Source organism: Tamlana sedimenti (genome assembly GCF_038148895.1).
Classification (GTDB): Bacteria; Bacteroidota; Bacteroidia; order Flavobacteriales; family Flavobacteriaceae; genus Tamlana.
Genome location: NZ_JBBVGQ010000001.1, coordinates 922,026 through 1,152,711, shown reverse-complemented (window position 1 = coordinate 1,152,711; position 230,686 = coordinate 922,026). Strand labels below are relative to the sequence as shown.

The following is a 230,686-nucleotide window of genomic DNA, read 5'->3' as shown; positions in this document are numbered from 1 at the left end:
TCTCCATCATCTTTTTCTCTATCTATACTTGGCAAATCGATAAGCAAATGTTTGATATCTTTTGAAACTAAATATTCTACAGCATCATTTAACAGATAGGGCCAGTTGGTGTGCGCGTACTGCATAGAAAATTTTTGCTTTCTGGTGTTTGGAATGGTCCTGATTACCACGGCATCACGCTTTTTGTTTCCCAGAGCAAACTGAATTTGTTTTTTTGAAATCACCGAGTCGCCATTTAACCCTTCTGGTGCCACCGTAATGACTTCAGCCAAAAAGAAAAACTGCTTTAAGTTTTGGTTAATGGAATGTACTTTTTCGGTAATGTGGCCGGCGCATTCCGTATGTGTTCCATGGGCATGTGGATTGAAATAAATATTGTTGAAGTTTACACTTGCGCCCTCAGCCACACTTGCAATCCAATCACCGTCTCTCTCCGGTTCAATCTTGGGTGGACCAACGTACCAAGCATTTACATTGTTTTCTGAAGCTTGAAGTGGTATGGAAATATCCAAAGGCTTTGATAAGTCAATTTGAAGTTTTCTAGAATTGTACTGTATGGTTGTTATCAAGATAAATTAATTTTAAAAAGGTTGGAAGCAATGCCATCACTTAAAAACTTCCCCTTTTTTGTTGTTAAAATTTTGTCATCTTCAATATACAACAAATGTTGATTAATATAAATTTCTGATTGCCTTAAAAGGTAATCTTTGTAGTTTTTACCGAATTCTGTTTCTACCTTTTTCAAGGAAACGCCCCAAATGGTCCTGAGGCCAGTCATTATGTACTCGTTATACTTATCGGTAACTGAAAGCACTTCAGTTTCCATGGGCAAAATATCCTGATGTATACTTTTTATATATTTTGAATTGTTTCTGACATTCCAACTGCGCTTGGCTCCATCAAATGAATGTGCAGATGGGCCAATACCCAAATAAGGCTTTCCCTGCCAATACGCCGAATTGTTTTTACTGAAAAAATTGGGTTTTCCGAAATTGGAAAGCTCGTAATTTGTAAACCCTTCTGCTTCCAATTTTTCAACTAATAAATGGAACTGCTCTTGTGCTAAATCGTCGTCTACATTTTCAACAACGCCTTTTTTAATGAAAGATTCTAGTGCCGTTTTTGGTTCTACAGTTAAGGCATAACAGGAAATATGCGGCACGTTATATGACAATCCTATTTCAATATTTTCAATCCATTCTTCATTGCTTAAACCTGGAATGCCGTAGATTAAATCAACCGAAATATTATCAAAATACTTAGTGGCTAAAGACAAACATGTTTTGGCTTCATCAGCATTATGCGCCCGATTCATAAGTTTTAAATCACGTTGAAAAAAAGATTGAATGCCAATGCTTAACCTATTTATTGGCGTATTTGATAAATCGCTTAGCCGTTTAGGTGTTAGGTCATCTGGGTTGGCCTCCAAGGTGATTTCTGGGTTTGTAACTACGTTGTAGTTATTATAGACTTCATTAATCAATAATTGCAGTTCACCAGCTGTCAACAAAGAAGGAGTGCCGCCACCAAAATAAATAGTTTCAACTGTTTTGTTTTGGAGTTCATCTTTCCTGAGCGCAATTTCCTTTGCTAAACACTGAACAAGTTCATCTTTCTTTTTTAACGATGTTGAAAAATGAAAATCGCAATAATGACAAGCTTGTTTGCAAAAAGGTATATGGATGTAAATCCCAGCCATTATTTTTTCACCCTATCTTCATTCTGCTTCACAAAAGCACTCCACCCAGAATAACTTTTACCAATGTCAACACGACCGGAATTATAAAAATGGCAAACCGCTGCTGCCAATCCATCTGTAGCATCCAGATTTTTCGGTAAGCTTTTTAACCCAAGTACATTTTGAAGCATTTTTGCCACCTGTTCTTTACTGGCATTACCGTTGCCGGTGATGGCCATTTTAATCTTTTTTGGTAAATATTCGGTAATTGGTATTTCTCTACTCAAGCCTGCGGCCATAGCCACACCTTGTGCACGTCCCAACTTTAGCATACTCTGCACATTTTTACCATAAAACGGAGCTTCAATGGCTATTTCGTCTGGATTGTGGGTGTCAATCAATTCTATTGTCCGCTCAAAAATATACTTCAACTTTAAATAATGGTCATCATATTTTTTTAAGTCCAACTCATTTAATTGGATGAATTGCATGGTTTTTCCAACCACTTTTATAAGTCCAAATCCCATGATGGTCGTTCCGGGGTCAATTCCTAAAATAATGCGTTCTTTCATCAATCTCCACAATAATAACAACCACTCAGCGAAATGGATGCGCCAATGGTTACTGTTAACATATCTCCGTTAAACGACCCAAAACCATCCGAAATGGGGCTAAAATCTTTTCCGAACCCTAAAATATATGAGGTGTCAAGATACACCGTTAATTTATCTGAAACACCAAAGTGAACTTCCAAACCGCCCAAACCATTTAAGTATGAGGTGTTATTTTCGGTATAACTGCCCAAAGGTTTAATGATTGAAAAACCAGGCCCAGCATGTAAAAACAACCCCAACCTGTTGGAAAAATTTATAACATTTGATGCATCATAAACCAATTGCAGGTTTATTCTTGAATAATTCACTTTAAACTCTAGGGTGTTTTCTAGATTCGAAAATCGATTAAAGCCATAGTCCAATTTAGCACCTAATTTCTGCATGAACATATATTGCAAACCTAAATTAATACTTGGGAAGTTTATGGAATTGGCCTCGAAGTTACTCACAAATCCGTTTGATGAGGGACTATTTACCCCTAACGCGAACTGAGCTTTCACAGTACTTGTATCGCCTTGCGCCATTGCGGAAAAAGCATAAAAAAACATTATAATCGCCAACCAACTATGGGCAAAGCCATTTAAATTTTTAATCATAAACTATTATTGGTTTAATTTGCAGCAACTATGTTGTTCAGCCTTCCATACAAAACTAAACAATTCTTTTTTGTGCTCATCAAATTAAGCATTGTGGTTGGTGCATTTTATTTTATTTATGAAAAACTTACCAATAACCACGAGCTTAAACTTTCCGTTTTTGTTGATTTAGTTTCAAAAAGCAAGGTTTTTTCATTAAAATCAATCGTTTTTTTGCTGATTTTAAGCATTTTTAATTGGTTTTTTGAAATTTTGAAATGGCAAACTTTGGTCGCTCCAATTAAAAGAATAAGTCTTAAAACGGCAGCGCAGCAAAGTTTGGGTTCATTAACGGCATCATTAATAACCCCAAATCGAATAGGTGAATACGGTGCCAAAGCCCTTTCCTTTGTAAAAGATGAGCAAAAAAAAATACTGCTCATAAATTTTATTGGCAATATGCTGCAAATGGGCGTAACGGTTTTGCTTGGTGCAACTGGTTTATATTTTTTTATAAAAACTTACAATCCAGAAATTAATTACTTAAAACTTAGCAGATTATTATTTATTGCGCTCGCCATAATTGCTTTAATTGGATTTGGATTTACGAAAAGCAGATTTACAATAAAAGGGGTTCCGTTGGAAAAATTGAAATCCTTCCTATTAAAATTTCCTAAAAAAAACCTCCTAAAAGGGGGCCTTTTTTCATTTTTACGCTACGGTCTTTTCTCATTTCAGTTTTACTTTTTGCTGCAAACTTTTGTGGTTGATTTTGGTTATATACAGGCCATGACCTTTATAACATCCATGTACCTATTGGCCTCTATAATTCCTTCTATTTTTATTTTTGATGTTGTTATAAAAGGCAGTATTGCCGTTTACCTATTTTCGCTTGCCGGAGTTAATGAGGTTGTTATTTTGAGCATCATAACCATCATGTGGTTATTTAATTTTGTGCTTCCCAGTATTGTTGGAAGTTATTTTGTGCTGAATTTCAAACTTCCAAAAAAACATCAATATTCATGATTTTTGTTGCCATTATCATAACCGTTTCTTATTTATTTCTAATTGGGAGTTTTATTTATGGTTTTGATAAAATTCAGCCTTTCACTTTAGAAGATGTTCCTGCAAAAACAAGATTTTCAATCATAATTCCTTTTAGAAATGAAGCTGAAAATTTGCCTCGTTTATTGAAATCGGTTGAAGCATTAAATTACCCAAGAAATCATTTTGAGATTATTTTTGTTGATGATGCTTCCGAGGATAGTTCAGTTGAAATTATTGAAAATTTCATAGCAAAAAGACCCTTCGACTGCGCTCAGAGTGACATTAAAATAATTTCAAATGAAAGAAAAAAAGAATCGCCAAAAAAGGATGCCATTACCTCAGGCATTAAAAAAGCAAAAAACGATTGGATTATAACTACCGATGCCGATTGCATTTTACCTAAATATTGGCTGGATAGTTTTGATGAATTCATTCAAAAGACCAATGCCCTATGCCTTGCCGCTCCTGTTACTTACATCAATGAAAACTCATTTTTAAATCGTTTCCAACTATTGGACATACTAAGTCTGCAAGGAGCCACCATTGGTGGTTTTGGTATTAAAAAACCGTTTTTGTGCAATGGAGCCAACTTTGCCTATAAAAAAGAAATTTTCCAATCATTAAATGGTTTTGATAACAATTTCAAAATAGCCAGTGGCGATGATATTTTTCTACTTGAAAAAGTAGCCAAAACCTACCCGAAACGGCTTCATTATTTAAAATGTGAGCACAGCATTGTTAAAACAAATGCACAACCCGGTTGGAAAACGTTAATCTCTCAAAGAATACGATGGGCAGCAAAAGCCAGTGCCTACAAAAATTGGTTAGGCAAATTGACAGGGCTTACCGTTTTACTGATGAATATTTTGGTTATTGCCGGATTTACCCTTTCAATCATCGGGGTTTTCTCTTTACGTGCATGGATTTACATCATGATAATAAAATTCAATATCGACTTCTATTTAATTTATAAATCGGCCTCGCTTTTTGACCAAAAAGAAGCTTTACGAAGCCTCATTTTTGGGTTTATCATTTATCCGTTTTTTAGTGTTTATGTTGCCTTTGTCTCCCTATTTTCAAAATACACTTGGAAGGGCAGAACATTCAAAAAATAAGTTTTAGATTTACACCTATGAACCTGTTCGACAAAACCACCAACCCTGCTTTTAACAATTATTTTTTTGGCGAAAGAAACACATCCCAAAAAACAATGACGGTTACTGGTATTTTCATAAAATCGATGCTTTCCATATTGATTATGGTTATTATATCGTACGGTGTTTGGCGGCTATATAATGATGGTGCAGATATAAAATGGTATTCTATGGGTGGTATGTTGGCCGCTATTATCATTAGCATTGTCATTTCCATACGGCAGCATTGGGCGCATATTTTGGTGCCACTTTATGCTATTGCAAAAGGCCTTTTTCTAGGTAGTATTAGTATTTATGCACAGGCACAATTTCCTGATTTACCCTATCAGGCCATTGGCATAACGGTTGTTACTTTTTTTGTTATGCTGTTACTTTACCAAACCCGAATTATTGTAGTGACGAAAAAATTGCGAAGTGTTATTATCACTGTTGCCGCAAGTATTTTTGTAATTTACCTTATCTCTTGGATTTTGGGCTTTTTTGGCATAAAGGTCTTTATTTGGGGCATCTCTTGGCCGGCCATTATTTTTAATATTGTGGCCTTGATTTTTGCCGCGCTATCATTGCTTTTGGATTTTGATTATATAGAGCGCCATAAAAACAAATCGCCCAAATACAAAGAATGGATTGCCACTTGGGGACTTTTGGTAACTCTGGTTTGGCTTTACACCGAAATTTTAAGACTTATGCGGAAACTGGCTATAAAGTTTTGATATGGAAATTCAACAAATTTAGGTTTCGACGGAGTTTATATTGAGCTAAGTCGAAATACTCAACCTGACAAAATTGCCCTAATTTACGTTGATAATAATAGGCAAATTAAACTCGGTTGTAACTTGTTGTCCGCGTTTTATGGCTGGGAAAATTCTGGGCAGTGAATCCAAACTTTTTTGAAGCAACCCTTTTATTTCTGGAATTTCCTGTTTCGTGAGAGAATCTATATCAGCTTTCAATAAAGATAGATCCCCTTGTTTTGATACCTGAAACTGAAGAATTACCGTATCTTTTATATCTTGGGTTACAACAATCTTTTCCTTTTTTAGATAATTGGTAATGTGATTGGTCAATGTGTACTGAAAACACACTTGCTTTTCTGTTTTTGAAATAGATGATTCGCATACTGAAAAGCTAGGATATTCATCAACATCGTTCCAATTGAATGTTTGCAGTTCTTCGTTTAAAATGGCTTCGGGAGATGTTTTTTTCGCATTAAAATACTCGCAAGAATAGAGCATTAAAACACATATCCAAACCAAAAATATCCTCATAAATTACAACTGAAACCGAAAAGTACAATTTTTTTGAATTGTAACTGCACAAAAACAAAAAAACCGAAGTTTGACTTCGGCTTTTAATCATTCATTAGTTGAAAACTATTCGGGAATTTCAAAAATTATTGGCAAGGAAAAAGGCACGTTTACAGCCTTCCCGTTATGAGCCCCTGGCTCAAACTTTGGAAGCATTTGAACCACGCGTATTGCTTCCTCTTCTAAAGCAGGAACAGGCGCTTTGGCACTAACGTCTGTAACATTACCTTCTTTATCAATTTTAAAAATAACATTGATGCGCTGTCTTCCACTTAAATCGTATTCTTTGCCTATTTTGGAATTGAAATTTCTAGCTACATGATCGAAAATTTCTTTTACTGTACAGCTTTTTTGTTCTTCTTTCGTTGACATTTTTTCGCAATCAGCAAAAACCGGAGGTTGTTCTATCACTGAAAATGGCACATCAACTTCGTTAAATTCAGAATTGTTCACTCCAACTGAAACTTTCCAAGGACTCGATTTCGTCTGAGTGAAGTCTACATTCTCCATTAATTTTATCAAGTTCTGTTTTTCTTCATCCGTTAGCTTACCTCCCTTAGCATCCATAGATTTTTTTAGTGATTCTAGCTGTTCTGAAATAGACGGTTCATAAGTTGAACTTTTCATTTTCTCCTGGGCACAAGATGAATAGACCAACATCCCAAAAACCAAAGGAATTAACAGGACATACTTTAACAAATGAATTTGTTTTGATTTTCTTTTTTGCAACATAACGATTCGTTTTTTGATTAATGATTGTTTATAAAATGGATTGATGATTGAAATATTTTTGGTTTGAAAAACTTGGGCTAAAAGGTTTTGGTAATAATCAGTTTTGCTTTGATGTTTCACTGCTTGTGCATCCGCAATAAACTCGTGAAGCGCCACTATTCTATTTTGGTATATATAGACAAAGGGGTTGAACCAAAGCACAATACGAAGCAATTCAAAAAACAATAAATCTAGAGTATGGTTTTGGCCTGCATGAACCATTTCGTGTTTTAAAATGGTTGCTTTTTCATCTTCATTAAGTTGTTCGCCTAAGAAAATGTAGTTAAAAAACGAAAAGGCACTGGTACTTCTAAGCACATGGATTAAGGTTAATTTTCCCCATCTGGTTTTTGGATTATCTCGAATTAAGACAAGTAGCCTTAAAAGCTTTACGGAAAACAGTACAAACGCTGTAGTTGCCCCAAGATAAAACAGATTTTCCCATGTGAAAATTGAAATCGTTTCGGCCATAGTAGCATCAATGTTTACAGGTTGTAATGCAATTGTGCTGGTTGCTTTTGGCTGCCCCAAAATCACTTCGGGCAACGAAATAATAAATTCTTGTGGCATTACGGTTTTAAAACGCTCAATCTTGATGAATGGCAAAATAAATGACACTGCCATTGTAGTTAACAAATACGCCCTATTACAATTAAAAAAGGTTTCTTTTTTTAGCCATACATCATACACCAAAAGAAAAAATAACTGAAATACTATGGTTTGAAAAATATAATGTACCATGGTTACTCCGTTTTATTGATATCTTTTAAAACCGATTCCAATTCGCTTAAACTGATGTCGTTTTTCTTCATAAAAAAAGACACCATGCTCTTAAAAGAACCCTGAAAATAATTATCTACCAACTTATTAATGGACTGATTACTATAATCTTGCTGCTTTAATATAGGAAAGTAAATATGTCCCTTACCTTCCTTTTTGTAATCTACAACACCTTTATTCTCAAGAATCCTAACTATTGTAGACACCGTGTTATAGGCTGGTTTTGGCTCTGGAAGTTGCTCTAATATTGCTTTTACATTGGCTCTTTTAAGCTGCCATAGTATTTTCATTATGTCCTCTTCGGCTTTGGTAAGTTGTATCATTTTTATTTGTTGTTTTATCTTTTTAACTAAATTCTTAGTTCAACAAATATAACTAAAAAATTAGTTTAAACTAATTTTTTAGTTTAAAAATGTAACATTTTATACGAATTTTAGTCTAAATAGTTGAATTACTTAAACATTACAATGGATATTATTTTAATTATTATTGCACTCTTCATTATGATTCTAGGAATCATTGGCAGTTTTTTGCCCGTACTTCCTGGCCCTTTAACAAGCTGGGTTGGCCTATTGGTTGTTCATTTTACTGGCGCCATCCCCATGGATAAGTCGTTTTTAATTATAACGCTTGCCATCGCATTATTTATTTGGATGCTCGATTATATTATCCCTGCAATTGGAACCAAACGCTTTGGTGGCACAAGATACGGTATGATTGGAACCACCATTGGGTTGATCGTCGGTTTGATTGCTCCTATACCGGGAGGAATAATTATTGGACCTTTTGTTGGCGCACTCATTGGCGAACTTATAAACAAAAGTGACTCCAAAACTGCCGCGAAAGCCGCGTTTGGTTCATTTATTGGGTTTTTAACCTCAACCTTTATAAAATTTGTTGTGGCCATTATTTATTTAGGTCTCTATTTAGGAATTGTTTGGGATTATAGAGAAGCAATATTCCAATTCTAAAAAGAAGAAACCCTGTGGGTCTCTCACCTCCACAGGGCTTTGTAAATTGCTATTATCAACAAAAAAATTGAGGGATTAATTAATTTTTAAAAGTGTTGATAATACAAAGATATTTATAACCATTCTTTTTGATCTGCGGAAAACCCGTAACTACTTTACGGGTATAATATAGACCTTAGTAATAGCAATAGATTTCAACGATAAAAAAAAATGAATTTCCTTTAAGAAATTCATTTTTTAACTTTTTTTGTAATAACAAAGCTACACAAAACCTTTTTTCCTGGCTTCATTGAGGAGGGTTTCATCCTGGCCATCTTGGACTTCAAAAATATCCCTTAATTGCTTTTTTCTTTTTTCAATAGCACTCAAGGAAATGTCTAGATGTGCAGCCAAGTTTTTAGTTTTTACCCCTTGCGACAATAGGTGAAGAATTTTTCTGTTTTTGTCATCAATAACAATGTCACTAGTAATCGTTTTTCTAATATGGCTGTTAACCGTTCCGCTATAAAATGGTGGATTGTTGAGTACGGCCTGAAAAGCACTTGCAAGCTCACTGGAAGTTAAATCACTCTTAATTAAAAAACCTTCCGGATCAATAGTTTTTATAATATTATGAATTCTAAACGACTCATTGAACATCGTTAAAATAATAATCTTTGCTTTTGGTAAAATCTTCCGTGCATATTCAGACAAGTCTTCCCCTGAACTCATGGAGCCATCTTTTGAAGGGGGCAAACTTATATCTACAAACAATACATTGTAAGGCCTTTCATTTTTAACGGATAAATCCATTAATTTTACAGCCTCATCACAATTATTGGCTATATCAATGCTTAATTCTTGATTGTCCTTTTTTGTAAAAAGTAGTGTGTTTTGATAACCTTCAATAATCATTGGGTGGTCATCAATCATTAATATTTTTATTTTTTCAGTCATAATTTTGGCGTTAGGGTATTGGTGCCTCGATAATTACTGTGGTTCCAACCTCTTTTTCTGAGGTTATTTTAAGGGTTCCGTTTATCTCATTTATTCTTGAGTTTATATTTTTTAAACCAATGCCAGACTTTGCTTTGTTTACATCAAATCCAGAACCATCATCGGTTATTGACAGGCAAATTACATTATTTTTTAGTTTAAAACTAATGTTAACGTGATTGGCTTCGGCATGTTTATAAATATTATGTAACGTTTCCTGAATTATTCTATAAAAATGTATTTTCTTTTTATTGCTTACTGCATCCCAATTAATGTCGTCATCATGTTCTAATTTATAAGTAAGATTGTATGCCATGGTTTGCGTTTCAACCAAGGTTTTAATAATATCTATGAATCCAGAACCTGAAACAAAATCGGTATTCAATTCGTGCGACACTTTCCTGATGTCTTCCTCTATGGTTTTAAGTTCTGCAATGTATTGGCCTCTGGTTTTTACTGCTTCTAAACTATTGTTCATGTTCAAACTATCCAAACTTAATCGTGTACCAAATAATCGACCCAAAACACCATCGTGCAGCTCTTCCGATATTCGCTTTTTCTCAAGTGCCCTAGCCTCTTCAATGCTCTCGTTTTGTGATAACATTAAATTGTAGATTTCTTCGTTGGTTTCCTGCTGCTGTTGAATAAACTGTAATTCTTTGTTTTTATTCCTTTGTGCGATGACCAGATATAATAATATGGAAGCTATAATGATGACCACCGAAATTATCAATAGCCACATACGTTCTTTTGCAATTTGAATGTTTTCTTTTTCAATTTGGCTGGTTTCAAAACGGATTCTGGCAAACTTGTTTCTGATGGCGCGTTCATTTTTCTGCAAGCTATCGTTAAGCTTGATATAGGCGCTTAAATGCTCTACGGCTTTTTCTCCCTTCTCAATTTTTGATAACAGTAATAAAGAACTCAACAATTCATCTTTGTGGTAATTTTGGGCTATATTTTTCGCTTGATAGGCATAATGTTTGGCGGCAGTAACATCATTCTTGTAATGATAATACTCAGCTAGATGTTGATTAATACTGATAGAGTTGTAGCCTCCTGGATTTATGCTATCTGAAACTTTCAAAGCTTCGAAAAACAAATTTGGCAACTCATCAAAATTCTTATTTAAAAATTTTGTATGAGCGTAGTTATCTAAAACCAAAGCGTAAAAATCTGGTCTAATATCAATCAAATCCGGATTATTTAAAATTTGACCATAATTTTCTAAAGCCAATTCATAAGCACTAGATTTTTTGTAAGAGAGGGCCAAATTATTTTTGGCGAAATACATCGTTATTCTATTGTCTCCTCCTAATTTTTCTATTAGTTCAATACTTTTTTTATAGTATGAAACTGATTCTTCATACTGTTCCAATTCACCAAAAACCAATCCTAAATTGTTATAAATACGCAATTTGGCCTCTATCACCTCCTCTGTTTCATTTAATGGTTCTAATAAAGCCATAGCTCTAACAGAAGTTAACTCGCTTCCTGTAAGGTCTTTTTCATTTTTTTGAACAACGGCAATACCGTATAGAGTTCTGGCTAATTTGTAGTTGTCTTTTTTGCTTTCGTAATACTTTTGTGCATTATGGTAGTAATAATAGGCACTATCAGCAAAAAAACTATAACGATAAACCTCCCCTAAAGCATAATTTGCTGCTGCTAAAGCTGTGGAGTCTCTATCCTTAAAAGACAATACATTTCTATGAATGGAATCAATGACAGCCTGGTTGGGTTCACTTTGAGCCTGTACAATAGTGAAACAAAACAAGAAAAGTATTTTAAAAATTAAAAACCTCAAGAAAATAGTAAAATTGGCTATTTCTCAAATGTATTTATAATTTTTCAATTTAAATCAATAAAAAAAACCTCTTTACAAAAACAATAAAGAGGTTTCTTATTCAGTTATTGCGTGCTTTATTTACATATCTACACCACCACCAGTAATTGGAGTCATAACTTCTGGAGTGATCAAAACATCATCTTCTGTTAAGTCTTGTTTTGTACAAGATACCAACGATGCAAAAATAACGGCTACTAATACAGTAATTTTTAGGGATTTCATATAATTCGATTTTAAGGTTAAACAGTTTTTCTCTTTTCAAATAAAAATTGTTGGCCAAGACTTTAAAAAATAAAATCTGGCATGAGGGAAAAAATGGATAATTAACTTAAAATCGAAAACACAAAAAGTGCTGAACGATTCAATAAAATAAATTTTGAGGGATTGACTTAAAAAGTCTAAATGGATTAATTTATAAAGCTGGACTTAGGGAAATTGGGTCGCCCAACTATACGGTGCTAAAATATGTTAACAACTTTTAATAAGTGTAATTTTTTTCGATAAACGGGAAAAAATTCGACGAAATGCACACTTTTTCATCGATGAACTGCAAATAAGTGTAATTTTCACACAAAGATTTACCGTGTGGATTTGTCTTTTATCAGGGTAGTCTTAACAATTTTTGTCTTAACATCATCTCCGTTCGTCGGATTTTGTATTCTGTGTATCAACATTTGAGCAGCACTTGAGCCAATTTCTTTGGCATGCTGACGAATGGTAGTTAGCTTAGGAAGTGTATGATTTGATTCTGATTTGCTCGCAAATGCGATTACCGATATATCTTTTGGCACTTTGTAACCGAGGTTAACGGCCGCATTTATTGTTATAACACCAGAGGAACTGTCCGCAGCAATTACGGCATCAATACTTTTATTCTTCTTTAAAAATGATTTTATTTTCTTTTGGTGGTCGTCTTTACTTTTAATTTTCAAAACCAATGGCTCCAGACTTCTGTTTTCCAATATAGCCTTGTTATAACCACGCTCCCTTAGCTTGCCCACACTAAGATCATCAATATTGCTAATAAACGCAATTTGTTTTCTGTTGTCGTTCAATAAACTTTTGGTGGCATTATAGGTGGCATCAAAATCATCAACAATCACTTTATCGCACATCACATCGTGTGCTACGCGGTCAAACATGACTATAGGTAGCCCTTTTTTTATGGTGTTTCTAAAATGTTCTATTTCCTTTTTAACCTGTGTTTCGGCAGCGACGGACAAAATAAAACCATCAACGCTTCCGTTGGCCAATAATTTTAAACTTTCCTTTTCCTTCTCCAAAGACTCGTTAGAAATACATGTAATAATATTATAACCAAGCTTATTTGCTTCACGTTCAATACCAAAAAGCACTTTTGCTAAAAATCGGTTTAGAATATTGGGAATAATAACCCCAATGGTTTTTGTTTTATTCTGCTTTAAGCTTAACGCAACTTTATTGGGTGTGTAATTATGTTGTTCGGCGAGTTCTTTAACACGTCTTATGGTGTCTTCACCTATTTCCTCACTATTGTTCAACGCCTTAGAAACCGTTGAAATGGAAACATTCAATTCTTTCGCCAATTGTTTTAAAGTAACCATACGTTAACCTATAAAATTAAAGTTACGCAATTTACAAAATTACTTTTGCAAAAACTGTAAGTCAAAATTAGTAGCTCTAAGCGCAAGCATCATAAAAATTAATATCTAGCTAACATTTTAATTAGTTAAAGAATAGTACTTTTGCCCTTCAATCAAATATATGGATTTTTCAAAAGTAAAGCTAGTAGTATCAGACATGGACGGCACCTTACTAAACCCGGAAAGTGAGGTCAGCAGTCGATTTTTTAATCAGTTTAATGCTTTAAAGGAAAAGAACATTCATTTTATTGCTGCAAGTGGTCGTCAATACCAAAGTATTCTAGACAAACTTCATTCTATAAAAGACGATATATCCATAATTGCCGAGAATGGAGGCATCATGAAATACAACAACCAAGAGCACATTCTGTTGAAATTAACCCGAGAAAATGTGCAAAAATCCGTCTCTTTATTACGAAATGTTGAAGACGCTTATATTGTGTTGTGCGGAAGAAAGAGAGCCTATATTGAAACCAATTCTGAAGATTTTATCTCAAGATTCAGCAAATATTATAAAGAGTATGCCATAGTTGATGATTTAACCAAAGTTGATGATGACGATTTTTTAAAAATAGCCGTTTTTCATTACGAGTCTTCTGAAAAACATATTTTGCCTTCAGCTAAAGCTTTAAAAGCGGATTTGCAGGTTATTGTTTCTGGTGAAAACTGGTTGGACATTTCACATGCCGAGGCCAACAAAGGCTACGCTTTAAACATTCTTCAACAAAAACTCGGCGTTAAAAAAGAAGAAACCATGGCTTTTGGTGATTACAACAACGACCTAGAAATGCTAGAACTAGCCTATTTTAGCTATGCTATGGAAAACGGTCATGATGATGTTAAAAAAACTGCGCGCTTTATGACAAAAAGCAATGCGGAAGAAGGCGTTGAAATTATTTTGGACAAATTATTGAACCAAGGTTTATAAAACGGGTTCAATAATTTACAAAAGAAAAGGCGTATATGCTGATATACGCCTGTTAGCTATTAACCGTCTTAATTCTTATGGAGAACTAAACGTACATATTTACAACTTAAATTTTTGTCGTTAAGTAACATTTGTTACATAACTAATCTGTTGTAACATTAGACTTTTCATATTTAAACTGATTAACTTCTAATTTCATTGGCCTTTTATCATTTAAATTATAATTTAACACAAAAACAAAATACAACTAAGTAGTTGTATTTTAGATATATAAATCTCAATTAATCACAAATCATTTTGAAAAAACACAGATTAACCCAATTAAAAAACCGTTGGAGTAATAAAGTGTGATATTTTTGTAAAATAGATTAGTTTAGCGTTCAAATCGGCTAAAAAAAATTGCAAAATCGCCTACTATGTTGTTCAACTCATTTGAGTTTCTGATTTTCTTGCCCATAATCGTTTTTGGTTTCTATTTTATTGACCATAAATACCGTTGGGGCTGGTTACTTTTAGGCAGTTATCTGTTTTACTCGTTTCATGAGCCTGAACTCCTTATCCTCTTATTAATTTCTACCATTACCGATTACTTTTGTGGTCTTAAAATGGCAGATGCCAGCCATAAGCTGAAGAAACTATATCTGGGCTTGAGCTTAACGGTTAATTTAGGCATGCTTTTTATTTTTAAGTATCTTGGGTTTTTCACGAATTCAGTTAATGATTTGTTTACCTTTTTTGGAGTTGAATTGACTACCCAAGAAAATATGGGGTCTTACAATTTCAGTAATATTTTGCTTCCGGTCGGTATAAGCTTTTATACTTTTCAAACTTTAAGCTACACTATTGACATTTATAGAGGTGCCATAAAACCAGAAAGGCACTTTGGCATTTTTGCCTTATATGTTGCCTTCTTTCCCCAGTTGGTAGCAGGGCCAATCGAACGTGCCTCTCGTTTGATTCCTCAATTACGTAGTCATGTAAAAGTCAACCTTCCAAATATTAAAAAGGGGTTGATATTAATCGCATGGGGCTTTTTTTTAAAAGTTGTGGTTGCCGATAGACTCGGTATCTATGTAGATACAGCTTTTGCCAAGCCTGATTCTCCACACGGTTTTGCCCTAACCTTGGGAGCCATATTTTTTATGTTTCAAATTTATTTCGATTTTTCGGCATATACTTCAATCGCATTAGGTGTTGCCAAAACAATTGGTGTAGAATTAATGCAAAATTTTAACAGACCAATTTTTGCCACTACCGTTTCCGGATTTTGGAAAAGTTGGCATATATCGCTCATGCAATGGCTTCGCGATTATGTGTTCTTGCCTTTGGGTGGGTCTAGAGGGTCAAAAGCCAAAACTATTAGAAATGTTATAATTCTATTTTTTGTTGTTGGGCTTTGGCATGGAGCGAGCTGGACCTTTGTTATTTGGGGCTTGCTTAATGCACTGTTGCTTATTTTGGATTTCGGCACGGCAAAACTGAGAAAAAAAGTTTTTGACTCCTTGGGGCTCAAAAAACGAAGTATAGATTTAATTGGCTGGTTTTTTGGTGTTTCATATATCATTTTAACTTTGGTATTTTTCCGTGCGCCTTCGTTAAATGATGCTTTAACCTATATTGAACACATGTTTCAATTTAAAAGTATGCACGTGAATATACTGGAAAGTTATTTCGAATTAATTTTAAGCATCATTTTTATATTGGGTGTTCAGACTGTTCATTACTATAAAGGAAACGATAAAATCTATGATCTAGTTATTGGTCAGCCTGCCTACGTTAGATGGTCATATTATGTAGCGTATGTGTTTATAATCGCATTGTTTGCCATAAATAGACAAAATACATTTATATATTTTCAATTTTAATTTATGAAATCCTTCTTATTAAAATTATCGTTCATCATAATCGCTCTTGCAGGAGTTTATGGCTTTTTAGTAAATCGGCTTTCTCAAGATTTTGTTGATATTTACTATGAAAAATTTACACAAAAGGCGGGTGGGTTGATTATTGGGATTTCAAAAGCCAACAAGGGAATAAACCCTGAAATTATTGAACAAAAGCTGCAAGCTTTGAACTATTATGATACCCCTTTAATTAATTATGCGTTAAATGTAAATAATTCACCTTTTGGAGAAGTTTATTTAGAATCTATAAAAAAGAAGATTAAACCTATCAAAAATCGTCAATTATTTATAGTATCCGTTTCTCCTGGGGCGTTTTCAACACCTTTAAAGATGAAATCCGAAGACATTTACAAAATGGATAAGAACCATACTATTTTAGGTAAAGTAAATAAGGTTGATACCAAACCCAATTACAATTATATAATTAACACCTATGAATTGCCTCTATATAATGCCCTGCATCCATATGACAAATGGTTGTTTTATGAATTGCACCCGAATGGTTGGTTAGAAATAAGACCAAATACGGAAATAGACAGTATTAAAGCAACAGATATTGCTTTTTGGAAAGCTGGAATACTAAAAGAATTTGAAGCCCAATTGGGTATTCAGCAAATCTCAAGCTACAGGATTGAAAGCTTTATCAAGATACTGGAATTCTTCAAAACTAGAGGTGATGTTTTTATAGTCAGAATTCCGCAGGACGAGGAATTCAATATTTTAGAACATAAATTATGGCCAAGTTTTGAACAGAAAATGGACAGCATAGCAAAACAGTATAATGTGCCTTTTTTGAACTATTCAAACTTAGCCAATAAATTTAAAACCTACGATGGGTTGCACTTTGACACAAATGGAGCAACTCAGTTTACAGAAATGTTAAGTGAGGATATTTACGTCATCTTAAAAAATAAAGAAAACTAAAATTTAGTTAGTTAATCTCAAAATAGCTTTTTATAATATTCATCAGCCATTCTTGCTGTTGTAAATTCCGGAATTACGCCATCCATGGCATTAAATACAATGTCTTGCCATTTATCTGGATTGTCGTAATAAGTTGGAAGCACCTTATTCTCCAAAATACTGTACAAATGTTCTGTGTCCAATTTATCTTGGTCCCAAGTTGGCATATTGTGGTCTAATCCGGGTAAGACAAAGCAATTTTCCCCATCTTTTTGAAATTCGGGTATCCAACCATCATTTGTTGAAACGTTAACCGAACCGTTCATTGCAGCTGTCATGCCACTGGTACCTGAGGCCTCCCGTGTAATTCGTGGTGTATTCAACCAAACATCGGAGCCACATTTTAATTTTTTTGATAAATCTATTTCATAACCAATAAGCACCGCCAAATTTGGTTCCGCTTTAGAATTGTACACCAAATGGTTAAACACATCTATGGCACCATAATCAAACGGATAAGGTTTTCCGGCCCAAATAATCTGCACGGGGTAATGTTGATTAGAAATCAATCTTTTGAACCGATTAAAATCATGCAACAACAAATCAGCTCTTTTATAGGCGGCAAATCGTCTTGCCCAAACAATAGTTAAAACACTCGGATTAAAAGACTTTCCTGTTTGGTTATAAACCTCTTGAAATAATTCATTCTTCAATTCGGTCTTTCTCCATTTATAGCCTTTTTTATCTTCATGAATCCATGCTTGCTTTACGCTTTCATCTTGCCAAAACTTTTGATTCTGGGCATTGGTAATCGGTATGATTTGGCTAACTCCGTAATAATCTTTCCACATGTCATTTGCTACCTTGGCATGTAATTTTGAAACGCCATTGGCCTTTTTACTCATTCTTAAGGCGGAAACCGTATAATTAATCATTCCACCATTTACCATTTCCCTTTCCAATTCTTCATTGGAAAGCGTTCTTCCAAAAAAACCACACCGGTTTAAATGTCTTGCATCGCGTTCTTCATTCCCTGCTTTTTCGGGAGTATGGGTTGTGAAAACCATTTGGTCTTTAGTAACGCCCCTATCCCTTAAATAATAAAATGCAGGTAATGCATGCCCTTCGTTTAAATGATAGGTTTCTGCGCCACCTAAAACTTCAACTACTTTTGCCCCGCCAATGCCCAACACGATACTTTGGGAAACGCGCGTGACTTGATTTTGGTCGTACAAATGATTGGTGATGGTTCTCGATAAATGGTCGTTACCATCTACATCCGTGGTCAAAAAATACATGGGCACAGTGCCAAAAACCTCAGGTTTTAAAACAAAAGCACGAACCTTTACATGCGGATTATCGTGAAGTTTAATTTCTACCTCAATACCGGTGTCTTCAAGAAAATCAAAATGTTTTTCGTTGAATTCTGCCCTAAGCGTTTGGTCCTCATTCCTGGCTTGATCATAATAGCCATACTTCCAAAGCATGCCAATGCCAATCATGTTTTGCTTGAGCTCATAACCTGAACGCATATGTGATCCTGCCAAAAACCCCAAGCCTCCAGAATAGATATTAAAGGATTGGTGTATGCCAAATTCCATACTAAAATAGGCTACGCGTTTATTATATTCTTTAGTTGGTTCATAAGGATGATACCATTTATTATATTGGGTGTCCATAAGTTTTACAATAAAATTTTTACTGCTTAAATGTAGCAAAAACTGTTATGCACTTGTGGATTTTCACAGCTTAATTAGGCTTAAAAAAGTAATTTATAACGTATTTAAATTTGTTCCTCAATGCCTATCTCAAATATTTAATGACCAAAATCAGAAGAAAACCTAAATTATCACTTTAACTTTTCGGGTTAACTTTTCAGTATCCTCTTTTTTTGTACTTTTAAGATTGCAATAACGCTCTTAAACCAGTTTTTTCTAATTTAGGTGAAAAGCATTAGTTTAAGGAAAAGTTATGCTATCCTCTCTCTGTCTCGTTAAAGGCGTTTAAATTAAAAATGAACTTAACAAGGTTATTCTATGTTCCATGTAAATAAGAATCACTATATATTATGGATTATTGCTTCGACGTTAATAACGTTTGGGGTAGTTTCCTATTTGAGCATGGCCAGTCAAATAAATTGGAAGGAGCCAGTATTAAAACACTCTTATACATTTGATGATGGCACAGCTAAAGATGTTGTGGGTGAAGCTCATGGAATAATTAAAGGCAATTGCGAGATTTTAAATGGTTTATTTATTACCGATGAAGAAGGCGATTATATTGAATTGCCTGCTGACAAAATAAATATTAATGAATATTCAGCTATTTCTTTAGAGGCTTATGTCATAGCTGGTAAAGCCAATGAGACTCACACAATGCTTTCTTACTTTGGAAACAAAAGCAATGAAGTTGGAGTAGATTATATCTTTCAGACATTAATAAATAATGAAACCTGTGGTACTAGCATTTCATGCAAAAATTATGAAGTCCCATGGGAAACACATAACAATGTTGGGGGCCAAGCCATACAGGATGATAGGTTTCATCATATCGTCACAACATTTGATAACCATGAACTCAAGTTTTATATTGATGGTAAATTAGTACACAGTCCAATAGACAACGAGGATAATATAATTGAAAACCTAAGTAATAAATTCGCTTATTTGTGTAAGTCTGGATATATGCAAGACCAAACATGGTTAGGTGCTATTGATACATTTAATATCTACGAAGGGATTCTTGATGAAAAAACCATCGCTAAATCTGCAAAAAGGTTGGAGGAGCATGAAAAAAAGCTCGATAAATTTTTAGTAAATAATTACAAAACCCAAATAGCAAAACCTGAATTAAGGCATTCATATACTTTTGATAATGGAACAGCTAACGACATTATTGGAGGAGCCCATGGTACGATTTTAGGAGATGGTAAAATTGAAAATGGAATGTTTGTTGCTAATGAACAAGGTGAATATATAGAATTACCAGCACCTAAAATAAGCATTAATGCATTTTCTGCGATTACCCTTGAGGCGGTAGTAAAAAGCGATATTGGAGGTTGTTTTTCTTATTTTGGATGCATAAGTGGTAGTCGTGCAATAAACTATATTTCACAATGGACATACAAAAGTGAATGGAGTGGAACTGGTATAACCTGTATAAGGAAAATCTATCAACCATGGGAGGCTTTGACTATTGCTGGTGGACATTCGGTTCTTGAGAACAGATTCCATCATTTTGTAACAACCTTTGATAATAAAGTATTAAAATATTATATCGACGGAGAATTAGTGGATGTGCAATTAAATCTTCGACAAAAAACAAATAATATTTCCAACATACATAACGAGCTAGCTTACTTATGCAAATCAGCTAACAAATGGGAACAAACATGGTTAGGCGAAATTGACACATTTAACATCTACCAAGGCATTCTTGATGCCAAAACCATTGCCAAATCTGCGGAAGAGTATCTCAAAGAAAAAGAGCTATAAGTCAAAAATAATGTCCGATATTCTCTATACGGGATAATCTCGGATAGCTTAACAATAGTTGCATTGTATCTTTGAGTATAATGGTTTCAATACCCTCAATCTTCAACCTAAAATTAAAATATATGAAAACAAAACGCATAATTTATCTTGCATTTATTATTTGTACAATGGCCTTTTTAGGTTGTAGTAGTGATACCTCAAATGAGGTTGAGGAACGTCAAAATACAATGTCGGCTTATATCGACGGGCAGTTAATAACTTGGACAGTTGTGTCCTTGAGAGATAAAGGTGATAACTATGAAATATCAGGACTTGCAGCAGATAATGTGGATTCAGACCTAACACACTCTTTTAAAATATATTTTAATCCAACTAGCGGCCCAGGGGTTTATGAATTTGACGGCGTTGAAAACTATGTGGAATATTTTGTATATCGGGGAGGAATTTTTGACTCTACAATTGATTACTATTATTATTCCCCACCATTTTGTAATGATGAATATCAAAACATTGTTTCTGGCAAAATTGAACTCACTTCCTTCAACAGTGTTTTTAAAGGCACTTTTGAGTTTGTCGCAACTGAGAAATGTGAAACCAAACAAACCCAAATAACTGAAGGTATATTTGAAATAGGACTAAGTATATATTAATCATTTTAACCATTCGGACTCCACTTTAAATACCCATTATCAATATGAAAGCACCATTAAAATTTTTTAAGATTCTTTTCATTTGGGCTATAGTTCTTGGTTTGCAAAATGCTTTTTCGCAAAGCCAAAAATCATTTCAAGAAGGCGAATGGATTAAACTTAAAATGAGCTATAGTGGCTGGCTTAAAGCAGGTGAAGCCACCTTAGAGGTGAAAAACGCAAAATATAAAGACAAGCCTGTTTACCATGTTGTTGGCCATGGCAAAACAACTGGACCAATAAGTTGGTTATTTTTTAAGGTTAGGGATAGGTATGAGAGTTATTTGGATAAAGAAACAGGATTGCCCTATAAATTTATTAGACAAATTGATGAAGGCGGCCATACCAAAGATATCGAGATTGAATTTGACCATACCAATAAAAAGGCCCATGTTAATAACAAAAAACACAATGTTCGTGAAACATATTCCATCGAGAAAGATGTTCAGGATATGCTATCGGCATTTTACTATTTGCGCAATAATTACGACACAGACACCATAAAGGAAGGAGATATGGTAGCCTTAAATATGTTCTTTGATGAAGAAAATTTCAAATTTCAATTAAAATTTCTGGGAAGAGAAATCATTAAAACAAAATTTGGAAAAATAAAATCATTGAAGTTCCGACCATATGTTTCGGCTGGCAGGGTTTTTAAGGAACAAGAAAGTTTAACACTTTGGGTAAGTGCGGATAAAAATAAAATCCCATTAAAAATTAAGGCCGATTTGGCCGTTGGCTCATTAAGAGCGGAAATAGTAGAAAGAAAAGGATTGAAACATCCGTTTCCCATAATATTTGAGAAATAAAAACTAAAAAGATGCCTAAAAAAGTAAGATTTGCGGTATACCTAATCTACATATACCTTTTTGTTGCAACAATAGGGTTTACTTTTTTTGATTCAAACTTAAAGTTTATAGGTCTTGATTTAATATTCAGCACTGGTTTAATTAGGGTCCCACAAATTTTAGCCTTCATAATTAAAATTTTTATAATGGGTCTTCTGGCCTTTAAAGTTGGACAAGGAAAGAATTGGGCAAGAATTACACTATTGGTTTTGTGCATTCTAGGCGTTGTTATTAATTTCTTTTACTCTTATTTTCCTTTATTGATTAAATTAAGAGTGGTTAATGTCATGGGTTTTATTACATCTTCCGTTATGCTAATAGCACAACTGGTTATAATCCTTTTACTATTTAATAAAGCATCCAATATTTGGTTTGATGCAAAAAAGGAAGAAACTAATAATAAAAAAATATTCACTCAAAATCAACTGAAGTTAATTACCACTATTAGTTTAGCTTGCTTGCTAATTCCGTTTTCAATATTTGGGTTATGGGTATATGCTGCTTCTATTGGGACATCACAGCCAGAAGCAGTTGATATTTTCAAAAATTACTTTCCCGATTTTCTTCAAGGGAGATACGATACAACCATACTATCCATAATATTTCATGTTTTTGCAATTATTTTAAGCGGAATAAGTCTTCATAAAATACTCGATAAATTTTGGAAGGCACTTAACATTGCTACTTTAGTTGTTAGTTGCTTTTTTCTTTATTTAAATATCTTTTCGATGATGTAAATAAATCTATTTAAATTGAAATCAATGAAAACTATAGTGATTCTTGTATTATCCTTAATTACCATCCCATCAATTGGTCAAACATATCGTTTAAATAAAGATTTAATTGAAAGGGATAGGAAAGACTTTTTAGGTTGCAAAGAGGAGCTGTTTGAAATTGGAGGAGAGTTCTCATTCAGTTTATCTACTGGAGATTTATATCCTTCTCTTAATGACATAGAACATGAGCACCCCTCAACCCCTGAATATTTGGAAACATTAAAAGATTCCTTATCCAAAGACTCTTTAAATTTTGACATACTCCTCAAAATGGGAAAATATTATGAGAACATTAAAGAGCAGGAGAATGCCAACAAGTTTTTCAATAAAGCATTAAAAAATATCGATGTTGATTTTTTTGAAAATGATTCGGCTTGCTATTTTGGTAATCGGAGTTTTTTGAGGTTTAAATTAGGTAAAGATGGATTTATTGAAGATGCCGAAAAAGCACTCTCCCTAAATCCCAACGAAATGAGCGCTTTTTTTACCTATACACTTTATTTTTTTTCGATTGGAGACTTTAATAAAGTAAAATCCATGAATATCAATTCGCTTAACGCCAATTACCCCAAGCCGGAGATTCCAATTTTTTCCTTGATACTTGTTAACACAGTGGAAAAAATGTCAGAATTACAGCCAAAATTAGACGACCCCATGATTTTAACAGAATTAAAGCAAACACACTATAAAGAGTTAATAGATTGGTCATTCATAAAAGGATATTATGGGAAAATTAAGAATAAACAAATGGAGGAAAAAATAGATAAACTAACTAACTTTTTTAATCTCCTTTTAAAAATCTTAGTCTCCAATTACAATGAAAAAAATCTACCTGCTTTTTATTTTAACCCATCGGAAATAAAAGAAATCAAAGAATTAGAAAATTGGCTGCAACAAGCATTTAAAAATCAAACACTTAATGAATATACCTTGAACAAATGTCTCGGTTTTATAAATTTTTGTCTAGATAAAAGAGATTTAACTATTGGTTATTATAAAAAGGCCTTTGAAGTTTTTCCAGAAAACGCCCCCAAAACCATGTTCAGCCCGAATGAGGTTTATTCCAATTTATTGTTCATGTATAAAATATTTGATAGAAATAGCGATTACGAGAACCTGCTTTTAGAAAGAATTAATAATCAATTGCTTAGAGAATTATCAGACTATATTAATCTTATTAAACTTTATTTTTCAAAGGACCAAATGGAAAAAGTACAATTCTGTATGGAAGAAGCCGAAAAAATAAACCCGAATAATTTTGAACTGCTTCGTTTAAAAGCACATGTTAATTTTTTAAAAGGTACGGAAATTATACTCGAAGGTTTTTATTTAAACAAGGCGCGTCGTTTCATGCAAAATGACAGTGATAACTATCCCCTATTTTTACAAAGCGCCATTTATGATATTTTCAACAATAAACCAGAAGATGCCATTAATAAACTAAACCTAATAAAAGAGAACCAACCAACATGTGAGACCTGTGATAGGCTAATAGCAACCTACTTTAAAATAGAGAATGACTAAAACTCTTATAGAATATGAGAAATAATATTTTAACAAGATTTGTTCTTTTGTTTGGGCTATTTGGGTTTTACTTCGCCAATAGCCAAGAGACTAATTTAAAGCCTAATAAGAAAGTGCCGGTAAAACTTAAACATTCTTATACTTTTGAGGACGGATCGGTTAAAGATGTTGTTGGGAAAGCTCATGGTACTATCATAGGAGAAGAACATTCCAAGGGTCAGGTAATCGAAGGTCTATTCGTAAATTATGAGGGCGGACGTTGGTCAAGTTTTTATGAAGAAGACAAAAAACATATTATAGAGTATTATCTAAAATTACCTGCAGAAAAAATAAATATTAACAAATACAAAGCGATAACTCTTGAAGCATTTGTTTTACCTGCAAAAACTGATGGTGTGGGGAGTATATCTTTTTTTGGAAAGTATGACCAACCAAATAATACAAAAACTGATTATATCCACCAGTTTGTAAAGAAAAATAAATCTAGTGTTACAAAAATTTTATGTTTTGATGAATCAAACTCTCAAGAAACCACTATTTCCTTAGATGGACCTTTACTTCAGGATGTTAGATTCCATCACGTGGTTACAACTTTTGATAATCATGTGTTAAAATATTACATCGATGGTGTTTTAGTAGCATCAAAACCCATTACTAGCCACAAGAACACCATTGCCAATTTAAGTAATGAAGATGCTTTTTTGCTTAAATCAGGATCTTCTTTTTTTGAAAAAAGTCTTGGTGCGATAGATGAATTCAATATCTATGAGGGTGTCCTTGATTCAACAGCTATTGCTAATAGGGCAAGGAACTATTTGGATAACAGAAAATATCCTAATGATGGCTACTTTAAAATTATTTCAAGCTTATCAAATCCTGAGGACGGTTGTAGACCAGCGAGTAAGTCAGCTGAGAAATTCTTAAAAACTTATAAAAAATCCCAAATTACTCTCTATCCAACAATCTTGAGAACGGCAGATTCTACAACTTGGTCCAAGAATTCAGGGAAAACTATTGCTGAATCCCTGAAAAATGACTTAGATTTAAATGTACAATATGATGATTTCAAAATTAAACCAAAGGAACTAAGAGGCATAAACCAATATGAAATTTTTCAATACAGTGGGGCTTCAATAGGTAAAATAATTGAAAATCAAGATATGAGTTCAGATTATAATATTGTTCTTGAAATACTATTTGCACCTAAAAAAAATAAAAGATTGCATGTTTTTGGCATTCAGTTTTATGTATTCACAAATGATGGATACAATGCGTATTCCTTTTTTATTAATCAATATCATGATACTTTTAAATATGCTGGGCTCTATGAAGATAACCCTTCTGAAGAAAGTTTAGAAGCGTTGAAAGAAAAATGTACATGGGTGGCACTTGAAGTATTTAAAAAACAATTAAATAATAAAATAAGTTATTGGTCGAAACCCATCGATTACTCGGACTATCGCCTCCGCTTGAGCCCCACAACTTTATATACAACCTTACCAATGCCAACCGAAGAGGATTTCAAAAATGGTGCAATGAAATACCCCTATCCTTAAAAACTAGGGAACTAAAAAAATCAAAAATTTGATCATTGGTGATTGGGTAATGGAAATAGCAGAGAGCAATTATATAGTTACAAATAAATTAACCTTCAATGCTGATGGAAAATTTACTTCCAAAACAGAAACAAGCTCTATTTTTAAATATGAATTGAAAGTAGATTCCTTAGTGGCCGAGTTACCTAATAATAAAATATGGTCATTTATTTTTCCTTTCGGCCTTTTTCAATTCCCGTTCCAGTTTTTTGAAATAACCCCGGGTCAAGAAATTATGTTTTAGGGCGTCCATATTTTGGTTGAATTTATCGGTGCCTTCTTCTACATTTTGAATGGTTTGCTCAAGCTTTCTAACAAATTCCCCATCATTTGAAAGATAGTTGATGGCTCCTTCTCCATCTTTTATGTTTGTAAGGGTTTCATTTAAATTATCTACCACCGTTTTTATTTCTTTGCTGGAATCTTCAAGATTTGCAATTACGGTCCTCACTTTTTGGGCCTCGATGGAATCGTTCAACAATACGCCAGCAACACTTTCATCCACATTTAAAGAACTGATTATTGAATTTATTTCTTTCAGTGCCTTGTTGGCTTGAATGCTTGTAAATTTCAAGTTGTTAATTGTTTGTTTGATGTTGTTTGAGGCCACACTATCATGAATCAGCATACCCAAAGTACCTTTACCATCTGTTATGGCATCGGCAATATCCAACAATTTAGAGGTGAGCAATGCGGCATTTTCGTTGGTAACATTTAAAGTGTTAAGCATTTCACCCGTCCCTATTTTGGTATACGATTTAATAATATCTCCTGAAGAAATCATAGCGCCATTTCCTTCTCCGGGAATAATGTTAACAATCATATTCCCAACCAAGCCATCAGTTCCTATGGTAGCTACGGCATCTTTTTTTATGTGATTCACCATTTTTTCATCAATGACCATCTCAACATTTATAACCGAATCGTTTACCATGGTTATTCTTTTAACGGTCCCCACATTAATGCCTGAATAACGCACATTGTTACCTTGTATTAAACCATTAACATTATTGAAATTGGCACTTATGCTAAATGTTTTGTTGAACAGGTTTTGCCGTTCCCCAATTAGATAAATGGCCACCACAAAAAGGAGCAATCCTGAAATCACAAAAACACCGAGCCTAAATTTTTCCGTTGTTGTTTTTTTCATGGTTTCTAAATTTTATTGTTTAAAAAATGCCCTTATCTTCTCGTCTGTTGATTGGGACAATTCATTAAATGTTCCTTGTGCATAGTTTACGCCATCAACCAATAAAACCATACGTTCTGATACAACTCGCGCGCAATCCACATCATGGGTTATAATCAATGACGAGGTTTTATACTTTTTTTGGACTTCGCGCATAAGCTCAATTATTTCTTTTGACGTTATCGGGTCCAATCCACTTGTAGGTTCATCATATAAAATAATTTTTGGCCGTAATATTAGTGTCCTCGCCAAGGCTATTCGACGCTTCATTCCCCCAGAAAGTTCGGCGGGCATCAAGTCCATAGTATGTGCCAACCCAACGCTATCTAAAGTTTCTATGATGAGCTTTTCAGCATCTTCTATATCCTTAAACCGATTTTTGTGCCTTCTTAAAGGAAATTCCAAATTTTCCCTCACAGTCATAGAATCGTAAAGGGCACTGCCTTGAAAAAGAAACCCTATTTCGGTTCTTAGCTCATCCAGCTCCACTTGGTTCAGCTTAACAATTTCCTTGCCCATAACCTCAACACATCCAGAATCGGGCTCCATTAAACCCACCAAACATTTTATCATTACCGATTTTCCTGAACCTGACTTTCCCATAACCACAAGGTTCTCTCCCTCAAAGAGCTCTAAATTAAAACCGTTCAACACTTGATTTTCACCAAAGGATTTTCTCAAATCTTTAATTTTAATCATCGTCGCTCGATTGCTTTGAGACGGTTTAACTTGTTTTATGTTAGCTACTTCTTTCATTTTTAAACTTCAAAAAATATGTCTGTTATAAAAACAGCGATAAAGTCGAGTACAAACAATAGTATGGAGGCAAATACCACCGCCGTGTTTGCTGCTTTACCAACACCAACTGTTCCCTTTTTACAGTTATAACCTTTAAAACAACCGACCAACCCAATAGCAAAACCAAAAAAATAGGTTTTAATAGTAGCGGGAACCAGGTCTGTAAATTCCAAAGCTTTAAAAGCTTTATTAAAATACAGTTGAAAGGATACATCGCCTTTTATGTTTTCAATAATGTATGAGCCATAAAGTGCAATAGCATCACCATAAATCACTAAAATTGGTATTACCAACGTGGCTGCTAAAATTCTGGTCACCACTAAAAATTTAAACGGATTGGTACCAGAAACTTCCATAGCATCAATCTGTTCTGTAACCCTCATGGAGCCCAATTCTGCACCAATTCCCGAGGCTATTCGTCCGGCCACGGTTAACGCAATAATGACTGGTCCAATTTCCCTAATTATTGAAATACTTACCATAGAGGGCATCCAAGCTTCGGCACCAAATTCCTGTAAGGTTGGTCTGGTTTGCAATGTTATAACCAGCCCAATTATAAAACCCGTGAGGCCTACCAACAAAAATGAACGGTTCCCTATGTTGTAGCACTGCCTTAATAGCTCATTAAGTTCAAAAGGTTTCTTAAATACTTCCTTAAAAAATCTTCGGGTGAATATTGAAAGTTCACCTATTTCAACAAAAAAGGGTTTTATTTTATTTAAACCAAACATTATACATCATGCTACAACCCTCTAATTTAGTTAGATATGGGCATTTTTTAAATGATAAAAATCATATCCCGAAACTGATTGAAATCATTGGCAAAACATGGAATATGATATAAATTTCAAATAAAGGAATGTAAAGTCCTCAATCTTAATATTGGCAGGTTATGAATAGATTTCTTCAAAGCTCACTAATACTAGTTTTGGCTTTTTTCGTATTTGCACAAGTGGCTTTTAAAATTGACAAAAAGCCCATTATCAAAGCGGAAGCAATAGAGATTTGTACTCATGATTCCGCCGTTAACTATCTTATTGTAAACAGAAATATTGCCATTAACGCCTATTTTGAATATTTAGATTCCATCGTTAAAAAATATGATTCCGTTACTTCTTATAAACTAACCGAGCATTTGTTGGTTCGGGCCAACCCTTGGATTATTGATACCTTGAAAAATACCGATTACTATATTCTGAAAGCTCGTGGTATAAAAGTGGACAATCAAAAAGAAATGGTTATTCTAAACAAAGGAGACACCATTTTTATACCAAATAATGATTTGGCCAACAAACTCTTAAAAATATTCAACACAACACTTATAGACCTAAACATTCCGGAATACAAAATGCGCATTTTGGAAGACTCCACAGAGAAATATTCATTTCCCGTTAGAGTGGGCAGAAATGAAAAAAAATACCTTGAAACCGCAGGACGCATTATAGACTTAAAAACTAAAATCGGCAATGGGACGATTATCGGTTACAATAAAAATCCTGATTATATAAATCCTGTAAATGGGCATCGCTACTATGTTACAAAAAGAGATGATAACGAAGTGACCAAATTACCAAGAATCCCGTTTATAGAAACTGAAATTAATGGCCAAAGGTATGGGCAATTAATACATCCAACCACAAACCCCATTACCTTGGGAAAAGCTTATTCCAATGGTTGTATTGGCACAAAGGAATCGGATGCCTGGGTTATTTACTATCACGCTCCAATAAATACAAAAATAACCATCAGATATAATTTGCACATTAATGGTGAGGATGGCAACTCAATTACTTTGAAAGATATTTACAACAAAGAAAAATAGATGCTCCAACTGATATTAATCATTGCCCTTTTCAACTATAGTTTAGATATTTAAAGATAACTCAAAATCCAATGATTATGAAAACTATAGATAATGCCACATTTGTAGACAAAGTTGTTGCTCAACTAAGAAAAACCGCAATTGATCTTGAAGAGTTTCAGGTTAAAGCCTCACTGGGAAAAGCTGAAGCCACAGACAAATACGAAGAAATTAAAAAGAAATTCAACTTATTCATCCATGAAACCAAGAATAAAATTGAGTTAGGAAAAGAAAAAATAACAGACATGAACACGATGTTCGACGAACTGATTGTTCAACTGGCTTTGGGCAAAGCAGAATCTAAAGATGCTTTTAAAGAACAAAAAAAGAAACTGCTACACAAACTACATGACATTGAGGTAAAGATTAAAACAAATGAAACACTCAATAGCATTTATGCTTATGTTTTAATTGAAATTGAAATGTTTAGAGTTCAACTTGAAATCTTAGAGAAAAATTTCGAGAAGGGTAAAGACGGTGTAAAAACAGCTTTTGAGAAATCCAAAAAGGAGTTTAACGAGATGATTGAGAAAATTAAAAGCAAATATTCCGGCAAAAAAAAGGAAACCCAATGGGAACATTTTCAAAATGAGATTTCAGAGGCCTTTGGCCATTTTAAGCAAGCTTTTTCAAAAGCTTAACTTAAGAAAGAAAGCACAATTTAAAAATTGTGCTTTCTTGTTTTTTCAGACATCATAAGCGTCACCAATGATGAAAATCCTTCTTCCTAATATCGCGAATGACACTTACCCCAATAATAAAAGCGAAAAACAAACCAATTAGTCCGAATATGGATATGTCTTTCCAAAATGGAGGAATAGCCGTAACAATAAACAAGGTAGAACCTATAATTAAGGCCACCAAAATAAAGGCTGTTACCACTTGTTTTGTTACGCGGTGTATGGCATAAACCATCGCATCAATACCTTTATGGGTTAAATTAACTTTTATCTCGCCACTGTTTATTTTCCGTATAGCGTTTTTAAGATCGCTCGGAAATTCTTCCATGTAATTTGTCATTTCATAAAGAGAATTCACCACTTTTTTTCCCATCTTCAGCGGATTATAATCTTTGGTTACACTTCTTGACAAATATGGACGAACCATGTCAAATTGGTCTAAAGCCGGATCCAATTTTTGGATAACACCTTCAATGGTGACCATAGATCTGGCAAAAAGATAAAAATGGGATGGTACCTTCAATCCGTGCGCGACAATGATATCCTTTAGCTCTAGCAACACCGTACTAATTTCATTCTCATGAACATCTCTTACATAGTACTTTTCTAAAAATTCATTAATATCAAATTCTAATTCTCTTTTATTCTCTATAACCGTTGTATTTGAGAGTTGCTGCAAAGCTTTGATAATCTTGGTTACGTTTTTATTGGTAACGGCTATAAAAAGGCTACCAAAAACTTTAATGTCCCGGAGTAAAATACTGCCCATCATTCCAAAATCCAAATAGCAAATATGACGATTGGGCAAAACCAATAGATTACCTGGATGTGGATCGGCATGGAAAAAACCATATTCAAAAATTTGCTTGAAAAAACTAATACTCAGCCTTTTGGCTATAACCTCTTTGTCGATACCCTTTTTATCAAGTTCCTCTATTCTATTGATTTTAATACCTGATATAAATTCTAAAGCAAGGATTTTTTCGGTGGTATATTTTTGATAAACTTTTGGGGCACTGGCGAATTGATCAGGACTATTATCTTGAGCAATATTGTTGTAAAACCTTTGTGCGTTGATGGATTCATTTATAAAATCGAGTTCCTTGAGTATGGACTCTTCAAAGTTTTTCACTAACCCGATTGGGTCGAAACTTTTTAAGGACGGAATTCTTTTTTCCAAAACTTCAGCCACACTGTACATGACCTTGATGTCCTCTAAAATAATTTTTTTTATGCCAGGACGTTGAATCTTTAGGGCTACGCGCTTTCCAGATTTTAAAGTCACCTTATGCACCTGGGCCATAGACGCCGAGGCAAAAGGTTTTGGATTGAACCATGCAAATAAATTATCAATGCTGTCTTTTAGTTCAGACACCACTACTTCTTTGGCCTTTTTGTCATCCATTGGCGGCACCTCATCTTGAAGCTTTTCAAACTGCAATACCAAATCGAAAGGTATAAGGTCTGGCCGATTACTTAAAATTTGACCAAACTTTATAAATGTGGGGCCAAGTTCTTCGCACACCAATCGCATTTTCTCCCATTTGGTATATTGGGCCGCATGAACTTGTGAGGACTTTGGTACAAAACGTAAAAAAAAGGTGTATTTATCCTTTTCCCTGAGATACTGAACCAAATCTTCAAAGCCGTATTTTAGTAAAACCCTTAAAATTTGGTTATACCTAACTATTGATTTGTACTTGTATTTTATGTTTGAAAAAACATTCATATTATTCAACCATTTCTAAATGATTTAACCGTGCTTCCAATAATGCTATGGACTCGTTGGCCTTTTCAAGTTTTTCGTTCAAAGCCTTTATCTCATCCAAGTGGGCAATGTTCATTTTTTTATAGAACTTCACAATGAGCTCTTCAATTTTTTCCTCTACTTCATCTTTAACTTGATTGGTTTTTAAAATAATTTTATCGATAAACTCAAGTTCATTGCCATCATCGTCTACGGCAGATTCTGAAGCCACTTTATTGATTTCATCTTTCCCTTTTTTGGATAGTTCGTTAAATCTATCCATAAGTTGCGTGTCCTTTACGATGTAGTAGATACTTGAAGATAGGGTGAGCCATTCCAATAGTGTTTTAGTTTTCATGACCTCAATTTTTAGTTACTAAATCAATATTAAATATATGCCTAAATAACTTATCCTAAAATGATTAAAATCATAGGTTGATGTATGTTATAATTTTAATTTAGTTACAGTTTTAACGTAAATACCTGTGTCATGTCATCCTCACCTGTTTCTTCAATAATGTCTAAAAATGTGGTGTGCGTTACACCTCATCAAAAACTTATAGATGTAAAACACATTTATGAGAAAAAAGAATTTCATCATCATATCCCAGTAACTGAAGATGAGCGATTAGTGGGCATGATTAGCCTAATTGACTTTATGTACAAAATAAAAGGCGCAGGTCTTGACGATAACCATTTGGTGTACAACGAATTAACCGCCAAAGACATCATGACGCCCAACCCATTTGCATTGGACGAACATGTTAGTATTGATGAAGTAGCGCATGAACTATCTAAAGGAAATTACCACGCCATACCCATTGTTGAGGGTAAGAGGGTTGTTGGTATTGTATCTACCGCAGATATCATCAAATATTATCTGAATAAAAATAACACTGAAAACTAGACGTTTTTTCAGAAAGTTGAAATTAGTTGAAAATAAAAAAGGTGAACAGACGTTCACCTTTTTTGCCCCAAATCTACCATGAACTTAACCTACTTATGTTATGGTAGTCCAAACATAAATAAGTTTGCTCTATTAAAATAAACAATTCTTCAAATTGCTTATTTAATTGTTAAAATGTGAAAATCACATTTGTTTTGTAGCTGTTTTCAAACCATAACTTTAAAGATTATGAAACTCCCGATTATAAAAGGATCTTATCTACTAAATGTCCCTTTAATTATTGTGTCAATCTATATTAGTTGGCTCACCTTATTGTTTGGTATAGCCCATTTGGTTGGTGGCAAAAATCCAGATATCACGTTTGCCCAACACCTTATGGGCGTTGCATTTTGTATTGTACTTTGTGTTATAGGTATTGTTTTTTTGATCGTAGCGTTAGCAGCAATTAGAGGAATTATACAAAAGTTAAAAGGGAAAGGCTAAGCTTCTGGAATTTATTAAAACAAATGCTCTGGTTAAAAGAATACACCAAGCCCTACCGAAACCATAGAGAAGTTTTGATTGCCGATTCTTAGATGCTCATAGCCACCTGTGAATTTGCACCTATCAACATGGTAATTCAGCAATCCATTAAATTTATTGATGGTCCCAGTGTTAATAAAGGTTTGATTAAAATTAATTTCCAAACTTAGGGGTTTGGCAAAAAACAATTCAGAACCCAATCCATATGCAAATCCAAACTGATTGACATTACCTGCAACATAGGATGTTCCAACACCCCATTTCACATCAAATTTTTCTGTGCGTACTCTATGGTATTGTGCCAGTAAACTAAAAATGGCTAAATTATCCTTTCCGAAATTGGGATTGTTTTCCCATAGTTGCAAGTAGTCTGCTTCTACACCCAAACGCTTAAGAAAGCGCATATCCAAATTTAAATGCATTCCTTTTAAATTGTTGTTTTCGGAGATGTATCGACTTGAAATGCCCATTCTAAAAAAACTTATCTCATCGGTTTCCAGGTCATAGGTATAATTCCCTTTATTCGCGCTGTAATAAGGGTATTTTGTAACCCCTGCCAAACTAGAATTGGTTCCAAATTCAAAAGGAGATTCTATAAATGTGTAGTAACTCACTGCCAAAACCGCTTCAACAGCATAATAGGCAATAGCTTCCACAAAAGGATTGTCGTCATCATCAAAACTATTGCTGTTACGTTCAGAGGATGTGCCTCCACGACCCCTATTTTCATTTAAGCTATCTTCTGCTCTACCGAGCTTGGATTGGGCGAAACCAATTTGTGCCGTCAAAAACATAAATACAATGCAGAGTATTAACGGTTTTGTATGATTGAAGATTACATTGTGATTCATGATGAGAGCTTTTAAGTTCTGATACAAAATTATTAAGATAGTAATAATACTCTGTCCCAAATAATCCATATTATATTTATTCGGACATTTATAGGAAAAACTAAACTACTATTAGTAACTAAAAAAGCCCTAATCTCTTAGGGCTTTTTGCGGTTTCGCATTACAAAATAAATTTCCAACTAACATCCATTTTCTGTAAACGGAATATATATTTACCTTTTAATATTTTATAAACTTAAAAGTTGCCTTTTTATCATCGGCTTTAATGATGACAAAATAAATTCCATCGGCGTCGTTGTTTATGTTCAATTTAAATTTTTGTGATTTCCTAAACGATTCTTGTTGAACCAGTCTACCCAAATTGTCAAATATCTTTACCTGAATTAAACCGTAACTTTCTCCCAAATCAAAATTGACCTCACTTTTTGTGGGATTTGGATAAGCCGTGATAAATTTTTCAAACGTGTTATCAATAACGCTAAGACTTGTTAACGCAAATTCATCTGATGTGACCACACTCCAATGATTTGACGAATCTTTAAATTGAAAATGAATGGTGTAATCTCCAAGTGCAAGACCAGGAAAATCAATGTCCTCACTTAAATTCAACAATTTAGTTGGATTATCTATGGTAACATAAATTGCACTATTAATATCATCATTTAACCAATAGCGGTATCCCGTAATTTCATTATCAACTACATGGTTGGATTTATAAAAATACTGATTCACTGGTACACTCCAACTGCCTTTATCATCCTTAAACCTGACACTAAAAATATGCAAGCCTTCTTCAATATCCTCAATAGGAATCATCTCGGTTAACTGCATGTGTTGTACTGGTGTAGTTGAAACAAGCGTATTGGTATCAATATCATTATCAAACCAATATTGATAGGCCAAAATGTTGCTATCGGTTAACTCATGATAATAAAAATATTGATTCTGCGGAACGCTCCAAATACCTTTATCATCTTTAAAACGAATGCTAAAAAGATGCAATTCGTCCGTTATAGTTTCAAGAGAAATTGACGTGTTTAACATTAATTGTCCACTCGGTGAAACGGTTTCGGTAGTTTGATTACCATAATCATTATCAAACCAATATTGATAGCTATCAATATTATTTGTGGTTAATTCGGTGAAATAGAAAAAATCAATTGAGGGAATGCTCCACCTATTTTTGTCATCTCTAAACCGAATATTAAAGCTATGTAATCCATTGGCTAAAGTTTCAAGAGGAATTAGGGTATTCAATCCCAATTTATCTGTTGGTGAAACCGATGTATGGATGTTCGAATCATAGTCACTGTCAAACCAATATTGATAACTATTGATATTATTGGTTATTAAATCATTGTAGTAGAAAAAATCACTAGAGGTGATGCTCCAACGATCATCCGTATCTTTAAAACGAATATGAAATACATGAAGTCCGTCTGTTATAGTTTCGAGAGATATTGCGGAATTTAATTCAAAGTTTTCCATCGGAGAAACCATTGTGTGGGTATTTACTCCGTAGTCATTATCAAACCAATATTGGTAACTCGAAATATTATTTTGAGCCATACAATAAAAGCCTACAAAAAGATAGTTTGTGAAAAATAATAACCCAATTTTTAGTAACCGTTTCATAACTAATTTTGTTGTGCTTCTACTCTAAAAGAAACATTCAAGAATCCATTACTGTCTGAAGTGGTTTGTATAGATTTAAATGAAATATGCGGATTAACTGGCACTGCTCCTTCTTTAAACGGTAATAAGCCTCCATACATGCCCACTTCGGTTGCATCATCACCCAAATATGTTGAGGACGCATCTGGCAATAAATGAAAATCTGACGACCCAAAATCAACAAAGACATTTGCTATATCAATCCCTTTAAAATTATTTAAATCTGTATTCCCTGTTCCAAGTGCCGGTGATGCCTGAGAAAAAATGTTGTATTGAAAATTATTGTAACTACAGGCACCATCTGAAAGTAAATGAATAGCAGTGAAAATATTGTTTGTAAAGGTATTTGAGTCGCAATTCTGTAAGCTACCAAATCCATCTGAACGCGTTATAACATTATTCTTGAAAACATTGGAATTTGAGTTAAGTATTTTTCCCCTTAAAATACAATTTGAAATTACCGAATAGGTTACTCCTGTAATATTAACATCATTCGCGATATCACATTGAATTATAGAGGCATTTGTTGGTATTACCCCGGTATTGGAAAAAATTAAATCATTAAGCTTTACTCTAATTAAAGTAAAACCTGTAATAGCGGCATCTGTTTTAAATAAACCTCCTTGAAAATGAATGCCTTCCATATATAAATTTGAGGCATTACTTCCTATTTCAATTCTACCAGAATTAACGGCAGAACTGTAAATATAGGTTTTCCCTGTTACCGCAGTAGAATCTGTATCAAACCCCGCACCGATAATAACCAGTCCTTTATCAATGGTAGTTGGAGATACAAAATTACCTCCTGAAACATACAAGGTATCACCGGTAGCCGCTGCGTCGTAGGCCTCCGTTAAAGGAGTATCACCACCAAAAATAGTAGTGGTTCCGTTGCTGTGTAATGCAACTGACTTCTGCGCTGTTGAATAACCAACAACCACAAAAAGTAAAACGATTGAAAGTAAAAATTCTCTTTTCATGATAATTTATGTGTTAATAATAGTTGACCTTAATGTAGCATATGTTGAAAAGACCCAAAATGATATCCATCAGTCAGGTTTGAATAGTTGAATTCAAAAGTTTTGATTTTTCTAAACAATAGGGGTCAACCTTGATTAAGAGCAATTGATACTTTTAATATCTATAAAGGCATTCTTGATACTGAAACTATAGCTGATTCTGCAAAAACCAATTTAGAAAAGGGTAGTTATAAACGCATTTCGAAAGGGATTAATTTGAAGGATAGAACATCAGAAATGTAGAAGCAATTTTCCAGCTTAAATTGTCCTAAAACAAAAAAGCATCCCAATTCCGAAACATCGGAAAAGGAAAGCTTTCCATTGGTTACCAAATATTACTTTGGTAAACTACATCACGCTTGGTGCGTGAACAACACAACTTCTTTAACTTGCCAAAAAAAGCCCTAATCTCTTAGAGCTTTTAGCAATTTGGCGGTCTGGACGGGACTCGAACCCGCGACCTTCGCCGTGACAGGGCGACATTCTAACCAACTGAACTACCAGACCGTTGCGCTATTGCGGATGCAAATATACATGGCTTTTTTTATATCTCAAATCTTTTTCAAAGTTTTTTAAAAATATTTTTACCCGAATTTTTGCCGCTCTATCATATAGGTAGTGAGTATATTATTAAAATCTTTATTGATATCGGCCTTTACATATTTTATCTTGTATTGTGCACATTTTAAGCGCAAAGCAGCAAAATAATCTTCAACGGCTCGTGCGTAGTTTTCCTTTATGGAATCTGCATATAAATTAATATGCTCTCCGGTTTCTACATCAATAAAGCGCTTAGGTTTGTTATCAAAATCAAATTTCAGCTCCTTTTCTTTATCAAATACATGAAATAATATCACTTCATGCTTGTTATATTTTAAATGCCTTAACGCTTCAAAAAGTCTAACTTCATCTTCCGACGTTTGAAACATATCTGTAAACAAAAAAATCATGGAACGCCTGTGGATTTTCTCGGCTATCTCATGCAGGTATTTAAAAGTTTCGGTTTGTTTATTTAATGGTTTTGAAATTACGGCTTCGCTTAAATGGTTCAACAGCATTTGGTGGTGCCGCTCACTGCCTTTCTCTGGAGCATAGTAATCGTAAGCATCACTGTAAATACTCAAGCCTACTGCATCGCGTTGTCTTTTTAAAATTTGCATTAATGAAGCGGCAGCTAGAACGGAAAACCCAATTTTGTTTAAATTCCCTATGGAAAAGGAATCCATTTTCGGGTAATGCATCGAGCTACTGTTGTCTAAGATGATATGGCAACGTAAGTTCGTTTCATCATCATAGCGCTTCGTGTAAAGCTTATCTGTTTTGGCAAATAATTTCCAATCGATATGGCGTGTGCTCTCTCCTTGGTTGTAAATTTTATGTTCAGCAAATTCTGCCGAAAACCCATGAAACGGACTTTTGTGCATCCCAGCAATAAACCCCTCAACCACTTGCTTCGCATGGAGCCCGAGGTTTTTAAAACCTTCCGCTTTATTTAATTCAGTTTGTAAATCCAATTTATATAACCTTATCGACGATACCGTATGCCACTGACTCTTCAGCACCCATCCAATGGTCTCTGTTAAAGTCTTTCATCACTTTATCAAACTTTTGCCCACAGTTATCTGCTAATATTTTAGCACTCAGTTCTTTGGTTTTCAATATTTCTTGAGCAGTAATTTCGATATCGCTTGCCGGACCGCGAGCACCTCCACTAGGTTGATGTATCATCACACGAGCGTGTGGTTGGATGAACCGTTTGCCTTTAGTCCCAACTGAAAGAAGTATAGAGCCCATTGATGCCGCCAATCCAGTGCAAATGGTCGAGACATCGCTCTTTAAAGATTTGATGCAATCGTACATGGCGAAACCAGAGGTTACATATCCTCCTGGGCTGTTGATGTACAGGTGAATATCTTTGGTTTCTAAAGCATCCAAATAGAGTAACCTATCGATTACGTGCTTTGCAGATTGGTCATCTACCTGCCCCCATAAAAAAACTTTGCGCTCTTCAATGAGCTTGTTATCAATGATATCCTGAATTTTTAATGTTTTGCTCATAGTTCTATTTATTTGCATCTAAAATAAAAAAAGGTTCGCCATAATGGCAAACCTTTTCAATTTTCTTTTTCATCTGTACCTATTAACTTTTCTGAATATCAGATGAAACAACTAAAATTATATTCAATTAAAATTGAAATTTATTATTTGGTGCTTAACAATTTATTACAAAAGCGAATCAATCGCGTCTGTGTATGCATTTTTTGGAGCAACGCCTACTTGTCTTCCAACAACCTCACCATTTTGGAATACCAAAACTGTTGGGATGTTACGTACACCGTACTTGGCTGCAAACTCTTGGTTTGCATCAACATCTACCTTTCCAACAACAGCTTTGCCATCATATTCGTCACTGATTTGTTCAATGATTGGCCCTACCATTCTACATGGTCCGCACCAAGCTGCCCAAAAATCCACCAATACAGGTTTATCACTTTTTAAAACCGTTTCCTCAAAGGTTGCATCCGTAATCTCTACTGCCATAATATTTATATTTAATGAGTTCTTTATTTATTTTAAAACACAAAATTAGTCAAAAAAAACTCTAAAGCTTACAAACCGTCAATTTGTTTTCCTTATAGCCATATCAATTCACATTATTACAACGATTTACTGCACTAAAACCAATTTAATTCGATTAAAATGACAGTCTAAAAATGATATTTTAAAGTTCTTAAATTGTTTCCAAAACCCAAAGCACCAAGTATCCTTTGTTAGCTAAATCCAAAATCAAAAGCATTTAAGAAAAACCAAAAGAATGGATTATCTTTGCAAGGTTTAAAAAGCATTTAAATTCTAGCCAAGTGCAATGACAAAAATCAATGTTATCATTCCTGCTCACAACGAAGGCAGTTCAATAGCTCAAGTTATAAATAATATCCCAAAAACTGTTGATGAAGTTATTGTAGTAAGCAACAATTCCACAGATGAAACTGAAATTAACGCAAAAAAAGCTGGTGCAACCGTTTTAACCGAACCAAAAAAAGGTTATGGATACGCTTGTTTGAAAGGCATGAGCTACATTGAAAACAAGAAGGAAAAACCAGAAATTTTGGTTTTTTTGGATGGTGATTACAGTGATTACCCTGAAGAACTGGATAAAATAGTTGCCCCTATTATTGAAAAAAAAATAGATTTTGTTGTTGGTGCAAGAGTGAAAAAACTAAGAGAAGAAGGCTCGATGACCTATCCGCAAATTTTCGGCAACTATCTAGCAACCAATTTAATGAAATTATTTTTTGGTTCAAAATTTACAGACCTCGGTCCATTCCGTGCCATTAAATATGAAAAGTTACTGGGCCTAAAAATGGAAGACAAAACCTATGGCTGGACAGTTGAAATGCAACTTAAAGTTTTGAAACAAAAATTATCATATATTGAGGTGCCCGTAAATTACAGAAACAGAATTGGCGTTTCAAAAGTTTCTGGTACGGTAAAAGGTGCTATATTTGCAGGCATAAAAATCTTGGGTTGGATTTTTAAATACAGTTTTAAAAAATGATCGTAGAAACGGCAACAATTGTTATTTACACCATTTCGCTTTTGCTCATATTTATGTATGCTTTGGCACAGTTAAACTTATTGTTTAACTATTTGTCTTCCAAAAAGAAGCAAGACAATTGCCCTAAGTTCGATTTATCAAACCCTAATGAGGTTCCCTATGTAACCATTCAGCTGCCTGTTTACAACGAAATGTACGTTATGGAACGCCTGCTTGACAACATCGCCGAAATTGATTACCCAAAAGACAAACTCGAAATTCAAGTTCTGGATGATTCTACAGATGAAACCGTTGAGAGCACCCGTGAACATGTTGAAAAACTCCAAGCCTCTGGGTTAGACATAAAACACATCACTCGAAAAGACCGCACAGGATTTAAAGCGGGAGCTTTAAAAGAAGGGTTGAAAATTGCCAAAGGAGAATTCTTGGCCATTTTCGATTCTGATTTCCTTCCAAAAAAAGATTGGTTAAAACGCACCGTACCATATTTTAAAGATGAAAAAATTGGTGTTGTACAAACCCGTTGGGGGCACATCAACAGGAATTTTTCTTTGCTTACAAAAATTCAAGCCTTCGCCCTCGATGCCCATTTTACTTTAGAACAGGTCGGCAGAAACAGTAAAGGACATTTTATAAATTTTAATGGTACTGCTGGTTTATGGCGAAAAAGCTGCATCATTGATGCAGGCAACTGGGAGGGTGACACCTTAACAGAAGATTTAGACCTAAGTTACCGTGCCCAATTAAAAAATTGGAAATTCAAATACTTGGAAGATGTAGAAACCCCTGCTGAACTTCCAGTAGTTATAAGTGCTGCCCGTTCCCAACAATTTAGATGGAATAAAGGAGGCGCCGAAAACTTCCGAAAAATGCTTGGCCGTGTTATAAAAAGCCATAACATTTCTTTAAAAACCAAGATTCACGGACTATTACACCTACTGAACAGTACCATGTTTTTAAACGTACTTATTGTTGGAGTTTTGAGTATACCTATGCTTTACATTAAAAACGAATATGCCCATTTACGCCCATACTTTTACGTTATGAGCTTTTTTGTAATGAGCACAATCATCTTTTTCATTTGCTACTGGTTTATGTATAAAAATATTTATGGCAGTGGCTTTAAAAACTTCATAAGGTATATCGGGATGTTTTTCGTGTTTTTCTCGATTGCCATGGGCTTTTCGCTTCACAATTCGATAGCCGTTCTAGAAGGTCATTTGGGTAAAAAATCAGAATTTGTTCGTACGCCAAAATTCAACCTAAGCAAATACAAAGACAATTGGAAAACCAATAAATACATGAAAAAAACTGTATCGGTACATGTTATTTTCGAAGGTTTGCTTATGCTTTATTTTGCCTTTGGTATGTACAGCGCTTTCATTGTAGGAAATCAAGGTGGTGATTTCGGACTATTTCCTTTCCACCTGATGCTATTCACAGGTTTTGGCTATGTGTTTTTTAAGTCGTTGCTCTCAAAAGTATAAAACTTCAGCTTACGCTAAACTCATTTTGGCATTACATTACTTTTTGCTGACTAAAACTTTCAAGGTGAAGAATATCATTTAATGCTATATTTACCTTATGCTTTTACACCCAGCCTTTTTAAAACTTTATAGATTTCCGTTATTAATGGCCTTATCAAGCGGATTGCTCTATTGGGCATTCGCATATGATTTAACCCGAACAGATTATGTGAAACTTTTAATGCTATATGCTGCATTATTCTTTATGTTTTACAAACTGGTGCAGATATTTGAAAATAATCTAAAACTTCTAACATATTTAGCTTTTAGTTTCAGAGCCATTTTTATTTTGGCCATACCAAACCTTTCACAAGATTTTTACCGTTTCATTTGGGATGGCCGTATGATTATGGCAGGAATAAACCCCTATTTATATACCCCAGAATATCTTATTGGCCAAGGCAATTTTCCAATAGCGCAAGCTAGAGAATTATACGAGGGCATGGGTGTTTTAAGCGCTGGGCATTTTACCAATTACCCGCCCATAAATCAATTATGCTTCACCATTGCAGCTCTTTTTGCAGGTAAAAGTATTTTGGGTTCTGTTATAATGATGCGACTAATTATCATTGCTGCCGATTTTGGCACGCTTCATTTTGGCAAAAAACTCCTGGAAAAACTAAAAATTCCCAAGCACAACATCTTTTGGTATATTTTAAATCCATTCATTATAATTGAACTTACCGGAAATCTTCATTTTGAAGGCGTTATGATTTTCTTTTTAATGCTGAGCCTGTATTTGCTCCATGTTGGAAAATGGCAATGGGCAGCAGTAGTTTTGGCGCTCTCCATTTCAGTAAAATTAGTGCCACTGATTTTTTTACCCTTGTTTTTTCAATGGTTTACAAAAGGTAACGTCATTGAAAACGAAGTGATGCCATCTGCCCCAAATAACAAAATTACTTCATCGTTGCCTTCTGGTAATAACGAAAGCAATTGGGTTTCGATTACCCTTAGCCTGGCAAGGTTAGCTCTATTTTATGGCATCGTGGGCATTATTACATTATTGCTTTTTGTGCCTTTTTATTCCAGGGCATTTATAAATAACTATACCGAAACCGTGGCTTTATGGTTTCAGGAATTTGAGTTTAATGCCAGTTTGTATTATTTGGCTCGCGAAATAGGATATGCTTTTAGAGGCTATAATGAAATAGCCATTGTTGGAAAAACGATACCAATTATTGTTGCCACCTTCGTTATAATAATTGCTTTTTTTAGAAAGAACAAAACCTCAGTTCAACTCATCACCGCCATGTTGTTCGTGCTATCGTTTTATTACTTTACGGCCACTACAGTACATCCATGGTATGTGGCAACACTTTTAATTTTATCGGTGTTCACCAAATATAAATTTCCATTGGTTTGGAGCTTTGCAGTCATTCTGAGTTATTTAGCCTATCTGGGCATCAATAGCATGGATAAATCTGAAAACTTATTGGTTATCGCTCTGGAATATGCTGTGGTTTATAGTGTTTTTATTTGGGAAGTTTTCATAAAAAAGGCCTCCGAAAAGGAAGCCTAAATTTTGAAGTCATGTTTCAACTTTAGCCGAGAATGAAACTAAGCTTTTTCTAAATTAGTTATGGTATTAATTTCTTCTTCATCCTCATAACCATCTGCATCTTTTGTAACCTTAATTTCCTTGTTAAAAGTGATTTTAAACTTTGTTCCCACAAGGTCATCCGAATTCAAGTTAAAAGCTTTTAGCACAGTTTCCTCCACTTTTTGAAAAGTTAAGGTGTGCTCTTCATCATCCTTTCCTTTGGTAACAAAATTATATCCGTAATCTTCGTGTCCATCGAAAGTAGCGAACACAACAAGCCCATTTTGAGCTTCTAAAACACTAAATGAATCTTCATAATTGATTGCTGTTGTATACCCTGAAAGCATGAAAAGTGAGAGCAGCAAACCACTTAAAAGCACTAATTTTTTTGTTTTCATCTTAATAATTATTTTAGTTTACCATCTGTTGGAAACCGAATACACTAAACCCGATTTACCTATAAATTTTCACAAAAATTACTGAAATCCAGCTAATTAAAGATACATATTAATCTAACATCTTTTTTAAAACACATTAAAAAGTTTTGCAATAAACATATCTATCACCTCAATAACAATTAGGATAATAATAATCCATTCCAAACGGCTGCTTTCCTTATGATCCATAATATCTTTAAAGAGCTCAAGGTTTTCCTTTATGATTTCTATTCTATCATGAATCAATCGGTAGCGGTCTGTTAAATCGAATGAAAATTTTAAATCTTGGTTAAGTTTATTGAGTTGCTCATTTTCCCAAGTGCTATCGGGCGAATCAAAAATGTAAAGATTCTCAGAAATTTTGTTTTTAATGTTCAGCGCCTTACCAATAAAGCGTTTCAGTTTATTCCCAGAAATATCCAGCTTTCCGTTTTCCTCAAGATAAGAAGTGTGCTTATTTGTTTCATTAAGTAGCTCTTCCGTAATTTCGGAATACCGATCTAGTGCTACAGACTGTGAAGTATTAAGCATAACCAAACGAACCATTTCTTGATCCATTCTGGGCAATACAATCTTATCAAACTGGACCTTTAACGTGCCTTGCTCGATAACAACCTCTGCAGATTCTGAAAGTTTTTCGGAAAAATAATTATTACAAAACGGTTTTATTTTTTGTAAAGCTTCATCTATGCCATGTTTTTCTACGTTAAAAAAACTGACCATCCCATATTGAAACAGGTATACAAATGCGTTTTCTGAAACTTTATAATACAGCTCGTCACTATCTTGAAAAAGCAATTGCCACCGCAAATGGTTTTTGCTTTCTTTAATATTGATAGTACTCGCCACTTGATAAGCAACGGTTGTGTACATTACTTTTTGAAGGTATCGTCGGCGTTTTTAAAACTCTTAAATTCGATTAAATAGTCGTTTGGATCCTTAACAAAAAAAGACTGGTGTTCACCCGGTTTGCCTTCTAAAAATGTAGATTCTTTTACCAAATCCAGTTTTTGCTCCCTTAGTTTTTTGTAGATTTCACCCCAAGTTTTGGTATCTAAAATAATTCCGAAATGAAATGAAGGAAGCATTTTACCTTCAAACACATAATTAGGGCTATTAAAACTGAATTTTCCCGATTTAATGAAGGTGACTTGATGCCCATATAAATTTACATCAATCCAGTTTTGGGTCGATCTACCCAAGGACGCACCAATATTGGTGTAAAAACTACTGGTCTCTCTTACACTTTGGCAAGGTAAAGACATGTGAAAGGCTGTTTGCATAGCGCATGATTAAAGAGGTTTTAAACTTTCAACTCTGTAAATAACATCGTCTCCGTCTTCATCTTCAACAAATGTTATTCTAAAATCCTTATCAATTAAGCTTTTATCGTTTTTTAAATCGAATTGCTTTAAAACGCGTGGGTGCACTTCTTCAAAGGCCAATTCCTCACCGTTTTCAAACCAAAATGTAAAGTAACCGTTTTTGTAGTGCTTAAAAGCGGCTGTTCTCATGGTACTGTAATTTATTAGTCGTTATCGTCATCATCAGAATCCTCATCAACCATATCTGGTTCTTGGATAGCATCTGGGTCGTCGTTATCAAAATCTTCATAATCGTCCTCATCATAATTCTCCATAGTGATTGCCAATTTGGTACTAACCTTCACTAAATATTTGGTATCGGCAGTTGTTACTTCAACAGCTTCTATAATTTCGTTATGCTGATTTCTGAACGATATGATTTGGTCGTCATCATAACCATCAGGGTATTTTTCAACTAAAAGCGCTAAAATCTCTGGGGTCAATTTTTTAAAATCTACAATGACACGCTTTAAATTATCATTTCTATTTTTCATGGGTTGTTTTTATTGTTTTTCAAGGGTCACATGTAACCTTTTGATGGTTAAAATAATCATTGTGTAAGTTTAAAGATTATTTTAATCATATCGGTTTCATTTGGGTTGATTTTTTTATTCCGTTTAGGGTAACATTTGAGTTTTGTTGATCTAAATATAGTATTTATGATTGTTTAATTCGAATAACATCATAAAAATCTTTTCTTCTATCTTTTAGATTCTTTACGGCGCCAAAGGAATGCAGCTCACGCAATAAACTTATATCTACATCTGCAACCAAGATCATTTCAGTGTTTGGTGTAGCCTCTGCTTTAATGCCGCTACTAGGAAAAGAAAAGTCACAAGGTGTGAAAACTGCCGATTGGGCATATTGTATATCCATGTTGTTGACATTAGGCAAATTACCCACACTACCTGCTATGGCCACATAGCATTCATTTTCCACAGCTCTGGCCTGAGCACACAAACGCACGCGTGAATAACCATTTTGGGTATCGGTCAAAAATGGAACAAATAAAATATCCATGCCTTCATCAGCCAATAAACGCGATAATTCCGGGAACTCAGAGTCATAACAAATTAAAATGCCTATTTTACCACAATCTGTGTTAAAGGTTTTTAGTTTATTACCTCTTTGCATGCCCCAAACCTTAGCTTCATCTGGGGTAACATGTATTTTTTCATAGCGCTCTACACTGCCGTCCCTAATACACAAATAGCCAACGTTGTAAAGCTTGTCGTCCACAACTTCAGGCATGCTACCAGAAATAATATTTATGTTATAGGATATCGAAAATTCCTTTAGTTTATTAATAATAGTTTCAGTAAATCTTGCCAATTCCCTAATAGCCTCTGGTTCATGCAAATGGTTAAATTCTGCCATTAATGGAGCATTGAAAAATTCCGGGAATACTGCAAAATCAGACCTGTATGCCGCCACACTATCAATAAAGTATTCAACCTGTTGCATGAGTTCACTCAAACTATGGTATGGTCGCATTTGCCATTGAATCAATCCGAGCCTTACAATGGTTTTTACCGTACTGGCCTTTTTACTTGGTTTGGTATAGTAAATATTATCCCACTCCATAAGCACAGCATACTCGTTCGATGCCGTATCTCCTTCCAAATAGCCTTTTAAAATACGTATTGGGTGAAAATCGTTCGAAATTTGAAAGTTAAGCACAGGGTCGTGTATTTCTTTGCGCTTAACCTTTTCTATATACTGTTTTGGAGTGAGCTCCTTATGTTTATGATAGTTGGGCATTCTACCACCAAAAACAATACTTTTTAAATTCAATTGCTCGCAAACTTCCTTTCTGTAATCATAAAGGCGTCTTCCTAATCGCAAGCCTCTGTAAGCAGGTTTTATAAAAACATCAATACCATAAAGCACATCGCCATTTGCATTGTGGTTTTTAAACGATTCGCCTGCTATGATATCTTGGTAGGTATGGTCGGCATCAATACTGTCATAATCCACAATTAAGGATAGTGCGCAACCGGCAATATCGCCATCTACCAAAATAACAACCTGTCCTTCCGGGAATATGGAAGTTAAATCGGAAATGTGATGTTTTTTCCAATATGAATTTAGAACACCGCCGTACGACTCCAAAGTAGCCGCTTTCAATTCCTCGTAATCATCAATGCTGAGGTATCGAAGTTCAACGTTTTCTATGTTTTCAACCTTAGACATTACCAACCCAATAAATAAGCAAAAATTAAAGGTGCCACGATCGTTGCGTCGCTTTCTACAATATACTTTGGTGTATTGATATCCAGTTTACCCCAAGTTATTTTTTCGTTTGGTACGGCTCCTGAATATGAACCATAACTTGTTGTAGAATCGCTAATTTGGCAGAAATAACTCCAAAATGGCGTATCGGTACGTTCCATATCTTGGTACAACATGGGTACAACACATATAGGAAAATCCCCTGCAATACCACCACCAATTTGGAAAAAGCCAATTCCTTTTTTGGAATTTTCAGTGTACCAATCGGCCAAAAAGGTCATATACTCAATACCCGATTTCATGGTGCTTGCTTTTAATTCACCTTTTAGCACATAGCTTGCAAAAATATTGCCCATAGTACTGTCTTCCCAACCAGGACAAACAATTGGCAAATTCTTTTCTGCCGCAGCATACATCCACGAGTCTTTTATATCAATTTCATAGTACTGCTCCAAAACGCCTGACAATAGCATTTTATACATATACTCATGTGGCAAATAGCGTTCGCCCTTGGCATCAGCTTCCTTCCAAATTTCGTAAATATGTTTTTGTAAGCGCCTGAATGCCTCATGTTCTGGAATGCAGGTATCTGTAACTCGATTTAGTCCTTTTTCCAATAAATCCCACTCTTCTTGCGGGGTTAAATCACGGTAATTAGGTACACGCTTGTAGTGCGAATGAGCTACCAAATTCATGATATCTTCTTCAAGATTGGCTCCTGTGCAAGAAACAATTTGCACTTTATCCTGACGTATCATTTCTGCGAAACTTTTACCTAATTCTGCAGTACTCATAGCACCTGCCAAGGAAACCAGCATTTTTGCGCCAGACTCCAACTGTGCTTCATAACCTTTTGCCGCATCTACTAAAGCAGCGGAATTAAAATGTAAATAATGTTTTTCTATAAATTGTGAAATAGGACCTTTTGTAGTTGTCATCATCAAATTTTATGTCGTTATTTTTTTTACTGAACTGCTGTAGTCTTCATGACCTTCAACAGTTTCTTTATGCTTTTCGTAACCCAATATTTTTAGCAAGTCTTCACTTTTTTGCTGTTCGCTAAATAACTTGGTTGTGATGTTTCCATCTGCATCCCTATCAATCAAAATATGTTTTGGTGATGGGATTAAACAATGTTGTAAACCGCCAAAACCCCCAATAGTTTCTTGGTAGGCTCCTGTATTAAAAAAGCCTATGTACAAGGGTTTATCAATATTATATTTTGGAAGATAAATAGCGTTCATGTGCTGTTCGCTGTTGTAATAATCATCACTATCACAAGTTAAACCACCCAACAATACACGCTCGTAACTGTCTTGCCAACGGTTGACAGGCAATAGAATAAAGCGTTTATTAATGGCCCATGTATCTGGTAAGGTAGTAATAAACGAAGAGTTTATCATATTCCATTTTTCACGGTCGTTTTGTTGTTTTTGGTACAAAACTTCATAAATGGCACCACCGCTTTCCCCAACCGTAAAACTCCCAAATTCCGTGAAAATATGAGGCACATCTACTTCCTCTTCATCACAAGCAATTTTGATTTGATTGATAATTTCATCAATCATGTACTCATAATCAAACTCAAAAGCCAAAGAGTTTTTTATTGGAAATCCTCCACCTATATTCAAACTGTCCAATGTCGGACAAATCTTTTTCAGATTGGTGTAAACCTTCAGGCACTTTAATAATTCGTTCCAATAATAGGCATTGTCACGAATGCCAGTATTAATGAAAAAGTGAAGCATTTTAAGCTTAACCTTTTTATTGTTGGCAATCTGGCTTTTATAAAAAGGAACAATGTTTTTATAACCAATACCCAATCGTGAGGTGTAAAACTCAAATTTAGGTTCCTCTTCAGAAGCTATTCTGATACCGACATTAAACTTACCCTTAATTTCTTTAGAAAGCAAATCAATTTCCTCGTAATTATCAATAATCGGTATGGCATTTTTGTGGCCATTATTAATCAAACGGGCAATATTTGTAATGTACTGTGCACGTTTAAAACCGTTACTGATTACATAAGTTTCATCAGTGATTTTTCCGGATGCTTTTAAATTTTCAACTATGTCAATATCAAAAGCGGAAGAGGTTTCTATATGAATGTCATTTTTTAAGGCCTCATCCAAAACATGTTTAAAATGCGAACTTTTGGTACAATAGCAATAATTGTACTTGCCTTTGTATTTATGTTCCCTAATGGCATTGGCAAACCATGTTTTTGCCCTTTTAATATTGTTTGATATCTGTGGCAGATACGTAAATTTAAGCGGTGCGCCGTATTGCTTTGTGAGTTCCATTAAATCTATACCATGGAAATGCAATTGCCCTTTATCAACTTTAAATTCTTCGGTAGGAAAATCAAAAGTTTGATTGATTAAATCAATGTATTTAGTATTCAATTTATTTTTTAATTAAAGTTAAAGATGTAATAGGTAGTTTAACTACACGTTAATATAATAAAAAATAAACAATATCAAATTTGGATTTCCCTACAAGTGGTAGGCACAAAGGCAAATTCATGCTGAATAGCATAAATAGGAGAAACGGAAGTTAGCTTTAAAATTCGGTTGCTTGACCTGAAAGCTGCTTTTGAATATGACTTCCTAATTTTCAAAAGCCCGAACATAGAAACAGGTTTCAAATTGTTCAGCTAAAAGAGTGGAACAAATGTAATTTTTTTTTCAATACAACTGAGAAATTACATTTTTTTTTGAATTTTTTTCGAGCAAAAGAAAAGTCAGTTTTCCATATCGAAAAAACTGACTTCACAACCAAACTATAGTCACCTTAAAACTATAAAAATCAACTTTTTGATTCGCTTAAATGGACGCCTTGTTTCAACAAAACGGCACCCATAGCCAATAACCAAACCACCTTAACATGGAACAATGGTTTATAAATTTCAAAATTATCTGGAATAAATAAAATAACGGACATGGCGGCAAATCCCAGCAAAATTGTAAACCAACTTAGCCAAGTGCTTACCATTTTCCACTTGATTAAAGCAAACCCTAAAAGCACTAACCCAACTCCTGAAAATATACGCCCAAAACGTATAAAACAAGTTACATATTGGTTAGTAAACAAAAGGTTATACATGAAATCTTCCAATTCTTCAGCAGACATGCCAGCAGTTTGTCCAACACCCCAAGCGCCGTGGTTATAGTAATAAGCTGAAGCAATGGCCAATGTAAAAGTGCCTATTATTGTCATACCAGCCCCGGGTAAAATAACCACACGATAAGGTTTTCTTGCCGTGGCAGCCACAAAAGCGAACAAAGCAATGCCCATTGTTACCCAACCAAAGATATGAATGCGATACATCCAAATCCAGTACCATACATTTTTGCCAACCTCAGTAAAATCTGAAGCCACAATATATTCACCTATATGATGTGGCGATAAAAACCAACCAAACCATAATAATAGTGCAGCCAAAATAAACGCCCACCCCGTGAACCTTGTTTCGAAGTCTTTTTTAATATTTTCCATCAAATAATTGTCTTTAAGTACTTTGCAATATAGATTTATACTTTACTCTTCTATGTAATATTTGTTACATAAAGGAATTCGAATTATTGAAAACACTTAAATGACTTGATGTTTATTAAATCTAAAACAAGTTTATGTTGGCAAAAACACAAGTTATCAGACGGCATTTTATCTACAAAGTTCCTCTATTTGCTTGTTCGCGTTCAATAGATTCAAAAAGCGCTTTAAAATTGCCAGCCCCAAAACCGCGGGCACCCATACGTTGGATAATTTCAAAAAACAAGGTAGGTCTATCCTCAACTGGTTTGGTGAAAATTTGCAACAAATAGCCCTCCTCGTCGGCATCAATCATAATGCCCAAGTTTTTTAAAATTTCGATATTCTCACGAAGTTTATGGCTGTGTTCTTCCAAGCGACCAGGAACAGCCTTGTAATATTCCTCTGGTGGTTTAGATAAAAACTCAACACCTCTTTGCCTTAATTGCGTTACTGTGCCGATAATATCATCGGTAGCAACCGCTATATGCTGCACTCCTGCACCTTCGTAAAAATCGAGATATTCCTCAATTTGCGATTTCTTTTTCCCTTTTGCAGGTTCGTTTATTGGGAATTTTATGCGACCGTTACCGTTACTCATTACTTTACTCATAAGTGCGGAGTATTCGGTATGGATTTGCTTATCATCAAAAGAAAGGAAGTTTTCAAAACCCATAACATCTTCATACCATTTCACCCATTTGTTCATTTGTCCCCAACCAACATTACCAACCATATGGTCAATATATTTTAATCCAACAGGTTCAGGATTATATTCTGATTTCCAAGCCCGAAATCCTGGCAAAAATGCACCATTGTAATTTTTGCGCTCAACAAACATGTGTACCGTTTCCCCATAAGTGTAAATTCCTGCCCTTACGACCTCACCAAATTCATCTTTTTCAACACAAGGTTCCATGTAAGATTTGGCTCCCCGATTGGTTGTTTCGTGGTAAGCGTTTCTGGCATCCTCAACCCAAAGGGCTATTACTTTTACGCCATCACCATGTTTTACGATATGTTCATTAATTGGGGAGCTACTGCTAAGCGGCGTTGTTAAAACCAATTTGATTTTGTCTTGTTTTAACACATAACTTGCAGAATCTTTGGAGCCTGTTTCCAAACCTTTATAGGCATACGATTGAAATCCAAAAGCCGTTTTATAAAAATGCGCTGATTGTTTGGCATTACCCACATAGAATTCTACATAATCTGTTCCCAAAAGTGGTAAAAAGTCTTGTGCGCCTTCAAATATTTTTTCTAAACCGTAGTTTACTGATTTTATGTCTTTACTCATGATTAATTGTTGATTTGTTTATTCGTTAAGTCGTTTACTTGAAAACGAATACTTACTCTAACCAAGATTTAAAATAACTATCGTCAGCTATTTTAAGGGCTTCTTCGGTTACTTTTAATGGCTTAAAGGTATCGACCATTACAGCCAACTCATCGGTTTTTGTTTTACCAATACTACGTTCTGTTGCCCCAGGATGTGGCCCATGAGGTATGCCAGCTGGGTGCAAAGATATGTGCCCAGCCTCAATATCATTTCTACTCATAAAATCACCATCAACATAATACAGCACCTCATCGCTGTCTATATTACTATGGTTATAGGGAGCTGGAATGGATTGTGGGTGATAGTCATACAACCGCGGCACAAAACTGCACACTACAAAGGCGTCGGTCTCAAAAGTTTGATGTACCGGTGGTGGTTGATGAATTCGCCCAGTTATAGGTTCAAAATCATGAATAGAAAAAGCATAAGGGTAATTGTAGCCATCATATCCAATTACGTCAAACGGATGGGATGCATATACCATCTCGATAATATCATCTTGCTTTTTAACTTTTATCAAAAAATCACCAGACTCATTATTAGTTTCAAGTTCTTGTGGTCTTCTAATATCCCGTTCGCAAAATGGTGAATGCTCCAATAATTGACCAAACCAATTTCGGTAGCGTTTTGGTGTATAAATAGGTCTGCGTGATTCTACAATAAACAGCCTGTTGTCTTCCGAATCAAAATCCATTTTGTAAATGATGCCCCGTGGTATTAATAAATAATCGCCATACTTGAAATCTAAATTACCTAGATGTGTTCTTAGTTTACCAGAACCTTTATGGATAAAAATCAATTCGTCGGCATCGGTATTCTTATAAAAATAATCTTTCGTTGATTTTTGCGGCGCTGCCAAAATAATGGCACAATCATTATTGACTAAAACTGTCTTTCTACTATCCAAAAAGTCCTTTTCAGGTTTCACTTGAAACCCTTTAAAACGATAGGATTGTATGTTATTTACTTTGGCGATTTTTGGTGCTACGCTATATTGTTTTCTAATCTCTTTTACTTGAGTAGGAAGTTGCTCGTGATAGCTGTTTGTAGACATGCCATCAAACCCAATAGTGCCAAAAAGCTGCTCGTAATAAAGACTGCCATCTGACTTTCTAAATTGGGTGTGGCGTTTATGCGGAATATTTCCTAATTTATGATAAAATGGCATTTTTAGTTTTGTTTAGGGTTAACCCTTAGACTATGCTCAGGGCAATAATAGATTCAGAATCAATTATATAAAGATAATAAAAATTGAAGGGATTCTAGCCTTTACTTCGCCTGTGCTCAGTACAGGCTGCAAAATGACAATAATGCCTGCTTATTCAGGATTTCTCTTGATAAGAAAATGTAGAAATGGTAATAAGCCTGGCCAAAAAAGAATCATAGTGTTACAAATATCGTAATTTCTTCGGAGTTTTTAAATTTCAGCATTCTTAAAAGCTAAAACCAAAAACCAAGGTTGAAAAACCACTTACTCTCACCTCTCTCCGGGGAATAACTATACTTCGCTTGAACGGGACCCAAAAATGTTTCAATAGCATACCCTAAAGCATAACCTCTATAGTCTGGCAACGTAAACCATTCGCCCGAATCAAAAATATTGTCCTCTATATTTGCCCAATTGCCTTCAAGGGTAATATGGTGCTTTTTGAAGATTTCGTAGTCTGCCGTAGCCCAAGCTTTCACATAGCTATTTCCCGTTAAGGTAATAAAATCGTAACCCAAAAATGGCACGAAATTGTTAATCAAATTAGCACCGTAGCCCCCTAATGCAAAATCGAGTGTTCTGGTAGATTTATCACCCAATTTAAAACCGCCGCTGGTCTGCAAATTAAAGGACAATTTATCTGAAACACTAAAGGCATAGCCCATATCAGCTTTGGCAATTGAAAAATCCTTAAAATCATCAATAAAGCCGGACGCATAAAGGTAAATGTTTAAATCGCCATTAAAATACACACCGCGATTTGGAAAATATTTATCGTCATAAGTATCTAATTTTAAGTTGCCGAAAAGACTTAAATAGTCTGTATTCTCAAACAAAAATTTATCATTTGGGTTGGTTCCTGAAATGGTTTCAGATTTTATTTCCAACCGTTTATGTTCCACACCCATACCAAGGGAAAAATCTCTTCTGAACAACGTTTGCAAATAGAATTGATTGGTTTGGTCTTCTAGTTTTACATCAAGATTTCTCAAACCTGTGGCAGCAATTTGGTCATCATCCAGAAGTAACTGAGCACTTATACCTTTATTAAACTGATTGTATCTAGACCTTAACCCAATACTCCAATAAAAACCTTTGTCAATTAAATATTCAAAATTATACCGAACATTATCCCCAAGTATGACGTCCAATGAGCCCACATCATTTTTAAAAAACATGCGTTTTTTTGTGAGGTTTAACAATGCGCTGGTTTTATATAAATCGTCGTAATGAACACCCAATTTTAAAAATGTGTTTACTTGGGATTCCTTAACAGTGGCCATAAAGTCATAGCCTTCCTTTCCTTCGGTTTGCTTGAGTTGATATTGAAATGCATCAAAATTATTGGTGGCAACCACATTATAAACACCTTCATTAAAATCTTTATAACTTATTTTTTCGTCGCTTTTTAATTTCAGCTTTCCTAAAATATAAGCTCTTGTATAGTTTTTGTTCCCTTTAAATTCAAAGTTGTTGATTTTAATACTATCCATTGGTTTTGGATGGAATACTTCTTTCTTTTCATCATCATTGTATGAAGCCAAAGTTCTTAGCACATTTAATTTAGACAATGCCGATTCTCTACCTTCTTCAATGATTTTGCTTACTTTATCAAAAGCAACCACATTGTAATCTTTAATATTTGGTTTTATGTAAACATCGGTTTGTTTCGATTTTAACTTCATGGCATTGATGGTGCGGAAATTGTTTATTTGCATTAAAACCTCAGGTGCAGAAACTAATTCTTCGCGTTTGGCCAAACCGTCCTGAACATCAACACCAATGATAACGTCCATGCCCTTATCCCGGAGTTCATCTATAGGGTAATTATTCACCACACCACCATCAATTAAAATTTCATCATCAATCACAACAGGTTGAAAAAGTGAAGGCAATGCACCACTTGCCATGATTGATTGGGTGAGATTTCCGTTGTCCAAGATAACCTGCTGACCTGTTTCTACATTTGTTGCAACGCAGAAAAACGGAATGGGCAGTTTACTAAAGTCATCAATGTGATTAACAGGAAGCAAAAGTTTTAAAATTAAACCATAGGCTACATTACCACGCGATAATGCCGATGGCAACTTAATTTTAAAATCATTAAATGGAAGGGTAACGGCATATTTTTCCGAATTATCGCGCTCGTAAAATGCTTTCGAGGCACGGGGCAAGTCGTCGTTAATGATGTTATCAAAATCTACGATTTGAAAAATGGAATCGAGTTCCTTCCCCGAATAGCCTGAAGCGTACAATGCACCAACAATGGCGCCCATACTCGCTCCAGCAATGTAATCTACCTTTACACCCAAGCTATCAATAACCTTTAAAACGCCAACATGGGCCAAACCTTTTGCGCCACCACCACTTAACACCAAACCTATTTTAGGCTTAATATTTTCTGTTTCATTTTGTGCCTGTGCAAAAAATGAAGCGAGTAGAATTAGGGATAATATAATGAGATTCTTAGTCAAGTTTTATTTTTTCTTCAAGCTCTTTCTTCAACCAATCAGAGTCATCCGTTTTTATTTTTTTCTTAATTTCTATCGGTAATTTTGTATTCCAAATTAAGGCATGTCGAACATTTTCACTTGGGTCGTTTTTTAGAATATCAAAAATCTTTTGATTGATTTTTCTCTTTCTCGCAATAGCGTAACGCACATTCTCATCTTTGTCAGTAGCCAAAAATTCCAAAATTTCAATTTGAATGGTTTTATTATGTATAACCCATTCTTTTAGCTCAGGGAATTTTGTAATTGTTTCATACCAAACTGTAATTTCAGCAGATTCCAAAGCAGCCAACCTTTGCTCCTCTAAGTTTTCACTTATTCTTAATCTTTTAAATTCTTCCGCTGACTTTATCATCATTAAAATTATAATCGCTCAAACATTTCACTTCCTATGATAATAATTATAAACCTTTTCGGCCCGCGACACCCCAACAATAGCTTCTAATTCGTCTAATTTGGCATTAGCCACCCGCTTTGCCGATTTAAAATGCTTTAACAAGTCAACAACTGTTTTTTCGCCCACGCCGGGTATGGTTTCCAATTCGGTATTTAAGGCACTTTTACTGCGTTTATTTCTGTGGTGCTCTATACCAAAACGGTGTGCCTCATTACGTAACTGCTGAATTATTTTTAAGGTTTCACTTTTCTTATCTAAATATAAGGGAATTGGGTCGTTTGGATAAAATAATTCTTCCAAACGTTTCGCAATTCCGACAATAGCAATTTTACCTCTCAAGCCTAAAACATCCAAACTTTTTAATGCCGACGACAATTGCCCTTTCCCGCCATCAATAATAATGAGCTGTGGCAAAGGTTGGCCTTCATCCAACAAACGGTTATAACGGCGATATACTACTTCTTCCATGGATGCAAAATCGTCTGGCCCTTCAACGGTTTTTATATTGAAATGCCTATAATCCTTCTTACTCGGTTTGCCATTTTTAAACACCACACAAGCTGCTACCGGATTTGTGCCCTGTATATTGGAGTTGTCAAAACACTCAATATGGCGCGGTTCTTCCGAGAGCCTTAAATCGGCTTTCATTTGAGCCATAATACGGTTGGCATGTCTATCGGGGTCAACAATTTTCATTTGCTTAAACCGCTCCATTCTATAATATTTAGCATTTCGCAGCGACAAATCCAAAATATGCCTTTTATCTCCCAATTTTGGAACAGTGACTTTAACTTCCTCTCCCAAATCGACTTTAAATGGCACAAAAATTTCCTTGGAATTTGAATTGAACCTATTCCTGATTTCAGTAATGGCCAACTCTAAAAGTTCCTTATCGGTTTCATCCAATTTCTTTTTTATTTCTAACGTATGCGCCCTAATTATAGAACCATAAGATAGCTGTAAAAAATTGATGTAACCGTAACTTTCGTCACTTATAATGGAAAATACATCTACATTGCTGATTTTTGGATTTACAATGGTAGATTTTGCCTGGTAATTCTCTAAAATATCAACTTTTTCCTTGATTTTTTGCGCGTCTTCGAACTGCATACTTTCAGCATATTCATGCATTTGTGCTTTAAATTGTTGTAGCGAGTCTTTAAAGTTTCCTTTTAAAATTTCCTTTATGGCTTTAATGTTTTCGTTGTATTCCTCTTCGGTTTCCAAGCCCTCACATGGACCCTTGCAATTTCCTAAATGATACTCTAAACATACTTTATATTTTCCTGCCTTGATTTTGTCTTCAACCAAATCGTAATTGCAGGTACGCAAACTGTATAGGCCTTTTATTAAATCGAGTAAAGTTTGCACGGTTTTTACGCTAGTGTACGGACCGAAATATTCGCTTCCATCTTTAAAAACGCGTCGGGTTGAAAACACTCTTGGGAACCGTTCATTTTTAATACAAATCCACGGATAGGATTTATCGTCCTTTAGCATCACATTGTAACGCGGTTGGTATTTCTTTATGAGATTGTTTTCCAATAACAGGGCATCGGTTTCTGTATCGACCACAATGTGTTTGATGTTGGCAATTTTTTTTACCAATACTCTAGTTTTCCCGTTTTCGTGTGTTTTCGTGAAATAAGAGCTAACCCGCTTCTTTAAATTTTTGGCTTTGCCTACGTAAATTATGGTGCCTTCTTTATCATAATATTGATAAACTCCAGGTTGGTTGGGCAGGGTTTTTAATTGTATCTCTAAATCGGGGGTATCCATTCTTGTAAAGGTAATTATTTTAATTTTTCCTACTTGATTATCGTCTTGAATTAATGCTTAATTTTTGTGAAAATTTTTAAATTTTAAATGGATTATTTATCTAACTTCGCGCGCATTTCAAAAGCCTTAAATACTGCCAATTAGAATTGATTTGAACGAACTTTTTATGGTAGAAAAGTGACTTAATAATGAGATTGACTTATGAAAAAAATAATAGGACGCGTAGATGTTGTTGACTTCCCAAAATTGGGGTTGCATGACATTAACGTTAAAATAGATACAGGGGCGTACACCTCGGCCATTCATTGTTCTGAAATAATAGAAGAGGGTAATACTTTGCGCTGTATATTTAATAGCGCCACACACCAAAACTTTGGAAAAACCGAAATTGTTTTTGGCACCTTTTGGCGTACTGATGTAAAAAGTAGTAACGGATACAAGGAAAACAGGTATAAAGTGAAATCTGAAGTGGTATTTTTTGGAAAAACGTACAAGATTAACTTAACTTTAAGCACAAGAGATGATATGAGATTTCCGGTGTTGATTGGCAGGCAGTTTTTAAAACGAAAGTTTATTGTGGATGTAGATTTGGAAAACATCTCTTTTTTAACAAGCAAGCATGAACATAGTTATACTTTCTAGAAACCGAAATTTATATTCTACCGACCGTTTGGTTGAAGAAGGTGAAATACGTGGGCATAAAGTTGAAGTGATAGACCCGCTAAAATGCGACATCATTATTGAAAAAGAAAAGCCCACAATTTATTACAAAGACCGTTACCTAGATTATGTAGATGCCATTATACCGCGCATCGGAGCATCAGTTACTTTTTATGGTTGTGCCGTAGTAAGGCAGTTTGAAATGATGGGTGTTTTTACCATTTGCACATCAGATGCCATAATCCGTTCCAGAGACAAACTGCGCAGTTTACAGCGCTTAAGCAAAGCAGGCATTGGCATGCCTAAAACGGTTTTTACCAACTATTCCAGAGATGTTGTAGAAGTTATAGAACATGTTGGTGGTACACCTGTAATCATTAAATTACTGGAAGGCACACAGGGATTGGGTGTGGTATTGGCAGAAACAAAAAATGCGGCCGAATCGGTTTTGGAAGCCTTTAATGGTTTACAAGCTAGGGTAATTGTTCAAGAATTCATAAAAGAAGCTGGTGGTGCAGATTTACGGGCTTTGGTGGTAGACGGACAAGTAGTAGGTGCTATGAAACGCCAAGGGAAAGAGGGCGAGTTCCGTTCCAACTTACATCGCGGCGGCAATGCCGAAATCATCAAACTTAGCCACGACGAATTAAAATTGGCCATGAACGCCTCACGGGCCTTAAAGCTACCTGTATGCGGTGTTGACATGTTACAATCTGCCCGAGGGCCTTTGCTTTTGGAGGTAAACTCCACCCCAGGATTGGAAGGTATTGAAGGGGCTACCGGACGAAATATCGCTAAAGCCATCATTCGATATATTGAAAAATACTCAAAATAAATGCCCGAAGTAAAGTCAGACGTTATACATATTTTAGGTGAAGCCATAAAACCTGGTGAAAGCAGGGAATTGAATATTGATGTGGCCAATTTGCACACCTCTTCTCCAGTAAACATTCCCGTTATTGTAGAGCGCTCAAAAAAACCTGGGCCTTCTGTTTTATTTACAGCCGGTATTCATGGCGATGAAGTTAATGGTGTTGAAATTGTGCGCCAACTTATTGCCAAAGGCATTAATAAACCCAAATGTGGTACGATTATATGCATGCCCGTCATTAATATTTTTGGGTTTATAAATTTAAAACGCGAATTTCCCGATGGGCGCGATTTAAATCGTGTATTTCCGGGAAGTCCTTCGGGTTCTTTGGCTGGAAGAGTGGCACACAAACTTGTTAAAGAAGTAGTGCCACATGCCGATTTAATCATTGATTTTCATACTGGTGGTTCCGGGAGGTTTAATGCCCCGCAACTAAGATTTACAAAAGACAACAAAGACCTGAACGAACTCGCCAAGGCTTTTGGTGCTCCTTTCGTACTCTACTCAAAAAACCTTTCTAAATCCTTTAGAACGACTTGTGCCAAAATGGGTAAACCCCTTTTGCTTTTTGAAGGTGGAAAATCATTCCACATTGATGATATCGTGACCAACTCTGGGGTTAACGGTTCCAAACGAATTTTGAAACATTTGGGGATGCTAAAAACTGTCTTCAAATCAACCAAACCCAAAAAAGAATGCATCTTTGTTAACAGCAGCAAATGGCAACGTGCCAAATATTCGGGCATGTTTAAGGCTTCTGTAACTATTGGTTCTTATGTGAAAAAAGAGGATATGTTGGGAAATATTACCGACCCATACGGCAAGTTTAATTATTTTGTAAGAGCCTCAAATTCAGGTTATATCATTAATGTAAACGAGTCACCAATTGTCTATCAAGGTGATGCTTTGTTTCATATTACTACCAAACTTAAAAAGTAGTTAAATGAACAAAAATGAGTTGCGCATTAAATACAAAAACCTTAGGAAAGCCCTCACTTCAAACGAAGTTGAAGATTTAAGTCTGGCCATTTCAAACCAACTACTAAAGCTTCAAATTTGGAATTTTTCGTTCTATCAAATCTTCCTTTCGATAGAAGAACAAAAGGAAGTCAACACCGATTACATTTTGAATATCTTATCGGGAAAAGACAAAAACATCCTGATTTCAAAAAGTAATTTTGAAACCATGGAATTGACCCATTTTTTGCTGACCGATAGCACGAAAATTCAAAAAAATAAGCACAATATCCCTGAACCTGTTGATGGCATAGAAATTTCAAACGATAAAATTGAAGTTGTTTTCATACCGCTTTTAGCCTTTGACAAACAAGGAAACCGTGTTGGGTACGGCAAAGGGTTTTACGACAAGTTTTTGGCCAAATGCAACCCAAAAACCCTAAAAATAGGACTGTCCTTTTTTGAAGCTGAAGATAAAATCAACGATGTTTTTGAGAGTGATGTAAGGCTGGATTATTGTGTAACGGCCAATACTATTTATCAATTTTAGTCTTTGCAGTTTTCGCAGTACGTTTTTCTTAAATAAGGGTCATCCAATAACTGAAAAGTAATGCCCCCGTTATCTATGGAATTGAATAATTTGCAAAAACGTTGACTGTTCATGTTAACGGCATTTAACATGATAGTTCTGTAGTTTGGGTCCTTTGTAAGCTCTTTATCAACAAGGGTTAAGTTTAAATAATAAAACAGTAAATCTTCGTCAATATCAATACTTCTAGCCTTTCTTTCCAATAGCTCAACGGCTAAATTGGAATGCCCATAATAACTAAAAGATTGTGCTAAACTTAAATAATCGTAATCTGATAGAGTCGTTTTTTTATAGTTTCTATTGATAAACTCCACGGAGGCATCCTTTGTCTCAAAGTCTCCATCTACCATTAGGTTATCTGCCGTAACCATGTGATAGTTGACCAACATTCTTGAGATGAGTGCTTTATGAATGCCATATTTTTTTAAGCCATTTATTTCATTCAATAAATCGGAATCTTTTACATCAATGGCTTTAAGGCTCCAAAGTTTAATTTTTAACGCTACCAGATTATATTTAACCTCGTTGTCGTTCGGCGCAAGTTTTTCAAGGGCCAACATCTCATTGTACACAATTAAAGCTTGCCTAAAATCCAATACATATTTAATGGCTGAGTTTTTATTTAAAAGCTTTATAAATTCGGGGTCCTTAGGCACGCTCATTCCACGCAAAAAATCCAATGGAATTTCACCCGATTTAAGCTTTTCAAAAATGGAGTTTTGAAAATCTAAAGCTTCATCTATTTTATTTGAAGCCACTGCTACGTTGAACTTTTTTAAAAGTGCTTCCGCATCTTCACTTCTATATTTGTCCTTTTTTTCAAGCTGCAACTCTAAAATAGCCTTTCTATGCTTTCTGAAAATGGGCTCCATTTCTCTTGAAAGAGAACCAGCAATTTTTGATTTTACTTCATTTTTGGACAACAAAGATAGATTTTCGTATTTAGTTCCTTTTATGTCATTAAAAAACTCAACCCAGTTTTCTGAAGTTGAAACATTGGTTTCTATGGTTGGTTTTTGAAATGATTGCAAAGCCGAAACAATATTTTTAGCACGCAACTCCTGCAATTCCAAATTTCTGTGGGTAATACCTTCAATTGAAGAATATGCCTTAATGTTTATGGTCTTTATATTGAAACCCGTTAATCTTAAAGAATCATAAATAGGTTTTATGTCTTCTTGGGAATATTTGGATTTATTCTTTTGAAAAGGAATGATGAACTTTAATGTTTTATTCCGGGTAATGTAGTTTTCATTATCAGTAGTTTTTATTTTCCTTGTATCGTAGGTTAATGAATCTAAATACATGCCCATGTCCAACAAATCTGATGTATAGGTGTCAAGGTCGAAAAGCACGTTGTATTGACATAGATTCTTGTTACCAATGAACAAAATATTCCATTCCATTTCCCGATCACGAAAGCCTTCAGGTATCTTGCCTACCCAAGTACTGTAAACATTATTTTCAACTTGTTTCAACCCTTTTTTTAAGGCTTCTGAGTAAACAGGCTCAAGCAAAAGCCCTTTGATTTGGGTGTTCTTAACGGTTTCCAATTCGCAGGAATACCTGTCTTTTAAAACTATGTCAATAGCCAAACCATCTCCATCATTTTGAAACAAATCATTAAACCAATTTTTATCATTTATTTCAAAATAAAGATTTTCATTTTCCCTTTTTATAGAAAATTTGGCTTCTGCCGGTTGATTTTTAAAGGCTTTGATGCAAGTTTCGCATTTTCGTTTTCTGTCTTTGCCAGAAAAATCAATATCGTAGGTGTTTTGGCAAGCAGCAATTTTAATACTAAATACAATAAGTAAAGATGTGAGGAGGGATTTTAGGAACATTTAATTGAGAGCGATTAAACTAGGTTTTCTTTCAAAGCTAAAATTACCAAATACTTTTGAAGTAGTAATTACAAAGCTGTACTTATTTTCAACTATCCTCTTTTTGAAAATGCCTTTTTATTAAACACGATAAGCATGATAAAACCCGTACTTATGGCTACATCGGCAACGTTAAAAACGGGTTCAAAAAAGTTGAAGCGTTTACCTCCGTAAAGCGGAAACCATTTAGGTAAGTCAACCTCAAATAAAGGAAAGTACAGCATATCCACAACACGCCCATGCAAAAGCGAATCATAACCACCGGATTCCGGCAAAAATGTAGCAACTTGACTTATACTATCATCGAATAGAACACCATAAAATACGGAATCGATAATATTTCCTAAAGCCCCAGAAAATATCAACGCTATAGCTAAAATTAATACACGGGAACTCTTCTTTTTTGTAGCATCGTATAGCCAATACCCGATACCAAATATCGCCACAATTCTAAATAACGTTAGTGCAACTTTGGCTGTTCTATCCGATACAACCGAAATAAAATCACTGATTTTAGTACCCCAAGCCATACCATCATTTTCAATAAAGTATATTTTAAACCAATCAAAAACATCAACACTTTCATGTAGTGTAAAATGAGTTTTGATGTATATTTTACTTATTTGGTCTATAAGTAAAATAATAACGATTAGTATGATAGATTTTTTTAGAGACATTATTAAAGTATAAATTCCCGTTTAATCAGGAATAACTAATTGCATTTAAATGAAAAACGCCCCGTTTAAACCGAGACGTTTTAAATTTATTAATTTTTTTAGCCCTATTGCTGCATGTTTTTGGCTTCAATGCTCAACGTAGCATGTGGTACAAGCTTTAAACGTTCTTTATTAATAAGCTTCCCTGTAACACGGCACACACCATAGGTTTTGTTTTCTATTCTAATTAACGCATTTTTTAAATCACGAATAAACTTTTCTTGACGAATAGCCAAAGCAGAATTAGATTCTTTACTCATAACCTCGCTACCCTCATCAAAAGCTTTAAAGGTCGGCGATGTATCATCAGTGCCATTATTATGGTCGTTCATGTAAGCACTCTTTATAAGCTCCAAATCGTGCTGTGCTTTTTGTATTTTTTCTTTGATTAGCTCTTTGAATTCGGCTAAATCTTTATCTGAATATCTTGCGGTATCTCCCATGTTCTTAATGTTTTTGTATAAACAATTTGGTATTTACATCATCAAAGGCAATTTCTATACCATTGTCTAATTTATCTATAATTTCAAGTTCGTTCGCTAACGTTTCCGATTTAATATAAGTCATATTTGCTCCAACGGCATTTACAACCTGCTCGTCTTTTTGAAGGGTTACATCAATTTTATCTGTAACCTCGAAGCCTGAGTCTTTACGTAAATTTTGAATGCGGTTAATCAATTCTCTCGCAATACCCTCTCTGCGTAATTCATCTGTAATTGTTACATCTAAAGCAACCGTTAAAGTTCCCTCATTGGCAACCAACCACCCTTCAATATCTTGTGATGTTATTTCTACATCATCCAAGGATAAAGATATATTTTTTCCATTAACATCAATATCCAAAGCACCGTTTTGTTCTATTTTGTTAATATCTTCCGCCGAAAAGTTAATTACTGCACTAGCAATAGCTTTCATGTCTTTTCCAAAACGCGGACCAAGAGTTTTAAAGTTTGGTTTTATCTGTTTTACCAATATATCTGAGGCATCTTCCAAAAGTTCAATTTCCTTAACGTTAACCTCATGTTTAATCAAGTTTGAAACTGCAGCAATTTCCTCCTTTTGCTGGGTACTGGAAACCGGAATCATTATTTTTTGAAGTGGTTGGCGTACTTTAATCTTCTCTTTAGCTCTTAACGATAATACCAATGATGATATTGTTTGGGCGCTTTCCATTTTACGTTCTAAAGGCTTATCAACAATCGCTTCGTTGTACACAGGGAAATCGGCTAAATGCACACTTTCAAAATTTTCCTTTTTGGTAACACTATTTAAATCCAAATACAACCTGTCCATAAAGAACGGTGCAATTGGCGCTCCCAACTTTGCAATAGTCTCCATACACTGATAAAGTGTTTGGTAAGCCGAAATTTTATCTTGTTGGTAATCGCCTTTCCAGTAACGTCTTCTACTTAAACGCACAAACCAGTTACTTAAATAATCTTGGGTAAAATCTGAAATGGCTCTTGCCGCTTTTGTTGGTTCATAATCGGCATAAAAAGCATCCACTTTTTTGATTAAAGTATTTAATTCTGAAAGTATCCAACGGTCTATTTCTGGTCTTTCATTTATAGCAATGTCGGGCTCGCTATAGTTGAAATTATCAAGGTTGGCATACAGCTGAAAGAACGAGTACGTATTGTAAAGTGTTCCGAAGAACTTACGTTTTACCTCTTCAACACCATCCAAATCGAACTTTAGATTATCCCACGGATTGGCATTGCTTATCATGTACCAACGTGTTGCATCTGCACCATAGTTCCCCAAAGTTTCAAAAGGATCTACAGCATTGCCCAAACGTTTAGACATTTTTTGTCCGTTTTTATCCAATACAAGCCCATTGGATACCACGTTTTTATAGGCAACAGAATCAAAAACCATAGTGCCTATAGCGTGAAGCGTATAAAACCAACCACGAGTTTGGTCCACACCTTCTGCGATAAAATCTGCCGGAAACGTAGTTCCTTTATCGATTAAATCTTTATTTTCAAATGGGTAATGCCACTGTGCATAAGGCATAGAACCCGAATCGAACCAAACATCAATTAAATCGCTTTCGCGGAACATTTTTTGACCTGAAGCGGACACCAAAACAATTTCATCTACAATGTTTTTATGCAAATCGATTTTAGCATAGTTTTCTTCGGAATTGTTTCCAGCTTCAAAATCGTTGAAGATATCTGCCTTCATGAAACCTACTTCAACAGCGCGTTGCATTTCGGCTTTTAATTCTTCAATAGAACCGATACAAATTTCCTCTTTACCATCTTCAGCTCTCCAAATTGGTAACGGAATACCCCAATAACGCGAACGCGATAAATTCCAATCGTTAGCATTGGCCAACCAATTACCAAAACGCCCTGTTCCTGTTGCTTTTGGCTTCCAATTGATGGTTTCGTTAAGCTCGAACATTCTATCTTTAATGTCGGTCACTTTAATAAACCAAGAGTCTAAAGGATAGTATAAGATCGGTTTATCTGTACGCCAACAGTTAGGATAGCTGTGTTTATATTTTTCAACCTTAAAGGCTTTGTTTTCTTCTTTTAATTGAATGGCAAGTTCAACATCAACCGAACGTTCCGGTGCTTCACCTTCGTTATAATATTCGTTCTTCACATATTTGCCAGCATATTCACCCATTTCTGGACGAAAACGTCCCTGCAAATCTACAAGAGGAACCAAGTTTCCATTCTCATCTTTTACCAACATTGGTGGCACTTCAGGTATTGCTTGTTTAGCCACCAAGGCATCATCGGCACCAAAAGTAGGCGCTGTGTGAACAATTCCAGTACCGTCTTCTGTAGTTACAAAGTCTCCAGAAATAACTCTAAATGCATTTTCTGGATTGTCGTTAGGTAAAGCGTATGGCAATAATTGCTCATAGGTAATCCCAACTAAATCTTTACCTGAAAATTCTTTTACAACGTAATATGGTATTTTTTTATCACCAGCTTTGTACGCTAATAAATCTGATTTGTCTTCAACCCTATTAAACTTTCCAGAGAATTGATAGTTTACCAATTTTTTAGCCAATACCACATTTATAGGCTCAAACGTGTATTGGTTGTAAGTTTCAACCAACACATAGTCAATTTTTGGACCAACAGTTAATGCGGTGTTACTCGGTAAGGTCCAAGGAGTTGTCGTCCAGGCTAAGAAATAAATATCGCCTTCATTCTGCAAAAAATCCGGAAGCGTTTTTTCAATAGCTTTAAATTGGGCAACAATAGTTGTGTCTGTTACATCTTGATAAGTACCTGGTTGGTTTAACTCATGTGAACTCAATCCAGTTCCCGCTTTTGGCGAATAGGGCTGAATGGTATAACCTTTATACAACAAATTCTTGGTGTAAATTTGCTTAAGCAACCACCAAACCGATTCCATATATTTAGGCTCATAGGTAATATATGGGTCGTCCATATCTACCCAATAACCCATTTTTTGCGTCAAATCGTTCCAAATATCTGTATAGCGCATTACTGCTTTACGGCAGGCCGCATTATAATCTTCAACAGAAATGGTTTTACCTATATCCTCTTTTGTAATGCCCAATTCTTTTTCAACTCCCAACTCAATTGGCAATCCATGAGTATCCCAGCCTGCTTTTCGTTTTACTTGATATCCTTTTTGTGTTTTGTATCTACAGAAAATATCTTTGATAGCACGAGCCATAACATGGTGTATTCCCGGTAGACCATTTGCAGATGGAGGCCCTTCAAAAAACACAAATGTTTCATTGCCTTCTTTTGTAGATACACTTTTTTCAAATATGTTATTTTCTTGCCAATAGTTTAGAATTTCTTCTGCTACTTTTGGTAAGTCAAGTCCTTTATATTCAGGAAATTTCATCTGATGATTCATATTTTATTAAAATGGACAGATGTAAACTTTTTAGTTAATGACTCAATAAATACAATTATCACTAAACCAAAGTTTTAACACTCATTTAATGGTAAATCTTTTAAGTCCGCGAATTTAAGAATTTATCCTTAAATCGTTGCCCCCAATAGATAAAAAAAGCCAAAACAATTATTTTGGCTTTTTTCGACTAACTCAAATAATCTATATGAAATTATTTAATTCACAATAATCTTTTTCGTGAGCACCTCATTGGCCTCAGTTCTCAGACAGACCACATAGGAGCCCGATGCCATATTACCAAACTGTATACCATTTTGCAACTGCTCTGTTTGAACGTCCTGCATCTCAAGCACCGACTGTCCGCGCATGTTCATCAGTGCCAATCTGGTCACCTTAGCGTTCAACTTTTTGGCATAGAACGTGTTGGAACTGTTCTTGTAATAGATGAAGTTTTCGGTCGCCATGGTCTCCTCTGTTCCCAATAGTTGGGACTCGCTCTGGAACACAATCTCGAACCTGTTGTTAAAGACTCCAGCACCTGAACTGAACGCATAGGCCGCATCCTGTGTAAGGTCGAAGTAACTTCCCGTTAGGTTGTCTCGCAAATAGATTTTCTGGCCCTCATCCATGTTTTCCAATTCTGTCGCCCTAATCTCAAAGGCGTTGTCGCCAGATGACTTAAAGTTGAGCGGTACTGCTTTATCTGCTGTAATTGCCGAATATGCCTGCATGGTCATGTTCTTGCCATCCAAAGCCAAGTTGAGATCGTTGTTGTTGCTCTCGGTACATTTTGCGTCGTACCCATAATCAAAGGCATCCGTGGTGTAATCACTGAACCCGAGCAACAGTTCCCTTCTGGTCTTGGGCCCAGCAGTTGAACTGAACTCCAAACGCATTTTCTTCATCACGTTGCCTACAGTTGATGCCTTTGACGATTTGCTACTAGCCCCCTTGGAGAACACCGAACCATTGTTGTAGGTGCCATCGGCATCAGATTCCTTGATAAAAACACGCTGCCCGTTGTTGAACTCAACCTGTCCGTCGGCAACAATCTCGGCAATAAAGCCCTGCCCTACCGGAAGGTATCTGGTCGGCACTATCGTGCCGTCCTGTGAACCATTGTTTGCTCCATAAAAACCAACAAACTGATAGGCACGTGTTGAACCCAATTTATTTACTTGGGCATAACCACCATTGTACTCATTTAAGTTATGCGAACTGCCGCTCCATTGCTGCCATAGCTGTAAAGTACCGTCTATAACACCGACGTTATCATCAATAAATTGGTGCACGTCCAATGCCGATGCATAGGGATTGCCCAACAGATATTCTGTCTTAGATGCATTGGGCACAGAACCTGGCCCACCCTTGTCAGTAACCTTCACCAAAATGGTACCGTTATTTGGTTTGCCCTCAAATATATATTGCTGTTCCGTACCAGGGTTTCCTGTTCCCTTTTGGGTATAGCCCACACCTGGACTTAGTGCCGTGGAAGTACCAATCGCTGCCCAATCCCAATAGGTAAGCCCATTTATGAACGTGTAAAGCCAGTAAGTACTGATATTGCCGTTGCCCGTGTAGGCCGAGGTGAACAGGCAGCCAAAACCGGACTCGTCCTTAAGCATGTTCAGTCTGAAAGGGCTGTTATTAGCGTTGTTGCTCGCGGCATTATTGTCCGATAGAGCTGTAGCTCCCGTGGCCCCTACCGGGGATGCCCAATAGTTGTACCAATAAGGACTAGTTGTTCCTTCTTGTCTCCTCAAAATCTTTCCGTTAGCCGAGGTCACCAAATCACTGTTCACCGTTTGTATCAACTGGGAATCGTCAAATAGATCCAACGTGCCATTAAGCTCCAAATACCAGGTGTTCTCAATTAAATTGTCGTCGTCAACGTCAAAGGTCACGCCTGAATCTATAATTAGTCCTAGATTGGTGTGGGATTTCGTTGTACCTATATCGTGAGATACCTTAACAATGCTCCAATCTTTAACGTTTGCCGCATTTTCAATGTCCCAAACATCACCGTGCAACCAAGTACCCTCAGTGCACCAACATCCATTGGCACCTGTTACGTAGGGCATCGGGGCCGTTTGGTCTTGAATAGTGGTTATGTAATTGATGTACAAAAAGCTATTATAACCAGAATAATCCATGGTTTTACCCATTTTTATGTCCGTCATAGGATAATAGGCTATCAAATTGCTCCAATCTACTGTGGCGTTTGTTGACAAATCCTCTATATCCTTTGGAATGATTTTACCCCTTACTTTTCCAGAGTTCTCCTCGATTTCTTGGTAGACCATCTGTTGTATTTGTTCTTGCGTCAACACGGTATCGAACACCCTTACCTCATCAATGTCGCCACTGAAATACTGAGCAGGTGTTGCCCTTGACATTCTTCCAACTTCAAAATTGCCATTCCATAAATCTTCATCAGCCAAAATAGTATGACCGATTTGGGATGCATCAGTTAATGTTGCATCCAATTGCCCATCAACATAAATAGACTGGGTACCAGTTGTTGCAGAATAAGTGGCCGTAACATGGTGCCACTCATTGTAACTAATTGCGTTTCCTTCCAAAACACTACTGGTAGAGCCCAATGTGGTGGTGATACCAAAAGTAATCCTGTTGCCACTTTTTACATATAACTTACAAGATACATCTTCACTTATAATACTCCTCGCTGTTGAACCCGCTGGGTCTATTTTAATCCATGCCATGAGGGTTACTTCGCCCAATCCCTGTATCAATGGGTCACCACTTAAATAGTCGTCTACACCATCAAAATCAATAGATGCATATGATGGCGGATTGATATTAAACATATCTCTATAATCTAAATCGCCTCCTAGTGTGGCATCAAAATCTGCATCGCCAAAAGAGGCCGTCAAATCAGCAACATCCCCAGTTGACACTTCATCATTAACATCAAGCTGTGCCAATACCGAATCGAACACATCATCCAATCCATCACCATCTATATCAACACCTGTTAAAACGCTGGCCTGACCATTTTCATCAATGTCCAATACTCCATCGTTATCCGTATCGCTATCTAAATAATCTTTTAATTTATCACCATCTGTATCTTCTACATTAAACAAATCTGTTCCACCCATGGCAGACTCATATACATCATCCAATCCATTACCATTGGCATCCGTAATACTACCACTTAAACCACTTGGTGGAATATAACCAATAGTTGGCTGTGCTTCAACATTATCTGGAATACCGTCGTCGTCACTATCAATATCCAAGGTATCTAAAATGCCATCACTGTCCATATCACATTTAGAACTTACACCAAAATTGGTAATCCTGTTTCCTGTATTAGTATCGGTACCTGTTGCACCATATAACAAATCAACATGCGAAAAAATGTCGAACTCCATATATAAATAGAAGTCTGGGTCATCACCATGAGTGCCACCATCATCGGGTTCATTAACCCAATCCGTATTTGGTGCAACCAAAGTAGGGTCCAACCTGTATGCCGTATAGCCTGAAGGCCCACCTCCATTTACAAATCCTGCTTGCTCCAAATTGGTTGTTGCACTTAAATATCCGGTAACAGAGGAGGTTACCGTTGATGGGTTAAACCCTGCTATTTCGGTAAAATCATCGCCATTCTTTGTATCAATATCTCTAGATTCCAAAATTATATCATACAGTATGGCAGGCACACCAGTTGGGTCACCAGGGGTTGCTGTTCCTGCTTCTACTAAATCAAAAGAGTAGGTTACGTATTCGTCTTGACTGGCATCAAAACCGTTTACACGCAATTCGTTGTTACAGTCCACCTGAAATGAACCATTTATAGATGTAACTGTAAGTATAAGATCGTAATACTGGTTTTGAAACAAAAGTGCGTTGGAGTAAATTACCTTTTCACCAACGAGTACATCGTTCAAATCTGTAGCCGTTAAAACAGCAGCATTATTAAATTGAATAGCAGCTGAACATTCATAGATATCTATAATACCATCGTTATCATCATCAATATCCGTGAAATCTGGAATACCATCACCATCGGTGTCCTGTGCGTAGGAAGTATTTGTAAAAAAGAATCCACATAACAACAATACTTTAAAAAGTAATAGTTTTTTCATAGGTTAAAATTTTATAGTTTGGGACTATCTATATTTTTAACTACTAACGTAATTTTTAGTACAATGGATTTCTAAAAAAATCTTTGAGGGAAGATATTTTATTGATTTGCCATACTAATTGGCTTAATCTCAAAAATGTACACAATAATAATAATTACTGCAATAACTTTAAAATAGATGTTTTTTTTTCGATAAAACCACCAAAAAAACCACTTAAATACATACCAAAATATTTGAAATGCATAAAAAGCAGATGAACCACATGACTACTTTAAAGCCTTAAATTTCATATTTTATTGACTTTTAACGGTTTATTTTAAGCACAATATTAATTTAAAAAATCGACAAAACCTAAAAATTTTCAGATAAAATGCTTATTTTTATCGATAAAATGCAAATATTCTGTTATAATGAGGTATTTGGTTTCTTGAAAATTAGGATAATTCAGCTACTGAATCCTCAATTTTTAAAGTCAATTCGATTCAAAACAACCGATTTAGAACTTATTTATTTCCAATTAAATAAAAATTGTTGCACCAATAGATAAAAAAAGCCAAAACGATTGTTTTGGCTTTTTTCGACTAACTCAAATAATCTATATGAAATTATTTAATTCACAATAATCTTCTTCGTGAGCACCTCGTTGGCCTCAGTCCTCAGGCACACCATATAGGAGCCTGAGGCTACGTTCTTTAACTCTACTCCTTTTGCTAATTGCCCAGATAATAAATTCTCCATCTCCAAAATAGTTTGCCCATGCATGTTTAGCAATGCCAAATGGCCCTCCTTGTTATGTAACTTCTTAACATACAACGTCTTATTATTGTTTAGGTAGTATATACTGTTTTTTGTTTCCATGGATTCTTCAACACCCAACAACTGTGATTGACTTTGGAACACAATCTCAAACCTGCTGTTGAAGACACCCGCACCAGAACTGAACGCATAGGCCACATCCTGTGTAAGGTCGAAGTAACTGCCCGTCAGGTTATCGCGCAAATAGATTTCCTGGCCTTCTTCCATGTTTTCCAGTTCCGTTGCCCTTATCTCAAAGGCATTGTCGCCGGACGACTTAAAGTTGAGCGGCACTGCCTTATCCGCTGTAATCGCCGAATATGCCTGCATGGTCATGTTCTGTCCCTCTAAACTTAGGTTCAGGTCGTTGTTGTTGCTCTCGGTACATTTTGCATCGTATCCGTAATCAAAGGCATCGGTCGTGTAATCACTGAACCCGAGCAACAGTTCCCTTCTGGTCTCGGGACCGGCAGTTGAACTGAACTCCAAACGGATTTTTTTCATCACGTTGCTTGTAGATGCTGCTTTTGAGGATTTTCCACTGGAACCCTTGGAGAACACCGAACCGTTGTTATAAGTGCCATCGGCATCTGATTCCTTGATGAAAACACGTTGGCCGTTATTGAACTCCACCTGGCCGTCGGCAACAATCTCGGCAATAAAGCCCTGTCCGACCGGAAGGTATCTTGTCGGCACTATCGTACCGTCCTGTGAACCGTTGTGCGCACCATAAAAACCAACAAACTGATAAGCCCTTGTTGAACCCAATTTGTTGACCTGGGCGTAACCACCGTTGTACTCGCTCAAGTTGTGCGAACTGCCGCTCCATTGCTGCCATAGCTGCAAGGTGCCGTCTATAACGCCAACATTGTCATCAATAAATTGGTGCACGTCCAATGCCGATGCATAGGGGTTGCCCAATAAATATTCCGTCTTGGAGGCATTCGGCACTGAACCAGGACCACCCTTGTCGGTAACGTTCAACAAAATGGTGCCGTTATTGGGTTTGCCCTCAAATATGTATTGCTGTTCCGTACCTGGGTTGCCCGTTCCCTTTTGGGTGTAGCCCACACCGGGGCTAAGTGCCGTGGAAGTACCAATCGATGCCCAGTCCCAATAGTTAAGACCGTTTATATATGTGTACAACCAGTAGGTGCTGATGTTACCGCTCGCTGTATAACTTGATGTAAAACCCATGCCTAACCCTGATGCATCCTTCAACATTTGTAGTTGAAAGTTAGAGTTGTTAGTATTATGGGAAGCCGAATTATTATCCGTTAGCGAGGTAACCCCTGTGGTGCCTACCGGAGAAGACCAGTAGTTGTACCTATAGGGGCTATTGGTGCCCTCTTGTCTGCGCATTACCTTTCCACTGGCCGAGGTGACCAAATCGCTTTTAACCGTCTGTACCAGTTGGGAATCATCTGCCAGGTCCAACGTACCATTGAGCTCCAGATACCAGGTATTCTGTATCAAGTTATCACTTTGTATTGTAAAGGTTTTACCTGAATCAATTATTAAACCAAGATTGGTGTGGGAATTGCTAGTGCTTAAATTGTGCGAGACCCTTACGATGCTCCAGTCCTTAACGTTGGCAACGTTTTCAATGTCCCAAACATCGCCGTGCAGCCAAGTGCCCTCGGTGCACCAACATCCATTGGCACCCGTTTCAAATGGCATGGGGGCCGTTTGTTGCTGAAAACTAGTAATGTTGTGTAATTTAGTTATCCTATCGTTATTGGAATAATCGGTTGTCCTATCATAAGAAATTATATCGGCCATTGGGTAATAAGCTAACAAAGTACTCCAATTTATCGTGGTATTGGTTGAAAGATCCTCGATGTCCTTTGGAATAATTTTTCCTTGTACTTTTCCTAAATTCTCCTCAATTTCTTGGTAAACCATCTGTTGTATTTGTTCTTGCGTCAATACGATATCGAATACCCTTACTTCATCTATATCTCCTTTAAAATACTCTTGGTTTGAGATATTACTAGATTTTCTACCTATTTCAAAATTACCATTGCTATTGGAGGTATTCTCAATAACTGAACCGGTAACAGAAACAGACCCTGTGTTTACCAATAAACCATCTATATACAGTTCCATAGCACCCGTTGTACTTGTATATGTGCCAGCAACATGGTGCCATTCATTTAGGTTTACATCATTTGGCGATTCCAATGATTTTTCTGAAAAACCCGTTCCATTTAAAGTTAGCACGGGTTTAGAACCTTTCTTTAACCAAAGCCTACATCCAGAGTCCTCGCCAGCAATGGTCATATTATCTGTATTTCCTAAATCTGATTTAACCCAAGCCATTATCGTAACCTCGCTAACCCCTTCTATAAATTTGGGAGTCGAAACATAATCGTCTACGCCATCAAAGTCTAGCTTAGATTGAAATATAACCGGATTGATTTCTATGTTTAATCCGCAATCTTCCAACAAAAGTTCTTCAGTTGGAGGAATGGTTACATCTAAAAGCACATCAATATCTTCAGTGCAAGAGCCACATACAGTATCAAAACCGCCACCATCATCCATATCGTAATACATATGACCTGTAATGGAAGCGCCGCTGGTAAGCGAGGCATTGTTCCTAACAATTAAAATGGAATCTACATCATTACCTATCAATTCATCGTTACTTAAGTTAATATTATCAAGTAACATGGTACCATTATTGAAAAACTTTGCTGTACCAAAACTCAAATTTCCGCTTAAAACAAAAAGTCCGTTGTTTGTATAATCGGCATTTAGGTTCATGTCTGTGTGAATGAAAATTGAACAATCATTAACAAGCGCACTAGACCCACCCGAAGAGAGAGAACCGAAAACCTCTAGTATACCACAATTTGAATAATCGCTGGCAATACCAGCATCAAGCTGTACCGTTGTTCTGCTTTCATTAAAGCTTACAAAAGTTGCACTACCTCCCATTTGTAGTTCACCACCAATATTAAAAAGTCCGTTATTGTAAACTATTGACGATCCAGCAGGATTGAAGGTTCCGGGTACTGAAACCGCACCGGTTTGGTAAACATAAACTGTTGCATTTTGAAATGAAGGATTCGTTGGAAAATCTATCGTTCCCTCTACGTGTAAAACAGCTCCATTAACACTTGCTATAATACCTGAATAAGTAACACCCGGGGCAACATAGAGGGTGCCTTTAAACCCCGTACTGGCAATTAAATCGCTGTTATCTGCCATTATACACACGCTTGTTCCAGAATTAACAATTGTAGGCGCCATAGTTGGATTTCCCGAACTATCAACCCATCCGGAAGACGTGTAGGTATAGGAGCAAGTTGTTGGTAAGCTTGGCGGACTGAATGTATATGAACCACATGTTTGAGCTCTTAAAATTATGCCCCAAAGTAAAAAAGGAATAATGGTTAATAAAAGTGGTAATTTAGATTTCATAGGTCAAAACTTAATAGATTGTAGCAATTATTTATTAGTACCTAACCTAAATTTTAGTAAAATGGATAATAATTTATTGAGGGAATAACTATTATAATATTAAGTCTAAGTATTTGTAATTAAGCACAATATGATTATTTTTCGATGAAGCACTAAAAAAATCTAATGAACTGCCATTTATAAAATACAAATGGCAAAAAAAATAGGTTAAACTACATTTACTTTTGATTATTAAAATGCCTCAAACTTAACATTATCAACTATTTAATATAGAGACAACATCAGAATAGAAACTCCTCAAAATCAATTAAATATTAGATAAAATGCTTCTTTTTATCGACAAAAGACCTGCTAGTGACTATGAGGCTTAGCCTTATAATTAAGATAATTCTGCAACTAAATCTTCAATTTTTGAAATCAGTTGAACTTTAATAGCCGTATTTTTCAGGGAAATTTTATTGTATTTTGACACAAAAATGGTTGAAAAGCCCAGTTTTTCTGCTTCCAAAATGCGTTGCTCCACGCGTTGCACAGGTCGGATTTCGCCAGACAAGCCCACCTCTGCAGCAAAGCAAAAATCTTTTTGAAGAGGCACATCTTCATTCGATGACAAAATTGAGGCTACCACGGCAAGATCAATGGCTGGATCGTCAACCGTAATGCCTCCCGTTATGTTCAAAAACACATCTTTGGCACCCAAACGGAAACCCGCACGCTTTTCTAAAATAGCCAAAAGCATGTTTAATCGTTTAGCATTAAACCCTGTGGCACTTCGCTGTGGCGTACCGTAAACCGCCGTACTCACCAAAGCTTGCACCTCAATCATGAGTGGGCGCATGCCTTCAAGAGTAGCAGCAATGGCATTTCCGGAAAGCTCTTCCTCTTTTTTAGAAATTAAAATTTCTGATGGGTTGGAAACCTCACGCAAACCCGAGCCCTGCATTTCATAAATACCCAATTCGTTGGTTGAGCCAAAACGGTTTTTATGCGCCCGTAAAATTCTAAATACATGATTTCGGTCGCCTTCAAACTGCAAAACCGTATCTACCATATGTTCTAAAATTTTTGGGCCTGCGATATTGCCGTCTTTTGTAATATGGCCTATCAATAATACGGGAGTAGCAGTTTCCTTAGCAAATTTTATAAGCTCGGCCGTACATTCCTTAATTTGTGAAATACTGCCAGAAGAGGATTCAATATAATCGCTGTGTAAGGTTTGAATGGAATCGATTATTACGATATCAGGCTCCAAATCCTCTATTTGTTTAAAAATATTTTGGGTTTTGGTTTCCGTTAAAATATAGCAATTACTGTTTTCCGGATTGATGCGTTCGGCACGCATTTTTATTTGTTTTTGGCTTTCCTCGCCGGAAACATACAATGTTTTATAAGGTAATTTTAATGAAATTTGAAGCAGCAGTGTGCTTTTTCCTATTCCTGGCTCGCCACCCAAAAGGGTTAATGATCCAGGAACCATGCCCCCACCCAAAACACGATTAAATTCTGCATCAAAAGTATCTAATCTGGGTTCATTTGTGGTGTCAATCTCATTGATTCGTAAAGGAACCGAAGCTCGTTTAACAGAAGATGTTGAAGATTTCCAATCACTTTTTTCAGGTTTTTGAATAACCTCTTCTACAATGGTGTTCCATTCTTTACAGGCATTGCATTGGCCTTGCCATTTGGCGAATTGTGTACCACAGTTTTGACAAAAAAAAGTTGTTTTTACTTTTGCCATTAAAAACCAAAATCTTGTTTTATTAATTCAGCCCTTTCCAGCACTTCATCTTTTGTTATACCAGCAATTTCTTCAAGTGTATAAGCCGATTGGTATGTACGCATAGCCTTTTTTGGCTCACCTGTTTCTTCATAAAATCTTCCCAAGTAATAGCCTCCAAGAAGAGTTTCGGGATATTCTTTTCTGGCCATTTTGCCGAGCTCTTCGTAATATTCAAATAATTCGTTCTTTTCAATGGCTGCGGCAATAGCCCTAAAATCATTGATCAATATCTTCTTTTCAATACCAAAAAGGTCTAATATGGTTTGATATTTTTCTTTAAGGTAAAGTACCGGCGAAGTATCCAACTCAAGAATAACTTCTTTATATTCCTCTTTTGAAATTGGCCGAAACACTTTAAAAATGCCCTCAATAGCACTGGGAATGGCATGTGTTGGCACTGAATAGTGGGATGGCTTTTCGAAGCTATCAAAATCATAAACCAAATTTTCATTGTCCAAAGCAGAAATATCATCATTTAGAGCCGTTGTCATCTGTAAAATGGACGAGGAATTATTTTTGGTATTGGCCAAATAATAAAAGGTTTTTGTGCCAATCTTGCTTAAAACACTAGGGACATAATCCAACATATTAGGCGCCAGTTCAGGACTAATCACAATATAACTTTGAAACAACGGCTGAGGCTTTAACAAATAATAGTTAATGAAATTTGCCGTTTCGCCATGGCCTACGGCAACCTTAAAATTTCCCACCCTGAAGTTTCTTTCCAAATAAGGCATCAATTCCATACCAACAAACTCAAAAAAAGCAGCGCCAGTTTCAATGGGCAATGAGTTTTGTTCAGAATACAAAGTATCATCAAATCGCTTTCCAAATTGATTAACCCCAACCACAATAGCTTGTGGCATATCTTCCCAATAGGAAAAATAATCAACATTTCCAGCTACGGCTTCAAACATGTAATCACCATCCAAGACAACAAATAATGGGTATGTAGCTTCAGTATTTGATTCATAGCCTCTTGGCAATTGTATTTTTATTTGACGCTCTTCACCAAGTTTTGAAGACTGAATATTTTCATATTTTACTTGAGCTATAATGCTAACGGAACTTAACATCAGAACCAAAAAGAACAAGGCAGATTTCTTCATCTTGAATTGATTTGAGTTTTAACAACGGCAAGGTAATAAATATACAGAGAGATAAAAAGAATGTTTTTACGCTTACACTGCTTTTTTTCTGTTATATATGGGAAGGTAAATAAGCGAAAGACCGCCGCAAATAATAATCATAAGGGTTTGCGATGCCCACATAATCCAACCAAAGGCTATACTTGGTTCCTCCTGAATTCCAAATACTGAAAACCCCAAATAAACAGCTAATGGGTAAGCACCAATACCTCCGCTTGTGGCTGCTATACTGAAACTAGCAGTAATAAATCCTACTAAAACTGCAGGAAAAGGAATGTCTCTTGTGTCTTCAATGGAAAAGGATGTGACGTAAAACATAAGCATGTACATTCCCCAAATAAACAGGGTATGGAAAATAAACGCCCACTTTTTCTTCATTTTAAAAATGCTTAAAGCACCTTCTACCAACCCATTAAAAAAACCTTTTATTTTTAACGCTATTTTAGAATTGCTCTTTTTAATAAACCAAAAAAAAGAAGTAACTAAAACCAAAAAAATGACAAAGACAGCACCAATTTTAACAGGATTAAATCTTTCCGAAAAAAAGGTGTAAATAAAGTCGAATTGTAAAAAAAGGGTAACTACAATAATTCCAAACATGACAATTAAATCTGCTATCCGTTCAGCTACAATAGTACCAAAACCCTTTTCAAAAGGCACGCCTTCGTAGTTAGCTAAAATTGATGCCCGGGCTACCTCGCCAGACCTGGGAATAGTGTAGTTTATAAGATAGGTTGCAAAAACGGCCATAATACTATTGCCAAACTTGATATGGTAACCCATAGGCTCTAACTGAAAACGCCATCTGTAAGCGCGGGACAAATGACTTAACAACCCCAAAAAAACACCTAAAACTACCCAACTTTTTGTTGAAGATTGCCAATAGTCAATAATTTTTGGCAAAGGAACTTCTTTCAAAGAATACCAGACCAAAAAAACTCCCAATAATAATGGGAGTAAGACTTTAATAGTATTTTTTAGCTTTTTGTTCAATGTTTATTTTAGCAAGTTGGTGGCTTCGTCAGGAAATACCAACGAGGGCTTAAACACCTTGGCCTCTTCAATTTCCATAAAGGCATAGGTGATTAAAATTAAAGTGTCGCCCACTGACACTTTTCTGGCTGCCGCTCCATTTAGTGTAATTTCACCAGAATTTCTGGGACCAGGAATACAATAGGTTTCCAAACGCTCGCCGTTATCATTATTCACAATCTGGACTTTTTCACCTTGAATGATGTTGGCGGCATCCATTAAATCTTCGTCAATGGTTATACTACCTATATAGTTGAGCTCAGCACCAGTGCACTTAACTCTATGAATCTTAGATTTTACTACTTGAATTTGCATGCCGCAAAGATAATTAATTTAAAGCGATATTGTCAATTAGCCTAATATCATCTGCATATACTGCAATAAATGCCCTATATCTTTTTTTGTTTGATTTTCGTTTAACTGGTTTTAAGGTTTCTGTTTCCGAAATAATGAAATATTCCATCTTCAATAATTCATGTTTAGAAAACTGATTTTCAACCCACTCCGTTACTTTACCAGCACTTTTTGTGCCAAATTTTTCTTTAGCAGCTTTTAAGGTTTTATAAATAAAAGGTGCGGCTTTTTTAAACTCTGGTTTTAAACGGGTATTTCGTGAACTCATGGCCAAACCGTTGGATTCACGATGAATTTCACATCCCACTATTTCTACGGGGATATGGTGCTTTTCAACCATTTTCTTGATGATTTGGAGTTGCTGAAAATCTTTCTCCCCAAAGTATGCCTTATGCGGTTTTACGATTTCAAAAAAACGCTTCACAACAGTACCTACACCATCAAAATGACCATGGCGAAACTTGCCTTCCATTTCAAACTCCAAACCATCAAAATCAAATTTTTCTGAAACTGTATGCCCTTCATAAATATCATGAACTGATGGTGCATAAACCAAAACATCTGCCTTGTTCACAGTTTTTAATAAGCTAACGTCATTTTCTAATGTTCGGGGATATTTTTCCAAATCATCTTTTTTATCAAATTGTGTTGGGTTTACAAATATGCTTACAACAACTTTATCGTTCTCTGCCAAGGCCCTTTTTACCAATTGCAAATGCCCTTGATGCAAGGCACCCATAGTTGGCACCAGTCCAATGCTCAGGTTTTTTGCTTTTAAAGCATCAATTGCTTTGGTTAATTGTTGTTTTTCTGTGTAAACTTCCACCTTTTAATAAAAAATTAACGCGTGCAAACTTAAGATTTTACAGTCAATTAGCATAAAATTTTGTACTTTTGCGTGTTTTTTATTTCGAAATCTTAGAAGCAGAACCTTATTTCTTGTGGCATTTTGAAATTTCAAATTTAAAATGAAATCAGTTGTTGCTTTGTATTGAGCGAACACTAGTACACAAAACATAACATATGAAAGATAAGAGGATATTGTACGTATCATCTGAAGTAGTGCCTTATTTACCAGAAACCGAAATTTCATCAATGTCTTTTGAAGCGCCTCGTATGGTCAATCAACAAGGCGGGCAAATAAGAATCTTTATGCCCAGGTACGGGAACATTAATGAACGAAGACACCAACTACACGAAGTAATAAGATTATCAGGAATAAATTTGGTGGTGAATGATTTAGATATGCCACTTATCATAAAGGTAGCCTCAATACCAAAAGAGCGCATTCAGGTTTATTTTATTGATAATGACGAGTATTTTAAAAGGAAAGCAACACTGACCGACGAGGATGGTAATTTGTTTTCAGACAATGATGAACGCGCCATTTTCTTTGCAAAAGGCGTTATTGAAACCGTGAAAAAATTAAACTGGTCTCCAGATATTATCCATGTTCACGGTTGGTTGGCATCGTTATTGCCACTTTATTTAAAAGAGTACTACAAAGACGAGCCCCTTTTTAACGAAAGTAAAATTGTAACCTCCATTTACAATCAAAGTTTCGACAATACGTTAAATAAAGACATGGCCAATAAAATTAAGTTTGATAACATTGATGAGGAAGCTATTAAAACGCTGGAAGTACCATCATACATTAATTTAATGAAAATTGCCGTGGATTATTCTGATGCGCTGATTGTAGGTTCTGAAAACATCCCCGAAGATTTGGATTCCTATATAAAAGACTCAGAAAAACCTATTTTAGAATACAAAAGCAAAGATGAATTTGGTGAAGCTTACACAACATTCTTCAATGAAGCTGTTTTAAGCTAAATTAATTCATTATTACTACATATGAAAAGACCTTTTAAAGCCCTTAAATCGCTACTCGCTTTTTTACTTATTACCTCATCTTTCATTGCTTGCGACAAAGACTTCAGCGTTATAGAAAGCGATGTTTTAGGAGAAGATAATTCCAATTTCAGCCGTAAAGTTGATTCAACTAGAATAATAGCCGCGTACAACAAAAAATTGGAAGCCGTACAAATCAATAATTTGGCTTCAAATCTATTGGGATTTTTTAACGACCCTGCCTTTGGAAAAACTACGGCCAGCATTGTTAGCCAAATGGTTCCTTTGTCATTTAATACAGATTTTGGTGTTAATCCAGTAATAGACTCTATAGTTGTTCATATTCCATATTTCAGTTCCGTAATTGGCACTGACGATAACGGATATTCTATTTACGCTTTAGATTCATTATACGGCAATCCTAATGCAGAAATTAAACTTTCTGTTTATCAAAACACCTATTTTTTAAGAGATTTTGACCCCGGTAGTAGTGCAAATGCAACACAAAAATATTTCTCCAATGCCACTAACACAGTTAATTCTATTTTAACAAACGAAACTACCGTTAATTTTGATGACCATACAGGCGAACTTATTTTTCAACAAAATAACTTTATTCCCAGTCCTGATGTTACTTTTATCGGCACAGCCACAGATACTACACGCTCTGCTCCCGCATTCCACTTAAGAATAACAACAACTGAGGCGAAGGCATTTTGGAAAACTACCATTTTAGACAAGCAAGGTGATGCCGTTTTAAGCAATGCCAATAATTTTAAAGGTTATTTTAGGGGTCTTTACTTTAAGGCGGAAGCCGTTAATGACGATGGTAATATGATTTTGTTGAATTTATCTTCCTCTGAAGCCAATATCCAAATCCATTATACAAGTGGTGAAATAGATGCCAGAATACAATCTGCGTATACATTGAACTTTTCCGGAAATATTCTGAACTCATTTATTAACGATTTTAGTACTCCATTGGACGATGGAAATTCAACTGAAGGTGATGAAACCCTTTATCTAAAAGGATTGGAGGGTTCGATGGCCATCGTGGATTTGTTTCCCAACGGAATACAAGATTTTTTAGATGAATTTACTGATGGAGTTGGAAACCCCACAAAGCTTATAAATGAGGCTCAATTGGTCATTTATGAAGATTTTAATGAAGCTACAAATGGAAATTATGGCAATGATTACCATAAATACGACCGAATTTATGCTTATGACATAAAAAATAACATTCCTTTAATAGATTATAGTTACGACCAAACCGACAACACACAATTACCATTTATTTCTAAATATACTAGCCTAGGGCTTCGAGATACGATTTCAGGAAAGTTTAAAATTCGAGTTACCGAGCATTTAAAGAACATCTTATTGAGGGACTCAACGAATACAAAAATTGGTTTGGTGATTTCCAATAACGTTAATTATACCGTTAATAATGAGCTTTTAAATGCAAATGGAGATCTCACGACAATTCCGTCTGCTGCCATTTTAAGCCCAAGAGGCACGGTTTTGCATGGAAGCAATGCATCTGTTGAAGTAGCAAAAAGATTAAAGCTTAAGATATTTTATACTGAAGCTAAGTAAAATAGGCTCTTTACCCATGTTTTTTACATTAAAGTTCATTTTCATTAAAATGACATGAATTTCATCGTTAAAACTTGGAATTCATATAATAAATAACTTTTATAATTATTTATTTAACATCTTTGTTCTGAATTTATTAACCCCAAAAGCTAAAACGGAGAACCATGTGTGGAATTGTAGGATATTTAGGCCCCAGAGAGGCTTATCCCATTATAATAGAAGGCCTTAAAAGATTAGAATACAGAGGCTACGATAGTGCAGGTGTCGCATTATTTGACGGTACAGACCTTAAGGTTTGTAAAACCAAAGGAAAAGTTGCCGATTTAGAAAACCGATCTGAAGGAGAAATAACAAGACATGGTAACGTGGGTATTGGCCACACAAGATGGGCAACCCATGGTGTGCCTAATGATATAAATTCCCATCCCCACCTTTCAAATTCAGGCGAGCTTGTAATCATCCATAACGGAATCATTGAAAATTACGAGTCTCTTAAACAGGAATTAATATCCAGAGGATACACTTTTAAATCAGATACCGACACCGAAGTCTTAATCAATTTAATTGAAGACGTAAAAAAACAAGAAGGCGTAAAACTAGGCAAAGCCGTACAGGTAGCTTTAAACCAAGTCATCGGGGCATATGCTATTGCTGTTTTTGATAAAAATAAACCTGAAGAAGTTGTAGTTGCTAGATTAGGAAGTCCTTTAGCCATTGGAATTGGTAAAGATGAAGATGAATTTTTCATAGCCAGTGATGCTTCACCATTTTTGGAATACACTAAAAATGCTGTTTACTTAGAAGATGAGGAAATGGCTGTTATCAGATTTCATAAAGGCGTTAAAGTCAGGAAGATAAAAGACGATTCATTAGTTGACACCTATGTTCAAGAGCTGCAAATCAATTTAGAGCAAATTGAAAAAGGCGGCTACGAGCATTTCATGTTAAAAGAAATCCATGAACAGCCCAAAGCCATACAAGATACCTACAGAGGTAGGTTACTAAGAAACGAGGCTATAATTAAAATGTCTGGGGTTGAAGACAACATGAAAAAGTTCCTCAACGCCAATCGTATTATTATTGTGGCGTGTGGCACGTCATGGCATGCCGGTTTAGTTGCCGAGTATATTTTTGAAGATTTGGCAAGAATACCTGTTGAAGTAGAATATGCTTCAGAGTTCAGATACCGAAACCCTATAATAACAGAAAATGATATCCTTATAGCCATTTCACAATCTGGCGAAACAGCAGATACTTTGGCCGCTATAAAATTGGCAAAATCTAAAGGTGCATTTGTTTTTGGTGTATGTAATGTGGTTGGATCGTCTATAGCTCGAGAGTCACATGCTGGTGCATACACCCATGCAGGCCCAGAAATTGGTGTTGCCTCAACCAAAGCGTTTACAACCCAAATAACTGTTTTAACGCTTATTGCATTAAGGTTGGCGAGAGCAAAAGGCACCATTAGTAGCTCAGATTTCCGTCAGCACCTTTTGGAATTGGAAATGATTCCTAAAAAAGTAGAAGAAGCATTGGAATCTGATGCCCATATTAAAGAAGTTGCAGAAATATATAAAGATGTCCACAACTTCTTGTATTTAGGAAGAGGCTATAATTTCCCTGTCGCTTTAGAAGGGGCTCTTAAACTAAAGGAAATTTCATATATCCATGCTGAAGGATATCCAGCAGCCGAAATGAAACATGGCCCCATTGCCTTGATTGACGAAAATATGCCTATCGTGGTCATTGCAACGAAAAAAGGCCACTATGAAAAGGTTGTTAGCAATATTCAAGAAATTAAATCAAGAAAAGGAAAAATTATAGGCATAGTTACAGAAGGAGACGTTCAGGTAAGGGAACTTGCCGACCACGTGATTGAAGTGCCAGAGACTTTAGAATCTCTTTCACCATTACTTACTACAATTCCTTTACAGTTATTGTCTTATCATATAGCCGTTATGTTGGGTAAAAATGTTGACCAACCGCGTAATTTGGCAAAATCCGTAACGGTAGAATAACATAACGTTCGTTTATAAACCATTTAAAATTGGCATGATGAGTATCTACTCATCATGCCAATTTTCATTTTAAGAGCTGTTTACTTCAAAAGTATTCAAAAAAACCGCCTGATTTTTGCAAAAAGTATACTATGCGCGCATAATTTTTTATATTTTTAAACGCAATAAAAATTAATATCTTTATATTAACGCGAAAAACTTAAACTAAATTAAATGAAAACAATTCTACCCTATTTATTGTTGCTTTTTTGTGGTACAATTTATTCCCAAACAACAATTTCTGGCTCCGTTGTTGATGATACTGGCCAACCCTTACCTGGAGCTAACATTATTATCCTAGGAACCTCAACAGGCACGGTCACCGACTTTGATGGCAACTTTTCCTTAACTTACAGCCAGAACCCACCCTTCAATGTACAGGCAAGTATTGTTGGTTTTGAAACCAAGTCAGAGGAAGTAACATCAAACAACCAAGTCTTAAACTTTGTTCTTAAGGAAGGAACATCATTAGATGAAGTTGTTATTTCAGCTTCAAGAACACCAGAGCGTATTTTTGAATCGCCCGTTACTGTTGAACGTCTCGGGTTAAAAGAAATTAAAAATACAGCCTCTGTAGATTTTTATGATGGTTTGGAAAACCTTAAAGGTGTAGATGTTAACACGAACAGTTTAACCTTTAAGTCTGTAAATACACGTGGTTTCGCCACCTTTGCGAACAACAGATTTATGCAATTGGTTGATGGTATGGACAACTCCACACCTGCTTTAAATTTCCCAATTGGAAACTTAGTGGGTATGACCGAAACCGATGTACTGAGTGTTGAATTACTTCCTGGAGCATCGTCAGCACTTTATGGTGCAAACGCCTTTAACGGTATCTTATTTATGCGCAGTAAAAACCCTTTTGACTATCCGGGCATAAGCGCTTCACTTAAAAAAGGCATTACTTCGCAAAAAGCAGCGGGTGATAATGATTATATTGATTTAAGTTTTAGAGCCGCCCAAAAATTTAGCAACAAACTTGCTGGTAAAATCAATTTTGGCTATTTGCAAGGCACCGATTGGGCAGCTAATAGCAGAGTTGATAAAAATTCTGATGGTGGCACAAGGGAAACCAATATTAACTATAATGGTGTAAACGTTTACGGGGATTTAGTTTCGGCAAATCTAAAAGATGTTGCGAAAATTTTGGCGTCGAGAGGTTTGTTGCCAAATCCGGCACTTGTCGATTTAGTGCCTTCGGTTGATGTAAGTAGAACAGGGTACGACGAAGCTGATTTGACAGATTACAATGCTGAGAGCATTAAAGCAGATTGGGGCTTATATTTTAGGCCATGGGAAGATGATTTTGAAATATCCTATGTAGGTAAGGTAGGTACTGGATCAACCATTTATCAAGGCAGTAACAGGTACTACATCAATGGCTTTTTCCAGGCTCAACATAAGCTCGAGTTAAAAAACGACAATTTCTTTTTAAGAGGATATGTAGTATCCGATAAAGCGGGAGATTCTTATGATATGGTTTTTACTGCAGCCAACATACTGAACTCATGGAAAGACCACAACACTTGGTTTGGTGAGTATACCGGTGCATATATAACAGCTACTCTTGCAGGAGCTACAGATGCTCAGGCTCATTCAGCGGCAAGAGCACAAGCTGAAACCGGACGTTATGAACCCGGAACCCCTGAATATACTGCCGCCTTTAATCGCGTTATCAAGGACCCGAGCTTTTTAACTGGTTCAAAATTTCAAGATGCTTCGAAATATTACCATACTGATGCGAATTACAACTTTGGCCATTTAATTGATTGGGCCGAAATACAAGTTGGTGGATCTTACAGAAAATATAACTTAAATTCATTTGGAACCATTTACACCGATTTTGATGGCACCATTGACTATTCGGAATATGGTCTTTACACCCAAATCCAAAAGAATGTTGAATTGAATGATGCCCTTGAATTAAAGCTTACGGGTTCTATTCGTTATGACAAATCTGAATTTTTCGATGGGTTTTATTCACCTAGAATTTCAGCTGGTTTAACAGTAAATCAAAACCATAATATCAGAGCTTCAGTTCAAACAGGATTTAGAAACCCAACAACCCAAGATTTGTTTATTGGATTAGACACAGGAAGCTACATTCTAGCAGGTTCGGCTCCTTCCAATTTAGAGCGATATTCAAGACCTTATGATATAAGTGCCAATGGTCAGTTGTTGGGTCAACCGTCATCAATTACCCAAACTGCCGCCGCAGCTTACAATAATTCGTATACAAGAGCCGCATATTTGAATTTTAAAGCCACAGGGGATGCTTCTATATTAGCCGACCCCGAATCAATTGGCAATCCCAGCTTAGTTAAGCCGGAGCAAGTTACTTCTGCCGAGGTAGGATACAGGGGTAAATTTGAACACGTTATAGTTGATTTTAGCGCCTATTACAACAGCTACAAAGATTTTATTTCACAAAATGTGGTTTACGCCCCTTTTTATGGGACTGTTGGTGATAATTCCTTATCCGTACAAGCTATGGCAAATGCCGACTTCAAAGATTATGGTATTTACACAAATTCAGAAGCCGATGTTAATTCTTATGGCGCATCCCTTGGGTTGTCAACTAAAATATTTGGTGGTTTTGATTTAAGCGGAAGTTACACTTATGCAAAATTAGATTTTGACAGAAGCAAGTACCCTGACTTTGTAACAAACTTCAATACCCCTGAACATAAATTTAAAGCATCTTTTGGCAATACCGAATTGTTTAAAAACTTTGGCTTTAACGTAGCCTATAGATTTAGTGATGATTATTATTGGGAAGCCACTTTTGGCAATGGTATCGTACCAGAATACCATGTTCTGGATGCCCAAATTAGCTTGACAGTTCCGAGTCTAAAATCAATTTTTAAAGCAGGTGCAACAAATCTTACTGGAGAAGAATACTATACAGCTTATGGAACCGGCTTTATAGGCTCAATGTATTATGTATCATGGACAATTAACAACTTATAAGATGAAAAAGAATATTATGAACACAAAATATATATGGCTTATTGCTCTATTAGTTGGCTTTAATGCTTGTAATGACCCCGAAGATGTATTGGCTGATTTTAATATTGAAACACCCGAGGCTTTACCAGAGTTAACTTCTGGATCAGTAAACTTTTCTAACTATGTGGCAATAGGGGCATCATTTACAGCTGGATTTACTGATGGTGCTCTATTTAAAGCTGCTCAAGAAAATTCATTTCCAAATACTTTATCAAAACAATTTGCCAAAGTTGGAGGTGGTACTTTTACGCAACCTTTAATGAATGATAATTTTGGTGGGCTTGCCCTCGGTGGAAACAGAATACAAAGCCCTAGATTGGTTTTCGGAGGTTCTGGCCCTGTAGCTTTAGAAAGTATTATAGGCACTGTAACAGTTACTACAGACCTGGCAACAAATAACCCAACGGGACCATTTAAAAACTTAGGAGTTCCTGGAGCCAAAAGCTTTCATTTATTAGCTAATGGGTATGGTAATTTGGCCAATTTCCCTGCAGCAGCAAACCCTTACGCTATTAGGCTAACCGAATCTGCTCCAAATGCATCCCTGCTTGAATTGGCCATGGCGCAGAACCCAACATTTTTTACCTTATCTGAAATTGGAGGTAACGATGTGTTGAGTTATGCTACTTCTGGTGGAACAGGTGTAAATCAAGCTGGGAATCTAGACCCATCAACTTATGGAGGAAATGATATAACTGACCCGAATGTTTTTGCTCAAGTATTTAGTAATACCGTTACTGCATTAACATCAACGGGAGCTAAAGGCGCTGTTACAAATGTGCCCTATATTACAGATTTACCTCATTTCACTACTGTACCATACAATCCACTGGACCCTACTAATTCAAGTTTTGGGCCACAAATACCAACTTTAAATGGCATATTTGGCCAATTAAACCAAGTGTTTGCATTTTTAGGAGTGCCCGAACGCAGCATCGTTTTTTCCCAAACTGCGGCAAGCGCAGTGGTAATCCAGGATGAAAGTTTAACAAATTTATCTGCTCAAATTGCGGGTGTTTTACAAGCAAGCCCAACATTTCCTTTATTCGTTCAATCTTTTGGACTTCCTGCAGAAGCAGCTACATTAGTGGCCAACTTATTGGGTACAGTTTATGGGCAGGCAAGACAAGCAACAGCTGATGATTTGTTTGTGCTTCCTAGTTCCTCTGTTATAGGTACCGTAAACACAGATTCTGTTGCCTTTTTAATGTCCCAAGGGTTATCCCAGGCATTGGCCGGACAGTTCTCGGTTGAAGGCATATCACTCCCATTAGCAGACAAATGGGTGTTGATTCCAGAAGAACAAGAAGAAATAAAAACCGCAACTGACGCCTATAATCAAACTATTGCAAGTGTTGCTGCCAGTAACACCAATGTTGTATTGGTGGACTTAAACAGTGTTTTAACCCAACTGGCATCAACAGGCGTTCCTTTTGATGATTATGTGATGACAGCAGATTTGGTAACTGGTGGTGCCGTTAGCTTAGACGGTATTCACTTAACTGCTAGAGGGTATGCGTTAATGGCAAATAAGTTTTTAGAAGCTATAGATGACGAATTTGGAACAAATTTTATGGCATCAGGCAATGTTGCAAAAGCAGGAGACTATCCAACAAACTATTCTCCACTATTGCAATAACATAATTCGTATAAATAAACACAAAACACCTTCAAATTGAAGGTGTTTTTTTATTCTAAAAAACCTAAAAAAACAACTTTCATTTTAAATTAAAAGATATATCTTTGCAGCCGAAAACTAAAATTGTTTTCTAACAATTAAATCGCATAATATTAAACACATAAGTAATGTCTAAAGTTACAGGTAAAGTTGCACAAATAGTAGGTCCGGTTATCGATGTAGAGTTTGGTGCTGGTTCAGAACTTCCAAAAATTTACGATTCATTAGAAATTAAAAGACCTGACGGTTCTATTTTAGTATTAGAAGTACAATCTCACATTGGTGAAGATACTGTACGTACTATTGCCATGGATTCATCGGATGGTTTAAGCCGAGGAACTGAAGTTACCGCTACTGGTGCTCCAATACAAATGCCGATTGGTGATGATGTTTACGGACGTTTATTTAATGTAATTGGTGATGCCATTGACGGTTTAGGAGATTTACCAAAAGCCGGAAAATCTGGTTTACCAATTCACCGCGAGGCACCTGCTTTTGAAGACTTATCAACTTCTACCGAAGTTTTATTTACAGGTATTAAAGTAATCGACCTTATTGAGCCTTATGCTAAAGGTGGTAAAATTGGATTATTTGGTGGTGCCGGTGTAGGTAAAACAGTATTGATTCAGGAGTTGATTAACAACATTGCAAAAGGTCACGGTGGTTTATCAGTATTTGCTGGTGTGGGTGAAAGAACCCGTGAAGGAAATGACCTTTTAAGAGAGATGTTGGAGTCTGGAATTATCCGTTATGGTGAAGATTTTATGCACTCTATGGAAGCTGGTGGATGGGATTTATCTAAAGTAGATAAAAAGAAAATGAAAGAGTCTAAAGCAACGTTCGTATTCGGACAGATGAATGAGCCTCCTGGAGCTCGTGCTCGTGTGGCACTTTCTGGATTGACCATAGCTGAATATTTCCGTGACGGTGCTGGTGACGGGCAAGGAAAAGACGTATTATTCTTCGTAGATAACATTTTCCGTTTTACACAAGCTGGTTCTGAGGTATCTGCACTTCTTGGTCGTATGCCATCTGCGGTAGGTTATCAACCAACATTGGCAACAGAGATGGGTGCGATGCAAGAGCGTATTACTTCAACTAAAAAGGGATCTATTACATCGGTACAAGCGGTTTATGTACCTGCGGATGACTTAACTGACCCTGCTCCTGCAACAACGTTTGCCCACTTAGATGCTACAACAGTATTGTCTCGTAAAATTGCTGAGTTAGGTATTTATCCTGCGGTGGATCCATTAGATTCTACTTCTCGTATCTTAACCAAAGAAATTTTAGGTGCAGACCACTATAACTGTGCACAACGTGTAAAAGAGTTATTACAACGCTACAAAGAGTTACAAGATATTATTGCCATCCTTGGTATGGAAGAGCTATCTGAAGAAGATAAATTAGCGGTAGGTAGAGCAAGACGTGTGCAACGTTTCCTTTCTCAACCTTTCCACGTAGCTGAGCAATTTACAGGTATCCCAGGTGTATTGGTTGACATTAAAGAAACCATTAAAGGATTTAACATGATTATGGATGGTGAATTAGACCACCTTCCAGAAGCAGCGTTTAACCTTAAAGGTACTATTGAAGAAGCTATTGAAGCTGGAGATAAAATGCTTGCAGAGGCGTAAGCAAATGCAAGTGCTGAACTTGTTTCAGTATCTCACAAACTTTATAAAAATATTAAAAAGACCCTGAAATAAATTCAGGGTAGTTAAACAAGTTTAACTATGTATTTAGAAATTGTATCACCAGAAGCAACCTTATTTAGTGGCGAAGTAGATTCTGTTGCCGTACCAGGTGTAAACGGTGAATTCCAAATGTTAAACAATCACGCACCCATTGTTTCTTTGTTAAAAGAAGGTGTTGTAAAGATTTTTGGAAACATTGAATTAGATGAAGAGGTTCAGGATAAATTTACCAAAGGGGACAAAAGCACTACTTTGTTAAATATAAATTCTGGAACTATAGAAATGAAAGACAACAAAGTAATTGTTTTAGCTGATTAAGCTCGTTACTTTGATAATATAAAAAACGCGAAACTTAAGTTTCGCGTTTTTTTATGTGTCATCTTCCTTAATATATTTTCTTGATTACATTAGTGACTATTCCCCAAATAATAAAATTATTTTCTTCTGTAACTTTTATAATCGGAAAATTAGGGTTCTCAGGCTGCAACCAAACCCCTTCTTTGTTAACTTTTAAGCGCTTTACGGTAAATTCTCCATCTAAAAAGCAAACAGCTATTTTATTGTTTTCTGGTTCTAAACTTCTATCAATCACCAACAAATCATTGTCATCTAATCCAGCACCTATCATGCTCTGGCCACTTACACGTGCGTAAAAGGTTGCCAATTTATTTTTAACCAGCATATCATCCAAAGAGAGACGTTCTTGTTTAAAATCATCTGCTGGTGACGGGAACCCTGCCGAAATTCCTGCATCAAAGAAAAAGCCTCCAGAATTATCTAAAAATTTTGGAGTAAAAAAGGTTAAGTTTTTGGTACTTTCTACTAACATTTTACTTTTATTATATCATTAATATCTGTGGTATACCTTGGTGACAAACGTTCTTGACGCATTTTCCATGTGCGTTTTAAATCTTGATTGCCCAATTTTATTTTATAATCCTTATACTTTTTATTCAACCCATCAATGGCAGACATAAGGGATTTATGTTTCGGGTTTTCATGCTCAAATATATCTAATTGATAATTATTGTTGGGCACCAAACCCATTACAATAACCCCTGCCCGTTTATATTTTATACCTTCTTTAAAAATGCTAGTAACTGCACGAACAGCTTCTTTGCTAATAATCAAACTGGAATCTGTTGGGTAAGGTAAACTTACAATTATACTACCTCGATGCTGCTGTTCGTCCTTTTTATGCCTATCGCTACTTAGTATTACATAAATCATATTGCAGCTCGATTTTTGTATACGTAATTTTTCGGCACAACTTGTGGCAAAGGTAGAAATTCGCTCCTTAATATAATCAATATCACTGTAAGTGTAATCAAAACTTCTGGTAGTGGCAATAGCACGTTTTGCCTTGACCTCATCCAGTTTTATTTTTGAAATACCCTCTAAATCTTTTTTAAGTTTCCACTCGGTGATTGAAAATGTTTTCCGAACCCAATCATCTTGAAGTTGTGTGAAATCGAATGCCGTTTTGCAACCCTTGGCTTTTAATCGTTTTTGTAATCGCCAACCAATGCCCCAAACGTCTTCAATTTTTATCCATTTTAAAGCTTTTATACGCTTTTCTTCTGAGTCAATTACATATACTCCGCTTGTTTGATTGGGAAATTTTCTGGCTATTTTATTAGCAACTTTACTTAAAGCCTTAGTTGGTGCTATACCCACACAAGTTGGGATACCTGTCCATTTTAAAATGCGTTGCCGTATTTTGTTTCCGTAATCGTTAAAATTATAGTTTTCAAAGCCTTTAAATTCTATAAAAGCTTCATCTATACTATACACCTCAACATCAGGTGTAAATTGTTCCAGAATTTTCATTACCCTATTGCTCATGTCTCCATATAAGGGGTAATTCGAAGACAATACTTGAATATTATTAGCTTTACAAAACCCTTCCCATTTAAAAATAGGCGCTCCCATTGGCAATCCAATAGCTTTGGCTTCATCACTGCGCGAAATAACACACCCATCATTATTACTTAAAATAGCAACAGGTTTATTGCAAAGATTGGGATTAAAAACACGTTCGCAAGACGCATAAAAATTGTTACAATCTACTAGGGCATACATGTTATAAAAATACAAAAAACCACCTAGTTTCCTAGGTGGCCATGCATTAGTTTTTATGAAGTTTACTTTTTAAAACAACTTGCCTTTTTCAAGAATAGCATAGCCGGTACGCTTATAAAACACCTTTTTGCCATTGGCGCAAAACGCATAACTGCCAGTCGATTTTTTTTCAGAGGCTGATAACAGCAACACATCTTCTACGGTACAATCGTAATCTTTGGCAACTTTGGCTTTAATATGGTCAATGGTAGCACGACCCCTTTTTAATTGGTCTTGAATTTTTTTGTTCAACTTAGGCTCTTCAAAACTATCCGTTAAGTTGCAACCATTTTCAATACTAGGTTTAGGAATTTCATTTTTCTTCACTTGGGCAACTGGCACCTCAGCATCAATATACTCCCAAGTGTAATCGGCCTTAAGCAACACGCGCCTGCCGTCTTCTGTTTTAACAATATAATTGTTCTGCGCGAAACTGGCATACGATATAAAGGAAAGCAAAAGGAAAAAACATAGTTTCATAACAAGATTTTTTTGAATAACCCAAAAGTACAACTTTAATCTTCAACATACTCCAAAATATCGGCTGGTTGACAATCCAAAGCTTTACAAATAGCCTCAAGCGTTGAAAACCGTACAGCCTTGGCCTTGCCTGATTTTAAAATGGAAAGGTTGGCTTCGGTAATACCGATAATTTCAGCCAGCTCTTTGCTTTTCATATCTCGCTTGGCAAGTACAACATCCAAATTTACAATAATGGCCATGGCTTAAATGGTTAAATCGTTTTCTTCTTTTAGCCTTCTTGCGTTGCTAAAAACTTCACTTAAAACCTGAAAAAATAAACCAATGGCTATCCATACAATGCTCAAATGAAAATTATACTCAAACTCATAATGATTGGTAAAACCTCCAGGATGATAGGTCGTGTAATAATAATTGATGGGAATGCAAGAGACCAAAATAAACCCAAATCCAATTAAAATTAAATACTTGCCAATTCTATGAAACAAATCAATAACTACATTGTCAAAAACCTTCAATTTCTGGAACAATAAAATGATTTTACGGAACAGAAAGAGGCAATAAACCAAAGCCAAATACAGTACAAATTTCAATAATGAAGAAATAATTAATCCTGCACCTAGTTTAGTGTATTGTTTTCCATCGTATTCAAACCCTGCGGAATTTATCTTGAACAAGACAACTATGGCAACTAAAGGAGCAATAATAGCTGCGGCTATATTAACATAATAAACAATATCTGTAATTACCTTGAGTAGGTTTAGTTTTTTCATTTCTATATGGTTAAATCATTTTCTTGTTTGAGATAGCCTGCATTAGCAAAAATGTTACTAAACAGTAATAAGAATAGCCCAGTTATTAATAGAAAAATACTAGTTAAATTGAATGAAGCTACAACTATACCCAATAATCCAACCCAAAATGAATAAGGAATATTTAAAGCCATGTTACCCATAATACTTTGGAGATAAATTGCAGCAATAAATTTAAGAAGGACAGAAATCAAACTGATTATGACAAACAATCTGCCAACAGATCTCAATCGTTTCACAACATCTGGAGAATAAAAATCATTATTTTCAAAAAAACCAATGCACTTCTTCAAATGATGAACACAAACTATAAATAAAATAAAACCAATTATTTTGGATAATGGCTCCAAATACACGAACCAGCCAAAATGATTTATATTAAATACCCCTTTGAAAACTTGAAGAACTGGTGGTAAATATTCGTTGAAGAAGACTGCAGCTATAAAAAAGACCACCCCTAATACACCAACAGAAATAAGACTTATGTATAAAATATTAAATAAAATCTTTAAAATTCTCACCTTTTCCATTATATAAAATTATTGTTTAACGATAACAAATATATAAAAATTATTGAAAAACAATAATTTTTTATTAAAACTCGTTTATTATATTTGATTCAACATGAGCCAAACTTTTAAAACCATAGCCAAGTTTCAATATTCCAGTGAAGCCCAAATTATAAAAGGGAGGTTGGAGGCAGACGGCATCAATGTATTTTTAAGTGACAACTTTACCATAGACACCGATCCCTTGGTAAGTAATGCCATTGGCGGTGTAAAACTTAAGGTACTCACCAAAGATGCTTTGAAAGCCCAGCATATTTTGGACAGTATTGCAAAATATTCATTGGATGATGAGGGTAATGCCATTCATTGCCCTAATTGTAATAGTACCAAGGTTCAATTATTTTCAACTATTAAAGATTTCAAATCGTTCTTCTCCTTTGTTTTGGGTTTTTTGTCTGGCACGCTTCCTTTTTATGCCAAGGATAAATATAGATGTGAAGATTGCAATCATGAGTTCGAGACCACATCATAGGCTTGTTTCAGTTTTTTTACAACAGTTTCAATATCTGTTTCGTTTAAATGCCCAAATCCAAATCGGATAGCACAAGTATTCCTGTCTTGATAAAGAATGGTTTTGGGGAGAAAAACATCCAGTTTCTCAGCCTCTTCAGCTAATTTTATCAACGATATTTTCGGCTCGAACTTCAGCCACATGGCGAGTCCACCGGATGGTATTTCCCAAATAACCTCGTTATTAAAATGTGTGTCTAGATGCTTGCATAAAGAATCGCGTCTTTGCTTATAAATAATGACATTCTTCTTCAAAAGTCGATGAATTTCACCTTCATAAATCAGTTCGGAAAGCATTTGCTCCTGTATTAAATCGCCCTGTTTATCCAACAACTGCAAATAGTTTTTTGCTTCAGAAATTAAATTTTCGGGAGCCACCACAAATCCCGTTTGAAAACTTGGAAATAACGACTGGCCCAATTTCCCTAAATAAATAACCACCCCATTGGCATCGGCAGTAGCCATGGGCAACATGGCAGATCCTTCGTACTGAAAATCGTAATCATAATCGTCTTCAATAATGGCAAATTGGTAGTCTTTCGCCAATTGTAATAATTTTAGACGACGTTCAGCACTTAACTTAGCCGTTGTTGGATAATGTCTGTTGGCACACACATATACGCAACGAATATCTCCTTTTTTAAAATGGTTTTTTAAATAATCTACATCTATCCCATCAACATCCACAGGAACGGTTTTGATGTTGGCGCCGGCTTCTTGAAAAATCATATTTGCAGCATAGTTACTCAATTGCCCAACCAAAACCAAATCATTTTGCTTTATCAAAAGCTGTGAAACAATAAACAAACTCATTTCGGTGCTTCGCGTACATATAACATTTTTAGGGTTTAAATGAAATCCTCTTGTCGCATTTAAATAGTTACAAAGTTGGGTTTCGAATACCGAATAGGTGGACTCGTTGGTTTGATTCCATTTAGAAATCAATGTTTTTCGTTTCATTGCAGAACTGTACCACCTAGAAAATTGATGTATGGGATGCAATCGTAAATCTGGCGCGCCATCATTGATGCTGTATTTTGCCTTTGATGGTTGAAACGTTGAAGCTAAATTAAATGATGGTTGAAACGGAAAACCCGTTGTTTTTGAATATTCGTAAACGTAATCAATTGGCTGAGTTGAAGCCTTAATAGGTACGGTAGTTTGCTCGGGCATTAAAACAAATGTGCCTTTGTTGGGAATTATTTCTACCCAACCTTGCGACGCCAACTCATCATAAACCGCTACAGTGGTTTTTCTGTGAATTTGCAATAACTCGCTTAGTGTTCGGGTTCCTGGAAGAACCGAACCTTTTAACAAATAGCCTCGTTGAATGGCATTGATAAGCTGTTGCGCTATTTGGATGTAAACCGGTGTTGTATTCAATTTTTCAAAAGAAATCAACTCTTTTAAAAGAAGACTAACCGGACTATTCATTGTTTTAAAACTGGACTATCTGAATCGTCCGGAAAGTTACGACTTTTGCATCGTTTTTAAACATTGTATTTTATGAAAGCCAAATTAGCCTTAACCGCCATCTTATTTTTATCATTTTTAATAGGACACACGCAAGAAGACCAAGTAAAAATGGATTCTTTAGATCAAGTTGTAATTACATCAACACGAATAGATTTACCCTTTAAGGAAAACTCTAGAACCATAGATATTATTTCTTCTGAAGATATTAAAAAGAGTGCCGCAACAAATGTTGCCGATTTGTTACAACAAATTGCGGGAATAGATATTAGACGACGCGGAACTGCAGGAAGTCAAGCCGATTTATACATCCGCGGAGGAAATTTTGACCAAACCCTTCTTCTTATTGATGGTATTAAAATGGACGATGCCCAAACAGGCCACCACACTATGAATGCTGCTTTACCAATTGAAGTTATTGAACGTATTGAAATTATTAAAGGTCCTGCCGCTAGAATTTTTGGGCAAAATGCGTTTAACGGCGCTATTAACATCGTTACCAAGAAAAACCTAAATAACACGGTTTCGGTTAAAACTGAAGGCGGGTCTTTTGGTCAATTAAACGGTGGAGTAACTGTTGGTGGCGATTTAGAAAACTCATCACATATTGTACATGTTGACAAAATGACTTCGGCAGGATATAGGCACAATTCCGATTACGACAACAGCAATTATTTTGTAAAAAGTGTTTTTAATAAAGACAAAAAAGCCATTGAAATGATTGCCACGTTTCAAGAACGTAAATTTGGCGCCAATGGGTTTTATGCCAGGGCAAGTGCCACCGAGCAATATGAAGAAACCCAAAATAGTTTAATTGGATTTTCAACACAATTCAATAACGAAAGACTAACCATTAAACCTCGCGTATACTGGAAACGCAACCAAGACGAATACATATACCTAAGAAATGACCCAACGGTTTACCGAAATTTACACATTACCAACAAAATTGGAGCGGAAGTGAACGCTTCTTACAAGTCTAATTTAGGTGTTACCGGTTTTGGTGTAGACCTCTCAAAAGTGTATATAAAAAGCAACAATTTAGGAGACCTAAATCGATTTATGACCACCTTGTTTCTGGAACATCAATTTAAATGGGACAATTTAGACATGACCCCCGGTGTTGCCTTAACGTACTTCTCAGATTTCGATTTTTATGCATTCCCAGGTTTAGATGTTGGTTATAAAATAACCGACAATTTAAAAGCTTACGGAAATATTGGATATACCTACCGTATACCAACATATACAGATTTGTATTATAACGATTCTAGTACCACGGGAAATCCAAATTTGGAAGTTGAAGAAGCTTTGGCCCAAGAAATCGGCATTAAATATTTTTCACCAAAATTTTCGGGCTCGATAGCAGTTTATAATAGAGACGCTAAAAACTTAATCGATTTTATTCGTCAAAACACCACCGAAACTTTTTTTACAGCTACAAATATTGCCGAAGTTAACACCAAAGGGTTTGAAGTTGATATGGCATACAACTTTAAACTTAATAGTTTCAACCAAACTTTAGCAGTTGGCTACAATTTTTTAGATGACAATATTTTAGACCAAAATAAAGATTTATCACGTTATTCCTTAAACACATTAAAACACCACTTTACCACTAGACTAAGCACCCAGTTGTTTAAAAATGTAAGCCAAAATATTGTATACAAACATGCCGAACGCACCACAGGCGATAGCTATAATGTTTGGGACGCTTCATTGGTAGTAAACTTAAAACAACTCGAATTTACAGTAACCGCGAGCAATATTTTTAATGCCGATTATATTGAAGCTGGCTTTGTACCCATGCCACCAAGCAACGTACTGTTTGGTTTACGATATGGCTTTAATTAGCGATATATTTTTGGGTACATACCAAAAGGTCGGTACCCAATTACTATTTTAAATCTCGTGACGTTTTATTAACTTTAGCCCACTAAACTTTGAAGCGTTGTCGTTGAACTTACAAGATATTCCGCGGGTAAAAACCATTACCAAAGCAGATTTTTTAGAACATTATTTTAAACCACAGAAGCCAGTGGTTATTGAGCGTTTTATTGAAGATTGGCCTGCTTACACCAAGTGGAATTTAGACTATATAAAGCAAGTTGGCGCCGATATTACCATACCACTTTATGACGATAGACCAGTTGATTATAAAGACGGATTCAATGAACCTCACGCTAAAATGAAGCTGACCGATTATATTGATCTGTTAAAGCGCGAGCCCACCAAATACCGTATTTTTTTATGGAACGCCCTAAAGGAAATACCATCTTTACAACAAGATTTTAAATTTCCTGATTTTGGGTTGCGCCTCATGAAAAGCATTCCGATGTTATTTTTTGGCGGAGAGGATTCATATACCTTCATGCATTATGATATTGATTTGGCCAATATTTTCCATTTTCATTTTGAGGGCAAAAAGCAAATTATTTTGTTCGACCAAAAACAGAACAAGTATTTATATAAAATTCCACATTCCTTAATCACCAGAGAGGATATTGATTTCAATAACCCCGATTTTGAAAAATGGCCCATGCTAAAACAGGCTAAAGGCTACAAAACAGAATTGAACCATGGCGAGGTATTGTATATGCCCGAAGGCTATTGGCATTATATGCGTTATCTCACACCAGGTTTTTCAATGAGTTTGCGTGCTATTGCCCGAAACCCTAAAAACTTTGGCAAAGCAGTTTATAATGTTTTTATTATGCGCAATTACGACAACATTATGAGGCGCATAAAAAAACAAAAATGGATTGACTGGAAAAACCAACAAGCCATAATCAATACCCACAAGCATTTATAGTTTTTGTGCCTTTTTTGCAAAACTTGTAATATATTTGCCACTTAAATTTAAAACTCAAATCATGAATAAATTTATTTTAGTGTTAGCCCTTTTGTGTGTTTCACTGGTTAGTTCTCAAGCTTATGTTGGTAGTGGCGACAACAAATTTCAAGTGGGTGCCAATTTTCAAAACAACGGTACCGGTCTTAATTTAAGTTTCGATTATGGTATTGGCGAAAACATTTCTGTTGGTATTTCATCTACCTACCTTCTTGGTATTGACAACACCCTAAAAAACAATGCCAATGAGGCTTTAAATGCAGATTTCGATAATCGTTTTGATGTTCGCGCGCGTTTTAACGCCAACTTAGGAAACGTTATAAATGTTGATGAAAATTTTGATTTGTACCCAGGCTTAAGTCTTGGACTGAAAAACTTTGGTGGCCATTTGGGTGCCCGTTACTTTTTTAGTGAAGGCTTTGGACTTTATACCGAATTGAACGTACCGTTTGCAAAATATAAAACAGGAACATTAACGCCTCCTGAAAAATTGCACAACCAATTTACCATTAATTTAGGGGCGTCATTTAATTTATAAATACACTCATTATAAGATGCTGAAATAAGTTCAGCATGACAAAAAAAGCGGGTTTACGTCATGGTAAATCCGCTTTTTTATTCATAAAATCAGTATAATTTACTTGATTAGTTCATTGGCTTTTTCGTAGACCAAGTGCGATTCCCAGCCTCTATAGAGCAGATAATCGATCAATTTCTTCCGTTTCTTAAAAACGTTGCTTTCTTTTATTGTGTAAGCTTTTTTTTCGGCTAACGCATTGAAAACCTCGATATACTCCGTATTTCCTATTTCTGCAAGTGCTTGATTTGTATTAACTTTGCTAATGCCTTTTTTCTTTAATTCATAAGATAAACGGCAGCGCCCCCAATTCTTAATTTTAAACTTACCGCTAACAAATGTTTTGGCAAAACGTTCTTCGTTAAGAAAGTTATGCTCAATAAGGTGAACAATAATCACATCAATAGCCTCGGGTATCATGTGCATTTGTTCCAGTTTTTGGTTTACTTCTTGATGGCAACGTTCTTGGTACGCACAATAATTCTCCAGTTTTTTGGTGGCTTCTTGTAGTGTATATGTTTTTTTGGTTTGCATGTGTTGCCAAAAATAACAATTGAAAAAATATAAATTAGAAAAATATAAAACCAAATCTATTGAACTATCAAAATCCTCTCGCTATGAAAAAAATTACCTTTATTCTTGTTGCTTTTTTAACCATTAATCTGGGGTTTGGGCAAAGTATTTTTGACAATCCAATTACAACAAGTGATCCAGAAAATGATAATCCATATACGATTGGACAATATTTCGACCCTAACATCGTAGTATCGGGAATAGGGAGGGGAACAGGTATAAACCCGGCAAATGGCTTTGGGAGATATAATGCAAACAGCTGGAATACTGTCGCTTTGGACAATACAGCCTACTTCGAATTTACCATTGCCCCAAACTTTGGATATGAAATTGATTTTGTAAGTTTTGAATATACAGGGCAAAGATCTCCAACAGGCGCAAATAATTTTGCTTTTCGAAGCAGCTTGGATGGATATTCAGCAAATATTGGAACACCTGTTGCAACAGGAGCTACAATTGATTTATCCAGCCCAACTTACCAAAACATTACTAGTTCTATAACTTTTAGACTTTATGGATGGGGAGCTACTGGCGGTGGTGGAACTTGCAGTATTAATGATTTTATATTTAACGGTGTTGTTAATGCAATTCCTTGCCCTGGAGGAACTGTAACATGGAATGGTACAACCTGGAGCGCTACACCAGATTCAACTACCGAAGTTATTATTGATGGCAATTATAACACCTCTGGTGGAGGAAGCGAAATAAGCTTTAATGCATGTAGCTTAACGATTAATGCCGGAGCTACGTTAACTGTTGATAACGGAACTTTTGTTGAAGTTGAAAACGATGTTACTGTTGATGGTAGTTTGATTGTGCGAACACAAGGTAATTTTGTACAAATTGACGATGCCGGAACATTTACCAATAATGGTCTCTCAAGGGTAAACAAACAAACGGCAACAAAAGCCGCTTGGTATTATTACACTTATTGGAGTTCCCCTGTGGTTGGTGAAACCATTGGCAGCGTTTTCCCTGATGTTGATGGAGACCGACGCTTTTTGTTTAATGCTGCAAACTTTGTAGACAACAATGGTGATGACATTGATGACAATGGTGATGATTGGCAACCCGCATACTCTGGATTCACTATGGATCCCGGTACAGGATATGCCGTTACTGAAGCCCGGTTATTCTTTGGTGGTTCTGGTACTGCTTCTTTTGAAGGTGAATTCAATACTGGAGATGTTGATGTTAACATAACTTACAACGTTGCAAACACAGGGTTTAGATGGAATTTTATTGGTAATCCTTATCCATCAGCTGTTGATTTTGATGCTTTTCATGCAGCAAACTCCGCCGTTGTTGATGGTGTTGCATACTTTTGGTCGCAAGCTACACCACCAGACAGTTCAAATCCTGGGAACCAAGACATAAATTTCAGTAATAACGATTATGCTACATATACAGTTGGCGTTGGTGGTGCTGCAGGGGGTGGTCCTGATATTCCGAATCAATATATTCCATCTGCACAAGGCTTTTTTATCCCAGCCGTAACCATTGGAACAGCAACATTTACTAATGCCATGCGTATGGCAGATGGTACAAGCAACAGTCAATTTTTTAGAGGTACAAGTTCCAATAAGAAATCAAACAGCCTTGCTGAAAACAGACTATGGGTAAATTTAACTTCGGATAACGGGGTGTTCAATCAAATATTAGTCGGCTATGTTAATGGTGGAACTGATGGAAATGATGGTTTAGCCTATGATGCACCAAGGTTAATATCTCCTGATGCTCCTGCGGTTTTATACACGTCTATGGTGGAAAACAATAAAAAATATGTTATCCAAGGTAAAGACATCAACAGTATTAATGAAGACGAAGTTATTCAACTTGGTTTTAGTACTACCATTGATGTGGCTACACTTTACAAATTATCCATTGCCCAACTGGAAGGCAATTTTTTAAGCAGTAATAGTGTTTACTTAAAAGATAACATGTTGAACACCATACATGATTTATCGGTTTCAGATTACACCTTTACTTCAGAAGTGGGTGAGTTTAACAACCGCTTTGAAATTGTATTTAAACAGCAAGCCCTTTCTACTGATTTTGACTTAACAAATGTAAACAGCTTAAAAATTGTTGAGTTGGATAACCATGATGTTCAGTTTACGGCTTCCAACAACTTAAAAATTAAAGCGGTTAATATTTACGATTTATTTGGCAGACAATTGTATCAGCTTAAAGGGCAAAATACTTCTGAAACCTATAAATTGTCTAATTTAAAAAGCACTGTTTATATCGCCAAAGTGGAACTTTCCAATGGTGCTATTGTCACTAAAAAGGCTGTAAAGAAATAATTATTTTATAGTCATCACATTTGGTTAGCCGTACTGAGCGGAGTCGAAGTGTGGCAATCTCATGATTGAAACTAAAAATTTGACAGATTCTCACGTAGTTTCCTAGCGGTCATTCCTCAGAATGACGTTACAAACTATATTTTAAAGCCAAAATAAAGTTGCGACCGGCCGCGGCAATCCCAGAAGAATACGTTTTATACCGTTGATCGGTGATGTTTTCTAAACTCGCCGTTAAAGTAGCAGAGCGATTAATTTCAAATTGAGTCCTAAAATTAAGCGTGTACCACGATGGGCTATATGGATTTCCGTTTTCATCCAAAGCATAGATGTAATCCTTTTCAATTTCAGAAGGTGCCAATTGATAAAAAGATAAATTGCCATTGTAGTTGGCAAATAAGTCTAATTTTACATTATTCAACAACCAAATTAGGTGGGTATTTCCAAAATTTGGAGCAATATGCCTAACGGGAACTTCTATATTTCCAGCCGTTTCTGTACCGCCAATAATACTGTATTGTGAGGTAAAGTTCAATTGAGATGTTATGGGCATTTTCAAGCCTACTTCAAAACCATGTATCCATGCTTTTGATGCATTTTGAATAGCCTGGACATTGCTTAACTCACCGTCATAGATAATTTCTGTTTCGCCATTTAACGTATAATCCCGTCGCACCAAGGCATTATCCAAATAGGTATAATAAGTGCTCATGTCCAACACCAACTTATCATCAAAATTCAATTTTAAACCAACTTCCCCACCATAGGCATATTCTGGTCTTAAATTTTCGTTGGGTACAACAACAGAGCCAGGTTCTGAATCAAAAACTTTACCAACATCATCAATATTTGGCGCCCTAAACGCCGATGATGCATTGATTTTCCATTGTATGATACTGTTGGGCGACCAACTAATACCGGCAGTCCCTGTTAATGCACCTGCCGTGCTTTTTGAGGATTGGAACGGCAAGTTTAAATACCTATTGTTTTCTGTGAAATCTGCCATGGAGACTACGTTGTTAAACCTTAATCCGGATTGAAACACAAATTTAGGATTGGGCTTATATTTAATACTGGAATAAATTGCGGCAGCTTGCCAGCTTGCACCATTTGGATATCGAGAAACTGTTGGCATTATGGTGTTGGTATCGATATTCTCTTCTTCTCCGGTTGACTTCACCTTATTGTAAATATATTCGGCACCATAAAAAAATTGTGTTTTAAGGCTTAATGTTTTTTCAAAATCTAAACTAAATGAATAAGCATCAACGGCCTCTTCACGTATATTTCTAATCGGTGATTGAAAATTTCTATCCATCCTACTTTCCTGAAAATTTTGATAGGCTATGGTTGCTTTTATCTTGTTGTACAAATTCGAACTACTGCTCAACTTGGTAATCTGCAAATTGCCCATAAACCAGTTTTGTGGGCCATAATTCCATTCTGCCGACCGTAACTCATCGTTTCGGTATCGAATCAATCTGTCATATCTAGGCACATCTGAAGTTGTAGAATAGAACAAACCCAAATCAAAACTTAAATTCTCATAGGGTTCGTAACGTACTTTTTGCATCAAGTTCAACTGATTATACCCAGTATATTTTTGAGTCAATGGGTCACTATTTTGAATAATAACATCGCCTTCACTGGTTTCAATCACAAATTCTGGGCGCAAATATTCATCGGGCCCATGTTTTCCCATTTTTAAATTACCAAAACTTGAATAGCTGGCATTGGTAACAAAAGCCCATTTTTTGTACCCTAAATTAAAATCAAAATGTCCTGCTTTTTCATCATTAGCAGAACTGTACCTCATTATGGCATTTGAGTGAAACAATAGCGAATCTGCATACGACAGTTTAGGCTTTTGGGTATAAAAACTCATCACCCCACCTATAGCATCACTTCCGTAAATAACCGAGCCAGCACCCAGAGTTACTTCTGTATGTTCCACAGATAACGGATCGATTGAAATAACGTTTTGCAAATTTCCTGCCCTAAATATGGCATTGTTCATGCGTACGCCATCAACAGTGATTAATAATCTATTGGTAGAAAACCCGCGTATCATAGGACTACCACCACCTAACTGACTCTTTTGAATGTAAACTTGACCTGTGTTTTCCAATAAATCAGCACTTGTTTGGGGGTTTGAAAATGCAACATGCTCTGCGCTTTCACTTACTATTTTTTGAGGTATGTCCTTTTTGTTCTGTTTGAATTTTGAAGCCGAAATCACTATTTCCTCCAATCCTTGGGTATTAGACACTAAAAAAACACGATTAGATTTCGCAATTTGTTTCTTGGTCAGTTTTTTTAAAACATGTGACAAATGTTTGAAGTAAATAGTCTCGTCATCGGAAAAGTCGTCCAAATCAGCTTCACCTCTAAAATTGGTTACCACACTTTTAGATTTATCAATATTGTAAATAGCAACGCCAAAAATGGGCTCTTTGGTCACACTATTAAGCACTTTAATGTTTTGAGCCTGAAAAGAAATAGATACAAGTAAAAAAAATAAAAGTAAATAATGAGACTTCATGTTTAGCTAAAAACTTGATTAAATACCTGCAGCGACTTGGGAACCTTAAAGCTTCCTAAATGTAGTTCATAATATAACAACATCATACTTAAAAAAGCTTGTCTTTGCTTAGCATTGATTTTTATATCAGGTAAAGCATCAAATGTTGTGCCCAATAAAGTTTTTAATAGTGTTAAATTTTCGCCACTAATACTATATTTATTACTAGCTTTTTGCTCGAATCTGCCCTCGTATAGATTAAATAAAGGGAAATCCACATGGCTGATTTCTGGATAAAAACCCAAATATTTTGTGAGTTTTAAAAGGAACAATAAATGGAAGTTTGAATACTCGGCTTGTGAATCCAACCATAAAAGTGTGCTTTCCAAATAACTATAAAGAGTTTCATTTGGTTCCTCTTCCTGAAGTGTACTCGATAGCACTTCCGCTAAAAACATTACAATAGCACTTTTTAAAACATGGGTATGTAAACTATTGTAAATGAAATTTGGTTTGGCTTCCTTAATGGCCTGAAGCGATCTTGAGTTTTTTTGAATCAGTACAATTTGCAATTGGGATAGCAGCTGAAAATAAGCAACTTTGTTATTCCCTTTTTTACTTTTTAAAACACCACGTAACAGAAAACTCACTAACCCGAGCTGCTGGGTGTAACATTTTACAATGAGGTCGTTATCTTTATATCTTAGTTTTGAAAGAACAATGGCGTTTGTAGTAATAAGCATTAGCGTACCACCATTAATTTTAAAACTTTAGTTTCGTAGCTATCCAGGTCCGAAAGCATTATTAAATACACCCCAGAAGCCACAACATTGTTGGCTAGATTCTTTCCATTCCAATAGGCGGTACCGCCATCAATCTCTAAATTATAACCTGAATATCTCTGGTTAGTTCTTGACTGTGCTTCGGCAACCAAATTACCTTCAATATCCGTGATTTTAATATTTACATTTTCTGAAATATCCTTAATCTTCACCTTTTCATCAACAATATTAAATCCGGGCCTAACTGGGTTTGGATATGCATAGGCACTTTCCAAATCTTCAAAAGGGCTTGACCCTCCCGATCGAAATGATACCAAACCTTTTGTTGTGGCAATATATACAATACCATTAATATCGTCTAAAGAAATGTCTCTAATGCTGTTTGAAGGCAAAGGAGAATTGTCTTTTGTAAAGTGAAAAATTGTCTTTTGACCATTAGGCGAAAAGTAAAACAGCCCGGAATCAACTGTTCCTATCCACTTGTTGTTGGAGCCATCAACCTTAATATCTGTTATATATTGTTGGAACAAAAGTTCTTTTGCAATACCATCTTCCTCTATAATAATTTCATCTACGCTGGGGTTATTGTCATCAAAAAAATTGGAGGTGTTATATAGCACCCTTAATCCTCTATATGTTCCAATCCATAACTGGTTCCTTTTATCCAAGGCTAAAGCAGAAACTCTTTCAATTGGCATATTTTCACTTTCTTTGTAAATGGCCTTTATTTTTGTTCCACTATTGGTTTCGTTAAACCCAATTAGGCCAAAAGCTAAACTTCCTATCCATTTCGTTCTATTATTATCTATTATCACATCACTAAAACCATTGTTGTCTCCAGGACTAGCAATTATTTCTTTAAATGAATAAGATTTCCATTGTTTGTTTGAAGGGTTATAAGTTTTTAATTGGTTTTCAACGATTCCCGATGTTAACCATAATAACCCATCCCTATCGAATGATGAAGCCCCGACCCTAATATCTATATAATTTGGATTATTTGGCAATACCAGAGATTCCAGTCCACTGTTAGTTTCATTGTATAAAATGGTTGGCACTTCATCATTTACCTCAAGTAAACCACTAAAAAACGAACTAATAAACACTTGATCGTTGTTAAAAGGATTAATTGCAATACTGTTTAAACATTTAGCTTCAAATACTTCGGAATAATCATTATTAATCCATTCATCATTTTTCAAATGGCTTATTCCTCTGTTGTTTAACGGGTATGGATTATAAAATTGGTCATACTCTCCAAAAGTCACCCATAAACCATTTGGCTCTGTTTGAAGTGAAAATGGTGTATTTAAGAGAGGCCCTTGTGGATGAATTTCTTCAAGAACAGTTGGGTTTAAAATAGCTGCTTTTAAGATTCCATAATCATTGGTGCCAATATAAATGTTTTCAGCGTCTATGGTCGCACAAACATATTTGGTACTAAAAACAGGATCAATAGGCACTTGCGACAAAACACTAAGATTAGAATCGTAAACAAATACTCCATCAAGAGTAGTAACTACCAAATTTTCATCATAAAATCTTAAATCTTGCGGCATAGTTGAATAGGTAAATACTTCAATTAAGGCATCATTCATAATTTGATAAATTTTCCTATTGGTGTTAATGGCATAAAGCTTGTCATTTTGCGCCTCTATGGAAAGCCAATTACCAGAATTGATTGATTGCCAATTTTGAAAATCAATTAAATTAGGACTGGAAACTAGTGCTTTTTTTATACCATTTCCCCCAAGGCATGAAGCATAAATATAATCACCATAAATGGTTGTTTGGGTTACTTGAACTTGTGAGCCTCCACTGCCAATAAAGTAAGTGTCTCCAAATTCCAAACGTTCCAAGTCAAATACTGAAATGCCAAAATTTGTTGAAACATATAGAACATTTTGATATCCATTAAAATGATTAATTTTTTTATCTGTACTCGGTATTGTTGGCTTATTAATTATATCTACAATAGTTAAAACGTTTTCATCATTATCAAAAACGATTTCAATCAGACCGTTTACATAACCAACAACCAGTAATTCATAAATGTCACTGTAGTAAATTGAAGAAATAGTTTCCCCGGAAAGACCATTGACTGTAGTCATTTCAGTCATTTCATTGGTCTCTGTATCTAATCTGAATATAGCATTCTCTGCTGCGGCGAAAATTTTACCGTTGCCCTGAGTAACATCCTTAATTTGTCTATACGAAAAATGGCCTTGCCAAAGCGCAGAAAAGTCTTGGGAAAATTGCACCAATGGCAATAGAAAGACAATTAAAACTACAATTCTTTTAAACATAGATTTTTGAAAATTCAAATATATTTATAACTAACGAGTTTTACTTTAAAATAATATAATTAAAAAGCAAAAGGCTCCCTAAAAAGGGAGCCTTTTGCTTAAATTAATTTTAAAATCTTAAACTATTCCCTGAGCAAGCATGGCATCGGCAACTTTAACAAATCCTGCAATATTGGCTCCTCTAACATAATCAACATATCCATCATCATCTGTTCCATATTCTATACAAGACTTGTGAATATCAGCCATGATGTCCTTTAACTTGTTGTCAACTTCTTCTCGTGTCCATTTATATCTTAACGAATTTTGTGTCATTTCCAGTCCAGAAGTAGCCACACCACCGGCATTTGATGCTTTACCTGGGGCAAACAATATTTTTGCCTTATGGAATGTCGCTATAGCCTCTTTTGTTGATGGCATGTTGGCTCCTTCACTTACGCAAATACAACCATTGTTTAAAAGTGTTTTGGCATCATTTTCATTAAGCTCATTTTGGGTAGCACATGGTAGTGCAATGTCGCATTTTACATCCCAAGGAGTTTTTCCTTGGTGGTATTCCGCATTGGGATATTTGTCTACATATTCTTTAATCCTTCCTCGTTTAACGTTTTTTAATTGCATTATAAATGATAATTTTTCCTTATCAATGCCGTCAGAATCATAAATATAGCCATCAGAATCTGAAAGCGTTAAAACCTTTCCACCTAATTGAGTAACCTTTTCTGCTGCATATTGAGCTACATTTCCAGAACCTGATACAACAACTTCTTTACCTTCAAAATCATCATTTTTAGTTTCAAGCATTTTTTGGGCAAAATAGACAGTGCCATAGCCTGTAGCTTCTGGCCTAATCAATGAACCTCCCCAAGACATGCCTTTTCCCGTAAGGACTCCAGTAAACTCATTTCTCAACTTCTTGTACATTCCGAACAAATAGCCTATTTCCCTTGATCCTACACCAATATCTCCAGCAGGAACATCTGTATTTGGACCAATATGTCTAAACAATTCACTCATAAAAGCATGGCAAAATCTCATAATTTCGTTATCACTCTTACCCTTTGGGTCAAAATCGCTACCTCCTTTACCTCCACCCATGGGCAGCGTTGTAAGGCTGTTTTTGAATACTTGCTCGAAAGCCAAAAACTTTAAAATACTTGCATTTACCGAAGGATGAAAGCGCAACCCTCCTTTGTATGGGCCAATTGCCGAATTCATTTGAATCCTGTAACCCCGGTTTACCTGTATTTCACCCTTATCATCTACCCAGCACACCCGAAACGAAATTAATCTTTCAGGCTCAACCATTCTGAGCAAAATATTTTTCCCATAATATATATCGTGTTTTACAATGTAAGGAATTACAGTTTCTGCCACTTCTTCTACCGCTTGTAAAAACTCAGGTTCGTGTCCGTTTCTTTCCCTAACCTGATCCAAAAATTCTTTAATGATGCTTTTCATACATACAATTATTGCATTAATATTTATTGAATAAATAATTTATTGGCACAAATATACGTTATCTTCAAAAAAACAAGCTATTTTTTTTGAATTTCGCAATAAATAATTTTACATGATTTTGCCAAATTCATTAATATTTGTTTGTTTACCTAGTTTTTATATATTTGTCCATAGTAACGCCCTCAAAAAAATAAACCTTTTTATGCTTAACTTAAAATATTTGGTTTGTGCTTTGTGGCTATTTCTTAGCGTTCACGAGGCTTCTGCGCAGTTGGGCTTTTCTCACGAATTGGGTGTTATTGCTGGTCCCGTTCAATTTAGATCAGATTTTGGAAGTCGCCAAGACTCTAAAACAAACTTTGGCAACTCAGGATACGGTATTGGCATTGTACATTATATCAATTTTTCCTACAGAGCTGATTGTAATTGCTACACAACTGACACTTATTTTAATGATCACTTTAAATTAAGAAACGAAATATCTTATAACAAAACCAAGCTTGAACACTTAGGCCAATGGGTTGGGCCAGACAACGTGACACCTGATGCGGATAGGCTCAGAGCGCATAAAGGAGTAGCCGAAAACTTTGATATAGGAACACAAATTGAGTTTTTCCCTTTAAGCATACGCGATTTTCAAGGGTTTGCTTATAGCTTTGCGCCTTTTGTTAGCTTGGGCGTACATTATACCTATTCAACCCCAGAAGCCAGTACAACTTATGGTGATGGCGATGTTTACAATCCCGAAAATATTTATTCTTTTTGGTACCGAGACTATACACGTTTACCGCCACTTCCTGCTGGAGTTCCTGAAAGCGAACGTCAGTACCCGATTGACGTTACCCCACTCTCCCATTTTTCTATGGTAGCCAGTGCCGGTGTTAGATACAAACTCACAAAGCTTTCCGATTTAATGTTAGACCTTAGATGGCAATATTATTTCAATGATTGGGTGGATGGGCTTAACCACGAATTATCCTTTAACAAAAATACCGATTGGTTAGTTTGGGTAAATGTTGGCTACATTTACTATTTAGATTAATACTCTCTTTTTTCTCCTTTTTCAAAATTTGATAATGGAACTTATGTTCAATTAAGCAAACGTTATTCAATAAATTAAATAATTCATTTTAATTCGGCATATTTAAATGCAATAATTACCTTTAAGGGTAGTTAATAAATCAATTATGTTTAACAAAAACTTCTACTTGTTTTTTTTTCTATTTATGCTCTTTGTCGCTTGTAACGATGAGACAAAAACATCATTTTCTGAAATTAACATACCCCTAGAAAACAATAACATTGTTGAAATAAACATTCCTGAGGCAAAAGGAAATAAAACAATAACAAATCATATAAATTCTGAAATATCGAGAACAGTATCAACTTCCCTGCATATTGGCGACCCCGATGAGGTCGTATTAAAGCCGATTGAAGAAAGTGTTGAAGCTTTCAATACAGAATATGATTCATTTAAACACGACTTTCCTGAAACCAACCTGATATGGGAGGCCCAAATTGATGGCGAAGTAATTTATCAATCACCTGAAATAATAAGCATAGCCATTACCTCTTATGTCAACACGGGTGGGGCACACGGACTATTGAATATTACGTTTTTAAATTTTGAAAGTACTACTGGACAAAAAATACAAAACGACAAATTAATGAATAATCTAGAGGGATTTAAAGCCTTGGCCAAAACCTATTTTGATAAAAGCATTTCAGAAAAAGAAAGCATTGTTTTTGAATCAGACACCTTCCAACTGCCTGCTAACATCGCTTATTCGGAAAGCGGTGTTGTTTTGCTTTATAACACATATGAAATTGCACCCTATTCCACAGGAATTATAGAGTTTGCTATTCCTTTTGAAGAAGCAGAACCCTTTTTAGTTTTTAATAACTTTTAAAAGTGCCAAAACATAGCCATAGTGAATGCCTTCGTGAACAAGTATAAATTGTAAAGCCTCATCAACATTATGTAATGTGTTTCCTGTTGTTGAAACCGTGTAAACATTATAATCTTTAAAAACACCTTTTTTATAATCTTCCTCTGTTTTTTTAATGGTCGAGAACAATAAAGCCTTAATTTCATTCACCTCAGCTTGGGTAACATCGCCCTGTGGTTTGGAATCTTTTCTGTATTTGTTAACTAAATCGTCCGAAACCATCATGTTTAACCCAGACAATTTATAAGCCAGTAACTGCTCTGTCACCACAATGTGCCCTATGTTCCAAATAATATTGTTGCTAAAACCTTCGGGTATTTTGTTTAAATCTTCCAAGGAAGAATTTTCAATTATTTTGCTAAAAATTCCTCGTGTATTATTCAAAACCTGAAATGTAAAATCCATAATATTTAAATTTTTCGATAAATATAGTTTAATTTGTTTTTTTAGAAACAACTACAACAAATGAAAAAAGTATATTACTTAAAGACCTGCAGTACCTGTATAAGGATATTAAAAGAGCTGAATTTATCCTCGGAATTCATTCTTCAAGACATAAAAAATGAAGAAATAACAGTACAACAATTAGAGCAAATGAAAGATTTGGCGGGTAGTTATGAGGCGCTTTTCAGCAAACGTTCTAATCTGTACAAAGAAATGGACCTTAAAAACCAAAATTTAACTGAACGAGACTTTAAACACTATATCCTTGACCATTACACCTTTTTAAGCCGCCCTGTCATTATCGTTGAAGATAAGATTTTCGTTGGAAATTCGAAAAACACAGTAGAAAGCGTAAAAGCAGCGCTTCTCTAAGAAAATATCTATTTAAAATTATTTTTTTCAAAAAAAGGCATAAAAAAAGTCCTTGAAAACAAGGACTTTGAAATTACTCGTTGGCCTACTAGGGCTCGAACCTAGACTCTTCTGGACCAAAACCAGACGTGTTGCCAGTTACACCATAGGCCATTGTGCAATTGAGGGTGCAAATTTAGTACAAAGTTTTATTTGTACAAGCATTTTTATCAAAAAATAATCGTAAAAACTTAACGTTTACTTAAAAACATTTGCGGTTAAGTAATTATTGTTAAATTCGCCAAAGCAAATAAACACAGACATATATGGCACATTTCAATTTTAAAAAATGGAACACGCTCTTGGGTTGGTTCTCTTTTTTAATTGCGCTTATCACATACAGTTTAACAGTTGAACCCACGGTAAGCTTTTGGGATGCCGGCGAATATATTTTAACCTCCTCCAAACTTCAGGTTGGCCACCCTCCGGGGGCGCCTCTTTTTCAAATGTTGGGTGCTTTTTTCTCCATTTTCACCTTTGGAAATAATGAACTTGTTGGTTGGATGATGAACATGATGAGTGCCGTGGCGAGTGCCTTCACCATCCTTTTTATGTTTTGGACCATTACCTTACTCCTTAAGAAAATAGTAGCAGGAAATGGCGATATATCTCAAAGTAAAGCAATGGCCATTTTGGGTAGTGGTTTGGTTGGCAGTTTGGCTTTTACATTCACAGATTCATTTTGGTTCAATGCAGTAGAGACTGAGGTTTACGCCATGGCCACTTTAATTATGTCTGCATTGTTTTGGCTTGGGTTGCGCTGGGAACAGGATATGGACAAACCTCGTGGTAACCGATGGCTTATCTTAATTGCCTTCGTAATTGGGCTTTCATTTGGGGTACATTTTATGGGCTTGCTTACCATTCCTGCCATTGGGCTTATTTATTACTTTAAAAATTACAAAACCGTTACGGTTAAAAACTTCATAATTGCCAATGTAGTTTCCGTTGGCATATTGTTGTTCGTTTTTAAATTATTGGCACCCAATATTCTTAAAATCTTCAGTGCTACCGAAATATTCTTCGTTAACACCATTGGCCTTCCTTTTAATTCAGGTTCCATAATCGCTGGAATAGTATTGGTTGCTTTAATTAATTATGGATTACGATTTACCCGAAAAAAAGGTTATGTACACGTCAATACAGGTATTCTATGTATAACATTTATCATTATTGGGTTTTCTACATGGTTAATGTTGCCCATTCGTGCCAATGCCAATGTAGTGATTAATGAAAATAACCCGTCGAGTGCAAGAGAACTATTGGCCTATTACAATTTGGAACAATATCCGGAAACACACCTGTTTTTTGGACCTCAGTTTACTGATCAATATGCCTATTTAGATGAAAAGAAACCGTACATAGACGACAAACCTAAATATGAAAAAGATGAGAAAAAAGGGGAGTACGTCATTGTAAACGATTATAAAAACGCAAAACAAAATTACAATTCTAAGCACGCATCGATTCTTCCGCGTATGTGGAGCACAGAACATGCCGAAAATTATATGATGTTCTCTGGCTTTTTAGATTTTAAACTGAAGCCTGAGTACCAAATGGAAAACAAACTGCGCGAATCAATTAATAATTTTAGAAAGGATGTTAACAACGGTAATATAGATTATGAAGATTATCACAACTTTCTGAAGCAGTTTAAAGAATATATTGATATTGAAAAACCATCATTGGCCAGCAACATAAAATACTTATTTGAATACCAATTGGGCTATATGTATTGGCGTTATTTTATGTGGAATTTTGCTGGAAGACAAGATGATATTCAAGGAAAATACGACAATCATGGCAATTGGATATCTGGCATAAAACTATTGGACGAATGGCATTTGGGCTATTCGCAAGACAATTTACCAAGTGATGTAAAAAACAACAAAGCAAGAAATACTTACTATCTATTACCTCTAATTCTTGGCCTGCTTGGGTTTTTCTTTTTGTTTAATAAAGACAAAAAAATGTTTTGGGTCATGTTGGTGTTTTTCCTCTTTACTGGGGTTGCCATTCAGGTTTATACCAATGTCCGCCCTTTTGAACCAAGGGAACGCGATTATTCTGTAGTGGGCTCATTTTATGTATTCGCACTTTGGATAGGCTTTGGGGTTTATGGCCTTTATGACACTTTAAAAACTTACATCCCAAAAAAATTGGCAGCTCCACTAATTACTTTGGTTTGCCTTATTTTAGTTCCTGGCATTATGGCCGCTAATAACTGGGACGACCATGATAGGTCGGAAAAATATACGGCAAAATCTATGGCACATATGTATCTCGACTCGTGTGCCCAAAATGCCATTTTGTTTACCATTGGCGACAACGATACGTTTGCGCTTTGGTATGCCCAAGAAATTGAAGGTTACCGCACCGATGTACGTGTTGTGAATACTAGTTTATTCCAAACTGATTGGTATATTGATCAAATGAAGCGTAAGGCTTATGAGAGCGACCCTATACCATCCCAACTTACACACGATTTATATCAATATGGCACCAACGATTATATTGTTATCCAACAAGTAATTCCAGATACATTAACTGTTGAACAGTTTTTGGATTTTGTGGCTAGCGATAACCCAAAAACAAAATACAAGTTCGTTTTACAGCAAAGAGGAATCGATATTTCACAGATACGTTCGCAAGATTTGAATGCCAGCTATCTACCTACTCCGCATTTGCGCATTCCTGTTAATAAGGAAAATGTTTTGGAGTCAGGAATAGTAAAACTAGCCGATGCCGATAAGATAGTACCCTATATTGACATTACGGTTAAAGGTGGTGCTCTCTACAAAAACAGGCTGCTGATGCTAGACGTTATAGCCAACAACGAATGGAAGCGCCCTATTTACTTTACCGGTGGAAGCTTTGGTGATGACGATTATATTTGGATGAAAGATTATCTTCAACTAGATGGGCTTTGCTATAAATTGGTCCCAATAAAAACGCCTGTAGACCGTGCCAACCCTTTTGATATGGGACGTGTAGATAGCGATTTAATGTATGAAAAGGTTAAAAATTGGGATTGGGGCAATAGCGGCAGCCCAGATATTTATCACGACCCAGAAACACGAAAAAACTCTATTACCTATCGTGGTAATTTAGCCCGCTTAATTCAGCAACTTATTAATGAGAATAAGCTAGATAAAGCCGAGGAAATTGCCGATATCGCTATGGAAAACATGCCCGTTGATTATTTTGGTTTTTACACATTACTTGAGCCCTACATCAGCGCATATTATGAAGTAGGAAACAAAGAAAAAGCCAGATCACTTTTTAAAGAAGTAGCCAAAAAATACCAAGAAAACCTAGCATATTATAGCAGCTTAAAAACCGATAGTCAAGAACGTTTATTTGAAGAAATTTATACGGATATTAGCCGTTATAAAGCCCTAGTAGATGTCATAGTGAAACATGATGAAGAATTTGCTGAAATTGAGGGCAAAGTGTTTAATAACTATTTAAGGTCGTTTAAGCATTTTTATGGAGGTGATGAGCCCGTAGAAGAACCTTTTGACCCAGATATACCACAAGACACCAGTTTGCCTATAGATACTGCTGATTAATTTATGGACTTTACACCCATAAAAACACCTTTGGTCGCCAAGAAAATGTTCCCTAACTATATTTGGGATGTTCCTTCAACCGAAAAGGTGATTTATTTGACTTTTGATGATGGCCCAACACCCGAAATAACAAACTGGACCTTAAAAACACTGAAAACGCACAGCGCCAAGGCCACTTTTTTTTGTATTGGAAACAATATTGAAAAACACCCTGATATATTTCTAAATATTCTTGAAGAAGGCCATATAATTGGTAACCACACCTTCAACCATGTAAAAGGGTGGAAAACCAAAACTGAAGACTATCTGGCAGAGGTAGATAATGCACAAAAAATCATAGAATCCCATAAATCATCTACAGTCAATTTATTCCGGCCTCCTTATGGCCAAATAACACCAAAACAAGGCAAAAAACTTATTGAAGTGGGTTATAAGATAATCATGTGGGATGTTCTTTCTTTTGATTGGGATAAAAGTGTTATGCCTGAAACCTGTTTAAACAACGTAATTGACAAAACCGTTAATGGCAGTATTATTGTTTTTCATGACAGCATTAAGGCTTCTAAAAACATGCAATATGCATTGCCCAAAGTATTGGATTATTTTAGCGAAAAAGGATATAGGTTTAAAACCTTAGAAGAAGTTTAACCTAAGATTTCTCCCTATGATTTTAACTCTTTTTTTAAAGATACTCCTTTACAATGCCAATTAATGTATTGGCATCTTGCTCGCCGCTTTGGCGCCATTTCATCTCGCCATCTTTGTAGATAATAAGGGTTGGTAAAGTTTTAACGCGCAGGGCTTCGGCAAGTTCCTGATTTTTTTCAACATCAATTTTAATAACCTTTGCTTTATCTCCTAAAGCGGCAGCTACATCTCTTAAAATTAAATGCATTGCCCCGGTTTGGTCATCCCACTCTGTATAAAAATCTAACAAAACTGGAATTGATACGTCTATTAGCTCCCCAAATTTTGACATACTTTATTGTTTATTAATCATATGCACTTATACAAATATAGCATTTCTTACGAATTATGCATCACTTGTACCCTTTTTAAGCTCTATAACTGTTATTTCAGGCCATATACCAACACGCCCTGGATAACCTAAAAACCCAAAACCACGGTTTACATTAATGTATTGGCCCATTTCTTTATAGACACCTGCCCAATATTTATAACGCCATTTTGCGGGGCTCCATTTAACCCACCCGGGAATTTCAATACCAAACTGCATGCCGTGGGTATGACCGCTTAGCGTTAAATGATAATGGTAATCATCATCTATAACTTTTTGCTGCCAGTGTGTTGGGTCGTGGCTCATTAATATTTTAAAATCGTTCGGGTCTATATTTTCTGATGCCTTTTTCAAATCGCCAGCTTGCTTAAATCCGCCGCTACCCCAATTTTCAACGCCAACAATAGCAATGCGCTGCCCATCCTTTTCAATGAATCTGCTTTCATTTAAAAGCAAGTCGTAACCCATGTCTTTCTGTAATTGTATCAGTTCTTCAAAATTTCGCTTTTTTTCTTCCGAAGATGACCAATCAACGTAATCGCCATAATCGTGATTTCCCAAAATAGAGAAAATACCATCTTTTGCTTTTAACGAACTGAACAAATCCTTCCAAGGCAGCATTTCGGAAGACTTATTGTTTACCATATCTCCTGTAAACAAAATAGCATCCGAGGCTTGTTCATTTATAAGATTAATACCGTATTCAATTTTCTCCCGGTTATCAAAACTACCTGAATGCACATCACTAATTTGCGTGATTTTATATCCATCAAAAGCCTCAGGCAAATCTTCAAAATGAAGTGTATAATTTAAAACCCTAAATTGATACTTACCCCGATACATACCATAAAGTATGGATGAAAACGGAATGGCGGCAAGGCCAAGTGCAATCTGGCTGATAAACTTTCGTCGCGATGGCAAATAAAAGGAATCATTTTTAGCAAGAAATTTGTCATAAAGCCCATAGATTACCCGTCCAATATCTTCTAATAAAAGAAGCGGAATTAATATAAGCCCCAATGAAATAAAGGCCAACAAAAATCCAAAGGCATAACTTTTGGCAGGGGTTAAAACGCGCCCCTCGGTATAAACCGTAAATTGAATGATAAAATTGCCCGCAATGACCAAAGCAATTAAAATAAACAGGTAATGCAACCAAATATTTTTGGTCACCGTTCTAAGGGCCAGAAAGCCATAAAAAGTTATTGCGGCGTAAAACAGTAAAAGTAAAGCCCAGCGTAGCATCGTTCTTTTTTACCCAAAGATAACAGTATTATAAATGAATAACGCATTAAGAGTTTTATTTAACTAATTGTTAAGAATTTAACTGATGTGTTATAAACATCACACAAACCCAAACCATTATAAATTCAATTTTACGCATAACTTTTCGTAGCTTTGGTTTTCTTTCAAAATTAAACCAATGTCAGACCAAAAACGTCTCTTTTTAGTAGATGCCTATGCCCTTATTTTTCGTGGCTATTATGCCTTTATAAAAAATCCAAGAATAAATTCAAAGGGTGAAGACACCTCGGCAATTATGGGGTTTATGAATTCCCTTTTGGATGTTATAAAACGAGAGCGCCCAGACCATTTGGCGGTTTGTTTTGATAAAGGGGGAAGTGCCGACCGTGTTGAAATGTTTGAGGAATATAAGGCCAACAGAGATGAAACGCCTGAAGGAATAAAAACCGCAGTGCCATACATCCATGAAATTTTAAAAGCCATGCACATTCCCATCATAGAAAAAAGTGGTTATGAGGCTGATGACATTATTGGAACACTATCCCGTCAAGCGGAAAAAGAAGGCTACAAAACCTTTATGGTAACACCCGACAAGGATTTTGCGCAATTGGTAACCGACAATATTTTTATGTATCGCCCAAAATCGTTTGGTGGTGGCTACGAAACCTGGGGCATCCCCGAGGTTAAGAAAAAATTTGAGGTTGAAACTCCAGATCAAGTCATTGATTTTTTAGGGATGATGGGTGATTCCAGCGACAACATTCCAGGGTTACCAGGTGTTGGCGAAAAAACAGCAAAAAAGTTTATTAAGGAGTTTGGCAGCATGGAAGGGCTTTTAGCAAATACCGATAAGCTAAAGGGCAAAATGAAAGAGAAGGTTGAAGAAAATGCTGAATTGGGAAGACTATCCAAAAAATTGGCAAAAATCATGCTTGATGTGCCTGTAGAATTTCACGCAGAAGATTTTGAACTTAACCATCCAGACATTGAAAAAGTAAAGGAAATTTTTCAGAATCTAGAATTCAGACGACTAACTGAAAATTTTATAAAAACATTTTCTGACGGGGAAGAAACTTCAGTAGAATTGGGAAGCAATTCAAATCAAAATACTGGTTCTAGTGCAATGGAAAAGCCCCAAACGCCAAAAGAAAAAGCATCGGCCGGGACCGGGCAATTCTCTTTATTTGGTGCCGATGGCGATGCTGAAGATAACATTGCTACCACAACATCTTACACCAGAAAAACAGCCGAAACCACCTCACATTTTTACCAAAGTGTGGCAACAGGTATGGCCACGAAATTGTTCATTAAAAACTTAATGAGCCAAAATTCGGTTTGCTTTGACACCGAAACTACGGGCATTAACCCCATAACGGCAGAGTTGGTTGGCATTGCATTTTCATGGGAAGCTAATAAAGGTTTCTATTTACCTTTTCCTGAAAATAGAGACGAAGCCCAAACGTTAATTGAAGAGCTTCATCCGTTTTTTGAAAACGAAAACATTCAAAAAATTGGGCAAAACTTAAAGTACGACATTAAGGTTTTGGCCAAATACAACGTACAGGTAAAAGGCAAGTTATTTGACACCATGTTGGCACATTATTTAATCAATCCTGATATGCGCCATAACATGGATGTGCTATCAGAAACCTATCTCAATTACTCGCCCATTTCGATTGAAGAATTAATCGGGAAAAAAGGTAAAAACCAACTTTCCATGCGTGATGTACCTTTAGAAAAGCAAACGGAATATGCTGTTGAAGATGCCGACATTACACTTCAACTTAAAGAGCATTTTCAAAACGAATTGGGCGAGGCCAACACCCAAAAACTTTTTGATGACATTGAAATCCCTTTGCTTCGAGTTTTGGCAGCTATGGAATTGGAAGGCATTAATTTGGATAAGGACTTTTTAAACTCTTTGTCAGAACAGCTTGAAAACGATATTGCCACCCTAGAGAAAAGTATTTATGAAGCTGCTGGTGAAGAATTCAATATTGCTTCGCCTAAACAATTGGGCGAAATTTTGTTTGACAAAATGAAACTGGTAGACAAGCCCAAAAAGACCAAAACAGGACAGTACGCTACTTCGGAAGATATTTTAAGCTATTTGGCTAAAGACCACAAAATTATCCAACAGATATTGGAGTTTAGAGGTTTGTCAAAACTAAAAAGCACTTACGTTGATGCACTACCACAACAGATTGAACCATCTACTGGCAGAGTACACACAGATTATATGCAAACTGTTGCTGCCACAGGACGTTTGAGCAGTAACAACCCCAATTTACAGAACATTCCCATTCGTACCGAACGCGGCCGACAGGTAAGAAAAGCGTTTATCCCTAGAAATGAAGATTACATTTTATTAGCTGCCGATTACAGCCAAATAGAACTTCGCATCATTGCCGCACTGAGCAAAGAAGAAACCATGATTGAAGCTTTTAAACACGGTGAGGATATTCATGCTTCAACGGCCTCAAAAGTATTCAATGTTCCTATTGAAGAAGTTACTCGCGAACAAAGAAGCAACGCAAAAACGGTAAACTTTGGTATTATTTACGGTGTTTCAGCTTTCGGATTGAGCAACCAAACCGATTTATCTAGAAGTGAAGCCAAAGAGTTAATTGACACCTATTACACCACCTACCCCAAATTAAAAAACTTTATAAGTGAGCAAGTGGATTTTGCGCGAGACCATGGTTATGTACAAACCGTTTTAGGTAGAAGGCGTTATTTAAAAGACATCAATTCCAGAAATGCTGTGGTGCGTGGCGCAGCAGAGCGTAATGCCGTAAATGCACCGATACAAGGTAGTGCGGCCGACATCATTAAAATTGCCATGATTAACATTTTTAGAAAGCTTGAAGCAGGCCATTACAAAACCAAAATGCTTTTGCAAGTACATGACGAATTGGTGTTTGATGTGTACAAACCAGAATTGGAAACCATCAAAACACTGGTGAAAACAGAAATGGAAAATGCTTATAAATTAGATGTGCCGTTGGATGTTGATTTAGGAGTTGGTAACAATTGGCTGGAGGCGCATTAAAAACTTTCTCATTGAAAAAGATTAAAATCACTTTCTCTTCTTTCGATATTTTATCTTATTCTTCCTTTGATTAAAAGGAACTGCATCATTGAATGTGTGCTTGGGTTTGCCCGGTTTGTTTTTACGCCATTTTTCAGTTTTTTCAGGCAACAGAACTTTAAGTAAATCTTGCCTCCCCAGTTTGTTTAAGGTGTTTTTAATCCAAGCTTTGTTTTCATCCTTATACCAAAAGAAAAATCGGTGTTGTTCGTCCTTTTCCTTTTTGGTTTTTGGTGTTTTAACTTCCTGCAAAGTATAAGGGTGATAACCACTGTAATAAATTACCGTTGCCACAGTCATGGGCGTTGGCGTAAACCCTTGAACTTGCTCCAATTGAAAGCCCATATCTTTGGTCTCGGCTGCAAGATTGGCCATATCTTCCGCTTCACATGCCGGGTGATTGGATATAAAATATGGGATAAGTTGTAGATTGAGCTTGTGCTTAATATTGATTTTATCAAACCGATCTTTAAACTTATGGAAATAACTAAACGAAGGTTTTCGCATGAGTTTCAAAACAGGGTCGCTGGTATGTTCTGGAGCCACTTTCAACCGTCCAGAAACGTGTTTGGTCATGACTTCCTCGGTATAATCATCCAATTCTTTTGCATCCGCATTTTTATTGAATTCTGGCACCAACATATCATGGCGTATACCACTTCCGATGAACGACTTTTTAACTTTTGGATGGCTGTCAACAGCTTTATACAGTTCCGTTAACGGTTTATGGGATGTATCTAAATTACTGCAAATAACTGGTGAAATACAACTTGGCGCCACACACTTATCACAAACAGATTGTATTTTACCTTTCATTTTATACATGTTCGCACTGGGGCCTCCAATATCAGATAAATAACCCTTAAAATCTGGCATATTGGCAACCTTATCCACCTCTTTCAAAATGGATTCTTGACTTCGTGACGCAATAAATTTTCCTTGGTGTGCCGAAATGGTACAGAAACTACAGCCCCCAAAACACCCTCGATGGATGTTGATGGAAAACTTAATCATTTCAAAAGCTGGAATCGGCCCACGCTTATCGTACTTGGGGTGAGGCAAGCGGGTGTAAGGCAAATCAAAAGAAGCATCAATTTCTTCCTCGGTCATGGTTGGATATGGCGGATTTATCATCAGCATCTTATCCCCTACTTTCTGAAAAATACGTCGCGCATGCAACTTATTAGACTCTTGCTCAATGATTTTAAAATTAGAGGCGTAGGCCTTTTTATCTTTTAAGCAGACTTCGTGTGAGGCTATTTCAACATCTTCCCAATTTTTATTTTTTGGAATATCCGAGTCATTATTAATAAGCAATGCGGTTTGATTGACCGTGTTTATACTCTCAAAAGGCACCCCTTTTTCCAGTAATCGAACAACCTCTCGCAATGGCTGTTCGCCCATTCCATACACCAACATATCGGCCTTTGATGTCTCTAAAATAGTGGGCATCAACTTATCACTCCAATAATCGTAATGGGTTACACGACGCAAGGAAGCTTCAATACCACCAATCAAAACAGGAACATCGGGCCATTTTTCCTTTAAAATATTACTGTAAACTGTAGTAGCGTAATCTGGTCTAAAGCCAATATCTCCATTCGGCGTGTATGCATCCTTATCACGACGTTTTTTATTGGCGTTGTAGTTACTCACCATAGGGTCCATACAGCCACCGGTTACACCAAAAAACAATTTAGGCTTGCCAAGCTTTACAAAATCCTGAAGGTTGTCATTTACATTGGGCTGCGGAACGATTGCCACCCGCAAGCCAAAACTTTCAAGTAAACGCCCAATAACCGCAGGGCCAAACGTGGGGTGGTCTACATAGGCATCTCCACTGAACAGGATAACATCTAGATATTCCCATCCGCGAATTTTAACCTCTTTGTTTGTGGTAGGTAGCCAATCTGAAAGTTGTAATTCTTGCATAGTTTGCAAAAATACTTAAAAATTAATCGGTTAGTGTTAAATATACTATCAATTACAAATAAAAACAATACGTTTTGACAGCCTTTTCAATGGTTAAATAGAATGTTTCTTAATCAAAAAAAGCCTATTTTTATTGTGCTGAAAATGTTGACTTTCTCCAAAAAATTAAGAATTAACATGAAACGATTCGGAAAAAATTAGTCATGACCTTACAGCTTTTTTAACCCCAAAATTGTAATGAACAAACATTCCAACATAGTAGTTGATTGGTTTGGTGAAAATACAGAACTTTACTTTGCAATAGCCAGTGGAAGCTTTTGGCTATCAGGTATTATTTTTTCATTTCTTTTAAATACCCCTGAAATCGTCCCAACCACATTATTTATCATTGGTGGTATTTTCGGTGCCTATTTTACATTGATTACTGCTGGTAAAGATATCCTAAAAGGGAAAGTTCAAATAGATTTTTTAATGCTGTTTGCCGCATTTGGTGCTGCCATACTAGGAAAATGGGGCGAAGGCACTTTGCTACTTTTTTTGTTTAGTTTAGGACATGCTTTAGAACACTATACCATGAATCGAGCAAGAAAGTCTATTGCTGCACTTTCCAATTTAACACCACCCATGGCACTCGTTAAAAGAAATGGCACTGTTGAAGAGGTTTCTATTGAACAATTAAAAGTTGGTGACATCATCATCATAAAACCTAACTCTAAAATTGCAGCCGATGGTGTAGTAAATAAAGGTAAAAGCACTGTTAATCAAGCGCCCATAACAGGGGAAAGCATGCCTGTAGAAAAATATCCGTCTAATAATTGGGAAAACGAAACCAATGTTTCAAAATTGACCGCCGAAAATCGTGTGTTTGCAGGAACCATTAATGGAGCCGGAGCTTTAGAAGTAAAAGTTTTAAAGGAATCTAAAGACAGTACGCTAGCAAGATTAATCAATTTAGTCAAAGAAGCAGAAACCCAAAAATCGCCAACTCAGCACCTTACCGATAAATTTGAAAAAAATTACGTGCCTATTGTATTGGCAGTAGTATTTTTTCTATGCTTTGCTTTTTTAGTTATTGATGAAACTTTTAAACAAAGTTTTTATCGGGCCATGTCTGTTTTAATAGCGGCATCGCCTTGCGCACTGGCAATTTCTACACCTAGCGCCGTTTTGGCGGGTATTGCTAGAGGTGCCAAACAAGGGGTTTTAATAAAAGGGGGGCGCCCACTAGAAGACTTAGCAAGCATACGTGCCATAGCATTTGATAAAACAGGGACACTTACCAGAGGCAAGCCAATACTCACCCATGCCATTCCTTTTGGCAAAAACACCAAAGAGGAATTATTAATAACTGCAATAGCTGTTGAAAAATTAAGTGACCACCCTTTAGCAGCATCCATTGTTGAAGGTGGTGAAAAAGAATTAGGCAAGAACCTAACGATTCCACCCGCAGAACACTTAACATCATTGACCGCTCGTGGCATTAGAGCTCAATGGAATGGAAGCACTGTGCATATTGGTAATCGAAGGCTTTTTGAAGAATTAACACAAAAAGATGTTCCCGTAGAAATCAACGAAAGGATGCAAGAACTAGAATCTCGAGGCCATACTACAATGATTATTCATAAAAACAATAATTATTTAGGAATAATCTCAGTAATGGATGTTGCCCGCACTGAAGCTGCTTCAACTCTCCAGACTCTGAAAAAAATGGGCATAAAAAAGATGGTTATGCTCACAGGAGACCATCAAAAAGTAGCCGATGTCATCGCTGAAAAAATCGGCATTACTGACCCAATGGGCAGTTTGCTTCCCGAGGAAAAAGTTGACGCCATAGAACATTTAAAATCCGAAGTGGGCAATGTTGCCATGGTTGGCGATGGTGTTAACGATGCGCCTGCCATGGTAAAAAGTAGCGTTGGCATTGCCATGGGAGCTGCAGGCTCTGATGTTGCCCTAGAAACCGCCGATATTGCATTATTGGCGGACAAACTGGACAATTTACCCTTCGCTATTGGTTTAGGCAGATGCGCTAAACGTATAATAAAGCAAAACCTAATTATTAGCCTTGGTATGGTAGTTCTTCTAGTTCCATTAACTATTATTGGGGCTATATCCCTGGGACCCGCTGTTGTGGGTCATGAAGGGTCAACAATATTAGTTGTTTTAAACGCCCTAAGGCTCCTGAAATTTAATCCGCCAAAAACAGAAGGACAAACTTAGGGTGAATCACACAGGCATCTCCGATAAACAGGATTAAAATGATAGATTACCATCCGTACACTATAACCTCTCTGATAATGGCAGGAAATCCATCTTAAAAGTTTTAAATTTGGTATAGCGCTAAAAAACACAAAAAAAGAAGCTCTTATTGATACTTGTTAACTTAATTCTAATGGTTTAGAAATGCTTCAATTCAATATAATATCAACAAGATTTTAAAATATTAATGAATTTCAATTATATTTAGTGAACCTAAACAAACTATAAAGCCATTAAATTATGAAAACATCCAGACGAAAGTTCTTAACTTCAATCAGCCTTCTTGCAGCAGGAATAGCCATGCCAATATCTGCGTTTAGTTTCAGTTCAAATAAAGAAAAACTAAAAATAGTATTGGTGGGTACGGGCATTAGGGGCACCGGTTTTTGGGGGAAAAGATTGGTAGATGAGTTTTCAGATATTCTGGAATTTGTAGGGCTTTGCGATATTAATCCAGGCCGGTTAAAATATGCCAAATCGTACATGGGCGTTAGTTGCCCAACCTTTGTTGATTTTGAAAAAATGATTTTAGAAACCAAACCTGATTTGGTTATCGTGACTACTAAAGACTCTACGCATCACGAATTTGTTATTAAAGGACTGGATATGGGTTGCGATGTGTTAACTGAAAAACCATTAACAACAGATGAGACTAAATGCCAAGCCATACTTGATGCAGAAAGAAGATCAAACAAAAATTTAATTGTTGGCTTTAATTACCGATGGAGCCCATACAACACGAAAATAAAAGAATTACTAAGAAGTAATTCTATTGGAAAAATAACATCTGTAGATTTTCATTGGTACTTAAACACTTATCACGGTGCGTCCTATTTTAGAAGATGGCATGGACAACGGGAATCAGGCGGCACGCTATGGGTACATAAAGCAACGCATCATTTCGATTTATTGAATTGGTGGATTGATTCAGACCCAAGTGAGGTCTTTGCCTATGGCGACTTGGAGCATTATGGAGAAAATGGCCCGTTTAGAGGTGACAACTGCCGAACCTGTACTCACAAAAACGACTGCGATTATTATTGGGACATCACAAAAAATGAGCATCTAACAAAGCTTTACGCTGATAACGAGAAATATGATGGGTACATTAGGGACAATTGTTTATTCCGAAAAGAAATCAACATATATGATAAAATGTCGGCTCAGGTTAAATACAAAAACAACGTAGTGTTAAATTATTCGCTTACCACTTACTCTCCTTTTGAAGGTTGGAGAGTAGCCTTTAATGGCACCGAGGGAAGAATTGAAGCATGGCTTGACATTCCTTACCAAAAAAATGAAACGGTAAACCAAGCAGAAATGCACGCCAAAGAGATGAATCAAAAATTAGAAGAGGAAGCAAAATTCGAACCTATTATAGTGCATAAACTTTGGAAAGATTATGACGTTGAAAACGTAGCTTTTGAACGAGGCGGCCATGGTGGAGGAGACAAACGTTTACACGACAAAATATTTAAAACTCCCAACGAAGCAGATGAATATGATAGAGCTGCCGGAGTAAGGGATGGTGCCATGTCAGTATTAATAGGCATTGCGGCACGAAAAAGCATAGAATCTGGAGAACCCATAAAAATTGCGGAATTAACCGATTTGGAACCTCGAGCCAAAAGAATTCAATAATATTTAAAATCTTATTTAGATGAACAGAAAAACCGATTAACATCGGTTTTTTTTATCCCAAAAAATTCACCCGAATTATAATTAGATTAAGACCCTTCAAAACCTTTTAAAAACAAGCTATTTTCAATATTAAAAATAGGCTTTAAAAAACCCTATATAGTATTTGGTAATCAAATATATAATCGTAAATTTGCAAACTCTTTTTGAGAGAGGAATGTTTAATAATTAAAAAATTAATTAGTGTGGACACATTAAGCTACAAAACGATTTCAGCAAACAAAGCTACTGTAAACAAGGAGTGGGTTTTGGTTGATGCTGAAGGTCAGGCGCTTGGTCGTTTAGCTTCAAAGGTTGCGAAACTTTTAAGAGGCAAGCACAAGCCAAACTTCACACCTCATGTTGATTGTGGCGATAACGTAATTGTTATCAATGCAGAAAAAATCAGTTTATCTGGTAACAAATGGAACGACAAAACGTACATTCGTCACACTGGATATCCAGGAGGTCAAAGAAGTTTAACTGCTACCGAATTGTTTGGTAAAGACCCTGCAAGAGTAGTAGAAAAATCAGTTAAAGGAATGCTGCCTAAAAACAAATTAGGTGCAGATTTATTCCGTAATCTAACAGTTGTTGTTGGTTCAGAACATGCTCATGCAGCACAGAAACCAAAAGCAATCAATTTAAACGAATTTAATTAATGGAAGTAATTCACAAAATCGGCCGTAGAAAGACGGCTGTTGCTCGTGCTTATGTTGCCCAAGGAAACGGTAACATTACGATTAACAAAAAGGACTTGGCTAATTACTTTACTACAGCTACATTACAGTACAAAGTAAAGCAACCATTGGCCATGACTAACAATGAAAGCAACTTTGATATTACAGTAAATGTATATGGAGGTGGTATTACTGGTCAGGCAGAAGCTGTTCGTTTGGCAATTTCTCGTGCTTTGTGCGAGGCAGATGCTGAAAACAGAGGTATCCTTAAACCAGAAGGCTTATTAACAAGAGACCCAAGAATGGTGGAACGTAAAAAATTCGGTCAGAAGAAAGCTCGTAAGAAATTCCAGTTCTCTAAACGTTAATATCAAAACAAATTATTTAACACAGTTATTGTTGTACCTAGCCTTAAAAAGCAGGTTTAGTTTAGCATCTAAATGGTTAAGGCAAATTTTAAAAAATGACCACTTAATCATTGCTAATTCAACAGAACGTAAACTATTACAAACATGGCAGTAGAAGTAAAAGAATTACTTGAAGCAGGTGTACACTTCGGACACCTTACACGTAAGTGGGACCCAAACATGGCTCCTTACGTATATATGGAGCGTAACGGCATCCATATCATTAACCTATATAAAACAGCGGCTAAAATTGAAGAGGCCGGAGCAGCTCTTGCTAAAATTGCAGCTTCAGGTCGTAAAGTTTTATTCGTTGCAACAAAAAAACAAGCAAAAGATATTGTTGCTGAAAAAGCTGGTGAAATTAACATGCCTTACATCACAGAAAGATGGCCAGGTGGTATGTTAACCAACTTCGTAACTATTAGAAAAGCCGTTAAAAAAATGGCTTCAATCGATAGAATGAAGAAAGACGGTACTTTCAACACCTTATCTAAAAAAGAGCGTTTACAAGTTGACCGATTAAGAGCTAAGTTAGAGAAAAACTTAGGGTCTATTAGCGACATGACTCGTTTACCAGGTGCGTTATTTGTTGTAGATATTAAGCGTGAGCACATCGCGATTAAGGAAGCTCAAAAATTAAACATTCCTATTTTTGCAATGGTTGACACCAACTCAGACCCACGTCAAGTTGATTATGTTATCCCTGCAAATGATGACGCTTCTAAATCAATCGATAAAATTTTATCTCACGTTGCATCTGCTATAGCATCAGGTTTAGCTGAACGTAAAGCAGAAAAAGATGCTGTAGACGTTGAAGATGACGCTCCAAAAGCTAAAAAAGCAAAAGCTAAAGTAGCTGTTGCTGACGAAGAAGAATAAATAACATTAACGAAACATGATAAAGTCGTTTGATTCTTTTCTTTAGTTGAAATAAATTAAACGACTTTTTTAAATTTAAAAATACTATGAGTACTACAGTAAAAATTACAGCAGCTGAAGTAAACAAATTAAGACAAGCCACCGGAGCCGGTATGATGGACTGCAAAAAAGCACTTGTTGAGGCTGAAGGTGATTTTGACAAAGCAATCGCCGTATTGCGTAAAAAAGGACAAAAAGTAGCAGAAAAAAGAGCCGACAGAGAATCTTCTGAAGGTGCTGCTGTTGCTAAAATAAATGCAGATGAAACTGCAGGCGTTGCCATTGTTTTAGGTTGTGAAACTGATTTTGTTGGTAAAAATGAAAACTTTTTGGCATTGGCCAACGATTTGGCTGAGCTTGCTTTAAATTATGACTCAAAAGAAGCGTTTTTAGCTGCCGATTTCGGCGGAATGTCTGTTGCTGATAAATTAGTTGAGCAAACAGGTGTTATTGGTGAAAAACTAGACATCACTGCTTTTGAAAAATTGGAAGCTCCTTATGTTGGTCAATACGTTCACATTAACAAAATTGCTGCTTTAGTAGGTTTAACTGCTAAGGTTGACAATGCTGATGTTTTGGTAAAAGACGTTGCTATGCAAGTAGCTTCAATGGGTGCAACCACTTTGTCTTACAAAGATTTTGACCCTACATTCGTTGCATCAGAAACTGAAGCTAGAATTGCTGTAATAGAAAAAGATAACGAAGAATTGGCGCGTTTGGGTAAAACACTTAAAAACGTTCCTAAATATATTTCTATGGCCCAATTAACTCCTGAAGTTTTAGCGGAAGCTGAAGAAGCTGCAAAAGCAGAATTAAAAGCTGAAGGTAAACCAGAGCAAATCTGGGATAGAATTTTACCAGGAAAAATGGAACGTTTTATTTCTGACAACACAACTTTAGACCAAGAAAAATGTTTATTGGATCAAAAGTTTATCAAAGACGAAAAGAAAACTGTTGCAGAATATGTTTCTTCTTATGGTAACGTAGAAATCTCCGGTTTTAAACGCGCTACAGTAGGTTAATCCGTATTTCAATTCGCAAATGCGAATCTCTTATAAATCAAAACCACTATTCTTGATGGAATAGTGGTTTTTTTATGCCAAAATTCCAACTTTTTAAAAATTCGTATCACAAAAAAAATGTGTAGTTTTGCACAACTTCATTAAATAAAAGAATGAAATACAAAAGAATACTCCTCAAATTATCTGGCGAAGCCTTAATGGGAAAACGCCAATACGGTATTGACCCTGAACGCTTAGCCGAATATGCTGAAGACATAAAAACCATTACGGATAAAGGTATAGAAGTCGCTATTGTAATAGGTGGCGGAAACATTTTTAGAGGTGTTGCCGGAGCCAGTAAAGGCATGGACCGCGTACAAGGAGATTATATGGGCATGTTGGCCACCGTAATAAACGGACTGGCTTTACAAGGTGCTCTAGAAGATATAGACATTCCAACTCGACTGCAAACCGCAATAAAAATTAATGAGGTAGCAGAGCCTTTTATAAGAAGAAAAGCCATGAGACACTTAGAAAAAGGACGTGTTGTTATTTTTGGTGGTGGCACGGGAAATCCTTATTTTACAACAGATTCGGCTGCGGTTTTACGTGCTATTGAAATACAAGCTGATGTTATTTTAAAGGGAACACGTGTTGACGGCATTTATAACGCAGATCCTGAAAAAGATAAAAAAGCTATAAAATTCAATACACTTTCCTTCGATGATGTATTGAGAAAAGGTTTGAAAGTGATGGATACCACAGCTTTCACCTTAAGTCAGGAAAATAATTTGCCCATTATTGTTTTTGATATGAACAAAAAAGGAAACCTGCTTAAAGTAGTTTCTGGTGAAAACATCGGAACCGTTGTTAATGTTTAACATTTGGCGCAATTTTTGAAAAAGGATACCTAGTTTGACCTAAAAGTTTTTGCAATGAACGAAGACATACAATTTATATTAGATACTGCAAAAGAGGCCATGGAAAATGCCATTGCCCATTTAAAAAAGGAATTTGTTAATATCAGGGCTGGTAAAGCAAGCCCGGCAATGCTGGGAAGTGTAATGGTAGAGTATTATGGAGCTCAAACCCCTTTAAACCAAGTTGCCAATGTTAATACTCCAGATGGCCGAACAATTACCGTTCAACCATGGGAAAAAAGCATGCTTCAAGAAATTGAACGTAGCATATCATATGCCAATCTCGGGTTTAACCCCATGAATAACGGCGAAACCATAATTATTAATGTGCCACCGTTAACAGAAGAACGCAGACGTACATTGGCAAAACAAGCCAAAGCCGAAGCAGAAGATGCCAAAGTTAGTATACGGTCAGCCAGAAAAGATGCCAATAACGACATTAAAAAAACAGAGGATGTTTCCGAGGATGTTAAAGGCAACGCCGAAATTGACATACAAGAAATGACAGATTCCTACGTTAAAAAGATTGATGAACTCTTTGAACATAAGGAAAAAGAAATCATGACAGTTTAAAGAAGGGCGACAAATTAGTCGCTCTTTTTGTAAAAACACAGCATTTAATTGGGGCAGACTTTGAAACGTTTTACTCTTTTCCTTTTTATTCTTTTTTCTGTTTCTTTGGCACAATCCCAATCTTTTCAAAGGGAAGTGAAAAAACCTGAACAGGATTCTGTTAAAAAAAGTGAGTTTTTAAAAAGTATTGGCAACGGCTATTTCCCCACAAAATATTTTAATGCAGATTTAAGATATTTAATCAAATACAATCAGTATGAAGGTATTAGAACGGGATTGGGCGGTGTTACCAATGAGGCTTTTTCGAAAAAATACAGACTAAACACTTACGTGGTTTACGGTTTTAGAGACCATCGTTTTAAATATAGCTTTGGTGGTGGTTTTCGCCTATCGGAAAAAACAAATAGCTGGCTAAATCTATCTTATACGGACGATTTGCAGGAAACAGGCAGCACCAAATTTTTAACGGACGGAAGATTTTTTCAGTTTTTTGAACCGAGATTGATCAATATCGACCTTTTTCATAGGCACATTACAAAAGCGTTATCCTTCGAGCATGAATTTAACCCTAAAATGATAGCTGAAACGGAGTTTTCAATTAGCAATATTGATCCTACATACAGTTACAGCTACATCTTGAACAATGAGGTAATATCTTCATTTGATTTGAGCATTGCTAAAGTAGCTTTTCAATGGAGCCCATTTAATAAAGTTGACTCGTCTAAAAAAAGTAATAAAAAAATAAATGAGGGCTATCCTAGATTCACTCTTCAGTATACCAAAAGTTTTAATGATGTTTTTGGAAGCAATTTCACCTTTTCAAAATTCGATTTCAAGACCATTTACAAAATTGGAAATGAAGATGATGCGTTTTCAGAAATTACTCTGGTTTCAGGAATTGCAAACGGCAACACTCCTTTAACACATTTGTATCATGCCTACCCCAACAACATTACAAAAGAAACCATACTGCAACGCTTCTCTGTTGCCGGATTGAACAGTTTTGAGACCATGTATTTCAATGAGTTCTTTTCAGATAAGTTTGCCACGCTACAGTTAAAACATTTTTTGAAACCAATTAATATTTCACCTCGCTTTAAACCCCAACTTGTGTTAATTACGCGATATGCCATTGGTGACATTAAAAATTCTGAGCGGCACCAAAACGTAACCTTCAATTCCCTAAAAAAAGGGTATACGGAATCTGGCTTTGAACTCAACAAGCTTCTATTCGGTTTTGGCTTGAGCTTTACCTATCGTTACGGCGCTTATCACTTACCCCAAATTGACGATAATGTAGCATTTAAGTTTACATTTAACGTCTCATTATGAGGTATTATACTCCTTTTTTCTACCTTTGCCCAACTTTAAATAAGGCATGTTAAAACTTTTTTCGAAAGACTTTTGGAGCGTCACTGCAAGATTGATTTTAAGGAATAAAATCATCATTCTTGTAGGTATTATTATTGCTACGTTTTTGTTGGCCCAAAAGTGGGAAAACATGCGTTTCACCTACACAGAAGCTAATTTATTGCCTGACGACCATGAGGTAAACATGGTTTACAATAACTTTTTAAAAACCTTTGGCGAAGAGGGCAATCTCATTATACTTGGCGTAAAAGACAGCACGCTTTTTACGATTGAAAACCTAAATGCTTGGAACAAACTTTCTCACAGTTTTAAAGAAAATGAGGCCGTTGAAACGGTTATTTCTTTAATAGACCTTCAAAAACTTGTAAAGGACACTAAAAATGAAAAATTCAAATTAGAACCCTTTATAAGAGATAGCATTACCTCAATATTCCAAATTGAGACTTTGCAAAATGAGCTTTTTGAAAAGTATCCTTTTTATGACAATTTCTTGTTCAATAAGGATACAAAAACTATTAGAACAGCCATTTACCTAAAAAAGGACATTGTTAATACAGCCGCCAGAAAAGATTTTGTTGTTGATGTATTAGAGCCAAAAATTGAGGCATTTGAAAACAAAACCAATTTGGACGTTAGGGTTTCTGGAATGCCTTACATACGTACATTAAACGCCCAGCTTATTGTAGATGAAATTGGCTGGTTTGTTGCAGTTGCTTTATTGGTGACTTCCCTGATTTTCTTCTTCTTTTTTAGGTCGTTTCGTGCCACTTTCATCTCACTTATTGTAGTATGTATTGGGGTAATGTGGACCTTGGGTATCATCGGATTAATGAATTATGAGATAACGGTTTTAACGGCGCTGATTCCCCCTTTAATTATTGTTATTGGTATTCCCAACTGTATTTTCTTAATCAATAAATACCAGCACGAGGTTAAATTACATGGTAATAAAGTAAAATCGTTGCAACGGGTTATCACCAAAATAGGTAACGCCACATTAATGACCAACGTAACCACCGCTTCCGGTTTTGCAACATTTATTTTAACGGAAAGTAAACTTTTAAAAGAGTTTGGTATAGTGGCCTCGTTAAGCATTTTGGCCATTTTTATTTTATGCTTGTTAATTATACCTATTATATACACGTTTCTGCCCTACCCAAAAGACCGCCATTTAGAACATCTTAACAAACGTTGGATAGGTGGTTTTGTTAATTGGATGGAACATATGGTGAAAGACAGGCGTATCGCCATATATTTTACTTCAGTAATCCTTTTGGCCGCCAGCATCATTGGCATATATCAAATAAAGATTTCGGGCAGTTTGATTGAGGATATGCCCCAAAAATCAGATTTTGTAAATGACATTCGGTTTTTTGAAGAAGAATTTAGCGGCATTATGCCTTTAGAAATTATGGTTGACACCAAACGCAAAAAGGGAGTAATGAAGCTTTCCACCTTGAAGCGTATGGACGAACTTGAAAGCCTAATCAATGAAACACCCGAACTGTCTAAACCAGTTTCGGTTGTTGGTTTGGTTAAATATTCGAAACAAGCCTACTATAACGGAAATACAAAATTTTACCAACTGCCTACTTCTCAAGAAAATAACTTTATTTTATCGTACGCCAAAAACTCATCTTCAAATGTAGATTTGCTCAAGAACTTTGTGGACAGCACAGGCCAGTACGCCCGTATCACAACGTTTATGAAAGATATTGGTACTGACAAAATGGAACGTATAGAAGAAAACCTTCAAACTAAAATAGACAAGGTTTTTCCTAAGGACAGATACAATGTAACCATGACCGGAAAGGCATTGGTGTTTCAAAAAGGCACTAAATACTTGGTTAAGAACCTGGCCATCTCTTTATCCTTGGCTATTTTTTTAATCGCACTTTTTATGGCGTATATGTTCCGTTCGGGGCGAATGATTCTTATTTCACTAATACCAAACCTTCTACCATTATTAGTAACAGCGGGCTTAATGGGTTATTTGGGTGTGCCCATAAAACCTTCAACCATATTGGTGTTTAGTATTGCCTTCGGTATTTCTGTGGATGACACTATTCATTTTTTGGCAAAATACAGACAAGAGCTACAAGCCAATAACTGGAAAATTAAGGTGTCAGTATATGGAGCTTTACGAGAAACTGGTGTGAGTATGTTCTACACATCCATCGTACTGTTTTTTGGGTTTTCTGTATTTACCATCTCCAGTTTTGGAGGCACAGTAGCCTTAGGCGCATTGGTTTCAGCAACATTACTTTTTGCTATGTTGTCAAACTTACTACTATTGCCTTCTTTGTTGTTGTCTTTAGAGCGCAGTATCGCCAATAAAGAAGTCCTTAGAGAACCTTCAATAAATATTATCCCGGAAGAGGATGGAGACGAATAACTTTTTGTCGTTTTTAATCCTGCATAGATTGTAAGCCGATACGCTTTTTTTATATTTACAATATAAATTCAAGCACATGCAATCAAGAACAGTTTCAGAGTTACTGACCCAGGAAATTATTATTCCAGAAGTTGAAGTAAAAGGTTGGGTAAAAACCTTCAGGGCCAATCGGTTTATAGCTTTAAATGACGGCTCAACCTTAAGTAATATTCAGTGCGTTGTTGATTTTGAAAACTATGATGAAGCCCTTTTGAAGAGAGTTACAACTGGAGCGGCAATTCATGTAAAGGGCGAATTGGTTGAGAGTCAAGGTAAGGGCCAAAAAGTGGAAATACAAGTTAAAGAACTAACTGTTTTAGGGGACTCAGACCCTGAATCGTACCCCATTCAACCTAAAAAACATTCTTTTGAATTCTTAAGGGAGCATGCCCATTTACGTACCAGAACCAGTACGTTTAGTGCGGTAATGCGTTTGCGTTCGGCACTATCTTTTGCCATTCATAAATATTTTAACGACAATGGTTTTTACTATATGCACGCGCCAATCATTACAGGTAGTGATGCCGAAGGTGCTGGTGAAATGTTTCAGGTTACCAATCTTGATTTGAAAAATCCGCCTATAAACGAAGAAGGAAGTATTGATTATTCCAAAGATTTCTTCGGAAAGGAAACCAATTTAACTGTTTCAGGGCAATTGGAAGCCGAAACCTATGCCATGTCTCTGGGTAAAGTGTACACTTTCGGCCCAACTTTTAGAGCAGAAAACTCAAATACCTCTCGCCATTTGGCCGAGTTTTGGATGATAGAGCCCGAAGTTGCCTTTATGGATTTGGCAGGAAATATGGATTTGGCCGAAGATTTTATGAAGTCGGTTATAAAATACATTTTGGACAATAACCGTGAAGATTTAGAGTTTTTAGATAAGCGTTTGCAAGACGAAGACAAAACCAAACCGCAAGATGAGCGCAGCAGCATGACTCTAATTGAAAAACTCAATTTTGTGACAGACAATCATTTTAAACGAGTTAGCTATACCGAAGCCATCGATATTTTAAGAAATTCAAAACCCAACAAGAAAAAGAAATTTAAATATTTAATAGAAGATTGGGGAACCGATTTACAGAGCGAACATGAACGTTTTCTTGTGGAAAGATATTTCAAATGCCCTGTTATTTTATTTGATTATCCAGCAAATATTAAGGCCTTTTACATGCGCTTAAATGATGATGGAAAAACCGTTAGGGCCATGGATATTCTATTTCCAGGTATTGGTGAAATTGTTGGTGGTGCCCAACGCGAAGAAAGATTAGATGTTTTAAAACAAAAAATGGCAGCCATTAACATTCCTGAAGAAGATCTTTGGTGGTATTTAGACTTGAGGAAGTACGGAACTGCCGTTCATTCTGGGTTTGGATTGGGCTTTGAACGATTGGTGATGTTCGCTACAGGAATGAGCAATATTAGGGATGTAATTCCATTTCCACGCACTCCCCAAAATGCAGAATTCTAAAGAAACTATAGGAAAAGGACAAACATGGCATGACTTTGGAATACAGTTCCCTTTTTTTATCTTTGATTAACAACCTTAAATCAAAAAATGCTTAAACAACATTTACAGTTCAAATTATCGCAAAAACTGTCTCCACAGCAAATTCAATTGATGAAATTGATACAATTGCCAACGCAAGCATTTGAGCAACGTTTAAAACAGGAATTAGAAGAAAATCCAGCTTTAGAAGGGGGTAAGGAAGAAGCGCAGAATGATTTGGACTCAGACTTTGATAATTCTGCAGATGATTTTGATGATAATGAAACCATAGGCGCAGACGAAATAAATGTTGACGAGTATTTAAGCGACGACGAAATTCCCGACTACAGAACACAAGCCAACAACTACAGTAGTGATGACGAAGAAAAGACCATGCCCTATGCAGCGGGAACTTCATTTACCCAACATTTATTAAACCAATTAAATACCTACAGACTAACAGACGATGAACGGGATATTGCCGAATTTTTAGTCGGTAGTGTTGATGAAAGTGGGTACATCCGACGTGATTTAAGCGATATAATGGACGATTTGGCTTTTACCCAAAATGTTTACACTACCAGAGAAAAAATTGAAAAAGTATTAAAAATTGTACATCAATTAGATCCTGCGGGAGTTGGCGCAAGAAATTTACAAGAGTGTTTGAGCATCCAACTGCACCGAAAAGAAAAAAGTCCAGACACCGATTTGGCTATTGAAATTATTGATAATGCCTTCGATCAGTTTACTAAAAAGCACTACAAAAAACTGCTTCAAAAGTTCGATGTTTCCGAAATTCAGTTGAAAGACGCTATTTCTGAAATTGAACATTTAAACCCGAAACCGGGTGGCTCTTATGCGGGTAATAATAGAATTGTAGAACACGTTGTTCCAGATTTTGCCATAAAAATTGTTGATGGTGAACTTGAATTGACACTCAATGGGAGAAATGCCCCAGAGCTTCATGTTTCCAGAGAATACAACAACATGCTAAAAGGCTATAAAGAATCGAAAGACAAATCGAAATCACAAAAAGATGCGGTAATATTTATCAAGCAAAAGTTGGATGCAGCCAAATGGTTTATTGAAGCTATAAAACAACGCCAACAAACTTTGTTTGTCACCATGAGTGCCATAATGCATTATCAAAAGGAGTATTTTTTAACTGGTGATGAGCGTAACTTAAAACCAATGATTCTTAAGGATATTGCCGATGAGATTAACATGGATGTTTCAACCGTATCCAGAGTTGCAAACAGCAAATATGTAGACACACCGTACGGCACAAAATTGATTAAGGAATTCTTTTCAGAATCCATGAAAAATGATCAAGGCGAAGATGTTTCCACTAGAGAAATAAAGAAAATCCTTGAAACGGTTATTGAAGAAGAAAATAAAAGGAAGCCGTTAACAGACGAAAATTTAGCTTCAATTTTAAAGGACAAAGGCTATCCAATTGCTAGGCGAACCGTGGCAAAATATAGAGAACAACTTGACATTCCCGTAGCGCGATTACGAAAAAAAATATAATGGATAGGCTACTAAAAAGCATTTCGTATATTTTTCACCCTCTTGTAATGCCCCTTTTTGCAATATGGTTTTATTTTGAAATTTCACCTAGGTTTATCCCTGAGGACATCGTTCAAGGCAAGCTCATTTCAATATTTATATTAACGATTTTGCTTCCCATACTAACCTACTTTCTTTTAAAGACTTTAGGCAAGGTTAATTCCGTTCACCTTGAAACGCCAAAAGAACGCTTATATCCCTTAATGCTTTATAGCGTCATAATCATAATAGTATTGCAGCGTATTATTACACCATCACAAGCTATAGAAATATATTTCTTTTTAATTGGCTTGCTCATCTCCAATATGACATGTTTGCTTATGGCAATTATGAATTTTAAAATCAGCTTACACATGATGGCGGTTTGTAGTGTATTCATGTTTTTTGTGGCCTTGAGCATCCATTTTAGCATAAACATCAATGGCACCTTAGCTTTGATGGCTGTTATGATTGGAGCCATTGCTACTTCGCGTTTACATTTAAAGGCCCATAATGGGAAAGAACTAATTATTGGTGCTTTTATTGGTGCTATCCCCCAATTGGTTTTGGTGAATTATTGGCTTTAAAATTAGAAGACTAACTTCGGCTAAAGGATATAAAACATTAGTCCTATTTTAATAGCCTTCATATCTATTTGTTTATTGTTAAGCTGGGCATCTCCATTAAAAATTGGATTTAACGCGTAATATATATGCAGGTTCCAAGTATTGTAACCCACACTTAATGTTGGCCCATATTGAAGGTCATTAAAATCGCCTCTGTCGCTATATTTAAAGTCACCCATATCACCTCTGTACTTTATTGTATTGACGAATGCGTATCCCAATTTAAACCCCGCATAAATACGCCAAAAGTTATAATCTTGGGGTGTTGATGTACGCCATCTAAACTCTATTGGAAGTTCAATTAAGTGCGTAGAAAATTTGTTTCTTTTATACGTGTTGTTTCCCTCAATAACACTATAGCTAAAATCTCCACTAACCGATTTACTCACTAATAAGTTCTGGTTATGGGAATTCGCAGAATACCCTAAACCAATACCAATAGCCAAATTTCGTCTTTCATTAATTGGCATATCTTTTATAAAACCTAGATGAAACCCTAATGAAAAACCGCTTTGCTTAACCCCACTTGGTCGTTTATCAAGTAAATTATAACTCACCCCTGCATAAAATTGGTCTTCCTTATAAAGGGAATCTAATTCTTTAATTGGTTCTTCTTGTGCAAAACAACTACTGATTGCTAGGATGCATATGGCAAGTAGGATTGGCTTCATTAAAAAGGGATGTTTTTTATACCTTTAAAAGTAAGTATATTTACTATAAACTAAAAGGCGCTATGAATGAATCAAAGCGCCTTTAATATAAAATTAAGAGTGTAAAATTATTTGTTATCTAACACACTACCTTTTTTGGTAGTATAGTTGATTTTAAGCGCATTTACTTTACGCAATTCTTGTTTAATATCTCCAATTAACCCCATATTCGCATCGCTATCTACTTTTAGAGCGGTAGTTAAAAATGGAACTAATTCTTCACGCTTAGAGGCTCGCTCTTCGGCTATAAAAGCAGCAATATCACTTACATTGGCAAAATCATCATTAAGCTGTATTCTTGCCTCAGTACCGTATTGTCTGTAATTTGCACTTGGCTTACCAGCATAAATGTACATTACCAAATCCTTTTTATCCAACTTCTCAACCTGATCGGCATAAGGTAAGTTATTTTCAATTTTCAGGGTGTTTTGCCTCATAACCGTGGCCACCATAAAAAAGAATAATAACATAAATACAATATCTGGTAAAGCCGCTGTATTAACCGCTGGTATATCGCCTCCTTTTTTCTTTTTAAATTTAGACATAATAGTTAATGTTAAATTTTAATTATTGTACTTCTGAAAGCTTTTGAGGATAATCAAGTTTTATCTGTTCGATTTGATCCTTAAGCTTTGTTTTGTTACCAGGCCAGTTTACATCGTTGTAATTCGCTTCCATTTCAGCAAACGTTTTCCCGTAAAGTTCTTCGGCCCTTCTATTCCTTAATTCGTTATATGCAGCCACAAGTTCGTTTTGAACTGCGATATACGTTTTATAAGTGGTTTCACGCTCATTCTTTAAAGAAATGATAGCCTTGTCAGGATTATCAGAAGAATCAGAGTCCTTTTTCCCTTTGCAGTAGTCACATGACCCGTCGCCTCCATTGTCCAAAAATTCTCTGGCAGCCTTTCTCAAATCTTTTAGCTCCATTAATTCGTCTTCAACAAGCAATTGGTCTTTACCATTCAACAGAACCGTAAAAATATTTTTTTGCTTGATGATAGGCGGTTCTGTTTCCTCTATAGGCGGCAACTTTCTATTTAAACCAGAATCAGTTTCAATAGTGGTTGTAACCAAAAAGAATATTAATAATAAGAAAGCAATGTCGGCCATTGAGCCTGCATTAACTTCTGGTGCTGCTCTTTTTGCCATAATTTATTTATTAAATATTTTTTTTGCTCCACCGTATAACATAGAAGCAATTGCCAAAAACGCTAAGATGTAAAATGCAATAAGTCCTGCACCAACGGTTTTTGATGTTGACTCAGTAATGTCTGCACCTTTATCTATAAATGGTTTTAAGTCTAAGTCTGTTCCTGATGAAATTCCGTAAGAAATTAATATGACCGCCAAAAATGCTCCAACAGTGATTAATGTCTTTTTAATATTTCCTGCAAATAGACCTTTTAAAACAAATACCAAAACAAGCGCAAGCACAATAGCTAAAACAGCATAGGCAACATATAAAATGTTTCCACTCATGCTTTGGGCACTCTCTTCATCTCCTGCCATAATCATTAGTGCAAAAATCGCACCAATAATTGCAAGAGCAAAGGCTACTATTTTTAAAATTTTATGTAAACCCATAATTTTCAGTTTTTAGATTATTACTTTTTGTTTCTTATCAATAGATCCATTAACGTAATGGAAGCGTCTTCCATGTTGTTAACAATACTATCGATTTTAGCAATAATATAATTGTAGAAAATTTGAAGGATAATAGCAACCACAAGACCAAATACCGTTGTTAAAAGCGCTACTTTAATACCACCTGCTACAAGTGATGGCTGCATGTCTCCAGCTGCTTCAATTTTATCGAATGCTTGAATCATACCAATTACCGTACCCATGAAACCAAGCATCGGTGCAAGAGCGATAAACAATGAAATCCAAGATACATTCTTTTCTAATTGTCCCATTTGAACACCACCATAAGCAACAACAGCTTTTTCAGCGGCGTCTAAGCCTTCATCGGTTCTATCTAATCCTTGATAGAAAATTGAGGCGATAGGCCCTTTAGTATTTCTGCAAACTTCTTTTGCTGCTTCAACTCCACCAGAAGACAATGCATCTTCTACTTCTTGAGTTAATTTTTTAGTGTTGGTAGTAGAAAGGTTTAAAAAGATTATTCTTTCTATGGCAATTGCTAATCCCAGAATTAAACATAACAATACAATGCCCATAAATCCTGGACCCCCTTCAATAAAACGCTTCTTTAATTCTTGATGAAAACTCAACTCTTCAGCAGGCGCTGCTTCTTCATCTTGTGTTGTCGATACTGTTGTTGTAACAGCCGTACTAGTGTTTGCAATTGTAGTTGCATTAGCAGTTCCGAATACCATCATTCCAGTGATGGCAAGGATAGAAAATAATCTTTTCATGTTCTAGATCTTAATTTTATTAGTTAAAGTGTTAAAGATATAAAAAAAAAGCAATTAAAAATAAAAATAACAGCAGAGAGGAAGGGATTCGAACCCTCGATACCCTTTTGGAGTATACACACTTTCCAGGCGTGCGCCTTCGACCACTCGGCCACCTCTCTATAATTTTTAGTCACTTAATTTTTTGGAGGCTCAAATAACGAAAAAATCTTTGATTGCTCAAATTTTAACAGTTAATTTTATGACATTTCACCTCTTAGAGGCGCTTCATATGTGGTTTTGAATGTTTTACCCATTTCTGCATTTAAGCTCAATAAAAACATGAGTTTGGTCAATGCCGCTTCGGATGTCATATCTTTCCCTGAAATTACGCCAATACGCTTCAGTTCACTGCTCGTTTCATAATGCCCCATCATAACGCTTCCGCCAGAACATTGTGTTACATTTATAATATGTATGCCTTTTAAGATGTTCTTCTTTAAAACATCTAGAAACCATTTTTCGGTAGTACAATTTCCTGCACCGTAAGTTTCAAGAATAACGGCCTTTAAATTATTTGTGTTGAATACACTTTCTATTACCTGTTGGGAAATCCCGGGAAACAATTTAATAAGCGCGATATTGGTGTCTAAATTTTTATGGACTTTAAGTTTCCTTTTTAAATTGGGTTGAAACAAATACTCTTTATTGATTTTTAGGTGCACCCCAGATTCTGCCAAATCTGGATAATTAAATGAGGCAAATGCCTGGAAGTGTTCGGCATTCAATTTGGTCGTTCTGTTCCCTCGGTACAATTTATATTCAAAATACAAACACACTTCCTTAATTACAGGTTTTCCCTTTTCCTGTAATGAGGCAAGTTGAATGGAGGTAATTAGATTTTCCTTGGCATCGGTACGCAAATCCCCTATAGGCAATTGCGATCCTGTGAAGATGACTGGTTTTGCCAAGTTTTCCAACATAAAACTCAAAGCCGAAGCCGAATAACTCATAGTGTCACTTCCATGAAGCACCACAAATCCATCAAATTCCTTGTAGTGCGATTCTATAATTTCTACAATCTGCACCCAATATTCGGGATTCATGTTGCTTGAGTCTATCGGGTGCTCAAATGAAACCGTTTCAATGTTACAGTCCAACAAATTCAGTTCAGGAATATTGTTCAAAAGGTTTTTAAAATTGAACGCTTTTAAGGCTCCCGTTTTGAAATCTTTTACCATACCAATGGTTCCGCCGGTGTATATGAGAAGAATGTTAGGTGTCGTATTGGGCATATCTATATTTTAAAAACTACTTTTGAATTTTCAGTTGTTATTGCTGCCAACTCCTCGAAAGATACATTATATATTGTTGCTAGCTTTTCCAACACATTTATTATATAAGCACTTTCATTTCGTTTTCCCCTAAAGGGAACGGGTGCCAAATAAGGCGAATCTGTTTCTAAAACAATATGCTTTAAATCTATCTGATTTAAAAACTGGTCTATTTTTCCATTCTTAAAGGTGACCACCCCGCCAATACCTAATTTAAGATTATAAGATATGGCTTGATGCGCTTGCTCCAATGTTCCTGTGAAACAGTGAAAAATACCATATAAAGCTCCATCTTTTTCGGTTTCCAGTACCTCAAAAATTTCATCAAAGGCTTCACGGCAATGGATTACAATGGGCAATCCGTATTTTTTTGCCAATTGTATTTGGTGCTTAAATGCTTTTTTTTGGATATCTAAAGTAGATTTATCCCAATATAGGTCTATGCCAATTTCGCCAACAGCATAGAATTTTCGCTTTGCAAGCATTTCTTCCACGTGCTTTAATTCTTCTTCATAATTATCTTTCACATGGGTTGGGTGCAAGCCCATCATTAAAAAGACATTTTTCGGAAAATCCTTTTCAAGCTGAAGCATCGAAATGGTGTAGGTTGAATCTATGGCTGGAATAAAAAACCTGGATACACCTGCTTCCATAGCCCGACCAATCATCTGCTTTCTATCTTCATCAAACGCCTCGCTATATAAATGGGTGTGGGTGTCTGTAATAATCATGATGTAAAAATAGTGAAGTCTGTAATTTTTAGTACGCAACTGCAATCAAAATCACAAAAGTTTTATTTTATAACTTTTTTATGATAGTAATTCTTTTAATAGCCCTAATTTTATTCATTTAAAATAATGACATATGGCAGAAACACTTCAAAAGTTTCTAATTGAAAAAGGATACACTAAAATAAAGCTTCACCTCACAAAAACAAATCATTTTGAAATTAAGGCTAGCATTAATGGTAAAAAAGGCTTGTTTATATTAGATACTGGAGCATCAAATTCCTGCGTTGGTTTTGAAGGTATTGAAACTTTCCAGCTTAACGCCGAAGACTCTCTAATAAAAGCTGCTGGGGCAGGTGCCGTTAACATGGAAACGAAGACCTCACAAAAAAACAAAGTAAAAATCGGTAAATGGAAGAGCAGTAAAGTGGTTTTGGTCTTATTCAATTTAACACATGTAAATACGGCACTTACTGAGCATAAATCCAAACCCGTTGATGGCATTATTGGGGCAGACATTTTGAAAAAAGGGAAAGCCATTATAGATTACGAAAAGAAATACTTATATTTAAAATTATAAGCCATTGGCAAAAACTCTCTCTAAGTTTTAATGAATACCTCTATTGTAATAGCAGACGACCACCCGCTTATGCTACGTGGCCTTACCGACTTTTTAACTTCAAAAGGGTTTAATATTTTGGGCAGTGCCCAGGACGGCAACACAGCTTACAGTCTTATTGTAAAACTAAAACCGGAAATTGCCATTCTTGACATTAGAATGCCTCATAAAACTGGATTGGAAATTGCTGAGGCTTGCAAAAAAAATGGCTTGCCAACAAAGATTATCCTGATAACTTTTGACAAGGAAGAAGAACTTTACGACCAAGCCAAAGCGAACAACGTATACGGTTATATTTTAAAGGAATTTGCCATAGAAGAAATTGAAACCTGCATAAAACATGTTGTTAATGGAACACCATACTTTAGTGAAGAAATTGCCGATTACCTTGACACAAGCAATCAACAAAAAAAACCAGAGGTCTTAAACTCGCTAACAAAATCTGAGCTAAAAATCGTGAAGCTAATTTCAGAAAACAAAACGAGTCAAGAAATAGCGGACGAGCTTTCTATTTCTATAAGGACTGTAGATAAGCACCGAAGTAATATAGTTCAGAAACTAAATCTGGGCAACAAACCCACATCGCTTTCCATTTGGGCCAACTTAAATAAAGCATATTTATAATTGCGCTCAAAATACGTACTGGTGCGTATTTTTTGTATCGATTTTATTGCTTATCTTTACGAAGCTATTAATTAGTTCTTAGGGAGAATTATTGGAGGCTCTAAATCGTAATGATTTAGAGCTTTCGCTTTTTATTATGGTAAGTTTTCGCTCAAAAAATACGTAGAAGTGCTTATTTTTTTTGTTGTACTTGCAGCGTACCTTTACTGAGCTATTAATTAATTCTTTTGAGAGAGGATTTTTTAAAGACTCTGCGCTGTAATGGCGCAGAGTATTTTTAAATTCTAAGACCATAAAATGAATGCCCAAATGGAAAATAGAAATAATATTCTTAGTAAATGTTGTTTTATAGGTTTAGTTATTTTAGTTATTGCAATTATATCCATAAATGTTTTCGCTTATTTTATTTAGTTAGTTTTAGTTCCAATCAAGCATAGATTTAGAACATCTATGAAAAGAAAAATCTCTTGAAGTATTAACTCCAAGAGATTTTTTAATGAATGTTAACTTAAGCTTAAGCCTAAATTAATGTATCTATTCTTGAGCTGCTGGTGCCTCTGCTGCTGGAGTTTCTGCTCCTTCGGCTGCCTCTGCCCCTTCTGCTCCTTCTTCAACTTCCTCTTCTTCATCATCTGCATCAAGGATAGCTGTTCTAGCAGTTTTAATTTGACATACCACAGTATTGTCTGAATGTAAAAATGTATAATTTTCACTTGGCAAATCACCAACTGCAACCTTATCACCAATTCTTAAAGGAGTGATATCGATTTCAATAAAATCTGGCAAGTTAGCTGGTAATGCCTTGATACGAAGTTTTCTGTTGTTTCTTCTTAAAACACCACCATTTTTAACACCTCTAGAGTTTCCAACAAGATTTACAGGAATATCTAACGCAATTTCCTTGTTTTCAAATAATTGATAGAAGTCCACATGTAAAATGTTGTCTGTTACCGCGTGAAACTGAATGTCTTGCAGAACTGCTTCAAAAGTTGTTCCGTTGTCAAGCTCAATCACAACTGTATGCGCATTTGGTGTGTATACAAGTTGAGAGAAAGCCAATTCTGGTGCAGAGAAATGTACTGGCTTATCTCCTCCGTATAATACGCAAGGAACCTGACCAGCATTACGTAAGGCTTTTGTTGCTTTTTTGCCCACGCTTTCTCTTTGAGATCCGTTGATTGTAATTGATTTCATAATTGTTATTTATATTAATTTAATTTACTCTTCTTTAATTGCAGAATCTGCAAGTTTACATTACAAATTTTGAAGCAATAGATTGGTTGTTGTGAACCTTTTCCATAACTTCTGCAAACAATTCGGCGCAACTCAATACTCTGATTTTATCGCTTAACGGCTTAACGGGTATTGAATCTGTAACGATTAATTCTTGCAATTTTGAATTGTTCAAATTGTCATAAGCATTGCCAGATAAAATAGGATGCGTACAAATAGCTCTTACACTTAAGGCACCACGCTCCATCATTAAATCAGCAGCTTTAGTTAACGTTCCAGCAGTATCTACCATATCATCTACAAGAACCACGTTTTTTCCTTCAACATTACCAATAAGCTCCATGTGCGAAATTATATTGGCTTTTTCACGTTGCTTATAACAAATAACAACATCACTTTCCAAGGCTTTGGAGTAGGCATATGCCCTTTTTGAACCTCCCATATCTGGCGATGCGATTGTTAAATTATCTAGCTTCAAGCTTTTTAAATAGGGCAGAAAAATAGTGGATGCAAATAAATGATCTACTGGTTTTTCAAAGAACCCTTGTATTTGGTCGGCGTGCAAATCCATGGTAATAATTCGGGTAGCACCAGCCGCCTCCAACATTTTAGCCACCAATTTGGCAGCAATAGGTACTCTAGGCTTATCTTTTCTGTCTTGTCTTGCCCATCCAAAATAAGGTAAAACTGCCGTTATATGCCTTGCCGATGCACGCTTTGCTGCATCAATCATCAACAAAATTTCCATTAAGTTTTCTGGCCCAGGGTTGGTAGAACCAATAATGAAAATTCGGGTGCCGCGAATGGATTCCTCATAGGATGGCTGAAACTCACCATCACTATATGTTGAGGTAATAACATTCCCCAATTCGGCACCAAATGCCTTAGCAATTTTTTCACCAAGTACTTTACTTTGTGTACAAGCAAAAATTTTAGCTTCAGTTATTACAATTGGCATAGTTAATCTGTTGTTTTATAGCGTAAAACGACGCCCTATTTTAAACGAGGTGCAAATTTATGTATTTATTTTAACCTAAAAAGTATATTAACTAGTATTTTTATGTGTAATATGGAAAAAATATATATTTTTGCTGTCCGAAATAAGCTCAAGTGGCGGAATTGGTAGACGCGCTGGATTCAAAATCCAGTTCTTTCGGGAGTGTGGGTTCGATTCCCACCTTGAGTACTAATAAAATCACAAAACACCCTATTTTTCAAAATTTTTAAAAATAGGGTGTTTTCATTTGTACCGACATAGGGCACAACATTTATAAAACAACATTCATCTTAGTTGACCCCGTCAATCGAAGTTTTTAATTGCTGAAAAGCCTTTTTAAGTTTTGAAAGTGGTGATGCTATATTCATACGCATAAACAATTTATAGTCATCACCAAAGGATCCACCCAATGCCAAGCCCAATTTGGCTTTGTTAAAAACTAACTGTTTCAAATCGGTTTCGGATAGGTTCAGTGCTCTAAAATCCAACCAAATTTGGTAAGTGCCCTCTGGCCTAATCATTTTTACCCTTGGTAATTCATCATTTAGGAAATTTTGAATCCAGTTTATCGTTTGTTCCAAATAATGCACTAATTGGTTTACCCAGTCTTCTCCATGGGTGTAAGCCGCCAAAATAGCATAGGCCGATAAGGCTCCTCCTTGGTGCAAATACATAGAGGTTACAAAACCATAAATCTCATCAAAAAGCTTTTTATTGGCCGCATAAATATAGCCATTAGCAATGCTTTGCATACCAAACGTTTTTGCTGGCGACCCTAAAATGGCTATATGGTTCTGAATACTGGTAAACGATAAAACGCTATTGAACTTTGAATTGGAAAACACGATTTCTGAATGTACCTCGTCACTAACAATCATAACGCCATAGGTGTTTGCAAGGTCAATGAGCCTTTGCAACTCATCACGTTTCCAAACACGTCCAACAGGGTTATGAGGGTTACAAAGTAAGATGATTTTGGTATTCCCAAATATTAATTGTTGCTCCATATTTTCAAAATCCATGGCGTAATGCCCGTTTTTGATTTTTAATGGGTTATCCACTACTGTGCGATTTGCCATTTTTATGGCCTTATAAAACTGATGGTAAACAGGCGTTTGTATCATGACCCCATCGCCTTCTTTAGTCAAAGTTCTAAGAAGCACAGCTATTGCGGTTAATACACCGTTGACTTGGATAAAAGATTTTGGTTGCAAGTCCAAATTATGGCGCCTAAAATTCCAATCAGCTATGGCTTGGGTGACCTTTGGGGTTATATCCTCATAAGCATACACACTTCTCTCTATAATCCGCTCCAAAGCCTGCGTAATGGGTGGTGCTACTTTAAAATCCGTATCGGCAATCCACAAGGGCATCACATCAACGGTTCCAAACATGGCCTTTAAATAACTTGGGCTGTTTTTAACAAAATTATTTTCAATTGTATATTCGGTATCAAATAAGCTCATAATTTATATTTACTGGGTAACTACCAATCAAAGCTAACAATACAATATTGAGCCGCTTTATCTCCATTTTATAGTGATTTTGTTTTGGCCTTTCTTGAATAGGACTCACATTAGGCATCATATTTTAATCTTAAAAATAGAATAACATTCTTTCCTGAAGTTCTTATAGAATGTTCATTTATAAAAAAAGGAAGCTAAGCGCTTCCTTTTTACTTTTAAATATCAATCTTAAGATTTTCCAAGAATCCTAAACATCCCTGTTCCACAGGTTGGGCATTTTCCTTTCATTGCTTTTCTACCATTTTTCATGGTAACTTCAGCCGCATCTTTGATTTCTTTTTTGTCTTTACACTTTACACAGTATCCTTCCATAATTTTATTCTTTTTATTAGTTAAAATTCATATCGATAAATATAAGCTATATTCCTTTATGGTAACAATAAAAACTGATTTATCCACTCTTCCTCCCCATTTCCAAACTAATCCTCTTGCTTAAACAACTCAAATAGTTCCTAATCAAAATCTATTCTGTCTCTAATGGTTCCGTCCTGTCTGTGAATAATCAAAGTGGCCTTGTATTTTCTTGCAAGGCTTTTGGCTTTTCTAATAGCTGTGCTTTGTTTTAAGTGTTTTGACGTAATACTTTTGTTGCCTTCGCGCCGTACCGCCCACCCATCCTCATAAGGGACCACATGTTGATTCCAGTTTCTAGAACGCGAAGCGCCCTTGAAACCTTTAATAATTGCTTCTATTAACTCCCTTAAAATATTTAACCAAGACTGTGAATTATTGCTTTTTGTCATTTATTAATTCCTTTGAACCTCTAAATTACTATTTTCCTGTGGACTGTGAGCTCGTTAAACTTTTTCTAAAAACCCTAAACATTTGTTGACACAGCAAATAATATTAAACTTTGTTTCTTACCACGTAGTGGGATAGCTCCTTTTTCCATAATGGAAAACACATTGTTTGACGAAAGAGACTCCTTAATATTTTCTGAGATCAATAGAGATTCCTTCAACGGGTTACACTGACCTTCAATTCTTGCTGCTGTATTAAGCACATCGCCATGGTAAACCAATTCCTTTTTAATTTTACCAACTTGTGTTGCAATTACCTTTCCGGAGTGAATGCCAGCTTTAAATTCGGGAACAAAACCAAATTTTCTTATATAATTTTTACTCTTTTCTTCAATAATCTCTTTCATTTTAAAAAAGCTTTTAACACAATTAGAATTATCCTTTTTAAATTTCCATACAACTACAATTTCATCTCCTACATATTGATAGATTTCACCACCAAACATGGCAATGGCATCTGAGATATCATAAAAATAGTCTCTTATAAAAGCACTGTATTCCTTGTTACTAAGTTTTTCAGCTAGGGAAGTGGATCCTTTTAAATCAACAAACATAAAAACTCTTGAAACTTCGCTGGGTTGATGATACCAACCGAAAATCAATCGTAAAAAGTTTAATTTCCCAATCAGCAATATAATCTCCAAGCTTAATAACATGACTAACACAAGTGCTGAAGTAAACAGTAAATCTCTGATGAAAAATTTGCTATGTAAATATTCCATCCATGCGTCACGATAAGAAATATTCTCTACGAAAGAAATTTCAATTGACAAGACTGAACTCAAAACAAGAGCTGTAATTATTGCATATAGAGCAGATCTGATGAAGGTGACAAATAAAAAGGTCTTCTTCATAAAGAATCGAAGCAACACAAACTGTTCTATTACACCAACTATAACTCCTAGTAAAATTCCAATAGACCCTGCCTCTGCAAACTCGGTAATTGTATGTTCATAAAACAAATAGTTATAAAACAACCCAAAGAACAAACCGATTATAGTAATAATCAGAATGTTTTGGATTTTTAACTTATGTTCTGGTTTCATATCTATTTTTTCGATTCAGAACTGATGAGTTTTGTAATCATTCTCTTATTCTAATTCAAGAATAAGAGAATGGATGCAAAGAAAAGACCCTATAAAAACCAATATTGGTTTTTATAGGGTCTTTATAATTTTTTGATATATTATTTTGCATTTTCTATAAAAGCATGTAGGCTGTATATAGAAAACCTACCACTCTGTTTTCTGTTCTTCATCTATTAAATAAAAATAGAGGCTTTTGTTTAAATTGTTCAGCAAATCCTCAATTTGACTGGGGACATTTTCAAAACCGCTATTTAAGGCCCCATTGTTGGCATGGAAGTCACTTTTATTAAAATTTATTTTCACCGTCTTTTTGCTTCCCTCAGGCTTGTAGGTTATTTTAGTTGGTATAAATTCATATTCTTCATCCTCAAAAACTAACCTTACAATATAGGTCAATCCTGTACAACCATAATCAGCACCTGTTCCAAAGCAAATGGCGTTATCTGTAAATTCTTCAAGTCGAAGTTTTTCCCTTTTTCCTCCTTTATCAGATTCATCTTCCTCTCTGTTTAAGCCTTTTTTGTCACCATACTTTTCTTCAACCCATTCTTCGGCTTTTGCGGCCATAGCACTTTTTTTTAAACCCGAAACATCAACCACAATACTTTCCGGACCTAGCCCATCTAAACTGTATGAAAACCTGTCGGTTTTGTTTTTATTCGATTTTGCACTTCCGTTTTGGGCGTGAATTGTTATTGCTAAAAATAGGCTAAGGATGAGGCTAATTGTTTTCATTTTAATGCTTTTAAAAATTTACAATCTTAAATAAATGGGAGGGAAATATGGCTTAAAGTTAAAAAACTATTTCAAAAAACATAAATTTTAGTTTTAATGATCGTTCAATTGACTTTCATTCCTTCGATATATAATCGTATTATCGTTCCATAATCTGCTACCTATCTGTGAGTTTTCGTTACCTTTGTAAACTTTAAAAGACACGTTTATGATCTATTCAATGACAGGTTACGGTAAATCTGTTTTGCAATTACCCACGAAAAAAATAACCATTGAGCTTAAATCCTTAAATAGTAAAAATTTAGATTTAAACGCCCGAATGCCCTCAATTTATAGAGAAAAAGAGTTAGCCGTTAGAAAACTGCTTGCTGATAAATTGGTTCGTGGCAAAATAGATTTTTCTATTTACGTTGAAGCAACTGCAGAAGATACCTCAACCCAGATTAACACACCTGTAGTTAAACAATACATGGCACAGCTTAAAGACCTGGTAGATACTGATGATTTGGAACTTTTAAAGATGGCCGTTCGTTTTCCCGACGCATTAAATACGGTTCGTGAAGAAATTGACGAGCAAGAATGGAAAACCATTGCATATGAAATTGATAAAGCAACAGACGATTTAATCATGCACCGCTTGAATGAAGGCAAAGTACTCGAGCAAGATTTTAAAGAACGCATCATTGCCATTTATGACTTACTTGAAAAAGTTATAGCAATGGATCCAGAACGCATTGAAGCTGTTCGCGAACGTTTGTTAAAAGGCATAGAAGAATTAAGGGAAAAATATGATGAAAACCGATTTGAACAAGAATTGGTTTACTATATTGAAAAATTTGATATTACTGAAGAAAAAGTAAGATTAAAAAACCATCTTAACTATTTCACTGAATCTATGAATTCCGAAGAATCCAATGGGAAAAAGCTTGGTTTTATAAGTCAAGAAATGGGACGTGAAATAAACACCATTGGCTCAAAAAGCAACTATGCTGCCATGCAGCAGTTGGTTGTCCAGATGAAAGATGAATTGGAAAAAATTAAGGAACAATTATTGAATGTCCTTTAAAAACTAAAGTTCACAGATTAATTAACATTAACAAATTAGTGGCAAAAAACAAAAATAAAGGCAAGCTCATCGTATTTTCGGCGCCATCAGGCTCTGGTAAAACAACTATTGTTAGGCATCTTTTGGGACTCGAAGATTTAAATTTAGAGTTTTCCATTTCTGCAACGTCAAGAGAAAAACGTGGTACCGAGGTCGATGGCAGAGATTACTACTTTCTTTCAGCCAAAGAATTTAAGAACAAGATAAAAAACGAAGAGTTTTTAGAATGGGAAGAGGTGTACAGAGACAACTTTTACGGGACTTTAAAAACTGAAGTTGAGCGTATTTGGGCCAATGGGAAGAATGTTATTTTTGACATTGATGTTTCCGGTGGCTTGCGCATAAAACGAAAATTCCCTGAAGAAACCTTGGCCATTTTTGTAAAACCACCTAGCATTGACGAACTGAAAATTCGCTTGAAAAAACGTAAAACCGAAAGTGAGGACAAAATAAACATGCGCGTTGCCAAAGCCTCAGCAGAATTGGCCACAGCCCCTCTTTTCGATACTATTATTGTGAACGACAACTTAGAAAAGGCGTTTGATGAAGCCTATAAAAAAGTGAGCAACTTCATAAATTCATAAACCAAACATTTTGAAAGTAGGATTGTTTTTTGGCTCTTTCAACCCCATTCATATTGGGCATTTGGTAATTGCCAACCATATTGCCGAATATAGCGATTTAGACCAAGTTTGGTTCGTGGTTACGCCTCACAATCCTTTTAAAAAGAAAAACACTTTGCTGGATGATTACCAAAGGTTGGAAATGGTATATCTGGCAACAAAAGATTACACAAAACTTAAGCCTTGCGACATAGAGTTCAATTTGCCACAACCCAACTACACTGTAAACACATTGGCATATTTACAGGAGAAATATCCTGAATACGATTTTGCACTGATTATGGGCGAGGATAATTTAAAGAATTTCCATAAGTGGAAAAACTATGAGGTTATTCTGGAAAACCATCATATTTATATGTATCCGCGCATATCTGAAAACAAAATAGAAACGCAATTTGATGGGCACAACAACATTCACACTATTGATGCGCCCATCATGGAATTGTCTTCAACATTTATAAGGGATGCTATTAAAGCAGGTAAAAATGTTCAGCCTATGTTGCCAAACCATGTTTGGCAATATTTGGATGAAATGAATTTTTACAAATAAATTTATCCACCAACAAAACCGCCATCGCAATCTGATAGGTCGGCTTCAACAAACATAGCCCAGCTATTGCCGCCAAAATCCTCACCTTCGGCCCAAGCCGTTTCGGCAGATGGCCCACTTACTTCTGCATGTGCTGCAAAGCAGAATTCGTTGTAGATAGAAATTTCATCAGCATACAGGTCAATAATATAAGTTACCTCGGTTACACCATTTTCATGTACACTTGAGTACTCAAAATTTCCAACTTTTGGATTGCCACTACCCGTTGTTGGAAAAGCTTCATCGGCACAGTTTGTAATATGTAAATGTGTCGCATCAATAGTCCAGTCGGCATTTGTTATGAAAGTCACAATTAAGTTATCCCCCTCAACATCAATGTTTACCGTGCCAGCTATATGGTTCTGACCGGCAATAAGATTTACTGTTTTACAGTGGTCATAATAGTCTTCTTCAACGGTGGTATCACCTTCATAAACCGGAACATCTTTGTTTTTGTTCGGTTTTTTACTCTCTGAAATGGCTTGCTGGTCTGTTTGGCTTAATTGCAAGTTTTCAACATTACAACTGAAAATAGTAGCAAAAAGGTAAACAGCCCATAGTAAGGTATTTTTCTTCATAACATAAAATTTAATATAGATTTGGGTTTATAAATATATAATCAAAACCATAAAAACACTATATTTTTTCGACGTACAACGAAAAACACTAACGCTTTATCGAAAAAATTAAATATAATTTAAGAAAATTCACCTGTTTTTAAGATTGCAGTGTTTAGAAAACAATTGAAGCTAAAGTTCCAGCAAAAAAGAAACCGCTTAAAACAAAGCGTTTTAAACGGTTTCTAAACTAAATAACCAACCAAAATTTTTATTTTACCCTAGTGTTTTCCCTTGGGTTGTCTACTTTATCTTTTCTAAATTTACGCATCTTGTTTTGAGGCGCAGTTGTTTTTCCTTTTGTATCTCCCGATTTTAGATATTGTATATACCCTCTTCCTTCAAATTCATAAACTGTTTCAGATGCTGGGTGATATAGTTCTATCTTTCCATCATTAATAACGCTCAATTCAAAATATTCATTGCCCAAATAATCATAATCTAATGTTAAAGTTTTTAGATAAAAATCGCCTGCAACGTCACCTACACCGTAAAGCCCAGTGTAATCCCAATATAAATTGTTAGCGTTAGAGCCAACAGGGTCTTGAGAACTTCTAAATTCTGAGTCATTACCTCCGGCTAAAAATTGCAAATAGTTTTCATTATCAAATTCATTTATTGCTCCAAAGTCACTTGTAAAGGTTTTTTCCCAAGCCTCATATTCTTGCAAGAAATAATGAATGTTATCGTAAAACACATATTCGTAATCAAAATTACTACGTTGATAACCATCTAAAAAGTAGGATGTATCGTTATTTGGATTGTAAAGTTCAATGGTATTTGCATCTATTTCGTAAACATCAAAAGTTTCAAAACCATCAATATCGTGGTAAACATCCAAAATCATATCATATGCATCATATTCACCAACATCAATGCCATAACCATTCCCACTATTCCCTAATCCAACAATGTTGTTATTGGCATAAACAATACCATTTCTAAATGAAATAGTAAACGCCTTTTGTAAAAATGGCGTAACTCCGTAACCTTTTGTTGCATTAATATCTACATACCAAAGCTCGTAAGAGCTGAGTAATTGATTAAGTGTAATTCCGGGCTCCACAGAGTCATCAACTATTACACGTTCTTCCACTATAACCTCCGTATAGCAAGATGTAAATAATGTGGCAAATAATGCAAAGCTTAAAAGTATTTTTATAGTCTTCATAATCAAACATTTTTTGGGTTTCTTTTAAATGGGTTTCAAAACACGTGCCAAAAAACAAACCGCTAATATTTTACCGGCTTAAGATTGATGAATATTTTACGTATTTTTGAAGAGCTAAATAAGATATTCTTCATGGACAAACCCCTAAAATATGCGGTTTTTGGAGCAGGTAGTTGGGCAACGGCCATAGTGAAAATGCTTTCGGAAAACTTAGATGAAATTGGCTGGTATATGCGAAGTGTTTACACCAAAGAACATTTATTACGAGAGCAGCACAACCCCAATTATTTGAGCTCAGTTGAGTTCCATTTACAACAATTAAAGCTTAGTAACGACATTAATGAAATTGCCGAATATGCCGATGTTTTAATTTTTGTTATTCCTTCTGCCTTCATACACAATGAGCTTGAAAAACTAACGGTTGATATTTCCAAAAAAATCATTGTATCGGCGGTTAAAGGTATCATGCCGGAAACTGGTTTGTTGGTTGGTGAGCATTTTCACGAAGCCTACAATGTCCCTTTCGACAATATCGCAGTTATAGCTGGGCCATGCCATGCAGAAGAAGTGGCACTTGAACGATTATCGTACCTCACCATTTCATGCTCAGATGAGGAAAAGGCAAAAGCCATAGCCAAAAACTTAAGCAGCGATTATATAAACACAAAAACAAGCGACGATATTATTGGTGTTGAATACGCCGTAATGTTAAAAAACATATATGCCATAGCAGCTGGAATTGCACACGGATTGGGTTATGGTGATAATTTCCAAAGTGTGCTAATGAGTAATTCCATTCGGGAAATGAAGCGTTTCATAAAAAAAGTACACAAAATGAAACGTAACATCAATAATTCGGCATATTTGGGAGATTTGTTGGTTACAGGCTACTCCGTGTTTTCCAGAAACCGTATGTTCGGTAATATGATTGGCAAAGGCTACACCGTAAAATCTGCCCAAATGGAAATGAGCATGGTTGCCGAAGGTTATTACGCTACCAAAAGCGCTTACATACTTAACCAAAAAAACAAAAAGAAAGCACAAACACCTATTATTGATGCTGTTTACGACATACTTTATGAAAATAAGAACCCAAAAAAAGTGTTTAAAAAACTAACGGAACGGTTGGATTAACTAAAAACATTGTGAAATGAATATACCCGACAACCACATTAACTACGTTGAATTCAAAGCCCATAACCTCGAGGATATAAAACGTTTTTATGCAACATCCTTTGGTTGGACATTTACTGATTATGGACCAACTTACGTGGCTTTTTCAGAAAGTGGCCTTGAAGGTGGATTCGAAAAATCAGACAGCAAAATTATAAATGGAGCATTAATTGTGTTATACCATAAAAATCTTGATTTCGTGAAAAAAAATATTCTAAAAGCAAGAGGAACAATCTCTAAAGATATTTTTTCCTTTCCCGGTGGGCGAAGATTTCACTTTTTAGACCCTTCTGGTAATGAGCTTGCCGTGTGGTCCGACCAATAAAAATTCAAATGAAAAAAATTAATGAAAAAGATGAAAAATTTTAACTTCAAATTGAAAGCCTTGGGAAGCCCGAAGATTGTTCTTCTTATGCTCCTTTTTATATCAATTTACACGGAAGTATTAGCTCAATCATGGCCTTCAGAAGCCCATGACCCATCAAGTATTGTAAAATGTGGTGACCGATATTGGTATTTTTCAACTGGTGATGCGAATAGGGAAATTTCGATGTTTGCAAAATATTCCTATGACATGGTTACTTGGCAGGATGGTCCGCCACCTTTCACTCCAACAGATTTTCCCGAATGGATTAATGATTATGTACATGGTGCGACCGACTCTAATGGTCAGCCTGTTTTTCACGGTATCTTTTGGGCCCCAGATATTATTTACATGAACAATCAGTATTATTTGTACTATTCTTGTTCGGAGTGGGGCACCATGACCTCTACCATTGGTTGCGTTACAAATAAATCATTGAACCCCGAAGACCCAGATTATAATTGGGTAGATGTAGGTTTTTTGGGTTTATATTCTTATCAACCTGGTATAGCCTTAAATGTTATCGACCCAGCACTTTCTCGTAGTAATGATGGAAAAATATGGATGACATACGGATCTTTTAATGAAAGAGGCATGGTTGTTACTGAGATTGATTCAATATCAGGAAAGCCTAAAACAGATGCTGGGAATATCCCAGGGAAAACTATAGCTAATTCTTGGACAGGACCAAATAGCTGGGATTACGCTGAAGGTGAAGGCGCATGTATGGTTTTTAGAAATGGGTATTATTATCTTTTTTATAACAAAGGAGGCTGTTGTAGGGGTGTTGACAGTAGTTATTATGTTGTTATGGGTCGCTCACAAGACCCTAAGGGACCATTTGTAGATAAAGATGGAAAACAAATGAGAGTTTATGGTGCCGAGAGTGGTGGCACTGTTGTTTTTCAACATGATGACAGCAGAGGATTTGATGATCGTTACTATGGCCCAGGGCATATTGGGGTATTCAATGAAAATGGAACAGATTATATAACTTTCCACTATTATCAACCTCCTTCAGGTTGGCCGGCTAGATTAGGCCTAGCTAAATTGGATTGGGGCGCAGATGGATGGCCATTCATATCTCTGGATTTTTTAGAAGAAGGATATTATACCCTAAAAAATGTAAACAGCAATAAATTTCTGGATGTTCAAAACCATAATGCAATAAATGGTGCAGCGCTTTACCAATACTCAGAAGATCAAACAGAAGATGCCCAGAAGTGGTTATTTACACCCCTCGGAACTGGTGAATACACTATTCAGAGTTACGAAGACGAAAGCCTTTATGTTGAGGCAGCAGGAAACAATAATGAAGAATTACTGCTGTTAACCAATCAATACACAGGTGCCATCAATCAAAAGTTTAGAGTAGTACAATCTCCCAATGGTCAAATTTTAATTTACCCCTCCATTCAGAATAACCTGTTTGAAATACCATTTGCATATACTTTTGATTATCAGGTTAAGCTTTGGCCAAATACAAACCACCCTTGCCAAAGGTGGATTGCAACTAAATTTGAACCGTCATTAAGCATATCAAGGAAGGACAAATTCAACGTTACAATGTTTCCGAATCCTGCGTTAGATTACATCCATATTAAGGGCAATAATATTTATGGCGTAGAAATTTATAATGAATTAGGACAAAAAATTGTCTCATCAAATACTAAAAACGCTTCTAAAGATTATACCATTGAGATAAGCACTCTAAGTTCAGGGATTTACACTGTTAAAATTTTTGGAGAAAACAGTTTAGCTTTTAAAAAGCTGATAAAAAAGTAAGTTTAATAGACTGATTTAAGTACAAAAAGATTCATCAGCTTAAAATTTTAAATAAAAAGGCTTGCCCAAATGGGTAAGCCTTTTTTGTTCAACCACTTAAAATTGTGACTCCACCAGGATTCGAACCTGGATCTAAAGTTTAGGAAACTTTTGTTCTATCCCTTGAACTATGGAGCCATAAAATCCTCAATTAAAAATTGCGTTTCAAGGGATAAATATAATGGGTTTTATAAAAATACCGTCAAAATTATTATTTAAAATCTGCCTGCTAATTGTAGCTTTTTTAATTAAAAAATGATAGCGATTCTAATACATTGAACAATTAGTTTCAATTAATAAATAGTTATTATCATAATTAAGTTTAACTTTCATAAATGAAAAGCCATCTAAAATTTATGAAGAAATTACGTCTGTTTTTTATTGTTCTAATAGCGTTATATCTCATACTGCTTATTCCTTTTACAAAAAATAATAGTGAAATTTATAAGGCTACAAAAACTCCTTTCACATGGAACCAAGACACATTATGGTTTTCATTAGAAAAGTCATTTCAAAATGCCAAAGAAATGCAACCGCTTAAACTGGATTCTTTAGTTGAAAAACTAACTTTTGAAAATGATGTGCTTTTAAACGACTTTGAAAACACGTTTCATAATCCTGATGATACGATATTCGGTTTTATCGAAAACTCATTCTTTAAAATAGCTGCGTTAATTGCTGCTCAAAAAAATAAATCTGATTGGTATTTAAAATTCTACAATCGTGTTCGAAAAAAGTTAAAGGAAGACTCAAAACATTGGGATATGAGCTCTCCTATTGCACGAAATACATCTTACCGAATACTTTATGGCATGAGAGCCACCACTGAAGAGATACTGTTACAAACCAATGATAACGAATTTATTTCTAAATCATTGGTTACAGACGAGCCTTCTATAACGCCATTTGTAAACGTTTTTGGAATTAAAGTGCATTCTGGCGACTTATTGTTAAGCAGAGGTGGTGCTGAAGTTTCTGCTTTTATTTCGAGGGGTAACGATTATCCAGGCAATTTTTCACACGTGGCCTTAATACATATTGATGAAGAAACTAACACCCCTTATTTTGTTGAAGCACATATTGAAAGAGGTGTTGCCATATCTAATTTAAATGAATATTTAAAAGACAAAAAATTAAGGTTTATGGTGTTAAGGCCGAGATTTGATTTACCAGAAATAACATCAAATCCCTCGCTTCCTTACCAAGCTTCAAAATTTATTTTTGATGAATGCCAAACCAGGCATATCCCATATGATTTTAAAATGGACTATCATGACGATTCTGCCATGTTTTGTTCTGAAGTGGGTTCATATGCCTATAAACATTATGGCATTAATTTATGGGAGTTTCAATCTACCATCTCCTCAAATGGAATTATTAATTGGTTGCATGATTTTGGTGTTAATTACTTTTTAACACAAATGCCTTCGGATTTGGAATATGACCCTGCACTTAGTGTCGTGGGTGAGTGGAGAAATAAGGAAACGCTTTTTCAAGACCATATTGATAACGCCGTTATGGATGTACTTATAGGTCAGGCAAATAATGGCAAAAAACTTGACTATAATATTTGGGCACTTCCCCTTGCAAGGCTTGTTAAAGGCTATTGTTTCATTCAAAATGCGTTTGGTAAAGAATCTATCATCCCCGAAGGCATGGATGCCGTTACTGCGCTAAAAAACAACTACTTTGTTGAACAATTCCAAAACCTAAAATTTAAAACGACTAAGAAGGTAGAGCTATTCAAGAAAGAAAGAGGCTATTTGCCTCCGTATTGGCAACTTGTAAAAATGGCTGAAGAATCCATTTAAGTTAAAATTGGACATAAAAAAAGCCTCACATCTCTGTAAGGCTTGATTTTATTTGCTCCTCAGACTGGGCTCGAACCAGTGACCCTCTGATTAACAGTCAGATGCTCTAACCAACTGAGCTACTGAGGAAGATATCTTTTCGCTTTTGCGAGCGCAAATATATATATATTTTTAGTTAACGCAATAGGTTTTTTAAAAAAATTTAATTGAAAATGGCTTTATAAATATCGTTACCATTGGCAAAAAGCACCAAGGCTATTAAAATGAAAAAACCAACCATTTGGGCATATTCCATAAACTTGTCGCCCGGTTTTCTGCCAGAAACCATTTCATAGAGTAAAAACATAACGTGGCCACCATCCAATGCCGGAATGGGCAGTAAGTTTAATACGCCCAACATAATGGACAAAAACGCTGTTATAGTCCAAAATACTTGCCAACTCCAGAAACTTGGAAAAATATCGTAAATGGCCTTAAACCCACCAACTCCCTTATAGGCACCTGTACTTGGTGTGAAAATAGCAGCAAGTTGGTCCCAATATGAAGAAAGTCTTTCTTTGGTCTTTTTAAGTCCCACAGGAAATGATTCAAAAAAACCATATTCTTTGGTCACATAATTATAATAGCCCAAAGCCTCTAAAGTTTCTGAAGTTGAAGCTGCGGCATATACAAGCCCCAACTTACCTTCCTCATTTATTTTGAGTGGCAAATTAATATTTTGATTATCTCTTTTTACCGTTGCCGTTGCCTCTTGACCTTTTAACCCATCCAAAGCTTCTTTAACCTCGTCGATATATTTGGTTTCATGGGTGTTTACGGCCAAAAGTATATCGCCTTTTTTAAACCCGCTAGCTTTATTGTATGAAGTATCAGGTACCTCCATAATAATAAATGGTTGTCTTAAATTGATGAACCCTCTTTCCTTTGAATCCATTAATTGTGCAAGAAAATCCTCGGGCATAGTTATGGTAGATTGCGCGCCATCCCGTTCAATTAAAATCTTACTTCCAAACAATACTTTTTCAGAGATCTGGGAAAAGGTTTCGATTTTTTCGCCATCAACAGCTAAAATCTTATCTCCAGTTTGTAATCCTGCTTTGTTGGCTACCGTACTTTCAATGGCTAAACCGTCCTTTATGTTTTCAACTGGCAAAACACGCTCTCCATAATAATAGCTCATGCCAATGTATATCAAAATTGCTAGCAAAAAGTTAACCGTTACACCACCAAGCATGATAATTAATCGCTGCCATGCAGGTTTAGATCGAAACTCCCATGGCTGTGGCTCTTGGGCCATTTGTTCGGTGTCCATACTTTCGTCTATCATCCCAGAAATCTTCACGTAACCTCCTAATGGCAACCAACCTATTCCATATACCGTTTCACCAATTTTCCTTTTAAACAAAGAAAACTTTATATCAAAAAACAGATAAAATTTTTCAACTCTAGTTTTAAACGCCTTTGCGGGAAGAAAATGTCCGAGCTCGTGCAAGATTATAAGCAGTGAAAGGCTCAACAAAAATTGGGATATTTTTATAACAAACTCCATAAATCGTGTAACAATTTTTTATAATCGCACAAAAGTAAGGTTTTAGATTCAGTTAGAAAACATATATAATCTATTGCCTAGTTTTTTAACACGGTTTTATTAATTGTGCCCTGATTTGTGTAAAATTTAATAAAGAGAACACCCGAAGAAAATGAAGACGTTTTGATATTTGAAGACCAATTGGACTGATATAGCAATTGCCCAAGCGCATTAAACACTTTAATTTCTGAGACGTTTAAACTTTCAGGCTTCTCTATGATTATGTCCTCAGAAGATGGATTTGGATAGAGCAACAACTGTGACTTTAAATCTGGTTGATTTACACCCAAAATTACCGAGTTATTTTTTGAAATAAGATCCGATTCAGGATCAAATTCAACTGATGCCACAGTAAAATTAACCACATTGAAAAAGTCTTCATTATTCACTGTGTTATTGAGTGTAATATCTAACGTTTCACCCAATGTTCCTGTTAGTCTTAGGGGTATTGGGGCTTCAAAATATGATACTGAAGCATCACTTTGCGTTTGCGAAATATTGATTTGAACTTGGTTTGTTGATGGCTGGCTCCAATGAATTGTATAGGTTGGATAACCCTGATTATAAAGCCAATCGTTGAAAAACTCATTTAAATCTTCACCACTGGCAGCTTCCATAAACACAATAAAATCTTCCGTTTTGGCATAGCCGTACGCATGATTTCCATCTGCCAAATAATCTTTCATCCCTTGAAAAAAAACTGCATCACCAAGCCTTTTCCTGAGCATATGCAAGACCATGGCACCCTTGTTGTAACTTAATCTACCACTAAAAATTCGCCCAACGCTAGTGGTATCGGCATCTGAAAGATATACCGCCCCATTTGGTGCCGATGTAATGGAGCTGTTAAGTTGTTGTTTCCAAGAATTAAATGCTACATTTCCATCTAAGTTTTCTATAGTCAAACCCGCCAAGTAGGTTGCAAAACCTTCGTTTAGCCAAATATCTTTCCAGCTTCCACAGGTAATTTTATTACCAAACCATTGATGTGCCAATTCGTGGGCAATTAAACCACGACTAAAGTTTCCCATAAATGATACCGTGGTATGTTCCATGCCGCCACCCCAACCAAATTGTGCATGTCCGTATTTTTCATTGGCAAACGGATATTCTTCAAATAAATTGGTAAACAAATTCATGATGTCTACGGTAATGGCAGTACTTTCTTGAGCAGAAATCAAGTTTTCCGGATAAACATAGTTTACTATATCAAAAGGGTTTTGATTATTTTGAACTATATGCGAATACACCTCGTAATTTGTTACTGCTAAAGCAATCAAATAGGCTGGAATGGGATAACGGTGTTTAAAATGTGTTGTTTTATCGGCTCCATTGGTAATTTGGCTTTGTTCCAAACCGTTAGAAACTGCTATGTATTCTTCGTTTGAAGGATTGAATTTGGGTGTCGTAATAAACACATCTATAGAATCTACTTTATCAATTAAATCTTGTTTACAAGGCCACCACCCTTTTGCTCCATAAGGTTCGGACAAGGTCCAAATAACAGGGTCGCCAGCATGTTGGTTTTGTTCAAAAGAGCCAAAACCCGAGCTAACAGGATTTCCAGAATAACTTATGGTAAGAGAATCCAAAACGGTTGCATTCTGTAAAGCTGGTAACGTAATCACTAACTCATCATTGACATTCTGAATGAAGCTGAGCGAACTGCCTCGTTGTATGACTTCTGATACCGTCATATTACTCGCTAAATCAAAAGTGATTTCGCTTAAATTTTCTTTGGCCACAAAATAGGATGTAACAGAACCCGATATGAAAGCCACTGAAGGATCAATGGTAAACTCCAGCCTATGGTATTTTAAATCGTAATTCCCTGTGTTTTGATTCGCTTTATAAAGCATTTTTTTTAACGCGGATTTTGCCTCAGCTTCCCTAATTGAGTTAAGCGTGCTTTTATAGTCTTGGGAAAAACCAAATGCCATAACCAGGCAAAAAAGCAGCAGCAATTTCTTTTTCATCTTTCTCAGTAATTTTCTTTTTATGTACCTAAAATTACAATTTATTCCTGATATGAATTGTATTTTTGCAACCAGTATAAAAAGCTCAAGTTCACAGAGATGCTAAATTTTTTTAAAGACTATAAAATCTTCGGAATTGTTTTCCTCATTATATCGGCAATCATTGTCACCATCATTTACAATACGTTAAATGTTTACCAACCTCTACCAATTTATCAACCTGCTATGGTGAGTATGGACCTTGTTGACAGCACTCTTCAATACCAAAAAAAGTATCATAAAATTGCTGATTTTAGCCTTGTGAACCAAAACGGAAAAACTGTAACGCAAGACGATTACAAAGATAAAATTTACGTTGCCGATTTCTTTTTCACAACTTGTCAAACCATCTGCCCCATTATGACAGACCACATGGTTGATATTCAAAAAGAAATCTTGAATGATGATGATGTTATGCTGCTCTCACATTCGGTTACTCCAGAAATTGACACCGTTGCGCAACTCAAAAGATATGCTTTAAAAAAGGGGGTGAATGACAAAAAATGGAATTTGGTTACAGGCGATAAAAAACAGATTTACGAACTTGCCCGAAAAAGCTATTTGGCCGTAAAAGACAATCCATACGCTGGGCCTTTTGACATGATACACACCGAAAACTTCATGCTTATTGACAAAAAACGCCAAATTAGGGGATTCTATGACGGCACGAATAAGGAAGATATTGGCCGCTTATTAAATGATATTGAGATTTTAAAAGAGGAATACGCCAAATAGTTTATACCAAACAATTTTTTTAGCCTAAAATTTTACCTTACTTTTGCTTCTTTAAAATCAATCTAAATAAGCTTGCAAGATACATTAGCAGATTTAAAACGTGGCGAACGTGCCATAATCAAGGATGTTTCGTCCGTTCACATTCCATTAAAATTGTTGGAAATGGGTTGTTTGCCCGGTAATTCTGTAGAGCTTGTTCAATTGGCTCCTTTTCAAGACCCGATGTATCTCAACATCAATGGATCGCATCTTGCCATTAGAAAAGAAACAGCAATTCATATTCTAATTGAAAAAGTAGGGCATGAGTAAACAGATAAATGTTGCGTTAATTGGTAACCCCAATACTGGAAAAACCTCTGTATTTAACGCCCTGACCGGATTGAATCAAAAAGTGGGTAATTATCCGGGTATAACCGTTGAAAAAAAGGAGGGTATTTGTAAACTTCCTAGAGGTGTTAAGGCACATATTATCGACTTACCTGGCACATATAGCTTAAACGCCTCATCACTTGATGAAAATGTGGTGATTGAACTGCTTTTAAATAAAAATGATAAAGATTTCCCGGATGTTGCTGTTGTGGTTAGCGATGTTGAAAATTTAAAGCGAAATCTTTTACTCTTCACCCAAATTAAAGACCTGGAAATACCGTCAATTCTTGTCATCAACATGGCAGACCGTATGTCTTATAAAGGTATTTCATTGGACATAAAATATTTGGAAGAACAGCTTAAAACCAAAATTGCCTTAGTAAGTACCAGAAAAAAAGAGGGTATTGATGACTTAAAAAACCTCATTGCAAACTATAAGGACATTTCTGTTTCTCCTTGTTTGAATGCTTCTGAAGTTGATAAGGACTATTTTGAAAACCTTCAAAAGGCCTTTCCAAATCAATTGCTCTATAAACTTTGGCTAGTTATTACCCAAGATGTTAACTTCGGAAAAACGGACAGAAATGAAATTGACGCTGTAGCCAATTTTAAAACAAAAAGTAAATCGGACTTAAAGCGGTTGCAGCAAAAAGAAACCATTAGGCGCTATCAGTTTATAAATGATGTGCTTAAAGTTGGCCAAACCATTGATGTTTCGCAAGCTAAAGATTTGCGTACTAGGCTGGATAGAATCCTAACCCATAAAATTTGGGGTTACGCCATTTTCTTTATCATTTTATTAACCATCTTTCAAGCCATTTACGATTGGTCAAGCGTACCCATGGATTTTATTGATAGTGCTTTTGCATCACTCAGCGAGTGGACAAAAGAACAATTACCAAAAGGCTCATTCAGTAATTTATTGGCTGAAGGAATCATCCCAGGATTGGGCGGCATCGTCATTTTTATTCCACAGATTGCATTTTTGTTTCTGTTCATTTCAGTTTTGGAAGAAAGCGGCTATATGAGCCGTGTGGTTTTTTTAATGGATCGCATTATGCGTCGCTTTGGTTTAAGCGGAAAAAGCGTTGTGCCTTTAATTTCGGGTACTGCCTGTGCCATCCCGGCGATAATGGCCACCAGAAATATTGAAAGTTGGAAAGAACGATTAATCACCATTTTGGTAACGCCTTTCACAACGTGTTCTGCTAGACTGCCCGTTTATTTAATCATCATTGCTTTGGTCATCCCCGAAGGAAGAATTTTTGGTTTAGGCTACCAAGCGTTAACACTTATGCTTTTATACCTCATCGGTTTCGGAGCCGCCATACTTTCGGCAAAAATTTTGAACAAGGTTTTAAAAATAAGAAGCAAAACGTTTTTTGTGGTAGAAATGCCCAATTATAAATTACCACTATTCAAAAATGTGGTATTGACGGTTGTTGAAAAAACGAAATCGTTTGTTTTTGGGGCAGGAAAAATTATTTTGGCTATCTCCATTATTCTTTGGTTTTTGGCATCATACGGCCCCGGCGAACAATTTAATAATGCAGAGGAAATTATAAGGACTGAATATGCTTCTGAAAATTTAAGCCAAGACGAATTGGACCAAAAAATTGCATCACATAAGCTTGAGCATTCCTTTATCGGGATTACAGGCAGAGCCATCGAGCCCGTTATTAGGCCGCTGGGTTATGACTGGAAAATTGGCATTGCCATTGTAAGCAGTTTTGCTGCCCGTGAAGTTTTTGTTGGAACCCTTGCCACAATTTATAGCGTTGGAAGTGATGACGAAGCCACCATAAAAAACCGAATGGCCGCAGAGGTAAACCCTATTTTAGGCGGGCCATTATTTAATTTTGCCTCTGGCATATCCTTATTACTTTTTTATGCTTTTGCTATGCAGTGTATGAGTACGCTTGCCATTGTAAAACGAGAAACCAATAGTTGGAAATGGCCTATTTTGCAACTTTTCATTATGAGTGGCATTGCATATATAACTGCATTAATCGCTTTTCAGTTATTGAAATGAAAACGAATTGAATCCGACTTAAAACACATGAACACTATTGTACAGAACATACTGGTATTTTCAGCTCTTACTTTGGCCATTGTGTTTTTAGTAAAAAAATTCTTCATTAAAAAGTCCAAATCGAAAAAAGCCTGTGGCGGGAGTGATGACTGTGGCTGTCATTAATCTAAACAGTAATGGTTATCTTTTTCGTTTTTTCATAACTAGTATCTTAGTAGCCCACATTAAAAACTCCTTTGTAACACATATTCCAAACAAAGCCACGAACGCCCTTTTTTATTAGTATTCAACAATTAAACCTATCACAAAACCAAATGTTTTCTTAAACAATACTGTTTAAATTTAAATATACCTCAAATAATTTTTAGCCTTGTCTAAATTTATATTTATATTTGCAAAAATTTTAATTGATGAAACTTTTAGTTTTTGTTCTCGGCCTGTTTTCATTATCCATTAATGCCCAAAAAATTACAGGTATGGTTACATCTTCAAATGAATCGATGCCTTATGTTAATGTCTATTTAGAAAACACGTCAAAAGGAACCTCATCAAACGAAATGGGAGGGTACACAATATCTGATGTGCCTTATGGAGACTATACAATTGTAGCCTCATTTACAGGCTATAAAAAAGTAAAAAAACAGATTACAATAAATAATGAAAATACCTTAGTCGTTAATTTTGATTTAGAGGATTCCGAATTATTAAACGAAGTCATCATTACAGGTACCTTAAAGTCGGTCTCACGCCTTGAAAGCCCAGTTCCTGTAGAGGTCTATTCACCAACATTTTTCAAGAAGAACCCAACACCCAACATTTTTGAGGCTCTTCAAAATGTAAACGGTGTAAGGCCACAACTTAATTGTAATGTTTGCAATACGGGAGACATCCATATAAATGGTCTTGAAGGACCCTATACTTTGGTGTTAATTGACGGCATGCCTATTGTAAGCGGGCTCTCTACAGTTTACGGATTATCGGGCATACCTAATTCTTTAATCGAACAAGTTGAGGTAGTTAAAGGACCCGCTTCATCACTTTATGGTAGTGAAGCAGTTGGTGGTTTAATAAATATTACAACAAAACAGTTTTTTAAAGCACCTACATTTTTTGCTGACGGGTTTACAAGTGGCTGGGGTGAAGCCAATCTGGATTTGGGTTTTAAAACCAATGTTGGAAAAAAGGCGAATGTTTTAATGGGCGCCAATTACTTTAATTATTCAAATCCTATTGACAACAACAATGACAATTTTACCGACGTAACTCTGCAAGAACGCATTTCCATATTCCAAAAGTGGAATTTTAAAAGAAAAAATAGCAGAGCGTTTTCATTGGCAGGACGCTATTTTTATGAAGATAGATGGGGCGGAGAAATGCAATGGAACAAAAACTACAGGGGTGGCAATGAAGTTTACGGCGAAAGCATATATACGTCACGTTATGAACTCATTGGCAATTATGAATTGCCCATATCTGAAAAGGTTAATTTTCAATTTTCATATTCTAACCATGACCAAAACTCCGTTTATGGAGATATGCCTTATCTGGCAAAACAGCAAATTGCTTTCGGGCAGTTCATTTGGGACAAGCAATTGCGTGCCCACGATTTACTTTTTGGCTTAGCCGGCCGATACAATTTTTATGACGATAATACTCCTGCCACAGAAAATGCCGACGAGGTTACCATCCCTTCAATTTTTGTACAAGATGAGATTAAGCTTAACGAAAAACAACACCTTCTTTTAGGTGCGCGCTACGATTATGATAAAAGACATGGTTCTATTTTTACTCCGAGAATAGCCTATAGGCTCAAACCAACAAAAAATGATATTATTAGGCTTAATGCAGGGACAGGCTTTAGAGTTGTAAACCTTTTTACCGAGGAACATGCCGCATTAACAGGTGCTAGAGATGTAATAATTCAGAATGAGCTTAAACCAGAACAGTCTTATAACATTACATTAAACTATTTAAAGAAGGTAGTTTCAAAATCAGGTCATCATTATACATTTGATGCCTCATTATGGTATACCCATTTTACAAATGCCATCATTCCAGATTATGATACCAACCCGAACCAAATAATTTATGATAATTTGAAAGGAACATCTACATCTAAAGGCTTAAGCTTTAATATCGACGCCATTTTTAAGCCAAACCTTAAAGCTTCTTTAGGTGCAACTTTTCAGGATGTATCTCAAAAAGAAAACGGAGTTAAAACCAGACAAATATTAACTGAACGCTTTACTGGGGTTTGGTCAGTCTCATATAAAAATTACCCCTCAAAGTTATCAATTGATTATACAGGAAATATTTACGGCCCCATGCGATTACCAACATTGGGTGATTTAGACCCCCGAAGCAACTATTCGCCAACATGGAGCATTCAAAATATTCAATTTACCTATAACGGAATTAAAAACTTTGAACTCTATGGCGGAATTAAAAACCTTCTAAACTGGACACCGAACAAAGGAAATCCCTTCATTATTGCGCGCTCAGAAGACCCTTTTGATAAAAATGTTGTACTTGATAACCAAGGAAACGTTATTGCAACCGATGAAAACCCTTATGCACTGACTTTTGACCCATCTTATGTTTATGCCCCAAACCAAGGTAGGCGCCTATTTTTTGGATTGAGATATAATTTAAATTAAGCCAAAAGCCGCCAAATTTGAGCAACTAAAAAGGTTACAATAAACCCAAGAATAACTGGCATTATTGACGCTACGACAGTCCATTTTGCGCTTTTGGTTTCTTTATAAATAGTATAAATGGTTGTACTACATGGGTTATGGAGCAAACTAAAAAGCATCAAGTTAATGGCCGTTAAAAGCGTCCATCCCCCTGCTAGTAAAATATCACCTGTGGCATTCATAGAATCCAACTCGAACATAACGCCCGCACCTTCACCACCACCAATGCCTGTAACCAAAACTGTGAGCATTAAAACCGTTGGTATTACAATTTCGTTGGCTGGTATGGCTACGATATAAGCCAATAAAATCACTCCGTTCAACCCTAAAAGAAAGCCAAAACCGTCCATGCTATGGATAGCCCAAGCAGCAATACTTTCATCACCTAAATGAATATTTGAAATCAACCAAATAACTGCCCCCGCAGGTGCAGCGAAAACTATGGCGCGCCATAAAACAATTAAGGTTCTATCAATCAATGAAGTGTATAATGTTTTCCAAAAACGAGGTGGTCTGTAAGGTGGCAATTCCAAATTAAAGGTGGACACTTCACCTTTTAAAACCGTTTTTGATAATGCCCACGACACGCCAAACATAAACGCCATACCTAAAACTGCAATACCTATTACCGCTAATAGGGACGCTAAACTTGAAAATGATTCTGGCACTATCGCACCAATAAAGATGGTTGCTATAAGTATTTGTGTAGGCCAACGTCCGTTACACAATGAAAAGTTATTCGTGATAATGGCTATTAAACGCTCTCTCGGGCTATCAATAATTCTAGTGGCCACAACACCAGCTGCGTTGCAACCAAAACCCATACTCATCGTTAAGGCTTGCTTACCATGTGCACCAGATTTTTTAAACAAAGAATCGAGATTGAAAGCCACACGTGGTAAATAACCAAAATCTTCAAGTAAGGTAAACATGGGAAAAAATATAGCCATTGGTGGTAGCATAACCGCAATAACCCATGCCACTGCCAAATAAACGCCATCGATTAAAAATCCATCAAGCCACCATGGCATTCCAATACTGGCCGCTCCACTTTTTAATGCCGGGTGAAAGGTATCGAGCAGTAAATTGGCCAACATGGATGAAGGATAGTTTGCGCCAACAATAGTTAACCAAAGTACCACCCCAAATATTAAAAACATGATGGGAAATCCAAAGATTTTGCTGGTTACTATTTTATCGATTTTTGCATCCAAGCGGAAGCGTTTTTCCGAATCACTAGTTGTGACCGTATCTTTAACGATATCGGCGGCATCGGCATAAATACTTTCGGTTAAATTATCATGAAATTCATCGCCTATCTGCCAACGTAATTCGTTGGAAAGCTCAATGATATTATCAATATTATTCTCCTTCATTTGTTTCAAAAAATTACATCAGTTCGCCAGTTCTCAAAGCATTGATAATTTGCTTATCGCCTTCCAATAATCTGAAAGCAATCCAACGGCTGTTAGGAATATCGGGAAATTCTTTTTCTATTTCACCGGATAAGGTTTTAACTGCTTTCTCAATATTTTCAGGAACATTTTTTATACGATGTGGTTTACAAACAATTTCACCACTTGCCACTTCGCTAATGGTTTGTATTAACTCTGGAATGCCTTGATTAAATCTTGCACTTGTTGGTACAACGGGAATGCCCAAATCTCGTGACAAAGTTCTAACATCAATGGAAATGTTATTGCGTTTTGCCTCGTCCATTAGGTTTAAACATAAAACCGCTTTATTGGTGATTTCTAAAATTTGAAGCACCAAATTTAAGTTACGTTCCAAACGGTTGGCATCAGCAACTATTACGGTTACATCTGGTTTTCCAAAAAGGATGAAATCCCTAGCTGCTGCTTCGTCTTCTGATGTTGAAAGCAACGAGTAGGTACCTGGTAAATCAACCAATTTATATTTTTTGGTATTATACTCAAAACCTCCTTCGGCCCTTGTAACCGTTTTTCCAGGCCAGTTTCCAGTATGTTGGCGCAAACCCGTTAAAGAATTAAAAACAGTACTTTTTCCTGTATTTGGGTTACCGGCCAACGCCACAACAAAATCAAAATTAGTGGTATGGATGCCCAATTTCTTTAAACCATCGGCATTAAAATGTGCGCATGTTTCGCAAGCACTCTTAACTTTAGTTTCCATAGCTTAATCTTTTTTAATTAAAATTTTTGCCGCTTGGTCCTTGCGCAATGCAATGGATGTTCCTTTAATTAAATAGGCGTGCGGCTCTCCCAATGGATTTATTAAATCGATGCTAACATCAGAACCCTTTACAAATCCTAAGTCCAACAAACGCCTTCTGCTTTCACCTCTACTTTCCCTAGATATTCCAATGATTTTAGCCGTTTCGTCTTCATTCAAGCTAGACAGTCTGGCAATATTATCTTCTACCGCAACTTCCTTTTCAAGTGGTGCTACGGTTAAATTTGCGGCCACAATAGGCGCCAAAACAAACTCTTCTCCTTCCGACTGAAACACAATTCGGGTAGCATTATTTTCAACAACCTTTAAAAGCGAACCGATGTGAATTCGTTCTGCTAAAATTTGCTTGTAAATTATTTCTGGTTCATCTTCAATATGGGTAATCCTTCCCACTGAGCCAACTGGCAGCAATGGCAACTCAACGCCCTTTATTTGCGCTATTTTACCGGTTTTCGTTGGAATGGGGTCGCCATGCGGGTCAAACTTTGGATTTCCCAAATGCATGGCTAATTCTTCAGCTTCATCATGGCTTAAACGGTGTTCCATAGATTCGGCTCTGTCATGCCATTCGGTTTTATGAAAACCCGTTTTATCTGCCAAATAGCGTTCCCAAAGCCTGTGTACCCTAACTATTCGTAAAGCATAATTACGACCAGCTTCGGTAAGTTTCAATACATCAGATTCCGAATAAATCAAATCATTCACCGTCATTTGTTTAATAGCTTCAACAATACTTTGGTTGTTGAAATCCAAAACCTGGACCAAGGTTTTCATATCTACCTTGTTTCCTGAATTTTCAAAATGATAGAGTTGCTTTAAAATATCTTCTATAATGATTTTTTTGTTGCTCTTAAAATTTTTCTTAAGAATCCAAAACCATCCTTTTACCGGCCGAAAAAGTACGTACAACAATGTGGCACCAATAAAGAATATAATTAAAGCGGTTATGGGATTATAGCTATCCATGTTACAGACTTATATATAAATTTTGGGCTACTTCGTTTGAAATGATCATCTTTTGCGTTTTCGTTTCTATGGTCAATGAATTGTCAAAAGGTTCAAAGTCCAAAACCTTAATCGTATCTCCCAAAGCCAAATTGTTCTTGTTTAAATACTTTAGAAAAATATCTGACGAATCTTTTACAAATGCTAAAATGCCTTCTTTCCCCGTGTCTAAATCCAGAATATTGATACTCTTGATTGGCGAATAGTTTCCGTCTTTATCTGGGATGGGATCACCATGTGGGTCGTGTGTTGGATAACCTAAAAATGCGTCCAATTCGTTGACCAATTTTAACGACTTAATATGCTCTAACTGTTCGGCTACCTCATGAACCTCATCCCAAGAAAAGTTGAGTTTTTCAACTAAAAACAGTTCCCAAAGACGGTGTTTTCTGATGACCAAAGCTGCAGCTAAACGACCTTCATTTGTTAAAGTAACCCCTTGATACTTTATATAGTTGGCCAAGTTTTTTTCGGCCAATTTTTTAACCATATCAGTAACTGATGAAGCCTTGGTTTCCATTTTTTCAGCAATGGCATTTGTGCTCACCGCAATGGTGCCTTGCTTACCTAAATGGTAGATCGTTTTTAAATAATTTTCTTCTGAACGTGTTACCATACAAGAGTTTTATTAGACAAAGATACAAATAATTTACTTTAAGGTAAATATATTTTTAGTCTTGCCTAAAAACGATTTCATGAAAAACGCTCTTTAATAACTTCCAATTCAAGAATTGAATCACAAAATAAACCTTACATTAGCCATATGGCGCAACACAACCAACTTGGTAAAAAAGGCGAACAACTGGCCGTGGATTTTTTGTTAAAAAACGGCTATGATATTATTGAACGCAACTACCGTTTTGATAAAGCGGAAGTGGACATTATTGCGCATAAAGAGGAAGTTTTAGCTGTTATTGAAGTAAAAACAAGGTCTACTGCCGATTTTGGAAACCCACAAGATTTTGTAAAACCTAAGCAAATTCAACGGTTGGTAAAAGCCGTTGATGAATATGTTACGGTTAACGGATTGGATGTTGAGGTGCGTTTTGATATTATTGCCATCGTTAAAGAAGACAAGCAATTTATCATCGAGCATTTAGAAAATGCTTTTTATCACTTCTAATTCCTGCAAAAAAAGGAATGGCAAGTTAATCCACGCTTTCAAAAAATCCCTTTAAATCTTCAAAGGTTAACGGCTTATCCACTATTTCCTTTTTCTTATTCAATATAAAATAGGTTGGTGTTGCAGTTACGCCATAGCTATCTCCAATTTCATTGTCCCATTTCCCTTCACCATAAACATGTATAAAATTTGGTAATTTTAATATGGCTTTTTCCCATTTAGGACGATCTGCTTTATCTTCCAAACCAATGGCGATAACTTTCACTTGGCCAGGCTCCAGCGCCTTTACAAACTCAAACAATTGAGGAATTTCAGCCAGGCAATGCGAACAGGTGCTGCTCCAAAAAACCAGAATGTAGTTTTTGGACAGTTTTAAATCGCTCATTTTTTTGGTTATCAAATTTCCGTTTTCTTTAATCTTTACATCAAAATCTGGTGCTTCACTGCCTATTGAGGTGTCTTTATACAATATTAACGTATGTACAAGATCTTGGTCGTTTAATTCAACAGCAATATCCATTAAATAATTATCTGAAATATAGTTGGCCACCGAATCATGGCCCAAGTCTGCCATTTGCTGCCAAAGATCAACCAATAGAATACGTTTCACTTTTGGTGGTGCAACCTTCATTTTATCCCATACAACATCAATGTTAGTTCGATAATTTTCGGCATCATCTTTAGTTTTGTCGGTTGTTCCAAAAACATAATTGAGCATCCGTTCTTGCAAAAAGCTAGAACTCTGGAGTGTTTTATTCGTGAAATCTACATGGTCGAAATAATGATATTCCAATTGCTTAATGTAGGTTTCAACATTTAATGCTTTATTGGGAATAAAGGGCTTATTGGCTTTAATAAACTCTAAAGCTATGGTTCCTTTAGCAGCCTTTTCAAAATTTAATTGCGCTTCTCTTTGTGTTTTAAAAATAGCCTTAAGAGCCATCGTATCTTTACCCATCTGACTGAAATAATTGGCTATACTTTGCGTGACTTTTGACATGCTGTTGGTATAGGATGCCACCAACTTATTTTCTACCGATTTTACAAAGTCAACCCCTGTTTCAGAGTTGAAATTGACCTCGATATCCTCCTTTCCGTTATAAATAATATCAAAATTATAATCCTCTTGAGGTATGGCATAAACCAAGCGGTAAATACCTTTGGCTACTGTCGAGTCTAACTTGAACACAAAACTGCCATCCTCCTTTATTTCGGCATTGGAAATATACTTTGAAACCGTTGGGGTTGCTTTATACAAAAGTGCAACATCGTAATCTCCAGGTGGAGAAAATACACCTTTAATGGTGTGTTGAGACCATAAAATACTAGGCAATAAAAATGTTAAGAAAATTAAGCGTTTCAATATTTTACAATCGTTTGGTTATGTTTTTAAATTTTGAGATGCTGAAACGAGTTCAGCATGACATAAATTCTTATGTCAATAATTAAGCCACAATGGTTTGTAAAGCACCCAAAGCCTGCTTTACGGTTTTAATATTATCAAAAGTAAGCATTAAGCGTAAACCGTTACGGGTTTGTTTTTCTTTCATTCTACAGGTATTTGGATGTGTTTGAACAAACTGCAGTACCTTGGTAAAATTGTTGCTTTGATAAAAACTACTTTGTTGGTCGTTAATAAAATAACCAATGAGCTTCCCTTTTTTCATCACAACCTTTTCAAACCCAATTTTTATGCCCAACCACTTTATTTGGACACTATTTAACAAATCGGTCACTTGTTTTGGCAATTCCCCAAAGCGGTCAATTAATTCGTTTTCAAAGGTAAACAATTCTGTTTCTGTTTTTAGGTTGTTGAGTTGGGTATAGAGGTTTAAACGTTCTGTAATGTTGTTGATATAACTATCTGGGAAGAGCAACTCAAAATCGGAATCTATGGTAACATCTTTAACATAAACCTTATTTTCTTCGGGCTCGTTGTAAAGGTCCTTAAATTCATTTTCCTTAAGCTCTTCTATGGCTTCGTTCAATATCTTCTGATAAGTATCAAACCCAATTTCATTGATAAACCCACTTTGCTCACCGCCCAATAAATCGCCCGCTCCACGAATTTCCAAATCTTTCATGGCTATATTAAAACCACTGCCCAATTCTGTAAATTGTTCTAGTGCTGTAATGCGCTTTCGCGCATCTTCGGTCATTGCAGAATATTCGGGAGTTATAAAATAGCAGAAAGCTTTTTTGTTGCTTCGTCCAACCCGTCCGCGCATTTGGTGCAAATCGCTCAAACCAAAATTATTGGCATTATTGATAAAAATGGTATTAGCGTTTGGTACATCCAATCCGCTTTCAACTATGGTGGTACTAACAAGCACATCAAAACCGCCATCCATAAAAGACAGCATGAGTTGTTCTAATTTTTTACCATCCATTTGCCCATGCCCAATACCAATTTTAGCATCGGGCACCAAACGCTGGATCATGCCTGCCACTTCCTTAATATTTTCAATGCGGTTATGGATGAAGAAAATTTGCCCACCTCGCTCAATTTCATAACTGATGGCATCGCGAATAGTTTCTTCATTAAAACGAATAACATGGCTTTCAATAGGATATCTATTTGGCGGAGGTGTTGTGATAACCGATAAATCGCGCGCCGCCATTAAACTGAACTGAAGCGTTCTGGGAATTGGGGTTGCGGTTAAGGTTAAAACATCAACATTTTCTTTTAATGTTTTTAATTTTTCTTTTACTGCTACACCGAACTTTTGTTCTTCATCAACAATTAGCAGCCCTAAATCTTTAAACTTCACATTTTTGTTAACCAACTGATGTGTACCGATGATGATATCGACTTGGCCATTCTCCAGAGCTTCCAGAGTTTCTCGTTTTTCTTTGGCCGTTCTAAATCGGTTTAAATAATCTACCGTTACGGGAAAATCCTTTAAACGTTGCCTAAACGTTCTTGAATGCTGATACGCCAAAATGGTTGTAGGCACTAGCACAGCAACTTGCTTCCCGTTGTCTACGGCCTTAAATGCGGCACGAATAGCCACCTCGGTCTTGCCAAAACCGACATCGCCACAAACCAATCTATCCATGGGGCGTTCGCTTTCCATGTCGGTTTTAATATCGCCTGTCGCGGTACTTTGGTCGGGCGTATCTTCATAAATAAAGGACGCCTCCAACTCGTGCTGCATATAACTGTCTGGATTGTATTGATAACCCTTTTCTGTTTTACGTTTTGCGTAAAGTTTTATAAGATTAAAGGCGACATGCTTTACGCGCGACTTTGTTTTTTCCTTTAGGGTTTTCCAAGCCTTGCTGCCAAGCTTGTAGATTTTTGGCGGCTTGCCGTCTTTACCATTAAATTTTGTGATTTTATGAAGCGAATGAATGCTTAAATACAGCACATCGCGCTCGCCATAAATCAATTTAATGGCCTCCTGCTTTTTGCCCTCAACATCTATTTTTTGAAGCCCTCCAAAACGCCCAATACCATGGTCAATATGGGTAACATAATCGCCCATACTTAAATTTGTAAGTTCCTTTAAGGTTATGGCTTGCTTTTTGGCATATCCGTTTTTTAGATGAAATTTGTGATAGCGTTCAAAAATTTGATGGTCAGTATAGCTCACTATTTTGGCATCATGGTCAATAAAACCTTGGTGCAACGACAATAAAACGGTGTTATACGGACTAACCTCTAAATGCGAATCGTCAAAAATATCATGAAAACGCTTAGCCTGTTGCTCACTTACACAAGCAATATAATTGGCGTAACCGTTGTTGTGATTTTTATTCAAATCTTCTATTAAAAGATTGAATTGCTTGTTGAATGCGGGTTGTGGGGTGGTGTTAAACGTGATTGTTTGAGATTCTTTGCTGCGCTCTAAATGACATAAAACGCTCTCGGTGCCAAACTCAACTATTGAAAATTCCAATAATTGCTTTTTTAGTAAAGTTGAATTACAAAATAGTTCACTAGGCGTAGCATGCTTTATTTCTGTTGAAAGTGTTTTGAAAGCTTCTTCTGCCCTTGTGTAAAAATCATCGATTCTTGAAAAAAATAAATCGGCATTTTTTAACCAAACCACCGTTTTTTGGGCAATGTATTTTAAAAAGCTCTGACGGCTTTCTTGTAACAGTTTGTTGGCCACATTGGGAATAATGTTGATTTTCTTGGTCTGCTCTATGGACAACTGAGTTTCTACATCAAACGTTCTGATGCTATCAACCTCCTCTCCAAAAAATTCAATGCGGTAGGGTTCATCATGCGAAAATGAAAACACATCCACAATTCCACCACGAACGGAAAACTCCCCAGGTTCGGTAACAAAATCAACACGTTTAAACTGATACTCAAAAAGCACTTCATTTACAAAATCGATGGATAGTTTATCTCCCACTGCTACCTTAAGAGTACTCCTTTCCAACTCCTTTCTGGTCACAACTTGCTCAAAAAGGGCATCGGGGTAAGTAACAATAATGGCTGGTTTTTTTTGTGAATTAATGCGGTTTAAAACCTCGGCCCGAAGGAGTACATTGGCATTGTCTGTTTCCTCAATATCGTAAGGCCTGCGGTAGCTTCCAGGGTAAAACAGAACATCTTTATCGTTGCAAAGCTGTTCTAAATCATTTAAATAATGTGCCGCCTCTTCTTTGTCATTAAAAATCAATAAAAATGGCTTTTCTGTTTCTTTAAAAACACTTGACACCACAAACGATAATGAGGAGCCAACAAGGCCTTTTAAAAACGTTTTACTTTGAGGTTGGGCAATAGAAGTTTGCAGTTTTTGCGTTTGCAAAATCTGTACATAGGTTTGCGAGAGGGCAGAATGACTCACCTAATTCTGTTTTGAGTTGCAAATATAATGTTTCGGATTGTTTTCTTTGTTTAATCCATAATTTAAATGTTTTGGTTCATTCCAACTTTGTGTTAGGGATTGAAATGGCATCCTTTAAAGCAAAACGCACTGCCAAATGGCAGTGCGTTTTGCTTTAAAGATATAATGGAAAGCCCGACCACGCCCTTGGCGTGGTAACGCCCAAAATAATTTCCTAAAAATTACAGGTTTCTATTTCTGACACACGAAGCGTGTTCACCATTCCTTTATCTTGAATTGGCATGGCCGCTAAGCTAATTAACATATCGCCAACATCAAGATAACCCATTTTACATGCAATGGCATTTACATCTTCTATAGTTTCATCTGTACTGACAAATTTATCGTAATAGAATGTACGAACACCCCATAGTAAACTCAATCGAGTTAAAATTCGCTTATTGGACGTAAACACCAAAATATGACAAGAAGGCCTCCAAGCTGAAATTTGAAATGCCGTATATCCACTATTGGTTAACGTTGAAATAGCTTTGGCGTTAATTTCATTGGCCATATTTGCGGCATGATAACAAATAGACTTGGTTATATAACGATTGGTACGGATATGCGGAGGCAATTGAGGCACCTTGATTAACTCCGAATTCTCAACGCTTTTTAAGATGTCAGACATTTGCCTGATAACCTGAACAGGATATTTCCCCACCGAAGTTTCACCTGAAAGCATTACGGCATCTGCACCGTCCATTACCGAGTTTGCCACGTCGTTAACCTCAGCTCTTGTAGGTGTTAAACTGGTAATCATGGTTTCCATCATTTGGGTGGCAATAATTACTGGAATTCTTGCTTTTTTAGCGCGAAGTACCAATTGCTTTTGGATAAGTGGCACTTCTTGTGCTGGCACCTCAACCCCAAGGTCGCCACGGGCTACCATCAACCCATCACAATGTGCTACAATTTTATCAATATTTTCAACAGCTTCCGGTTTTTCAATTTTGGCTACGATTGGTATTTTGTAATCACTGTGTGTTTTAATTAAATCTCGAAGTTGCATTAAATCTTCTGCGTGTCGGACAAAAGACAACGCAATCCAGTCTACATCTTGGCTTATGGCAAAAATGGCATCTTCAATATCCTTTTCCGTTAATGCTGGCTGCGAAATATTTGTATTTGGCAGGTTTACTCCTTTTTTAGATTTTAACGGACCGCCTTGAATAACTTTTGCTTTTACTTCCGATTTTTTATCGGTGGATAGAACTTCGAAAATTAGTTTTCCATCGTCTAAAAGAATACGCTCACCTGGTTTTGCGTCTTGTGGAAACCTGTCATAAGTCATATAAACACGCTCCTTGGTGCCTTCAAAGCGCTCGCCTGTGGCAAATATTATTTCGTCGCCTGGTGCTACAACCACTTCTTCCTTCATTACACCCACACGAAGTTTTGGCCCCTGTAAATCGGCTAAAATAGCAGCCGTAAAACCAAATTCATCATTTAGTGACCGTATCATGTCAATACGCTCTTTTACATCATTGTAATCGGCGTGGGAAAAGTTTATTCTAAACACATTCACACCTTCTTCAAGCATGCCTTTTAAAACTTCTCTGGTGCTTGTAGCAGGGCCAAGTGTTGCTACTATTTTGGTCTTTTTTCTAATTACTGCTGGCATTAGTTAAATATTAAATTGTCTTTAGATTTCAATTGATTGCAATCAATACTATAGGTTGTGGCAATTTGTGGTATGCTTAAAATACTGTCTAAAATATACTTCTCTTTAGAGAAACTGAATTCGCTATCTATTTTTAAAAAGTAATTTACTGTTTTATGTTCTGGCAACAAATAATATGTTTTTGTAATTTTTTCTTGATTGTTGAACAATGACCCAAAATTGGATTTTTGAAGTTCTTCTGTTTTACAAACGTTCGAAACCAAACTCCACGTTATCATTTGTTTCTCATCTTCCCATTCGAAAATTGAATATGCTGTTTTCCCACTGTTAACATCTATGTCAGATTTCCTCCTTGCCAATTTTGTTCCTAAATGTTTATTCAAAAGATAGGCTAACCGATAATCTTCAAGTCGGCAATGAATTGCCATTAACGTGAAAACGGCATCATCAAAAGCATCATCAAGCACAAGTTTATGAACAGCCATAACCTATTTCAAAAATTTCGTAAATATAATATTATTAAAATTGTATCTTATTACGTTTGTGTCAATCTTGCTATGAAATATAACTAAAACGTTATAGTTAAAAAAGCATTATCTTTACTATTTACACAAAGCTTAGCCTAGGCAGAAGCTCTAGATCATTTTTGACATTTTACTTTGGAATGCAAAAAAGGCGCGTTTTGAAGCTTTTTCCTCGGCCTTTTTTTTGGAAGTCGCCCTTGCTTTTGCAACGACTTTATTGTCTATGGACAGTTTAACTGAAAAGTGACGAACATCATCGTTACCCGTATCTTCATAAACGTTATAGCCAAAGGTTTTCTTTTCTTTTTGGCACCATTCAATGAGCAAGCTTTTATAGCTTATTACCTTTCCTTCAAGCTTTTCAATATCAACATAAGGTATGATAACCCGCTTGAAAATAAACTTTTCGCAGTATTTATAACCACGATCTAAAAAAATAGCCCCCACCAAAGCTTCAAATAGATTGCCGTGTATATTATCACCAAATTGTCCAGCAGGAATTTTACTTTTTACTAAATCAATAAGCTTTAGTTCTTTTCCCAATTCGTTTAAATGCTCACGGCTTACAACTTTCGATCGCATTTTTGTTAAATAGCCTTCATCGCCACTAGGGACTTCAAGATACAAATGGGATGCTATAACGGAACTGAGCATAGCATCACCCAAAAACTCCAAGCGTTCGTAATTAAAAGGGTTTCCATAATCGTCCTTAATGTTCATGGAACGGTGCGTAAATGCCTTTCTATAGAACTTAACTTGCTTTGGTTTGAACCCCAAAATTTTGGTTAACTCCATAAAAAAATTCCCGTTGCGTTTAAAACGGGAATTTAATATGTTACGAATGTTTTTCACTCGGGATTTAATCTATTTTCTTGAACAATACACAAGCGTTATGTCCGCCAAATCCAAATGTATTGCTCATTGCTACTTTTACATCGCGCTTTTGAGCCTTGTTTAAGGTTAAATTTAATTCTGGATCAATGTTTTCGTCTACCGTGGCATGGTTAATGGTTGGAGGCACTATGCCGTTTTCCATAGCCAATATAACCGAAATCGCCTCTATGGCTCCAGCTGCACCCAATAGGTGGCCTGTCATTGATTTTGTTGAATTGATATTTATATTTTTCGCGTGACTTCCAAATACTTCAGAAATTGCTTTTAGTTCTGCTACATCACCAAGAGGTGTTGATGTGCCATGTGTATTTATATGGTCTACATCTTCAGGCTTGAGGCCCGCATTCTCTAAGCAGTTTTTCATTACGGCTATTACACCTATTCCATCTGGATGGGGTGCCGTCATATGGTAAGCATCAGAAGACAATCCTCCTCCAATAAACTCAGCATATATTTTTGCTCCCCTTGCTTTAGCGTGTTCATATTCTTCAAGTACTAGTGCTCCCGCACCCTCTCCAAGAACAAAACCATCTCTTGTTGCGTCAAACGGACGAGAGGCTGTTTCTGGACTTTCATTTCTTGTAGATAAAGCATGCATGGCGTTAAAACCACCCATACCAGCAATGGTAACTGCCGCTTCACTTCCGCCTGTTACAACTACATCTGTATGTCCTAAACGTATAGAGTTTAAAGCATCAAACATAGCATTGGCCGAAGATGCACAAGCCGAAACCGTGGTATAATTGGGGCCCATAAAACCATATTTTATGGAAATGTTACCCGGTGCAATATCTGCAATCATTTTTGGAATAAAGAAGGGGTTAAATCTTGGGGTACCGTCTCCTTCGGCAAAATTCATTACCTCATTTTGAAACGTTTCTAATCCTCCAATACCGGCTCCCCATATAACACCAACACGCAGTTTGTTTACCTCATCCAAATTTAGTTTGGCGTCGGCAATGGCCTCATCTGCAGCAACCATAGCGTACTGTGCAAACTTGTCCATTTTTCTAGACTCCTTTCTATCAATAAATTCGGTAACGTCAAAGTTTTTTAATTCGCAAGCGAATTTTGTTTTAAACTTTTCGGTGTCATAGTATGTTATAGGCGCAGCACCACTTTTACCACTTACCAAGCCTTCCCAATATTCATCTTTGGTATTGCCAATAGGTGTTAAAGCCCCCAATCCTGTGACTACAACTCGCTTTAATTCCATAAAGTATTTTTGCTTATTTTGCTCCTTCTATGTATGAAATAGCTTGACCAACTGTTGCAATATTTTCTGCTTGGTCATCTGGAATTTGGATATCGAATTCTTTCTCGAATTCCATGATTAATTCTACAGTATCTAAAGAGTCTGCTCCTAAATCGTTTGTGAAGCTAGCTTCATTAACAACTTCGTTTTCATCAACTCCTAATTTGTCTACGATAATCGCTTTTACTCTTGATGCAATGTCTGACATAATCTTTTAATTTAAGGTTTTAATTAGTTGGCAAAAATAAAAAACTTTATTTTAAAACACACTTTTACTTTAAAAATGTGCATGTAATTTACTAAAATTACCTGTAAGTATTTATATAATACCTTCTAATTGTTAATAATTATTCTTTTTTTTGTTTGAATAAAATTAACACTATAGTCTGTAAATGAAACGTATTGTAATTTTTGCGTCCGGAAGTGGTACTAATGCTGAAAATTTAATTAAGTTTTTTCACAACAGCGATAATGCGTCTGTTATTCAAGTGCTTACCAACAATCCTCATGCCAAAGTTTTAGAAAGGGCAAAAAAATTAAATGTTAGTGCTTTGTCTTTCAATAGAATAGCACTATCAAAAACCGAGGATGTACTTAATATTTTAAAGGCTTCTAAACCCGATTTAATAATCTTGGCGGGTTTTTTATGGAAATTCCCTGAGTTTATTTTGAATGAATTCCCAAATAAGGTTTTAAATGTTCATCCTGCGCTCTTACCCAAATTTGGTGGTAAAGGCATGTATGGCATGAACGTGCACCAAGCTGTGGTTGAAAACAAGGAAACCGAAACGGGCATTACCATACATTATGTAAATGAACATTATGACGAGGGCGCTATAATATTCCAAGCTAAATGCGATGTGTTGCCAACAGACTCTGCGGAAGATGTAGCAGCCAAAATTCATGAACTGGAAATGGAACATTTTCCTAAGGTGGTTGAAAAATTGCTAAATGAGTAAAAAGAAAAAGAAATATTATACCGTTTGGAAAGGGCATAAAACAGGTGTTTTTGAAAAATGGGACGATTGCAAAGCCCAAATAACCAATTTTGAAGGTGCCATTTACAAATCGTTTTCAACCTTTGAAGCCGCAAAAACTGCATTGAAAGGAAACTACAAAGACTATATTGGCAAGACATCAAAATTTAAAAGCGAACTTTCTGAGGCTCAACTCAAAAAAATAGGGCAGCCCAATTATAACTCCATATCTGTTGATGCCGCTTCGAGTGGAAATCCGGGTAAAATGGAATACCGCGGTGTGGATACGAAAACCAAAAAACAACTTTTTATCCAAGGCCCTTTTGAAGAAGGTACAAACAATATTGGTGAGTTCCTGGCCATTGTTCATGGCTTGGCCTTGCTTAAAAAAAACAATAGCAACCGTATTATTTACACAGATTCTAAAACAGCTATTAGTTGGGTAAAGAAAAAAAGCTGTAATACCAAGCTTGAACGAAATGACAAAAACAAAGCCTTGTTCGAGTTGGTAGATCGCGCAATCGACTGGTTAAAAAACAATAGCTATAATACCGTAATTGTAAAATGGGAAACCAAAGCTTGGGGTGAAATCCCTGCCGATTTTGGACGAAAATAACACTTTATTTTCCCCTTGATGTATTACCTTTACCTTACAAAATAACATTTTTAAACTCTAAAATGTATTAGGTAAAATGCTCGAAAACAAACCTTCAAAATTAGGCAACTTGCTTTTAGAGATTGGCGTATTGCTCATGGGTTCTGGGGCAAATACGCATCGTATAAGAATGACAATAAACAGAATAGCCGACTGCTACAATTACAAAACCGATTTTTTAATAACGCACCGTACAATAATTTTAACCTTAAAAGATGTAGAAGGCAACACCGCGTTTACACAACTCAAGCAAACCAATGCCTTAGTACCTAACTTCAGAATAGTTAGTGGTATTAGCAGGTTGAGTTGGAATTTAGTTGAAAACAAACTGCCAATCCAGTCCGTTTGGGAAGAAATAAATCGATTAAAATCGTTGCCGCATTATCCAAGGTTTGTTGTATTACTTGTAGTTGCATTTGCATGTAGCTCATTTTGCAGATTAAGTGGTGGAGAGTTTTTAGATATGGGCATAGTCTTTATTTCATCGTTTTCAGGATTGTTCTTAAAACAAGAAATGGCCAAGAAAAAAACAAACCCTTACATTGGTGTCTTTTTGGCTTCATTTTTCACCTCTTTGGTTTCTGGCGGTATTGTGTTTTTTATGTCAAGCAATCAACAAAGCATCATACTTGTAACATCCATATTGTATTTAATTCCAGGTATTCCATTAATTAATTCTATTACCGATATTCTAGATGGCTATTCCCTAAATGGAATGATTAGAGGCATAAATGGTACGGTAATTTCTTTTGCAATTGCAGCGGGTTTACTTTTAGCCATGTTAATTTTTAAAACCTTTTAACTTTGGACATCTATGTTTTTCTTGAAAATTGGATTTGGTTTGGCTTTGCGGCAATAGGTTTTGCCATTTTGTTTAATGTTCCTCGTAGAACACTTTTGCCCATTTTTTTCATGAGCGCATTGGGTGGCCTTGTTAAATTGTTTTTTTTGAGTTTAAACGTTGGTGTTATAACCGCAACCCTTGTGGCCTCCTTTTTAATTGGTTTTCTAAGTATCTATGCGGCCCATAGTAAGCACTCACCTCCTTTCGTTTTTGCTATTCCGTCGGTAATCCCTATGGTTCCTGGTTCTTTTGCCTATTTTACCATGAGAGGCATTATTCGGCTTTCGTACAACAGCAACCCAGATAATTTTGTTGCATTGCTAAACGATACCATAACCAACGGATTCATGACCCTGTTTGTTTTAATGGCCATAACGCTTGGGGTCTCTGCTCCCATGCTGTTGACTCGAAGAGAATCAGCGAAACAAATAAAAGTCCATTTGCTAAAAAAAGAAGACAAAAATGCTGAATCTTAAGCCAAAAAAAAGGAGGATAGAATAAAATCACATCCCCCAATTTGTTGAATTGATAATAGCATTTATCTTTAAGACACTTCATTTTTTAAATGGTCACATTTAACAACAAATCGTCAAAATTTTAAGAGTTTATTGACTGAAAATAATATGGCATTAGTCTTTAAAAGAACTATATTTGCACAAAAATTACACAACCTTTCATGGGTAAATTAGTTATTGTAGGCACTGTTGCTTTTGATGCGATTGAAACACCTTTCGGTAAAACCGATAAAATTCTTGGCGGAGCAGCCACATACATCGGTCTTGCTGCCTCTCATTTTAATATTGATGCCGCTGCTGTATCTGTAGTTGGTGGCGATTTTCCTCAAAAATATTTAGACCTATTATCAGATAACAAAATTGATGTTTCGGGCATAGAAGTTGTAAATGAAGGCAAAACTTTTTTTTGGAGCGGACGTTATCATAACGACATGAACTCTCGCGATACCTTAACTACCGAATTAAATACACTAGCCGATTTTAAGCCTGTTGTTCCCGAAGATTACAAAGATGCAGAAGTGGTTATGCTGGGAAATTTGCATCCACTTGTACAATCCAGCGTTTTGGACCAAATGACCAAAAAACCAAAAATGGTTGTTTTGGATACCATGAATTTTTGGATGGATTGTGCTTTGGAAGATTTACTAAACATCATAAAACGGGTTAACGTAATTACCATTAATGATGAAGAGGCACGACAATTGACTGGAGAATATTCATTGGTTGTCGCTGCCAGAAAAATTCATGAAATGGGGCCACAATATGTAGTAATTAAAAAAGGTGAACACGGAGCTTTATTGTTTCATAATGACCACGTGTTTTACGCACCTGCCTTACCGCTAGAGGAAGTATTTGACCCCACTGGAGCGGGCGATACATTTGCCGGAGGCTTCGCTGGCTATATAGCCAAAACAGATGATGTTTCCTTTGAAAATATGAAAAATGCCGTAATATACGGTTCAACATTGGCTTCGTTTTGTGTTGAAAAATTTGGCACTGAACGCATGCAAAATTTATCGCATGACGAAGTGCATAAACGATTATTGCAATTTAAGCAATTAACGCAATTTGAAATTGAACTAGGATAAACCAACGCGCCCAAAAAATGGGTGCGTTTTAATTTAAAATAAAGCGCCAAAATGTGTTCTTTTTGGCATTAAAATTTAAAAGCAAAGCAAAAACATTTATTCTATGAGTGATGCTATAAAACACGAATGTGGAATTGCCGTAATTAGACTTTTAAAACCTTTGGAATATTACAAAGAAAAGTACGGCAGTGCATTTTACGGTGTAAACAAAATGTACCTCATGATGGAAAAACAGCACAATCGCGGTCAAGATGGTGCCGGTTTTGCCAGTATCAAACTCAACACCAAACCAGGCGAGCGTTATATAAGCCGTGTCCGTTCTGTTGCCCAACAGCCCATTCAAGATATTTTTGCGCAAATAAATGCACGGGTTAACAAAGAGTTTGAAGATCACCCAGAATACAAAGACGATGTTCCTGCGCAAAAACGAAATATTCCCTATATAGGTGAGGTGTTACTGGGGCATGTGCGTTACGGCACTTTTGGAAAGAACAGCGTAGAAAGTGTACATCCTTTTTTAAGGCAAAACAACTGGATGCACAGAAACCTGATTATGGCCGGTAACTTTAACATGACCAATGTTAAAGAGCTTTTTTCTAACCTTATTGAACTTGGCCAGCATCCAAAAGAATATACAGATACCATTACCATCATGGAAAAAATTGGTCACTTTCTGGATGATGCTGTTAGCAAAATTTATAAAGATTTAAAAAAGGAAGGCTACAATAAAAGAGAAGCATCACCATTAATTGCCGAACGATTAAAAGTTGCCAAAGTATTAAAAAGAGCTGCTAAAAATTGGGATGGCGGTTATGCCATGGCAGGATTAATAGGGCATGGTGATTCATTTGTCTTAAGAGACCCTGCAGGCATCCGCCCGGCATACTACTACCAAGATGACGAAGTGGTTGTAGTGGCTTCAGAGCGGCCAGTAATTCAAACCGTTTTTAATGTAAAGTTTGAAGATGTTGTTGAATTGCAACCCGGACAAGCCATTATTGTAAAGAAAAACGGAACGGTTTCGCTGAAACAAATTTTAGAACCTCTGGAAAGAAAAGCGTGTTCTTTTGAACGAATATATTTTTCAAGAGGAAGTGATGCAGAAATTTATCAAGAGCGCAAAATGCTTGGAAAACTGCTTATGCCAAAAGTGCTTGAAGCCATTGATAACGACACGAAAAACACCGTATTCTCATACATACCGAATACAGCAGAAACTTCGTTTTTTGGCATGATTGAAACAGCCGAATCCGCGTTAAATAAAAATAAAACAGCCACCATTTTAAATGGGAAACGTAATATTTCCGCAGATAAAGTAACAGAAATTTTATCAGAAAGAATACGGGTTGAAAAAATTGCCATTAAAGATGTAAAGCTTAGAACGTTCATTACTGAAGATAGTAGCCGCGACGATTTGGTTGCACACGTTTATGATATTACATACGGCGTTATAAAACCAAACGACAATCTCGTAATTATTGACGACAGTATTGTTAGGGGTACAACCTTGAAAAAAAGTATTTTGAAAATGTTGGACCGCTTGAATCCTAAAAAGATTGTTGTTGTTTCTTCCGCGCCTCAAATACGCTATCCTGATTGCTACGGTATCGACATGGCCCGCTTGGAAGATTTGGTGGCATTTAGGGCAGCCCTAGCTTTATTAAAGGAAGCTGGTAAGTACGACATTGTTAAGGATGTCTATGAAAAGTGCGTGACTCAAACAGATTTAGAGGATAAATATGTTCAAAACTTTGTAAAGGAAATATACGATCCATTCACAGATGAGAAAATATCAGATAAAATAGCCGAACTGTTGAGTGACAAATCCATAAATGCAGAAGTAAAAATCATTTTCCAATCGGTTGAAAACTTGCATAAAGCTTGCCCAAAACATTTAGGCGATTGGTATTTTACAGGCAATTATCCAACCGTGGGGGGAAACAGAGTTGTTAACCGCGCCTTTATAAACTTTTATGAAGGCAATAAAGAACGCGCCTATTAATTACGAAATTAATAATTAAATTACGGGTAAACCGTAAAATTTGTATTTCAACTTAAAAATATGCGTTTCATCTAAAAAATATTCTGTTTATCTAAAATACGCATAAATTCGTCTCTACCATAACATAAGTAGGTTAAGTTCATGGTAGATTTGGGGCAAAAAAAGGTGAACATCTGTTCGCCTTTTTTTATGCGCATTTGTTTCTAATTTTTATTTTTTGCTTTCCAACGCTTAATCCAAAAATAAACGCCACTTCCATTTAAGCCAATATTTACGCCGTTTGACTAAAATATTTTAACAAACGCCATTACCGTTATATCTTTGAACCACCATAACATAAGTAGGTTAAGTTTATGGTAGATTTGGGGCAAAAAGGTGAACTCTCGTTCACCTTTTTCATTTTATAACTTTTCGTGATATTTTTCTTCAACCTTTGAGCATAAAAAAGCCCCGAAATATTCATTTCAGGGCCCATTCAATATTTAGAAGTATTAACTAATTATTTAGCAGCAGCATAACGTCTTTCAATCTCATTCCAGTTAACTACATTAAAGAATGCTTTAATATAATCTGGACGACGGTTTTGGTAGTTTAAATAATAAGCGTGTTCCCAAACATCCAATCCTAAAATTGGAAATCCGCCACAGCCGATGCCTGGCATAATTGGGTTGTCTTGATTAGCGGTAGAACAAATTTCTACTTTTCCGCCTTTATGAACGCACAACCAAGCCCAACCAGAGCCAAATCTGGTTGCCGCAGCTTTACTAAATGCTTCAATAAAAGCATCTTTTGAACCGTAAGCAGCTTCAATAGCATCTTTAAGCTCACCTGAAAGGTAACCTCTATCTTCTGGATTCATCACTGTCCAAAACAAAGAGTGGTTGTAAAAACCTCCACCATTATTTCTAACAGCAGTATTATTCATGTCCAAATTCTCAAGGATATCTTCAATAGATTTACCCGCCAAAGCTGTTCCTTCAATAGCGACATTTAAGTTATTGGTATACCCTTGGTGGTGTTTGGTATGGTGTATTTCCATAGTTCGCGCATCAATGTGCGGCTCTAAAGCATCATAATTGTATCCTAATTTCGGTAATTCGAAAGCCATAATTTTTTGTTTTAATGTATTAATATTTAATTTCCTTCAAATTTACGCATAAAACGGCTCAATAAAAAATAATAAATTGTTATGAAACCATTGATAGTTTTTATCTTGTAACAAATAAAACTTAATGCCTAAAAATCTTCCATTTTCAATATACAATGCTTCCGCGGGAAGCGGCAAAACCTATACTCTTGTAAAGGAATATTTAAAGATTTTATTCCAATCGAATCGCCCTGATGAATTTAAGCGTATTTTGTCCATTACTTTTACAAATAAGGCCGTTGGCGAGATGAAGGAACGGATAATTGACACTTTAAAAATATTTTCCGACACCTCGATTTTTGATTTAAATAACAGCATGTTTACAGCCATTTGCGAGGATTTGCAGATGGAACCAAAAACGCTTCATGAAAAATCTAATCATCTGCTGAATACCATCTTGAATAATTATGCGGCTTTTGATATTTCGACTATTGATGGCTTTACCCATAAACTGGTCAGGACTTTTGCTTACGATTTAAAATTGCCCCTAAATTTTGAAGTTGAATTAGACCAAGATGCACTTTTAAATGAAGCCGTTGATAGCCTAATTGCCAAAGCGGGGACAAACGAGACCCTAACGAATGTTTTGGTTGACTTTGCCATTGAAAAAGCCGATGATGACAAAAGCTGGGATGTTTCATATGACTTCAATAAAATAGCCAAGTTGCTGGTAAGTGAAAATGACATTCCGTTTATAGAAAAACTAAAAGACAAAACGCTAGAGGATTTTAAGGTGCTTAAAACCCAATTGAAAAAAGATATTATTGAAGTTGAAAAAAGCATTATTGAAAACGCACAAAATATCTTAACACTAATCGATGAGGCTGGCTTACAATTTGATGACTTTTCAGGTGGTTATCTTCCAAAGCATTTTCAAAAATTAACGGATGGCATTTTTGATTTAAATTTTGACGCCAAATGGCAAGAAAATATTGAGTTTAAAACCTTGTACCCAAAACGGGTTAGTGACAATATTGCCTCGATTATAGAACAAATTCAACCACAAATAGCTTCAGTTTTTAATCTAACCAAGCAAGCTGTATTTCATTTAAAATTCTTAAAAAATTTCTACAAAAACATTACGCCGCTATCGGTTTTAAATGCGATTAACCATGAGTTGAACATCTTGAAAACCGAGCAAAACAAAATGCTTATTTCAGAGTTCAACTCCATTATTAGCAATGAGATTAAAGAACAGCCAACACCATTTATTTACGAGCGCATTGGTGAAAAATTTAAGCATTATTTCATTGATGAATTTCAGGACACTTCGGTACTTCAATGGGAAAACCTCATTCCGTTACTTAACAATTCTCTGTCATCAGAAAACGGAAGCGCCATGTTGGTTGGCGACGCAAAACAAGCTATTTATAGATGGCGGGGTGGCAAGGCCGAACAATTTATTGGGCTTTTTGAGGACAACAACCCTTTTCAGGTTAAAAAACAAGTAGAAAACCTTCCAGCCAATTACAGAAGTTTTAAGGAAATTGTGAACTTCAACAATGGTTTTTTTGAGTTTTTGGCGAATCAGGTTTTTACAAATAACAGTTACAAACAACTGTACCAAAGTGCGAACCAAGAAAACACCAAAAATCAGAAAGGTTATGTGGAATTATCTTTTTTGGATGTTGCAAAAGACGAGAACCGGGATGAAGTTTTTCCGGAATACACCCTTCAAACTATAAAAAAATGCTTGGAAAACGATTTCAAGCTTGAAGATATTTGCGTTTTGGTGCGGAAGAAAAAAGAAGGTGTGGCTATTGCCAATTATTTAACGCAAAACAATATTCCTGTTATTTCGTCAGAAACCTTGCTTTTAAGCAATGCACCCGAAGTGGTTTTTGTCAATGATTTTTTAAACCTTTTAATCCAGTCCAAAAACAACGAAATAAAAATTAAGGTGTTAAATTATTTGGCCGAGCTTTTTGGTGTTGAGAACAAACACGGTTTTTTCACAGATCATATCAATTTACCGGTTTCAGAATTGTTTAATAAACTTGAAGACTTTAGTGTTTACTTAAACATGGATGTGCTGTTGCAACTTCCGCTTTACGATTTAGCCGAAACCGTTGTGAGAAGCTTCAATTTAGTTAAAAACTCCAATGCCTACATTCAATTTTACTTGGATGTTGTTCTTGATTTTTCACAGAAAAAAGGATCAGGCATCTCTAGTTTTTTAGATTATTTTGAAAAAAAGAAAGACAGTTTAAGCGTGGTTTCTCCTTTGGGGCAAAATGCAGTTCAGATTATGACCATTCATAAATCAAAAGGTCTGGAATTCCCGGTGGTTATTTTCCCCTATGCCGATTTGGATATTTATCGGGAATTGGAGCCCAAAGAATGGTTTAAAATTAACGAAGAGCACTACAGCGGGTTTTCATATGCGCTTTTAAATTATACCAAAGACTTTGAACATTTTGGTGAAGAAGGTTTGAACATTTTTAATAAGCACCAATCTGAGTTGGAATTGGACAACATTAACCTACTATATGTGGTTTTAACCCGTGCCGTGGAACAATTGTTCGTGATTTCATCAAAAGAGATTAATTCAAAAGGCGAAGTGAACACAAAAAAATATTCGGGTTTATTGATAAATTACTTACAGTATTTGGGTGTTTGGCAAGACCCGGAATTGACTTATAGCTTCGGGAATTCCAAAAAAACTTCAGTAGGCACAAAACCAAAAAAGATAACGCTTTTTCAGCAAGAGTTCATTTCAACGGCCAAAGAACAGCATAATATTCAAGTTGTTACTAAGTCAAGCTATTTGTGGGATACTGCGCAAGAACAGGCTATTGAAAAAGGGAATCTAGTACATGATATTATGTCACAAATAAATACCATAAATGATGTTGATTTTGTAATACGAGATTTTCTAAATCAATCCATTATAGATAGTACTCAAGCCTCTCAATTAAAACAAATTGTAGTGCAAATTATTGAACACCCTAAACTTCAAAACTATTTTAATTCAACCTATACCAGCTATAACGAGCGCGATATCATTTCTAAAAATGGTACAATTTTGAGACCAGATAAGGTTGCCATAAACCCGAATAATGAGGCTGTTATAATTGATTATAAAACTGGGGTTGAAGACAAAAAACACGCTCAGCAATTGCAACTTTATCAAGATATTTTGGAGGAAATGAGTTTTAAGGTCAAAAAGAGAATTCTTGTGTACATAAATGAGGATATAAAGATAAAAGATGCTTAAATTTGCAAAAAACGCAACAAAATGTACGGAAAACTGAAAAATCATCTACAAAAAGAACTTCAAGACATAAAAGATAATGGACTCTATAAAGAAGAGCGCATCATTACTTCTGCCCAAGGCGCAGAAATAACTTTAAGCACTGGTGAAACAGTTTTAAACTTTTGTGCCAATAATTACTTGGGGCTTTCGTCGCATCCAGATGTCATTCAGGCGGCCAAAGACACAATGGATACTCATGGTTTTGGAATGAGTTCGGTACGGTTTATCTGTGGTACTCAAGATATCCACAAAGAATTGGAGCAGAAAATAGCTGAATTTTATAAAACTGAAGATACCATTTTATACGCAGCCGCTTTTGATGCTAACGGTGGGGTTTTTGAACCGCTTCTAGGGAAAGAAGATGCTATCATTTCAGATTCCTTAAATCACGCTTCCATTATAGACGGCGTAAGGTTGTGTAAAGCTTCGAGGTATCGTTATGAAAATAGTAACATGTCCGATTTGGAAAAACAACTCATTGATGCCAATAAAAATGGTGCTCGATTTAAAATTATTGTCACCGATGGTGTGTTTTCAATGGACGGATTGTTAGCCCCATTAGATAAAATTTGTGATTTAGCCGAAAAATACGATGCTTTGGTTATGGTTGATGAATGTCATGCTGCGGGTTTCATTGGTGCGACTGGCAGAGGTACACTTGAAGAAAAAGGGGTTTTAAATAGAATTGACATAATAACTGGAACTTTAGGAAAAGCGCTTGGTGGCGCTATGGGTGGCTATACTACAGGCAAAAAAGAAATTATTGATATGCTACGCCAACGTTCTAGGCCCTACTTATTTTCCAATTCATTGGCACCAGCTATAGTGGGCGCTTCTATTAAAGTATTTGAGATGCTTTCTAACAACACAGAATTAAGAGACACTTTAGAGTGGAATACGAATTACTTTAAAGAAGGCATGAAAAAAGCTGGTTTTGACATTATTGATGGTGACTCCGCGATTGTTCCTGTAATGTTATATGATGCCAAACTATCTCAAACTATGGCAAATATGCTCCTAAAAGAGGGTATTTATGTCATAGGCTTCTTTTTTCCTGTTGTACCAAAAGAAAAAGCAAGAATTCGCGTTCAATTATCGGCAGCGCATACAAAACATCAGCTTGATAAAGCTCTAAATGCATTCATAAAGGTTGGGAAAGCCCTAGATATTATCTAAAATCGTTCTGAACAATCGATGAATAAACGAAATGTAGTATTTTTTTATATATTTGTCTTTGTTAATAACATTTAACAACTTACTTTTGTTTACAATTAACACTTAAAAATTAAACTTTTGAATATGAAAAATCTTAGCAGATTATTGTTCGCTATGTTGCTTGTACTTGGTTATAGCAGCGTAAATGCACAAGACGAAAACAATCCATGGCAAATTACCATAGGAGCAAACGCAGTTGACGCTTTCCCTTCAGGAGACGGCGTGCAAGGTAATGCCTATTTAGGTAGTTCTATCGGTGATGAATTCTTCAACGTTACTGACCACTGGAACATTTTACCTTCTTTATCAACTATTTCTGTAGCAAAATACATGGGCAGTGGTTTTTCCCTTGGAATTGCTGGATCAATCAACAAAATAGAAAAATGGGGAGACGTTGCTAATGCTAACCCTGAACAAGTGAATGAAGTTGACGATTTATCATACTACGGAGTAGATGGTACTATTAAATATAACTTTTTACAAGGCACTACCCTTGATCCTTACTTAGGTGTAGGTGGTGGTTACACTTGGATTGACGAAATAGGTGCTGGTACTGTTAACGGTACATTAGGTTTAAATGTTTGGTTTAGCGAAAATGTTGGTTTAACATTACAAACGGCATACAAACATGCTTTCGAAGACTATTTACAAACCCACTTCCAACACACAATTGGTGTTTCAATTAAGTTTGGTGGCACTGATACTGATGGCGATGGCATCTACGATAAAGATGATGCTTGTCCAGATGTTCCTGGTCTTGAAGCATTCAATGGATGTCCAGACACTGATGGTGATGGCATAGAAGACAGCAAAGATGATTGTCCTAACGAAGCTGGTTTAGCTGAACTTAACGGATGCCCTGATTCTGACGGCGATGGTGTTGCCGACAACAAAGATAACTGTCCTACAGTAGCTGGTTTGGCTGCTCTAGCGGGTTGCCCAGATGCTGATGGCGACGGTGTTACTGATGCTGACGATAAATGTCCTAATGAGGCTGGTCCTGCTGCAAACAGTGGTTGTCCTTGGCCAGATACTGATGGTGATGGAGTTTTAGACAAAGACGATAAATGTCCAGATGTAAAAGGTACTGTTGCTAACGACGGTTGTCCTGAAGTATCTGCAGAAGTGCAAAAAACTCTTAACGAGTATGCTAAAACAATATTATTTGATACAGGAAAATCAAGCATCAAAAAACAATCAGCTGTAGTATTAGGCGATATTATCAAAATTCTTAAAGAATATCCAAATTCTAAATTTACAGTTGAAGGTCACACAGATAGCGTAGGTAGTGAAACATTAAACCAAAGACTATCTGATGCTAGAGCTAATGCTGTAAAAGAATACTTGGTTGAAAATGGTATTGATGCATTCAGATTATCTGCTCTTGGTTATGGAGAGTCTAAACCAATCGATTCTAACAATACTAGAGCTGGTAGAGCTAACAACAGACGTGTAGAAATTAACTTATCTAAATAAGATTAGTTAGATAACGTTTTAAATAACTTTTAAAAAACGCTTCGGATATCCGAAGCGTTTTTTATTTTTATGTTATGACGACTTTCATATCTGATGTTCTAAAAGATTTAAAAAACAGCTACCCGAATTTTTCTGCTTTAACATTTGTTTTACCTAGTAAACGCGCTGGTTTATTCTTAAAGCATCAATTGCCCCAAGTTCTAGGTCAAACCGCTTTCGCTCCCATAATTTTAAGTATCGAAGAGTTTGTTGAGGAGCTATCTCAACTAAAAAATGTTTCAAATACAGAATTGCTCTTTGAGTTTTACAATTCCTATTTAGCACTAACAAAAAAATCAAACACTGATACTTTTGAAACTTTTTCAAAATGGGCACAAGTATTACTACAAGATTTTAATGAGATTGACCGATATCTTATTCCACAGGAAAAGATTTTTGATTACCTAAGCGCCATTCAAGATTTAAAACATTGGTCTTTAGAAGACAACAAAACTGATTTTGTAAAGAACTACCTTGCTTTTTGGAACAAAATTCACACGTACTACCAACACTTTACAGAAAATCTTTTAAATAAAAATATTGGCTATCAAGGATTGATTTACAGAGAAGCCGTTGAAAACCTCGAATCCTATGTACAAACAAATGAGGGAAAGCAGCAGATTTTTTTGGGTTTTAACGCTTTAAACAAAGCCGAAGAAACCATAATACAAGAGTTGCTTCAAAACGGTTTAGCCAAAATATATTGGGATATTGATAAAGTGTTTTTTGAAGACACAAATCACGATGCTGCCTTATTTACACGGCAACATAAAACCAACTGGAAATATTTTAAAAACAACCCTTTCAATTGGATAACTGACAATTATTCCAAAGAAAAAAACATTTCAATATTTGGTGTTCCAAAAAATATAGGACAGGCCAAATATATAGGTTCAATTTTAAGTGATCTACAACAACAAAACAATACGCTTGAAAATACAGCCGTGGTTTTAGGAGATGAAAATCTATTGATTCCTGTACTAAACTCCATTCCCTCATCTGTCAATGCATTGAATATTACCATGGGTTTTCCACTAAAATCAATTCCGCTTGCATCGCTTTTCGAATCTTTGTTTCACCTACATAAAGCATCGTCAAATGCCTTTTACTATAGAGATGTTGTTAAAATCATTTCACATCAGTTTATAAAACCATTATTCAGTTTAGAAAATACCGATTATGCCTCACTGATCACTGAAACCATCGAAGCCAATAACCTAGTGTATTTAACCAAGAATAAGCTTGAGGAAATAACAAAAAAACCCATCAATACCATTGATTTACTGTTTTCAAGCTGGCAAAAATCCATTGAAACCGCTTTACAGAATTGCTCCAAACTTATTTTAGCAATTAAAAGTTATTTGGATGAAAACAAGATAGCAAACCTCCTATCATTGGAATATTTATACCGATTTAATGTTTTGTTTACGGAAATCTCTAGGTTAAACGCAGAACATGCCCACATTAAAGATGTCTCTACCCTGTATAGTATTTACGGAGAACTTTTAAACTCCGAAACCTTGGATTTTCAAGGAGAACCGCTTCAAGGCTTACAAGTTATGGGTATGTTGGAATCTAGGGTTTTGGATTTTGAAACCATTATCATTTCTTCAGTAAACGAGGGGATTCTTCCTTCTGGAAAAACCAATAATTCGTTCATTCCTTTTGATGTAAAGTTGGAAAACAATTTGCCAACCTATAAAGAAAAAGACGCCGTTTACACCTATCACTTTTACCGACTTTTACAGCGCGCCAAAAACATTTACATACTCTACAATACTGAAGCCGATGCATTAAACGGTGGTGAGAAAAGCAGATTTATTACACAAATGGAACTGGAAGGTATACACCAGATCAACCATCAAATTATTGCGCCTCAAGTGCCTGTTATAAACGCTTCAGAAAATGTTATAAAGAAGACCCCTGATTTGCAAAAGCAATTGATACAACTGGCCTACGAGGGCTTTTCACCTTCATCATTAACTAGCTATATTCGGAATCCCATTCATTTCTACTATCAAAAAATATTAAAAATTAGGGAGCACAACGATGTGGAGGAAACGGTTGCCGCCAACACCTTGGGTACAGTAGTTCACAATACATTGGAAGATTTTTACAAACCACTAATAGGTCATATTTTAAATATTGAAATCATCACCGGTTTAAAATCAAAAATTGAGGAAACGGTAACGCGTCATTTTAAAAATGAATACAAGCAAGGCGATATTTCAACAGGAAAAAATTTAATCATTTTTGAGATTGCCAAACGTTATGTTTCAAATTTTCTTTATTTAGAACTAAAATCCATCAAGGAAGGAAATGAGATAAAAATTTTGGCTATCGAAGCAAATAATGAAGTTGAGATAAACATACCCGAACTTAGTTTTCCTGTAAAATTGACCGGGAAGGTTGACAGAGTTGACACTTGCAACGGTGTCACCAGAATAATTGATTACAAAACAGGCAGCGTGCTACCCAGCCAAGTTGAAATTATAGATTGGGAAGCCATTACCACCGATTACAAAAAATACAGCAAAAGTTTTCAGGTGCTTGCATATGCCTACATGATGCAAAAATCCCAAAATTTAAAATTGCCCATTGAAGCGGGCATCATTTCCTTTAAAAATTTGAGCTCCGGATTTTTGAAATTTTCAAAAAAGGAATCCACTCATAGCAGAAATAAAGATGCTTTAATAACCCCAGAAACCTTGACTGCTTTTGAAACCGAATTAAAAAAACTAATTATTGAAATCTGTAATCCGAATATTGATTTCATTGAAAAGGAAGTATAAAAAATGACCATTATAAAAAACATAATTCTAACTGGAAAACACGTCAAACCTATATTAACTGATGTTTTTTACACCAAAAACGATACAAAAAAACCGATTGTAATTTTTTGTCACGGCTATAAAGGCTTTAAAGATTGGGGCGCATGGGATTTTATGGCCGAGGCATTTGCAAAAGCTGGCTTCTTTTTTATAAAATTCAATTTTTCACACAATGGTGGCACAACAGAGCAACCGATAGATTTTCCAGATTTAGAAGCCTTTGGCAATAACAACTATACCAAAGAACTGGATGATTTAGAAACTGTAATTGAGTGGATTTGTCATAGTTCTAAATTCAAAAATGAAACCGATGTCCATAAAATCAGTTTAATAGGTCACAGTAGAGGCGGTGGTATTGTAACCATTAAATCAGAAGAAGATAACCGAATAAAAAAATTGGTGAGTCTTGCGGGAGTTTCAGATTATGGCAGCAGAGGTCCAATAGCAGGCAATGCGGAACAATGGAAAAAGGATGGTGTTAAATATGTGATAAACGGAAGAACCAAGCAGCAAATGCCTCATTATTATCAGTTTTATGAGGATTTTATAGCCAACGAAGAACGCCTTACCATTAAACGAGCCGTTTCAAACTTAAAAATTCCTTATTTGATTATTCACGGTAATGCCGATACCAGTGTTTTGGTTGACGAGGCAAAAAATCTTCATCGCTGGAACCCAAATAGTAAATTAGAAATCATTGAAGATGCCGACCATGTTTTTGGCGCCTCACATCCTTGGGAACAAAAAAAACTGCCTGAACATTTAAAAAAAGTTATAGAATTATCCCTTTCATTTTTAGAATAATAGCCTTTACTTTATGAATAAGAAAATCCACAAAAAATGGAAGTCCAGGCCTCAAGTTTTTCAGCATTAAATCGGGAAAAACAGCTTAAAAAGTTACATTCCGAAACGTTTGACATTGCCATTATAGGTGGAGGCATTACAGGTGCGGGTATAGCCCTTGATGCAGCTTCAAGAGGCTTTAAAGTATGTTTGGTTGAAAAAAACGATTTTGCTTCTGGTACGAGCAATAAATCGACCAAACTTATTCATGGCGGACTTCGATATCTCAAACAATTTGAAATTAGTTTAGTAAAAGAAACGGGCACCGAACGAGCTGTTCTGCACAAACTTGCTCCGCATTTGGTAGTTCCTGAAAAAATGCTGCTCCCTTTGATTAAGGATGGCACATACGGCAAAATCATGACCTCCATCGGGCTTAAGGTTTATGATTTTTTGGCCGATGTTGAAGGTGATGATAAACGCGTGATGCTCGATAAAGAGGAAACCTTAGAAAAGGAACCTTTATTGGATGAATCCATAATTTTAGGTGGAGGTTTTTATGCTGAATACAGAACTGACGATGCCCGATTAGTAATAGAAAATATAAAAAAAGCTGTATCATTTGGAGCATCCATTGTTAATTATGTTGAAATGACATCTTTTAGCTATGATGCCCATTCCAAAATTGAAAGCCTTAATTGTACCGACTGCAATTCAGGAAATTCCTTTAAAATTAAAGCCAAACATTATGTGTCCGCAACAGGACCTTGGGTAGATTTGTTGCGCACAAAAGACCATTCGCTAAACAACAAACATTTGCACCTTACCAAAGGCGTTCATATTGTTTTACCGTTTAAAAAATTGCCCATAAAACAAGCAGTTTATTTCGATGTAGCTGACGGAAGAATGATTTTTGCCATTCCCAGAGGCCGCGTTACTTATGTGGGCACCACAGATACCAACTATTTTGGAAATTTAGAACATGTAGTTGCCACAAAAAATGATGCCCAATATTTGCTTAACGGAGTCAATAAAATGTTTCCAAAAGCCAATCTTTCAATTGAAGATATAGAATCGAACTGGGCAGGATTAAGACCCTTGATTCATCAAGAAGGCAAAGACCCTTCAGAATTATCAAGAAAGGATGAAATCTTCATCTCTAAAAGTGGTTTAATTTCCATTGCTGGAGGAAAATTGACAGGCTATAGAAAAATGGCCCAACGGGCAGTTGAATCTATTCTGGACTCTATGGAAAAATTTGATAAGGAAAATTTTAAGACTTCAGAAACCGGTCATATTCCATTGGTTAGACCACCGTTTAACTCTTCAAAGGAAGTCACCGAATATCAAAGTGCCTTAAAAGATAGGCTATCTAAAATTGGAGTTTCAGGCCCTTATGAAGCTTGGTATTTGTGTTCCAACTATGGGAAACAGGCTGATATAATCATAAAAAAGTCTGAAGATTTTAAAAACGCCGATTCCATTGAACGCCTAATTAGGGCCGAACTTTGGTTTGGTATACATTACGAAATGGTGAATAGCCTAACCGATTTTTTTGTGAGACGAACAGGACGTTTATATTTTGATGTAAAAAGTGTTAAAAAATATGCCAATCTTATTTCAGATGATATTGCATTCTATCTCAATTGGGATAAAGAACGAATCTCAAACGAAAATGAAAAATTAAATCTACTTTTAAAAGATGCTACGACTTTTTACAATGAAGAATTTAGATAGCCCCAAAAATAATTTTTAGTGACAACTTCACTTAATTAAGTATTATCCACTTTTTAATCTAATGCCGTATCTTTACAATAAAGAACTAAATTAAACTGGCTAAGATTATGAAAAATTATTTGATGTTAACTCTACTTGTTTTTTGTTGGGGTAACAATACCATATTTTCCCAAACCATTTACTCGGTCAATACCCAGCAAATTGAACATCAAATAGACATAAATGTTTATGGCCAATTTTTAGAGCATATATATAACTCAGCAAACAACGGTTTGTGGGGCGATTTGGTTTGGAACAGAAGTTTTGAACGAATAGGCGGCTCAAGTGGCGAGTGGAGCATCGAGGGAAATGAAATCGTGCAAAATTCATTAAATGATAATGTCCGTTTACTCTTTGGAGAGACTTCTTGGCAAGATTATGAAATTACACTTCAAGCTAAAAAAACAGGCGGTAATGAAGGTTTTCTTATTATGTTCAGAGCCAATGGAGACAATTTTTATTGGCTGAATATTGGTGGTTGGGGAAATACCCAACACGCCATTGAAAAAGGAACTGCCGGACAAGGCAGATGGGGCGTTTTAAATGGATTGGTTAGCCCTGGAAGCATAGCATCAAATGTTTGGTACGACATAAGAATACGCTGTGAGGGAAATCATTTCCAGATATGGTTTGATGGAAATCTGCTTTTTGATTTTGTAGATAACAGTGCCCATTTAAGTGGTCAGGCAGGAATAGGAACATGGGTTACAACGGCTGCTTTTAGGAACATTGTGGTAACCGAAATACCAAGCAATGCAACGCTTTACAACCAGTTGCCCGTAATAGGAGAATCTGAATTTTCAAATTGGGAAAAGTCTGGAAATGCCCAAATATACAGAAGTGAAGATGCCCTAAACAGTGATTTTTCGATTCAATTGGTAAATAGCGAAAATTCAGCAGCTTATATACAACAACAAAATTTCAATATTACGCCGCAACGCTATTCTGGTTCATTTTGGGCAAAAGGCAATCCGGGAACGGCATTATCTATATCCCTTCATGCAGGGGCTTCCGTTTTGGGTCAAAATGATTTCACAATTTCTGGAAGCGTTTGGGAAAAATTCAACTTTGAATTCAACCCGATAGCTACTACCACTAATGGTATTTTGAGAATAAGTGCTCCCAATTCTAGTGAAGTATTAATCGACCAAGTAAGCATGATGGGTCAAGACGCTATGGATAACAATGGGTTTCGGCCAGATTTGTTTCAAGCTGTTGAGGAACTTCAAGCACCAATTATCCGTTGGCCCGGAGGCTGTTACGTTTCAGCTTATTTTTGGAAAGATTGCATTGGAGCGCAAGAAGATAGAGTGGCATATCCTATTGAATTGTGGAACGACATAGATGTTAACTCATACGGAACAGATGAATTCATGCAAATGTGTGAAATGACGGGCGCAGAACCCCTAATTGTTGTAAACACCGGTGTGCTTGATAGAACATGCGGTGCCCCAATTACAAAAAAGATTACGCCTGCCCAATATTTGCAGGATGCCCTCGATTGGATGGATTATTGCAATGGCGATGTTTCAACAACTTGGGGGGCTAAAAGAGCTGCCAACGGACACCCCGAGCCTTACAATGTAACCTATTGGGAAATTGACAATGAAACCTGGAGTGCGGGCATTAATGCATACGTAGATAAGGTTAAAACATTTGCCCCGGCCATGCGGGCAAAATACCCTAATATTAAAATTATTGCCTGTGGAAGCGGTAGCTACGATTATAACTGGAACCAAACTTTGCTAAATGAGTGTGCACATTTAATTGATTATATAAGCACCCACCATTATGAAAATGAAAACAACTTTAAAACTGGAGTAGCCGATTATGAAGGATTTGTGGTGGATTTATCAAACCGGATAAACAATTCCTCAAATCCAAATATAGAGATTTACATGTCTGAATGGAACCTATGGGGACCCATTGATTGGCGTATAGGTCTTTATGCTGGTGGTATGCTGAACATGTTTGAGCGACAAGGCGAAAAATTCACTTTGGGTGGCCCTGCGCTGTGGCTCAGACATTCAACTGCAGATGCTTGGAACAACGCTTTTATCAATTTCAATAATTCCGATTGGTTTCCTGCCCCAAACTATGTGGTGATGAAGTTATGGCGAGAGCATTACGCACCAAATTACCTAACAACCAACGGTTCCAATAGCGCATTGGATGCTGTTTCAACACTTTCTGAAGATGGCAACACGCTATATTTTAAAGTGGTCAATACCTCATCAAATAACATCAACGTTACGCTGAATATAGACAACACGTTCGTTCCCGAAACAGCCGATGTTAAAGTAGTTGCTTCACCATCGCTTTTTGACCAAAACACCTTTGCCGAACCTAACAAAATTAGTGTTTCTGATGGTGTGGGTTCTGTAAACGGACAAAGTATTTCCTTTAATTCTGCAGCTTATTCCGCCAGTGTGGTAACCGTAAAAAAAAACACTTCACTGAGCGTAAATGATGTAAAAATTAATCAACCAATAGGTTTGTTTCAAAATGTGCCAAACCCTTTTTCGGGGACAACCAAAATTGTATTGCAGTTAAATAAAGGCACAGAAGCCAAACTACAGGTTTTGGATTTAACAGGAAGAGTCATTAAAGTCCTCACTGAGGGTTACTTAATTGCTGGAACACATGAAATTGAATGGGAGGGCAGCTCAAACACTGGAATATATTTTTGTAAGTTGAGTACCCCTGAACAGAAATCGATTATTAAAATGGTTTCTTATTAAGAATTACAATTTTTGGTCGTAATTGAGTTACAAAATATTTTTTATAACTACGGAAAAAAATTATTGATTAAATGAAATCTAAAATTTTTATTATTTCATTATTGACCTCTATTGTTTTACATTCATGTGATTGTTGGGTAATCTTAAGCGGAAATTTGATAGATTCAAAAACTAATGAGCCCATAAGTGGCGCAGAATTAAAGTTTCTAAATATAGAAAGCACGGATTATTCTAAATCAAATGATTCTATAATAGTAAGTATGGTTTTTAAGACAGATTCCAAAGGGCACTTTAGTATGATGTCTAACAATTACGGTTTTTGTCCTAATATTGAACCTATAGTCATGATACAAAAGGAAGGTTATAAACCAATGAAGTTCACTGTTAAAAATAATTTGGAAAGAAATGGATTAACAGTAAAATTGGAGAAGAAATAAAATAAACCACAAATGAGAAAACTTATCATGTGGAATATCATAACCCTTGACGGATACTTTGAGGGAAACCAAAGTTGGGATTTACCTTTTCACAATGTTGTTTGGGGGGAAGAACTTGAAAAACTGAGTATTGAGCAATTACATGCTGCGGACTATCTTGTTTTTGGTCGTGTTACCTATGAGGGCATGGCTGCTTATTGGATCAATGAAAAAGGGGAAATTGCCGATTTGATGAACAGCATACCAAAAATTGTTTTCTCGAAAACGTTGAAATCTGCTGAATGGAACAACACAACACTTATTAACGAAAATGCCTCTGCCGAAATAAAGAAACTAAAAGAAGAAGGTGAAAAAGACTTATATGTTTTTGGCAGTGCCAACCTTTCTGAAACCTTTGTGAACGACAATCTTTTTGACGAATACCGCATTGGCGTTGCACCAGTTATTTTGGGTAGTGGTCGCCCACTTTTCAAAACAGGTATTGCTTCCCAAAATTTATCCCTAGTTTCAACACAGCCGCTAAAAACAGGTGGCGTTGTGCTTAAATATTCAAAGTAATATTAAAGACAAATAGAATTTCGGAATTCAATATTTTACAACCATAATTCCATTTAAAAACGTACTGTTGGTTAATCGTCATTAAAAAAAAGACAATTTTTTGATGCAAAACTTTGAAAACAAAATTGAATCATTTAAAAATATGTGATTCAGATAAAAACACCCCAAACTGTTTATTTTATAATGGTTTATTTCATATCTTTTTCTGCCAAAGTTAATACCCGAGCCCTTAAAGATTGAATCGAATCCCTATCTTAAACTTCTGGCCTTAATGAATGTATTCAATGTTTATACAAGAATTCTTTTAGCTTCAGTTTTTATTTTAGGCTCCTTTTTTGTTGTTCCTTATGTAACCTATGATAATTCGATTAGTAGATGGCTTCCGGAGGAATCTACTTCCATAAAATCCTATAAAACCTTTCTTGAAGATTTTAATTCAGATGCCATGCTCATAGTGTCATTTGAAACCGAAAATAATAGTACCGCACGTAAAAAAATTGCTCCGTATATAAAAAGAATAAGAGACATTGACTATGTGTTGAACGTTGTTTCATGGCCTTCAAAAGATGTGCAGCATAAAACAAATAGATTTTCAAATCAAACGGTTTACCTCATCCATTTTGAACCTAAATCACATCTCAATCCAAATAGGCCCGAACTAATAGATACCATCCACAATATTTTTCAGGAAATAAAAATTCCTTATCATTTGGCCGGAACGGGTGTTATATTTAAGGAAATCAATGCCCAAACCAGTAACAATTCAGGTCACTATCTCATCATTGGTTTGGCTCTTTTAATGCTAACTATAATAATCATCATTCGGTCTGCTTTGGCAACCATTCAAACTTTGGTTTTGGCGCTTTCTGCGGTCTCTTCAATAATTTATGCAGCCGCACTGTTTAAAATCCCGATAAGTATCGCGCACACTATAATACCTGTTATTATTTTATTTTACAGTACATCCATTTCCATGCACATCCTTTCCCATGGCGGAGACTTTCGAAAAGTTATAAGTCCAAGTATTTGGGTTATAATAACTACTGCCATAGGTTTTACTTCGTTTATTTTTAGCTCAATTCCTTTACTGCAAGACTTTGCCATATTGGGCTTGATAGGTATAATCGCTGTTTTTCTTTTTGCCTTGTTAATTTTTTACCCAAAAGCCTATAGTTATAACCTGAACCCTTATTTTTTTAAGATTAAAAGTTTTAAACTGCTTCCATTTTCAAAGGCTCTGTTACTGTTTATTTTTATCCTTGCGGTATCAATGTCTGGTTTGAGCAAACTGAAGTCGGAAATACACAGCCTTTCAGTTCTATCCAAAAATAGCCGTGCCTATAAAGACCATGCTTTTATAGAGTCGACCGTTGGCCCTTATTTTCCAATGGAATTTACTGTTGATGAATCTAAAATTGAAAGAATTTCAATTGTTAAATGGATTCATGAGGTTTATGATATTGAGGAAGTTGGTGCTTTAATTTCGTATCATCGGTTATCGCCTTTTATCAATAAAAAACTTGCTGGATATCAATCAAAATCCAATAATAACATTTACCGCATTACATTCTTAATCCCTTTAATTTCAACAAATCAAGGTATAGAACTCGTTAATAAAATTAACCAGATTTCTGATAGACATTTTAAGAACGAACAACCTAGACTAACAGGGTATATTACTTTATACACGCAAGTAGCGGCCGACTTACTTAATGCATTTAAAAATAGTTTAGTTTGGGCATTTATTCTTATTTTCATTGTTATGATGGTTTATCTGAAAAATTGGAAGTTAGTCTTAATAGTTATGCTGGTTAATGTATTTCCCATAGTAACCATGTTGGGGCTTATGGGCTCATTAGGCATAAATTTAGACATGGTAACAATTCCAATAGGGTGTTTGCTTTTAAGTATTGTTGTTGACGACACCATCCATTACCTGTATTGGTATAAAAAAACAGGCGAATTAAAAGAAGCATTACATAAATCTGGCATAGGAATTATTTTAACCACCACGGTAATATGTTTGGGTTTTGGGGTTTTAATGATTTCTGAAGTACCTCCAATAAGATACTTTGGTTTTTTAAGTGTTTTTGCTTTAATAATAGCCCTAATAAGTGATTTAATACTCATGCCTGCTTTCATTAAAAAATTTTTGAAAACCGGTGCAAAACAATTGGTCAATGAAGATTGAAAACGACATAAAGTTTGATTTTACCTTTTCTGGTGGGCTTTTAACCAATGATACGGGGTTTAATACCATTAGTGAATTATTGTTTGCCGAAAGCCCAAAGAGAAATAAAGACTCCGAAATTATAATCAGTCATATAAACGAGGAACTAAAAGTCGTTACACTGTCTCAGCTTCGGAAAATTGTTAGCAGGTTATTCATAAAGTTTAACGAACAAAATATAAAACCGGGAGATACAGTATTCTTGGCTAATCTTGAAACCAACAGCGAATTATTTACATCCATCTTTTTTTTGGCTCTTTGCAGTTATGGGGTTAAGGTGTTTTTACCCATGTATATTGATAAGGATGATTTAGTAAAATGGCATAAAGAGGTAGGTTTTGATTCAATAATTTTACCAGAAGTAGAAATCTCTTCGCTTCAACATCGAAACAGATACAAAGAGAATATTGACTACATAAAAACCTTCTCCACAAATAAAGGCATAAAAACGTTTGATACATTCTTAGATTTTCAAATAGACCGTTTAGTAAAAGACATACCCGAACAACTAAGCGCGGAAGAAAGAACCTTTGTTAATAACATTATAAGCCAAGTATCTCCAGAAGATACCGCTTTAATGATTACCACATCGGGCACAACGGGCGCCTCAAAAATTGTTTGTTATAATCACAGTTCATTTTTAAAAAACATTTCTGCTTGGAAAGCTGCCGGTTTATTCGATAAAAATAAATTAGGCGGACGAGGGTTTACACCTTTGTTTACCCACACCATGGGCATTAGGACTTTTTTAAACGGCCTGTTTTTAGGGCAACCTACTTTACTGATTAACACAGATTGGTTTGCAGAGCATCCCGAAGTGGTACAATATTTCTTTAGGGAAGCTAAACCTCATCACATAACAGGTGGCCCTGGGGTTTTTAATATTATTCTTGAAATGTCCCGAATATTTCCTGCTCTTAAATCGTCTTTGCGAAAACACCTCAAGGTTATTGTTTCCAGCGGTTCTTCAGTTGATATAGACATCATAAAAAAAATGGAGGAAACTTTTGATGTTGAAGTTCATAATGCATTCGGGACCACAGAAACACAACAGGTTATGACGACTTTAATAGGCGATGTTGATTCGAAATTCCTTGGTGGCATATTTCCGGGCGTATCTATTGGATTAAAAAAAATAGGCAGTCAATCCGATTATCAGCTGTTTATAAAATCCGATTATGGCGCCGAAAAAATACTAAATGGCCAAATCAATGATAATGAAAACCGATATATCTATCTAGGCGACACAGTAACTCTTCAAGATGGGCAAATATTATATTGTAAACGTGAGGTACAAGATTATTTTAATGATGAGTTTGGCGTAAAAATATCTTTGAATAAACTAGATAAGTATTATCAATCCTTAAATGACCATTTTTTCTCGATTCGGTTTTATCCGCTCAAATTCACCCCCGGTCTCGGGGTAATACTTCTTACAAATGACGATCACGATTTATCCCAAGGCAGTCAAAAAAAGGAAAAAATAAAAAACATTGCGCAACTCATTAATAAAATCAACCACCAATTATTTGAACGATTAGAGCCCTTAGAATTTCAACACAATACCGTTAAAAGATTTGCTTTTGCTTGTGCCAAAGAATTAAAAAACAAAAAGGGTTTAATTTCAGAAAATAAAATACATAAAGAACTTAAACCGCTAATTGAGCAGCTAACAAACGATAACGTTTCCCGCACTGGAATTTATGAAACTAAACCCGTTTATGAATTAGAAAGTGTTTATACGAGATATCACAATCCATATTTAGGAAAATTGATGAAGGCCTTAAAAATGGATGTTTCATACGTAAAAGGCAAGAAAGACTACCTGTATCCAGATAAAAAACTCAATGGCAAAAAAGTCTTAGATTTAGTAGGTGGTTATGGCACCAACTTACTTGGGCATCATCAAAAGGAATTGGTCAACCATGCTATCAATTTTCTAAAATCAGGAAAAATCCCATTGTCTGATCAACTTAGTGAACAGAAGCATCCAGCGAAATTAGCTGCAAAACTTAATGAAATTTTATCGCGCTATACGGAAAAAAGCTTCTTTACCTTATTTGGCTCAACAGGCTCAGAGGTTGTTGAAATGGCATTACATCATGCCTATATGGAATGGACAGATAAATTAAAAAAACTAGAACAAAAGCAGCTGATGGCTTTTGGTCACTATTCAAATCTTCAAGTAAAGGAAATTTGGGAGACCAACAATAAATATATTGCAGATGCCCAACTGGCAGTGGTTGCAAATTGCAACGCCTTCCATGGGAATTCATCAGGTGCGCGGTCCCTGATTGGCGAGTTGGAACGTAGAAAAAAATTCATGGGATTGTTTGCCTTAAGTCCAATTTTTATTGATGACACCAATGAAAATCACAAAATTGACATTGAAAATGGCATTAAAAAATTTACAATTCCCATAAAAGTTTTAAAATATCAAAACGACGGAGTAACGATTGAAACCATCGATTACCCTTGCGTGATTGCCGCAATTATAGAGCCTGTTATTGGCGAAGGTGGTATTCGTCAAGTAAATCCAAAATTTTCAAAAACACTATCCAGTTACAACTTTCCTCTAATCATTGATGAGATTCAATCTGGACTTGGCAGAACAGGAAGTTTTTTGGCCAGTGAAGGCATTGTTGGAGACTATTATCTTTTTTCTAAAGCTTTGGGTGGAAATATGGCAAAAATCAGCTCAATTTCAATAGACAAAGAACGCTATCTGGAAAAATTGGGGAAATTATACGTTTCTACATTTTCTGGTGGAGCCATGGCGTGTAGCATAGCTTTGGAAAACCTCAAACTATTAGAAAAATATAATGTTAGCTCTGTGGCAGCAGAAAAAGGAAATAAGCTATTACAAAGTTTGCAGTTAATTCAAGAAAAGCACCCCACTGTATTTGATTCCATTTCTGGAAAAGGATTGATGGTAGGTGTTAAATTAGCCAAGTTTCAAGAATCTGTTTTTCTGCGCGTCCTTCAAGAAAGAAAGGTTCTTGGCTATCTATTTTCATCATATTTACTGAACAAATTCAACATTAGAATCCTGCCGACTATTTCTGCTCCTAATGTGCTTCGCATAGAGCCCTCTATTCATATTGGCAAAAAAGACATCCAACAACTTTGCTCAGGATTGGAAACGTTGGCTATTTTGATAGAAAACGATGATTTTTACAGTTTAGTGCGTCATTTAATGAACGGCGACCTATACTCAGACAAAGAGAACAAACCAAATCTAGGGGTTCTAAATGGCAGCTATGAACATCCTGAAAAAAATGCTATTCAAGTTGCATTTATTGGCCATTTTGCCTATCCAGTTGAGGAATTAAAAATGTTGGATGAATCACTAAATGAAGCTTCCAATACAGGATTATTGCAACTGTTTGGCAAATTTGAGACCGTAATGGAAATGGAGCCTTTCATAATGAGCGGCAAAAATTTATATGATGGAAAGGTTCACCTCACAACAATAATACTTCCCTTAGATTCTTCCTCAATGGAAAAATTGCACCGAACGGACCAAAGAAAAAAAGTAATCAAAAAAATCCAGAAAGCTATAAACTTAGCCACCAGTAAAGGTGCCCGTTTTATAAGTTTGGGCGGTTATAACTCCATACTTACAACCAATGGCAAAACAATATATGAACCCAAGGGCGCACGTGTTTTAACAGGAAATACTTTAACAGCGGTTGTTGGCTACCAAAATTTCAAAACCAGTATTTTTAAATTTTTAAATTCCACTAACAACATCACTGTAGGTGTTGTTGGCTCTACAGGAAATATTGGTCAAGTACTAACACTTAAATTGTGTCAAGACCCTTCCTTAAAATTATCTCAACTCGTTTTGGTCGGGAAAAATTTGAACAGACTGGAAAAATTGGTGAGTAAGCTTTCCTTACATGACATCAATCCTAATTTAGATGTGGTATTAAGCACAAATCTTAAGGACTTAAAAGTGTGTGATGCTGTTTTAACTGCAGTAAACACCAACGACCCCATATTACATACCAATCATATTGATTCTCAGAAACCTGTTATTATTTCAGATGTCTCTGTCCCTTCTGCCATATCACCAGAGCTCATGGAGCAATCAAATGTCTATGTTCAAAATTTTAGTGCATCCGTAAAACTTCAAATGGACCCTGATTATTTGGTCACATCGTGTTCGCCAAAAGGCACTTCATTATGTTGTGTAGCGGAGTCCATTTTAAATGCCTTTGAAGAAGCTCCCATCAATTTATTGGGCAATATTTCATACGAAGGATTTCAAATCATTGAAGACTTGGCAAAAAAACACAACTTTATCACTGACACGGATATTGTAAAAAGCTTTAAAACCTATTAGACTTATGGCCTATTTGTACGATTTTGGAATTTCTCAAGATGACCCACAAGTGGAACAAAAAGCCCTTAATCTAGAAAACAGCAATTTGCTTTGCATTGCTAGTGCCGGAGAAGTTCCTTTATCAATTTTAGCACAGTATAATACCCAAATCACGGCTGTAGATATTTCAATTAATCAGATTAGGTTATGCAAGCTTAAATTGATTGCCGCCCTGAATCTAAAATCTAAGGAGGCCGCAGAATTTTTAGGGTTTAAAAAAACCGACAGGAACACCAGAATAAAATATTTCAACAAATTGATTCCGTATATGTCTGAAGAGGATTTTACTTTTTGGAACCAGCATAAAAAAAGTATTGTCAAAGGTGTTATTGGCTGTTCAAGATTTGAAAAATATATCTCATTCTTCTGTAGTTGCCTAAGGTTTTTTATCGGAAAAGATAAAATTATGGGGTATTTTGATTTAGAATATTTTGATGAACAAAAGGATTATTTTAAAACACACCTAGAAAAAAAATTCATCAAAAAATTGTTCCATATTGCGTTCTCACCACGGCTTTATAAAAACAGAGGATTAGATGAACAAGCATTAATACACCATGAGGGAAAGATTGCAGATAAATTTTATTCTAAGTTCCAAGATTTCTTCATTGCAACACCATGCAGAAAAAACTTTTATCTGCAATACTACCTTTTAGGAGAAGTAAAATTTGAAGAGGCATATCCTACCTACTTGCAGGACCATCTTCATGAAAACCTCATAAAACACCAAGGTAATATTACGTTTAAAGTAAAGTCTGTTTCGGAAGAAATTATGGAGCATGAGGAATTACATTTTAAAAATTATGCCCTTTCAAATATTTGTGATTGGATGGAAGAAAAAGAAATGAACAATCTAATAGATGTTATTCATAAAAAGTCGAAAGTTAAACCAACCGTATTCTTAAGATACATCCATAAAAACCCCATTAACGAGAACCTTTGTAAGGCAATGATTCCCAATGAAGAATTTGATGGCCAAACAACAAATGTAGATAGATTTCCTTTCTATTCTGCAGTACAATTAAAAACAAGTTAATCTGCATTAATGGTCAGTATAAAAAAACTTGATGAATCGTATAACCAACGCATGTTAGAAATTCTTTCTTCAACACCAATGAAGACTGATCTTATAGAATTGTATTTTGACATGAGCCCAGACCTATTTCGCTCCAACAAATTCTGGTCTAATCAATTCTCACATTATGGCATTTTGGTTGATAATCTTTTAGTTGGTTTTGGCAAACATGTAGAGTTTAAGGGTTTGATAAACAACAAAATTGAAAATGTCTCATATTTTGGGAATTTTTGTTTGCATAAGGACTTTAGAGGCAAAGGGCTTTTTAAACAATTGTGTGAATACTTATTTGATAAGGTTTTAAACGACAGCGACATTGGTTTCTGTGCTGTGCTTAATGGCAACATGGCCGTTGAAAAGTATTTCAAGGATAATACTTTTAGGTTTAGTCGACACCTCTCAACAATTCATTTTGCCGAACTTGAAACAAGGTCTTTATTGATTACAAAGAAGAAGAAAATTGTCAGTGTGTATAAGGTCATTCGTGGTAATCCCGACAACGAAGAGCAAATCATTGATTTTCTGAAAAAAGGATTTAAGGAAAGGGCGCTTGCACCAAAATTAAGTAAAACCTTATTTAAAAAAAAGCTAACTCCTGCCAGCGGACTCAGCATTCAAGACTATCTTATAGTTTATAAAGAAGAAAAAATTGTTGGTGTTTGTGCTGCATGGGACATTAAAAATTTCAAACGGACGAAGGTGCTGAAATATAAAAACCAATACAAAATAGTTTACCACGTATTCAACGTGATTTGTAAAATTTTAAGGTATCCGAAAATGCCAAAACCCGGACATGATTTAAAAGAGGTTTACGTAACAGATTTAATGATAGCAGATAACGAGCCAAAGGTTTTTAGCACTATTCTCTCAGTAATTAATAATGAGTTCAAAAACAAAGGATATAATCTTATTCATTTTTCAACCTATAAAAACAACCCCTTGCTAAAGGGATGTAAACCGTTTTATTCTGTACCGGTATATTCCAACATTTATGCTTTTAGTAAAAATATTGAAGCTTTAAATGAGTTAGAAAAAACCAAAAATGAAGCTAAACCCTATCTTGACCTAGCTTTAATTTGAAAATTTATGATTAATAAAAAAGACCTCCAATTTCATGGAAGCCTTTCTGCAATTAAGTGGAGAAGATCGGGCTCGAACCGACGACCTCTTGACTGCCAGTCAAGCGCTCTAGCCAACTGAGCTACATCCCCAATTTATTTCTATTTTAATCCTCGTAAAACCAACACTGGAATTGAACTAGAAAAATCTTTTTTCAAAATTACATTCTTTTCCCATTTTTTGGTAAAAAATCCTCTTTTTCTTCTTACCACACACAACATATCTGGATTATGCGACTCAAAATGCCGCAATACACCATGATATGTGGTAGCGCTTTCCGTTTTGGTTATGGTATTCACCAATGATTTTAAATCCTTATTTACTTTAAAATCATCTTCGTTATAAAAAGGCGTTTTTACCAACAACAAATCTACTGTTGCCTGAAATTTTTCCTTTATGAATGCCAAAGGAGCCAAAACATTTTCTCTTTTAATTATGGCCGACTTAATAGCCATCAAAATACTTTTTGGCACAGAAAAGGCATAACCCTCCGGCACAATAAGCGCTGGAACCTGCATCTGTTTTATGATTTTACCTGACGTTTCCCCCAAAAAAACCTCTTCTTTTATGGAGTTTGTTCTGGGCTCCACTAATACCAAATCTACATCGGCCGCTTTACAGGCCAATTCCATAGTATCAATTAACTTACCTTTTAAAACCTTAACCGTAACATCAACATTTTTTGTATTGATTTGGGACACCAAATTATTTAAAAACTCCAAGCTTTCCCTTTGAATAATGTCATCTACATTAATCATTGTCCCAGCTTTGGTGTATACATTATACACCTGAACTACAAAAAGTTTAGCCCCAAAGGCCTCAGCAAAATCTACAGCATACTGTAAATGGCTTAGCGCATTTTTTGACGAACCTACTGGAACTAAAATATTCTTCATGCTGATTTAAAGTTAAATTACAATAACTTTGACGCAAAAGTATAACATTTTAATGATTCGCAAAGCCACAAATTTAGATATTGATGCCATTCTTGAGATAACGAAGTCCTGTGCGGCTTTTATGGCAGAACAACACATCTTTCAATGGAACGAACATTACCCCAATAAAAATGCATTTTTAATTGATTTAGAACGTGACGAACTTTTTGTTATCGAAGAAAATAGTGATCTGATTGGCTGTATTACCATTTCCACTTTTATGGACGATATTTACAAACCTGTTTTATGGTTAACACCAAATAATAAAAATATTTACATACATCGTTTGGCAATCCACCCAAAACATCAGGGAATGGGTTATGCCCAACAGCTCATGGCGTTTGCCGAAACTTATGCTGCAGACAATGGGTATAAATCTGTTAGATTGGACACCTTTTCAAAAAACCCAAGAAACATGAGATTTTATGAGTGCCGTGGCTATAAACGCCTGGAACCCATTTATTTTCCAAAACAAAGTGAACATCCTTTTTACTGCTATGAATTGCCCTTATGAAGCCCATAATGGGCATTGGGCATTTAATGGTTGTCTCCAACCGATATCTAAAAGACGGAAAAAGAAGCCATTGCAAAAATCCAGATAAATGAAAATAGACATTAGTTTAAAACATATCAACAAATTGGCTATTCCTGCATTGATTTCGGGCGTGTCTGAACCTATATTATCGCTCACCGATGCTGCAATAATTGGCAATATTGAAATTAATGCCACCGAATCATTGGCTGCTGTGGGTATTGTTTCTACTTTTTTGTCTATGCTAATTTGGGTACTCGGACAAACCAGAAGTGTCATTTCATCAATTGTATCTCAATATGTTGGTGCCAATAAATTAGAACAGGTAAAAAATCTTCCGGCACAAGCCATACTTATAATTACCTCCTTAAGTATCTTAATTATCCTAGGGACTTACCCATTTGCAAAAAGTATCTTTAAATTGTACAATGCCTCAAACTTAATTTTGGACTATACGGTTGTTTACTATAAGATTAGGGTGCTTGGTTTTCCTTTTACCTTATTTACCATAGCCGTTTTTGGTGCTTTTAGAGGGCTTCAAAACACCTATTATCCTATGGTAATTGCCATAATTGGAGCTGTTTCAAACATTTTACTGGACATTGTTTTGGTTTATGGTATTGAAGGCTATATTCCCGCAATGCATATTGAAGGCGCTGCCTATGCGAGTGTTGCAGCCCAAATTTTAATGGCCTTGCTTTCAGCTTACTTTTTACTCAAAAAAACGGTTATTCCATTGAAAATCAGTTTTCCTTTCAACAAGGAAATCAATCGATTTATTTTAATGATTCTTAACCTGTTTGTCCGCACCGTTGCACTAAACGTCACGCTATATTATGCCAGTGCCTTTGCAACAAGTTACGGGGCATCGTATATAGCCGCTTATACCATTGCCATTAACCTTTGGTTTTTAGGTGCCTTTATTGTTGATGGTTACGCAAGTGCTGGAAATATTTTGTCTGGTAAACTTTTTGGCGCGCAAACTTATGGTTCCCTTTTGGAATTGAGCAACAAACTCATAAAATACGGACTCATTATTGGGGTAGTTTTAGGTATTGTTGGAGCAGTTTTTTATTATCCCATTGGGCGTGTATTTACCAAAGAAGCTGAAGTGCTGAAAGAGTTTTATAACATATTTTGGATTATACTGGCCATGCAACCCTTTTGTACATTGGCCTTTATTTTTGACGGTATTTTTAAAGGTTTAGGAAAAATGAAATATCTGAGAAACGTATTGCTGTTTTCAACCTTTTTGGTGTTCATTCCCATCCTGTTTTTTCTAGACCATTTAGACTATAAATTGTATGCCATTTTTATAGCCATGACTTTTTGGATAATAGCTAGAGGCATTCCGTTAATCATAAAATTCAGGAAAATATTTATACCTCTGTCGCAAAACAACTAACTTTGCATACTAGCACCACAAAAATGAATTCCATTATTGCCCTTCTTCAAGACATTGATATTAAAGAGAAGATAAAAAATGCCCCGGACAAAGGCTACGAAATTGGCGTTTTTATAGGCAGTATGCTGCCTTTTGTGGCTCTTGTGCTCATCGCCTATTTAATTTATAGGTATAACAAAAAACAGAATCAGTAATTAATCCGTTTAACGTCATGGGAAACAGACTATTTCTAATACTCGCTATTGTATTAATCATCATCTATTTTTACAACCGATACAGAGGGCGCAGATAAGCTATCGGGTTTTTAACCAGCCCGTAATGCTAAGGCGCTCTGTTTTTACAGGCCTTACCTCGTGTTCTATGATTTGGCTTTCAAAAATAACTATTCTTCCGGGGAAAGGGTAAATTACTTTTTCAACCTCTTGCCCATTTTCATCAAAATAAAGCACCAGTTCACCACCTTTTTCGGGCAACCAACCATCCTCATTCAAGTAACAGACAAACGACAATTTGCGCCTATCATCATTTTGAAAAGTATCAATATGGCGTTTATAAAATGTGCCTTCAGGATAAATGGCGTAATGAAACTCTTTGTTCAAAATACCCAAAAAACATGTTCTGTTTAAATAGGCAATCAAATCGTTAACCTTATTAAAAAATAGTTTTTCAGTACTGTTGGCATTGGTTTCGTCCATCCATAAAATCAAATCACCTCTAATGGACTTCACAATAACCTCATTAACCCTATTGCCAATGGCGGCTTTTTTAAACGCATCTTCTTCATGCCTTTGTTGCAACATTTGCCTTAAAAAATCCACTTCTTCATTAGAAAAGAAGTCTTCAACAATGCTGTATTGCTGCTTCCCTATGTCAGCAATAATTTGCTCATACATTTGGTTTTCCTCAAAATCTATGGCTTCAAAAAGATGACTCATTGTTTCGTATAAAGCTTTTAACTGTAATTAAATAAAAGCGCGCAAATGTAATCTAAAAACCAATTGATAAAACAAAATCAATATCTTTGTATATCAAAATTCTTCTTTCCAAATGGGAAACAATATTCGCATCACCAAAAAATTTGATTTTGAAACTGGACATGCCCTTTACGGCTACGATGGAAAATGCAAAAATGTCCATGGCCACAGCTATAAGCTGTACGTAACGGTAATTGGGAAACCCATAAGAGACACCAACAATGTTAAATATGGGATGGTGATAGATTTTGGCGATTTAAAGAAAATTGTAAAAGAAGAAATTGTTAATGTTTTTGACCACGCTACCGTGTTCAATAAAAACACACCCCATGTAGAATTGGCCAAAGAATTGGAAAGCAGAGGGCACAATGTGTTGCTAGTTGATTATCAGCCAACCAGCGAAATGATGGTGATAGATTTTGCAAAAAAAATAAGTAAACGGCTACCACAGCACATACATTTACATTCCCTAAAACTCCAAGAAACCGATAGCTCTTTTGCCGAATGGTTTGAGTATGATAATATTTAGGGCATTACCCTTTGGGTCGGGCTTTCGCGCTACACGGTAGCTTGCTACAACCCCTATCGCAAAAAAGTGATTCCTGCGTTCACAGGAATATGCTATATTTACGGCATGCAAATTCCAAAAGGAAAAAAAATATACTTTGCTTCCGATAATCATTTGGGTGCACCAACTGCTGAAGCTTCTCGTCCGCGCGAGAAAAAGTTCGTGGCTTGGTTAGACGAGGTAAAAAATGATGCGGCTGCCATTTTTCTTCTTGGCGATTTATTCGATTTTTGGATGGAATTTAAAACCGTGGTGCCCCGTGGATTTACACGAACCCTCGGAAAACTTGCCGAAATTAGTGATTCGGGCATTCCAATCTATTACTTTGTGGGCAATCACGACCTTTGGATGAACGGTTATTTTGAAGAAGAGTTGAACATTCCCGTTTATCACAAACCCAAAGAATTCACTTTTAATGACAAAACATTTTTTATAGGTCATGGTGACGGTTTGGGCCCAGGAGATAAAGGCTATAAACGCATGAAAAAGGTTTTTACAAACCCCTTTTGTAAATGGCTATTCCGTTGGCTACACCCCGATTTGGGTGTACGTATGGCACAATACCTCTCAGTTAAAAATAAAATGATTTCAGGTGAGGAAGACATCAAATTTCTTGGTGAAGATAACGAGTGGCTCGTACAATATTGCAAGCGAAAACTAGAAGAAAAATACCGCGATTATTTTGTGTTTGGCCACAGACATCTGCCTTTAAATATCAACCTCAACGAAAATTCAAAATACATTAATTTGGGCGATTGGATAACCCATTATACCTACGGCGTTTTTGATGGAGAAACCATGGAGCTGAAATCGTATTAACTATTTTCGCTTTCCTCCAAATCTTTGGTTAAATCCAAATTCCTAAGCACCGGGTTTTTTACTCCTATTGTGGCCACCGTCACTAAAGTCATAATGCCCCCAAAAACAACTGCTGCTACCGGACCGATTAATTTTGCTGCCAAACCACTTTCAAAAGCACCAAGTTCATTGGAAGAACCCACAAACATTGAGTTTACCGCCGAAACCCGGCCCCGCATATTATCTGGTGTTTTAAGTTGCAGAATGGTTTGTCTAATCACCATTGAAATGCCATCTGTTGCGCCACTCAAAAACAAAGCCAAAACACTGACCCAAAATATATTGGACAATCCAAAAGCAATGATACAGAGACCAAAACCAAAAATAGTGGCCAATAATTTCTTTCCAGCATTTTTGCTTATAGGCATATAGGTAGTCATAAACATACTAAAAATGCTACCCAATGATATTGATGCATTTAAAATACCAAAACCCTGCGAGCCTACCTCTAAAATATCTTGAGCAAAAACAGATAATAGGGCAACCGTTCCACCAAATAACACGGCAATCATATCTAAAGTTAATGCGCCTAAAATAGCCTTATCGCTAAAAACAAAACGAACGCCTACCTTTAAACTCTCTCTAACTGGTTCGCCAATATTGGGGTTTAAAATAGGTTTTTTCTTGATTAAAAAAGTCAGCACAAAAGAGATGGCCACCATGATGAAAATAACACACAGTGTATAGGGAACTCCTATCCAATGAATGGAAAACCCGCCCAAAAGCGCCCCTAAAACCGTAGCGGCTTTCCATGTACTTGTGCTCCACGTTGCTGCATTTGGGTATATTTTTTTGGGGACAATTAGTGCTACCAATGAAAAAATAGTTGGTCCAAAAAAAGACCGTAAAAACCCTCCAAAAAATACCAAAGCATAAACTGCATATAAAATGGAATTGGTACTCCAATTGGTGATAACTTTATCCCAAGTCAATAAAAATAAACCAAGGCTTATTAGAGAAAATGCAGCAATGCATAAAGCCAACAAGTTTCGTTTTTCCTTTTGGTCTACAATATGGCCAGCAAAAAGCGCCATGGTAAATGCTGGAATAATTTCCATTAAGCCAATTAACCCAAGATAAAGCGGGTCTTTGGTTAAGCTGTAAACTTCCCATTCAATAACGATAAATTGCATAGACCAGCCAAACACCAAAACAAAACGAACCAATAAAAAAATATTGAATTCCTTTATTCTAAGGGCAGCATACGGGTCGTTTTTTGCCATGAATTAAGGTTTAATGTCTCTCAACTTAAGCTGTAAACTCACATTGCCCCGCCATTCATTTTCATCTATTGAATAAACAGCCCTGAATGGTTTTCCTTCTGAAATAATATCGAACTTATCACCCATACCAAAACCTATACCCACAAACCTGCTTGAAGAATTAGGTTGTGTTGCCGTTAGCCTTAGGTGTGTTTTGTCATCTCCCACGCATTTTCCGTAACCAGTATCGATTAGGCTATCGGTCATAAAAACGGGCGTCATATTGCTTGGGCCATAAGGAGCAAACTGTTTTAATATTCTATAAAATTTAGGGGTAATATCAGATAGATCTATTTTAGCATCAATCTTTATTTCGGGTGTTAACAAGTTTCTATCAATTGTTTTTGAAACCACTTCTTCAAAAGCCTTTTTGAAGGCTTCATAATTTTCTTCTTCAAGTGTTAAACCCGCAGCATATTTATGTCCACCGAATTGTTCAATGTGTTCTTTGCAAGCTTCCAACGCATTGTAAATATCAAAATCCCTGACCGAACGCGCAGAAGCCGCCAATTTATTTCCACTTTTGGTAAAAACCAACGTTGGCCTGTAATAGGTCTCTGTTAATCTGGACGCCACAATGCCAATAACCCCTTTGTGCCATTCTTTATGATAGACCACCGTTGTTAACCTGCTTTGTTCGCCAAGTTCTTCAATTTGCAGCAGAGCCGCTTCGGTAATTTGTTTATCAGTTTCGCGCCTTTCTAAATTATAATTGTTGATTTCTTCGGCGTATTTTTCGGCAAGTTCATCTTCTTCTTCCGATAGCAATGTCACCGCATAATTGCCGTGTTCCATCCTGCCTGCAGCATTAATTCTGGGTGCCAATACAAAAACAACATCGTGTATGGTGAGTTCGGTTTTGTTGACTTTATCTAAAATGGCCTTGATACCTGGTCTGGGGTTTGTGTTGATTACCATCAACCCAAAATAAGCCAAAACCCTGTTTTCGCCATCAATGGGAACAATATCTGCGCCAATGGCTGTTGCCACCAAATCAAGATATTCGGTTAAATCGGCTGCCGTTTTGCCTTCCTTTGAAGCCAAAGCCTGAACCAGTTTAAAGCCTACGCCACAACCACATAATTCTTTATACGGGTAATTGCAATCTTCTCGCTTGGGGTCTAAAACAGCAGCTGCATCGGGTATTTTATCATCAGGACGGTGATGATCGCAAATAATAAAATCGATACCCAGAGATTTGGCATGCGCTACTTTGTCAACAGATTTAATCCCGCAATCCAATGCAATTACCAGGGTAAAATCATTCTCCAACGCAAAATTGATACCCTTATACGAAATGCCATATCCTTCATCATATCGATTAGGAATATAGGTATAGATTAAATTGTGTCTCGTTTTTAAGTACGATGCCATTAAGGCCACCGAGGTTGTCCCGTCTACATCATAATCGCCATAAATCAGTATATTTTCTTTATTGGCAATGGCTTTTTCAATGCGGGCCACAGCTTTATCCATGTCTTTCATTAAGAACGGGTCGTGCAAATGCTTAAGCTTAGGCCTAAAAAACTGCTTTGCTTCATCATAAGTTTCAATACCACGCTGCAACAGCAAAGTTGCAATATTAGCATCTACCTGAAGTGCTTTTTGTAAGGCCTTAACTTTATCTGGCTCCGGTTGTGGCTTTATAGTCCAACGCATATACCTCTTTTATTTCCATTAAGGAAATTTATTTGCTGTGAAAATGAGTTTGTACATCCAACTCTGAAAACTGGCGGAACATTTCCATAACGCCACAATATTTTTCTATAGACAAATCAACTGTACGTTGAAGCTTTTTTTCGTTTAAATCACTCCCATAAAAATGGAAATGCATGGCTACTTTGTCATAATATTTGGGGTGTTCTTCAGTTAAATTGGCTTCTATTTCTATTTTAAAGTCATCTACCTCAAGCTTCATTTTCTTTATTAAGGACGCCACATCCAACCCTGAACAGCCAGCTAGTGCAGACAACATTAAAGCCTTTGGTCTATAACCTTCGCCTTTCCCTCCATTGTCTTCACCTGCATCGATAAACAAATTATGCCCAGATGGATTTGTGCTCTCAAACCTCATCTCTCCCAACCATGTTGTGGTAACTTGAACTGCCATTTTTTAAACTATTTTTCGTTAATTGTTGTTGTCAAAAATACTACTAAAAAATAAAATTATGCCTTTAGTAACGCCATTATCTCCGGATCATGATTTGGAAACCAAAAAATTAGCTGAGTTTTTTAATGAAACCTTGGGGTTTTGTCCAAATTCAGTTTTGACTATGCAGCATCGCCCAGAAATAAGCAAAGCATTTATTAATTTGAACAAAGCAGTAATGGCCAATAAGGGAAGGGTCACTTCAGCATTAAAGCGCATGATTGCCTGGGTAAGCAGCAATGCTTCGGGTTGCAGATACTGTCAGGCACATGCCATTAGGGCTGCGGAACGTTATGGTGCCGAACAGGAACAACTGGACAATATTTGGGAGTATAAAACGCACCCCGCTTTTAGCGAAGCCGAGCGGGCGGCATTAGACTTTAGTTTGGCTGCTTCGCAAATACCAAATGCCGTTGACGAAACCATTAAAAAACGCCTTTACAAGTATTGGAACGAAGGTGAAATAGTTGAAATGCTAGGGGTCATTTCACTATTTGGCTATTTGAATAGATGGAACGATAGCATGGCCACATCCATTGAAAGCGGTGCCATTGAAAGTGGCAAGAAATATTTAGGAAAGCATGGTTGGGAAAAAGGGAAGCATATCTAGACTTATTAGATTGTTAGATTTTTAGACTGGTTAACTTTTGCTGTCATTCCTGCGAAGGCAGGAATCTCGTGAAATATTTCTACACTCCTTTTTGCGACTAATGTCCAAATAAGTTTGTTTAAGCCTTTTTCCAAATTTGATAGAATCATACATTTCAATATTTTTTTGTACGAAACTGTCCCTTGAAATTTTCATTTAATGTGTTGAAAATCAGAATTTTAAAAATAATCGAGAAGTGTTTCTAAATACGTGAATGCGTGTAAATATTTAAAAATCAAATAATTACACGAAAAACAAGATGTCCTTTTTTATTCTAATCCTTGACTTTACCTTGCCTAAATTAAAATAGCTAATAAAAATTTCATGTCTTAAACCAATTCAAAAGACTGATTTACTTTAGTTGCAAAGAGTAGAAATTATGAAATACTTAAAAGACACAAGGGTAATAATAGCAATTCTTATTGTTTTTTCTTTGATAATAAAAGAGATTGGTAAATCTGTTAGAATTAATCAATTAAAGGAAATAGAAAAGTCCAAAATTGAATCTATGGGAGAGTATGAAAAAAATTCGAAAACTGAATATTTAAAGACTTTTGAATCAATCGGAGATTCTGAAACAAGTTCAGAATGACAAAGTTTCATTTTTCAGCTAAAGCTTCACTCTCAAAAACCAACCCTTCAAACCCGGTTTTTATAAAATTTCTAATGTTTTGGTGCCCAGTTCCGTTTGGGTCTTTCAAAACTTCATCAAAATAAAATTTGCCAAAACATGCCAAGGTTTCACCTTTTGTTAATTCTTGCTGTTTTGCGAAAGAAAACAGTTTACACGACCCTGAATTTTGTCCCACCTCATTATATAACTCACCATTTTTAAAGGCTGTTGGAGTAAAATTATAGTTGGCTTCAATGACCGCTATGGTTTCAGAAAACTCAATGTTTTTTGGCGATTGCTTTAGTTTGTTTTTAAATGCTTCTATGGTCATTATTAATCATTTTTCCCTGCCACAACCACTACAATTTCCCCTTTTGGCGGTTTATTGTTGTAATAGTCCAAAACTTCCTTTGCTGTTCCTCGAATGGTTTCCTCAAATAACTTGGTTAGCTCTCTTGAAACCGACACCTGCCTATCTTCACCAAAATATTCACAAAAATGTCCAAGAGTTTTAATTAGTTTATGCGGACTCTCGTAAAAAATCATAGTCCGGGTTTCTTCTGCCAAAAGTAAAAGTCGGGTTTGTCTTCCTTTTTTAACTGGCAAAAATCCCTCAAAAACAAACTTGTCGTTGGGCAGGCCACTATTCACCAAAGCAGGTACAAAAGCTGTTGCTCCGGGCAAACATTCTATTTCAATGCCATTTTCAATACAAGCTCGTGAAAGTAAAAAACCAGGGTCTGAAATAGCCGGCGTTCCAGCATCGCTAATAAGAGCTACCGTTGTTCCTGCTTTTAATTTCTGGATAATGGTTTCAACCGTTTTATGCTCGTTGTGCATGTGGTGCGATTGCATATGGGTTGAAATTTCAAAATGCTTTAGGAGTTTTCCTGAGGTACGGGTGTCTTCGGCAAGTATTAAATCAACTTCCTTTAAAACTTCTAAGGCCCTTAATGTGATGTCCTTTAAATTCCCAATGGGTGTCGGGACAATATAGAGTTTACTCATGAGCTAATTAAACTTGGCCTCTAAAACTTGCATGAAACGCTCTTCAAACTCTTCTTTACCGACCCAATTGTTATAATCTGGCTTCACCACACCTTCAATAAAGTTTTTGGCGTTTTCGAAAGAAACAAAAGTGTTTAACTGAGAAACTACGCGGTTATAATCTTCGGCCTCGCCACCAAATAAGTGTTTGATAAAAGCTATTTTGTCGTTCAACCCAATGTTTAATCCGCGGTTTTTTAACTTATCATTCAGCGATTTTTTATCAGTGGAAGTGCCATTTTGCACTTTTGAAATCGGCTCAAAAATAGGTGTTTCATCAAAACCAGCGGTAATATCGTCTAAATTGTATCGCTTCACTTGTTGTTTGGGTATGGCTTCTTCAAAAACAGTTTCGATTTCTTCGGTATCTTCCGGCATTTGCGCCACCATATCTTTTATCTTGCTCATTACGGGTTCCATAATATCATCATCTTCAACTTCGTCAAGATTGATGTAAATTTTATCTTCAACTTCAATATTATCGCTTATCTTGTTGTTAAAGGCTGTATCCAGCATTCCAAAAAATGAGGAGTCATTTCCAATTGTTGGTAAATCGCCTTCAAAATTATCATGGGCAAATTTTAACACCGACAGCTTTTCATAAAGCTCAGATACCTCGGCGTGCATTTTTAGCACATCTTCCTTGCCCTTCAATTTTAGTATACGGTGTGCAATGCTTATAAGTTCAGCTTCTATCTTCTTCTTCATAGTTTATAATTTTAAAATTAATGCACAATTGGTTTTTGATTTTTGATAAATTTACGCCACCTTTATGCAAACGAAAAATGGCACTGATTTAGTGTTAAAATTACGAAATGTTTCTCGAAAATACGGTAAATCATAAAGAACAATTTGGCTGGATAGAAGTTATCTGCGGCTCGATGTTTTCTGGAAAAACCGAAGAACTCATTAGAAGATTAAAGCGTGCACAGTTTGCCCGACAAAAAGTCGAGATTTTTAAACCCACCATTGATGTACGTTACGATGAGGATATGGTGGTCTCCCACGATGCCAATGAAATACGTTCAACACCTGTTCCTGCGGCTGCAAATATTCCCATATTGGCCGATGGCTGTGATGTTGTTGGCATTGATGAAGCCCAATTTTTTGATGACGAAATTGTTCGCATTTGTAACGATTTGGCCAATAAAGGCGTTCGTGTAATTGTTGCTGGGTTGGATATGGATTTTAAAGGAAATCCCTTTGGCCCAATGCCCCATTTAATGGCTACGGCCGAATATGTTACCAAAGTGCATGCGGTTTGTACACGTACCGGAAATTTGGCACAGTATAGCTACCGAAAAGCCAAAAGCGACAATCTGGTGCTTTTGGGCGAGGTTGAAGAATATGAACCTTTAAGCCGAGCTGCTTATTTTAAAGCGATGTTGCGCGATAAAGTGCGGAACATGAAGGTTACCGATGCCGAAGAAATAATCAATAAACCTAAAGACCCCGATGCCTAAAGCACAAGAAACGGTGCTTGAAATTGACTTAAAGGCACTTCAACATAATTTTAACCATCTTAAATCAAAATTACTACCAGGCACTAAATTTTTGGCCGTGGTTAAAGCCTATGCTTACGGAAGTGATTCTTGCGAAATTGCCAAATATTTGCAAGAACAGAATGTTGATTATTTTGCAGTTGCCTACAGCAATGAAGGTGTTGCTTTGCGCAAAGCGGGTATTACCAAACCCATTTTGGTTTTGCATCCGCAAACGGTGAATTTTGAAGAACTTATTGAACACTGTTTAGAGCCAAGTTTGTATAACACGAAGATTCTTAACGAATTTATCGATATTGCCTCAACAAAAAATCTTGAAGACTACCCGATTCATATTAAGTTTAACACTGGTTTAAATAGATTGGGTTTTGACGGAAGTGCTGTTGACCAAATTGTTTCGAAATTAGAAACTACCAAAACGGTAAAGG

The 230,686-nt window shown here is 36.0% G+C and carries 198 protein-coding genes, 7 tRNA genes and 1 pseudogene (2 of these 206 only partly in view); 99 read left to right on the top strand and 107 right to left on the bottom strand.

Annotated features, from left to right (window positions below; translation table 11 throughout):
• The 4 genes in view from WJN01_RS05040 to WJN01_RS05025 are tightly spaced (each overlapping or abutting the next) and all read right to left on the bottom strand, a layout consistent with a single transcriptional unit that may run on beyond the window.
• Positions 1 to 569, bottom strand: the 5' portion of a protein-coding gene (locus tag WJN01_RS05040; RefSeq protein WP_445196044.1) for a cyclase family protein. The gene continues 184 nt to the left of window position 1, outside the view; only the first 569 of its 753 coding nucleotides appear in the window; its start codon is at positions 567 to 569; its stop codon lies off the left edge, out of view.
• A complete protein-coding gene (gene hemW / locus WJN01_RS05035) occupies positions 566 to 1,699 on the bottom strand; it encodes a radical SAM family heme chaperone HemW (RefSeq protein WP_445196043.1) in 1,134 nt (377 codons plus the stop codon). The genes WJN01_RS05040 and hemW overlap by 4 nt, the downstream gene beginning before the upstream one ends.
• Positions 1,699 to 2,253 carry a crossover junction endodeoxyribonuclease RuvC gene (gene ruvC, locus WJN01_RS05030; protein WP_445196042.1) on the bottom strand — a complete coding sequence of 185 codons (555 nt, stop codon included), beginning with the start codon at positions 2,251 to 2,253 and terminating at the stop codon, positions 1,699 to 1,701. Before ruvC ends, hemW begins: the two co-directional genes overlap by 1 nt.
• A complete protein-coding gene (locus tag WJN01_RS05025) occupies positions 2,250 to 2,888 on the bottom strand; it encodes an outer membrane beta-barrel protein (RefSeq protein WP_445196041.1) in 639 nt (212 codons plus the stop codon). Before WJN01_RS05025 ends, ruvC begins: the two co-directional genes overlap by 4 nt.
• A gap of 30 nt (positions 2,889 to 2,918) precedes the next feature.
• On the opposite strand from WJN01_RS05025, the gene WJN01_RS05020 reads away from it, so the two are divergent.
• The 3 genes from WJN01_RS05020 to WJN01_RS05010 are packed head-to-tail and all read left to right on the top strand — an operon-like array spanning position 2,919 to position 5,781.
• The gene (locus tag WJN01_RS05020) at positions 2,919 to 3,893 is read left to right on the top strand and encodes a lysylphosphatidylglycerol synthase domain-containing protein (RefSeq protein WP_445196040.1); all 975 of its coding nucleotides are present in this window, start codon (positions 2,919 to 2,921) and stop codon (positions 3,891 to 3,893) included.
• Positions 3,890 to 5,029, top strand: coding sequence for a glycosyltransferase family 2 protein (locus WJN01_RS05015; RefSeq protein ID WP_445196039.1), 1,140 nt, complete (start codon positions 3,890 to 3,892; stop codon positions 5,027 to 5,029). Before WJN01_RS05020 ends, WJN01_RS05015 begins: the two co-directional genes overlap by 4 nt.
• 17 nt (positions 5,030 to 5,046) lie before the next feature.
• Positions 5,047 to 5,781, top strand: a complete 735-nt coding sequence (locus WJN01_RS05010) for a Bax inhibitor-1/YccA family protein (RefSeq protein ID WP_445196038.1) — start codon at positions 5,047 to 5,049, stop codon at positions 5,779 to 5,781.
• Positions 5,782 to 5,859: 78 nt separating this feature from the next.
• Here WJN01_RS05010 and WJN01_RS05005 read toward each other — a convergent pair whose 3' ends face one another.
• The 3 genes from WJN01_RS05005 to WJN01_RS04995 form a co-directional block, all read right to left on the bottom strand.
• Positions 5,860 to 6,336 (bottom strand): hypothetical protein, encoded by a 477-nt coding sequence (locus tag WJN01_RS05005; protein ID WP_445196037.1) that lies wholly within the window; start codon positions 6,334 to 6,336, stop codon positions 5,860 to 5,862.
• Positions 6,337 to 6,441: 105 nt separating this feature from the next.
• Positions 6,442 to 7,887: a M56 family metallopeptidase gene (locus WJN01_RS05000; protein ID WP_445196036.1), complete on the bottom strand. Its 1,446-nt coding sequence runs from the start codon at positions 7,885 to 7,887 to the stop codon at positions 6,442 to 6,444.
• 2 nt (positions 7,888 to 7,889) lie between these two features.
• Positions 7,890 to 8,249 (bottom strand): BlaI/MecI/CopY family transcriptional regulator, encoded by a 360-nt coding sequence (locus WJN01_RS04995; RefSeq protein ID WP_445196035.1) that lies wholly within the window; start codon positions 8,247 to 8,249, stop codon positions 7,890 to 7,892.
• Between the two features lie 144 nt (positions 8,250 to 8,393).
• On the opposite strand from WJN01_RS04995, the gene WJN01_RS04990 reads away from it, so the two are divergent.
• Positions 8,394 to 8,897, top strand: coding sequence for a DUF456 domain-containing protein (locus WJN01_RS04990; RefSeq protein ID WP_445196034.1), 504 nt, complete (start codon positions 8,394 to 8,396; stop codon positions 8,895 to 8,897).
• Positions 8,898 to 9,158: 261 nt separating this feature from the next.
• Here WJN01_RS04990 and WJN01_RS04985 read toward each other — a convergent pair whose 3' ends face one another.
• The 4 genes from WJN01_RS04985 to WJN01_RS04970 all read right to left on the bottom strand — a co-directional run bounded on the left by WJN01_RS04985 (position 9,159) and on the right by WJN01_RS04970 (position 13,304).
• Positions 9,159 to 9,833, bottom strand: coding sequence for a response regulator (locus WJN01_RS04985; protein ID WP_445196033.1), 675 nt, complete (start codon positions 9,831 to 9,833; stop codon positions 9,159 to 9,161).
• A gap of 10 nt (positions 9,834 to 9,843) precedes the next feature.
• Positions 9,844 to 11,649, bottom strand: a complete 1,806-nt coding sequence (locus WJN01_RS04980) for an ATP-binding protein (RefSeq protein WP_445196032.1) — start codon at positions 11,647 to 11,649, stop codon at positions 9,844 to 9,846.
• Positions 11,650 to 11,799: 150 nt separating this feature from the next.
• Positions 11,800 to 11,943, bottom strand: coding sequence for a hypothetical protein (locus WJN01_RS04975; RefSeq protein WP_445196031.1), 144 nt, complete (start codon positions 11,941 to 11,943; stop codon positions 11,800 to 11,802).
• 356 nt (positions 11,944 to 12,299) lie between these two features.
• Complete coding sequence (locus WJN01_RS04970; RefSeq protein ID WP_445196030.1) at positions 12,300 to 13,304, bottom strand: LacI family DNA-binding transcriptional regulator; 1,005 nt, start codon at positions 13,302 to 13,304, stop codon at positions 12,300 to 12,302.
• Between the two features lie 160 nt (positions 13,305 to 13,464).
• Between WJN01_RS04970 and WJN01_RS04965 the strand changes: the two genes are divergently transcribed.
• The 3 genes from WJN01_RS04965 to WJN01_RS04955 all read left to right on the top strand — a co-directional run bounded on the left by WJN01_RS04965 (position 13,465) and on the right by WJN01_RS04955 (position 17,099).
• Complete coding sequence (locus WJN01_RS04965) at positions 13,465 to 14,271, top strand: HAD family hydrolase (protein WP_445196029.1); 807 nt, start codon at positions 13,465 to 13,467, stop codon at positions 14,269 to 14,271.
• Between the two features lie 416 nt (positions 14,272 to 14,687).
• Positions 14,688 to 16,136 (top strand): MBOAT family O-acyltransferase, encoded by a 1,449-nt coding sequence (locus WJN01_RS04960; protein ID WP_445196028.1) that lies wholly within the window; start codon positions 14,688 to 14,690, stop codon positions 16,134 to 16,136.
• 3 nt (positions 16,137 to 16,139) lie between these two features.
• Positions 16,140 to 17,099: a hypothetical protein gene (locus WJN01_RS04955; RefSeq protein ID WP_445196027.1), complete on the top strand. Its 960-nt coding sequence runs from the start codon at positions 16,140 to 16,142 to the stop codon at positions 17,097 to 17,099.
• Positions 17,100 to 17,116: 17 nt separating this feature from the next.
• Here WJN01_RS04955 and glgP read toward each other — a convergent pair whose 3' ends face one another.
• Positions 17,117 to 18,757 carry an alpha-glucan family phosphorylase gene (gene glgP / locus WJN01_RS04950; protein WP_445196026.1) on the bottom strand — a complete coding sequence of 547 codons (1,641 nt, stop codon included), beginning with the start codon at positions 18,755 to 18,757 and terminating at the stop codon, positions 17,117 to 17,119.
• A gap of 357 nt (positions 18,758 to 19,114) precedes the next feature.
• Here glgP and WJN01_RS04945 point away from each other — a divergent pair, with 357 nt between their 5' ends.
• The 6 genes from WJN01_RS04945 to WJN01_RS04920 all read left to right on the top strand — a co-directional run bounded on the left by WJN01_RS04945 (position 19,115) and on the right by WJN01_RS04920 (position 25,965).
• The gene (locus WJN01_RS04945; RefSeq protein ID WP_445196025.1) at positions 19,115 to 20,572 is read left to right on the top strand and encodes a LamG-like jellyroll fold domain-containing protein; all 1,458 of its coding nucleotides are present in this window, start codon (positions 19,115 to 19,117) and stop codon (positions 20,570 to 20,572) included.
• A gap of 122 nt (positions 20,573 to 20,694) precedes the next feature.
• Complete coding sequence (locus tag WJN01_RS04940) at positions 20,695 to 21,222, top strand: hypothetical protein (RefSeq protein WP_445196024.1); 528 nt, start codon at positions 20,695 to 20,697, stop codon at positions 21,220 to 21,222.
• Positions 21,223 to 21,266: 44 nt separating this feature from the next.
• A complete protein-coding gene (locus WJN01_RS04935; protein ID WP_445196023.1) occupies positions 21,267 to 22,070 on the top strand; it encodes a DUF3108 domain-containing protein in 804 nt (267 codons plus the stop codon).
• 11 nt (positions 22,071 to 22,081) lie between these two features.
• Positions 22,082 to 22,846: an LTA synthase family protein gene (locus tag WJN01_RS04930; protein ID WP_445196022.1), complete on the top strand. Its 765-nt coding sequence runs from the start codon at positions 22,082 to 22,084 to the stop codon at positions 22,844 to 22,846.
• A 24-nt stretch (positions 22,847 to 22,870) separates the two neighbouring features.
• Entirely contained in the window at positions 22,871 to 24,409 is a 1,539-nt protein-coding gene (locus WJN01_RS04925; RefSeq protein ID WP_445196021.1) for a tetratricopeptide repeat protein, read from the top strand.
• 14 nt (positions 24,410 to 24,423) lie between these two features.
• Positions 24,424 to 25,965 (top strand): LamG-like jellyroll fold domain-containing protein, encoded by a 1,542-nt coding sequence (locus tag WJN01_RS04920; protein WP_445196020.1) that lies wholly within the window; start codon positions 24,424 to 24,426, stop codon positions 25,963 to 25,965.
• 202 nt (positions 25,966 to 26,167) lie between these two features.
• On the opposite strand, the gene WJN01_RS04915 is transcribed toward WJN01_RS04920, so the two are convergent.
• The 3 genes from WJN01_RS04915 to WJN01_RS04905 are packed head-to-tail and all read right to left on the bottom strand — an operon-like array spanning position 26,168 to position 28,722.
• Positions 26,168 to 27,154, bottom strand: coding sequence for an MlaD family protein (locus tag WJN01_RS04915; protein WP_445196019.1), 987 nt, complete (start codon positions 27,152 to 27,154; stop codon positions 26,168 to 26,170).
• 12 nt (positions 27,155 to 27,166) lie between these two features.
• Positions 27,167 to 27,949 (bottom strand): ABC transporter ATP-binding protein, encoded by a 783-nt coding sequence (locus WJN01_RS04910; RefSeq protein ID WP_445196018.1) that lies wholly within the window; start codon positions 27,947 to 27,949, stop codon positions 27,167 to 27,169.
• Between the two features lie 2 nt (positions 27,950 to 27,951).
• The gene (locus WJN01_RS04905) at positions 27,952 to 28,722 is read right to left on the bottom strand and encodes an MlaE family ABC transporter permease (protein ID WP_370479016.1); all 771 of its coding nucleotides are present in this window, start codon (positions 28,720 to 28,722) and stop codon (positions 27,952 to 27,954) included.
• A gap of 161 nt (positions 28,723 to 28,883) precedes the next feature.
• On the opposite strand from WJN01_RS04905, the gene WJN01_RS04900 reads away from it, so the two are divergent.
• Together WJN01_RS04900 and WJN01_RS04895 are read left to right on the top strand one after the other, a co-directional pair.
• Positions 28,884 to 29,813, top strand: a complete 930-nt coding sequence (locus WJN01_RS04900; RefSeq protein ID WP_445196017.1) for a L,D-transpeptidase family protein — start codon at positions 28,884 to 28,886, stop codon at positions 29,811 to 29,813.
• 77 nt (positions 29,814 to 29,890) lie between these two features.
• The gene (locus WJN01_RS04895) at positions 29,891 to 30,493 is read left to right on the top strand and encodes a hypothetical protein (protein ID WP_445196016.1); all 603 of its coding nucleotides are present in this window, start codon (positions 29,891 to 29,893) and stop codon (positions 30,491 to 30,493) included.
• A gap of 61 nt (positions 30,494 to 30,554) precedes the next feature.
• Here the strand turns inward: WJN01_RS04895 and WJN01_RS04890 are convergent, their stop codons facing one another.
• Positions 30,555 to 32,261: an ABC1 kinase family protein gene (locus WJN01_RS04890; protein WP_445196015.1), complete on the bottom strand. Its 1,707-nt coding sequence runs from the start codon at positions 32,259 to 32,261 to the stop codon at positions 30,555 to 30,557.
• Position 32,262: 1 nt separating this feature from the next.
• On the bottom strand, positions 32,263 to 32,637 hold the full coding sequence (locus tag WJN01_RS04885; RefSeq protein WP_370479024.1) for a hypothetical protein: 375 nt from the start codon (positions 32,635 to 32,637) through the stop codon (positions 32,263 to 32,265).
• Positions 32,638 to 32,769: 132 nt separating this feature from the next.
• On the opposite strand from WJN01_RS04885, the gene WJN01_RS04880 reads away from it, so the two are divergent.
• Complete coding sequence (locus tag WJN01_RS04880; RefSeq protein WP_445196014.1) at positions 32,770 to 33,186, top strand: CBS domain-containing protein; 417 nt, start codon at positions 32,770 to 32,772, stop codon at positions 33,184 to 33,186.
• Positions 33,187 to 33,414: 228 nt separating this feature from the next.
• The gene (locus WJN01_RS04875; protein ID WP_445196013.1) at positions 33,415 to 33,669 is read left to right on the top strand and encodes a hypothetical protein; all 255 of its coding nucleotides are present in this window, start codon (positions 33,415 to 33,417) and stop codon (positions 33,667 to 33,669) included.
• Between the two features lie 32 nt (positions 33,670 to 33,701).
• On the opposite strand, the gene WJN01_RS04870 is transcribed toward WJN01_RS04875, so the two are convergent.
• The 7 genes from WJN01_RS04870 to trxA all read right to left on the bottom strand — a co-directional run bounded on the left by WJN01_RS04870 (position 33,702) and on the right by trxA (position 39,793).
• Positions 33,702 to 34,559, bottom strand: a complete 858-nt coding sequence (locus WJN01_RS04870; RefSeq protein ID WP_445196012.1) for a hypothetical protein — start codon at positions 34,557 to 34,559, stop codon at positions 33,702 to 33,704.
• A 219-nt stretch (positions 34,560 to 34,778) separates the two neighbouring features.
• Complete coding sequence (locus tag WJN01_RS04865) at positions 34,779 to 36,194, bottom strand: T9SS type A sorting domain-containing protein (RefSeq protein ID WP_445196011.1); 1,416 nt, start codon at positions 36,192 to 36,194, stop codon at positions 34,779 to 34,781.
• 2 nt (positions 36,195 to 36,196) lie between these two features.
• Positions 36,197 to 37,213, bottom strand: a complete 1,017-nt coding sequence (locus WJN01_RS04860; protein ID WP_445196010.1) for a right-handed parallel beta-helix repeat-containing protein — start codon at positions 37,211 to 37,213, stop codon at positions 36,197 to 36,199.
• Positions 37,214 to 37,682: 469 nt separating this feature from the next.
• Positions 37,683 to 37,759, bottom strand: a tRNA-Asp gene (locus WJN01_RS04855).
• Positions 37,760 to 37,836: 77 nt separating this feature from the next.
• Positions 37,837 to 38,766 carry a DUF58 domain-containing protein gene (locus WJN01_RS04850; protein ID WP_445196009.1) on the bottom strand — a complete coding sequence of 310 codons (930 nt, stop codon included), beginning with the start codon at positions 38,764 to 38,766 and terminating at the stop codon, positions 37,837 to 37,839.
• Position 38,767: 1 nt separating this feature from the next.
• Positions 38,768 to 39,310, bottom strand: a complete 543-nt coding sequence (locus tag WJN01_RS04845; protein ID WP_445196008.1) for a ClpP family protease — start codon at positions 39,308 to 39,310, stop codon at positions 38,768 to 38,770.
• Positions 39,311 to 39,475: 165 nt separating this feature from the next.
• A complete protein-coding gene (gene trxA, locus WJN01_RS04840; protein WP_370477106.1) occupies positions 39,476 to 39,793 on the bottom strand; it encodes a thioredoxin in 318 nt (105 codons plus the stop codon).
• Positions 39,794 to 40,118: 325 nt separating this feature from the next.
• On the opposite strand from trxA, the gene WJN01_RS04835 reads away from it, so the two are divergent.
• From WJN01_RS04835 to WJN01_RS04825, 3 genes are all read left to right on the top strand, one after another.
• Complete coding sequence (locus tag WJN01_RS04835) at positions 40,119 to 40,811, top strand: glycosyltransferase family 2 protein (RefSeq protein ID WP_445196007.1); 693 nt, start codon at positions 40,119 to 40,121, stop codon at positions 40,809 to 40,811.
• Positions 40,808 to 42,298 (top strand): cellulose synthase family protein, encoded by a 1,491-nt coding sequence (locus WJN01_RS04830; RefSeq protein WP_445196006.1) that lies wholly within the window; start codon positions 40,808 to 40,810, stop codon positions 42,296 to 42,298. Before WJN01_RS04835 ends, WJN01_RS04830 begins: the two co-directional genes overlap by 4 nt.
• 97 nt (positions 42,299 to 42,395) lie before the next feature.
• Positions 42,396 to 43,859, top strand: coding sequence for an MptA/MptB family glycosyltransferase (locus WJN01_RS04825; RefSeq protein WP_445196005.1), 1,464 nt, complete (start codon positions 42,396 to 42,398; stop codon positions 43,857 to 43,859).
• A 38-nt stretch (positions 43,860 to 43,897) separates the two neighbouring features.
• On the opposite strand, the gene WJN01_RS04820 is transcribed toward WJN01_RS04825, so the two are convergent.
• From WJN01_RS04820 to uvrC, 14 genes are all read right to left on the bottom strand, one after another.
• Complete coding sequence (locus WJN01_RS04820; protein WP_445196004.1) at positions 43,898 to 44,278, bottom strand: hypothetical protein; 381 nt, start codon at positions 44,276 to 44,278, stop codon at positions 43,898 to 43,900.
• A gap of 126 nt (positions 44,279 to 44,404) precedes the next feature.
• Complete coding sequence (locus tag WJN01_RS04815) at positions 44,405 to 45,190, bottom strand: RMD1 family protein (protein ID WP_445196003.1); 786 nt, start codon at positions 45,188 to 45,190, stop codon at positions 44,405 to 44,407.
• Complete coding sequence (locus tag WJN01_RS04810; protein WP_445196002.1) at positions 45,190 to 45,600, bottom strand: VOC family protein; 411 nt, start codon at positions 45,598 to 45,600, stop codon at positions 45,190 to 45,192. The genes WJN01_RS04815 and WJN01_RS04810 overlap by 1 nt, the downstream gene beginning before the upstream one ends.
• A gap of 9 nt (positions 45,601 to 45,609) precedes the next feature.
• Positions 45,610 to 45,831 (bottom strand): hypothetical protein, encoded by a 222-nt coding sequence (locus WJN01_RS04805; protein ID WP_370477113.1) that lies wholly within the window; start codon positions 45,829 to 45,831, stop codon positions 45,610 to 45,612.
• A 14-nt stretch (positions 45,832 to 45,845) separates the two neighbouring features.
• Entirely contained in the window at positions 45,846 to 46,175 is a 330-nt protein-coding gene (locus WJN01_RS04800; RefSeq protein ID WP_445196001.1) for a hypothetical protein, read from the bottom strand.
• Positions 46,176 to 46,338: 163 nt separating this feature from the next.
• Positions 46,339 to 47,874, bottom strand: coding sequence for a carbon-nitrogen hydrolase family protein (locus WJN01_RS04795; RefSeq protein ID WP_445196000.1), 1,536 nt, complete (start codon positions 47,872 to 47,874; stop codon positions 46,339 to 46,341).
• Positions 47,874 to 48,851, bottom strand: coding sequence for a deoxyhypusine synthase family protein (locus WJN01_RS04790; protein WP_445196301.1), 978 nt, complete (start codon positions 48,849 to 48,851; stop codon positions 47,874 to 47,876). Before WJN01_RS04790 ends, WJN01_RS04795 begins: the two co-directional genes overlap by 1 nt.
• Before the next feature lie 9 nt (positions 48,852 to 48,860).
• Positions 48,861 to 50,318, bottom strand: a complete 1,458-nt coding sequence (locus tag WJN01_RS04785) for a type III PLP-dependent enzyme domain-containing protein (RefSeq protein ID WP_445195999.1) — start codon at positions 50,316 to 50,318, stop codon at positions 48,861 to 48,863.
• 403 nt (positions 50,319 to 50,721) lie between these two features.
• The gene (locus WJN01_RS04780) at positions 50,722 to 51,411 is read right to left on the bottom strand and encodes a hypothetical protein (protein ID WP_445195998.1); all 690 of its coding nucleotides are present in this window, start codon (positions 51,409 to 51,411) and stop codon (positions 50,722 to 50,724) included.
• A 172-nt stretch (positions 51,412 to 51,583) separates the two neighbouring features.
• Entirely contained in the window at positions 51,584 to 52,744 is a 1,161-nt protein-coding gene (gene hppD, locus WJN01_RS04775; protein WP_445195997.1) for a 4-hydroxyphenylpyruvate dioxygenase, read from the bottom strand.
• A 52-nt stretch (positions 52,745 to 52,796) separates the two neighbouring features.
• Entirely contained in the window at positions 52,797 to 53,954 is a 1,158-nt protein-coding gene (locus WJN01_RS04770; protein WP_445195996.1) for a homogentisate 1,2-dioxygenase, read from the bottom strand.
• A gap of 272 nt (positions 53,955 to 54,226) precedes the next feature.
• Positions 54,227 to 56,467, bottom strand: coding sequence for a patatin-like phospholipase family protein (locus WJN01_RS04765; RefSeq protein ID WP_445195995.1), 2,241 nt, complete (start codon positions 56,465 to 56,467; stop codon positions 54,227 to 54,229).
• Positions 56,460 to 56,861, bottom strand: a complete 402-nt coding sequence (locus tag WJN01_RS04760; protein WP_445195994.1) for a hypothetical protein — start codon at positions 56,859 to 56,861, stop codon at positions 56,460 to 56,462. The genes WJN01_RS04765 and WJN01_RS04760 overlap by 8 nt, the downstream gene beginning before the upstream one ends.
• 24 nt (positions 56,862 to 56,885) lie before the next feature.
• Complete coding sequence (uvrC, locus tag WJN01_RS04755; RefSeq protein WP_445195993.1) at positions 56,886 to 58,679, bottom strand: excinuclease ABC subunit UvrC; 1,794 nt, start codon at positions 58,677 to 58,679, stop codon at positions 56,886 to 56,888.
• 201 nt (positions 58,680 to 58,880) lie between these two features.
• Here uvrC and WJN01_RS04750 point away from each other — a divergent pair, with 201 nt between their 5' ends.
• The 4 genes from WJN01_RS04750 to WJN01_RS04735 are packed head-to-tail and all read left to right on the top strand — an operon-like array spanning position 58,881 to position 61,717.
• Positions 58,881 to 59,321, top strand: coding sequence for an ATP-dependent zinc protease family protein (locus tag WJN01_RS04750; RefSeq protein ID WP_445195992.1), 441 nt, complete (start codon positions 58,881 to 58,883; stop codon positions 59,319 to 59,321).
• Positions 59,299 to 60,174 carry a 30S ribosomal protein S6--L-glutamate ligase gene (rimK, locus tag WJN01_RS04745; RefSeq protein WP_370477124.1) on the top strand — a complete coding sequence of 292 codons (876 nt, stop codon included), beginning with the start codon at positions 59,299 to 59,301 and terminating at the stop codon, positions 60,172 to 60,174. The genes WJN01_RS04750 and rimK overlap by 23 nt, the downstream gene beginning before the upstream one ends.
• Complete coding sequence (locus WJN01_RS04740; RefSeq protein WP_445195991.1) at positions 60,175 to 61,149, top strand: succinylglutamate desuccinylase/aspartoacylase family protein; 975 nt, start codon at positions 60,175 to 60,177, stop codon at positions 61,147 to 61,149.
• Between the two features lie 4 nt (positions 61,150 to 61,153).
• A complete protein-coding gene (locus WJN01_RS04735) occupies positions 61,154 to 61,717 on the top strand; it encodes a 5-formyltetrahydrofolate cyclo-ligase (protein WP_445195990.1) in 564 nt (187 codons plus the stop codon).
• Here the strand turns inward: WJN01_RS04735 and WJN01_RS04730 are convergent.
• The 11 genes from WJN01_RS04730 to panC all read right to left on the bottom strand — a co-directional run bounded on the left by WJN01_RS04730 (position 61,714) and on the right by panC (position 81,692).
• A complete protein-coding gene (locus WJN01_RS04730; protein WP_445195989.1) occupies positions 61,714 to 63,600 on the bottom strand; it encodes a hypothetical protein in 1,887 nt (628 codons plus the stop codon). The genes WJN01_RS04735 and WJN01_RS04730 overlap by 4 nt on opposite strands.
• 92 nt (positions 63,601 to 63,692) lie before the next feature.
• Complete coding sequence (locus WJN01_RS04725; protein WP_445195988.1) at positions 63,693 to 64,316, bottom strand: lipoprotein signal peptidase; 624 nt, start codon at positions 64,314 to 64,316, stop codon at positions 63,693 to 63,695.
• A gap of 104 nt (positions 64,317 to 64,420) precedes the next feature.
• Positions 64,421 to 64,798: a TraR/DksA family transcriptional regulator gene (locus WJN01_RS04720; RefSeq protein ID WP_370477129.1), complete on the bottom strand. Its 378-nt coding sequence runs from the start codon at positions 64,796 to 64,798 to the stop codon at positions 64,421 to 64,423.
• Between the two features lie 4 nt (positions 64,799 to 64,802).
• The gene (gene ileS, locus WJN01_RS04715; RefSeq protein ID WP_445195987.1) at positions 64,803 to 68,201 is read right to left on the bottom strand and encodes an isoleucine--tRNA ligase; all 3,399 of its coding nucleotides are present in this window, start codon (positions 68,199 to 68,201) and stop codon (positions 64,803 to 64,805) included.
• 227 nt (positions 68,202 to 68,428) lie between these two features.
• Positions 68,429 to 72,328, bottom strand: coding sequence for a DUF8693 domain-containing protein (locus tag WJN01_RS04710; RefSeq protein ID WP_445195986.1), 3,900 nt, complete (start codon positions 72,326 to 72,328; stop codon positions 68,429 to 68,431).
• 609 nt (positions 72,329 to 72,937) lie between these two features.
• Complete coding sequence (locus WJN01_RS04705) at positions 72,938 to 76,552, bottom strand: LamG domain-containing protein (protein WP_445195985.1); 3,615 nt, start codon at positions 76,550 to 76,552, stop codon at positions 72,938 to 72,940.
• 379 nt (positions 76,553 to 76,931) lie between these two features.
• Complete coding sequence (gene radA / locus WJN01_RS04700) at positions 76,932 to 78,290, bottom strand: DNA repair protein RadA (protein WP_445195984.1); 1,359 nt, start codon at positions 78,288 to 78,290, stop codon at positions 76,932 to 76,934.
• Complete coding sequence (locus WJN01_RS04695; RefSeq protein ID WP_445195983.1) at positions 78,290 to 79,441, bottom strand: alpha/beta hydrolase; 1,152 nt, start codon at positions 79,439 to 79,441, stop codon at positions 78,290 to 78,292. Before WJN01_RS04695 ends, radA begins: the two co-directional genes overlap by 1 nt.
• Positions 79,442 to 79,513: 72 nt before the next feature.
• Positions 79,514 to 80,473: a lysylphosphatidylglycerol synthase transmembrane domain-containing protein gene (locus WJN01_RS04690; RefSeq protein ID WP_445195982.1), complete on the bottom strand. Its 960-nt coding sequence runs from the start codon at positions 80,471 to 80,473 to the stop codon at positions 79,514 to 79,516.
• Between the two features lie 3 nt (positions 80,474 to 80,476).
• Positions 80,477 to 80,827, bottom strand: a complete 351-nt coding sequence (gene panD / locus WJN01_RS04685) for an aspartate 1-decarboxylase (RefSeq protein ID WP_445195981.1) — start codon at positions 80,825 to 80,827, stop codon at positions 80,477 to 80,479.
• 13 nt (positions 80,828 to 80,840) lie between these two features.
• On the bottom strand, positions 80,841 to 81,692 hold the full coding sequence (gene panC / locus WJN01_RS04680) for a pantoate--beta-alanine ligase (RefSeq protein ID WP_445195980.1): 852 nt from the start codon (positions 81,690 to 81,692) through the stop codon (positions 80,841 to 80,843).
• A gap of 197 nt (positions 81,693 to 81,889) precedes the next feature.
• Between panC and WJN01_RS04675 the strand changes: the two genes are divergently transcribed.
• The 7 genes from WJN01_RS04675 (at position 81,890) to WJN01_RS04645 (ending at position 93,078) form a co-directional block, all read left to right on the top strand.
• A complete protein-coding gene (locus WJN01_RS04675; protein ID WP_445195979.1) occupies positions 81,890 to 82,699 on the top strand; it encodes a glycogen/starch synthase in 810 nt (269 codons plus the stop codon).
• Between the two features lie 21 nt (positions 82,700 to 82,720).
• Entirely contained in the window at positions 82,721 to 84,316 is a 1,596-nt protein-coding gene (bamH, locus tag WJN01_RS04670; RefSeq protein ID WP_445195978.1) for a BamH family beta-barrel-assembly machinery protein, read from the top strand.
• A gap of 164 nt (positions 84,317 to 84,480) precedes the next feature.
• Positions 84,481 to 86,334 carry a glutamine--fructose-6-phosphate transaminase (isomerizing) gene (gene glmS, locus WJN01_RS04665; protein WP_445195977.1) on the top strand — a complete coding sequence of 618 codons (1,854 nt, stop codon included), beginning with the start codon at positions 84,481 to 84,483 and terminating at the stop codon, positions 86,332 to 86,334.
• Positions 86,335 to 86,547: 213 nt separating this feature from the next.
• Positions 86,548 to 89,346, top strand: a complete 2,799-nt coding sequence (locus WJN01_RS04660; RefSeq protein ID WP_445195976.1) for a TonB-dependent receptor — start codon at positions 86,548 to 86,550, stop codon at positions 89,344 to 89,346.
• Between the two features lies 1 nt (position 89,347).
• Positions 89,348 to 91,024: an SGNH/GDSL hydrolase family protein gene (locus tag WJN01_RS04655; RefSeq protein WP_445195975.1), complete on the top strand. Its 1,677-nt coding sequence runs from the start codon at positions 89,348 to 89,350 to the stop codon at positions 91,022 to 91,024.
• A 167-nt stretch (positions 91,025 to 91,191) separates the two neighbouring features.
• Entirely contained in the window at positions 91,192 to 92,700 is a 1,509-nt protein-coding gene (atpD, locus tag WJN01_RS04650) for a F0F1 ATP synthase subunit beta (protein WP_445195974.1), read from the top strand.
• 99 nt (positions 92,701 to 92,799) lie between these two features.
• Positions 92,800 to 93,078 (top strand): F0F1 ATP synthase subunit delta/epsilon, encoded by a 279-nt coding sequence (locus WJN01_RS04645; protein WP_370477141.1) that lies wholly within the window; start codon positions 92,800 to 92,802, stop codon positions 93,076 to 93,078.
• Positions 93,079 to 93,145: 67 nt separating this feature from the next.
• Here WJN01_RS04645 and WJN01_RS04640 read toward each other — a convergent pair whose 3' ends face one another.
• The 6 genes from WJN01_RS04640 to WJN01_RS04615 all read right to left on the bottom strand — a co-directional run bounded on the left by WJN01_RS04640 (position 93,146) and on the right by WJN01_RS04615 (position 96,703).
• Positions 93,146 to 93,589, bottom strand: coding sequence for a LexA family protein (locus WJN01_RS04640; protein ID WP_445195973.1), 444 nt, complete (start codon positions 93,587 to 93,589; stop codon positions 93,146 to 93,148).
• The gene (locus WJN01_RS04635; protein ID WP_445195972.1) at positions 93,583 to 94,842 is read right to left on the bottom strand and encodes a Y-family DNA polymerase; all 1,260 of its coding nucleotides are present in this window, start codon (positions 94,840 to 94,842) and stop codon (positions 93,583 to 93,585) included. The genes WJN01_RS04640 and WJN01_RS04635 overlap by 7 nt, the downstream gene beginning before the upstream one ends.
• A gap of 69 nt (positions 94,843 to 94,911) precedes the next feature.
• Positions 94,912 to 95,361, bottom strand: coding sequence for a DUF3157 family protein (locus WJN01_RS04630; RefSeq protein WP_445195971.1), 450 nt, complete (start codon positions 95,359 to 95,361; stop codon positions 94,912 to 94,914).
• A gap of 35 nt (positions 95,362 to 95,396) precedes the next feature.
• Positions 95,397 to 95,603 (bottom strand): helix-turn-helix domain-containing protein, encoded by a 207-nt coding sequence (locus WJN01_RS04625; protein WP_445195970.1) that lies wholly within the window; start codon positions 95,601 to 95,603, stop codon positions 95,397 to 95,399.
• 3 nt (positions 95,604 to 95,606) lie between these two features.
• Positions 95,607 to 96,134, bottom strand: coding sequence for a DUF2975 domain-containing protein (locus WJN01_RS04620; protein WP_445195969.1), 528 nt, complete (start codon positions 96,132 to 96,134; stop codon positions 95,607 to 95,609).
• A gap of 2 nt (positions 96,135 to 96,136) precedes the next feature.
• On the bottom strand, positions 96,137 to 96,703 hold the full coding sequence (locus tag WJN01_RS04615; RefSeq protein ID WP_445195968.1) for a DUF2975 domain-containing protein: 567 nt from the start codon (positions 96,701 to 96,703) through the stop codon (positions 96,137 to 96,139).
• A 94-nt stretch (positions 96,704 to 96,797) separates the two neighbouring features.
• Between WJN01_RS04615 and WJN01_RS04610 the strand changes: the two genes are divergently transcribed.
• The gene (locus WJN01_RS04610; RefSeq protein ID WP_445195967.1) at positions 96,798 to 97,214 is read left to right on the top strand and encodes a DUF2007 domain-containing protein; all 417 of its coding nucleotides are present in this window, start codon (positions 96,798 to 96,800) and stop codon (positions 97,212 to 97,214) included.
• On the opposite strand, the gene WJN01_RS04605 is transcribed toward WJN01_RS04610, so the two are convergent.
• Complete coding sequence (locus WJN01_RS04605; protein ID WP_445195966.1) at positions 97,190 to 98,686, bottom strand: aminotransferase-like domain-containing protein; 1,497 nt, start codon at positions 98,684 to 98,686, stop codon at positions 97,190 to 97,192. The genes WJN01_RS04610 and WJN01_RS04605 overlap by 25 nt on opposite strands.
• Positions 98,687 to 98,758: 72 nt before the next feature.
• Between WJN01_RS04605 and WJN01_RS04600 the strand changes: the two genes are divergently transcribed.
• From WJN01_RS04600 to WJN01_RS04590, 3 genes are all read left to right on the top strand, one after another.
• A complete protein-coding gene (locus WJN01_RS04600) occupies positions 98,759 to 100,579 on the top strand; it encodes a TonB-dependent receptor plug domain-containing protein (protein ID WP_445195965.1) in 1,821 nt (606 codons plus the stop codon).
• Positions 100,580 to 100,676: 97 nt separating this feature from the next.
• Positions 100,677 to 101,537 carry a cupin-like domain-containing protein gene (locus WJN01_RS04595; protein WP_445195964.1) on the top strand — a complete coding sequence of 287 codons (861 nt, stop codon included), beginning with the start codon at positions 100,677 to 100,679 and terminating at the stop codon, positions 101,535 to 101,537.
• 61 nt (positions 101,538 to 101,598) lie between these two features.
• Positions 101,599 to 102,114, top strand: a complete 516-nt coding sequence (locus WJN01_RS04590) for a DUF6646 family protein (protein WP_445195963.1) — start codon at positions 101,599 to 101,601, stop codon at positions 102,112 to 102,114.
• Positions 102,115 to 102,213: 99 nt separating this feature from the next.
• Here the strand turns inward: WJN01_RS04590 and WJN01_RS04585 are convergent, their stop codons facing one another.
• Positions 102,214 to 102,687, bottom strand: coding sequence for a regulatory protein RecX (locus tag WJN01_RS04585; protein ID WP_445195962.1), 474 nt, complete (start codon positions 102,685 to 102,687; stop codon positions 102,214 to 102,216).
• 83 nt (positions 102,688 to 102,770) lie between these two features.
• On the opposite strand from WJN01_RS04585, the gene WJN01_RS04580 reads away from it, so the two are divergent.
• Entirely contained in the window at positions 102,771 to 105,032 is a 2,262-nt protein-coding gene (locus WJN01_RS04580) for a RemA C-terminal-like gliding motility protein (protein WP_445195961.1), read from the top strand.
• A gap of 127 nt (positions 105,033 to 105,159) precedes the next feature.
• On the opposite strand, the gene WJN01_RS04575 is transcribed toward WJN01_RS04580, so the two are convergent.
• From WJN01_RS04575 to gdhA, 4 genes are all read right to left on the bottom strand, one after another.
• Complete coding sequence (locus WJN01_RS04575; protein WP_445195960.1) at positions 105,160 to 107,571, bottom strand: TonB-dependent receptor; 2,412 nt, start codon at positions 107,569 to 107,571, stop codon at positions 105,160 to 105,162.
• 2 nt (positions 107,572 to 107,573) lie between these two features.
• The gene (recO, locus tag WJN01_RS04570; protein ID WP_445195959.1) at positions 107,574 to 108,293 is read right to left on the bottom strand and encodes a DNA repair protein RecO; all 720 of its coding nucleotides are present in this window, start codon (positions 108,291 to 108,293) and stop codon (positions 107,574 to 107,576) included.
• Positions 108,293 to 110,638, bottom strand: coding sequence for a type IX secretion system anionic LPS delivery protein PorZ (porZ, locus tag WJN01_RS04565; protein WP_445195958.1), 2,346 nt, complete (start codon positions 110,636 to 110,638; stop codon positions 108,293 to 108,295). The genes recO and porZ overlap by 1 nt, the downstream gene beginning before the upstream one ends.
• A gap of 117 nt (positions 110,639 to 110,755) precedes the next feature.
• The gene (gene gdhA, locus WJN01_RS04560) at positions 110,756 to 112,099 is read right to left on the bottom strand and encodes an NADP-specific glutamate dehydrogenase (RefSeq protein ID WP_445195957.1); all 1,344 of its coding nucleotides are present in this window, start codon (positions 112,097 to 112,099) and stop codon (positions 110,756 to 110,758) included.
• A 202-nt stretch (positions 112,100 to 112,301) separates the two neighbouring features.
• On the opposite strand from gdhA, the gene WJN01_RS04555 reads away from it, so the two are divergent.
• Both WJN01_RS04555 and WJN01_RS04550 read left to right on the top strand, forming a co-directional pair.
• Positions 112,302 to 113,141, top strand: coding sequence for a THC0290_0291 family protein (locus WJN01_RS04555; protein ID WP_445195956.1), 840 nt, complete (start codon positions 112,302 to 112,304; stop codon positions 113,139 to 113,141).
• A 166-nt stretch (positions 113,142 to 113,307) separates the two neighbouring features.
• Entirely contained in the window at positions 113,308 to 114,009 is a 702-nt protein-coding gene (locus WJN01_RS04550; RefSeq protein ID WP_445195955.1) for a DUF3298 and DUF4163 domain-containing protein, read from the top strand.
• Here WJN01_RS04550 and WJN01_RS04545 read toward each other — a convergent pair.
• The gene (locus WJN01_RS04545) at positions 113,989 to 114,453 is read right to left on the bottom strand and encodes a DinB family protein (RefSeq protein WP_445195954.1); all 465 of its coding nucleotides are present in this window, start codon (positions 114,451 to 114,453) and stop codon (positions 113,989 to 113,991) included. The genes WJN01_RS04550 and WJN01_RS04545 overlap by 21 nt on opposite strands.
• Positions 114,454 to 114,513: 60 nt before the next feature.
• Here WJN01_RS04545 and WJN01_RS04540 point away from each other — a divergent pair, with 60 nt between their 5' ends.
• Positions 114,514 to 114,864, top strand: coding sequence for an arsenate reductase family protein (locus WJN01_RS04540; RefSeq protein ID WP_445195953.1), 351 nt, complete (start codon positions 114,514 to 114,516; stop codon positions 114,862 to 114,864).
• Positions 114,865 to 114,944: 80 nt separating this feature from the next.
• Here the strand turns inward: WJN01_RS04540 and WJN01_RS04535 are convergent.
• Positions 114,945 to 115,017, bottom strand: a tRNA-Gln gene (locus tag WJN01_RS04535).
• A 152-nt stretch (positions 115,018 to 115,169) separates the two neighbouring features.
• Between WJN01_RS04535 and WJN01_RS04530 the strand changes: the two genes are divergently transcribed.
• A complete protein-coding gene (locus WJN01_RS04530; protein ID WP_445195952.1) occupies positions 115,170 to 118,475 on the top strand; it encodes a protein O-mannosyl-transferase family in 3,306 nt (1,101 codons plus the stop codon).
• A gap of 3 nt (positions 118,476 to 118,478) precedes the next feature.
• Entirely contained in the window at positions 118,479 to 119,123 is a 645-nt protein-coding gene (locus WJN01_RS04525; protein ID WP_445195951.1) for a polysaccharide deacetylase family protein, read from the top strand.
• A gap of 34 nt (positions 119,124 to 119,157) precedes the next feature.
• Here the strand turns inward: WJN01_RS04525 and WJN01_RS04520 are convergent, their stop codons facing one another.
• Positions 119,158 to 119,454 carry a thioredoxin family protein gene (locus WJN01_RS04520; RefSeq protein ID WP_370477167.1) on the bottom strand — a complete coding sequence of 99 codons (297 nt, stop codon included), beginning with the start codon at positions 119,452 to 119,454 and terminating at the stop codon, positions 119,158 to 119,160.
• A 54-nt stretch (positions 119,455 to 119,508) separates the two neighbouring features.
• Complete coding sequence (locus WJN01_RS04515) at positions 119,509 to 120,738, bottom strand: metallophosphoesterase (protein WP_445195950.1); 1,230 nt, start codon at positions 120,736 to 120,738, stop codon at positions 119,509 to 119,511.
• A gap of 178 nt (positions 120,739 to 120,916) precedes the next feature.
• Between WJN01_RS04515 and polA the strand changes: the two genes are divergently transcribed.
• The gene (gene polA, locus WJN01_RS04510; protein ID WP_445195949.1) at positions 120,917 to 123,790 is read left to right on the top strand and encodes a DNA polymerase I; all 2,874 of its coding nucleotides are present in this window, start codon (positions 120,917 to 120,919) and stop codon (positions 123,788 to 123,790) included.
• Between the two features lie 27 nt (positions 123,791 to 123,817).
• Here the strand turns inward: polA and WJN01_RS04505 are convergent, their stop codons facing one another.
• A complete protein-coding gene (locus WJN01_RS04505) occupies positions 123,818 to 125,761 on the bottom strand; it encodes a YgiQ family radical SAM protein (protein WP_445195948.1) in 1,944 nt (647 codons plus the stop codon).
• A 237-nt stretch (positions 125,762 to 125,998) separates the two neighbouring features.
• Here WJN01_RS04505 and WJN01_RS04500 point away from each other — a divergent pair, with 237 nt between their 5' ends.
• The 13 genes from WJN01_RS04500 to WJN01_RS04440 all read left to right on the top strand — a co-directional run bounded on the left by WJN01_RS04500 (position 125,999) and on the right by WJN01_RS04440 (position 141,625).
• Positions 125,999 to 127,981 carry a heavy metal translocating P-type ATPase gene (locus WJN01_RS04500; protein ID WP_445195947.1) on the top strand — a complete coding sequence of 661 codons (1,983 nt, stop codon included), beginning with the start codon at positions 125,999 to 126,001 and terminating at the stop codon, positions 127,979 to 127,981.
• Positions 127,982 to 128,260: 279 nt separating this feature from the next.
• On the top strand, positions 128,261 to 129,661 hold the full coding sequence (locus WJN01_RS04495; protein ID WP_445195946.1) for a Gfo/Idh/MocA family oxidoreductase: 1,401 nt from the start codon (positions 128,261 to 128,263) through the stop codon (positions 129,659 to 129,661).
• Between the two features lie 242 nt (positions 129,662 to 129,903).
• Positions 129,904 to 130,359, top strand: a complete 456-nt coding sequence (rplM, locus tag WJN01_RS04490) for a 50S ribosomal protein L13 (RefSeq protein WP_445195945.1) — start codon at positions 129,904 to 129,906, stop codon at positions 130,357 to 130,359.
• On the top strand, positions 130,359 to 130,745 hold the full coding sequence (gene rpsI, locus WJN01_RS04485; protein WP_370477174.1) for a 30S ribosomal protein S9: 387 nt from the start codon (positions 130,359 to 130,361) through the stop codon (positions 130,743 to 130,745). The genes rplM and rpsI overlap by 1 nt, the downstream gene beginning before the upstream one ends.
• A gap of 144 nt (positions 130,746 to 130,889) precedes the next feature.
• Positions 130,890 to 131,663 carry a 30S ribosomal protein S2 gene (rpsB, locus tag WJN01_RS04480; protein WP_370477175.1) on the top strand — a complete coding sequence of 258 codons (774 nt, stop codon included), beginning with the start codon at positions 130,890 to 130,892 and terminating at the stop codon, positions 131,661 to 131,663.
• Between the two features lie 86 nt (positions 131,664 to 131,749).
• Positions 131,750 to 132,724, top strand: coding sequence for a translation elongation factor Ts (gene tsf, locus WJN01_RS04475; RefSeq protein WP_445195944.1), 975 nt, complete (start codon positions 131,750 to 131,752; stop codon positions 132,722 to 132,724).
• Between the two features lie 152 nt (positions 132,725 to 132,876).
• Entirely contained in the window at positions 132,877 to 133,584 is a 708-nt protein-coding gene (gene pyrH / locus WJN01_RS04470; protein WP_445195943.1) for a UMP kinase, read from the top strand.
• A gap of 54 nt (positions 133,585 to 133,638) precedes the next feature.
• Positions 133,639 to 134,196: a ribosome recycling factor gene (frr, locus tag WJN01_RS04465; protein ID WP_370477179.1), complete on the top strand. Its 558-nt coding sequence runs from the start codon at positions 133,639 to 133,641 to the stop codon at positions 134,194 to 134,196.
• A 135-nt stretch (positions 134,197 to 134,331) separates the two neighbouring features.
• A complete protein-coding gene (locus tag WJN01_RS04460; protein ID WP_445195942.1) occupies positions 134,332 to 135,528 on the top strand; it encodes a DUF5686 family C-terminal domain-containing protein in 1,197 nt (398 codons plus the stop codon).
• A gap of 46 nt (positions 135,529 to 135,574) precedes the next feature.
• Positions 135,575 to 137,962 carry an efflux RND transporter permease subunit gene (locus WJN01_RS04455; protein ID WP_445195941.1) on the top strand — a complete coding sequence of 796 codons (2,388 nt, stop codon included), beginning with the start codon at positions 135,575 to 135,577 and terminating at the stop codon, positions 137,960 to 137,962.
• A gap of 76 nt (positions 137,963 to 138,038) precedes the next feature.
• A complete protein-coding gene (asnS, locus tag WJN01_RS04450; protein ID WP_445195940.1) occupies positions 138,039 to 139,472 on the top strand; it encodes an asparagine--tRNA ligase in 1,434 nt (477 codons plus the stop codon).
• 87 nt (positions 139,473 to 139,559) lie between these two features.
• Entirely contained in the window at positions 139,560 to 141,020 is a 1,461-nt protein-coding gene (gene rpoN / locus WJN01_RS04445) for an RNA polymerase factor sigma-54 (protein ID WP_445195939.1), read from the top strand.
• A complete protein-coding gene (locus WJN01_RS04440) occupies positions 141,020 to 141,625 on the top strand; it encodes a hypothetical protein (protein WP_445195938.1) in 606 nt (201 codons plus the stop codon). Before rpoN ends, WJN01_RS04440 begins: the two co-directional genes overlap by 1 nt.
• A 20-nt stretch (positions 141,626 to 141,645) precedes the next feature.
• On the opposite strand, the gene WJN01_RS04435 is transcribed toward WJN01_RS04440, so the two are convergent.
• From WJN01_RS04435 to WJN01_RS04400, 8 genes are all read right to left on the bottom strand, one after another.
• A complete protein-coding gene (locus WJN01_RS04435; protein WP_445195937.1) occupies positions 141,646 to 142,335 on the bottom strand; it encodes a porin family protein in 690 nt (229 codons plus the stop codon).
• A 107-nt stretch (positions 142,336 to 142,442) separates the two neighbouring features.
• Positions 142,443 to 142,919: an ExbD/TolR family protein gene (locus WJN01_RS04430; protein WP_445195936.1), complete on the bottom strand. Its 477-nt coding sequence runs from the start codon at positions 142,917 to 142,919 to the stop codon at positions 142,443 to 142,445.
• A 22-nt stretch (positions 142,920 to 142,941) separates the two neighbouring features.
• A complete protein-coding gene (locus WJN01_RS04425) occupies positions 142,942 to 143,526 on the bottom strand; it encodes an ExbD/TolR family protein (protein WP_445195935.1) in 585 nt (194 codons plus the stop codon).
• A 3-nt stretch (positions 143,527 to 143,529) separates the two neighbouring features.
• Complete coding sequence (locus tag WJN01_RS04420; protein WP_445195934.1) at positions 143,530 to 143,961, bottom strand: hypothetical protein; 432 nt, start codon at positions 143,959 to 143,961, stop codon at positions 143,530 to 143,532.
• A 20-nt stretch (positions 143,962 to 143,981) separates the two neighbouring features.
• On the bottom strand, positions 143,982 to 144,755 hold the full coding sequence (locus WJN01_RS04415) for a MotA/TolQ/ExbB proton channel family protein (protein WP_370477189.1): 774 nt from the start codon (positions 144,753 to 144,755) through the stop codon (positions 143,982 to 143,984).
• A gap of 73 nt (positions 144,756 to 144,828) precedes the next feature.
• Positions 144,829 to 144,916: transfer RNA gene (locus WJN01_RS04410), tRNA-Ser, on the bottom strand.
• A 78-nt stretch (positions 144,917 to 144,994) separates the two neighbouring features.
• On the bottom strand, positions 144,995 to 146,029 hold the full coding sequence (locus WJN01_RS04405; protein ID WP_445195933.1) for an asparaginase: 1,035 nt from the start codon (positions 146,027 to 146,029) through the stop codon (positions 144,995 to 144,997).
• A gap of 2 nt (positions 146,030 to 146,031) precedes the next feature.
• Positions 146,032 to 146,799, bottom strand: coding sequence for a TatD family hydrolase (locus WJN01_RS04400; protein ID WP_445195932.1), 768 nt, complete (start codon positions 146,797 to 146,799; stop codon positions 146,032 to 146,034).
• Positions 146,800 to 146,932: 133 nt separating this feature from the next.
• Here WJN01_RS04400 and WJN01_RS04395 point away from each other — a divergent pair, with 133 nt between their 5' ends.
• Together WJN01_RS04395 and WJN01_RS04390 are read left to right on the top strand one after the other, a co-directional pair.
• Complete coding sequence (locus tag WJN01_RS04395; RefSeq protein ID WP_445195931.1) at positions 146,933 to 147,376, top strand: retropepsin-like aspartic protease; 444 nt, start codon at positions 146,933 to 146,935, stop codon at positions 147,374 to 147,376.
• 30 nt (positions 147,377 to 147,406) lie between these two features.
• On the top strand, positions 147,407 to 148,039 hold the full coding sequence (locus WJN01_RS04390; RefSeq protein ID WP_445195930.1) for a response regulator: 633 nt from the start codon (positions 147,407 to 147,409) through the stop codon (positions 148,037 to 148,039).
• A gap of 534 nt (positions 148,040 to 148,573) precedes the next feature.
• Here WJN01_RS04390 and WJN01_RS04385 read toward each other — a convergent pair.
• Positions 148,574 to 149,233 carry a 50S ribosomal protein L25/general stress protein Ctc gene (locus WJN01_RS04385; protein WP_445195929.1) on the bottom strand — a complete coding sequence of 220 codons (660 nt, stop codon included), beginning with the start codon at positions 149,231 to 149,233 and terminating at the stop codon, positions 148,574 to 148,576.
• A gap of 55 nt (positions 149,234 to 149,288) precedes the next feature.
• Positions 149,289 to 150,230: a ribose-phosphate pyrophosphokinase gene (locus WJN01_RS04380; protein WP_445195928.1), complete on the bottom strand. Its 942-nt coding sequence runs from the start codon at positions 150,228 to 150,230 to the stop codon at positions 149,289 to 149,291.
• Positions 150,231 to 150,376: 146 nt separating this feature from the next.
• Here WJN01_RS04380 and WJN01_RS04375 point away from each other — a divergent pair.
• Positions 150,377 to 150,458 (top strand) — tRNA-Leu (locus WJN01_RS04375).
• Between the two features lie 101 nt (positions 150,459 to 150,559).
• Here WJN01_RS04375 and WJN01_RS04370 read toward each other — a convergent pair.
• The 5 genes from WJN01_RS04370 to WJN01_RS04350 form a co-directional block, all read right to left on the bottom strand.
• A complete protein-coding gene (locus WJN01_RS04370; RefSeq protein WP_445195927.1) occupies positions 150,560 to 151,735 on the bottom strand; it encodes a MalY/PatB family protein in 1,176 nt (391 codons plus the stop codon).
• Positions 151,736 to 151,963: 228 nt separating this feature from the next.
• Positions 151,964 to 152,107, bottom strand: a complete 144-nt coding sequence (locus tag WJN01_RS04365; RefSeq protein ID WP_157804943.1) for a DUF5679 domain-containing protein — start codon at positions 152,105 to 152,107, stop codon at positions 151,964 to 151,966.
• Positions 152,108 to 152,247: 140 nt separating this feature from the next.
• The gene (locus tag WJN01_RS04360; protein ID WP_445195926.1) at positions 152,248 to 152,538 is read right to left on the bottom strand and encodes a DUF2188 domain-containing protein; all 291 of its coding nucleotides are present in this window, start codon (positions 152,536 to 152,538) and stop codon (positions 152,248 to 152,250) included.
• A 74-nt stretch (positions 152,539 to 152,612) separates the two neighbouring features.
• Positions 152,613 to 153,641, bottom strand: coding sequence for an adenylate/guanylate cyclase domain-containing protein (locus WJN01_RS04355; RefSeq protein WP_445195925.1), 1,029 nt, complete (start codon positions 153,639 to 153,641; stop codon positions 152,613 to 152,615).
• Between the two features lie 186 nt (positions 153,642 to 153,827).
• Positions 153,828 to 154,418, bottom strand: a complete 591-nt coding sequence (locus tag WJN01_RS04350) for a hypothetical protein (RefSeq protein ID WP_445195924.1) — start codon at positions 154,416 to 154,418, stop codon at positions 153,828 to 153,830.
• A gap of 208 nt (positions 154,419 to 154,626) precedes the next feature.
• Here WJN01_RS04350 and WJN01_RS04345 point away from each other — a divergent pair, with 208 nt between their 5' ends.
• Genes WJN01_RS04345 through nadD form a run of 3 tightly spaced genes read left to right on the top strand, consistent with a single transcriptional unit; the run spans position 154,627 to position 156,696 of the window.
• The gene (locus WJN01_RS04345; protein ID WP_445195923.1) at positions 154,627 to 155,484 is read left to right on the top strand and encodes a YicC/YloC family endoribonuclease; all 858 of its coding nucleotides are present in this window, start codon (positions 154,627 to 154,629) and stop codon (positions 155,482 to 155,484) included.
• Positions 155,485 to 155,522: 38 nt separating this feature from the next.
• The gene (gene gmk, locus WJN01_RS04340; RefSeq protein WP_445195922.1) at positions 155,523 to 156,107 is read left to right on the top strand and encodes a guanylate kinase; all 585 of its coding nucleotides are present in this window, start codon (positions 155,523 to 155,525) and stop codon (positions 156,105 to 156,107) included.
• A gap of 10 nt (positions 156,108 to 156,117) precedes the next feature.
• Positions 156,118 to 156,696, top strand: coding sequence for a nicotinate (nicotinamide) nucleotide adenylyltransferase (gene nadD, locus WJN01_RS04335; protein WP_445195921.1), 579 nt, complete (start codon positions 156,118 to 156,120; stop codon positions 156,694 to 156,696).
• A 2-nt stretch (positions 156,697 to 156,698) separates the two neighbouring features.
• Here the strand turns inward: nadD and WJN01_RS04330 are convergent, their stop codons facing one another.
• A complete protein-coding gene (locus WJN01_RS04330; protein WP_445195920.1) occupies positions 156,699 to 157,313 on the bottom strand; it encodes a hypothetical protein in 615 nt (204 codons plus the stop codon).
• Positions 157,314 to 157,563: 250 nt separating this feature from the next.
• Positions 157,564 to 158,523, bottom strand: a complete 960-nt coding sequence (locus tag WJN01_RS04325; RefSeq protein WP_445195919.1) for a nicotinic acid mononucleotide adenyltransferase — start codon at positions 158,521 to 158,523, stop codon at positions 157,564 to 157,566.
• Between the two features lie 132 nt (positions 158,524 to 158,655).
• On the opposite strand from WJN01_RS04325, the gene WJN01_RS04320 reads away from it, so the two are divergent.
• From WJN01_RS04320 to WJN01_RS04310, 3 genes are read left to right on the top strand one after another with little or no spacing between them, the layout of a single operon-like run.
• On the top strand, positions 158,656 to 159,657 hold the full coding sequence (locus WJN01_RS04320; protein WP_445195918.1) for an NAD(P)H-dependent glycerol-3-phosphate dehydrogenase: 1,002 nt from the start codon (positions 158,656 to 158,658) through the stop codon (positions 159,655 to 159,657).
• 16 nt (positions 159,658 to 159,673) lie between these two features.
• Entirely contained in the window at positions 159,674 to 160,021 is a 348-nt protein-coding gene (locus tag WJN01_RS04315) for a VOC family protein (RefSeq protein ID WP_445195917.1), read from the top strand.
• Between the two features lie 21 nt (positions 160,022 to 160,042).
• Positions 160,043 to 161,845: a family 43 glycosylhydrolase gene (locus WJN01_RS04310; protein ID WP_445195916.1), complete on the top strand. Its 1,803-nt coding sequence runs from the start codon at positions 160,043 to 160,045 to the stop codon at positions 161,843 to 161,845.
• A gap of 105 nt (positions 161,846 to 161,950) precedes the next feature.
• Here WJN01_RS04310 and WJN01_RS04305 read toward each other — a convergent pair.
• Positions 161,951 to 162,022, bottom strand: a tRNA-Arg gene (locus WJN01_RS04305).
• A gap of 218 nt (positions 162,023 to 162,240) precedes the next feature.
• Here WJN01_RS04305 and WJN01_RS04300 point away from each other — a divergent pair.
• Positions 162,241 to 163,695, top strand: a complete 1,455-nt coding sequence (locus WJN01_RS04300; protein ID WP_445195915.1) for a YiiX/YebB-like N1pC/P60 family cysteine hydrolase — start codon at positions 162,241 to 162,243, stop codon at positions 163,693 to 163,695.
• Positions 163,696 to 163,750: 55 nt separating this feature from the next.
• Here WJN01_RS04300 and WJN01_RS04295 read toward each other — a convergent pair.
• From WJN01_RS04295 to WJN01_RS04285, 3 genes are all read right to left on the bottom strand, one after another.
• Positions 163,751 to 163,824: transfer RNA gene (locus tag WJN01_RS04295), tRNA-Asn, on the bottom strand.
• Positions 163,825 to 163,897: 73 nt separating this feature from the next.
• Positions 163,898 to 165,244 (bottom strand): RIP metalloprotease RseP, encoded by a 1,347-nt coding sequence (rseP, locus tag WJN01_RS04290; RefSeq protein ID WP_445195914.1) that lies wholly within the window; start codon positions 165,242 to 165,244, stop codon positions 163,898 to 163,900.
• A 77-nt stretch (positions 165,245 to 165,321) separates the two neighbouring features.
• Positions 165,322 to 167,259 carry a M1 family metallopeptidase gene (locus WJN01_RS04285; protein ID WP_445195913.1) on the bottom strand — a complete coding sequence of 646 codons (1,938 nt, stop codon included), beginning with the start codon at positions 167,257 to 167,259 and terminating at the stop codon, positions 165,322 to 165,324.
• Positions 167,260 to 167,358: 99 nt separating this feature from the next.
• Between WJN01_RS04285 and WJN01_RS04280 the strand changes: the two genes are divergently transcribed.
• The 5 genes from WJN01_RS04280 to WJN01_RS04260 all read left to right on the top strand — a co-directional run bounded on the left by WJN01_RS04280 (position 167,359) and on the right by WJN01_RS04260 (position 173,091).
• Complete coding sequence (locus WJN01_RS04280; protein WP_445195912.1) at positions 167,359 to 168,033, top strand: SCO family protein; 675 nt, start codon at positions 167,359 to 167,361, stop codon at positions 168,031 to 168,033.
• 72 nt (positions 168,034 to 168,105) lie between these two features.
• On the top strand, positions 168,106 to 168,342 hold the full coding sequence (locus WJN01_RS04275; RefSeq protein WP_445195911.1) for a FeoA family protein: 237 nt from the start codon (positions 168,106 to 168,108) through the stop codon (positions 168,340 to 168,342).
• The gene (gene feoB / locus WJN01_RS04270) at positions 168,335 to 170,434 is read left to right on the top strand and encodes a ferrous iron transport protein B (RefSeq protein ID WP_445195910.1); all 2,100 of its coding nucleotides are present in this window, start codon (positions 168,335 to 168,337) and stop codon (positions 170,432 to 170,434) included. The genes WJN01_RS04275 and feoB (WJN01_RS04270) overlap by 8 nt, the downstream gene beginning before the upstream one ends.
• A gap of 27 nt (positions 170,435 to 170,461) precedes the next feature.
• Positions 170,462 to 170,599, top strand: coding sequence for a FeoB-associated Cys-rich membrane protein (locus WJN01_RS04265; RefSeq protein ID WP_445195909.1), 138 nt, complete (start codon positions 170,462 to 170,464; stop codon positions 170,597 to 170,599).
• Positions 170,600 to 170,844: 245 nt separating this feature from the next.
• Positions 170,845 to 173,091: a TonB-dependent receptor gene (locus WJN01_RS04260; protein WP_445195908.1), complete on the top strand. Its 2,247-nt coding sequence runs from the start codon at positions 170,845 to 170,847 to the stop codon at positions 173,089 to 173,091.
• On the opposite strand, the pseudogene feoB (WJN01_RS04255) reads toward WJN01_RS04260, so the two are convergent.
• From feoB (WJN01_RS04255) to WJN01_RS04245, 3 genes and pseudogenes are all read right to left on the bottom strand, one after another.
• Positions 173,088 to 175,284: pseudogene (feoB, locus tag WJN01_RS04255) on the bottom strand (ferrous iron transport protein B). The gene WJN01_RS04260 and the pseudogene feoB (WJN01_RS04255) overlap by 4 nt on opposite strands.
• Positions 175,285 to 175,287: 3 nt before the next feature.
• Positions 175,288 to 176,310, bottom strand: coding sequence for a metal-dependent transcriptional regulator (locus tag WJN01_RS04250; RefSeq protein ID WP_445195907.1), 1,023 nt, complete (start codon positions 176,308 to 176,310; stop codon positions 175,288 to 175,290).
• A 1-nt stretch (position 176,311) separates the two neighbouring features.
• On the bottom strand, positions 176,312 to 176,965 hold the full coding sequence (locus tag WJN01_RS04245) for a metal-dependent transcriptional regulator (RefSeq protein WP_445195906.1): 654 nt from the start codon (positions 176,963 to 176,965) through the stop codon (positions 176,312 to 176,314).
• A gap of 147 nt (positions 176,966 to 177,112) precedes the next feature.
• Here WJN01_RS04245 and WJN01_RS04240 point away from each other — a divergent pair, with 147 nt between their 5' ends.
• Positions 177,113 to 177,472, top strand: a complete 360-nt coding sequence (locus tag WJN01_RS04240) for a YraN family protein (protein WP_445195905.1) — start codon at positions 177,113 to 177,115, stop codon at positions 177,470 to 177,472.
• 25 nt (positions 177,473 to 177,497) lie between these two features.
• On the opposite strand, the gene WJN01_RS04235 is transcribed toward WJN01_RS04240, so the two are convergent.
• From WJN01_RS04235 to WJN01_RS04205, 7 genes are all read right to left on the bottom strand, one after another.
• The gene (locus tag WJN01_RS04235; RefSeq protein ID WP_445195904.1) at positions 177,498 to 178,835 is read right to left on the bottom strand and encodes a TlpA family protein disulfide reductase; all 1,338 of its coding nucleotides are present in this window, start codon (positions 178,833 to 178,835) and stop codon (positions 177,498 to 177,500) included.
• Between the two features lie 82 nt (positions 178,836 to 178,917).
• The gene (mfd, locus tag WJN01_RS04230) at positions 178,918 to 182,277 is read right to left on the bottom strand and encodes a transcription-repair coupling factor (protein WP_445195903.1); all 3,360 of its coding nucleotides are present in this window, start codon (positions 182,275 to 182,277) and stop codon (positions 178,918 to 178,920) included.
• A 214-nt stretch (positions 182,278 to 182,491) separates the two neighbouring features.
• The gene (gene pyk / locus WJN01_RS04225) at positions 182,492 to 183,940 is read right to left on the bottom strand and encodes a pyruvate kinase (protein ID WP_445195902.1); all 1,449 of its coding nucleotides are present in this window, start codon (positions 183,938 to 183,940) and stop codon (positions 182,492 to 182,494) included.
• Positions 183,940 to 184,425, bottom strand: a complete 486-nt coding sequence (locus tag WJN01_RS04220; RefSeq protein ID WP_445195901.1) for an IPExxxVDY family protein — start codon at positions 184,423 to 184,425, stop codon at positions 183,940 to 183,942. The genes pyk and WJN01_RS04220 overlap by 1 nt, the downstream gene beginning before the upstream one ends.
• Positions 184,426 to 184,575: 150 nt before the next feature.
• Positions 184,576 to 185,259: a ribonuclease III gene (rnc, locus tag WJN01_RS04215; RefSeq protein WP_445195900.1), complete on the bottom strand. Its 684-nt coding sequence runs from the start codon at positions 185,257 to 185,259 to the stop codon at positions 184,576 to 184,578.
• Positions 185,260 to 185,323: 64 nt separating this feature from the next.
• Entirely contained in the window at positions 185,324 to 186,574 is a 1,251-nt protein-coding gene (gene fabF / locus WJN01_RS04210) for a beta-ketoacyl-ACP synthase II (RefSeq protein ID WP_445195899.1), read from the bottom strand.
• A gap of 13 nt (positions 186,575 to 186,587) precedes the next feature.
• A complete protein-coding gene (locus WJN01_RS04205; RefSeq protein WP_370477265.1) occupies positions 186,588 to 186,821 on the bottom strand; it encodes an acyl carrier protein in 234 nt (77 codons plus the stop codon).
• Between the two features lie 184 nt (positions 186,822 to 187,005).
• Here WJN01_RS04205 and purN point away from each other — a divergent pair, with 184 nt between their 5' ends.
• From purN to WJN01_RS04175, 6 genes are all read left to right on the top strand, one after another.
• Entirely contained in the window at positions 187,006 to 187,572 is a 567-nt protein-coding gene (gene purN, locus WJN01_RS04200; protein ID WP_445195898.1) for a phosphoribosylglycinamide formyltransferase, read from the top strand.
• Complete coding sequence (locus WJN01_RS04195; RefSeq protein ID WP_445195897.1) at positions 187,565 to 188,206, top strand: ribonuclease H1 domain-containing protein; 642 nt, start codon at positions 187,565 to 187,567, stop codon at positions 188,204 to 188,206. The genes purN and WJN01_RS04195 overlap by 8 nt, the downstream gene beginning before the upstream one ends.
• Positions 188,207 to 188,282: 76 nt before the next feature.
• The gene (locus WJN01_RS04190) at positions 188,283 to 189,047 is read left to right on the top strand and encodes a threonine/serine exporter family protein (RefSeq protein ID WP_445195896.1); all 765 of its coding nucleotides are present in this window, start codon (positions 188,283 to 188,285) and stop codon (positions 189,045 to 189,047) included.
• A gap of 2 nt (positions 189,048 to 189,049) precedes the next feature.
• Complete coding sequence (locus WJN01_RS04185) at positions 189,050 to 189,565, top strand: threonine/serine exporter family protein (RefSeq protein WP_445195895.1); 516 nt, start codon at positions 189,050 to 189,052, stop codon at positions 189,563 to 189,565.
• Positions 189,566 to 189,765: 200 nt separating this feature from the next.
• Positions 189,766 to 190,692, top strand: coding sequence for a PfkB family carbohydrate kinase (locus WJN01_RS04180; protein ID WP_445195894.1), 927 nt, complete (start codon positions 189,766 to 189,768; stop codon positions 190,690 to 190,692).
• Positions 190,693 to 190,795: 103 nt separating this feature from the next.
• Positions 190,796 to 192,694, top strand: coding sequence for an amidophosphoribosyltransferase (locus WJN01_RS04175; RefSeq protein WP_445195893.1), 1,899 nt, complete (start codon positions 190,796 to 190,798; stop codon positions 192,692 to 192,694).
• 499 nt (positions 192,695 to 193,193) lie between these two features.
• Here WJN01_RS04175 and WJN01_RS04170 read toward each other — a convergent pair whose 3' ends face one another.
• Positions 193,194 to 193,802 (bottom strand): superoxide dismutase, encoded by a 609-nt coding sequence (locus tag WJN01_RS04170; RefSeq protein WP_445195892.1) that lies wholly within the window; start codon positions 193,800 to 193,802, stop codon positions 193,194 to 193,196.
• Between the two features lie 124 nt (positions 193,803 to 193,926).
• Here WJN01_RS04170 and WJN01_RS04165 point away from each other — a divergent pair, with 124 nt between their 5' ends.
• From WJN01_RS04165 to WJN01_RS04105, 13 genes are all read left to right on the top strand, one after another.
• On the top strand, positions 193,927 to 197,058 hold the full coding sequence (locus WJN01_RS04165) for a UvrD-helicase domain-containing protein (RefSeq protein ID WP_445195891.1): 3,132 nt from the start codon (positions 193,927 to 193,929) through the stop codon (positions 197,056 to 197,058).
• 21 nt (positions 197,059 to 197,079) lie between these two features.
• On the top strand, positions 197,080 to 198,273 hold the full coding sequence (kbl, locus tag WJN01_RS04160) for a glycine C-acetyltransferase (RefSeq protein ID WP_445195890.1): 1,194 nt from the start codon (positions 197,080 to 197,082) through the stop codon (positions 198,271 to 198,273).
• A 123-nt stretch (positions 198,274 to 198,396) separates the two neighbouring features.
• Positions 198,397 to 199,788, top strand: a complete 1,392-nt coding sequence (locus tag WJN01_RS04155) for an OmpA family protein (protein WP_445195889.1) — start codon at positions 198,397 to 198,399, stop codon at positions 199,786 to 199,788.
• 74 nt (positions 199,789 to 199,862) lie between these two features.
• Positions 199,863 to 202,619 (top strand): PD-(D/E)XK nuclease family protein, encoded by a 2,757-nt coding sequence (locus WJN01_RS04150; protein WP_445195888.1) that lies wholly within the window; start codon positions 199,863 to 199,865, stop codon positions 202,617 to 202,619.
• A gap of 3 nt (positions 202,620 to 202,622) precedes the next feature.
• Positions 202,623 to 203,462, top strand: coding sequence for an alpha/beta hydrolase family protein (locus WJN01_RS04145; protein ID WP_445195887.1), 840 nt, complete (start codon positions 202,623 to 202,625; stop codon positions 203,460 to 203,462).
• Positions 203,463 to 203,498: 36 nt separating this feature from the next.
• Positions 203,499 to 205,178, top strand: a complete 1,680-nt coding sequence (locus tag WJN01_RS04140; protein ID WP_445195886.1) for a glycerol-3-phosphate dehydrogenase/oxidase — start codon at positions 203,499 to 203,501, stop codon at positions 205,176 to 205,178.
• 122 nt (positions 205,179 to 205,300) lie between these two features.
• Positions 205,301 to 207,958 (top strand): alpha-L-arabinofuranosidase family protein, encoded by a 2,658-nt coding sequence (locus tag WJN01_RS04135; protein ID WP_445195885.1) that lies wholly within the window; start codon positions 205,301 to 205,303, stop codon positions 207,956 to 207,958.
• A 71-nt stretch (positions 207,959 to 208,029) separates the two neighbouring features.
• On the top strand, positions 208,030 to 208,395 hold the full coding sequence (locus tag WJN01_RS04130) for a hypothetical protein (protein WP_445195884.1): 366 nt from the start codon (positions 208,030 to 208,032) through the stop codon (positions 208,393 to 208,395).
• Positions 208,396 to 208,407: 12 nt separating this feature from the next.
• Complete coding sequence (locus WJN01_RS04125) at positions 208,408 to 208,953, top strand: dihydrofolate reductase family protein (RefSeq protein ID WP_445195883.1); 546 nt, start codon at positions 208,408 to 208,410, stop codon at positions 208,951 to 208,953.
• Between the two features lie 271 nt (positions 208,954 to 209,224).
• Positions 209,225 to 211,144, top strand: coding sequence for an efflux RND transporter permease subunit (locus WJN01_RS04120; protein WP_445195882.1), 1,920 nt, complete (start codon positions 209,225 to 209,227; stop codon positions 211,142 to 211,144).
• Positions 211,134 to 215,531 (top strand): aminotransferase class III-fold pyridoxal phosphate-dependent enzyme, encoded by a 4,398-nt coding sequence (locus tag WJN01_RS04115; protein WP_445195881.1) that lies wholly within the window; start codon positions 211,134 to 211,136, stop codon positions 215,529 to 215,531. Before WJN01_RS04120 ends, WJN01_RS04115 begins: the two co-directional genes overlap by 11 nt.
• 4 nt (positions 215,532 to 215,535) lie before the next feature.
• Positions 215,536 to 216,606 (top strand): DUF3419 family protein, encoded by a 1,071-nt coding sequence (locus WJN01_RS04110; RefSeq protein ID WP_445195880.1) that lies wholly within the window; start codon positions 215,536 to 215,538, stop codon positions 216,604 to 216,606.
• Between the two features lie 9 nt (positions 216,607 to 216,615).
• On the top strand, positions 216,616 to 217,725 hold the full coding sequence (locus tag WJN01_RS04105; RefSeq protein WP_445195879.1) for a GNAT family N-acetyltransferase: 1,110 nt from the start codon (positions 216,616 to 216,618) through the stop codon (positions 217,723 to 217,725).
• 57 nt (positions 217,726 to 217,782) lie between these two features.
• On the opposite strand, the gene WJN01_RS04100 is transcribed toward WJN01_RS04105, so the two are convergent.
• Positions 217,783 to 217,856, bottom strand: a tRNA-Ala gene (locus WJN01_RS04100).
• A gap of 9 nt (positions 217,857 to 217,865) precedes the next feature.
• Positions 217,866 to 218,660, bottom strand: coding sequence for a universal stress protein (locus WJN01_RS04095; RefSeq protein WP_445195878.1), 795 nt, complete (start codon positions 218,658 to 218,660; stop codon positions 217,866 to 217,868).
• A 52-nt stretch (positions 218,661 to 218,712) separates the two neighbouring features.
• On the opposite strand from WJN01_RS04095, the gene WJN01_RS04090 reads away from it, so the two are divergent.
• The 3 genes from WJN01_RS04090 to WJN01_RS04080 all read left to right on the top strand — a co-directional run bounded on the left by WJN01_RS04090 (position 218,713) and on the right by WJN01_RS04080 (position 220,830).
• Entirely contained in the window at positions 218,713 to 219,213 is a 501-nt protein-coding gene (locus tag WJN01_RS04090; protein WP_445195877.1) for a GNAT family N-acetyltransferase, read from the top strand.
• Between the two features lie 88 nt (positions 219,214 to 219,301).
• A complete protein-coding gene (locus WJN01_RS04085) occupies positions 219,302 to 220,636 on the top strand; it encodes an MATE family efflux transporter (RefSeq protein WP_445195876.1) in 1,335 nt (444 codons plus the stop codon).
• Between the two features lie 23 nt (positions 220,637 to 220,659).
• Positions 220,660 to 220,830 (top strand): hypothetical protein, encoded by a 171-nt coding sequence (locus tag WJN01_RS04080; protein WP_445195875.1) that lies wholly within the window; start codon positions 220,660 to 220,662, stop codon positions 220,828 to 220,830.
• Positions 220,831 to 220,929: 99 nt separating this feature from the next.
• Here the strand turns inward: WJN01_RS04080 and WJN01_RS04075 are convergent, their stop codons facing one another.
• Entirely contained in the window at positions 220,930 to 221,571 is a 642-nt protein-coding gene (locus WJN01_RS04075) for a 2OG-Fe(II) oxygenase (RefSeq protein ID WP_445195874.1), read from the bottom strand.
• 112 nt (positions 221,572 to 221,683) lie between these two features.
• On the opposite strand from WJN01_RS04075, the gene WJN01_RS04070 reads away from it, so the two are divergent.
• Positions 221,684 to 222,139, top strand: coding sequence for a 6-pyruvoyl trahydropterin synthase family protein (locus tag WJN01_RS04070; RefSeq protein ID WP_370477291.1), 456 nt, complete (start codon positions 221,684 to 221,686; stop codon positions 222,137 to 222,139).
• A 105-nt stretch (positions 222,140 to 222,244) separates the two neighbouring features.
• Positions 222,245 to 222,997 (top strand): UDP-2,3-diacylglucosamine diphosphatase, encoded by a 753-nt coding sequence (locus WJN01_RS04065; protein WP_445196300.1) that lies wholly within the window; start codon positions 222,245 to 222,247, stop codon positions 222,995 to 222,997.
• Here the strand turns inward: WJN01_RS04065 and WJN01_RS04060 are convergent.
• Genes WJN01_RS04060 through WJN01_RS04050 form a run of 3 tightly spaced genes read right to left on the bottom strand, consistent with a single transcriptional unit; the run spans position 222,994 to position 226,408 of the window.
• Positions 222,994 to 224,259 carry an MFS transporter gene (locus WJN01_RS04060; protein WP_445195873.1) on the bottom strand — a complete coding sequence of 422 codons (1,266 nt, stop codon included), beginning with the start codon at positions 224,257 to 224,259 and terminating at the stop codon, positions 222,994 to 222,996. The genes WJN01_RS04065 and WJN01_RS04060 overlap by 4 nt on opposite strands.
• A gap of 3 nt (positions 224,260 to 224,262) precedes the next feature.
• The gene (gene recJ / locus WJN01_RS04055; RefSeq protein ID WP_445195872.1) at positions 224,263 to 225,957 is read right to left on the bottom strand and encodes a single-stranded-DNA-specific exonuclease RecJ; all 1,695 of its coding nucleotides are present in this window, start codon (positions 225,955 to 225,957) and stop codon (positions 224,263 to 224,265) included.
• 28 nt (positions 225,958 to 225,985) lie between these two features.
• Positions 225,986 to 226,408, bottom strand: a complete 423-nt coding sequence (locus WJN01_RS04050; protein WP_445195871.1) for an OsmC family protein — start codon at positions 226,406 to 226,408, stop codon at positions 225,986 to 225,988.
• Between the two features lie 58 nt (positions 226,409 to 226,466).
• Between WJN01_RS04050 and WJN01_RS04045 the strand changes: the two genes are divergently transcribed.
• Entirely contained in the window at positions 226,467 to 227,057 is a 591-nt protein-coding gene (locus WJN01_RS04045) for a carboxymuconolactone decarboxylase family protein (protein WP_445195870.1), read from the top strand.
• A gap of 418 nt (positions 227,058 to 227,475) precedes the next feature.
• Positions 227,476 to 227,688: a hypothetical protein gene (locus tag WJN01_RS04040; RefSeq protein WP_445195869.1), complete on the top strand. Its 213-nt coding sequence runs from the start codon at positions 227,476 to 227,478 to the stop codon at positions 227,686 to 227,688.
• 7 nt (positions 227,689 to 227,695) lie between these two features.
• Here the strand turns inward: WJN01_RS04040 and WJN01_RS04035 are convergent, their stop codons facing one another.
• Genes WJN01_RS04035 through WJN01_RS04025 form a run of 3 tightly spaced genes read right to left on the bottom strand, consistent with a single transcriptional unit; the run spans position 227,696 to position 229,464 of the window.
• The gene (locus WJN01_RS04035) at positions 227,696 to 228,040 is read right to left on the bottom strand and encodes a HopJ type III effector protein (protein ID WP_445195868.1); all 345 of its coding nucleotides are present in this window, start codon (positions 228,038 to 228,040) and stop codon (positions 227,696 to 227,698) included.
• Positions 228,041 to 228,042: 2 nt separating this feature from the next.
• On the bottom strand, positions 228,043 to 228,717 hold the full coding sequence (gene rsmI, locus WJN01_RS04030) for a 16S rRNA (cytidine(1402)-2'-O)-methyltransferase (protein WP_445195867.1): 675 nt from the start codon (positions 228,715 to 228,717) through the stop codon (positions 228,043 to 228,045).
• Between the two features lie 3 nt (positions 228,718 to 228,720).
• Positions 228,721 to 229,464: a DUF8457 domain-containing protein gene (locus WJN01_RS04025; protein ID WP_445195866.1), complete on the bottom strand. Its 744-nt coding sequence runs from the start codon at positions 229,462 to 229,464 to the stop codon at positions 228,721 to 228,723.
• Positions 229,465 to 229,571: 107 nt separating this feature from the next.
• Between WJN01_RS04025 and WJN01_RS04020 the strand changes: the two genes are divergently transcribed.
• Positions 229,572 to 230,219: a thymidine kinase gene (locus WJN01_RS04020; protein WP_445195865.1), complete on the top strand. Its 648-nt coding sequence runs from the start codon at positions 229,572 to 229,574 to the stop codon at positions 230,217 to 230,219.
• A protein-coding gene (gene alr / locus WJN01_RS04015; protein ID WP_445195864.1) for an alanine racemase crosses the window boundary here: on the top strand, positions 230,212 to 230,686 show its beginning. 632 nt of this gene lie beyond the right edge of the window; the window shows 475 of its 1,107 coding nt (coding positions 1–475); it begins with the start codon at positions 230,212 to 230,214; its stop codon lies beyond the right edge, outside the window. Before WJN01_RS04020 ends, alr begins: the two co-directional genes overlap by 8 nt.

Excerpts from the sequence above, each read along its gene's own strand:
- hemW (WP_445196043.1), bottom strand. The coding sequence starts at position 1,699 with ATGGCTGGGATTTACATCCATATACCTTTTTGCAAACAAGCTTGTCAT.
- WJN01_RS05025 (WP_445196041.1), bottom strand. The coding sequence starts at position 2,888 with ATGATTAAAAATTTAAATGGCTTTGCCCATAGTTGGTTGGCGATTATA.
- WJN01_RS05020 (WP_445196040.1), top strand. The coding sequence starts at position 2,919 with ATGTTGTTCAGCCTTCCATACAAAACTAAACAATTCTTTTTTGTGCTC.
- WJN01_RS05015 (WP_445196039.1), top strand. The coding sequence starts at position 3,890 with ATGATTTTTGTTGCCATTATCATAACCGTTTCTTATTTATTTCTAATT.
- WJN01_RS05010 (WP_445196038.1), top strand. The coding sequence starts at position 5,047 with ATGAACCTGTTCGACAAAACCACCAACCCTGCTTTTAACAATTATTTT.
- WJN01_RS05005 (WP_445196037.1), bottom strand. The coding sequence starts at position 6,336 with ATGAGGATATTTTTGGTTTGGATATGTGTTTTAATGCTCTATTCTTGC.
- WJN01_RS05000 (WP_445196036.1), bottom strand. The coding sequence starts at position 7,887 with ATGGTACATTATATTTTTCAAACCATAGTATTTCAGTTATTTTTTCTT.
- WJN01_RS04995 (WP_445196035.1), bottom strand. The coding sequence starts at position 8,249 with ATGATACAACTTACCAAAGCCGAAGAGGACATAATGAAAATACTATGG.
- WJN01_RS04990 (WP_445196034.1), top strand. The coding sequence starts at position 8,394 with ATGGATATTATTTTAATTATTATTGCACTCTTCATTATGATTCTAGGA.
- WJN01_RS04985 (WP_445196033.1), bottom strand. The coding sequence starts at position 9,833 with ATGACTGAAAAAATAAAAATATTAATGATTGATGACCACCCAATGATT.
- WJN01_RS04975 (WP_445196031.1), bottom strand. The coding sequence starts at position 11,943 with ATGAAATCCCTAAAAATTACTGTATTAGTAGCCGTTATTTTTGCATCG.
- WJN01_RS04970 (WP_445196030.1), bottom strand. The coding sequence starts at position 13,304 with ATGGTTACTTTAAAACAATTGGCGAAAGAATTGAATGTTTCCATTTCA.
- WJN01_RS04965 (WP_445196029.1), top strand. The coding sequence starts at position 13,465 with ATGGATTTTTCAAAAGTAAAGCTAGTAGTATCAGACATGGACGGCACC.
- WJN01_RS04960 (WP_445196028.1), top strand. The coding sequence starts at position 14,688 with ATGTTGTTCAACTCATTTGAGTTTCTGATTTTCTTGCCCATAATCGTT.
- WJN01_RS04955 (WP_445196027.1), top strand. The coding sequence starts at position 16,140 with ATGAAATCCTTCTTATTAAAATTATCGTTCATCATAATCGCTCTTGCA.
- glgP (WP_445196026.1), bottom strand. The coding sequence starts at position 18,757 with ATGGACACCCAATATAATAAATGGTATCATCCTTATGAACCAACTAAA.
- WJN01_RS04945 (WP_445196025.1), top strand. The coding sequence starts at position 19,115 with ATGTTCCATGTAAATAAGAATCACTATATATTATGGATTATTGCTTCG.
- WJN01_RS04940 (WP_445196024.1), top strand. The coding sequence starts at position 20,695 with ATGAAAACAAAACGCATAATTTATCTTGCATTTATTATTTGTACAATG.
- WJN01_RS04935 (WP_445196023.1), top strand. The coding sequence starts at position 21,267 with ATGAAAGCACCATTAAAATTTTTTAAGATTCTTTTCATTTGGGCTATA.
- WJN01_RS04930 (WP_445196022.1), top strand. The coding sequence starts at position 22,082 with ATGCCTAAAAAAGTAAGATTTGCGGTATACCTAATCTACATATACCTT.
- WJN01_RS04925 (WP_445196021.1), top strand. The coding sequence starts at position 22,871 with ATGAAAACTATAGTGATTCTTGTATTATCCTTAATTACCATCCCATCA.
- WJN01_RS04920 (WP_445196020.1), top strand. The coding sequence starts at position 24,424 with ATGAGAAATAATATTTTAACAAGATTTGTTCTTTTGTTTGGGCTATTT.
- WJN01_RS04915 (WP_445196019.1), bottom strand. The coding sequence starts at position 27,154 with ATGAAAAAAACAACAACGGAAAAATTTAGGCTCGGTGTTTTTGTGATT.
- WJN01_RS04910 (WP_445196018.1), bottom strand. The coding sequence starts at position 27,949 with ATGAAAGAAGTAGCTAACATAAAACAAGTTAAACCGTCTCAAAGCAAT.
- WJN01_RS04905 (WP_370479016.1), bottom strand. The coding sequence starts at position 28,722 with ATGTTTGGTTTAAATAAAATAAAACCCTTTTTTGTTGAAATAGGTGAA.
- WJN01_RS04900 (WP_445196017.1), top strand. The coding sequence starts at position 28,884 with ATGAATAGATTTCTTCAAAGCTCACTAATACTAGTTTTGGCTTTTTTC.
- WJN01_RS04895 (WP_445196016.1), top strand. The coding sequence starts at position 29,891 with ATGAAAACTATAGATAATGCCACATTTGTAGACAAAGTTGTTGCTCAA.
- WJN01_RS04890 (WP_445196015.1), bottom strand. The coding sequence starts at position 32,261 with ATGAATGTTTTTTCAAACATAAAATACAAGTACAAATCAATAGTTAGG.
- WJN01_RS04885 (WP_370479024.1), bottom strand. The coding sequence starts at position 32,637 with ATGAAAACTAAAACACTATTGGAATGGCTCACCCTATCTTCAAGTATC.
- WJN01_RS04880 (WP_445196014.1), top strand. The coding sequence starts at position 32,770 with ATGTCATCCTCACCTGTTTCTTCAATAATGTCTAAAAATGTGGTGTGC.
- WJN01_RS04875 (WP_445196013.1), top strand. The coding sequence starts at position 33,415 with ATGAAACTCCCGATTATAAAAGGATCTTATCTACTAAATGTCCCTTTA.
- WJN01_RS04870 (WP_445196012.1), bottom strand. The coding sequence starts at position 34,559 with ATGAATCACAATGTAATCTTCAATCATACAAAACCGTTAATACTCTGC.
- WJN01_RS04865 (WP_445196011.1), bottom strand. The coding sequence starts at position 36,194 with ATGAAACGGTTACTAAAAATTGGGTTATTATTTTTCACAAACTATCTT.
- WJN01_RS04860 (WP_445196010.1), bottom strand. The coding sequence starts at position 37,213 with ATGAAAAGAGAATTTTTACTTTCAATCGTTTTACTTTTTGTGGTTGTT.
- WJN01_RS04845 (WP_445196008.1), bottom strand. The coding sequence starts at position 39,310 with ATGAGCAAAACATTAAAAATTCAGGATATCATTGATAACAAGCTCATT.
- trxA (WP_370477106.1), bottom strand. The coding sequence starts at position 39,793 with ATGGCAGTAGAGATTACGGATGCAACCTTTGAGGAAACGGTTTTAAAA.
- WJN01_RS04835 (WP_445196007.1), top strand. The coding sequence starts at position 40,119 with ATGACAAAAATCAATGTTATCATTCCTGCTCACAACGAAGGCAGTTCA.
- WJN01_RS04830 (WP_445196006.1), top strand. The coding sequence starts at position 40,808 with ATGATCGTAGAAACGGCAACAATTGTTATTTACACCATTTCGCTTTTG.
- WJN01_RS04825 (WP_445196005.1), top strand. The coding sequence starts at position 42,396 with ATGCTTTTACACCCAGCCTTTTTAAAACTTTATAGATTTCCGTTATTA.
- WJN01_RS04820 (WP_445196004.1), bottom strand. The coding sequence starts at position 44,278 with ATGAAAACAAAAAAATTAGTGCTTTTAAGTGGTTTGCTGCTCTCACTT.
- WJN01_RS04815 (WP_445196003.1), bottom strand. The coding sequence starts at position 45,190 with ATGTACACAACCGTTGCTTATCAAGTGGCGAGTACTATCAATATTAAA.
- WJN01_RS04810 (WP_445196002.1), bottom strand. The coding sequence starts at position 45,600 with ATGCAAACAGCCTTTCACATGTCTTTACCTTGCCAAAGTGTAAGAGAG.
- WJN01_RS04805 (WP_370477113.1), bottom strand. The coding sequence starts at position 45,831 with ATGAGAACAGCCGCTTTTAAGCACTACAAAAACGGTTACTTTACATTT.
- WJN01_RS04800 (WP_445196001.1), bottom strand. The coding sequence starts at position 46,175 with ATGAAAAATAGAAATGATAATTTAAAGCGTGTCATTGTAGATTTTAAA.
- WJN01_RS04795 (WP_445196000.1), bottom strand. The coding sequence starts at position 47,874 with ATGTCTAAGGTTGAAAACATAGAAAACGTTGAACTTCGATACCTCAGC.
- WJN01_RS04790 (WP_445196301.1), bottom strand. The coding sequence starts at position 48,851 with ATGACAACTACAAAAGGTCCTATTTCACAATTTATAGAAAAACATTAT.
- WJN01_RS04780 (WP_445195998.1), bottom strand. The coding sequence starts at position 51,411 with ATGGAAAATATTAAAAAAGACTTCGAAACAAGGTTCACGGGGTGGGCG.
- hppD (WP_445195997.1), bottom strand. The coding sequence starts at position 52,744 with ATGAGTAAAGACATAAAATCAGTAAACTACGGTTTAGAAAAAATATTT.
- WJN01_RS04770 (WP_445195996.1), bottom strand. The coding sequence starts at position 53,954 with ATGCCATTTTATCATAAATTAGGAAATATTCCGCATAAACGCCACACC.
- WJN01_RS04760 (WP_445195994.1), bottom strand. The coding sequence starts at position 56,861 with ATGATGATAAAGTCAGCGGAAGAATTTAAAAGATTAAGAATAAGTGAA.
- uvrC (WP_445195993.1), bottom strand. The coding sequence starts at position 58,679 with ATGGATACCCCCGATTTAGAGATACAATTAAAAACCCTGCCCAACCAA.
- WJN01_RS04750 (WP_445195992.1), top strand. The coding sequence starts at position 58,881 with ATGAAAAAAATAATAGGACGCGTAGATGTTGTTGACTTCCCAAAATTG.
- rimK (WP_370477124.1), top strand. The coding sequence starts at position 59,299 with ATGAACATAGTTATACTTTCTAGAAACCGAAATTTATATTCTACCGAC.
- WJN01_RS04740 (WP_445195991.1), top strand. The coding sequence starts at position 60,175 with ATGCCCGAAGTAAAGTCAGACGTTATACATATTTTAGGTGAAGCCATA.
- WJN01_RS04735 (WP_445195990.1), top strand. The coding sequence starts at position 61,154 with ATGAACAAAAATGAGTTGCGCATTAAATACAAAAACCTTAGGAAAGCC.
- WJN01_RS04730 (WP_445195989.1), bottom strand. The coding sequence starts at position 63,600 with ATGTTCCTAAAATCCCTCCTCACATCTTTACTTATTGTATTTAGTATT.
- WJN01_RS04725 (WP_445195988.1), bottom strand. The coding sequence starts at position 64,316 with ATGTCTCTAAAAAAATCTATCATACTAATCGTTATTATTTTACTTATA.
- WJN01_RS04720 (WP_370477129.1), bottom strand. The coding sequence starts at position 64,798 with ATGGGAGATACCGCAAGATATTCAGATAAAGATTTAGCCGAATTCAAA.
- ileS (WP_445195987.1), bottom strand. The coding sequence starts at position 68,201 with ATGAAATTTCCTGAATATAAAGGACTTGACTTACCAAAAGTAGCAGAA.
- WJN01_RS04710 (WP_445195986.1), bottom strand. The coding sequence starts at position 72,328 with ATGAAAAAACTATTACTTTTTAAAGTATTGTTGTTATGTGGATTCTTT.
- WJN01_RS04705 (WP_445195985.1), bottom strand. The coding sequence starts at position 76,552 with ATGAAATCTAAATTACCACTTTTATTAACCATTATTCCTTTTTTACTT.
- radA (WP_445195984.1), bottom strand. The coding sequence starts at position 78,290 with ATGGCAAAAGTAAAAACAACTTTTTTTTGTCAAAACTGTGGTACACAA.
- WJN01_RS04695 (WP_445195983.1), bottom strand. The coding sequence starts at position 79,441 with ATGAAGAAATCTGCCTTGTTCTTTTTGGTTCTGATGTTAAGTTCCGTT.
- panD (WP_445195981.1), bottom strand. The coding sequence starts at position 80,827 with ATGCAAATTCAAGTAGTAAAATCTAAGATTCATAGAGTTAAGTGCACT.
- WJN01_RS04675 (WP_445195979.1), top strand. The coding sequence starts at position 81,890 with ATGAAAGATAAGAGGATATTGTACGTATCATCTGAAGTAGTGCCTTAT.
- bamH (WP_445195978.1), top strand. The coding sequence starts at position 82,721 with ATGAAAAGACCTTTTAAAGCCCTTAAATCGCTACTCGCTTTTTTACTT.
- glmS (WP_445195977.1), top strand. The coding sequence starts at position 84,481 with ATGTGTGGAATTGTAGGATATTTAGGCCCCAGAGAGGCTTATCCCATT.
- WJN01_RS04660 (WP_445195976.1), top strand. The coding sequence starts at position 86,548 with ATGAAAACAATTCTACCCTATTTATTGTTGCTTTTTTGTGGTACAATT.
- WJN01_RS04655 (WP_445195975.1), top strand. The coding sequence starts at position 89,348 with ATGAAAAAGAATATTATGAACACAAAATATATATGGCTTATTGCTCTA.
- atpD (WP_445195974.1), top strand. The coding sequence starts at position 91,192 with ATGTCTAAAGTTACAGGTAAAGTTGCACAAATAGTAGGTCCGGTTATC.
- WJN01_RS04645 (WP_370477141.1), top strand. The coding sequence starts at position 92,800 with ATGTATTTAGAAATTGTATCACCAGAAGCAACCTTATTTAGTGGCGAA.
- WJN01_RS04640 (WP_445195973.1), bottom strand. The coding sequence starts at position 93,589 with ATGTTAGTAGAAAGTACCAAAAACTTAACCTTTTTTACTCCAAAATTT.
- WJN01_RS04635 (WP_445195972.1), bottom strand. The coding sequence starts at position 94,842 with ATGTATGCCCTAGTAGATTGTAACAATTTTTATGCGTCTTGCGAACGT.
- WJN01_RS04630 (WP_445195971.1), bottom strand. The coding sequence starts at position 95,361 with ATGAAACTATGTTTTTTCCTTTTGCTTTCCTTTATATCGTATGCCAGT.
- WJN01_RS04625 (WP_445195970.1), bottom strand. The coding sequence starts at position 95,603 with ATGGCCATTATTGTAAATTTGGATGTTGTACTTGCCAAGCGAGATATG.
- WJN01_RS04620 (WP_445195969.1), bottom strand. The coding sequence starts at position 96,134 with ATGAAAAAACTAAACCTACTCAAGGTAATTACAGATATTGTTTATTAT.
- WJN01_RS04615 (WP_445195968.1), bottom strand. The coding sequence starts at position 96,703 with ATGGAAAAGGTGAGAATTTTAAAGATTTTATTTAATATTTTATACATA.
- WJN01_RS04610 (WP_445195967.1), top strand. The coding sequence starts at position 96,798 with ATGAGCCAAACTTTTAAAACCATAGCCAAGTTTCAATATTCCAGTGAA.
- WJN01_RS04605 (WP_445195966.1), bottom strand. The coding sequence starts at position 98,686 with ATGAATAGTCCGGTTAGTCTTCTTTTAAAAGAGTTGATTTCTTTTGAA.
- WJN01_RS04600 (WP_445195965.1), top strand. The coding sequence starts at position 98,759 with ATGAAAGCCAAATTAGCCTTAACCGCCATCTTATTTTTATCATTTTTA.
- WJN01_RS04590 (WP_445195963.1), top strand. The coding sequence starts at position 101,599 with ATGAATAAATTTATTTTAGTGTTAGCCCTTTTGTGTGTTTCACTGGTT.
- WJN01_RS04585 (WP_445195962.1), bottom strand. The coding sequence starts at position 102,687 with ATGCAAACCAAAAAAACATATACACTACAAGAAGCCACCAAAAAACTG.
- WJN01_RS04580 (WP_445195961.1), top strand. The coding sequence starts at position 102,771 with ATGAAAAAAATTACCTTTATTCTTGTTGCTTTTTTAACCATTAATCTG.
- WJN01_RS04575 (WP_445195960.1), bottom strand. The coding sequence starts at position 107,571 with ATGAAGTCTCATTATTTACTTTTATTTTTTTTACTTGTATCTATTTCT.
- recO (WP_445195959.1), bottom strand. The coding sequence starts at position 108,293 with ATGCTTATTACTACAAACGCCATTGTTCTTTCAAAACTAAGATATAAA.
- porZ (WP_445195958.1), bottom strand. The coding sequence starts at position 110,638 with ATGTTTAAAAGAATTGTAGTTTTAATTGTCTTTCTATTGCCATTGGTG.
- gdhA (WP_445195957.1), bottom strand. The coding sequence starts at position 112,099 with ATGAAAAGCATCATTAAAGAATTTTTGGATCAGGTTAGGGAAAGAAAC.
- WJN01_RS04555 (WP_445195956.1), top strand. The coding sequence starts at position 112,302 with ATGCTTAACTTAAAATATTTGGTTTGTGCTTTGTGGCTATTTCTTAGC.
- WJN01_RS04545 (WP_445195954.1), bottom strand. The coding sequence starts at position 114,453 with ATGGATTTTACATTTCAGGTTTTGAATAATACACGAGGAATTTTTAGC.
- WJN01_RS04540 (WP_445195953.1), top strand. The coding sequence starts at position 114,514 with ATGAAAAAAGTATATTACTTAAAGACCTGCAGTACCTGTATAAGGATA.
- WJN01_RS04530 (WP_445195952.1), top strand. The coding sequence starts at position 115,170 with ATGGCACATTTCAATTTTAAAAAATGGAACACGCTCTTGGGTTGGTTC.
- WJN01_RS04525 (WP_445195951.1), top strand. The coding sequence starts at position 118,479 with ATGGACTTTACACCCATAAAAACACCTTTGGTCGCCAAGAAAATGTTC.
- WJN01_RS04520 (WP_370477167.1), bottom strand. The coding sequence starts at position 119,454 with ATGTCAAAATTTGGGGAGCTAATAGACGTATCAATTCCAGTTTTGTTA.
- WJN01_RS04515 (WP_445195950.1), bottom strand. The coding sequence starts at position 120,738 with ATGCTACGCTGGGCTTTACTTTTACTGTTTTACGCCGCAATAACTTTT.
- polA (WP_445195949.1), top strand. The coding sequence starts at position 120,917 with ATGTCAGACCAAAAACGTCTCTTTTTAGTAGATGCCTATGCCCTTATT.
- WJN01_RS04505 (WP_445195948.1), bottom strand. The coding sequence starts at position 125,761 with ATGCAAGAATTACAACTTTCAGATTGGCTACCTACCACAAACAAAGAG.
- WJN01_RS04500 (WP_445195947.1), top strand. The coding sequence starts at position 125,999 with ATGAACAAACATTCCAACATAGTAGTTGATTGGTTTGGTGAAAATACA.
- WJN01_RS04495 (WP_445195946.1), top strand. The coding sequence starts at position 128,261 with ATGAAAACATCCAGACGAAAGTTCTTAACTTCAATCAGCCTTCTTGCA.
- rpsI (WP_370477174.1), top strand. The coding sequence starts at position 130,359 with ATGGAAGTAATTCACAAAATCGGCCGTAGAAAGACGGCTGTTGCTCGT.
- rpsB (WP_370477175.1), top strand. The coding sequence starts at position 130,890 with ATGGCAGTAGAAGTAAAAGAATTACTTGAAGCAGGTGTACACTTCGGA.
- tsf (WP_445195944.1), top strand. The coding sequence starts at position 131,750 with ATGAGTACTACAGTAAAAATTACAGCAGCTGAAGTAAACAAATTAAGA.
- pyrH (WP_445195943.1), top strand. The coding sequence starts at position 132,877 with ATGAAATACAAAAGAATACTCCTCAAATTATCTGGCGAAGCCTTAATG.
- frr (WP_370477179.1), top strand. The coding sequence starts at position 133,639 with ATGAACGAAGACATACAATTTATATTAGATACTGCAAAAGAGGCCATG.
- WJN01_RS04455 (WP_445195941.1), top strand. The coding sequence starts at position 135,575 with ATGTTAAAACTTTTTTCGAAAGACTTTTGGAGCGTCACTGCAAGATTG.
- asnS (WP_445195940.1), top strand. The coding sequence starts at position 138,039 with ATGCAATCAAGAACAGTTTCAGAGTTACTGACCCAGGAAATTATTATT.
- rpoN (WP_445195939.1), top strand. The coding sequence starts at position 139,560 with ATGCTTAAACAACATTTACAGTTCAAATTATCGCAAAAACTGTCTCCA.
- WJN01_RS04440 (WP_445195938.1), top strand. The coding sequence starts at position 141,020 with ATGGATAGGCTACTAAAAAGCATTTCGTATATTTTTCACCCTCTTGTA.
- WJN01_RS04435 (WP_445195937.1), bottom strand. The coding sequence starts at position 142,335 with ATGAAGCCAATCCTACTTGCCATATGCATCCTAGCAATCAGTAGTTGT.
- WJN01_RS04430 (WP_445195936.1), bottom strand. The coding sequence starts at position 142,919 with ATGTCTAAATTTAAAAAGAAAAAAGGAGGCGATATACCAGCGGTTAAT.
- WJN01_RS04425 (WP_445195935.1), bottom strand. The coding sequence starts at position 143,526 with ATGGCAAAAAGAGCAGCACCAGAAGTTAATGCAGGCTCAATGGCCGAC.
- WJN01_RS04420 (WP_445195934.1), bottom strand. The coding sequence starts at position 143,961 with ATGGGTTTACATAAAATTTTAAAAATAGTAGCCTTTGCTCTTGCAATT.
- WJN01_RS04415 (WP_370477189.1), bottom strand. The coding sequence starts at position 144,755 with ATGAAAAGATTATTTTCTATCCTTGCCATCACTGGAATGATGGTATTC.
- WJN01_RS04405 (WP_445195933.1), bottom strand. The coding sequence starts at position 146,029 with ATGCCCAATACGACACCTAACATTCTTCTCATATACACCGGCGGAACC.
- WJN01_RS04400 (WP_445195932.1), bottom strand. The coding sequence starts at position 146,799 with ATGATTATTACAGACACCCACACCCATTTATATAGCGAGGCGTTTGAT.
- WJN01_RS04395 (WP_445195931.1), top strand. The coding sequence starts at position 146,933 with ATGGCAGAAACACTTCAAAAGTTTCTAATTGAAAAAGGATACACTAAA.
- WJN01_RS04390 (WP_445195930.1), top strand. The coding sequence starts at position 147,407 with ATGAATACCTCTATTGTAATAGCAGACGACCACCCGCTTATGCTACGT.
- WJN01_RS04385 (WP_445195929.1), bottom strand. The coding sequence starts at position 149,233 with ATGAAATCAATTACAATCAACGGATCTCAAAGAGAAAGCGTGGGCAAA.
- WJN01_RS04380 (WP_445195928.1), bottom strand. The coding sequence starts at position 150,230 with ATGCCAATTGTAATAACTGAAGCTAAAATTTTTGCTTGTACACAAAGT.
- WJN01_RS04370 (WP_445195927.1), bottom strand. The coding sequence starts at position 151,735 with ATGAGCTTATTTGATACCGAATATACAATTGAAAATAATTTTGTTAAA.
- WJN01_RS04365 (WP_157804943.1), bottom strand. The coding sequence starts at position 152,107 with ATGGAAGGATACTGTGTAAAGTGTAAAGACAAAAAAGAAATCAAAGAT.
- WJN01_RS04360 (WP_445195926.1), bottom strand. The coding sequence starts at position 152,538 with ATGACAAAAAGCAATAATTCACAGTCTTGGTTAAATATTTTAAGGGAG.
- WJN01_RS04355 (WP_445195925.1), bottom strand. The coding sequence starts at position 153,641 with ATGAAACCAGAACATAAGTTAAAAATCCAAAACATTCTGATTATTACT.
- WJN01_RS04350 (WP_445195924.1), bottom strand. The coding sequence starts at position 154,418 with ATGAAAACAATTAGCCTCATCCTTAGCCTATTTTTAGCAATAACAATT.
- WJN01_RS04345 (WP_445195923.1), top strand. The coding sequence starts at position 154,627 with ATGATCTATTCAATGACAGGTTACGGTAAATCTGTTTTGCAATTACCC.
- WJN01_RS04330 (WP_445195920.1), bottom strand. The coding sequence starts at position 157,313 with ATGAAGAAAAATACCTTACTATGGGCTGTTTACCTTTTTGCTACTATT.
- WJN01_RS04325 (WP_445195919.1), bottom strand. The coding sequence starts at position 158,523 with ATGAAGACTATAAAAATACTTTTAAGCTTTGCATTATTTGCCACATTA.
- WJN01_RS04320 (WP_445195918.1), top strand. The coding sequence starts at position 158,656 with ATGGACAAACCCCTAAAATATGCGGTTTTTGGAGCAGGTAGTTGGGCA.
- WJN01_RS04315 (WP_445195917.1), top strand. The coding sequence starts at position 159,674 with ATGAATATACCCGACAACCACATTAACTACGTTGAATTCAAAGCCCAT.
- WJN01_RS04310 (WP_445195916.1), top strand. The coding sequence starts at position 160,043 with ATGAAAAAGATGAAAAATTTTAACTTCAAATTGAAAGCCTTGGGAAGC.
- WJN01_RS04300 (WP_445195915.1), top strand. The coding sequence starts at position 162,241 with ATGAAGAAATTACGTCTGTTTTTTATTGTTCTAATAGCGTTATATCTC.
- rseP (WP_445195914.1), bottom strand. The coding sequence starts at position 165,244 with ATGGAGTTTGTTATAAAAATATCCCAATTTTTGTTGAGCCTTTCACTG.
- WJN01_RS04285 (WP_445195913.1), bottom strand. The coding sequence starts at position 167,259 with ATGAAAAAGAAATTGCTGCTGCTTTTTTGCCTGGTTATGGCATTTGGT.
- WJN01_RS04280 (WP_445195912.1), top strand. The coding sequence starts at position 167,359 with ATGCTAAATTTTTTTAAAGACTATAAAATCTTCGGAATTGTTTTCCTC.
- feoB (WP_445195910.1), top strand. The coding sequence starts at position 168,335 with ATGAGTAAACAGATAAATGTTGCGTTAATTGGTAACCCCAATACTGGA.
- WJN01_RS04265 (WP_445195909.1), top strand. The coding sequence starts at position 170,462 with ATGAACACTATTGTACAGAACATACTGGTATTTTCAGCTCTTACTTTG.
- WJN01_RS04260 (WP_445195908.1), top strand. The coding sequence starts at position 170,845 with ATGAAACTTTTAGTTTTTGTTCTCGGCCTGTTTTCATTATCCATTAAT.
- WJN01_RS04250 (WP_445195907.1), bottom strand. The coding sequence starts at position 176,310 with ATGGATAGCTATAATCCCATAACCGCTTTAATTATATTCTTTATTGGT.
- WJN01_RS04245 (WP_445195906.1), bottom strand. The coding sequence starts at position 176,965 with ATGGTAACACGTTCAGAAGAAAATTATTTAAAAACGATCTACCATTTA.
- WJN01_RS04240 (WP_445195905.1), top strand. The coding sequence starts at position 177,113 with ATGGCGCAACACAACCAACTTGGTAAAAAAGGCGAACAACTGGCCGTG.
- pyk (WP_445195902.1), bottom strand. The coding sequence starts at position 183,940 with ATGCCAGCAGTAATTAGAAAAAAGACCAAAATAGTAGCAACACTTGGC.
- WJN01_RS04220 (WP_445195901.1), bottom strand. The coding sequence starts at position 184,425 with ATGGCTGTTCATAAACTTGTGCTTGATGATGCTTTTGATGATGCCGTT.
- rnc (WP_445195900.1), bottom strand. The coding sequence starts at position 185,259 with ATGGAGTTAACCAAAATTTTGGGGTTCAAACCAAAGCAAGTTAAGTTC.
- fabF (WP_445195899.1), bottom strand. The coding sequence starts at position 186,574 with ATGGAATTAAAGCGAGTTGTAGTCACAGGATTGGGGGCTTTAACACCT.
- WJN01_RS04205 (WP_370477265.1), bottom strand. The coding sequence starts at position 186,821 with ATGTCAGACATTGCATCAAGAGTAAAAGCGATTATCGTAGACAAATTA.
- purN (WP_445195898.1), top strand. The coding sequence starts at position 187,006 with ATGAAACGTATTGTAATTTTTGCGTCCGGAAGTGGTACTAATGCTGAA.
- WJN01_RS04195 (WP_445195897.1), top strand. The coding sequence starts at position 187,565 with ATGAGTAAAAAGAAAAAGAAATATTATACCGTTTGGAAAGGGCATAAA.
- WJN01_RS04190 (WP_445195896.1), top strand. The coding sequence starts at position 188,283 with ATGCTCGAAAACAAACCTTCAAAATTAGGCAACTTGCTTTTAGAGATT.
- WJN01_RS04180 (WP_445195894.1), top strand. The coding sequence starts at position 189,766 with ATGGGTAAATTAGTTATTGTAGGCACTGTTGCTTTTGATGCGATTGAA.
- WJN01_RS04175 (WP_445195893.1), top strand. The coding sequence starts at position 190,796 with ATGAGTGATGCTATAAAACACGAATGTGGAATTGCCGTAATTAGACTT.
- WJN01_RS04170 (WP_445195892.1), bottom strand. The coding sequence starts at position 193,802 with ATGGCTTTCGAATTACCGAAATTAGGATACAATTATGATGCTTTAGAG.
- WJN01_RS04165 (WP_445195891.1), top strand. The coding sequence starts at position 193,927 with ATGCCTAAAAATCTTCCATTTTCAATATACAATGCTTCCGCGGGAAGC.
- kbl (WP_445195890.1), top strand. The coding sequence starts at position 197,080 with ATGTACGGAAAACTGAAAAATCATCTACAAAAAGAACTTCAAGACATA.
- WJN01_RS04155 (WP_445195889.1), top strand. The coding sequence starts at position 198,397 with ATGAAAAATCTTAGCAGATTATTGTTCGCTATGTTGCTTGTACTTGGT.
- WJN01_RS04150 (WP_445195888.1), top strand. The coding sequence starts at position 199,863 with ATGACGACTTTCATATCTGATGTTCTAAAAGATTTAAAAAACAGCTAC.
- WJN01_RS04145 (WP_445195887.1), top strand. The coding sequence starts at position 202,623 with ATGACCATTATAAAAAACATAATTCTAACTGGAAAACACGTCAAACCT.
- WJN01_RS04140 (WP_445195886.1), top strand. The coding sequence starts at position 203,499 with ATGGAAGTCCAGGCCTCAAGTTTTTCAGCATTAAATCGGGAAAAACAG.
- WJN01_RS04135 (WP_445195885.1), top strand. The coding sequence starts at position 205,301 with ATGTTAACTCTACTTGTTTTTTGTTGGGGTAACAATACCATATTTTCC.
- WJN01_RS04130 (WP_445195884.1), top strand. The coding sequence starts at position 208,030 with ATGAAATCTAAAATTTTTATTATTTCATTATTGACCTCTATTGTTTTA.
- WJN01_RS04125 (WP_445195883.1), top strand. The coding sequence starts at position 208,408 with ATGAGAAAACTTATCATGTGGAATATCATAACCCTTGACGGATACTTT.
- WJN01_RS04120 (WP_445195882.1), top strand. The coding sequence starts at position 209,225 with ATGAATGTATTCAATGTTTATACAAGAATTCTTTTAGCTTCAGTTTTT.
- WJN01_RS04115 (WP_445195881.1), top strand. The coding sequence starts at position 211,134 with ATGAAGATTGAAAACGACATAAAGTTTGATTTTACCTTTTCTGGTGGG.
- WJN01_RS04110 (WP_445195880.1), top strand. The coding sequence starts at position 215,536 with ATGGCCTATTTGTACGATTTTGGAATTTCTCAAGATGACCCACAAGTG.
- WJN01_RS04105 (WP_445195879.1), top strand. The coding sequence starts at position 216,616 with ATGGTCAGTATAAAAAAACTTGATGAATCGTATAACCAACGCATGTTA.
- WJN01_RS04095 (WP_445195878.1), bottom strand. The coding sequence starts at position 218,660 with ATGAAGAATATTTTAGTTCCAGTAGGTTCGTCAAAAAATGCGCTAAGC.
- WJN01_RS04090 (WP_445195877.1), top strand. The coding sequence starts at position 218,713 with ATGATTCGCAAAGCCACAAATTTAGATATTGATGCCATTCTTGAGATA.
- WJN01_RS04085 (WP_445195876.1), top strand. The coding sequence starts at position 219,302 with ATGAAAATAGACATTAGTTTAAAACATATCAACAAATTGGCTATTCCT.
- WJN01_RS04080 (WP_445195875.1), top strand. The coding sequence starts at position 220,660 with ATGAATTCCATTATTGCCCTTCTTCAAGACATTGATATTAAAGAGAAG.
- WJN01_RS04075 (WP_445195874.1), bottom strand. The coding sequence starts at position 221,571 with ATGAGTCATCTTTTTGAAGCCATAGATTTTGAGGAAAACCAAATGTAT.
- WJN01_RS04070 (WP_370477291.1), top strand. The coding sequence starts at position 221,684 with ATGGGAAACAATATTCGCATCACCAAAAAATTTGATTTTGAAACTGGA.
- WJN01_RS04065 (WP_445196300.1), top strand. The coding sequence starts at position 222,245 with ATGCAAATTCCAAAAGGAAAAAAAATATACTTTGCTTCCGATAATCAT.
- WJN01_RS04060 (WP_445195873.1), bottom strand. The coding sequence starts at position 224,259 with ATGGCAAAAAACGACCCGTATGCTGCCCTTAGAATAAAGGAATTCAAT.
- recJ (WP_445195872.1), bottom strand. The coding sequence starts at position 225,957 with ATGCGTTGGACTATAAAGCCACAACCGGAGCCAGATAAAGTTAAGGCC.
- WJN01_RS04050 (WP_445195871.1), bottom strand. The coding sequence starts at position 226,408 with ATGGCAGTTCAAGTTACCACAACATGGTTGGGAGAGATGAGGTTTGAG.
- WJN01_RS04045 (WP_445195870.1), top strand. The coding sequence starts at position 226,467 with ATGCCTTTAGTAACGCCATTATCTCCGGATCATGATTTGGAAACCAAA.
- WJN01_RS04040 (WP_445195869.1), top strand. The coding sequence starts at position 227,476 with ATGAAATACTTAAAAGACACAAGGGTAATAATAGCAATTCTTATTGTT.
- WJN01_RS04035 (WP_445195868.1), bottom strand. The coding sequence starts at position 228,040 with ATGACCATAGAAGCATTTAAAAACAAACTAAAGCAATCGCCAAAAAAC.
- rsmI (WP_445195867.1), bottom strand. The coding sequence starts at position 228,717 with ATGAGTAAACTCTATATTGTCCCGACACCCATTGGGAATTTAAAGGAC.
- WJN01_RS04025 (WP_445195866.1), bottom strand. The coding sequence starts at position 229,464 with ATGAAGAAGAAGATAGAAGCTGAACTTATAAGCATTGCACACCGTATA.
- WJN01_RS04020 (WP_445195865.1), top strand. The coding sequence starts at position 229,572 with ATGTTTCTCGAAAATACGGTAAATCATAAAGAACAATTTGGCTGGATA.